The organism is Polaribacter pectinis (genome assembly GCF_014352875.1).
Lineage (GTDB): Bacteria > Bacteroidota > Bacteroidia > Flavobacteriales > Flavobacteriaceae > Polaribacter > Polaribacter pectinis.
This window is the reverse complement of sequence record NZ_CP060695.1, coordinates 1,197,915-1,428,600: the sequence shown is the minus strand read 5'-3', so window position 1 is coordinate 1,428,600 and position 230,686 is coordinate 1,197,915. Positions and strand designations below refer to the sequence as shown.

At 29.6% G+C, this 230,686-nt stretch carries 187 protein-coding genes, 1 tRNA gene and 1 CRISPR repeat array (2 of these 189 only partly in view); of the genes, 94 read left to right on the top strand and 94 right to left on the bottom strand.

Annotated features, from left to right (window positions below):
- From H9W90_RS06550 to cas2, 4 genes are all read left to right on the top strand, one after another.
- On the top strand, window positions 1–283 hold the final stretch of the coding sequence (locus tag H9W90_RS06550; RefSeq protein WP_187483647.1) for a glycoside hydrolase family 2 TIM barrel-domain containing protein. 3,047 nt of this gene lie to the left of the window's left edge; the window shows 283 of its 3,330 coding nt (coding positions 3,048–3,330); its start codon lies beyond the left edge, outside the window; its stop codon occupies window positions 281–283.
- Window positions 284–1,023: 740 nt separating this feature from the next.
- Entirely contained in the window at window positions 1,024–5,625 is a 4,602-nt protein-coding gene (gene cas9, locus H9W90_RS06545; protein ID WP_187483646.1) for a type II CRISPR RNA-guided endonuclease Cas9, read from the top strand.
- Window positions 5,622–6,509 (top strand): type II CRISPR-associated endonuclease Cas1, encoded by an 888-nt coding sequence (cas1, locus tag H9W90_RS06540; RefSeq protein WP_187483645.1) that lies wholly within the window; start codon window positions 5,622–5,624, stop codon window positions 6,507–6,509. The genes cas9 and cas1 overlap by 4 nt, the downstream gene beginning before the upstream one ends.
- 7 nt (window positions 6,510–6,516) lie before the next feature.
- Window positions 6,517–6,855, top strand: a complete 339-nt coding sequence (gene cas2 / locus H9W90_RS06535; protein WP_187483644.1) for a CRISPR-associated endonuclease Cas2 — start codon at window positions 6,517–6,519, stop codon at window positions 6,853–6,855.
- 128 nt (window positions 6,856–6,983) lie between these two features.
- Window positions 6,984–13,257: direct repeats of the CRISPR family, unit length 46 nt; unit sequence CTTGTGAATTCTCACGTAAAAATACAATTTGAAATCAATTCACAAC.
- A gap of 3 nt (window positions 13,258–13,260) precedes the next feature.
- Here the strand turns inward: cas2 and H9W90_RS06525 are convergent.
- The 7 genes from H9W90_RS06525 to H9W90_RS06495 form a co-directional block, all read right to left on the bottom strand.
- Window positions 13,261–14,118 carry a DUF6371 domain-containing protein gene (locus H9W90_RS06525; protein WP_187483642.1) on the bottom strand — a complete coding sequence of 286 codons (858 nt, stop codon included), beginning with the start codon at window positions 14,116–14,118 and terminating at the stop codon, window positions 13,261–13,263.
- 26 nt (window positions 14,119–14,144) lie between these two features.
- The gene (locus H9W90_RS06520) at window positions 14,145–14,354 is read right to left on the bottom strand and encodes a hypothetical protein (RefSeq protein WP_187483641.1); all 210 of its coding nucleotides are present in this window, start codon (window positions 14,352–14,354) and stop codon (window positions 14,145–14,147) included.
- A 5-nt stretch (window positions 14,355–14,359) separates the two neighbouring features.
- Window positions 14,360–15,394, bottom strand: coding sequence for an AAA family ATPase (locus tag H9W90_RS06515; RefSeq protein WP_187483640.1), 1,035 nt, complete (start codon window positions 15,392–15,394; stop codon window positions 14,360–14,362).
- Window positions 15,395–15,404: 10 nt separating this feature from the next.
- Entirely contained in the window at window positions 15,405–15,620 is a 216-nt protein-coding gene (locus tag H9W90_RS06510; protein ID WP_187483639.1) for a hypothetical protein, read from the bottom strand.
- Between the two features lie 207 nt (window positions 15,621–15,827).
- On the bottom strand, window positions 15,828–16,793 hold the full coding sequence (locus H9W90_RS06505) for a hypothetical protein (RefSeq protein ID WP_187483638.1): 966 nt from the start codon (window positions 16,791–16,793) through the stop codon (window positions 15,828–15,830).
- Window positions 16,793–18,154 carry a tyrosine-type recombinase/integrase gene (locus H9W90_RS06500; protein WP_187483637.1) on the bottom strand — a complete coding sequence of 454 codons (1,362 nt, stop codon included), beginning with the start codon at window positions 18,152–18,154 and terminating at the stop codon, window positions 16,793–16,795. The genes H9W90_RS06505 and H9W90_RS06500 overlap by 1 nt, the downstream gene beginning before the upstream one ends.
- A 52-nt stretch (window positions 18,155–18,206) precedes the next feature.
- Window positions 18,207–18,280: transfer RNA gene (locus H9W90_RS06495), tRNA-Met, on the bottom strand.
- Window positions 18,281–18,389: 109 nt separating this feature from the next.
- Here H9W90_RS06495 and H9W90_RS06490 point away from each other — a divergent pair.
- Both H9W90_RS06490 and H9W90_RS06485 read left to right on the top strand, forming a co-directional pair.
- Window positions 18,390–18,773, top strand: a complete 384-nt coding sequence (locus H9W90_RS06490; protein ID WP_187483636.1) for an START-like domain-containing protein — start codon at window positions 18,390–18,392, stop codon at window positions 18,771–18,773.
- Between the two features lie 101 nt (window positions 18,774–18,874).
- Window positions 18,875–19,708 (top strand): aminotransferase class IV, encoded by an 834-nt coding sequence (locus H9W90_RS06485; protein WP_187483635.1) that lies wholly within the window; start codon window positions 18,875–18,877, stop codon window positions 19,706–19,708.
- Here H9W90_RS06485 and H9W90_RS06480 read toward each other — a convergent pair.
- The 5 genes from H9W90_RS06480 to H9W90_RS06460 form a co-directional block, all read right to left on the bottom strand.
- Window positions 19,705–20,253, bottom strand: coding sequence for a YqgE/AlgH family protein (locus tag H9W90_RS06480; RefSeq protein ID WP_187483634.1), 549 nt, complete (start codon window positions 20,251–20,253; stop codon window positions 19,705–19,707). The two genes, H9W90_RS06485 and H9W90_RS06480, sit on opposite strands and share 4 nt — an antisense overlap.
- A 94-nt stretch (window positions 20,254–20,347) precedes the next feature.
- Window positions 20,348–20,620: an HU family DNA-binding protein gene (locus tag H9W90_RS06475; protein ID WP_026778202.1), complete on the bottom strand. Its 273-nt coding sequence runs from the start codon at window positions 20,618–20,620 to the stop codon at window positions 20,348–20,350.
- Window positions 20,621–20,809: 189 nt separating this feature from the next.
- A complete protein-coding gene (gene fmt / locus H9W90_RS06470; protein WP_187483633.1) occupies window positions 20,810–21,754 on the bottom strand; it encodes a methionyl-tRNA formyltransferase in 945 nt (314 codons plus the stop codon).
- A 2-nt stretch (window positions 21,755–21,756) separates the two neighbouring features.
- Window positions 21,757–23,649, bottom strand: coding sequence for a RecQ family ATP-dependent DNA helicase (locus tag H9W90_RS06465; RefSeq protein WP_187483632.1), 1,893 nt, complete (start codon window positions 23,647–23,649; stop codon window positions 21,757–21,759).
- A complete protein-coding gene (locus H9W90_RS06460) occupies window positions 23,646–24,188 on the bottom strand; it encodes an AAA family ATPase (RefSeq protein WP_187483631.1) in 543 nt (180 codons plus the stop codon). The genes H9W90_RS06465 and H9W90_RS06460 overlap by 4 nt, the downstream gene beginning before the upstream one ends.
- A gap of 96 nt (window positions 24,189–24,284) precedes the next feature.
- On the opposite strand from H9W90_RS06460, the gene H9W90_RS06455 reads away from it, so the two are divergent.
- Genes H9W90_RS06455 through H9W90_RS06435 form a run of 5 tightly spaced genes read left to right on the top strand, consistent with a single transcriptional unit; the run spans window position 24,285 to window position 29,361 of the window.
- A complete protein-coding gene (locus H9W90_RS06455) occupies window positions 24,285–24,566 on the top strand; it encodes a DUF493 family protein (RefSeq protein ID WP_187483630.1) in 282 nt (93 codons plus the stop codon).
- Between the two features lie 11 nt (window positions 24,567–24,577).
- Window positions 24,578–26,215, top strand: a complete 1,638-nt coding sequence (locus tag H9W90_RS06450; RefSeq protein ID WP_187483629.1) for a peptidylprolyl isomerase — start codon at window positions 24,578–24,580, stop codon at window positions 26,213–26,215.
- Window positions 26,215–27,060 carry a hypothetical protein gene (locus H9W90_RS06445; RefSeq protein WP_187483628.1) on the top strand — a complete coding sequence of 282 codons (846 nt, stop codon included), beginning with the start codon at window positions 26,215–26,217 and terminating at the stop codon, window positions 27,058–27,060. The genes H9W90_RS06450 and H9W90_RS06445 overlap by 1 nt, the downstream gene beginning before the upstream one ends.
- Window positions 27,026–28,408, top strand: a complete 1,383-nt coding sequence (locus H9W90_RS06440; protein WP_187483627.1) for a peptidylprolyl isomerase — start codon at window positions 27,026–27,028, stop codon at window positions 28,406–28,408. Before H9W90_RS06445 ends, H9W90_RS06440 begins: the two co-directional genes overlap by 35 nt.
- Entirely contained in the window at window positions 28,408–29,361 is a 954-nt protein-coding gene (locus H9W90_RS06435; protein WP_187483626.1) for an AAA family ATPase, read from the top strand. Before H9W90_RS06440 ends, H9W90_RS06435 begins: the two co-directional genes overlap by 1 nt.
- A gap of 22 nt (window positions 29,362–29,383) precedes the next feature.
- Here H9W90_RS06435 and H9W90_RS06430 read toward each other — a convergent pair whose 3' ends face one another.
- From H9W90_RS06430 to H9W90_RS06420, 3 genes are read right to left on the bottom strand one after another with little or no spacing between them, the layout of a single operon-like run.
- Window positions 29,384–29,920, bottom strand: a complete 537-nt coding sequence (locus tag H9W90_RS06430) for an RsmD family RNA methyltransferase (RefSeq protein WP_187483625.1) — start codon at window positions 29,918–29,920, stop codon at window positions 29,384–29,386.
- Complete coding sequence (locus tag H9W90_RS06425; RefSeq protein ID WP_187483624.1) at window positions 29,917–30,738, bottom strand: DUF3822 family protein; 822 nt, start codon at window positions 30,736–30,738, stop codon at window positions 29,917–29,919. Before H9W90_RS06425 ends, H9W90_RS06430 begins: the two co-directional genes overlap by 4 nt.
- The gene (locus H9W90_RS06420; RefSeq protein WP_187483623.1) at window positions 30,722–31,450 is read right to left on the bottom strand and encodes a hypothetical protein; all 729 of its coding nucleotides are present in this window, start codon (window positions 31,448–31,450) and stop codon (window positions 30,722–30,724) included. The genes H9W90_RS06425 and H9W90_RS06420 overlap by 17 nt, the downstream gene beginning before the upstream one ends.
- Window positions 31,451–31,552: 102 nt before the next feature.
- On the opposite strand from H9W90_RS06420, the gene H9W90_RS06415 reads away from it, so the two are divergent.
- A complete protein-coding gene (locus tag H9W90_RS06415) occupies window positions 31,553–32,974 on the top strand; it encodes an ATP-dependent DNA helicase (protein ID WP_187483622.1) in 1,422 nt (473 codons plus the stop codon).
- A 14-nt stretch (window positions 32,975–32,988) separates the two neighbouring features.
- Here H9W90_RS06415 and H9W90_RS06410 read toward each other — a convergent pair whose 3' ends face one another.
- Window positions 32,989–33,939, bottom strand: a complete 951-nt coding sequence (locus H9W90_RS06410) for a lipid A deacylase LpxR family protein (RefSeq protein ID WP_187483621.1) — start codon at window positions 33,937–33,939, stop codon at window positions 32,989–32,991.
- Between the two features lie 93 nt (window positions 33,940–34,032).
- Between H9W90_RS06410 and ppk2 (H9W90_RS06405) the strand changes: the two genes are divergently transcribed.
- Complete coding sequence (gene ppk2 / locus H9W90_RS06405; RefSeq protein WP_187483620.1) at window positions 34,033–34,890, top strand: polyphosphate kinase 2; 858 nt, start codon at window positions 34,033–34,035, stop codon at window positions 34,888–34,890.
- Window positions 34,891–34,892: 2 nt separating this feature from the next.
- The gene (ppk2, locus tag H9W90_RS06400) at window positions 34,893–35,675 is read left to right on the top strand and encodes a polyphosphate kinase 2 (RefSeq protein WP_187483619.1); all 783 of its coding nucleotides are present in this window, start codon (window positions 34,893–34,895) and stop codon (window positions 35,673–35,675) included.
- On the opposite strand, the gene H9W90_RS06395 is transcribed toward ppk2 (H9W90_RS06400), so the two are convergent.
- Window positions 35,672–36,304, bottom strand: coding sequence for a low molecular weight phosphatase family protein (locus H9W90_RS06395; protein WP_187483618.1), 633 nt, complete (start codon window positions 36,302–36,304; stop codon window positions 35,672–35,674). The two genes, ppk2 (H9W90_RS06400) and H9W90_RS06395, sit on opposite strands and share 4 nt — an antisense overlap.
- Before the next feature lie 64 nt (window positions 36,305–36,368).
- Between H9W90_RS06395 and H9W90_RS06390 the strand changes: the two genes are divergently transcribed.
- Together H9W90_RS06390 and H9W90_RS06385 are read left to right on the top strand one after the other, a co-directional pair.
- Window positions 36,369–36,917, top strand: coding sequence for a DUF8465 domain-containing protein (locus H9W90_RS06390; protein ID WP_187483617.1), 549 nt, complete (start codon window positions 36,369–36,371; stop codon window positions 36,915–36,917).
- A gap of 20 nt (window positions 36,918–36,937) precedes the next feature.
- A complete protein-coding gene (locus tag H9W90_RS06385) occupies window positions 36,938–38,074 on the top strand; it encodes a cysteine desulfurase family protein (protein ID WP_187483616.1) in 1,137 nt (378 codons plus the stop codon).
- On the opposite strand, the gene H9W90_RS06380 is transcribed toward H9W90_RS06385, so the two are convergent.
- From H9W90_RS06380 to H9W90_RS06345, 8 genes are all read right to left on the bottom strand, one after another.
- Window positions 38,066–38,227: a hypothetical protein gene (locus tag H9W90_RS06380; RefSeq protein ID WP_187483615.1), complete on the bottom strand. Its 162-nt coding sequence runs from the start codon at window positions 38,225–38,227 to the stop codon at window positions 38,066–38,068. The genes H9W90_RS06385 and H9W90_RS06380 overlap by 9 nt on opposite strands.
- A gap of 62 nt (window positions 38,228–38,289) precedes the next feature.
- Window positions 38,290–43,143, bottom strand: a complete 4,854-nt coding sequence (locus tag H9W90_RS06375) for a DUF8693 domain-containing protein (protein WP_187483614.1) — start codon at window positions 43,141–43,143, stop codon at window positions 38,290–38,292.
- A gap of 169 nt (window positions 43,144–43,312) precedes the next feature.
- On the bottom strand, window positions 43,313–51,790 hold the full coding sequence (locus tag H9W90_RS06370) for a T9SS type A sorting domain-containing protein (RefSeq protein ID WP_187483613.1): 8,478 nt from the start codon (window positions 51,788–51,790) through the stop codon (window positions 43,313–43,315).
- A 151-nt stretch (window positions 51,791–51,941) separates the two neighbouring features.
- On the bottom strand, window positions 51,942–54,701 hold the full coding sequence (locus H9W90_RS06365; protein ID WP_187483612.1) for an alpha-amylase family glycosyl hydrolase: 2,760 nt from the start codon (window positions 54,699–54,701) through the stop codon (window positions 51,942–51,944).
- Between the two features lie 69 nt (window positions 54,702–54,770).
- Window positions 54,771–56,477 carry a SusE domain-containing protein gene (locus tag H9W90_RS06360; RefSeq protein WP_187483611.1) on the bottom strand — a complete coding sequence of 569 codons (1,707 nt, stop codon included), beginning with the start codon at window positions 56,475–56,477 and terminating at the stop codon, window positions 54,771–54,773.
- A 29-nt stretch (window positions 56,478–56,506) separates the two neighbouring features.
- On the bottom strand, window positions 56,507–57,607 hold the full coding sequence (locus H9W90_RS06355) for a SusE domain-containing protein (RefSeq protein WP_187483610.1): 1,101 nt from the start codon (window positions 57,605–57,607) through the stop codon (window positions 56,507–56,509).
- A gap of 17 nt (window positions 57,608–57,624) precedes the next feature.
- Window positions 57,625–59,238 (bottom strand): RagB/SusD family nutrient uptake outer membrane protein, encoded by a 1,614-nt coding sequence (locus tag H9W90_RS06350; protein WP_367890068.1) that lies wholly within the window; start codon window positions 59,236–59,238, stop codon window positions 57,625–57,627.
- Window positions 59,239–59,252: 14 nt separating this feature from the next.
- The gene (locus H9W90_RS06345) at window positions 59,253–62,177 is read right to left on the bottom strand and encodes a SusC/RagA family TonB-linked outer membrane protein (protein WP_187483609.1); all 2,925 of its coding nucleotides are present in this window, start codon (window positions 62,175–62,177) and stop codon (window positions 59,253–59,255) included.
- 199 nt (window positions 62,178–62,376) lie between these two features.
- Between H9W90_RS06345 and H9W90_RS06340 the strand changes: the two genes are divergently transcribed.
- The 9 genes from H9W90_RS06340 to H9W90_RS06300 all read left to right on the top strand — a co-directional run bounded on the left by H9W90_RS06340 (window position 62,377) and on the right by H9W90_RS06300 (window position 77,074).
- Entirely contained in the window at window positions 62,377–63,399 is a 1,023-nt protein-coding gene (locus H9W90_RS06340; RefSeq protein ID WP_187483608.1) for a LacI family DNA-binding transcriptional regulator, read from the top strand.
- Window positions 63,400–63,543: 144 nt separating this feature from the next.
- Window positions 63,544–64,914: an MFS transporter gene (locus tag H9W90_RS06335; RefSeq protein ID WP_187483607.1), complete on the top strand. Its 1,371-nt coding sequence runs from the start codon at window positions 63,544–63,546 to the stop codon at window positions 64,912–64,914.
- 8 nt (window positions 64,915–64,922) lie between these two features.
- Entirely contained in the window at window positions 64,923–65,579 is a 657-nt protein-coding gene (pgmB, locus tag H9W90_RS06330; RefSeq protein ID WP_187483606.1) for a beta-phosphoglucomutase, read from the top strand.
- 140 nt (window positions 65,580–65,719) lie between these two features.
- Window positions 65,720–68,026, top strand: coding sequence for a glycoside hydrolase family 65 protein (locus H9W90_RS06325; RefSeq protein WP_187483605.1), 2,307 nt, complete (start codon window positions 65,720–65,722; stop codon window positions 68,024–68,026).
- A 55-nt stretch (window positions 68,027–68,081) separates the two neighbouring features.
- Window positions 68,082–70,010: a glycoside hydrolase family 13 protein gene (locus H9W90_RS06320; protein WP_187483604.1), complete on the top strand. Its 1,929-nt coding sequence runs from the start codon at window positions 68,082–68,084 to the stop codon at window positions 70,008–70,010.
- 81 nt (window positions 70,011–70,091) lie between these two features.
- Window positions 70,092–71,060, top strand: coding sequence for an alpha/beta hydrolase (locus H9W90_RS06315; RefSeq protein WP_187483603.1), 969 nt, complete (start codon window positions 70,092–70,094; stop codon window positions 71,058–71,060).
- Between the two features lie 40 nt (window positions 71,061–71,100).
- On the top strand, window positions 71,101–73,527 hold the full coding sequence (locus H9W90_RS06310) for a glycoside hydrolase family 31 protein (protein WP_187483602.1): 2,427 nt from the start codon (window positions 71,101–71,103) through the stop codon (window positions 73,525–73,527).
- A gap of 8 nt (window positions 73,528–73,535) precedes the next feature.
- Window positions 73,536–75,410: an alpha-amylase family protein gene (locus H9W90_RS06305; protein WP_187483601.1), complete on the top strand. Its 1,875-nt coding sequence runs from the start codon at window positions 73,536–73,538 to the stop codon at window positions 75,408–75,410.
- 8 nt (window positions 75,411–75,418) lie between these two features.
- Window positions 75,419–77,074, top strand: coding sequence for an alpha-amylase family glycosyl hydrolase (locus H9W90_RS06300; RefSeq protein ID WP_187483600.1), 1,656 nt, complete (start codon window positions 75,419–75,421; stop codon window positions 77,072–77,074).
- Between the two features lie 108 nt (window positions 77,075–77,182).
- On the opposite strand, the gene H9W90_RS06295 is transcribed toward H9W90_RS06300, so the two are convergent.
- Entirely contained in the window at window positions 77,183–77,371 is a 189-nt protein-coding gene (locus tag H9W90_RS06295) for a hypothetical protein (protein WP_187483599.1), read from the bottom strand.
- Between the two features lie 204 nt (window positions 77,372–77,575).
- Here H9W90_RS06295 and H9W90_RS06290 point away from each other — a divergent pair, with 204 nt between their 5' ends.
- The 14 genes from H9W90_RS06290 (at window position 77,576) to H9W90_RS06225 (ending at window position 104,355) form a co-directional block, all read left to right on the top strand.
- Window positions 77,576–80,383 carry a triple tyrosine motif-containing protein gene (locus tag H9W90_RS06290; protein ID WP_187483598.1) on the top strand — a complete coding sequence of 936 codons (2,808 nt, stop codon included), beginning with the start codon at window positions 77,576–77,578 and terminating at the stop codon, window positions 80,381–80,383.
- A gap of 198 nt (window positions 80,384–80,581) precedes the next feature.
- Window positions 80,582–83,581, top strand: coding sequence for a SusC/RagA family TonB-linked outer membrane protein (locus tag H9W90_RS06285; RefSeq protein WP_187483597.1), 3,000 nt, complete (start codon window positions 80,582–80,584; stop codon window positions 83,579–83,581).
- 11 nt (window positions 83,582–83,592) lie between these two features.
- Entirely contained in the window at window positions 83,593–85,083 is a 1,491-nt protein-coding gene (locus H9W90_RS06280; protein ID WP_187483596.1) for a RagB/SusD family nutrient uptake outer membrane protein, read from the top strand.
- Window positions 85,084–85,101: 18 nt separating this feature from the next.
- Window positions 85,102–87,180 (top strand): hypothetical protein, encoded by a 2,079-nt coding sequence (locus H9W90_RS06275; RefSeq protein WP_187483595.1) that lies wholly within the window; start codon window positions 85,102–85,104, stop codon window positions 87,178–87,180.
- 18 nt (window positions 87,181–87,198) lie between these two features.
- Entirely contained in the window at window positions 87,199–88,821 is a 1,623-nt protein-coding gene (locus H9W90_RS06270) for a glycoside hydrolase family 16 protein (RefSeq protein ID WP_254712532.1), read from the top strand.
- Between the two features lie 155 nt (window positions 88,822–88,976).
- A complete protein-coding gene (locus H9W90_RS06265; protein WP_187483594.1) occupies window positions 88,977–90,275 on the top strand; it encodes a glycoside hydrolase family 2 TIM barrel-domain containing protein in 1,299 nt (432 codons plus the stop codon).
- An 81-nt stretch (window positions 90,276–90,356) separates the two neighbouring features.
- Window positions 90,357–93,815 carry a 1,3-beta-D-glucan phosphorylase, GH149 family gene (locus H9W90_RS06260; RefSeq protein WP_187483593.1) on the top strand — a complete coding sequence of 1,153 codons (3,459 nt, stop codon included), beginning with the start codon at window positions 90,357–90,359 and terminating at the stop codon, window positions 93,813–93,815.
- A 2-nt stretch (window positions 93,816–93,817) separates the two neighbouring features.
- Window positions 93,818–95,110: a glycosyl hydrolase family 17 protein gene (locus H9W90_RS06255; RefSeq protein WP_437440070.1), complete on the top strand. Its 1,293-nt coding sequence runs from the start codon at window positions 93,818–93,820 to the stop codon at window positions 95,108–95,110.
- An 11-nt stretch (window positions 95,111–95,121) separates the two neighbouring features.
- On the top strand, window positions 95,122–96,624 hold the full coding sequence (locus H9W90_RS06250) for a glycoside hydrolase family 30 protein (RefSeq protein WP_187483592.1): 1,503 nt from the start codon (window positions 95,122–95,124) through the stop codon (window positions 96,622–96,624).
- Between the two features lies 1 nt (window position 96,625).
- Window positions 96,626–98,050: an MFS transporter gene (locus H9W90_RS06245; RefSeq protein WP_187483591.1), complete on the top strand. Its 1,425-nt coding sequence runs from the start codon at window positions 96,626–96,628 to the stop codon at window positions 98,048–98,050.
- Window positions 98,051–98,498: 448 nt separating this feature from the next.
- Window positions 98,499–100,850 carry a T9SS type A sorting domain-containing protein gene (locus H9W90_RS06240; RefSeq protein ID WP_187483590.1) on the top strand — a complete coding sequence of 784 codons (2,352 nt, stop codon included), beginning with the start codon at window positions 98,499–98,501 and terminating at the stop codon, window positions 100,848–100,850.
- A gap of 765 nt (window positions 100,851–101,615) precedes the next feature.
- On the top strand, window positions 101,616–103,007 hold the full coding sequence (locus H9W90_RS06235) for an RtcB family protein (protein ID WP_187483589.1): 1,392 nt from the start codon (window positions 101,616–101,618) through the stop codon (window positions 103,005–103,007).
- 96 nt (window positions 103,008–103,103) lie between these two features.
- Window positions 103,104–103,796 carry a peptide chain release factor H gene (prfH, locus tag H9W90_RS06230; RefSeq protein ID WP_187483588.1) on the top strand — a complete coding sequence of 231 codons (693 nt, stop codon included), beginning with the start codon at window positions 103,104–103,106 and terminating at the stop codon, window positions 103,794–103,796.
- A 1-nt stretch (window position 103,797) separates the two neighbouring features.
- Window positions 103,798–104,355, top strand: coding sequence for a tetratricopeptide repeat protein (locus tag H9W90_RS06225; RefSeq protein ID WP_187483587.1), 558 nt, complete (start codon window positions 103,798–103,800; stop codon window positions 104,353–104,355).
- 49 nt (window positions 104,356–104,404) lie between these two features.
- Here H9W90_RS06225 and H9W90_RS06220 read toward each other — a convergent pair whose 3' ends face one another.
- Both H9W90_RS06220 and H9W90_RS06215 read right to left on the bottom strand, forming a co-directional pair.
- Window positions 104,405–105,025 carry a metallophosphatase domain-containing protein gene (locus H9W90_RS06220; RefSeq protein WP_187483586.1) on the bottom strand — a complete coding sequence of 207 codons (621 nt, stop codon included), beginning with the start codon at window positions 105,023–105,025 and terminating at the stop codon, window positions 104,405–104,407.
- 4 nt (window positions 105,026–105,029) lie between these two features.
- Entirely contained in the window at window positions 105,030–105,692 is a 663-nt protein-coding gene (locus H9W90_RS06215) for a peptidoglycan-binding domain-containing protein (RefSeq protein ID WP_187483585.1), read from the bottom strand.
- Window positions 105,693–105,892: 200 nt separating this feature from the next.
- Between H9W90_RS06215 and H9W90_RS06210 the strand changes: the two genes are divergently transcribed.
- Entirely contained in the window at window positions 105,893–111,790 is a 5,898-nt protein-coding gene (locus H9W90_RS06210) for a DUF8693 domain-containing protein (RefSeq protein ID WP_187483584.1), read from the top strand.
- A gap of 56 nt (window positions 111,791–111,846) precedes the next feature.
- Here H9W90_RS06210 and H9W90_RS06205 read toward each other — a convergent pair whose 3' ends face one another.
- A complete protein-coding gene (locus H9W90_RS06205; RefSeq protein WP_187483583.1) occupies window positions 111,847–112,872 on the bottom strand; it encodes a LacI family DNA-binding transcriptional regulator in 1,026 nt (341 codons plus the stop codon).
- Window positions 112,873–113,024: 152 nt separating this feature from the next.
- Here H9W90_RS06205 and H9W90_RS06200 point away from each other — a divergent pair, with 152 nt between their 5' ends.
- The 3 genes from H9W90_RS06200 to H9W90_RS06190 all read left to right on the top strand — a co-directional run bounded on the left by H9W90_RS06200 (window position 113,025) and on the right by H9W90_RS06190 (window position 115,767).
- On the top strand, window positions 113,025–114,071 hold the full coding sequence (locus H9W90_RS06200; protein ID WP_187483582.1) for a sugar kinase: 1,047 nt from the start codon (window positions 113,025–113,027) through the stop codon (window positions 114,069–114,071).
- A gap of 85 nt (window positions 114,072–114,156) precedes the next feature.
- Complete coding sequence (locus tag H9W90_RS06195; RefSeq protein WP_187483581.1) at window positions 114,157–114,822, top strand: bifunctional 4-hydroxy-2-oxoglutarate aldolase/2-dehydro-3-deoxy-phosphogluconate aldolase; 666 nt, start codon at window positions 114,157–114,159, stop codon at window positions 114,820–114,822.
- 99 nt (window positions 114,823–114,921) lie between these two features.
- Window positions 114,922–115,767 (top strand): DMT family transporter, encoded by an 846-nt coding sequence (locus H9W90_RS06190; protein ID WP_228454996.1) that lies wholly within the window; start codon window positions 114,922–114,924, stop codon window positions 115,765–115,767.
- An 85-nt stretch (window positions 115,768–115,852) separates the two neighbouring features.
- On the opposite strand, the gene H9W90_RS06185 is transcribed toward H9W90_RS06190, so the two are convergent.
- The 9 genes from H9W90_RS06185 to H9W90_RS06145 form a co-directional block, all read right to left on the bottom strand.
- A complete protein-coding gene (locus tag H9W90_RS06185; RefSeq protein WP_187483580.1) occupies window positions 115,853–116,020 on the bottom strand; it encodes a hypothetical protein in 168 nt (55 codons plus the stop codon).
- Window positions 116,021–116,046: 26 nt separating this feature from the next.
- Window positions 116,047–118,563 (bottom strand): T9SS type A sorting domain-containing protein, encoded by a 2,517-nt coding sequence (locus H9W90_RS06180; RefSeq protein ID WP_187483579.1) that lies wholly within the window; start codon window positions 118,561–118,563, stop codon window positions 116,047–116,049.
- 294 nt (window positions 118,564–118,857) lie between these two features.
- Window positions 118,858–119,223: a YchJ family protein gene (locus H9W90_RS06175; RefSeq protein WP_187483578.1), complete on the bottom strand. Its 366-nt coding sequence runs from the start codon at window positions 119,221–119,223 to the stop codon at window positions 118,858–118,860.
- A gap of 2 nt (window positions 119,224–119,225) precedes the next feature.
- Complete coding sequence (locus tag H9W90_RS06170) at window positions 119,226–119,585, bottom strand: hypothetical protein (protein ID WP_187483577.1); 360 nt, start codon at window positions 119,583–119,585, stop codon at window positions 119,226–119,228.
- Window positions 119,585–120,979: a tRNA uridine-5-carboxymethylaminomethyl(34) synthesis GTPase MnmE gene (gene mnmE / locus H9W90_RS06165; protein ID WP_187483576.1), complete on the bottom strand. Its 1,395-nt coding sequence runs from the start codon at window positions 120,977–120,979 to the stop codon at window positions 119,585–119,587. The genes H9W90_RS06170 and mnmE overlap by 1 nt, the downstream gene beginning before the upstream one ends.
- Window positions 120,980–121,069: 90 nt before the next feature.
- A complete protein-coding gene (locus tag H9W90_RS06160; RefSeq protein WP_187483575.1) occupies window positions 121,070–121,624 on the bottom strand; it encodes a hypothetical protein in 555 nt (184 codons plus the stop codon).
- A gap of 192 nt (window positions 121,625–121,816) precedes the next feature.
- Entirely contained in the window at window positions 121,817–122,368 is a 552-nt protein-coding gene (locus H9W90_RS06155; protein WP_187483574.1) for a hypothetical protein, read from the bottom strand.
- Window positions 122,369–122,672: 304 nt separating this feature from the next.
- The gene (locus H9W90_RS06150) at window positions 122,673–123,551 is read right to left on the bottom strand and encodes a mechanosensitive ion channel family protein (protein WP_187483573.1); all 879 of its coding nucleotides are present in this window, start codon (window positions 123,549–123,551) and stop codon (window positions 122,673–122,675) included.
- A gap of 49 nt (window positions 123,552–123,600) precedes the next feature.
- The gene (locus H9W90_RS06145) at window positions 123,601–124,101 is read right to left on the bottom strand and encodes a Dps family protein (RefSeq protein WP_187483572.1); all 501 of its coding nucleotides are present in this window, start codon (window positions 124,099–124,101) and stop codon (window positions 123,601–123,603) included.
- A 272-nt stretch (window positions 124,102–124,373) separates the two neighbouring features.
- On the opposite strand from H9W90_RS06145, the gene H9W90_RS06140 reads away from it, so the two are divergent.
- A complete protein-coding gene (locus H9W90_RS06140) occupies window positions 124,374–124,712 on the top strand; it encodes a DUF4870 domain-containing protein (RefSeq protein ID WP_187483571.1) in 339 nt (112 codons plus the stop codon).
- 165 nt (window positions 124,713–124,877) lie between these two features.
- Here H9W90_RS06140 and H9W90_RS06135 read toward each other — a convergent pair whose 3' ends face one another.
- Genes H9W90_RS06135 through H9W90_RS06120 form a run of 4 tightly spaced genes read right to left on the bottom strand, consistent with a single transcriptional unit; the run spans window position 124,878 to window position 128,972 of the window.
- Complete coding sequence (locus H9W90_RS06135; RefSeq protein ID WP_187483570.1) at window positions 124,878–125,312, bottom strand: DUF4268 domain-containing protein; 435 nt, start codon at window positions 125,310–125,312, stop codon at window positions 124,878–124,880.
- Window positions 125,313–125,361: 49 nt separating this feature from the next.
- Window positions 125,362–125,943 carry a MiaE family protein gene (locus H9W90_RS06130; protein ID WP_187483569.1) on the bottom strand — a complete coding sequence of 194 codons (582 nt, stop codon included), beginning with the start codon at window positions 125,941–125,943 and terminating at the stop codon, window positions 125,362–125,364.
- A complete protein-coding gene (locus H9W90_RS06125) occupies window positions 125,937–128,135 on the bottom strand; it encodes a SulP family inorganic anion transporter (protein ID WP_187483568.1) in 2,199 nt (732 codons plus the stop codon). The genes H9W90_RS06130 and H9W90_RS06125 overlap by 7 nt, the downstream gene beginning before the upstream one ends.
- A 3-nt stretch (window positions 128,136–128,138) precedes the next feature.
- Window positions 128,139–128,972 (bottom strand): universal stress protein, encoded by an 834-nt coding sequence (locus tag H9W90_RS06120; RefSeq protein WP_187483567.1) that lies wholly within the window; start codon window positions 128,970–128,972, stop codon window positions 128,139–128,141.
- 125 nt (window positions 128,973–129,097) lie between these two features.
- On the opposite strand from H9W90_RS06120, the gene H9W90_RS06115 reads away from it, so the two are divergent.
- Window positions 129,098–130,936, top strand: a complete 1,839-nt coding sequence (locus H9W90_RS06115; RefSeq protein WP_187483566.1) for a cation:proton antiporter — start codon at window positions 129,098–129,100, stop codon at window positions 130,934–130,936.
- Here the strand turns inward: H9W90_RS06115 and dnaX are convergent.
- Window positions 130,931–132,631, bottom strand: a complete 1,701-nt coding sequence (gene dnaX / locus H9W90_RS06110) for a DNA polymerase III subunit gamma/tau (protein ID WP_187483565.1) — start codon at window positions 132,629–132,631, stop codon at window positions 130,931–130,933. The genes H9W90_RS06115 and dnaX overlap by 6 nt on opposite strands.
- A gap of 348 nt (window positions 132,632–132,979) precedes the next feature.
- Here dnaX and msrA point away from each other — a divergent pair, with 348 nt between their 5' ends.
- Window positions 132,980–133,636, top strand: coding sequence for a peptide-methionine (S)-S-oxide reductase MsrA (gene msrA / locus H9W90_RS06105; protein ID WP_187483564.1), 657 nt, complete (start codon window positions 132,980–132,982; stop codon window positions 133,634–133,636).
- A 163-nt stretch (window positions 133,637–133,799) separates the two neighbouring features.
- Here msrA and H9W90_RS06100 read toward each other — a convergent pair whose 3' ends face one another.
- From H9W90_RS06100 to H9W90_RS06085, 4 genes are all read right to left on the bottom strand, one after another.
- A complete protein-coding gene (locus H9W90_RS06100; RefSeq protein ID WP_187483563.1) occupies window positions 133,800–134,102 on the bottom strand; it encodes a helix-turn-helix domain-containing protein in 303 nt (100 codons plus the stop codon).
- Window positions 134,080–134,430, bottom strand: coding sequence for a type II toxin-antitoxin system RelE/ParE family toxin (locus H9W90_RS06095; RefSeq protein ID WP_367890067.1), 351 nt, complete (start codon window positions 134,428–134,430; stop codon window positions 134,080–134,082). The genes H9W90_RS06100 and H9W90_RS06095 overlap by 23 nt, the downstream gene beginning before the upstream one ends.
- A 264-nt stretch (window positions 134,431–134,694) precedes the next feature.
- Complete coding sequence (locus H9W90_RS06090) at window positions 134,695–136,518, bottom strand: DEAD/DEAH box helicase (protein WP_187483562.1); 1,824 nt, start codon at window positions 136,516–136,518, stop codon at window positions 134,695–134,697.
- Window positions 136,519–136,659: 141 nt separating this feature from the next.
- Window positions 136,660–138,054, bottom strand: coding sequence for a hypothetical protein (locus H9W90_RS06085; protein WP_187483561.1), 1,395 nt, complete (start codon window positions 138,052–138,054; stop codon window positions 136,660–136,662).
- 197 nt (window positions 138,055–138,251) lie between these two features.
- Between H9W90_RS06085 and H9W90_RS06080 the strand changes: the two genes are divergently transcribed.
- Entirely contained in the window at window positions 138,252–139,871 is a 1,620-nt protein-coding gene (locus H9W90_RS06080) for an ABC-F family ATP-binding cassette domain-containing protein (RefSeq protein WP_187483560.1), read from the top strand.
- Between the two features lie 51 nt (window positions 139,872–139,922).
- Here the strand turns inward: H9W90_RS06080 and H9W90_RS06075 are convergent, their stop codons facing one another.
- The 5 genes from H9W90_RS06075 to H9W90_RS15395 form a co-directional block, all read right to left on the bottom strand.
- Window positions 139,923–142,682: a DUF7619 domain-containing protein gene (locus H9W90_RS06075; protein ID WP_187483559.1), complete on the bottom strand. Its 2,760-nt coding sequence runs from the start codon at window positions 142,680–142,682 to the stop codon at window positions 139,923–139,925.
- Between the two features lie 184 nt (window positions 142,683–142,866).
- Window positions 142,867–143,799, bottom strand: coding sequence for a peptidylprolyl isomerase (locus H9W90_RS06070; protein ID WP_187483558.1), 933 nt, complete (start codon window positions 143,797–143,799; stop codon window positions 142,867–142,869).
- Between the two features lie 57 nt (window positions 143,800–143,856).
- Window positions 143,857–145,425 (bottom strand): hypothetical protein, encoded by a 1,569-nt coding sequence (locus H9W90_RS06065; protein ID WP_187483557.1) that lies wholly within the window; start codon window positions 145,423–145,425, stop codon window positions 143,857–143,859.
- A 4-nt stretch (window positions 145,426–145,429) separates the two neighbouring features.
- Window positions 145,430–147,022: a peptide chain release factor 3 gene (locus H9W90_RS06060; RefSeq protein ID WP_187483556.1), complete on the bottom strand. Its 1,593-nt coding sequence runs from the start codon at window positions 147,020–147,022 to the stop codon at window positions 145,430–145,432.
- 44 nt (window positions 147,023–147,066) lie between these two features.
- Complete coding sequence (locus H9W90_RS15395; RefSeq protein WP_254712547.1) at window positions 147,067–147,489, bottom strand: peptidylprolyl isomerase; 423 nt, start codon at window positions 147,487–147,489, stop codon at window positions 147,067–147,069.
- Window positions 147,490–147,865: 376 nt separating this feature from the next.
- Here H9W90_RS15395 and idi point away from each other — a divergent pair, with 376 nt between their 5' ends.
- The 3 genes from idi to H9W90_RS06040 are packed head-to-tail and all read left to right on the top strand — an operon-like array spanning window position 147,866 to window position 149,822.
- The gene (idi, locus tag H9W90_RS06050) at window positions 147,866–148,384 is read left to right on the top strand and encodes an isopentenyl-diphosphate Delta-isomerase (RefSeq protein ID WP_187483940.1); all 519 of its coding nucleotides are present in this window, start codon (window positions 147,866–147,868) and stop codon (window positions 148,382–148,384) included.
- The gene (locus H9W90_RS06045) at window positions 148,377–148,790 is read left to right on the top strand and encodes a 6-pyruvoyl trahydropterin synthase family protein (RefSeq protein ID WP_187483555.1); all 414 of its coding nucleotides are present in this window, start codon (window positions 148,377–148,379) and stop codon (window positions 148,788–148,790) included. The genes idi and H9W90_RS06045 overlap by 8 nt, the downstream gene beginning before the upstream one ends.
- Before the next feature lie 54 nt (window positions 148,791–148,844).
- The gene (locus H9W90_RS06040; RefSeq protein ID WP_187483554.1) at window positions 148,845–149,822 is read left to right on the top strand and encodes a type I phosphomannose isomerase catalytic subunit; all 978 of its coding nucleotides are present in this window, start codon (window positions 148,845–148,847) and stop codon (window positions 149,820–149,822) included.
- Between the two features lie 49 nt (window positions 149,823–149,871).
- Here H9W90_RS06040 and H9W90_RS06035 read toward each other — a convergent pair whose 3' ends face one another.
- Window positions 149,872–150,042, bottom strand: coding sequence for a lmo0937 family membrane protein (locus tag H9W90_RS06035; RefSeq protein ID WP_187483553.1), 171 nt, complete (start codon window positions 150,040–150,042; stop codon window positions 149,872–149,874).
- 99 nt (window positions 150,043–150,141) lie between these two features.
- On the opposite strand from H9W90_RS06035, the gene kdsB reads away from it, so the two are divergent.
- The 4 genes from kdsB to H9W90_RS06015 all read left to right on the top strand — a co-directional run bounded on the left by kdsB (window position 150,142) and on the right by H9W90_RS06015 (window position 152,198).
- Window positions 150,142–150,876: a 3-deoxy-manno-octulosonate cytidylyltransferase gene (kdsB, locus tag H9W90_RS06030; RefSeq protein WP_187483552.1), complete on the top strand. Its 735-nt coding sequence runs from the start codon at window positions 150,142–150,144 to the stop codon at window positions 150,874–150,876.
- 7 nt (window positions 150,877–150,883) lie between these two features.
- Complete coding sequence (locus H9W90_RS06025; RefSeq protein ID WP_187483551.1) at window positions 150,884–151,576, top strand: HAD family hydrolase; 693 nt, start codon at window positions 150,884–150,886, stop codon at window positions 151,574–151,576.
- A gap of 39 nt (window positions 151,577–151,615) precedes the next feature.
- On the top strand, window positions 151,616–151,876 hold the full coding sequence (locus tag H9W90_RS06020) for a hypothetical protein (RefSeq protein ID WP_187483550.1): 261 nt from the start codon (window positions 151,616–151,618) through the stop codon (window positions 151,874–151,876).
- Between the two features lie 127 nt (window positions 151,877–152,003).
- Entirely contained in the window at window positions 152,004–152,198 is a 195-nt protein-coding gene (locus H9W90_RS06015) for a hypothetical protein (RefSeq protein ID WP_187483549.1), read from the top strand.
- A 50-nt stretch (window positions 152,199–152,248) separates the two neighbouring features.
- Here H9W90_RS06015 and H9W90_RS06010 read toward each other — a convergent pair whose 3' ends face one another.
- The 4 genes from H9W90_RS06010 to H9W90_RS05995 are packed head-to-tail and all read right to left on the bottom strand — an operon-like array spanning window position 152,249 to window position 155,346.
- The gene (locus H9W90_RS06010; protein ID WP_187483548.1) at window positions 152,249–152,716 is read right to left on the bottom strand and encodes a sensor of ECF-type sigma factor; all 468 of its coding nucleotides are present in this window, start codon (window positions 152,714–152,716) and stop codon (window positions 152,249–152,251) included.
- Between the two features lies 1 nt (window position 152,717).
- Complete coding sequence (locus H9W90_RS06005) at window positions 152,718–153,263, bottom strand: hypothetical protein (protein WP_187483547.1); 546 nt, start codon at window positions 153,261–153,263, stop codon at window positions 152,718–152,720.
- A gap of 32 nt (window positions 153,264–153,295) precedes the next feature.
- A complete protein-coding gene (locus tag H9W90_RS06000; protein WP_187483546.1) occupies window positions 153,296–153,844 on the bottom strand; it encodes an RNA polymerase sigma factor in 549 nt (182 codons plus the stop codon).
- Between the two features lie 53 nt (window positions 153,845–153,897).
- A complete protein-coding gene (locus H9W90_RS05995) occupies window positions 153,898–155,346 on the bottom strand; it encodes a TonB-dependent receptor (RefSeq protein ID WP_187483545.1) in 1,449 nt (482 codons plus the stop codon).
- Between the two features lie 77 nt (window positions 155,347–155,423).
- Between H9W90_RS05995 and H9W90_RS05990 the strand changes: the two genes are divergently transcribed.
- From H9W90_RS05990 to H9W90_RS05970, 5 genes are all read left to right on the top strand, one after another.
- Window positions 155,424–156,206 (top strand): MBL fold metallo-hydrolase, encoded by a 783-nt coding sequence (locus H9W90_RS05990; protein ID WP_187483544.1) that lies wholly within the window; start codon window positions 155,424–155,426, stop codon window positions 156,204–156,206.
- Between the two features lie 113 nt (window positions 156,207–156,319).
- Window positions 156,320–156,673 carry a hypothetical protein gene (locus H9W90_RS05985; RefSeq protein WP_187483543.1) on the top strand — a complete coding sequence of 118 codons (354 nt, stop codon included), beginning with the start codon at window positions 156,320–156,322 and terminating at the stop codon, window positions 156,671–156,673.
- Window positions 156,674–157,483 (top strand): cell envelope biogenesis protein OmpA, encoded by an 810-nt coding sequence (locus H9W90_RS05980; protein ID WP_187483542.1) that lies wholly within the window; start codon window positions 156,674–156,676, stop codon window positions 157,481–157,483.
- Window positions 157,484–157,498: 15 nt separating this feature from the next.
- Window positions 157,499–157,984, top strand: coding sequence for a Rab family GTPase (locus H9W90_RS05975; RefSeq protein WP_187483541.1), 486 nt, complete (start codon window positions 157,499–157,501; stop codon window positions 157,982–157,984).
- A gap of 6 nt (window positions 157,985–157,990) precedes the next feature.
- Entirely contained in the window at window positions 157,991–159,505 is a 1,515-nt protein-coding gene (locus tag H9W90_RS05970) for an ATP-binding response regulator (protein ID WP_187483540.1), read from the top strand.
- A 4-nt stretch (window positions 159,506–159,509) separates the two neighbouring features.
- Here the strand turns inward: H9W90_RS05970 and H9W90_RS05965 are convergent, their stop codons facing one another.
- The 11 genes from H9W90_RS05965 to H9W90_RS05915 all read right to left on the bottom strand — a co-directional run bounded on the left by H9W90_RS05965 (window position 159,510) and on the right by H9W90_RS05915 (window position 171,808).
- Window positions 159,510–160,661, bottom strand: coding sequence for an acyltransferase family protein (locus H9W90_RS05965; RefSeq protein WP_187483539.1), 1,152 nt, complete (start codon window positions 160,659–160,661; stop codon window positions 159,510–159,512).
- 39 nt (window positions 160,662–160,700) lie between these two features.
- The gene (locus H9W90_RS05960) at window positions 160,701–161,936 is read right to left on the bottom strand and encodes a DEAD/DEAH box helicase (protein ID WP_187483538.1); all 1,236 of its coding nucleotides are present in this window, start codon (window positions 161,934–161,936) and stop codon (window positions 160,701–160,703) included.
- Window positions 161,937–162,051: 115 nt separating this feature from the next.
- Window positions 162,052–162,885 carry a VOC family protein gene (locus tag H9W90_RS05955; RefSeq protein ID WP_187483537.1) on the bottom strand — a complete coding sequence of 278 codons (834 nt, stop codon included), beginning with the start codon at window positions 162,883–162,885 and terminating at the stop codon, window positions 162,052–162,054.
- A 55-nt stretch (window positions 162,886–162,940) separates the two neighbouring features.
- Window positions 162,941–163,582 carry an alpha/beta hydrolase gene (locus H9W90_RS05950; protein WP_187483536.1) on the bottom strand — a complete coding sequence of 214 codons (642 nt, stop codon included), beginning with the start codon at window positions 163,580–163,582 and terminating at the stop codon, window positions 162,941–162,943.
- Between the two features lie 5 nt (window positions 163,583–163,587).
- Window positions 163,588–163,914 carry a DUF4870 domain-containing protein gene (locus tag H9W90_RS05945; RefSeq protein ID WP_187483535.1) on the bottom strand — a complete coding sequence of 109 codons (327 nt, stop codon included), beginning with the start codon at window positions 163,912–163,914 and terminating at the stop codon, window positions 163,588–163,590.
- A 3-nt stretch (window positions 163,915–163,917) separates the two neighbouring features.
- A complete protein-coding gene (locus tag H9W90_RS05940; protein ID WP_187483534.1) occupies window positions 163,918–165,177 on the bottom strand; it encodes a dihydroorotase in 1,260 nt (419 codons plus the stop codon).
- Window positions 165,174–167,123, bottom strand: coding sequence for a BatA domain-containing protein (locus H9W90_RS05935; protein WP_187483533.1), 1,950 nt, complete (start codon window positions 167,121–167,123; stop codon window positions 165,174–165,176). Before H9W90_RS05935 ends, H9W90_RS05940 begins: the two co-directional genes overlap by 4 nt.
- A 76-nt stretch (window positions 167,124–167,199) precedes the next feature.
- On the bottom strand, window positions 167,200–167,964 hold the full coding sequence (locus tag H9W90_RS05930; RefSeq protein WP_187483532.1) for a TIGR02757 family protein: 765 nt from the start codon (window positions 167,962–167,964) through the stop codon (window positions 167,200–167,202).
- Window position 167,965: 1 nt separating this feature from the next.
- A complete protein-coding gene (locus tag H9W90_RS05925; protein ID WP_187483531.1) occupies window positions 167,966–168,517 on the bottom strand; it encodes a CPBP family intramembrane glutamic endopeptidase in 552 nt (183 codons plus the stop codon).
- Window positions 168,518–168,564: 47 nt separating this feature from the next.
- A complete protein-coding gene (locus tag H9W90_RS05920; protein ID WP_187483530.1) occupies window positions 168,565–169,224 on the bottom strand; it encodes an ABC transporter ATP-binding protein in 660 nt (219 codons plus the stop codon).
- Window positions 169,225–169,318: 94 nt separating this feature from the next.
- Window positions 169,319–171,808, bottom strand: a complete 2,490-nt coding sequence (locus H9W90_RS05915; RefSeq protein ID WP_187483529.1) for a DUF5916 domain-containing protein — start codon at window positions 171,806–171,808, stop codon at window positions 169,319–169,321.
- A 241-nt stretch (window positions 171,809–172,049) separates the two neighbouring features.
- On the opposite strand from H9W90_RS05915, the gene sucC reads away from it, so the two are divergent.
- Complete coding sequence (sucC, locus tag H9W90_RS05910) at window positions 172,050–173,246, top strand: ADP-forming succinate--CoA ligase subunit beta (RefSeq protein WP_187483528.1); 1,197 nt, start codon at window positions 172,050–172,052, stop codon at window positions 173,244–173,246.
- Window positions 173,247–173,309: 63 nt separating this feature from the next.
- On the opposite strand, the gene H9W90_RS05905 is transcribed toward sucC, so the two are convergent.
- The 7 genes from H9W90_RS05905 to H9W90_RS05875 form a co-directional block, all read right to left on the bottom strand.
- Complete coding sequence (locus tag H9W90_RS05905; RefSeq protein WP_187483527.1) at window positions 173,310–174,488, bottom strand: porin family protein; 1,179 nt, start codon at window positions 174,486–174,488, stop codon at window positions 173,310–173,312.
- A 20-nt stretch (window positions 174,489–174,508) separates the two neighbouring features.
- On the bottom strand, window positions 174,509–175,165 hold the full coding sequence (locus tag H9W90_RS05900; protein ID WP_187483526.1) for a hypothetical protein: 657 nt from the start codon (window positions 175,163–175,165) through the stop codon (window positions 174,509–174,511).
- 52 nt (window positions 175,166–175,217) lie between these two features.
- Complete coding sequence (gene uvrB / locus H9W90_RS05895) at window positions 175,218–177,206, bottom strand: excinuclease ABC subunit UvrB (protein ID WP_187483525.1); 1,989 nt, start codon at window positions 177,204–177,206, stop codon at window positions 175,218–175,220.
- 68 nt (window positions 177,207–177,274) lie between these two features.
- The gene (locus H9W90_RS05890; RefSeq protein WP_187483524.1) at window positions 177,275–181,876 is read right to left on the bottom strand and encodes an FIDD domain-containing protein; all 4,602 of its coding nucleotides are present in this window, start codon (window positions 181,874–181,876) and stop codon (window positions 177,275–177,277) included.
- A gap of 44 nt (window positions 181,877–181,920) precedes the next feature.
- Window positions 181,921–182,754, bottom strand: a complete 834-nt coding sequence (locus tag H9W90_RS05885) for an ABC transporter permease (protein WP_187483523.1) — start codon at window positions 182,752–182,754, stop codon at window positions 181,921–181,923.
- Between the two features lie 23 nt (window positions 182,755–182,777).
- Complete coding sequence (locus tag H9W90_RS05880) at window positions 182,778–183,677, bottom strand: ABC transporter ATP-binding protein (protein ID WP_187483522.1); 900 nt, start codon at window positions 183,675–183,677, stop codon at window positions 182,778–182,780.
- Window positions 183,678–183,832: 155 nt separating this feature from the next.
- Window positions 183,833–184,324 (bottom strand): IS1096 element passenger TnpR family protein, encoded by a 492-nt coding sequence (locus H9W90_RS05875; protein ID WP_187483521.1) that lies wholly within the window; start codon window positions 184,322–184,324, stop codon window positions 183,833–183,835.
- 72 nt (window positions 184,325–184,396) lie between these two features.
- Here H9W90_RS05875 and H9W90_RS05870 point away from each other — a divergent pair, with 72 nt between their 5' ends.
- A complete protein-coding gene (locus tag H9W90_RS05870) occupies window positions 184,397–184,813 on the top strand; it encodes a PaaI family thioesterase (protein ID WP_187483520.1) in 417 nt (138 codons plus the stop codon).
- 30 nt (window positions 184,814–184,843) lie between these two features.
- Window positions 184,844–185,905, top strand: coding sequence for an isochorismate synthase (locus tag H9W90_RS05865; protein ID WP_254712531.1), 1,062 nt, complete (start codon window positions 184,844–184,846; stop codon window positions 185,903–185,905).
- Between the two features lie 170 nt (window positions 185,906–186,075).
- On the opposite strand, the gene H9W90_RS05860 is transcribed toward H9W90_RS05865, so the two are convergent.
- Both H9W90_RS05860 and H9W90_RS05855 read right to left on the bottom strand, forming a co-directional pair.
- The gene (locus H9W90_RS05860) at window positions 186,076–186,435 is read right to left on the bottom strand and encodes a PUR family DNA/RNA-binding protein (protein WP_187483519.1); all 360 of its coding nucleotides are present in this window, start codon (window positions 186,433–186,435) and stop codon (window positions 186,076–186,078) included.
- Window positions 186,436–186,516: 81 nt separating this feature from the next.
- On the bottom strand, window positions 186,517–188,271 hold the full coding sequence (locus H9W90_RS05855; protein ID WP_187483518.1) for an ABC transporter ATP-binding protein: 1,755 nt from the start codon (window positions 188,269–188,271) through the stop codon (window positions 186,517–186,519).
- A 196-nt stretch (window positions 188,272–188,467) separates the two neighbouring features.
- Here H9W90_RS05855 and nusB point away from each other — a divergent pair, with 196 nt between their 5' ends.
- From nusB to H9W90_RS05815, 8 genes are all read left to right on the top strand, one after another.
- A complete protein-coding gene (nusB, locus tag H9W90_RS05850) occupies window positions 188,468–189,406 on the top strand; it encodes a transcription antitermination factor NusB (protein ID WP_187483517.1) in 939 nt (312 codons plus the stop codon).
- Window positions 189,407–189,458: 52 nt separating this feature from the next.
- Window positions 189,459–189,923: a DUF1573 domain-containing protein gene (locus H9W90_RS05845; RefSeq protein ID WP_187483516.1), complete on the top strand. Its 465-nt coding sequence runs from the start codon at window positions 189,459–189,461 to the stop codon at window positions 189,921–189,923.
- Window positions 189,924–189,926: 3 nt separating this feature from the next.
- Window positions 189,927–190,244, top strand: a complete 318-nt coding sequence (gene yajC / locus H9W90_RS05840) for a preprotein translocase subunit YajC (protein ID WP_187483515.1) — start codon at window positions 189,927–189,929, stop codon at window positions 190,242–190,244.
- Window positions 190,245–190,348: 104 nt separating this feature from the next.
- Window positions 190,349–191,284 (top strand): CdaR family protein, encoded by a 936-nt coding sequence (locus tag H9W90_RS05835; protein ID WP_187483514.1) that lies wholly within the window; start codon window positions 190,349–190,351, stop codon window positions 191,282–191,284.
- A 6-nt stretch (window positions 191,285–191,290) separates the two neighbouring features.
- Entirely contained in the window at window positions 191,291–191,887 is a 597-nt protein-coding gene (gene coaE / locus H9W90_RS05830) for a dephospho-CoA kinase (protein ID WP_187483513.1), read from the top strand.
- Between the two features lie 103 nt (window positions 191,888–191,990).
- The gene (locus H9W90_RS05825; RefSeq protein ID WP_187483512.1) at window positions 191,991–193,559 is read left to right on the top strand and encodes a sensor histidine kinase; all 1,569 of its coding nucleotides are present in this window, start codon (window positions 191,991–191,993) and stop codon (window positions 193,557–193,559) included.
- A 10-nt stretch (window positions 193,560–193,569) separates the two neighbouring features.
- Window positions 193,570–194,271: a response regulator transcription factor gene (locus H9W90_RS05820; protein ID WP_187483511.1), complete on the top strand. Its 702-nt coding sequence runs from the start codon at window positions 193,570–193,572 to the stop codon at window positions 194,269–194,271.
- Window positions 194,272–194,366: 95 nt separating this feature from the next.
- Entirely contained in the window at window positions 194,367–194,987 is a 621-nt protein-coding gene (locus H9W90_RS05815; protein WP_187483510.1) for an L-threonylcarbamoyladenylate synthase, read from the top strand.
- A 14-nt stretch (window positions 194,988–195,001) separates the two neighbouring features.
- Here the strand turns inward: H9W90_RS05815 and H9W90_RS05810 are convergent, their stop codons facing one another.
- Window positions 195,002–196,000, bottom strand: coding sequence for a glycosyltransferase family 2 protein (locus H9W90_RS05810; RefSeq protein WP_187483509.1), 999 nt, complete (start codon window positions 195,998–196,000; stop codon window positions 195,002–195,004).
- A gap of 67 nt (window positions 196,001–196,067) precedes the next feature.
- The gene (locus H9W90_RS05805) at window positions 196,068–196,511 is read right to left on the bottom strand and encodes a type I restriction enzyme HsdR N-terminal domain-containing protein (protein WP_187483508.1); all 444 of its coding nucleotides are present in this window, start codon (window positions 196,509–196,511) and stop codon (window positions 196,068–196,070) included.
- 26 nt (window positions 196,512–196,537) lie between these two features.
- On the opposite strand from H9W90_RS05805, the gene H9W90_RS05800 reads away from it, so the two are divergent.
- Genes H9W90_RS05800 through H9W90_RS05790 form a run of 3 tightly spaced genes read left to right on the top strand, consistent with a single transcriptional unit; the run spans window position 196,538 to window position 198,482 of the window.
- Entirely contained in the window at window positions 196,538–197,026 is a 489-nt protein-coding gene (locus H9W90_RS05800; RefSeq protein WP_187483507.1) for a P-loop nucleotide/nucleoside kinase family protein, read from the top strand.
- Window positions 197,027–198,028 (top strand): DNA polymerase III subunit delta, encoded by a 1,002-nt coding sequence (holA, locus tag H9W90_RS05795; RefSeq protein WP_187483506.1) that lies wholly within the window; start codon window positions 197,027–197,029, stop codon window positions 198,026–198,028.
- 1 nt (window position 198,029) lies between these two features.
- Entirely contained in the window at window positions 198,030–198,482 is a 453-nt protein-coding gene (locus tag H9W90_RS05790) for a DUF1569 domain-containing protein (RefSeq protein WP_187483505.1), read from the top strand.
- A gap of 58 nt (window positions 198,483–198,540) precedes the next feature.
- Here the strand turns inward: H9W90_RS05790 and H9W90_RS05785 are convergent, their stop codons facing one another.
- The 6 genes from H9W90_RS05785 to rlmH form a co-directional block, all read right to left on the bottom strand.
- Complete coding sequence (locus H9W90_RS05785; protein ID WP_187483504.1) at window positions 198,541–198,834, bottom strand: hypothetical protein; 294 nt, start codon at window positions 198,832–198,834, stop codon at window positions 198,541–198,543.
- A 254-nt stretch (window positions 198,835–199,088) separates the two neighbouring features.
- Window positions 199,089–200,132 (bottom strand): M28 family metallopeptidase, encoded by a 1,044-nt coding sequence (locus H9W90_RS05780; protein WP_187483503.1) that lies wholly within the window; start codon window positions 200,130–200,132, stop codon window positions 199,089–199,091.
- Window positions 200,133–200,201: 69 nt separating this feature from the next.
- Window positions 200,202–200,852, bottom strand: a complete 651-nt coding sequence (locus H9W90_RS05775) for an ABC transporter ATP-binding protein (RefSeq protein ID WP_367890070.1) — start codon at window positions 200,850–200,852, stop codon at window positions 200,202–200,204.
- Window positions 200,853–201,041: 189 nt separating this feature from the next.
- Window positions 201,042–202,070 carry a FecCD family ABC transporter permease gene (locus H9W90_RS05770; RefSeq protein WP_187483502.1) on the bottom strand — a complete coding sequence of 343 codons (1,029 nt, stop codon included), beginning with the start codon at window positions 202,068–202,070 and terminating at the stop codon, window positions 201,042–201,044.
- 40 nt (window positions 202,071–202,110) lie between these two features.
- Window positions 202,111–202,692 carry a non-canonical purine NTP diphosphatase gene (locus H9W90_RS05765; RefSeq protein WP_187483501.1) on the bottom strand — a complete coding sequence of 194 codons (582 nt, stop codon included), beginning with the start codon at window positions 202,690–202,692 and terminating at the stop codon, window positions 202,111–202,113.
- Window positions 202,693–202,835: 143 nt separating this feature from the next.
- Entirely contained in the window at window positions 202,836–203,309 is a 474-nt protein-coding gene (gene rlmH, locus H9W90_RS05760) for a 23S rRNA (pseudouridine(1915)-N(3))-methyltransferase RlmH (protein WP_088355010.1), read from the bottom strand.
- 166 nt (window positions 203,310–203,475) lie between these two features.
- Between rlmH and nadC the strand changes: the two genes are divergently transcribed.
- The 7 genes from nadC to H9W90_RS05725 all read left to right on the top strand — a co-directional run bounded on the left by nadC (window position 203,476) and on the right by H9W90_RS05725 (window position 209,568).
- Window positions 203,476–204,336, top strand: a complete 861-nt coding sequence (nadC, locus tag H9W90_RS05755; protein ID WP_187483500.1) for a carboxylating nicotinate-nucleotide diphosphorylase — start codon at window positions 203,476–203,478, stop codon at window positions 204,334–204,336.
- Window positions 204,336–204,908 (top strand): pentapeptide repeat-containing protein, encoded by a 573-nt coding sequence (locus H9W90_RS05750; protein ID WP_187483499.1) that lies wholly within the window; start codon window positions 204,336–204,338, stop codon window positions 204,906–204,908. The genes nadC and H9W90_RS05750 overlap by 1 nt, the downstream gene beginning before the upstream one ends.
- Window positions 204,905–205,384 carry a hypothetical protein gene (locus tag H9W90_RS05745; protein ID WP_187483498.1) on the top strand — a complete coding sequence of 160 codons (480 nt, stop codon included), beginning with the start codon at window positions 204,905–204,907 and terminating at the stop codon, window positions 205,382–205,384. Before H9W90_RS05750 ends, H9W90_RS05745 begins: the two co-directional genes overlap by 4 nt.
- Before the next feature lie 42 nt (window positions 205,385–205,426).
- Window positions 205,427–206,371 (top strand): YihY/virulence factor BrkB family protein, encoded by a 945-nt coding sequence (locus tag H9W90_RS05740; protein WP_187483497.1) that lies wholly within the window; start codon window positions 205,427–205,429, stop codon window positions 206,369–206,371.
- Window positions 206,372–206,473: 102 nt separating this feature from the next.
- Window positions 206,474–207,841, top strand: a complete 1,368-nt coding sequence (gene hisS / locus H9W90_RS05735) for a histidine--tRNA ligase (RefSeq protein ID WP_187483496.1) — start codon at window positions 206,474–206,476, stop codon at window positions 207,839–207,841.
- 109 nt (window positions 207,842–207,950) lie between these two features.
- Window positions 207,951–208,616 carry a GTP cyclohydrolase I FolE gene (gene folE / locus H9W90_RS05730; RefSeq protein ID WP_437440069.1) on the top strand — a complete coding sequence of 222 codons (666 nt, stop codon included), beginning with the start codon at window positions 207,951–207,953 and terminating at the stop codon, window positions 208,614–208,616.
- Between the two features lie 115 nt (window positions 208,617–208,731).
- Window positions 208,732–209,568: a sterol desaturase family protein gene (locus tag H9W90_RS05725; RefSeq protein ID WP_187483494.1), complete on the top strand. Its 837-nt coding sequence runs from the start codon at window positions 208,732–208,734 to the stop codon at window positions 209,566–209,568.
- 257 nt (window positions 209,569–209,825) lie between these two features.
- On the opposite strand, the gene H9W90_RS05720 is transcribed toward H9W90_RS05725, so the two are convergent.
- Window positions 209,826–211,097 (bottom strand): exo-beta-N-acetylmuramidase NamZ family protein, encoded by a 1,272-nt coding sequence (locus H9W90_RS05720; RefSeq protein WP_187483493.1) that lies wholly within the window; start codon window positions 211,095–211,097, stop codon window positions 209,826–209,828.
- A gap of 4 nt (window positions 211,098–211,101) precedes the next feature.
- On the opposite strand from H9W90_RS05720, the gene H9W90_RS05715 reads away from it, so the two are divergent.
- Both H9W90_RS05715 and H9W90_RS05710 read left to right on the top strand, forming a co-directional pair.
- Window positions 211,102–212,337 carry an ABC transporter permease gene (locus tag H9W90_RS05715; RefSeq protein ID WP_187483492.1) on the top strand — a complete coding sequence of 412 codons (1,236 nt, stop codon included), beginning with the start codon at window positions 211,102–211,104 and terminating at the stop codon, window positions 212,335–212,337.
- Between the two features lie 261 nt (window positions 212,338–212,598).
- A complete protein-coding gene (locus H9W90_RS05710; RefSeq protein WP_187483491.1) occupies window positions 212,599–213,957 on the top strand; it encodes a pyridoxal-phosphate dependent enzyme in 1,359 nt (452 codons plus the stop codon).
- A 185-nt stretch (window positions 213,958–214,142) separates the two neighbouring features.
- Here the strand turns inward: H9W90_RS05710 and lipA are convergent, their stop codons facing one another.
- From lipA to H9W90_RS05685, 5 genes are read right to left on the bottom strand one after another with little or no spacing between them, the layout of a single operon-like run.
- Window positions 214,143–215,012, bottom strand: a complete 870-nt coding sequence (lipA, locus tag H9W90_RS05705) for a lipoyl synthase (protein ID WP_187483490.1) — start codon at window positions 215,010–215,012, stop codon at window positions 214,143–214,145.
- A 40-nt stretch (window positions 215,013–215,052) separates the two neighbouring features.
- Window positions 215,053–216,273, bottom strand: a complete 1,221-nt coding sequence (locus tag H9W90_RS05700; protein WP_187483937.1) for an Nramp family divalent metal transporter — start codon at window positions 216,271–216,273, stop codon at window positions 215,053–215,055.
- Window positions 216,274–216,275: 2 nt separating this feature from the next.
- Entirely contained in the window at window positions 216,276–216,839 is a 564-nt protein-coding gene (locus H9W90_RS05695; protein WP_187483489.1) for an RNA polymerase sigma factor, read from the bottom strand.
- Window positions 216,830–217,936, bottom strand: a complete 1,107-nt coding sequence (locus tag H9W90_RS05690; protein WP_187483488.1) for a glycosyltransferase — start codon at window positions 217,934–217,936, stop codon at window positions 216,830–216,832. The genes H9W90_RS05695 and H9W90_RS05690 overlap by 10 nt, the downstream gene beginning before the upstream one ends.
- A 15-nt stretch (window positions 217,937–217,951) precedes the next feature.
- Entirely contained in the window at window positions 217,952–218,155 is a 204-nt protein-coding gene (locus H9W90_RS05685) for a membrane or secreted protein (protein WP_187483487.1), read from the bottom strand.
- A gap of 132 nt (window positions 218,156–218,287) precedes the next feature.
- On the opposite strand from H9W90_RS05685, the gene aqpZ reads away from it, so the two are divergent.
- The 10 genes from aqpZ (at window position 218,288) to H9W90_RS05635 (ending at window position 225,584) form a co-directional block, all read left to right on the top strand.
- On the top strand, window positions 218,288–218,974 hold the full coding sequence (aqpZ, locus tag H9W90_RS05680) for an aquaporin Z (protein ID WP_187483486.1): 687 nt from the start codon (window positions 218,288–218,290) through the stop codon (window positions 218,972–218,974).
- Between the two features lie 15 nt (window positions 218,975–218,989).
- On the top strand, window positions 218,990–219,634 hold the full coding sequence (locus tag H9W90_RS05675) for an RNA polymerase sigma factor (RefSeq protein WP_254712530.1): 645 nt from the start codon (window positions 218,990–218,992) through the stop codon (window positions 219,632–219,634).
- Between the two features lie 60 nt (window positions 219,635–219,694).
- A complete protein-coding gene (locus tag H9W90_RS05670; protein ID WP_187483485.1) occupies window positions 219,695–220,009 on the top strand; it encodes a hypothetical protein in 315 nt (104 codons plus the stop codon).
- 5 nt (window positions 220,010–220,014) lie between these two features.
- On the top strand, window positions 220,015–220,500 hold the full coding sequence (locus tag H9W90_RS05665; protein WP_187483484.1) for a hypothetical protein: 486 nt from the start codon (window positions 220,015–220,017) through the stop codon (window positions 220,498–220,500).
- A 161-nt stretch (window positions 220,501–220,661) separates the two neighbouring features.
- Complete coding sequence (locus tag H9W90_RS05660; protein ID WP_187483483.1) at window positions 220,662–220,955, top strand: EF-hand domain-containing protein; 294 nt, start codon at window positions 220,662–220,664, stop codon at window positions 220,953–220,955.
- A gap of 30 nt (window positions 220,956–220,985) precedes the next feature.
- Window positions 220,986–222,392, top strand: a complete 1,407-nt coding sequence (locus tag H9W90_RS05655) for a CotH kinase family protein (protein ID WP_187483482.1) — start codon at window positions 220,986–220,988, stop codon at window positions 222,390–222,392.
- Window positions 222,393–222,521: 129 nt separating this feature from the next.
- Entirely contained in the window at window positions 222,522–223,262 is a 741-nt protein-coding gene (locus H9W90_RS05650) for a YHYH protein (RefSeq protein WP_187483481.1), read from the top strand.
- Window positions 223,262–223,873 (top strand): toxin-antitoxin system YwqK family antitoxin, encoded by a 612-nt coding sequence (locus tag H9W90_RS05645; protein ID WP_187483480.1) that lies wholly within the window; start codon window positions 223,262–223,264, stop codon window positions 223,871–223,873. Before H9W90_RS05650 ends, H9W90_RS05645 begins: the two co-directional genes overlap by 1 nt.
- A complete protein-coding gene (locus H9W90_RS05640) occupies window positions 223,842–224,516 on the top strand; it encodes an SCO family protein (RefSeq protein ID WP_187483479.1) in 675 nt (224 codons plus the stop codon). The genes H9W90_RS05645 and H9W90_RS05640 overlap by 32 nt, the downstream gene beginning before the upstream one ends.
- Before the next feature lie 6 nt (window positions 224,517–224,522).
- Entirely contained in the window at window positions 224,523–225,584 is a 1,062-nt protein-coding gene (locus H9W90_RS05635; protein WP_187483478.1) for a YHYH protein, read from the top strand.
- A 61-nt stretch (window positions 225,585–225,645) separates the two neighbouring features.
- Here the strand turns inward: H9W90_RS05635 and murB are convergent, their stop codons facing one another.
- Both murB and H9W90_RS05625 read right to left on the bottom strand, forming a co-directional pair.
- Window positions 225,646–226,656, bottom strand: a complete 1,011-nt coding sequence (gene murB, locus H9W90_RS05630; protein ID WP_187483477.1) for a UDP-N-acetylmuramate dehydrogenase — start codon at window positions 226,654–226,656, stop codon at window positions 225,646–225,648.
- Window positions 226,657–227,847, bottom strand: a complete 1,191-nt coding sequence (locus H9W90_RS05625) for a pyridoxal phosphate-dependent aminotransferase (protein ID WP_187483476.1) — start codon at window positions 227,845–227,847, stop codon at window positions 226,657–226,659.
- A gap of 150 nt (window positions 227,848–227,997) precedes the next feature.
- Here H9W90_RS05625 and H9W90_RS05620 point away from each other — a divergent pair, with 150 nt between their 5' ends.
- Window positions 227,998–229,332: an aspartyl protease family protein gene (locus H9W90_RS05620; protein ID WP_187483475.1), complete on the top strand. Its 1,335-nt coding sequence runs from the start codon at window positions 227,998–228,000 to the stop codon at window positions 229,330–229,332.
- On the opposite strand, the gene H9W90_RS05615 is transcribed toward H9W90_RS05620, so the two are convergent.
- Window positions 229,329–229,736, bottom strand: coding sequence for a DUF1573 domain-containing protein (locus H9W90_RS05615; protein ID WP_187483474.1), 408 nt, complete (start codon window positions 229,734–229,736; stop codon window positions 229,329–229,331). The genes H9W90_RS05620 and H9W90_RS05615 overlap by 4 nt on opposite strands.
- A 123-nt stretch (window positions 229,737–229,859) precedes the next feature.
- Here H9W90_RS05615 and H9W90_RS05610 point away from each other — a divergent pair, with 123 nt between their 5' ends.
- Window positions 229,860–230,686 carry the start of a valine--tRNA ligase gene (locus H9W90_RS05610; protein ID WP_187483473.1) on the top strand. 1,822 nt of this gene lie beyond the right edge of the window, so the window shows 827 of its 2,649 coding nt (coding positions 1–827); it begins with the start codon at window positions 229,860–229,862; its stop codon lies beyond the right edge, outside the window.

The window sequence follows — 230,686 nt, the reverse complement described above, 5'->3', positions numbered from 1 at the left end:
TTTAGATTATGGTGGTGGAAAAGTGGAGAAAACATATCAAATTGATGGAATTCCTGAAGTAAATTCGAGTAAGCATACCATAGATGTTATAGAACAAGATTTAGTTCAAGTAAATATCGATTTAGAACAACGTGGAGTTGGTGGAGATGATAGTTGGTATGCAAAACCTCAAAAAGAGTACATGCGTTTTGGAAACAAAAAGTATCATTATGGCTTTTATTTAATTCCGTTTGAAAACAGTACAAAAGAAGACTTTATAGAATTGAGTAAAAAATATAATTAATAAAATTTTCTACCACAAAATTATCTTTGAGTTTTTAATTATTTCTCATTTTATAAACATGAATTTGCTATTGAATAGATTTTTTAAATTTATTCAATAGTATTCGTGTAGTAATTTTATCACACTCAATAAGTTAAATATAGCTAGGTGTTTTTAAAAGATGAATTAAGTTTTTACTTAAATCACAATCTTCATTTAATTTATGTTATGCAACGTTTTCTTTCAAAAATTCCATTTTTAAACTAGTTGACAATTAATCTACCTTTAGTAAATTAAATAGTTCAATATTATAAAAAGCGTTTACTTTTTCTTATTCTCTTTGTAAAAGTCAAAAAACGAGCGCATAAAAAAACGAATTGTGAGACACAATTCGTTGATTTTATTAACATTAAGTTTGTAGCGAGAACGGGATTTGAACCCGTGACCTCAGGGTTATGAATTTAACATAAATCCTGATTTTTTAAGCTTTTATGCTCTATTTTAACTAAATCGTGTACCGAAGTGTGTACTCTAATTTATAATAAATTTCTGTTCAAATATAGTAATATTTATGAAATAAAAAGAAAGCGACAACCGAAGTTGCCGCTTTAAATGTTTTCACAACGGAATAATCCTTATTGTGAATTGATTTCAAATTGTATTCAAATATAGCAAAAAAAAACAAAACATTTTACGGGTTTCCGTATTCGGCTAAAATTAATTTTTCATAACTTTATAAGGTTAAAGAAAAAATAAAGAATATGAAAAAGATATTAGGTCTCGATTTAGGGACAAACTCCATTGGTTGGGCATTAACTACACAAGACTTTCAGAATAAAAAAGGAGAAATTAATGGATTAGGAAGTCGAATTATTCCTATGTCACAAGATATTTTAGGAAAGTTTGATTCTGGTCAATCTCACTCGCAAACAGCAAATAGAACAAGTTATAGAGGAGTTAGAAGGCTATATCAAAGAAATTTGTTAAGAAGAGAAAGGTTACATAGGGTTTTAAATGTTTTAAACTTTTTACCAAAACATTATAAAGAAGCTATTGATTTCGAAAAACAATTTGGAAAATTTAAAAATAATACTGAGGTTAAACTCAATTATCGCAAAAATAAAGAGGGAAAACATGATTTTATTTTTATGGATTCCTTTAATGAAATGGTTGCAGATTTTGTAATGGTAGGAAATGAAACTAAAATACCTTTAGATTGGACTATCTATTACCTTCGTAAAAAAGCATTAACTAACAAAATTACCAAAGAAGAATTAGCTTGGGTGCTTTTAAACTTTAATCAAAAAAGAGGCTATTATCAATTACGTGGAGAGGAAGAGGAAGAGAGTAAAACAAGTAAAAAAGAATTTTATGCTTTAAAAGTAAAGGAAGTTATATCTACTGAAGATAAAAATGCTAGAGGAACTTGGTATCATGTCATTTTAGAAAATAATTGGGTTTATAAAAGACAAAGTAAAGAATCGTTAGATAATTGGGTTGGTAAAACTAAAGAGTTTATTGTAACTACTCAATTAGAAAAAGATGGAACAGATAAACTTGATAAAGAAGGTAATATACGAAGAAATTTTAAGGCTGTTGATTCTGAAAATGACTGGATTGCAATTAAAGAGAAAACACAAAAAGATATTGAACAAAGCTCTTTTACAGTTGGTCAGTATATTTACGAAACACTTTTAAATAATCCATCACAAAAAATTAGAGGAAAACTGGTTAAAACTATTGAAAGAAAGTTTTACAAAGAAGAGTTACAAGAAATATTAAAAACACAAATAAAATTTCATCCAGAATTAAAAAATAGAGAATTATACAAAGCTTGTGTAAGTGAATTATACCCAAGAAATGAAGCCCACCAAAACAATATAAAAGGTAATGGGTTTGATTACTTATTTATTGATGATATTATTTTCTATCAAAGACCTTTAAAAAGTAAAAAATCTACCATTTCGGATTGTCCTTATGAATATCGAGTATTTTCTATAAATAATATTAAACAGAAACCTCAATTTTTAAAATGTATTTCTAAGTCTCATCCTCTATTTCAAGAATTTAGGTTGTGGCAATTTTTAAAGAATTTAAAAATTCATCAAAAAGAAAATACTGAAAATCGTAAAACTGATGAAGATATTACTGATAGTATTTTTACAAGTGATAATGATTGGGTTTTATTATATGATTTTTTAAATGATAAAAAAGAGGTTGAACAGAAACATATTATTCAATTTTTAATTGACCAGAAAAAGATAGAAAAATCAGAAAAAGGGAATTATCGATGGAATTATGTTGAAGATAAAAAATACCCAGCAAACGAAACTAGAGCTTCTTTTTTGTCTAGATTAAAAAAAGTAAAGAATGAAAATGAGTTTTTATCAAAAGAGATAGAAAGTGCTTTGTGGCATATTATTTATTCTGTAAAAGATAAAAAAGAATATGAAACTGCTCTAAAAACATTTGCTCTAAAAAATAATTTAGATAAAGATTCGTTTGTAGATGCTTTTATAAAATATCCTCCATTTAAAAATGATTATGGATCGTATTCAGAAAAAGCAATAAAAAAGATATTGCCTTTAATGAGAATGGGGAAATATTGGGATGAAACTAAAGTTGCAGATGATGTAAAAAATAGAATATTACAAATACAGGAAAGATTAGAAAGCATAAATTATGATTATGAGGTTTTTAAAGGAGACAAAAAAGACCGATTAAAAACGATTGTAGATGATGAAATTCCTAAACAGTTTGTAAAAAGCTTTATAAATTATAAAGATAAAAACCCTTTAACGGGCTTAAATACTTATCAGGCTTGTTACGCAATTTATGAGCGTCATTCTGAATCAGGCATAATTAAACCATGGAAATCTCCAAACGATATAGACACTTATCTAAATGAATTTAAACAACATAGTTTAAGAAACCCAATAGTAGAACAAGTTGTTACAGAAACGTTACGGGTTGTTAGAGATATTTGGAAGCATTATGGAAAAGGTGAAACTAATTTTTTTAATGAAATTCATGTTGAATTAGGTAGAGAAATGAAAAACTCTAGTGATAAGCGTAAAGCAATGTCGTCTAGAAATATTGAAAATGAGAATACAAATGAAAGAATAAAATCTTTACTAGAAGAACTTAAAAATGATTCAGAAGATGATATAAGACCATATTCTCCAAGTCATCAAGAAATCTTAAAAATCTATGAAGAGGGGGTTTTTCAAAATCCAGATGTTTCTTTTACTAAAATGAAAGAAGATGATATTGATAAGATTAGAAAAAGTAGTTCTCCAACAAAATCTGAAATTAATAAGTATAAGTTATGGTTAGAACAAGGATATATTTCTCCTTATACGGGTAAAATAATTCCTTTAAGTAAATTGTTTTCTATTGATTATCAAATAGAGCACATAATTCCACAATCTCGTTATTTTGATAACTCAATGACAAATAAAATAATTTGTGAGAGTGAAGTTAATCAATTAAAAGATAATAAAACAGCCTATGAGTTTTTAAAAGAAGAAGGAGGTAGGGTTGTTACTTTAAGTGATGGAAATACAGTGACTTTATTTAATATTGATAAATACGAGAAACATTGTAAACAATATTTTAAAAAAAATAGAACCAAACTAAATAACTTATTGTCAGAAGATATTCCTGAAGGATTTATAAACAGACAATTAAATGACAGTAGGTACATAAGTAAAATTATTAAAACGCTTTTAAGTAATATTGTTAGAGAAGAAGGAGAAAAAGAAGCTACAACAAAACGTCTTGTACCAGTTACAGGCTCAATTACTTCTAGATTAAAACAAGATTGGGGGCTGAATGATAAATGGAATGAAATAGTTGCTCCAAGGTTTATGAGATTAAATGAGTTGACAAACTCTAAAGATTTTGGAGAATGGGATTCAAAAATAAATGCTTTTAGAACAAAAGTTCCTGATGAAATTTCAAGAGGTTTTAGTAAAAAAAGAATAGACCATAGACACCATGCTTTAGATGCTTTAATAATTGCTTGTTGTACAAAAAAACATACTAATTATTTAGGTTCGTTAAATTCTGAAAGAGAAAATTACGGTTTAAAAGAGAGTTTGTTAATAAAGAATAAACAAGGTGATTTTACGAAACATTTTCAATTACCTTGGGTAAATTTCTCTACAGAAGCTAAGGAAACCCTAGAAAAGACAATTATCAGTTTTAAGCAAAATTTAAGAATAATAAATAAAACGAATAATAAAACTTGGCAATGGGAACCACAAAGCGATGGAACTTTTAAAAAAATATTAAAAAAACAAAAAGATTCCACAAACTCTACTAATAAAACAAATTGGGCTATTAGAAAACCAATGCATAAAGAAACAGTATCTGGTGCTGTTAAAATAAAAAAGATAAAAAAGGGATTTAGTAATATTACTAATTATTTAGATAAGTCAGATTTAATTGTAGATAAATCAATTAAAAGAAAAGTTAAGAGTTTATTGACTCTTTTTGACAATGATTTAAAGAAAGTTAGAAAATATCTGAAGGAAACACCTCTTTTAATTGAAGGAAAAGAAATTACTAAAGCAAAAGTATTTGAATGGTCTGAAAATGCAACAGCCACTAGAGTTGCTTTAAATGAAAAGTTTACTAGAAAGCAACTTGAATCTATTACAGATGGGGGTATCATAACTATTTTAGAAAGACATTTACAGAATTATATTGGGGATGACCAAAAAGAGCGATTTGATTTAGCTTTTAATCCTGATGGTGTTGATGCTTTAAACAAAAATATAAAAATATTAAATAATGGTAAAAACCATTATCCCATTTATAAAGTTCGTTTGTATGAAGAAGGTAGTAAATTTAGTATTGGAGAAAGTGGTGCTAAAGCGGCTAAGTTTGTAGAAGCTGCCAAGGGAACAAACTTATTCTTTGCAATTTATTATGATGAAGAAAAGAAAAAAAGAGTATTTGAAACCATTCCTTTAAATGAAGTTATAGTTCATCAAAAACAAACTGCATCACTTCCAAAAGATAAACGATTACCAATACAGCCAAATAATATAAAAGGGGACTTTTTATTTACTCTTTCTCCTAATGATTTGGTCTATGTTCCAACAGATGAAGAATTAGAAAATAAATCTTTAGTCGATTTTAATAACCTTTCTAATAAACAAGTTTCTAGAGTTTATAAAATGGTGAGCTGTTCTAACTCTCAATGTTTTTTTATTAGAAATGATATCTCTAAACCTATTTATAATAAAAAGGAGTTTTCTGCTTTAAATAAAATGGAAAAGGATATTGAAGATAGAATGATAAAGGATAGGTGTTGGAAATTAAATATAAATAGAATTGGAAATGTTAAAATATGATAAAAAGAACTATTTATATCGGTAATCCATCTTATTTAAAATTAAAACAAAAGCAATTAGTGGTTCAAGAGCCAGAAACAAAAGAAATTAAAGGAACTGTACCTATAGAAGATATTGCTTTGTTAATGCTGGATCATTACCAGATAACAATTTCTAATCAATTATTAATAAAGCTACAAGGGAACAACGTTGCTGTAATTAGTTGCGATGAGCATCATTTACCTTTTGGCATGATGTTACCAATGTATGGTCATTCAGAATATTCTGAGAGAATTAAACATCAATTAGCAGCATCAGAACCTTTAAAAAAACAACTTTGGAAACAAACAGTTGAGCAAAAAATAGAAAATCAGAAAGCGTTATTAGATTTAAATAATAAAGTTTCTGAACCATTAGCTGAATATAAGTTAAATGTTAAAAGTGGAGACTCTTCAAATAGGGAAGGTATAGCTGCTCAATATTATTGGAAACATTTATTCGAAAATTTTTCTAGAGAACGTTTTGGAGAAGAACCAAATAATTTATTAAATTTTGGCTATGCTGTTTTAAGAAGTATTGTTGCTAGAGCGTTGGTAAGTAGTGGAATGTTGCCTGTTTTAGGAATTTTCCATAGAAATAAATACAATGCGTATTGTTTGGCTGATGATATTATGGAACCTTACAGACCTTTTGTAGATAAACTAGTTTATAATTATGTTGTCAGTAACAATTATTATGAATTAAATAAAGATACAAAAGCTCATATATTAACGATTGCAACACAAGATGTTTTCATTGATGGAGTTGTAAGACCTTTATTTGTAGCGGTTACAACTACTACATCAAGTTTGTATAAATGCTTTACAGGAGATTTAAGACAGATTAAATATCCTGAACTTGATTAATCATATAATGTCATCAAATAGATACAGTGCTTATAGAATTATGTGGGTTTTAGTATTTTTTGATTTACCGACGGAAACTAAAAGAGAGCGAAAGGTTGCGGGTCAATTTCGTAAAAAATTAATTGATGATGGTTTTACAATGTTTCAATTTTCAATTTATTTAAGACATTGCCCAAGTAGAGAAAATGCAAAAGTACATACCAAAAGAGTTAAAAGAAGTTTACCAAAACATGGCAAAGTATGTATATTGGAAATTACAGACAAACAATTTGGTAATATGGAATTATTTCATGGAATAAAAGAAGTTGATTTACCACAACCAACCCAACAATTGCAATTATTTTAGTAAAAAAATAAGTAAGTAGGAATTAAAAAACAACAATTTTCACTTCATTATTATAAAATTCAATACTTTTTTTTAATTTAAAAAAGGAATCCCAAAGTATTGATTTTACTCAATATTTTGGGATTGACCTTGTGAATTCTCACGTAAAAATACAATTTGAAATCAATTCACAACGCGGTCATAACAATAGAGGATCTTTACTTTCTTGTGAATTCTCACGTAAAAATACAATTTGAAATCAATTCACAACACTGCAGACGAAATGGATGAAGCGGAACACCTTGTGAATTCTCACGTAAAAATACAATTTGAAATCAATTCACAACGAGGTAAAGACAATATAAATAATTACAACCCTTGTGAATTCTCACGTAAAAATACAATTTGAAATCAATTCACAACTATTGAAAGTGGGGAAACTTTAGAAAGTAACTTGTGAATTCTCACGTAAAAATACAATTTGAAATCAATTCACAACGAACTGAAACAATAGAATACAAGAGCTTAACTTGTGAATTCTCACGTAAAAATACAATTTGAAATCAATTCACAACAGGTGTAGCATCACTAATAAAATAGGACGCCTTGTGAATTCTCACGTAAAAATACAATTTGAAATCAATTCACAACCACACCCTCTATACCGCTTCTAATTGTTTGCTTGTGAATTCTCACGTAAAAATACAATTTGAAATCAATTCACAACCAAATATTGGTGATGTTTCTATGGCTAAAACTTGTGAATTCTCACGTAAAAATACAATTTGAAATCAATTCACAACTAATATTTTAGTACGCTTTAAACAATTGGACTTGTGAATTCTCACGTAAAAATACAATTTGAAATCAATTCACAACGAGAGTAGCAACGGACAACCAATAGACGGACTTGTGAATTCTCACGTAAAAATACAATTTGAAATCAATTCACAACGAGTTAGCAGATGGTAATCATTTTAAAATACTTGTGAATTCTCACGTAAAAATACAATTTGAAATCAATTCACAACTGGTATGGAGATGATAAAAATATTGCTTATCTTGTGAATTCTCACGTAAAAATACAATTTGAAATCAATTCACAACTAGGTCGTTTAACTTTTCATATACTATCTGCTTGTGAATTCTCACGTAAAAATACAATTTGAAATCAATTCACAACGATTTAAATATACTGGAAGCGGAGAAGAAGCTTGTGAATTCTCACGTAAAAATACAATTTGAAATCAATTCACAACGTAAAGAATTAATTAATTCTGGAGCAAAACTTGTGAATTCTCACGTAAAAATACAATTTGAAATCAATTCACAACGGAGGGTTTAGACTAAAAGCAGAGGGTGTACTTGTGAATTCTCACGTAAAAATACAATTTGAAATCAATTCACAACCACGACAGGTTTATTATTCAAAACAAGACACTTGTGAATTCTCACGTAAAAATACAATTTGAAATCAATTCACAACAGTGTCTACTAAGCAGTAAATTAATTCTGACTTGTGAATTCTCACGTAAAAATACAATTTGAAATCAATTCACAACGTTAATCCATCTTTAAATGTGGTTGGTAACCTTGTGAATTCTCACGTAAAAATACAATTTGAAATCAATTCACAACTGTACGTTGCAAATATATAATGTTTTTATACTTGTGAATTCTCACGTAAAAATACAATTTGAAATCAATTCACAACCAATCCCTTGGAAAAGTCCAAGCAGTCCAACTTGTGAATTCTCACGTAAAAATACAATTTGAAATCAATTCACAACGAAAACTTGTAAATAGATAATATGAGAATACTTGTGAATTCTCACGTAAAAATACAATTTGAAATCAATTCACAACAGAGTTAGCAGAAAAATATAACCATAAAAACTTGTGAATTCTCACGTAAAAATACAATTTGAAATCAATTCACAACAATGTTTACAGAAAGAAACCAACTATTAAACTTGTGAATTCTCACGTAAAAATACAATTTGAAATCAATTCACAACATAGAACGTTCTGAAGCTAAAGAAGGTAACTTGTGAATTCTCACGTAAAAATACAATTTGAAATCAATTCACAACCAGAATTTATCTACGCAACACAAGGAAGAACTTGTGAATTCTCACGTAAAAATACAATTTGAAATCAATTCACAACAAAAATGAAAGAAGAAGAATTTACAATAGACTTGTGAATTCTCACGTAAAAATACAATTTGAAATCAATTCACAACGTAGTGTCCCCACCATCATAATACGTGTTACTTGTGAATTCTCACGTAAAAATACAATTTGAAATCAATTCACAACGATGGCTGGTTTACTGTTTTCTTAAATTCCCTTGTGAATTCTCACGTAAAAATACAATTTGAAATCAATTCACAACAATTAGTCTTAACTCTTTTTATTGCTTTGTCTTGTGAATTCTCACGTAAAAATACAATTTGAAATCAATTCACAACGAGCATCATGCCACCAAAGATGAAACATGCCTTGTGAATTCTCACGTAAAAATACAATTTGAAATCAATTCACAACTGTATGCCTTGGTGTTTTTGTTCCAAATTGCTTGTGAATTCTCACGTAAAAATACAATTTGAAATCAATTCACAACAGGTATTGCAGTTTGGTTATCTTGCACGTACTTGTGAATTCTCACGTAAAAATACAATTTGAAATCAATTCACAACAGACCCTATTAACTCATTTATGAATGGTTGCTTGTGAATTCTCACGTAAAAATACAATTTGAAATCAATTCACAACTAAAAACTCGTCTTTAATTTTTTGCTCTTGCTTGTGAATTCTCACGTAAAAATACAATTTGAAATCAATTCACAACGCAATAGGTCTTATGATGTTAATCCAGTACCTTGTGAATTCTCACGTAAAAATACAATTTGAAATCAATTCACAACTAACAGGATAAACAAAACTCGTAGCCGATGCTTGTGAATTCTCACGTAAAAATACAATTTGAAATCAATTCACAACACACCTCTGCTTGTAGGCACACCAACACTTCTTGTGAATTCTCACGTAAAAATACAATTTGAAATCAATTCACAACTTCTCCATAGATAATAGTATCATTATCTATCTTGTGAATTCTCACGTAAAAATACAATTTGAAATCAATTCACAACGTATGGCTTACGTCCTTATAGCGCAAAAGACTTGTGAATTCTCACGTAAAAATACAATTTGAAATCAATTCACAACTAGATCATACCACGCCATCTGTATTTAATTCTTGTGAATTCTCACGTAAAAATACAATTTGAAATCAATTCACAACGCATCTGAATCTATTCCTTTTGAAGAAGTTCTTGTGAATTCTCACGTAAAAATACAATTTGAAATCAATTCACAACAGAATGTGAAGTGTCTTTTGTACGTGTATTCTTGTGAATTCTCACGTAAAAATACAATTTGAAATCAATTCACAACTTAAAACCACCTGCATCTTCTCCTGCACCTCTTGTGAATTCTCACGTAAAAATACAATTTGAAATCAATTCACAACATGGTGCTCGTAATAATCGCACCAATCATTCTTGTGAATTCTCACGTAAAAATACAATTTGAAATCAATTCACAACTGAGTTTGGTAAATCCAAAATCTTTTGCAGCTTGTGAATTCTCACGTAAAAATACAATTTGAAATCAATTCACAACTTAATGTAAAATGTACCAGCAGAAGTAGATCTTGTGAATTCTCACGTAAAAATACAATTTGAAATCAATTCACAACATAATAATACTATAACAGTAGAAACGAAAACTTGTGAATTCTCACGTAAAAATACAATTTGAAATCAATTCACAACAGGTTTTATCTGAATACCTCTTGCACCTCCCTTGTGAATTCTCACGTAAAAATACAATTTGAAATCAATTCACAACAGTCCTGCCAATCATCATTTTCGTCCAGATCTTGTGAATTCTCACGTAAAAATACAATTTGAAATCAATTCACAACGATTTTACTATTGAAGATTTACCACAAGAACTTGTGAATTCTCACGTAAAAATACAATTTGAAATCAATTCACAACAGAAGAACGTTTGGACAGATACAGATAATACTTGTGAATTCTCACGTAAAAATACAATTTGAAATCAATTCACAACTATACGTAACCGTTATGCTACAATAGGCATCTTGTGAATTCTCACGTAAAAATACAATTTGAAATCAATTCACAACTAATTATTCTATTCTAATTTTAAACCTCTTCTTGTGAATTCTCACGTAAAAATACAATTTGAAATCAATTCACAACGAGGTAGGCAAGACTGCAATACAAGCGGGCTTGTGAATTCTCACGTAAAAATACAATTTGAAATCAATTCACAACATGGATGAGTTTACAACAATAGACGACTTACTTGTGAATTCTCACGTAAAAATACAATTTGAAATCAATTCACAACAAGTTTAAATACTTATTCAAATTATCTTCTCTTGTGAATTCTCACGTAAAAATACAATTTGAAATCAATTCACAACCTGGTACAAATAGAACTGCATACGCTCAACTTGTGAATTCTCACGTAAAAATACAATTTGAAATCAATTCACAACAGCAGATATGCAATGCGTTAGGTTGGGATGCTTGTGAATTCTCACGTAAAAATACAATTTGAAATCAATTCACAACTCGTCTTGCGTAGCTCTATTAAATGTGTTTCTTGTGAATTCTCACGTAAAAATACAATTTGAAATCAATTCACAACGACTAAAACCAGATAAGGTTGTTAGGATTACTTGTGAATTCTCACGTAAAAATACAATTTGAAATCAATTCACAACTAATCTCCTTCTGCTTTTGGATGCAATCCACTTGTGAATTCTCACGTAAAAATACAATTTGAAATCAATTCACAACTCGTCTTGCGTAGCTCTATTAAATGTGTTTCTTGTGAATTCTCACGTAAAAATACAATTTGAAATCAATTCACAACGACTAAAACCAGATAAGGTTGTTAGGATTACTTGTGAATTCTCACGTAAAAATACAATTTGAAATCAATTCACAACTAATCTCCTTCTGCTTTTGGATGCAATCCACTTGTGAATTCTCACGTAAAAATACAATTTGAAATCAATTCACAACATCTAACGCATTTAGCTCAATAATTTCTTTCTTGTGAATTCTCACGTAAAAATACAATTTGAAATCAATTCACAACACCGCGTTTGCAGCCGTCAACGAAACATTCCTTGTGAATTCTCACGTAAAAATACAATTTGAAATCAATTCACAACATGGTAGATCCTATAAAGATATTTAAAGAACTTGTGAATTCTCACGTAAAAATACAATTTGAAATCAATTCACAACAGTCCTGCCAATCATCATTTTCGTCCAGATCTTGTGAATTCTCACGTAAAAATACAATTTGAAATCAATTCACAACGATTTTACTATTGAAGATTTACCACAAGAACTTGTGAATTCTCACGTAAAAATACAATTTGAAATCAATTCACAACAGAAGAACGTTTGGACAGATACAGATAATACTTGTGAATTCTCACGTAAAAATACAATTTGAAATCAATTCACAACAATAAATGGCTTGTAATATGCGTTACCAATCTTGTGAATTCTCACGTAAAAATACAATTTGAAATCAATTCACAACGAAGCATAAAAAGATTCATCTTCCAATAAACTTGTGAATTCTCACGTAAAAATACAATTTGAAATCAATTCACAACAGTAGCTTGGACAAGTGGTTATAGTGGAGACTTGTGAATTCTCACGTAAAAATACAATTTGAAATCAATTCACAACATACATAAGTCAAGCTAATAGCATAGATAGCTTGTGAATTCTCACGTAAAAATACAATTTGAAATCAATTCACAACGGATTAATTGAATTTATTAACGAAAAGGGGCTTGTGAATTCTCACGTAAAAATACAATTTGAAATCAATTCACAACTAAACAAATACTATCAATTTTTAAAACTAACTTGTGAATTCTCACGTAAAAATACAATTTGAAATCAATTCACAACACGGATTTGACTATTCAATATCATCAAGCGCTTGTGAATTCTCACGTAAAAATACAATTTGAAATCAATTCACAACAGCAAATGGATTTAGAAAAGCTGAATTGATCTTGTGAATTCTCACGTAAAAATACAATTTGAAATCAATTCACAACAATATCAATGTAATTATCATTATCAATGTCCTTGTGAATTCTCACGTAAAAATACAATTTGAAATCAATTCACAACTTGAAGCTCTATTGGATGATGAAAATCCTACTTGTGAATTCTCACGTAAAAATACAATTTGAAATCAATTCACAACACGGTGTTCAAGAACAAAGTCGAGAATCGTCTTGTGAATTTTTTCGTAAAAATACAATTATAAATTAATTCATACAGAATTAAAATAAATAATCAACCAAATCTCCACCATTTTCAATGTCTATATTTTCTAATAGATTACTACATTGAATTTGATACCCTTTTTTGTTTAAAAGTGTTGCAGTTGTATTCCATTTATTAAATTCAGTTTTATCTGGATATGCAATAATTTTATAATCTTTAATTGATTGTAATAAGCTTTCTTTAAAACCTGATTTACTTCCCGTTGCTAACCAAAGATAATTAGGGAAATTTATACTCAAGATAATTGCAGTTTTTTCAGATTCTGTAATACAAATAATATCATTTTTACTTATACTATTAATAAGGTGTAAACCAAATAAACATTGTTGCAATACAAAGTCATTTATTTTAAGTTGTTTGTGAACCCAGCTAACATGGTTAAAAGGCTCTTTTATTCTACCTCCAGTATCACGATTGTAGAGCATTATTTTACCACCATGTATTACATTTTGAGAATCAATTTGCCAAAAGACTGTGGCAAAACTCCAATAGTTGCTTGTACCAATTTTATATTTATCTATTGCTTGTGATACATTTTGTGGTGCAAAATTGGCTAATAAATAGGTAATAAAGTTACTTTGTTGCCTGGTGTTGCTAAACTGTTGCAAAATTGTTTTATTGTGATACGATGGTTGTATTACTTTTGGGTCATAATTATAAGTACTTGTAATACAATTAGAAGTCGGTTTTTTAAAATAACCACATTTACTTTCTCTATCACATCTACCATTTGCTTCATTTAGATAATTATTTGTTTCATTATCAATAAATTTTACAAATGATTTTTTATTACAATTTGGGCAAATAAATTTCCTGCTTGTTTTATCTAAACTATATTTATAAAGTTGATTCATTTTTTTTCGATTCGTACCATTCGTACTTATTTATTGGTACGGTTGGTACGATTTTTTTTAATATGATTGTTTAATAAGTAACGCAAAGCATCTTTTTCTGTAAAATCGGGCAACTTATTTTTTTTCTTTAATTTTATTTCAGCTTTATTTATATCACTTCTTAACATATTGGATAGCTTTATAAACTCCTCCTTGGAAAGAGCTTTTGCTATCGTATATATATCAGAAGCAACCATCTAATTTAGAGATTATGTTTTTTTCTTCTCTTTCTTATAGCTCCTTCACTATACCCCATCATTTCTCCTATCTCTACATTGTTTTTACCTTCAGAAATCAAAAATCTTATTTGTTCGTTTTTATCATCAGAGTTTAAAGAAGAGGAGCTTTTAAGGTGATTTATTTCTGAATCAAAATCTTCAAAGTGAAATTCTAAAAAATTAGTTTGCTTGTCTAAACTACAAACAACAATATTATCGGAATGATATAGGTGTTCTGTATTACGCTGTTTAATTTGTTTTAGATACCTAAATGAAATATCTTGAGAGCTGTTACCCATTGCAAATGAACTATCACAAAAGTTCATTAACATTTTACTGCCTGCTAAATCATTTTTACCAATTGGCTTAAACTCATCTCTTTTAGGTGTATGTGCTAAAACTAAAATTGAAATTTGATGCGCTACCGAAATTGATTTAATAGCTTTCATTAATACTAAAGCATCTTTTGCTTTCTCGTTTTCTGCACTTAAAAATGTGAGGTTATCTACAATTAGGACAGAAATATTACTAGAAGTTATTAAGTCAGGTAAAGTTGCACATAAATATTCTTCTATATTTTTAAACTCTTTAGGTAAATCTAACTCGGTATTTAATTCAGCTCTTAAAAAATTATTATTGAATTTATAATGGTTTTGATAATCTTGAGAACACCTGTTTTCAAATTGTTTATCTGATAATTCAAAATCTAAATACAGTACTCTTTTGGGATTACTTTCCAGTTTAAAACCTGCAATTGCCTTTCCTTTTGTTAAACTATCTGCAATCTGAACAGCCAAAATGGATTTACCTAAATTAGTGTCTGCAAATAGAATACAAACTTCGTTTTCATACCAAAACTCACTAAATAGCATGTTTGGTATAGGTCTGTTTTTAGCTTCTTCAACCCAAGTATTTGCGTCTTTAATAATCAAACATCCACTCTCATACCTTTTTGCTTTAAGTTTTTTATGATTGAGAATTATATCTTTATCGATGATGTCGATTTTATTGTTGTACATAAAAATCGATTTATAAGAAGTTATTGTAATTGTTTGGTAATTCTAATACAATTCTATTTTCTTCATTGGATAAACAAATTATATCATCTTCTTCGGAATAATATTCTTCAATATATTCTGTAATAATTTCTCTTACCAATCTAGAAACTTTGATTTCCTTTTCTTGTGCAATAAATTGAAGTTCGTTCTTCAATTCATCTGAAATTCTAAAATTAATTGTTGCCATTCTACTTTTTTTAAACATTATAATTAAATTAAATGTTTGCTAAAAAGTAAGGTGATTTTACATCAAAAGATAACTGCCTAATTAACAATATTTAACTAGTTGCAATTACGTGATACAATAAATATCTCAAAAGGGAAGAAATATGGGAAATGTGAGGGAAATGCGAGGGAAATTTTAAAAATTAGGGAAAATGATAAAAAAGAAATTCTAGTTCGTGAAAATCTCCCAATCTTTTTCTATTTTTTTTATTTTATCATCATGAGAGTCTCCTTCAGAGCCATTCAATTTAATTATACTAAAATTATGGCTGAAATAATCATTTATAATTTCTCCAAATAGTTTTCCAGATGGTGTTTTAATTTTTAATTTATTGCTAAAAAAATCAAAAAGGCTTTTAACAAATGCTCTGTTTACTTTTTCAATTGAAGTAATTTGATTTTCAATAAATTCAATTTGTTTTAAAGAATGAAATTCATGAGAATATTCTTCATAAATGAGTTTGGCTTTTGGTTTGGGTGTAAAAATATCATCGTATTCAAATTGAAATTTTTTATTCAAACCTATTAAAATAGACAGCTTTTTCTCAAACTCAAATATTTTTAATAGTAATTGGTTCTGATCTAATAATTCTCTTGTGAAAAAATCTTTTTTACCCAATAGATAATTATTCAAAATTTCTTCCTCAAATTTCAAACTTTCTATCAGTTTGTTTTGTTCTCTCTTTAGAGAATTAAATCTTTTCTCAATAACATTTGTATCAATTTTGTTTTCATTTAATGCAATGTCTTTTTTGTCTGTTAATTGAAAAAATAACTTGTCAAATATTTTTTTTGCTTTTTTTTTCTTTTTTTTCTCACTCAAACCATAATTTTCAATTTCAAAATCTCGTTGAAATAATATTAGATGGATTTTTAATGAACCTGTAAAATAAGTCATCATAAAAGAATATACTTCTGATACTAATTCAAAAGTATAATAGTATTCACGTTCATTTAAATTAAAGCCAACCCTAAATTCAAAACCATTTTTTTCGTTTGTTTTTTTTTGTTCTAATATTTTACCAGAAACCGTTTCTTTAAAAATGTTATCTTTAATAAATAATTTAATAATCTCATTTGGGTTAGGAATATTGTATTTTTCTTTAGTGAAAATACCAAAATATTTACTTTTCATTATTTTAACAGATTTGAATAATCTTCAGGTAAAACTGCATCAATATCTCGTAGATATAATTCTAGCGCATCCATTGTTGCATGACCTGTGATTAATTTTAATTTACTTTTTACTTCAAAAGGAGTTGCTGTTTTAGCCATTTCCTTATATAATTTGGTAATAAAGGTATGTCTGAAACTATATAGACCATAATCTTTACCTAAACCAAAATGGTCTTTTACTTTTTTAAACTGTTTTGTAAAGTAATCTCTTTTATTATTTTCTTTTGTTTCCCATTGACCACCAATTTTATTGGGGGTAAATAAAAAATCGTGTTTATTTAATTTGGATAAATCAGGTAGTTGATTAATTAATATATCAGGGATAATTTTAACTTTAACAGGCTTATTTTTAGCTCTCACATATATCTTTTTATCGATTAAATCAATATCACCAATTTTTAGTCTACAGACTTCAACTGGTCTAAGGAAATTATAAGATATAAATTGAACGAAAAGATATAATACTGCATCATGTTTTTCTAAATATTTAAAAATATCTTTTTGTTCAGTTGTAGTATAAGTTTTATTCCTTTCAGGTATAGATTTTAAAACATTTATTTTCTTTACGAAATTATTTTCAATGATTTCATTGTCCTCCAAAGTTTGAAATAATGAACTAATATCTGTGCGTGTATTATTTCTATTTCTAGGGCTTGTAGTTTGTAATACTGTATTTAAGTATTGTATAACAAGTTTTTTATCAATAATTGAAATATTCTGCTTAAAATCACAACCTTCGTTTTCAAGCCATTTCTTAAATCTATTAATTCTATTTCTAAAATTTTGATATGAAATACCATTTAAAACTTTTGATTTAGTATCTAATGCTAGGTCAAAAGATTCTTGGATAGAGTAGGAGATTGTTGTGTCAATTATAATCTTTTCTTCAAAAGATAATGCAGTTTCTTTTTCTATTGGCTTTTTTTTGATTTCATCTTTTTCATTTGAAAGTAGCTGTTCTATAAATTCAGCCAATGAAATATTGTCTTTATATGGATTAAAGCCTTGTGATAAAACATATTCTAAACTCTCTTTTAATTTTACTAGAATATGATATCTATTTCTTTTGCTTTTATAAAGGTTTACTCCAGCTTTTATGTTCGACTGCCTTTCTAGTTTACCCGAGGTTGGATTTCTAAATGAATAGTAGATATACCAACTTTTAGATAATGCAGCTTTTTTATCTTTAGCAGATAGTTTAGACCAAGAGGCAATATCTACACCACCGGTATATATTTTTGGTTCCGAATAATTTAATTTCATAGCAGAATCGTGTACTATATCGTGTACTCTTTGTAAAAGTAAGAAAAAAGAAGACATAAAAAAACGAATTGTGAGACACAATTCGTTGATTTAATTAGCATTAAGCTTGTAGCGAGAACGGGATTTGAACCCGTGACCTCAGGGTTATGAATCCTGCGCTCTAACCAACTGAGCTACCTCGCCATTAGGTTTTGAGGGTGCAAATATAATCGATTTTTATAAACTAGCAAGAGGTGTTTTAATTTTTTTTAAATAGAATATAATACCTATATTGCTAACTTAAGAAAACACAATGGATAAAGTAAAATTTGAACTAGAAATTCCTATTCATGCATCGCCTAATATGCTGTATCAGTATATTTCTTCGCCATCTAATTTACAAGAATGGTTTGCAGATAAAGTTAACTCTAGAGGTAAAATTTTTAGTTTTACTTGGGAAGGAGTAGAGGAAAAAGCAGAATTAATTACAAAAAAAACGGGTGAAAGAATTCGTTGGAAATGGCTAGAAAGTGAAGCTGATGATAGTTTCTTTGAAATTAACATACAAGTAGACCCATTAACAAAAGATGTTTCTTTAATAATTACAGATTTTGCAGAAGATGAAGATGAAGTAGATGAAGCAAAACAACTTTGGGAAAATCAAATTGATGAATTAAGACATACGATAGGAGCTTAAAACTTCTTTTTAAAACATAAAAACTCAACATAATTTGTTGAGTTTTTTTATGCGTAAAATCTACTTATTTATAGTAATTTTGTCTTTTTTAAATTTTAGATATGATTAATTTTAATGGTGAATTATTGTTTGCAGAAAACGTAAAACTATCTTCAGAAAATAGAGGCTTTAAATATGGAGATTCAATTTTTGAAACGGTAAAAGTTATCAATAAAAAAGTCGTATTCTGGGAAGACCATTATTTTAGATTAATGGCTTCTATGAGAATGTTACGTATGAAAATTCCTATGGAGTTTACTTTAGAGTTTCTTGAAAAAGAAATTTTAAAAACAGTTGCTGTACAAGATCAAGCTGCCTCTTATAGAGTTAGACTTAATATTTACAGAAAAGATGGAGGTTTATATACTCCAAAGACTAATAAAATAGACTATTTATTAGAAGTAAATGAAACTTCTTATCAAATTAAAAAGGAATACAACATCGATTTGTATAAAGATTTTTATAATTATTCTGGACTTTTGTCAACTATAAAAACAAATAATAGAATGATAAATACATTGGCAAGTATTTTTGCTGATGAAAATGATTTAGATAATTGTATTTTATTAAATGAAAGAAAAGGAGTTGTAGAGGTTACAAATGGAAATATTTTTATAATTAAAGACAACATTATAAAAACGCCTGCTTTAACTGAAGGTTGTATTAAAGGTATTGTTAGAAAAAAAGTAATTGAAATAATATCTAAAAATGATACTTATAAAGTTGAGGAAACAGTAATTTCTCCTTTCGAAATTCAAAAAGCAGATGAAGTTTTTATAACCAATGCCATTATTGGTATACAGCCTGTAACAAATTATAAAAAGAAATCTTTTAAAACGGAAATAGGAGAGAAGCTTGCAAACAATTTAAAAATTGTACAAATTGCAGGTAATTAATTTAAATTAAAATCGCTAGGTGCATTTGCCCAAAGCTTATAATTACCACCTTTTTGTAATAATTTGTTTTTCCATAGATTCTCTTCTTCAATAGAAAGAATGTTATCAAAATCATTATCGGCAATAAACCAAGAATTTTGGTTCATTTCATCTTCTAACTGATTTTTGCTCCAACCAGAATATCCCAAGAAAAAACGAATGTCAGATTCGTTTAATAAGTTATTATTCAACAAATCTTTTAAAGAGCTAAAATTACCACCCCAATAAATACCATTTGCTACTTCTATACTTTCAGGAATTAAGTCTGGTATTTTATGAACAAAATACAAATTGTCTTGCTCCACAGGTCCACCTTGATAAATAGTAAATGAGCAGTCTATATCTGGTATTAAATCATTAACAGAATAATTAAGTGGTCTGTTTAATATAAAACCTACAGAGTTGCTAGAAGTATGTTCCGTTAATAAAATAATGGCTCTATTAAAAGAGCTATCGTTTAAGATAGAAGGTTCTGCAATTAGAAGTTTTCCTTTATAGGGTTTCAAGGTAGATTTTTGTTTTTTTAAATATAAGAAAAAAAATCATAAAAAAAAGCCCTCTTTAAAAAAGAGAGCTTTTTATATTTAAAACTAAAATGTTTTAGTTTACAGCATCGCTTAATCCAGCTCCAGCTTTAAATTTTGCTACGTTTTTAGCAGCAATTTGGATAGTTTTTCCAGTTTGTGGGTTTCTTCCTGTTCTAGCAGCTCTGTTAGAAACAGAGAAAGTACCAAAACCAACTAATGCAACTTTATCACCACCTTTTAAAGCAGAAGTTACATTATCTGTAAAAGACTCTAAAGCTGCTTTAGCTGCTACTTTAGAAATTCCTGCATCTGCAGCCATTGCATCGATTAAATCTGACTTGTTCATAATAAATTGATTTTTAAATTAATTGAATATTATATTTTTTGCTTAATAGCTTAACAAATATAGACGGATTAAGGGTTCACGCAAATTTGAAGTACAAAAAAGTGCCTTTTTGTTAATAAAAGCACGTAAATTGTTAATAAAGGAATGTTAAAATTAGTAAAAAGAGTAAAAACCTTACCAATAAAGGGGTTACATCATTTTTGCTTCAGATGAAAAAGTAAAGCCATTTAGCAAACTTTTGGCATCCATTTTTTTCTTTCCAGAAAGTTTTAATTCTACAATATTTATGAAACCTTTAGCCACAGCAACTTTAAGTGTTTTTTTTGTTGTTACAATTTTTCCTATTGTAAAATTATGGTCTTCAACTTCTTTTTCTATTGCATAAATTTTTGCAGAAATATCTTCATCGTCATTTTTGATGATAGTCCAAGCTGCAGGAAATGGATTTAATCCACGAATTTTATTATATATATTGTCTAAAGTATCCGTCCAATCTATTTTACAATTATCAGGATTCAATTTTGGTGCAGATTTTTCTTCTAATTCAGGTTGTTTTTTCGTGTCTACATTTCCTAACTTAATATAGTCTACAGTTTTTGCTACCAATTCTGCTCCCAAAAACATTAATTTATCATGTAAATTTCCAACAGTTTCAGTTTCTAAAATAGCAACTTCCTCTTGTAGAATAATTTCACCAGTATCTATTTTGTCATCAATAAAAAAAGTAGTTGCGCCTGTTTTTGTTTCACCATTTATAATAGACCAATGAATTGGAGCAGCGCCTCTGTATTCTGGTAATAAAGAAGCGTGTAAATTAAAAGTACCAAATTCTGGCATTTGCCAAACTGCTTTTGGTAACATTCTAAAAGCAACAACAATTTGTAAATTAGCGTTTAAATCTTTTAATTCTTGATGAAATTCTTCATTCTTTAAATTTTTAGGTTGAAGAATGGTAAGATTTTGCGAGGTAGCATATTTTTTTACTGCAGATTCATTTAGTTTTCTTCCTCTTCCTGCAGGTTTGTCTGTGGCAGTAATTACACCAACAACATTATAATTGTTTTCAACTAGATGTTTTAAAATAGTAACTGCAAAATCTGGAGTTCCCATAAAAACGATGCGTAAATCTCTCATAATTATTTATTAAGTTGGTATTTATTTAGATGATTTAATATCAATTTATTTTCTGATAACAAATATCGCAAATGTATTAAAATGTCTTGCTCGTTTGTTTCTAAATTTAAGCTAATTTCTTGTGAAGATAAATTTTTATTATTTTCTAAAAGCTTTAAAATTGCAAATGAAATATTCTTTTTCGAGATTTTTCTTTCTGAAAGACAAACGTCACAAATTCCACATTTATGATTAGTTTTTTCATCAAAATACCCTAAAACTTGAATGCTTCTACAAATACTATCATTTTTAATAAAAGAAATAAAGTCTGCAGCCTTTTTCTTTTTCTGATGAATTAACTGCGCAATTTCTCTTGAAAAGCGATTGATAGTTTTATCATCTTCTCTTGGTACTAAAAAAGTGATTTCTACATCAGAAATTATGGGTTTATAAATTAACAGACCATCTTCTTCTAATCGTTTTAAATTAGTAACAACTTGTTGTGAGGTTATTCCTGTTTTTTTAGCAATTATAAATTCATTTACTTTCATTTCTTGCTCAAAAAGCCCGCCATACGTTCTTAAAATTGAATTTGTAAAGTTTTTTAGAATCTTATTTTTATCAATATAGTTAAGTACATTTTTATGTGTTGCTGTAAATTGTAATGTAGATTTCTCGTTGTAATTATTACTAATTTCAATAATTCCGTTATTAGATAAAATTTTAAGAATTGCATCAACTTTAAAAGTAGAAAAATTATATTTTTTACTAAACTCTAACAAATTAAAAGGAAATGATTCTTCGAAGATTTCTCCGTTTGCAATTCTAAAATATTGATATAATTTTCTATGGACTTCTTTAATATCTGTAATACTTGGTAGCGATTTTTCGGTTTGTTTTTTAAATAATAAAATATCGTTTTCATTTTGCAAAAGTGCTGCAAAAGATTTTTTGTTGTTTCTGCCAGCTCTGCCTGTTTCTTGAACGTAGTTTTCGATACTTGTTGGTAAATTATAATGAACAACAATACCAACGTTTGGTTTGTCAATTCCCATTCCAAAAGCATTTGTGGCAACAATTATTGGTGTTTTTTCTGTCATCCAATTAGTAAAAGAAATTTTCTTTTCTATGGAAGATAAACCTGCGTTATAAAAACCACTCTTAAAATTATTAGCATTTAGAAAATTAGAAATTTCTATTGTCTTTTTTCTTGAATTAACATATACAATTGCTGGTGATTTAGTTTTTGTAAAGATTTGTAGTAAACGTTGTAATTTATCTTCGACCGTAAAAATTTGATACGCTAAATTACCTCTTAAAAACGATTTTTTGAAAACTTGAGGATTTTTTAAATCTAAATTTTCTTCAATATCATTTAATACTCTTTTGTTAGCTGTTGCTGTTAAAGCAATAAAATTTACATTTGGAATTAGCTCTCGTAAAACTTTTATATTTCTGTATGATGGCCTAAAATCATGTCCCCATTCAGAGATACAATGTGCTTCATCAATAGCAACAAGATTTACATTTAATTCCTTAATTTTTTGTTGAATAAAAGTAGATTGTAATCTTTCTGGAGAAATATATAAGAACTTTATGCTTCCGAATTTAATATTGTCGAAAAGCGTAATAATTTCATCTTGTTTTACTCCAGAAGGAATTGTTGTTGCCTTAATGCCCAAGTTTTTTAAGTTTTCTACTTGGTCTTGCATCAATGCAATTAAAGGAGAAATAATTAAGCAAACTCCTTCTTTTGCCAGTGCAGGAACTTGAAAACAAACAGATTTTCCTCCACCAGTTGGCAACAAAGCAATTACATCTTTTTGTTCTAAAACGGCTGTAATTATTTCTTCTTGTGGATTTCTAAATTCAGAAAAACCCCAATATTTTTTTAGTATTTCTTTTGGCGAAATCATAAATCGCAAGAAAGCGAATTAATAATAAAGTTTGTACGTTCTTCAATAGTTCCAAAAGGAACATTAATAATAGAATATCCTACTTTTAAATACGCATCAATTAAAAATTTATCAATAATGATAGATTCTTCAAAAGTTTCATAACGCTCATTATCAGTCGTATGAATTTCTTCCCATGGAGAAAAATGAAAAATTTTATTGTATTTGTATTTTTTGCTTTTTTCTATAAAAGTTGCAGGGTATTCTGTTTTGAAGAAATCTAGATATGCATGAACATCAGGAATTCCTCTATCAAAAAAAACGAGCTTATTTTTACTATTATCAGCAGTAATAAATTGCTGTTCCCTACCCTCTAAAAGTAATTTGCTAAACAATAAAGGTTCTGTTAAAAAAAGTTGATCAATTCCTTTTTCCTTAGCCTTTAAAGTAACTTCTCTAGATACTTCTGGCATACAAAAGTAATTCCTTTTAATAAGTTCATTTAAAACCGAAGTTTTACCTGTTCCTGGTCCGCCAATTAAAACAATTTTTTGCTGCATTTCACAAAAATAAATGATTCCCTTTATAAAACTAATTTTTAATGTAATTTTGTGGCTTGTTATTTGTAATTAATTAACAAAAAAGAATAAAATATTATGAGTGATAAGAATGCATTTTACACCAAATTAAAAGGTCAATTAGATGATACTACTGCATTTCCTGCAGATTATATGTATAAATTTATTGTGCCTACAGATGAAAATCAAGTTGAAGAAGTAGAAGATTTATTTGACAATACAGGTGCAGTTATTAATACAAAAAAATCGAAAACCGGAAAATATATTAGTGTTTCTATCGTATTAAAGGTACAAACTTCAGATGAAGTAATATCATATTATAAAAAAGCAGAAAAAATTAAAGGAATCATTTCGTTATAATTAGAATATTTATGAGAAAATCAGTTTTATTAGTTATTGTTTTATGTACATCAATATCTATTTTTTCGCAAAAGAAAGACCAGACTTTGGTTACAATTGATGGAGAAAAAACTACAGTATCTGAATTTAAAAGAGTTTATGAAAAAAATTTGGATGCAGTAGATAATGAAGAAGCTAGAGATGTAACCAAAAATTTAGAACTATTTATAAACTATAAACTAAAAGTAAAAGAAGCTTACAAAATTAAATTAGATACGCTACCTTCTTACAAAAGAGAAATGGAAACGTATAAAAACCAGCTTTCTGCTCCTTATTTACAAGACACTACTTTTTTAGATAAATTAGTAAAAGATGCTTATTTTAGAACAAAAAATGAAGTAAAAGCAAAGCATATTTTAATTAGAACTCCAAGAGATGCTTCTCCTAATGATACTTTAATAGCTTATAATAAGATTATAAAAATTAGAAATAGAATTGTTAATGGTGAAGATTTTGAAGCTGTAGCTGCAGAGGTTTCTGAAGACAAATCTGCGCAAGGAGACCCAAAAACGGGTAGAAAAGGTAACAATGGTAATTTAGGTTATTTTTCTGCTTTTAGAATGGTATATCCTTTTGAAGAAGCTGCTTACACAACTAAAGTTGGCGAAGTTTCTATGCCTTTTAGAAGTCAGTTTGGTTACCATATTTTAAAAGTTGATGATGTAAGAGAATCTAAAGGAGAATTAGAAGCTGCACATATTTTAATTTTAGACACAACTTCTCTTGGTAAAAAGAAAATTTTTGAAGTTTATGATAAGTTAATTATCAACAATAATTTTGAAGAATTGGCAAGAGAGTTTTCTGAAGATCCAGGTTCTAAAAATAAAGGAGGAAGATTGGGTAAATTTGGACCAGGAAGAATGGTAAAGCCTTTTGACGATGCCATTTTTGCACTTACTGAAGAAAACACATATTCTAAACCCTTTAAAACACGTTTTGGTTGGCATATTGTTAAATTGCTAAAAAAACATCCTATTGCATCTTTTGATGATATGAAAAAAGAGCTTACCAATAAAGTAAAAAGAAGTTCTAGAATGCAATTGTCTGATAAAGCAATTATTAATAAGTTAAAGAAAGATTATAAAATTGTAGAAAACGAAGACGCAAAAAAAATATTAAATAGAAAGAATTTAAGATCTATTCCAAAAGATTCTTTACAAAATGTTATTTTTAGCATTAATGATAAAAGTATAAGTCAAGAAGACTTTATAAAATATATTAGAAACAGAAGACACATACCCGTTTTTGCCTTGTTTGATATGTTTAAAGACCAAGAAATTTTAACCTATTACAAAGAAAACTTAATTTATACAGAACCAGAATACGCTTACACTTTGCAGGAATATGAAGATGGCTTGTTGTTATTTGAATTGATGCAACAAAAAATTTGGAATAAATCTGCAAATGATTCAATAGGTTTAAAAAAATATTTTGATGTAAATTCAACTAAATATAAATCTAAAGAATTAGAAAAAATAAAAGGTGAGGTAATGAACGATTATCAGAACTTTTTAGAAAAAGAATGGATTGCTGCCTTAAGAAGAGAAAGTAAAATTAAAGTTGATAAAAGACAGTTAAAAAAACTAATTAAATTTTACGAAGAAAGATAATGAGAATTTTTGCCATTTTTTTATGTGTAATTGTTTTTACCTCTTGTAACTATTTTAAGTTACAAGAGAAGGAAAATAATGCATCAGAAATTATAGCAATTGTAAATACAGAAAAGCTTTTTAAGAAAGATTTAGAAGGTGTTTTTCCAAAGAATTTAAGTACCCAAGACAGTCTTGTTTTGGTAAAAAGCTACATTCAAGATTGGGCTATAAAACAGTTGTTACTTAATAAAGCAGAGAAAAACAGTTCTTTAGAAGCAATTAACCAGATAAATGGTTTAGTTAAAGACTACAAAGAAAGTTTGTTAATTAATAATTACAAAGAGCAATTAATTAAACAGCAGTTAGATACAGTTATTTCTGAAGAGGAAATAGAAGCTTATTATACTAGAAATAAAGAAAATTTTAAATTGAATGAAGAACTTGTTAAGGCAAAATATCTTCATTTTAGTGCCAATCTTATTAATGAAAAAGAATTGATACAGTTATTTAAATCTGATGATATAGAAGATTTAGAAGCATTAGAAAAACAAGAATTAAGTTTTAAGTTTCATCAATTTAACGATTCAATTTGGACACAAATAGATAACATTTTGTTAAAACTTCCTATTTCTAAAGAAAATCTGTTAAAAAAATCAAAATTCATTCAAAAACAAGATTCATTAGGTTTATATTTGGTGGCTGTAAATGATGTTTTACTTCGCAATTCTATAGCGCCATTAAGTTATATAAAGCCAACCATAAAACAGATGATTTTGCACAAACGCAAAATAGAATTAATTAGAGAGATAGAAAAAATAATAGTAAAAGATGCCACACAAAACAATAATTTTAAAGTATATTAAATTTCCTTTAATAGCTGCCTTTTTTGGGTTGATGAGTTTACAAACCACAGCACAAAAAGTAAAGATAGATGGAGTTGCAGTAGTAGTAGGAAAAAACATTGTTTTAGATTCTGATATAGACAAATTTAAGCAAGAAATTGAGTTAAGAAGTGAAGGTAAAGTAGCCATTACAGATTGCGAAATGCTAGAAGAGTTAATGCAACAAAAATTACTAGCACACCATGCAGTAATTGATAGTGTAACCGTTTCTGAATCAGAAATTTCTAGTAGAGTAGATAGAAGTATTCAGTTTTTTACACAACAATATGGTACTGTAGATAAAGTAATTAAAGCTTATGGTTTTAATGATTTAGATGATTTAAAAAAAGAACTAAATACCGTTCAAAAAGAAAATCTTTTAATAGAAAAAGAACAGCAAAAAATTACTGAAAAGGTAGATGTTACTCCAGAAGAAGTTCGTTTATATTATAACGGATTAAAAGATAAAGGAGAATTACCAGATTTTCCTGCAGAAATAGAATTAGCACAAATTGTTATTAATGCAGAACCTACTCAAGAAGAAAACGATCGAATAATTGCAAAATTAAACGAGATAAAAAAAGAATTAGAAGATGGCGCAAATTTTAAAATGAAAGCCATTATTAATTCAGATGATCCTGGTGTAACTCAAAATGGAGGTAGATATACAATTACCAAAGACGCTAGCTTTATAAAAGAGTTTAAAGAAATGGCATTTACATTAGATATTGGTCAAGTTTCTAAACCCTTTAAGTCAGATTTTGGATATCATTTAATGCAATTACATGAAGTAAAAGGTAATACTAGAGTTGCTTCTCATATTTTAATGCAGCCAGAAATCCCAGAAAATAAACTGAATGAAGTTAAAGAAAAAGCAGAAAAAATAATTGAAGATATTAAATCTGGAAAAATCACTTTTGATGAAGCTGTAAAAAAATACTCTCAAGATGATGATACAAAAAACAATGGAGGTTTAATTATAAACCCATCTACAGGAGAATCTAAATTCGATTTAACAAGAATGGATCCTGCATTCTACGCTAGAGTTAGTGATCTTAAAAAAGGTGAAATTACAGATGCTTTTTTCGACCAAACTAGAGGTGGAGATAAAATGTTTAAGTTCATTTTAATGAGAGATAGAACTGATACACATACAGCAGATTTAGTTGAAGATTATGTAAAAATTCAACAATTAGCACTTCAAAAAAAGAAAGAAGAAACAGTAGAAAAGTGGGCAAAAGAAAAAATAACTGATACTTACATTAAGTTAGGTGAAGACCATGGAAAATGTTCATTTAAAAGAAATTGGAAAAAGAAAACGAGTAAATAATGTCTGACGTTAATGCAGTAAAAGAATTAGTAAATAAGTATAATTTACTAAAAGAAGAAATTGGTAAAGTAATTATTGGTCAACATGAGGCTGTAAACTTTACGTTGTTGTCTATTTTTTGTGGAGGACATTCTTTATTAATAGGTGTGCCAGGTTTGGCAAAAACATTATTAGTAAATACAGTTTCAGATGCATTAGGGCTTAATTTTAAGAGAATTCAGTTTACTCCAGATTTAATGCCATCAGATATTTTAGGAAGTGAAATTTTAGATGAAAGCAGACAATTTAAATTTATAAAAGGTCCAATTTTTTCTAATATTATTTTGGCAGATGAAATAAATAGAACACCGCCAAAAACACAAGCAGCTTTGTTAGAAGCAATGCAAGAACGCTCTGTAACTGTTTCTGGAAATCATTATAAACTAGATTTACCTTTCTTTGTGTTGGCAACACAAAACCCAATAGAGCAAGAAGGTACATATCCTTTGCCAGAAGCGCAGTTAGATAGATTTATGTTTTCTATCAACTTAGAATATCCAACTTTTGAAGAAGAGGTTACAGTAGTAAAAAACACTACAAGTAATATTAATAATTCTATTAATTCATTATTTTCTGCTAAAGAAATTGTTGAGGTTCAAAAACTGATTCGTAAAATTCCTGTAGCGGATAATGTTATTGAATATGCTGTGAGTTTGGTTGGTAAAACAAGACCAAAATCTCCAGCAGCAACAGATTTAGTAAAAAGCTATTTAGATTGGGGAGCAGGTCCAAGAGCTTCGCAAAATTTAATTTTGGCGGCAAAAGCACATGCAGCTGTAAATGGAAAATATTCGCCAGATATAGAAGATGTAAAAGCAGTAGCAATTCCTATTTTATCTCATAGAATTGTAAAGAATTACAAAGCAGAAGCAGAAGGAATTACAATTTCTGATATTATTACTTCGCTTTTGTAAGATTTTATATTAGAATAATTAGTTATACTTCAAAAAAACTAAATACATTTCCACCATAACGTTTGTCGTAAGCATGTTTTTCATGTTTAGACAAATCTGTATGTTTAGAGTGTTCTACAATTAAAACACCTTCTTCTGCTAGAAGTTTTCTATCGAAAACTAAATCTACAATTTTAAGAAACTGTTCAGTTTCAAAATCATAAGGTGGGTCTGCAAAAATAACATCAGCTTGTAAAGATGTTTTTTCTAAAAATTTGTAAACATCACTTTTAAAAGTATTTATTGGTAACTCTAAATCTTTGGCAGTTTCGTTAATATATTTTATACACCCAAAATGAGCATCTATAGCATAGATGTTTTTTGTTCCTCTAGAAGCAAATTCGTAACTTATATTACCTGTTCCAGCAAACAAATCTATTACAGAAATATTATCAAAATAATAAGTATTATTTAAAATATTAAATAAAGACTCTTTAGCCATATCTGTTGTTGGACGAACAGGTAAGTTTTTTGGAGCAGATAAGCGTCTGCTTTTGTATTTTCCGGAGATTATTCTCATGAACCTAGTAAGATGTAATTAGAATGTTTTGGACTTTCTAAATGATTAAAAATGGAATTTTTACTTTCTAAAAAATAAATGTTTCTGATGTATGCAAACGCTATTTTATAGATGTCTGAAGTAATTTTTACTTCACCCATAAAATATAAAGGAAAAACTTCAGTATTTAGTTCTAATTGTTCTGCAACAAATAAAATATAATAGATAAAATCTTCTTTGGTTTCGAAAGAGAAAGAATTAGAAAATAGTAATTTATTATTTTGAAGAACTACAAGATCTAAACTTGCTTTAGAAACATTTACAAACATGGTTTTTTCTACTGTATTTGTAGTTTCTAATAACTTTTTAAGTAATACAGAAATATGATGTTTGTATTCGAATTCGCCAAAATTTTGAAACAAATAGTTGTTGATATTAACATAAGGAACATAAACATTTTTGGCTTCCATATTATCAATTTCATCAAATGTGATAAAATCTGTAGCCAATGTTTTTATATTAAAATTTAAATAATCTGCTAATCTTTCTTCTACAAAATATTTATTAGGTACAAGTGTAGATAAGTTGTTTTGATGAATAACTGTTACATTAGAAAAATCGTGCTGTAAATTGGTGTCTTTTTTAAAGATTTCTTCAACCTCTAATAATAAATTTTCTGGAGTTAATTGAGTTTCAGAAAACTGATATTCAGAAAAGTAAAGTGTATTATTATTTGCAATGTTAGAGATACAAAAAGAAAATCCATCCAAATTAAATTGGATGGATAACTTTGTGTCTTTTGTATTTTTTAAAGAAATATTGCTACTCTTTTTTAGCATCTTTTTTATCATAAGAAGGAGGCCAGTTACCACCAGTTGAAACTTCTTCTAAAGAACCAACAGAAACATATTCTCCTTTAATTTGGTCAGTTGCTATTGCTTCTAATTCTTGTTTAACTAAAGATTCGTTCATTCCTTTAAGAATCTCTTTTTTCTCTGTTTTTACAAGAAATGTTGGTACCACTAAACCTTGTACTTTTTCTACAGACCCAGTTTCAATTTCAAACTCTTTGTCTGTACCAGGAACTTTAAACATGTCTTTATAGTTTCTGTTAGCAAAGTATTTAGAAACCGGTTCATAACCAATAGTGTCCGTTTTTCTTTTTTCAACATCAACAATAATTCCACCACCTTTGTTAACTTTTTCTACAACAGTTGTAGTTTCAGTTAATGCTAATTTAGCAGTGTCAATAAACTTTATTAACCCAGCTTTGTTTTTTGTGTAAGTACCAGTTACTTCGAAATGTTTTACTTGTGCATCTCTAATAATTTTTAATTTTTCTACAACTTTTGCATATTTAGAAACTTTATCTTTATTAAAGTTGATAGGTTCCATAATACCATTGTAAATTTTAAAAACTAAAAATACAGTTAAAGCCAGTAATAATAAAGATGCAATCCATCTTAATTTTAATGGTAAATATTTAACTATTACAATAGCTAAAAGTACTGCAACTAAAACCGCTGCTAAAATCATTCCTAATAATCCCATTTGATATATTTTTTAATAGTCTTAACGCAAATCTACAATTTTTTTTTAATGATAAAAATTTTTATTCATAAATCAGCTTATCTTTGATGTTTTAATTCTTTTATGATAAAAATATCAGGCGATTTTTATACGGAACTCCTAAAAAAGTTTCCACATTCACCAACAATTAAACAAAGTAAATTATTAAGGCTTTTAAGCGACTTTATTTTTGATGAGGATAAAGACGCCCTATTTTTATTGAAAGGATATGCAGGTACAGGTAAAACAACAACCATAAGTACTTTTGTAAATAGTTTGTGGTCCGCTGGTAAAAAAGCTGTTTTATTAGCTCCAACAGGACGTGCAGCAAAAGTAATTGCTATTTATTCTAAAAAACCTGCTTTTACAATTCATAAAAAAATTTATTTCCCTAAAAAGCAAAGTAATGGTTCTGTAGACTTTGTTTTACAACCCAATAAACATAGAAATACTATTTTTATTATAGATGAAGCTTCTATGATTCCTGATGGAAAGCAAAATCAGCAATTATTTGACACAAAATCTTTATTAGATGATTTAATCTCATATGTATATTCTGGGCATCAATGTAAATTGATTTTTATTGGTGATACTGCACAACTTCCACCTGTGAAATTAGACGTAAGTCCAGCTTTAGAAGCAGATACGTTACAATATAGTTTCGATAAAAACGTAACAGAAATAGAGTTAGATGAAGTAATGCGTCAGCATGAAAATTCAGGTATTTTAGCCAACGCAACTTTATTACGTTTGTTGATAGAAAATGATTCTAAAAACTTTAAGTTCGATGTAGATTTTCCAGATATAAAAAGGCTAGAAGATGGTTATGATATTGAGGATGCCATTGTTACTGCCTATGATAATAATGGGGTAGAAGATACTGCTTTTATTGTACGCTCTAACAAACGAGCCAACCAATACAACCAACAAATTAGGTATAATATTCGAGGACAAGAAAACGAAATTTCTGCAGGAGATTATATTATGATTGTAAAAAATAATTATTTCTGGTTACAAGAATCTTCTGCAGCTGGTTTTATTGCAAACGGAGATATTTGCGAGGTTTTAAAACTCTTTTCAATTAAAGAATTGTATGGTTTTAGATTTGCTGAAGTAGAAATGAGAATGATAGATTACCCAGATATGCAACCTTTTGAAACAGTTTTGTTGTTAGATACTTTAACTAGTGAAAGTCCATCTCTAACTTATGATGAATCTAATAAACTATACCAAGCTGTTAAAGAAGATTATGCACATGAAACTAAATACAAGCAGTTTTTAGCTATTAAAAAGAACAAGTATTTTAATGCGTTACAGATAAAATTCTCTTATGCTATGACATGTCATAAATCTCAAGGAGGACAATGGAAAACCGTTTTTGTAGAACAACCTTATTTACCAGATGGAGTTTCTAAAGAATATTTTAGATGGTTGTATACTGCAATTACAAGAGCACAAGAAAAATTATATTTAATTGGCTTTAAAGATGATTTTTTTGAGAATTAAATTCTGAAATTTTATTAGCGTAACAAATAATTTATTAAAATAGAACCATAAGGTTGACCATTGTCATACCTTAAGTTTTTAGACTTATTACTATTGTAATTATATACATAACCAAAATTAAAACGATTTGCAGTAAACCTTAAACCAACTTCAAGGTTAAAAACAAGCGGAACCAATTCATTTGTAACTTCGCTATTTTTATTTAGAAAACTTCCTTGTAAAGTAGCATCGTAAAACACATAACGCAACATTGGTTTTATGTAGATAAAAGTTTCTACCTCTCTTACGTAATTTGTTTTTTTATTATTGATACTTGTATTAAAAGCAATAGAATTTGCTAGTCTTTGTAGTGGTTTAAAGCCAATTCTTCCATAAAAACCTGTAGAGATGTTGCTGTAAATAGTTCCTATTTTTCCAGAATTTACCCAAGAAATATCAAAATAATTATTAGAACTTTTTGTTAGTTGTCTTATATATTCTGCATTCAAATTTAAAGCAAACGCATTTTTTATTTGGTGTTTCCAACCAACAGCTTTGTTAAAACCATATATATCATGAATAAAATCTTGTAGCTCTTTGCCAAAAGCATTAGAACCAATAATACCTATTTGTAAAGTGGTTTTAAAGTTATTGTTGTTTTTGTAAAGTCTATTAATACCGAAACTACCATATAAATAGGCTGCAAAAGGTCTGTCATGCTCACTAATGTCTTCTACAATAGATTTATAAGGTGTAAACATTTCATGACCAATTTGCCATTCTAAAATTCGCTTTTCTAATTGATCATTTTTACTTTCAGACAAATAGCTAAATGTTAAAAAAACTCCGCTTGTGTAATAACGGTCGTTTACTTTAGAAACATATAAATCGTTATCAGTAATTAAACTAATTTCTTTAGAAAATTTAGATTGAGAAAAAATAAAATGAGAAATGAAAAAAAATAAAATAAAATAAAAGTATTTCATAGTGAACAAATATAAAAGAAGTTCTTTAAATTGCTCTTTTTTATTCCTAATAAGTAAAAAAAAGTAATTATTTTAGACCAAGAAATAGAAAAGATGAATAAACGTAAGGGATTAACGGAAGAAGATTTTAAAAGTGTTACAAATAATAAAGAATTATTAGCACTTATAGAACAGAAAAATAGCGCTTTTAAGAAGGTGTCTAAAACACTTTTATATGATGATGAATTACGTTTGTTACAAATAGAATTGGTTAAACTACAACATTGGCTTTCTAAAGAAAATAAAAGAGTTGCCGTAATTTTTGAAGGAAGAGATGCAGCAGGGAAAGGTGGTAATATTCGTAGGTTTATGGAACATTTAAACCCGCGTTCTAGTAGGTTAGTAGCTTTAAATAAACCAACAGAAGTAGAAAAAGGGCAATGGTATTTTCAACGTTATATTAAAGAATTACCAAACCCAGGAGAAATTGTTTTTTTTGACAGAAGCTGGTATAATAGAGCAGTTGTAGAACCAGTTATGGGTTTTTGTTCAGAAAATCAGTACAAAGAATTTTTAGTACAGGTACCAGAGTTCGAACACATGATGTACGAAGATGGTTTAATTATTATAAAATTCTGGCTATCTATATCTAAAGAAGAACAATTAAAACGTTTTGAAGCACGTAAAGAAAACCCATTAAAACGTTGGAAATTTAGTCCTGTAGATAAAAAAGGACAAGCACTTTGGGATAAATACACACATTATAAAGGAGAAATGTTTTCTAAAACACATACTTCTTATAGTCCTTGGATGATTATTAAAACCAATGACAAAAAAACGGCAAGATTAGAAGCTATGAGGCATGTTTTATCTCAATTCGATTACGAAGGAAAAGAAGATGCAAAAACAATTTTAAACCCAGATCCTAATGTTGTAATGCGTTATTATCGTTCTAATATTCAGATAGATTAACTATGGAAAAGAAACTTACAGAAAAAGAATTAAAGAAGCTAAATTCTAAAGAAGGTTTGCTGGCTTTATTATCTAAACCTTTAAATATAGATAGAGCTATTAGATATGTGGATTATCAAAGAAAGTTAGAAAAGTTACAAGTAGAATTAATTCGCTTACAAACTTGGGCAATTAATAATAACGAACGTATTATTATTGTTTTTCAAGGTAGAGATGCTGCAGGAAAAGGTGGTGCAATTAGAAGACTTACAGAGCGTATAAATCCTCGTCATATGAGAATTGTAGCCTTGTCTAAACCTACTGAAGATGAACAATCTCAATGGTATTTTCAAAGATATGTAGAACAGTTTCCTAAAGCAGGAGAAATTGTTTTTTTTGATAGAAGCTGGTATAATAGAGCGGTTGTAGAACCTGTAAATGGATTTTGTACAGAGGAAGAATACAAGATTTTTATGAATCAAGTAAATGATTTTGAACGAATGATTTTAGAATCTGGCATTCATCTTGTAAAAATTTATATGTCTATTTCTAAAAAAGAACAAGCAAAACGTTTTGCAGATATTAAAAGTGATCCATTAAAACAATGGAAAATGACTAAAGTAGATGAACGTGCACAAGAACTTTGGGACGATTATACAGATTATAAAAGTGCCATGTTTCTAAATACAAACACAGAAATTTCTCCTTGGAAAATAATTAGAGCAAATAGAAAAACCGAAGCTCGTATAAATGTAATCAATCACATTTTAGAGAGAATACCTTATGATACTTCTTTAGAAATTTAAGATGTTAACTTTTTAATTTCAGAAAAAATATAAAATACTTCTCCAGCAATTTGTCTGTTAGTTTTTAGATATGTTTCCTCTTTATGATCTGTATCATCTGAAGCTTTTGGGTCTACAAAAGGTAAATGAAAACGATGACTTGCAGTTGGTATAAATGGACAATTTGTATCTGCGTTATTACAAGTAGTAATTGCTATAAAAGGCTCTGGATTTGCAGGGTTATCGAATCTTTTAGAAAAACCTAAAATTGATTTCTTACTACCATTATAAGAAATTAAATATTTTGGGTTTTGATGTGAGAAATCTACTAAATCGAAAGTAAAACCAACTTTTTGTAAAGTTTTAACAGTGTTTCTATGAAATGCAGTTACTTCTGTTCCGCCAGAATAAGCACGTATATTTAAGTCGAAATAATTTGCAGCAAAGAAACTCCAAACTTGGCCTAACTGGCTTCTTCTAGAATTATGTGTACAGATAAAATTTAGATTTACGCGCTCATTTTTAGCGTATTCATTAGCAATTTCTTTTGCAATTTTACCTAACAAACTCTTTCTTGTTTCTTCTAATTTTGTATTTTTTAATGCACTTTTAAAGAAGTTTTCTGTAGAAATAGTAGAAGTCTTAATCATCTTGTTATTTTTGCATCAAAGGTACTTTTTTATACTACTAAATTAAATTAAGAAAAGGTTAATAATGCGTTTAGAAATTGGAAATAAAGTTGCGGTTTTAGATGATGTTTTAAAAGGAAAAGTTATCTCCATTAACGGAGACCAAGTTTCCGTAGAAACAAACGATGGCATGGTTTTTAACTTTCTTGCTTCAGAATTAGTTAAAATTGATGTTGAACAACATGAATTATCTAAATATTCCGATATAAATAATCCGTTGTTTAAAGAAAAAGCAATCGAAAAAAAATCTAAAAAAAGCTTTTTTACCAAACAAAAAAACGAAGTTATTTTAGAAGTAGATTTACATATTAGTAAACTTACAAAGTCTACAAAAGGAATGGATAATTACGATATGTTAAACCTTCAGTTAGATACTGCAAAAAGAAAAGTTGAATTTGCTATTCATAAAAGAATTGCTAAAATTGTCTTTATTCATGGAGTAGGAGAAGGCGTTTTAAAATCTGAACTACATTCTTTATTAAATAAATATCCTGTAAAATATTACGATGCTTCATACAAGAAATACGGTTTAGGAGCAACTGAAGTTTATGTTTATCAAAATATAGTTGAATAAATTAAACGTATTTTTGCCTTATGAAATCTATCTATTTAGACAACGCAGCAACTACAAAAATGGATGCGCAAGTATTAGAAGTTATGCACACTTCTATGCAAGATACTTATGGAAATCCATCTTCTACACATCAATTTGGTAGAAGAGCAAAATCTGCTGTAGAAACTGCAAGAAAAAATATTGCAAAACAACTTAATGTTTCTGCTGCCGAAATTATTTTTACTGCAGGTGGTACAGAAGCAGATAATTTAATTTTACATAATGCTGTTTTAAATTTAGGAGTAACAACAATTATTACGTCTAAAATAGAACATCATGCAGTTTTACATACTTGTAATTATTTAGAAAAGACATATAATATTAATGTGAATTATGTAAATGTAGATGAGTTTGGGGTTATAGATTTAATTCATTTAGAAGAATTATTATCAGATTCCGATGATACTACTTTAGTGAGTTTAATGTACATAAATAATGAAATTGGTAACATTTTGCCTGCAGATGATATCTGTAAAATGTGTAAAAAGTATGGCGCTTTATTTCATTCTGATACTGTACAAGCTATAGGGCATTACAAAATAGATTTACAAAGAACACCAATGGATTTTATGGTTGCAAGTGCACATAAATTTCATGGGCCAAAAGGTGTTGGTTTTGCTTATTTTAAAAAAGGATTTGGAATTTTGCCAATGTTACATGGTGGAGATCAAGAAAAAGGAGCAAGATCTAGTACCGAAAATGTACACGCTATTTTAGGTATGGAAAAAGCGCTAGAGATTGCTGTTTCTAATTTGCAAAAAGATAAAAATCATATAGAAAGCCTAAAGGTTTATTTTATTTCTGAATTGAAAAAAATATCAGAAAACATTGTGTTTAACGGACTTTCATCAGATTTAGATAAAAGCAGTTATGTAATTTTAAGCGCACGTTTTCCTATACAAAACAACATGTTATTATTCAGTTTAGATTTAGCAGGAATAGCTGTTTCTGGTGGTTCTGCATGCCAAAGTGGAAGTAATAAAGGTTCTCACGTACTATCAGAAATATTGGTAGGTACAGAAGTAGATAAAACTTCTGTACGTTTTTCTTTTTCTAAATATACTACAAAAGAAGCGCTAGATATTACCATATCTGAACTTCGTAAACATTTACTCTAACTTTAAATTTTTAGCGTGTTTTTGTGTTTTTAAGATAAAATAGCTTCCGTATAATACAGCAAGAAGCATTAGAAATACAAGACCAGAATCTATTGGTAAACCTACTGGATCTGGTGGTGGCGTAGGTGGGGGTACGTTTTGAAAAGCAATCATTTAATTTTTAATTTTAGGGGATAATTAAAAAGGTTTAAAAAATACTATTTTAAGTTTCTATATTAATTTATAATTATTTTTTTTGATATTTTTCCTTTGTCTGTATCAATCTTTAAAATATATACAGTTTTAGAAAGAGAGTTTATTTTTAGCTTTTTATTCTGATTTTCATTTTCTGAAAATTTCCAAGAGTAGATTTTTTTACCTAGAATAGAATATAATTCAGCATTTACTAAATTGATATTGTTTGTAGGATTTATGTTTATTGCGTTCTCTTTTTTGTTATAAAAGATAGAAATGTTATTTGCTAAATAATTATCATCTGTGGTAGATAATGCTTCTTGTTTTTCAGAAAAAGTTATAAAAAACCTGTTTTCATAAGTTCCTTTTTCTAAATTTAAAACAGCCTTGTTGTTTTTTAGAGGATAATATATTCCTGTATGATTGTCATATAAAAATACTCTTTGATCTCTTAAATTCCACTCATCTATTTGAATTGTAATTTCATCATCTTTAGCTAAAATAATTTCTAGAGGAACTCTTAATTGTGGAGTAATTTCATGAACTCCAGCAATAATGTATTTACTGTCTTCATCTCCTTGAAATCTCCAGTAAATATCAGAATCAGATAAATCGTACATATAACTGTCATAACCAACATCATAAGCAAAAGAATTATTTGGGTTAAAAGAAATACCAATTTGTCTGTGTGTTTTTCTGTTTTCTACAGTTGTATAATCCATTCCTAGTTTTATAACAGGTAATCTAGGTCTGGTGTATTCATCATCTTCATCATTATTAGATCTAAAGAATATAGATTCAGACCCTTCTGTTATAAATTCTCTCTGACTATTATTAAACACAACATCTCCTCCATCTGCATCTCCGCTTATAAAAAAACCTTGGGCTATTGCAATATAATTTTCTGGTGTTGTATAAGTTCCAGATCCTAAAGAAGGAGTGTTGTCATTACTGTTATCGTTAGAACTTACTTGATTTGCAGCTAAACCCATAGCAATATTTCTTGTAGAATAACCACCAATATAACCGCTATAACTATGACCAGCTATATTAGAACTAGCAATATCTTCTTCTCCTGCATGTTGCCAGAAATATAATGTACCATCTATAGCGCTACTATTATCTTCAATAAATTTTTTTGTACTTATAGCAGAAGGATATGGATTACCTACTAAATACGATTCATTTGGCCCTATAGAAGTTGTTAAGTTTCCATCATTTGGTGTTCCAACAAATGTATAGTTTTGTGCTTGTCCTGGTCCTTTAATTGAGTAACCATCAGTTACAGGTATAGAACCAGTACTTTTTTTCTGTACCCAATTAGAGTAGCTTCCGTCTGCGCTTGCATATGTGAAAAGCCAATATTCTGCAATTTTTATTGGAGATGTAGTATCTCCATTATAGCCTCCAACAAATTCAATATCTAATGGAGTAGAAGTGGCAGATGTTGGATCTGAACCATCTTTTAAAACATCACCTAATGTATAACTTGTTCCTCCAACAGGAGAACTCATATAATTGTATCTGTATGTACTTGCTAAAGTAGAATTTTGGTCTATAAATAGTTTACCACTACCACCACTTTTACTTGTTGCAGTGTGACTTTGAATTAATTGTGATGTGCCAGATAAACGAATTTCACTTGTTACATCTGTTAAAATAATATCTTCGGAAACAACTAAAAGGTTGTCTGTAATGGTTAATTTGTTTCCAGAATTAATTGTTAATTTTTTTGCGCTTAATTTTTGTGATGAACTATAGTTTTCAGCAATAACAACTCTTCTTGTTCTATCTGGAAAGCCATTACTCCAAGATCCACCAGATCTATTAGTAGGATTAATTCTATGTTTTCCTAATAACATATTAGATTCTGCATTTGCATTTGTAATTTCTGATAATAAAGGATCATGAGGATGTCTTTCTGGTCCACCAGAACCAGCATCTCTATAAGGATCTAAAGCGTCATCTACAAAAGCAATCCATTCTGTTGTTGTAAAATTTTTGTTTGTTGAAGAGATTTCATCACTTCTAACATAAGAAGTATTATTATTTATATTACTTGTGGTGTCGTATCTGTTTTTCCAAGCGGTTATTCCAGTTGCAATACCATTTGGGTGCGTAAGCAACAAAATATCATTACTATCTGCTATGTCTATAATATTGGTATTAGAAACTAAAATAGTTTCTCCTGGATTTAAATCTGTTGGGATTGTATAAATTTCATCCGGTGTAATATTTGTTTGGTCTCCTGTTTTATTTTTAAATAGAGAAAATTTAATACTATTGGCTAAAATTGAATTTGTAGGATGAATATTGGTAATTTCAATAATTTTGTTAGAACTAGTTTGATGAATTTGCGTAATTAATGGAGTTCCAGATGGATGAATGTCTCTGTAATCTACATCACCTATTGTTAGCGCATCATTATCTGAATCGGGTAAACTTGTAGGGATATCCATATTTGCATTTACATCGCTATAATCATCTGCAGGATAAATGCTGTTGTCTAAACCATTTTCTCCTACACTGCCGTTAGTTTTACCATCACCATCTGTATCTATTGATAAACCAGCTTCTACAGTGTCAAAAATGAAATCACCATCTGAATCTAAATTTGTAAAATCTGCATTACCATTTCCATCTGTATTTACTACGGTTAATCCGCCTATATATGCTGTGTCTAAACCGTTTGTATTATATGAATAATTAGGCGCAATATATTCTATGGTTGTTTGTGCTTCTATATTATCTGGAATTCCGTCGTTGTCTGAATCTAAATCTCTTTCATTTGGTATTCCATCTCCATCTACATCTAAACTATTTGCAAAACAAGAGATACTGTTTGTACTCCAAACAAAATTATCCATACCATGTAAATCTACATAAGACCCTGCAACAGTTCCATTAAGTACTTTATGAACGATAGAAACCTTACTAATTGTTGTGTTTGACAGAAAACCAATTGTAGACTCTGTATTTTGCCCCACAATCATGGTTCCTCTACTAATGTCATCTGCATCAAAAATATTAACAGTTGCAGTAGCATCATCACCAATAAAACCACTTTCAAAATATGCAATTAGTTTTGAATCTGCATAAACTTCATATCTAAGTAATAAGTCCACGGGATCTTGAGTAGTGTCTAGGATGTCTATTAAATCGAAGCTAAAAGCATGTACAGCTTGTGTAAAGTCTATATTTATAGTATAATCTTCACCAACAGCTAAATTAATGGATGGTTTTACATAGATGGCATCACCAGAATTTCCAGACCTAAATGAGGCACCAGTTGTTCTTCTAAATTGATTTCTACGAACAGCTGTGTTTACAGCAGTAGTAACATATGATAAATTTCCATTAGAAAATGTACCGGTTGTTGTTCCTGCACTTCCATCTGTAACTGTATTTGGTAAATTAAAATCATTACTACCATTTAGAACAGTTAAATCTAATCCTTTAGAATAAGCAGCTTCTTGAAAACCAGATTCTTGATAACCTAAACCATTATTTGTGTTACCTCCAATAGCATAAACATCGAAATTCTCATAAGAGTATTTTATTTGATCACTTTCTGGTGCTGCTGCCCCTGGTTTTACACAACTTTCATCAATATTTAATATTCCATCATTATCCATGTCAATATCTATATCATCTGCATAAGAATCTCCATCTGTATCTTTAGATGTGATAGAAAAAATTGCAGAAACATATGTGATGTTATATTTAGGATTATTTGTATTTAATAAACTACCCTGATTTATAGTATAGTTTCCAACAACTTCTCCTGGCGACCTAGATATATTACCAACTAAAGTATCTCCACTTTCTAAACTACCAGAAGTTATTGTGTATGTTAGGGCAGGATCTGTATCTCCAAATTCTTTAGTTTTAGGATCTGCAGTAATTGTAATGTCTATTTTTGGTGTTGAAGATCCAGTTTCTGATGTTATAACTACATTATCTATAGAAACATCAGATTGCCAACTTGTATTTCTTACACCTTCGAAACGAATAATTATAGTTTGTCCATCGTAGGCACTTAAATCTATTGTTTGGTTTAACCAACCATTACCTTGATTGCCTGTTCTTGTAAAAACGTTTGTATAACTACTTCCGTTGTTATTACTAATTAACACATTAAGTGTTCCCATATTTGAATTGGAAGTTTGAGAATACATATGGTAGTAAAATGATAATTGCGCATTTATTTCTCCTGTAAAGTCAAATTCTTTCTGAAAGTATGCATTATCATTAGTAGCTCCTCCAGAAGTTTCTATGTACATAAACCATATACCTTCTTGCGCTCCGCTTTGTGGACCTGTTCCGCTTGATGGTGTATTGTTTTCTCTGTTTGTCCAATCAAATTGATCACCACCAGCATTTGTCCAGCCATCTAAAGTATTTTCGAAACTATAGCCTAAAGTATTTATTGGATTAGAAGCAGTTGTAGTAGATATTGTTGCTTCCCAACCACTTTCGGTTACAGATCCATCTGAAGAGAAAACAAAATGTAGCGCATTATCTGTATTTGTTGAAACAACAGTAAAATTAGAAGAACCACAAAAAGTTCCTAAACTTGTTGCGCTTGTACTAGTACCATCATAAACTGTAAGAGAATCATAACAACCAGCTCCATTTGGCTCTATTGAAACATTTGTAAAATCTAATTGAATAGGGTTACCGTTTGCAGATTTAAAAGTTGTTGAGGTATTTTCACTATCTCCATAATTTCCAGCAGAACCACCAGAATCATAAAAAGTACCTGTGTTTGTTGTAATGGTATTACCATTAACAGAAGCATCATTAATATTATACGTTTGTGCTGAACTATTTAAATTAATAAATAGCATTATAAATGGTAACAACAACCATTTACTTTTAGATTTAGGGGTCATAAAGTAATAATTTAGGGGTTATTAAAAAACAATAAAGTCTAATAATATAGTGGCTAATATATTAATTTATTTTTAAACTTAAGATAAAATGAATAACATCTTTTTTTTTAAACATAAAAAAGAGCAGAATTAATCTGCTCTTTTTTATGAATTTAAAGAAATATAAAAACTAGTCTACTAAAATTTTTCGAGTAAGTTTTCCTTTTTCTGTTTGTAATTTTATGATATAGAGAGTTGCTGATAATTTATTTACTTTTAACCTATTTTGTGGTTTGTTCTCTATATTTTTCCATTCTTTTACTTTTTGCCCTAAAATATTGAATAACTCAACTTTATTTATTTGTAATCCATCTAAATTATTAATTACTATTTCGTTTGCTTTGTTATCCATAAATACTGCAAGGCTTGTATCTAAAATAGGGGCTTCTGTATTTAATGTGCTATCTGTATTAAAAGTTAAATAAAAACGATCTAAATATTCTCCTCTTTCTAAATTTAATTCTAATAAATTATCCTTGGAAAGTGTATAATAAGTATTTGTAAGCTTATCTAATAAATATACGGTTCTAGATATATTTTTAATATCATCTATTTGTATAAAAATAGGTTCATCTGTATCTATAGTAACTGATAATGGAACTTCTAATTCATTATTAATTTCAGATACTCCAGCAATAATTAATTTTTTATCTGAATATTCTGGGAAGCTCCAGTAGAAATCAGTTGCACCAACATCATAAATTTCACTATCATATCCATTATCATATTCAAATGTATTTGTTTTTCTGAATGAAATACCTATTTGTCTATGTAATTTAACTTGATTGGCACCTACGTAATTAAAACCTAATTTTAAGATAGGTAAAAGATCTAAAGGATCTTCACTTTCATTATTATCGCTTTCTCCTCTAAAGAAATAGGTACCACCATTATCACCGTTTGTTCCATAATCATCATCCTTGTAATTTCTTTGTGAGTTTTCAAACCTAATCTCACCACCTGTTAAAGAAGACGAAACAAAGAATCCTTGTGCAACAGCCATATACCTCGTTGGTGGGTGGTAGACTCCATCACCTAAACTAGGTAAGTTTCCTTCTGTAAACTTTATGTCATTTAAACCTAGGTCAAAAGGTTCATCACTCGAAATTGTAAATGCTGTTGCATCAACCCATTCTACAGAAACTGTTTCATCTACTATTACTGATGGAGTATTTGTTAACACAACTGTAGCGCTAGGTTCTCCAGTATTAGGCGTTATAGTTACATTTTGTGGGTCTGTACCTAAAACATCATTATAAATTTCTATACTTTGTATATCTACTTTTTTACTGAAACTAACAGTCATTGTAAATGTACTTTCACCAGTTTCATTAATAACAGCGTTGTCTGTTGGGTCTGCAGGTTCGCTAATATCTTCTAGGCCTATAGAACCTGATGATATTTGAACTGTTGCTGTTATTCCTTCTACTGTTTGTGTAATATTACTACCATTATCTGTAGCTGTTTCCCAATCAAAAACTAAAGGTGCAGGAGTAGTAACGCTATTTGCTGCAATACCCATAGAAATATTTCTTTGAGAATATCCTCCTTGGTAACCCGTTAAATTATGACCTTCTGTGCCCGATGGCACTACATTATCTTCTCCTGTATGTTCCCAAAAGTATAAAGTACCGTCTATAGCATTAATATTTGTGTTTATAAAATCTGTAATATCTAAAGCACTAGGGTATGGGTTCCCTAACAAGCTAGTTGCTCCTGCGCTTATGTTAAACGTTATAGAACCGTCATTAGGAGTTCCAACAAAAGTAAAGTTCTGTGGATTTTGACCAGTACTTTTCATTGTGTATCCTTGACCTCTTTCTAAAACTCCTGTTTGATATTGATGGACATAATCTCCTTGAGTTGTTCCGTTTAAATAAGTATATATCCAATAAGGAGCAATTGATATAGGAGTTCCATCTGCTCCATCGAAACCAGAAACCCAATTGATATCTACAATGGATGAGGTTGATGAAGTTGGGGCACTACCATCTTTCATGACTTGACCAACTCTAAAAGAGTCTAAATTTAACTCTCTTACTGGAGAAGACCAATAATGATATCTGTAAATACTGGGTACTTTAGCAGCTTGATCTCTAAATAACTTTCCAGTACCTTGTACATTAGACAAACCTGTATGTGTTTGAACTAGTTGAGCATCACCAATTAATCTAATTTCTCCATCTAAAATAAATTCTTCATCAAATTCTAAATAGTAATCTTCTTGTACCATTAATTTAGAATTTTCTTTAACCCATACACATTCGACTTCTACACTTTCTGTAAGAGTTGCGTGCGTAAGTGTGCTTTGAGAATCTATTATCATTACTTTATTTACATCTGCAGCATTTGTACTTGGACCACCTGTTACTGCTCCACTATTACCACCATACCAAGCACTGTCATCTCCGTTCCAGAATATTCCATTAATTTCTGAATATGTAAAGTATTTTGTACCGTTAAAGTCAAAGTTTGCTTCATATACATTTTCTGAATTTATAGTAGTATCTGTTAATGGAACATAGTTAATATTTGTTGTAAAAGCTGCATCATCTGCTACTTTTAAAACTTTTATTGTAAATGGAGTAGATAAAGCACCATCAATTGCCGCTTTGTTAGCTGCAATTTGAACAGAGCCAACAGAACCGTTTTCTACTATTTTCCATTTTCTACCAATTGTTTTCTCTGGAGCACAAATTAACTCTGTTTCAGTGGTTGTATTTATTACTCCTGTATCATGACCAACCACTAAAAAATCTTTATTGCCTGAAAAACCAGTTCCAAAATTAACGTTGTTTTCATTGGAATCTGCAATGGTTGTTAAACCTATAGTGATAATTGGACCTAAAGGATTGCTGCCAGCATTGTAAGCAGGGTTAGTAGATTTAGATTGGTATTGAGTTAACGCCATTGCATCATCTCTACCTATACCAATAACATTGTTATGGTAGGCACTATTGGCAGTATAATCCCAAACTTTGGTAGATTGGTCTGCTAAAAAATAGTCTCCTTCTGTAATTAGTGAAGCAGCTACATATTCTGTAGTACTTAATGTAAAACCGTATTTTATTGCTAAATAGGCTTCTACTTGCTGTTGTTTAAGAGCGGTAGGAGTTTCATTAAAAATCATGATTTCTGCAATTTGGCCATTCCAGAATCTATTACTACCTCCAGGATTACTTCCAATAGCCATATTGTCGTTATTTCCTAAACGAGTAACTACATTTGTGCTATTGCCTGCACTAGAGCTATTTAAAACACGACCTAATTGATGATTTGCTTGAATATCTCCAGTTGGAGAAGACAATGGAGTTGTAGTGGATCCAAAAGTATAAATAGAATAATTGTTTAAATAGTTTGTTGGAGTACTTTCAAAAGGAGTATTAGATCCATTGGGTCCACCATAACGTTGCCTAATTGAAGATACTCCGTCACTGGGAGTTTTTACATGAAAATTACCAGAATCCATATTTTCAACAAAAACGAAAGAATTTACTGCTGTATTAGGATTTACCACTACATAAGACCATAAATTATTGTAACTGCCAGAGCCTAAAATACCACTAGCTATATCTAAATCTTCTTCGTTAGCACTATCAAAATCTATGACAGGATTAAAGTTTAAGCCAATATCTAATTTATCAGGAGCTGTACCTGAAGGAGAAGTTGCATCGAATTCACTTGCAGTTTGATCTATCCAAGAGGTAACTTCATCAGAAACTTCTGTAACGTCTTTATCTGCTCTTAACCATAATATATTTCCTGCAACACCTACAGGTACAACACCAGTTGTGTCATCTCTAAAATCTACATTACCAGTTGTATTTACATCTGAATCTTCATCAGGTAAATCTGAAGCAGGAGTATCAATTTCATCATTTACATCATAACCATCGTTATTATCTAAACCTTCAAAAACGTCTGCTAAACCATCTCCATCTGTATCTATAAAGTTGGCTGGATCTATAATTCCATCTGGGGTTCCGTCTGTTGAGGTTCCTGTGTTTGCGTCTAAAGGAACATCTGTACCGTTAGAAACCTGATTTTCTGCAATGTCAAAAGTTCCGTCATTGTCTGAATCTGTGTCTAAATAATCTGGATTGTCTAGTGTGTCATGATTATTTGGAATGGCCAAACTTGTTCCACCACTATCTGTATCATAAGCATCATTTAAACCATCGTTATCTGCATCTGTGTCTCCCACTGTTGCTGGAGCTATATAACCAGTTGTAGTTTGGGCTTCTACATTGTCTGGAATTCCATCATTATCTGCATCTATATCTAAATGATTTGGAACACCATCTCCATCGAAATCGTACACATCTGGAATTCCGTTTCCATCTGCATCCGTGTAATTAGATCCTCCATCATCTCCATCATCATCAGAAATATCTAAATAATTTAAAGTTCCATCACCATCTTCATCTCCATCTGGATCAAATCCACCACTTTCATTAATATCTGGGATTCCATCATCATCATCATCTATATCTGCATCGTTAGCAAAACCATCATTGTCTGTATCTACCCCAATAACTGTATCTCTATAATCTAAATCTCCACCAATTAATACATCACTATCTGAAGCATCATCTAAAAAGCCATCAGTTTTTGGGTTGACATGTATACCATTAACATCTGAATAACCTTGATCTGTATCGGCATCTTCTAGAGCGTCTAGCAAACCGTTTGTGCCAACGGTGCCTGTGAACATTCCTCCAGAATTTGCAGGTAGTGCTTCATTAATAATACCTTCATCTATATCGTTGGTTAGGTCTCCATCTGAATCTAAATCTAAATAATCTGGTATTAAGTCTGAATCTGTTGGATGGTCACTATCTGTATTTACGGGTGTAAAACCAGAACCATATGCTAAATCTATACCGGTAATACTGAAGCTACCAGTTGGCGGTATATAATCTTTAGTTGTTTGAGCTTCTATATTGTCTGGAATTCCATCGTTATCTGAATCTAAATCTAAAAAATCGAAAACACCATCATTGTCTGAATCTAATGGAGAGCAGTAAGTAAAGTCTCCAATAGCTAAACTTTGATTTGCAGATATAGAACCTGTACCAGTATTTGTATATACAATCTGTAATTTAGAAATGTAAACTGGTATAGAGCTAATTATTAAATCTTCATTATCATTTCCACTTGCTGCTTCATTTTCAAATATATTTGTGCCTGTAAGTGAAATAGAAGTTCCGGTTAAGTCGTAATCTGCTGGAGCTAAAACATAAGTACTTCCATCTTGTTGTGTAATAATAATCTGTACTTTATCTTTAGAAGTACCACCTGCACCATTGTCTTCATCTATATCATAAATTGTAAAACCTAAATTCTTTACTGGGGCTTTAAATGTAAATATATGTCTTGATTCTGCTGATACAGCTGCTCTTTGCGTTAGAATATATGAATCTGTTGTATTAGAAATAGCAGAGTTACCTATTAAATAATTACTATCACTACCAACATTAGTTGTTCTTGATAAGGTAATGTCTACTTTACTTTCTGTAGTTGTACCTCCGTTTAAAGTAGTTGGATCTTCTGTAGTGGTATTTCCACCAAATTCATCTGTATCACCCCAATCTAAAATTTTATCTGCTCCAACACAATCTCCATCTATACCTTGTTCTACAGAATCTAAGATACCATCATTATCATCATCTAAATCAATTTCATCATTTACGCCATCATTGTCTGTGTCTATAGTAAAAGTATCGTCTCTATAATCTACATCTCCTCCAGAAAAAACATCATTATCTTCGTCTGGGAAGTTGTCTGTTTGAGAGTCGTCGAAACTTCCATTAACATCTGTATAATTGTCACCATTATCATAGGCATTATCTAAACCGTTAGTACCATAAACACCTGTTAAAGTTACACCAGCTTCTGTATTGTCTAAAATGCCATCATTATCTGAATCTAATTCTAGATAATCTAAAGAAGTATCTGAATCTGTGTCTACTGGAGTTAGACCACCAGTATATGCTGTGTCTACACCATTAACGTCATAGACACCATCAGGAGTAACATAACCAGCTGTGGTTTGTGCCTCTATGTTGTCTGGAATTCCATCATTATCTGAATCTAAATCTAAATAATTTGGTATTCCATCTCCGTCTGTATCTGTAGGATCCGTAGCAGGATCATCATCAGTATCTAAATTAGCATCTTCTTCAGTATCTAAAATACCGTCATTATCATCATCTAAATCTGTTGCATCAGGAATTCCATCATTATCATTATCTATATATTCAGTAGTTATGTCTCTCCAATCAACATCATTGGGAACGTCTCCGGCATTTGTATTTGGAAAATCATCAAAAGGAGTTGTATCAAAATTACCATTTACGTCTGTATAATTATCACCATTATCATAATTTGCATCTAAACCATTTGCACCAAATACGCCGCTTATAGATAGATTTGCCTCAATTCTGTCTGGTGTACCATCATTATCTGAATCTGTGTCTAAATAATCTGCAACATCTGCTCCATCATGATTATTTGGGGTTGATAAATCTACACCAATAACTCCACTACAGTCTCCAGGTAATGCACAAAAAGGATCGTAAGCATCATCTAGACCATCTAGGTTTGTATCTACTCCAGAAGGGTTTACGTAATCTGCAGTAGTTTGTGCTTCTATATTATCTGGAATTCCATCATTGTCTGAATCTAAATCTAATTCATTTGGTATTCCATCTCCATCAGTATCACAAGTTATTGAAAAACCATCGAAACTTACATTATCTATTTGTAAAGTACCACCATTATCTATCTCTAATCTTATTCTAATGTATCTTGCAACGCCATCTAAACGATATTGTTTGTTTTCATCTGTATTTATTGCTGTCCAAGTAAATATTTTTTGATTAGAAAATGTAATATTATCCGCAGATTGCTCGATTCTCATTGTATGTGTATTGTCTCCTGTTATAGAAGACTCAATAAAAATGAGTGTGTTGTCTGCTACGTCAGAATCACTATTTAGGTCGATAACCAAGCTATCTCCAACATCATTTAAAACGGCATAAGTATTGTCTGTAGCATCGGTAGCAAAACCAGAATTAGTGATACTCGTTTCATTTTGAGTACCAGAAGCATTACTAGCAGCAGTGTTTGAGGTTGCACATTCATTGACATCTGGTATACCATCATTGTCATCATCTATATCTGTGTCGTCTAGAATGCCATCACCATCTGTATCTTTTCCAGAATTAGTGTCTGTATCTCTCCAGTTTACATCATCTGGATCATCTACTGCGCTTGTGTTAGGGAAATTATCAGTTTGGGTATTATCGAAACTTCCATTTGTATCAGCATAATCGTCTCCATTATCATACGCATTATCTAATCCATTTTCTCCAACTTCATAGGTAAGAAATGAATTTGCTTCAATTTCATCACTTGTTCCATCGTTATCTGAATCTAAATCTAAATAATCTGGAATTGTATCTGCTCCACTATCTGTGTTTGTTATTGTGTAACTAGTTGCACCAAGAGTATCATCACTTTCGAATGCACTATCTAAACCATTAGCTCCTACAACACCTGTTGGGGTTACATAAGTTGCTGTGGGTTGTCCTTCTATAATATCTGGTATCCCATCATTATCTGCATCTAAATCTAAATGATTTGGTATCCCATCACCATCAAAATCATATACATCAGGAATTCCATCTCCATTAATATCGTTATAATCTGTTGTTGAAGCATCTCCAGTACCATCATCTCTAATATCTAAATAATTTGGTAGTAAATCTCCATCTTCATCCCCAAGAGGGTCATAGGTTGTTACTCCAACAGTAAGTTCATCAGTATCTAAAATTCCATCATTATCATCATCTATATCGACAGAGTCTGCAATTCCATCACCATCTGAATCTAATTCTTCTAAAGAATTTAATTCAACAGCTAGGTGAAGAGGTTCTACAAGAAGATTTTCTGGTGATGTTGTTCCAATACCAGCGTAAGAAGAATATTCGCCAGGAAAAACTCCTAAAGTCATATTTCCGCTTCCATCTGGATCACCAATAAAGTAGAAAAAAGTTTTTCCCCACACATCTTGGGTTACACCCGAAACAACTTGTCTTGGATTTACTCCAACTCTATAATCAAATTTGGTTTTATAAGTTCCTCCGTAATATTCATCATCACCAGTACCACCATCTGCGTTAGAAATTGCTCCCATAGTGTAGAGTGTAAGACGATATACTTTTCCGGAAATTATGCCTCCCATTGTGGTTTGTACAGATTCTTCTGTACCACTACCACCTAAATCTTTCATAGTAATCCACGTAAGATCTCCTGTTGGCGGAAGTGGAAGTGGGGCTGCAAACCAAGTTGCTTCAGAGCCTAAAGTTCCTTGACCACCAGCTACGTTTCTGGTAGAGATATCTGGAGTACCTAAAAAATCTATCCAACCAGTTGGTGTACAGTCTCCACAAGTAGTTGCAGAAGAACCTGTACTAGGTATTGTTTGGGCATTTACTTGATTATTTATTGCTAAACTTAACAACAAACTTAAAAAAAATAGATTTTTGATTTTTGAATATTGAGCTCCCCAAAAGTTAAATATTGTTAAAATATTTTTTTGCATAATTGTATATTTGTAATAAATGGCTAAAAAAAACAACTCTTGCAAATATACGCAATCAAATATACGCAATCAAATATTGATAATAAATTTAGAGAATTCACCTGACTTAAATGCACTAAAACAATAAGTTAAATGTCTTGTTTTTTATTAATTATTCTTTAAAAATTTTCTGAAATTTAGTTCCGTTTTTATTTGAAACTTTTAATAAATAAACACCTTTTTGTAAATTAGTAATTGAGAATTCTTTTCCAATTTTAAAGTCACCTTTAAATTCTTTTAAAGTTTTACCGTTAATATCGAAAACTGTAATGGTATTTGTTTCAATATTTAATTTAAATGAATCGTTTACAGGATTTGGATAAATAATTAAACTACTATCTGCAAATAAATCATTGGTAGAAAGTGCAGCAGGTTTGCTTGCATACACTTTAAAATTTCCAGGTGGTAAACTAATAAGCGCATTTGTGTTACTAACTGTTATTGCTGTATCATCATTTAAAACATCATACCAAGTACCCGTTTTTTGAAAAGTTGGATTTATGTTTTGTGTAGTTGTTCCAAAATTACCAATAACTGTAATATTTTGTATATCTGATGATGAATTGTCTGTTAATTGGATTTTATGCAATCCGTTAAACGTGTTAATAATTATGGTAAAATCATCAGTTTTAAAAATATCATATTTTAACTTTAGGTTGATTAACTTGCTGTATGTATCGTAAACTTCTTTTCTATTTGCTTCATCGAAATAGTTCCATAAAATAGGTTTATTACCTGTTCTTCCATTTTGGTTGATACTAATATCATAACCTAACTCTCCAAATTGCCAAATCATTTTTGGGCCAGGAACTGTAAAGAAAAAAGCACTTACTAGTTGAGCTCTTTTTAGACCAGTTGCCAAGTCTTTAATATTATAAGTGCCTTGAGATTCTCCTTGAGTTTTTGCTTCGTACATTAAACGTTCTTCATCGTGACTCTCCATATAGCTTACGTTTGCAGGTACAGACCAACCTCTATTTTTATAAGAGATGTTAGAGAAATTAGACTCGCCAATATCTCCTGCAATTGCTTTTCTGTAATTGTAATTATGATTTCCCCAAACCATAATACCTTTTCCTTCATTTAACTTATAATTTACCCATTCTAATTCTTCTGTATTTGTACCTAAATGTTCGAAAATTATATAAAATTCAGAATCAATTTCCCATTGATAATCTGCATATTCTTTTAAAACATCAACTCTATCTTGTTGAAAATTATTAGTACATCCTTCATCACTTGCAGTACAGTTTTGGGTAAAGCCTTTTGTTAAATCCCATCTAAAGCCATCAATTTTATATTCATCAATCCAATATTGAGAAACTCTTTTTACGTAATCTTTTACAGCTTGTTTGCTGTGGTTGTAATCGTTAAAAACACTGTAAGAATGTGTTGCTTCTTGATTAAAAAATGGGCTATCTGCACTAGCTTGACCACCATAACCACCATTGTCTGTATTCCACATTCTGTAATATGGATTTTGGCCACTTGCGTGATTAAAGGCAACATCTACGATAACTGCGATTCCTCTTCTGTGACATTCATCAACTAGTTGTTTAAAAGAATTTGTATTACCATAGTATTTATCTAATGCCATATGAAAAGAAGGATTGTATCCCCAAGATTCATTGCCATCAAACTCCATTACTGGCATAAATTCAATAGCATTTATACCTAAATTTTGTAAGTAATCTAATCTGTTTTTTACTGCATCGAAAGTGTGTAAAGCATCAAAATCTCTTATTAAAAGTTCATAAACTACTAAATCTGTTTTAGCAGGTTTTTGAAAATTGGTTGTTTGCCAATTATATGGAGCATCGCCAGTTCTTAATAAAGTTACTGCGTGGTTTGTTTTTCCTGTAGGATAAGTTGGTAAGTTAGGATATGTAGTTGCGTTAATGTATTGATCATTAGATTCACTTAAAATTACAGTAGAATATGGGTCTGCAACTCTTAAATCTGCATCAATAATATATTGATATGTATAATCTGTTTGAGGAGTTAAACCTGTAAGTTCAATCCAAAAACGATTTTTTGATGTGTCTTTTTTTAGTAGGTAAGTGTCATTTATTTCCCAATTATTAAAACTACCAATTACATGAATAAATTCTTTGCTAGGTGCATAAAACACCAAAGTAGCTTTTGTATTGTCTGATGGATTTAAGTTAATTCCATCTTTCATTCCAGCAGGAACAGTAGCTTCTGTAACTGTTGGTCTTACAATTGCTTGGAAAGTAGCTGTTTTTGTTTCTCCGTTATTTGTAGCTTCTAAAATATAAGTTGTAGTTTCTGTTACAGTAGGAGAGAAGCTATATGTCGTAATATTTGTTTTTTGGTCTATTGAAGTTCCGTTAGCTTTTAAGTTGAAGTTAGCAGGTAATGAAGCAGTTGCATTAATTGCTAGTGTTTCTCCTGAATTTAGTATTGTTGTTGAGTTTGTAGGTGTGTTTAATGTTAGTTGAAAAGCTCCAACCTGGTATATTTGATCTTGAGATTTTTTATCTCCATCTCCATTTTTTGCTTTCACAAGCATGCCAATACTACCAATATTTGTTCTATTGTAGAAAGATGTTGGTGTAAAAGTTATGGAGTATGTTCCATTACCATTATTAGTAAGTTTTTGAGCTTCGTTAGAATTTGTCCAACTTCCATTAGTTGGTGAATCCATAGAATTTAGATCGTTTTCATCATAAGACCAAGCCCAAAGATATATATCTGAAACTCCCCAAGAAGCAGGTGTTACATTAGAAACTGTTATAGTAATAGCATCAGTTTCTTCAAAAGCAGAAGGAGATACACTAAAAGTAACATTTTGTACTTGACTAAATCCTAAATAAGAAATGAATAATAATAGAAAAGTAATTTTTTTCATGGGAATAGATATAAAAAACAAAGGCTATCCTTTTTAAAAAAAGACAGCCTTTGTAAAGTTTATTAAAATTTAATTTTTTGTATATGTTGGATTTGCTGGATCAGAAAAATCTAATACAAAAGAATATGTACCTGCAGTTGTAGCTATGTTTGCTCCACCTTCTTCTAAAGTACCATCAGCACCATTGTCTCCATAGTTTTTATCAGGAGCATTCCAATTATTATTAGATCTAAATTTGTATTCTCCGTCAATTAAAGTAACATCATTTAAAATCCAAATATCGTTAAAAGGTTTAGACCAATCTCTTGTAAATTGTGCATCTGGTGTTGCACCCCAATTATTGTAAGCGCCACCAACTAATCCCCATACATAGTCTATTTTTTCAAGTGAATATTCTAAACCATTTAAATCTACAGTAACAATATAAATTCCTGCTGTAGTTGCAATATTAGCACCACCTTCTTCTAAAGTGCCATCTGCACCATTATCTCCATAATTTTTATCAGGAGCGTTCCAGCTATTATTCATTCTAAATTTCATTTCACCGTCTAAAAGAGTAACAATTCCTCTAAAAACATCTGAATATTGATCATATTCTAACATGAAATCTGGAGTTGCTCCCCAATTATTATAAGCAGAACCAACAATACCTAACGAAAAGTTTTCCATTGTGTAAGTAAGGTTGTTTAAGTCCATAGTAATTTTATAAGAACCAGCAGTTGCAACAGCTATGTTAGCACCACCTTCTTCTAAAGTACCATCTGCACCATTATCTCCATAATTTTTGTCTGGAGCATTCCAGCTATTGTTTTGTCTAAACTTAATTTCACCAACAGTTAAAGTAACATATGCAGCTAAAACTCCATTTACATCAGTTTTAAAGAAAGGTAAATCTGGAGTTGCTCCCCAATTATTTGCAGCAGAACCAATTACACCCCATGTAGTAGATAAATCTAATACCGTTAAATAAGTAGTAACATTAATGGTTATAGTATTGCTAATTCTTTCTAAAACACTTCCAGAAGCTGCATCTTTTATTGTAGATATAATTCTTAATTCTAAATCTCCTGCAGTATCTACAGCAATTCCAGATTGAATAGCTATATTATTTAATTGTGCATTTGTTAAAGTTATAGAAGTCATATTTTTAACTTTACCAACTTCAATAGGTGTAGCAAAGTTTGTGTTTGGTGCAGCAGCTTGTACAATATACTCCACATCTACAGGTAAAGAAGAGTCTAAAATAGGGTCTTCCCAACCAATAGTAACAGCAACTTCATCATTTTTATCTAATGATAAAACAAAAGCATCTCCATCTGCAATTCCTGTAAAACTTTGTGCATTTACTGGGTATGTTGTTACTAACAATAAGATTGTATTTGTTGTTTTATCTGCAGATTTAACTCTCATGTAAATAGCAATATCACTAAAATCTGTATTACCAGTATTTATGATAGCATTGTTAAACTCATCTACAGTCATAGAAAAATTAGTATTTGCAGTAGATCCTAGAGTAAAAGGTGTTGCAAAAGTATTTTCAGTAGCCATTTCTACAGTGTAATCTCCTGTTGTGTTAATTTGATCTTTCCAAGAAATTGTAAACGCAGGATTGTTTGGTAAGGCAAAATTTAAAAATATGCTGCTAATACCAGGTGTGTTTAATTCAAACACAGGATCTGGACTTGTTATTGTTAAGCTCTCTTCTGTTTCACAAGCTCCTAATAAAAGAGTTAGTGATAAAAATAAGTAGCTTAATCTTTTTAAGTATGTTTTCATTTTTTTATCTATTATAAGTTAAATTGATATTATAAATTTAATGGGATTAAGATATAACGACCAGTTAAATCATTAAACCAAACATCATAATCATCTTCTACAATTACAGGTATTGCACCTCCACCATCTGTTGCTACACCAGAGAAAGAAGTTGTACTTCCCCATTTAGCACCAGCACCAGTTACAAACTCTAAATCTCCAGGAGTTAATCTTACGTTACTTGCAGACCAAATATGGCCATCAAAAGCTAAAGGAGTCATTGTAATATCTGTTGTACTTGTTCCTTTTATTGATAAACTTGCTGGACTTGTTATGCCTGAAGCATCAAAAGACTCGAAAGTAAATGTGTTGCTAGCAAAATTAATTTTAAAGGTATGATAACCTCCAGGTATTCCATTACCACCTCCGTACGGAAATCTTTCTGGGTCTGAACCACCACCTAAATTTGCTCCAACTTTTGCTCCATCATCTGTACCATATTGTGGTTGCCATAATCCTTTAGTAGATAGAACTTTAAAATGTCCATTATCTTTCCAAAAACCAGTGTAGTAAAAAGTATTACTATCAGTTTCATCTCTAAATAATGCAGGATTGTTATTATTATTGTTCCAATCTGCAGCTGTTGCGTCTCCAACTAAATAATAGTCGTTAAATACATAATTAAAGTAAGGATATACTTCTACTTTTATAGCATTTGAAGCAACAATTTCGCTGTTTTGTGTTCCTAAAGAAGCAGCAACTCTAATGTAAGTATTTGCCCATTCGAAAGGATTTAATCCAGCACTTCCAACTGCAGCATTAACTTCGCTTGTAGATAATGTAATTGTACTTTGCCCTGTTATTGTTGATGCAGTTACTGGCTCTGTAAAAGCTTCGTCTTTAGAAAACTGAATTGCATAATTTACGGCTGCTTGTTGTCCGTAAGTTGCTTCATCCCAGTTTAAATTAATTGCTGGGTTTGTTGTGTTAACAGCATCTAATTCTAATTTCGCAAAATTTAGTTCTGCTAAAACTGGTGCTGTTGGTGTTCCTATAGTAAATGTTTCAGAAGTATCATCACAAGAATTGAACATTATTAAAATTAGTCCAAAAAGTGTAATTGCTGAAAATCGTTTTATATTTTTCATCATTTATAACTTGTTAAAAATTAATACCCTATATTTTGAGTTAAATTAGGATTTGAAGCTAAACTAGCAGAAGGAATTGGATATAGCTTTAAATGTGCAGGTAAAGAAATACCATTACTTCCGTTTCCTTTCCAAACCCAATTATAATTACCGCCAGTAAAACGTCCAAAACGAATTAAATCTTGTCTTCTGTGGGCTTCCCAATGTAATTCTCTAGCTCTTTCATCTATAATAAAATCTAAAGTAATATCTGTAGCTGTTAAATTATTTTGTGGGTTGTTAGCTCTAGATCTTAAAGAATTTATATAAGATTCCATATCTGTATTAGAACCACCAGCACCACCTCTTAAATGAGCTTCTGCATACATTAAATATACATCTGCTAATCTAAATAAAGGGAAATCTGTATCTACAAAAGTTTGATCTGCACCAAAACTACCAGTAGATGTTGCGTTAGAATATTTTTCTAAAATATATCCTTGGTCTTTATCTGAAATGTCTGTAATTTCTCTAGACCTAGTTCCAGAAATAATTCCGTTTCTTCTATCATTATTATAGATTCCACCATCAAATAAAGCTACAAATTGTTTTCTTAATCGAAGAGCACCTCCCCAACCACCAGCACCCACACCAAGTGCAGTTCCGTTAGCTTCTATACTACCAACAGAACCGTTAATCATAACAGTTGTTGGACCGTAGTTTTTAGTGAAAGTTCCATCAGAAATTAAAGGAAAGATAATTTCATTTTTAGCAGTATTTACATCATTGTCTGCCATAAAATTATGTTTATAATCAGTTGCTAAAGAATAACCTCCAGCAATTAATTTTTTGCTATAATCTAAACACTCTGTGTATTTTGGTTGCCCGATATACACTTCTGCATTTAAATATATTTTTGCTAAAATCATCCAAGCAACACCTTTGCTTGCTCTACCATGCTCATTTGCTAATGGATCTGCTAAATCTGCATCTATTGCTTTTAATTCTGTTTCTACAAAATCAAATAATTGTGCTCTGTCATACGCTTGAGGTATAGCATTAATAGGATCTTCTTCAGTAGCAAAGTTTGCTTTACCAAATAAGTCCATCATATAATAATAAGACATTGCTCTTAACAAACGTGCTTCTGCTCTAAACGTTTTTATTTCTGCTCTTGTAGCAGTAGAAACATCTCTTTCATCTAATTTTGCATCTGTAGTTTCTCTTAAAAAGTTATTTGCAAAAGCAATTGTTACATGTGTTCTACCAAACATCCCTAAAACTACTGGGTCATCAGCATTCCAAATATTACGTTGTATTTCTCTTGTTCCTGGGTCATTTTCATAAGACCAAATCATTTGGTCTGCAGATAAAGTTTGTAAGTATAATAATACTCTACCAAACTGACTTGTACCAGCATCTAAACCTTCTATGTTAGAGCTTTCTGGACCATCTACACCTGTTAAGGATAAGTTTGCATAAACTCCTGCTAATAACCTTTTATAAGATGTTTCATCCTTAAAAAAGTCTTCTCCTATTAAATCTTGGTCATCTTTTGTAGTAACGTCTAAATCTTTTGTACAAGAAGACATTGCTATAACAATAACTAGAAATAGGGTAGCTATTCTATCTATTTTAAATATTTTTTTCATCATTAATTCTTTATTAATTAAAATTTAATGTTTGCACCAACCAATATTGTTCTTGGTCTTGGGTAAATGTTATTATCTATACCATCATTTGCTAATTCTGGGTCTAAACCAGAATAGTTAGTAATTGTAAATACATTTTGCATACCAGCCCAAATACGGATACTATTTGATGCAAATTTTTTGATAGGTCTATCAAAAGTATATCCTAATGTTATATTATCCATTCTTAAGAAGGAAGCATTTTCTAAATAGATATCAGAAAGTATTACATCTGAAGTTCTTTGAAAATCTGTATTTAAAACAGTTGTTGGAATGTTTCCTAAAACGGCATTGTCTTGAATTAAATCGTACTGTGCAGAAGAAGAATTTACGTTGTTATATAAATAGTTTCCAATACTTGCTCTTAAATTAAAAGCTAAATCGAAATTTTTATAATCGATACTAGATTGAAAACCAAAAGTTACATCTGCAAAAGGATCTTCTTTTAAATACTTATCTTGAGTATTTATAATTCCATCTCCATTTAAATCTGCAAAAGCACCTTCAATAGGTTTACCTGCAGTGTTGTACAATTGTTTATATACATAGAATGAATTTGGAGCAAAACCTTCGCTATGAAGTTGTATAAAGTTACCAGTTCCACCAGAAATACCACCTTTTGTAATATCTTGTCCTAAAGCTAATTTTTCAATTTTTCTATCGATATATGTAGCATTAAAACTAGCATTCCAATTAAAATCTTCTTGTTTTATAACGTCTGCATTTACTGTAAACTCTAAACCATTTACTTTCATTTCTCCAATATTTTGAAAAATTCTATTTGTAAAGTTAGAACCATCTGCTACAGGTGCTTTAGATAATAAATCCGTAGAGTTTTTTTGAAATGCATTAACAGAACCTGTAATTCTATTATCAAATAATCCATAATCTACACCAAGCTCTACTGTTGCAGTTTTTTCCCATCTTAAAAAACTTCTACCTCCAGGTATTGTAGATAAAATTGGGTTTCCTCCAATTATGTATTGAGAATCTGTGTTTCCAAAACGGTATCTGTCTAAATACAAATCTGAACCATCTATATCTTGTTGCCCGTTAACACCATAACTAGCTCTTAATTTTAATTCAGAGATAACTTTAGAATCTTTTAAGAAATCTTCATCACTCATTCTCCAAGCTAATGCTGCACCACCAAAATTACCCCATCTGTTTTCTGGGCCAAATTTAGAAGAACCATCTCTTCTGTAGTTAAGCGTTAGTAAGTATTTTTCATTAAAAGTTAAATTTGCTCTTGCAAGAAAACCAATTAAAACAACAGGAGTATCATCTCTTGTTGTTGGAACTGCACCATTAACATTTCTTTTATTTCCTGTATCTGTACCAGAACCATTAAAAGTTTGGTAAGAATAACCTGCCATTACATCTGTTTTTAATTTACCAAATGTATTTACGTAATTTAAGTAGGTATCTAAAGATTCGTTAGAAACCTCATTGGTATAAGCAGAATCATTACCAATAAATAGATCTGTATAACTTGCTGGGCTGTTTAATGAATTAACTCTAGTACCATCTGCAGAAGTTTTATCGAAACCGGCATTAACAGTAGCTGTTAATTCTGGTAAAAAATGAAAATTATAATCTATTTTTAAATTACCATATTGTCTAAAAACGTTAGATAAATCAGAGTTTTGCAGTAAAGCAGCAACCGGGTTTCTAGTTCCTTGCGATATTATAATTCCGTTAGCATCTCTTGTGTAATGTTGGTAAAATCCACCAAAAGGAGAGCTAGAATCTCTTACAGGTTGTGTTGGGTCATAGCGTAAAGCTGCTCCAATTTGTCCTTTATCTGCAAATCTATTGTCTTCAAAAGCTCTATTATAATTTAAGTTTATTTTTAAATGGTTATCTAAAAAACTAGGATTCATAGAAACAGAGAAAGTTGCTCTATCAAAATTAGAAGTTAAAAGGTTTCCTTCAATACTAGAAATACCAATAGATAATCTTGTAGGTATAACCCCAAAAATTTGACCTCTAGCAGTAAGGTTGTGCTGCGTTGATACAGATTTTTGATAAATTTCATCTTGCCAATTTGTGTTAGCAGTACCTAACAAACCAGCTAAACTAGGAAATTTCTGTGGAGCTAAAGTTCTAAAAGCATCACCATCAAAAACATTAATTCTGTTTCTAACTTCTCCAAAACCCATTTGAAAATCGTAATCTAAAGAATATTCGCTTCTACCTTTTTTAGTGGTAATGATAATAACACCATTTGCCCCTCTAGAACCGTAAATTGCAGTTGCAGAAGCATCTTTTAATACAGAAAACGACTCAATGTCATTAGGGTTTATACTTGCTAAAACACCTCTAGAACCACCAGCACTTCCTGCCATTGGTAAACCATCAATAACTATTAATGGATCGTTAGAAGCATCTAAAGAAGATCCACCACGAATTCTAATTTGAGAACCAGCACCTGGAGCTCCGTCTGTAGTAATATTAACACCTGCAACACGACCACTTAATAAGTTTTCTGGTGTTACAATGTTACCTTTTGTAAAATCTTTAGCAGTAATAGACTCTACAGAACCTGTAGCGTCTTTTACAGTTGTTGTACCGTAACCTACAACAACAATTTCATCTAATTGTTCTGCAGATTCATCTAACTCAACTGTTATGTTAAAATTAGTTCCAATAGAAACTTCTTTATCTGCAAACCCAAGATATCTAAAAACTAAAACATCTCCAGTTTTTACTTTCTCTATTGTAAAGTTTCCATTAAAATCAGTTTGTGATCCTCTTGTAGTGCCTTTAACTACTACACTAACACCAGGCAAAGGTTCGCCTGTTGCTTTTTCTTTTACTACACCTTTTACTGTTTGTTGCGCAAACATGCTAAATGATGTAGTTAAAAGAATTCCAATTAACAATAATTTAAATTTTTTCATGTATAATTTGTTAAATAATAACTGTAAATTTGACTTGTTGATAACAATAAATTTACATTCCACATTGTAAATATATACAGACAATCCTTATTTTCAATAGAATAAAATCTACGAAATCGGTTTCGTGTTGACAACTTTTTTCTCTAATTTATCATTAAATTAGCATTATAAACCATCAAAATTTCTTATTTCATAAAAAATGAAGCAAAAAATTACAATTAAAACAATCGCGAAGGAATTAGGAGTATCTACATCTACAGTATCTAAAGCCTTAAAAGATAGTCATGAAATTAGTAAAGAAACCAAAGATAAAATTCAAGCTTTTGCCAACCTTTATAACTACAAGCCAAACAATTTAGCGCTTCAACTACGTAATCAAAAGACCAAAGTAATTGGGGTTATTTTACCTAAAATTGTACATCATTTTTTCTCTACAGTTATTATGGGAATTGAAGACGGTGCCAATGCAAAAGGGTATAATATTATGGTTTGTTTTTCTAATGAATCTTACAAGAAAGAAGTAGAAACTTTAAAGGTTTTATCTAATGGAAGTGTAGATGGTTTAATTATTTCAATAGCAAGTGAAACGCTTGAAAATAAAGACTTCAATCACATTAAAGGTTTGGTTTCTGAAGAAATTCCATTGGTATTATTTGATAGAGTTGTAGACGAAATTTCTTGTGACAAAGTTGTAGTAGATGATGTTGGTGCAGGTTATAAAGCAACGAAACATTTATTAAGCAATGGTAATAAAAAAATAGCATTAATTACAACTCCAAATCATGTTAATGTTGGAGCTTTAAGAAGGCAAGGGTATGAGAAAGCCTTAATTGAAGAATATATTAAAACGGACAATAAGCTTATTGTAGAGGTTGATGAGAATAAAGACATTAAAAGTCAAATAGAAAAAGTTTTTGAACATGATATTGATGCGGTTTTTGCAGTAAATGAAATTTATGCTGCAAATGCAATGAGAATAGCGAAAGAGAGAGGTTTTAATGTACCAAAAGATATGTCTGTAATAGGTTTTACAGACGGTTTAATTTCAGAATATTCTTCACCATCAATTACCACAATTGCACAACATGGTTTTACAATGGGTAAACAAGCAGTTGAACTATTAATAGAAAGAATAGAAAATGAAGCAGAAGTTTTTAAACCTAAAAAAATTGTGATTTCTAGCGACTTAAAATTACGAGAATCTACGAAACCGTCGTCGTAACTTTTTTAATTGATTTTTATCAATTTCATAAAATAAATATATCTTTGTTACATTATTAAGGTTTATCAATAAATTACATTCCACAAAATTTATTAATTGATAAGTCGAAAAACTTATCGTAATATTCATTTATAATATTCGATAATGGAAAAGCGTAAATTAAGCTTCTGGCAAATTTGGAACATGAGTTTCGGGTTTCTAGGAATACAATTTGGATTCGCCCTTCAAGGTGGATTTATGTCAAGAATTTTTCAAACTTTAGGAGCAGGTAAGGAGGATATTCCTTTATTATGGATTGCTGCACCCTTAACAGGTTTACTTGTACAACCAATTATTGGTTATATGAGTGATCGAACTTGGAGCGTAAAATGGGGTAGAAGAAGACCTTACTTTTTAGTAGGAGCAGTTTTAAGCTCTATAGCTTTATTTTTAGTTCCTAATTCACCTGCTTTGTGGGTTGCCGCTGGTTTTTTATGGATTTTAGATGCTTCCATAAACATTTCTATGGAGCCATTTAGAGCCTTAGTGGCAGATAAATTACCGGAATCTCAACGTTCTTATGGTTTTGTTGTACAAACATTAATTATTGGAATTGGAACTTGGATTGCTAGTAATTTACCTTGGATGGTTTCTCAATTAGGAGTTAGTAATGTTGCTGAATCTGGAGTGGTGCCAATGTCTGTAAAAGTTGCTTTTGCAATTGGCGCTTTTGTCTTTTTAGCAAGTATTCTATATACCGTTTTTACAACAGATGAATATCCGCCAGAAGACATGGAGGAATTCGAAAGAGAAAAGGCGAAAAAGAATAATTTTATTCCTGATATTTTAAATAATATTGGAAGTATGCCATTAACAATGAAAAAGTTAGGGATTATTCAGTTTTTCTCTTGGTTTGCTTTTTTTACGATGTGGAGTTTGGCAAATCCTGCTTTAACAGAGCATGTTTATCAATCGCCAGCACCAATTGAAACTGATTATAATATGCAAGATTTAGCACAAAAAGATGCTTTTGTGGTTGCCAATACAAAGTTTCAAGAATCTTCCAACTTGGTAGGTTCATCAATGGGAATTTACGGTTTATCTTCCATGGCTTTCGCATTATTATTAACCTTATACACTTCCAAAAGAAATATTAACAGAAAATATGTACACATGTTTTCTTTAATTGCTGGGGGTGCAGGTTTTTTACTAATGAATACAGCTTCACCAGAAACGCTAAAATACTGTTTTGTATTAATTGGAATTTCTTGGGGTAGTATTCTTTCCATGCCTTATGCAATGTTATCGAGTTCTGTAGACCCAAAGAAAATGGGTGTAATTATGGGAATTTTTAACATGTTTATTGTAATTCCACAAATTATTGCTGCGTTAGGTGGTATTAATTATGTATCTAATTTAATTGGAGAAGAAGCAATCCATGCAATGACAGTTGCAGGAATAAGTTTAATAATTGCTGGTTTGTGTAATTTATTAATTACCAATAAAAAAGCAATTCGTTATCAAGAAGAAATTTAAAATTTAAAATGAAGAAAGGATTTATATTCGATTTGGATGGTGTTATTGTAGACACTGCCAAATATCATTATTTAGCTTGGAAAAATTTAGCCAACGATTTAGGTTTCGAATTTACCAAAGAACAAAACGAATTATTTAAAGGCGTTAGTAGAAAGCGTTGTTTAGAAATTTTGTTAGAAATTGGTAAAGTTGAAGCAACACAAGAACAATTTGATACTTGGATGATCGAGAAAAATGTCGATTATTTAAAGTACATAGAAAATATGGACGCTTCTGAAATATTACCAGACGTTCCAAAAATATTAGATTACTTAAAAGATAGAAAACATCCAATAGCATTAGGTTCTGCAAGTAAAAACGCGCAACCAATTTTAGAAAAAGTAGGTTTATTGTCTTATTTTGATGTAATTGTAGATGGTAACAATGTTACAAAAGCAAAACCAGATCCAGAAGTATTTCTTTTAGCTGCAAAGCAATTGGGCGTAAATTCTAGCGATTGTTTAGTTTTTGAAGATGCTGTTGCAGGTGTACAAGCTGCAAATAGTGCAAAAATGATTAGTATAGGAATTGGAGATGAAAAAGTCTTATCTGAAGCAAGATATAATTTTAAAGATTTTACAGAAATCGACACCAATTTTATACAAGATTTAATCAATAAAAATTAGAAAATAGAAACAAGAAAACAGCAAAAGAGTTTAGAAGATTTCAATTATAAAATGAAGAAAGATCAAAATTCAAAAACGAATTTCGACTACTAACTTCCCACTTCTAACTTCCCACTATTTTCTTATAATAAAATATAAAAATGAATCAAGATTATATCATACCCAATGATTGGTCCATCATAGAAGAAGGTTTTAATCCAGAAATGGTAAAATCGTCTGAAAGTCTATTCAGTATTGGTAATGGCGCTATGGGACAACGTGCTAATTTCGAAGAAAATTACACGGGTTCAACTTTTCAAGGAAGTTATATTGGTGGTGTTTACTACCCAGATAAAACTAGAGTTGGTTGGTGGAAAAACGGCTATCCAGAATATTTTGCAAAAGTTTTAAATGCACCAAATTGGATTGGAATTAACGTTCAAATTAACGACGAAAATTTAGATTTACACACTTGTAAAGAGGTTTCAAAATTTAAGAGAGAACTCAACATGAAAGAAGGTTGGTTGTCGCGAAGTTTTGAAGCTGTTTTACAAAATGGAGTTAAAATTAATGTTGAAACAAAACGTTTTTTAAGTCTAGAATTAGATGAGGTTGGAGCAATTAAATATGCTGTAACACCTTTAAATTCCGATGCAAAAATTACTTTTTCTCCATATTTAGATGCAGGAATTACAAATGAAGATACCAATTGGGATGACCAATTTTGGGATGTTTTAGAAGTTACCCAAAACAACCAACAATCTTTTATTAAAGCTAGAACTATGAAAACACATTTTTATACGTGTACTTTTATGGAATCTCGTTTGTTTTTAGATGGAAACGAAGTAATAACTGGTTGTAATAATGAAAAAACAGCTAATTATGTTTCATGTAATTATCAACAAGAAACCAAAAAAAATCAAACGTTTACAATTCATAAGTTTGGAGGTTATGTGGTTGATAGAGATCATAATAAAGACGAATTAGTTAAAGTAGCAAAAGATGTTTTAGACAAAGCTGTAAGTTTTGGTTTCTATGCTTTATTAGAAACTCAAAAGCAATCCTGGGCGCAGATTTGGAAAATGTCCGACATAACAATTGAAGGAGATGTAAAAGCACAACAAGGAATTCGCTTTAATATTTTTCACTTAAATCAAACTTATTTAGGAACAGATTCAACTTTAAATATTGGTCCAAAAGGATTTACAGGAGAAAAATATGGAGGAAGCACATATTGGGATACAGAAGCGTATTGTATTCCATTTTACATGGCAACAAAAGACCAATCTGTAGCAAGAAAATTATTAGAATATAGATACAATCATTTAGAAAAAGCGATTGAAAATGCTGAGAAATTAGGTTTTAAAAACGGGGCAGCTTTGTATCCAATGGTTACAATGAATGGCGAAGAATGTCATAATGAATGGGAAATTACTTTTGAAGAAATTCATAGAAATGGCGCTATTGCATTTGCAATTTTTAACTATCATCGTTTTACAAACGACTATTCTTACATTCCAGAAAAAGGATTGGAAGTTTTAATAGGAATTGCACGTTTTTGGCACCAAAGAGCAACATTTTCTACCAATAAAGATAAGTTCATGATTTTGGGAGTAACAGGACCCAATGAATATGAAAATAATATCAACAATAATTGGTACACAAATTACATTGCAAAATGGTGTATTAATTATGCTTTAAAAAATATAGAACTTGTAAAAACTGACCATATTTCAGATTATATTAGAATTAAAGAAAAAGTTTATTTTACTGATGATGAATTAATTGGATGGAAAAAAGTGGCAGATAATATGTATTTTCCATATTCGGAAGAGCATAATGTATTCTTACAACAAGATGGTTTTTTAGATAAAGAATTAATTACTGTTGCAGATTTAGATAAAAGTCAAAGACCAATTAACCAGAAATGGAGTTGGGACAGAATTTTACGTTCTCCATACATAAAACAAGCAGATACTTTACAAGGTTTCTACATGTTCGAAGATGATTTTTCTACGGAAGAATTAGAACGTCATTTCGATTTTTACGAACCATTTACAGTTCATGAAAGTTCACTTTCTCCTTGTGTACATAGTATTCAAGCTGCAAAGTTAGATAGAATGGAACAAGCGTATACGTTCTATTTAAGAACGTCAAGATTAGATTTAGACGATTACAATCACGAAGTAGAAGAAGGGTTACATATTACTTCTATGGCAGGAACTTGGATGAGTATTGTAGAAGGTTTTGGAGGTATGAGAGTGTTAAATAACACCTTGACTTTTGCACCAAAAATTCCAAAAGGATGGCAAACGTATTCGTTTAAAGTAAACTTTAGAAATCAAATAATTACTGTGAGTGTTTCACAAAATGGAACTGTTTTTGAAATTGATGGCAACAATGAATTAAACATTCTTGTTAACGGAGAAAAAGTAACAGTATCACCAAATAATTTACAAACTGTTTAAAATAATTCTACAAGGTTTTTTTACTGAAAAACCTTGTAGAAAATATTAATAATAAATGAAAAATTTTATCATTATACCATTTGTAATCTTATTTTTAGCATGTAATTCATCAACAGAAAAAAAAATAAGTAAAGAACAAATGCCAGTTTCAAATACTATGTTAGAAAGAGTAGAACCGCCAAATTGGTGGGTAAATTTTAAAGACTCTTCACTACAATTGTTAGTTAAAGAAAATAATATTGGAGATTTTACGCCAAGTATTTCTTACGCTGGGGTAACTATTGATAAATTTCACAAAGCAAGAAGTGAAAATTATTTATTTATTGATATTTTAATAGAGAAAAATACAAATCCTGGAAAGTTTGATATTGTTTTTACTTCGGAAAAAGGATTAAAAAAAACACATACTTACGAGTTAAAATCTAGAGTAAAATCTGCAGAAGATTATGTTGGTTTTAATAGTTCTGATGCTATTTATTTAATTACACCAGATCGTTTTGCAAATGCAGACGAATCTACAGATGTTATCAAAAATTTAAAAGATACTTCTTTAGATAGAACAGATGGTTACAAACGTCATGGTGGAGATTTAAAAGGAATAATAAATCATATAGATTACATATCTAATTTAGGTTTTACTACTGTTTGGCCAACACCAGTTTTATTAAATGATATGGCTAGAGGTTCCTATCATGGTTATGCAATTACAGATTATTACACAGTAGACCCTCGTTTTGGAACCATGGCCGATTATAAAAAGTTAGCAGATGATTTAAGAGAAAAAGGCATGAAACTCATCATGGATCAAGTTGCAAATCATTGTGGTTTAGAACATTGGTGGATGAAAGATATTCCTTTTGATGATTGGGTAAATAACCAAAAAAACTACGAAGATAATATCGATAATTGGGGTTGGGAATCTAATATCGGTTCTAATCACAGAAGAACTACAAATCAAGATTTTTACGCTTCAGAGTCAGATAAAAAAGGAAATAACGAAGGTTGGTTTGTTGCAGATATGCCTGACCTAAATCAGAGAAATCCATTTATGGCAAAATACATTATTCAGAATAGTATTTGGTGGATAGAAACGTTAGGTTTAGGTGGAATTAGACAAGACACTTACCCTTATCCAGATAAAGATTTTATGTCTGATTGGGCAGGAGCAATTATGGCAGAATACCCAAATTTTTCTATTGTTGGCGAAGAATGGAGTTACAACCCATTATTGGTTGGTTATTGGCAAAAAGGTGCAAATAATAAAGACGGTTATGAGTCTAATTTAAAATCACCAATGGATTTTCCAATGCAAAAAGCTATAATAGATGGTATAAATGAAGAAGAATCTTGGGACAAAGGTTTGGTGAAATTGTATGAAGGTTTGGCAAACGACTTTCATTATACAACACCAAAAGATATTATGGTTTTTTTAGACAATCATGATAAAAGTAGGTTATACACAGAAGTAAAAGAAGATGCAGCCAAAGCTAAAATGGCGTTCAGTTATATGTTATTGTTGCCAAGAATTCCACAAGTTTATTACGGAACAGAAATTTTAATGGACGATTCTGCAAATCCTGGAGATCATGGCTTAATTAGAACAGATTTTCCTGGAGGTTTTAAAGGAGATAAAATAAACGCATTTACTGGAACTGGTTTGTCTGAAAAGCAAAAAGACATGCAGAGTTTTGTGTCTAAATTACTAAACTACAGAAAAAATAGTAAGGCAATTCATGATGGTAAAACCATTCACTTTGCACCTTTTATGGGAACTTACTTTTTGTTTAGAATTTTAAATGATGAAATTGTTGTGCATATAATCAACAAAAATGATAAACCAATTACAATCGACTTAAAAAGATACGCAGAAATTGGTTTAGAAGGGAAAACTTTAAAAAACCTTATTTCTGGGCATGATTATATTTGGGGAGATTCTATGGAATTAAAAAACAAAGGAAGTATCATTTTAACCACAAAAAAGTAAAATTTTCAAATCAGAATCTGTCAGTTCGAGTAATTCTGATTTTTTATCAGAATTGTATCGAGAACTTTTAAAGAACAAAATATGAAAAATATAATTATTCTTTGTTTAATGCTGTTTATTATTTCTTGTAAATCAGAAAGTAAGGAGAATAAGAAAGAAGAAAAAAAGGTTGATAATATTTCTGCAAAAGTACTAGAAGATGCTGTATTAACCGCAGGAAAATTAATAAGAGTAGATTCTTTTCCTACAAAACACATTACTCCAAGACCTGTAGATGTTTGGTTACCAGAAAATTATTCTGATGAAAAAAAATATGCAGTTTTATACATGCACGATGGTCAAATGTTGTTTGATGAAACCACTACTTGGAATAAGCAAGAATGGAAAATAGATGAAGTTGCATCAAAATTAATGAAAGAAGGTGTTACTAAAGAATTTATAGTTGTTGGTATTCACAATATTGCAGCATTAAGATGGTTGGACTTGTATCCAGAAAAAGCCATGAATTTTTTAACAAAAGAAGAGTTAGAAAGGGTTAAAAGTTTATCGAATAATGATTTTACTTTAGAAGATTTAAATGGTGATGAATATTTAAAATTTTTAGTTGAAGATTTAAAACCTTATATAGACAAAACATATTCTGTTTACACAAATAAAGAAAACACATTTGTGGCTGGTTCTTCAATGGGTGGCTTAATGTCCATGTACGCAATTTCTCAATATCCAGACGTTTTTGAAGGTGCAGCTTGTATTTCTACACATTGGGTTGGCGCAAAACCAATAGAGAATAATCCATTACCAAATTCAATTCTTACTTATTTAGAAAAGAATCTTCCTGATGTAAAAACACATAAAATGTATTTTGATTATGGTAATAAAACTTTAGATCAGTTTTATCCTGTTTATGCACCCAAAGTTGATTCTATTTTTCTAAATAACGGATTTACAGAAGCAAATTTCAAAAACTTATTTTTTGAAGGAACAGATCATTCAGAAATTTCTTGGCAAAAAAGAATAGATATACCATTAACATTTTTACTGAAAAAATAACGTCATTCTGAATTTGTTTCAGAATCTCATAAACTAATTTATGAAAACATTAAAACTCCTTTTTTTATTTTTTTTCTTATCTACTTTTTCATTTGCTCAAAACTCAAATAGAATTTTTAAAAAAGCTTCAGTTATAAAAGATGATATTTTAAATGTAGAAGTTAATGATGGATTTTATCTAATAAAATTTTACAATTCTAAAATTGTTGAAACTTCTTTTATCCCAAAAGGAGAAACATATTCTCTAAAATCTCATGCAGTAATTTTAGACAGAAATTCAACAGATGTAACTTTTAATGAAGTTTCAAATTATATAAATTTTTCATCAAGAGGTGTTTTAGTAAAAGTTCAAAAAGCGCCATTTAAAATCTCTTATTTTTATAAAAACGAAGAAATTACATCAGAAAAACAAGGCTATTTTAAGTCGAAACACAATCCTTTAGAAACAGTAAAAGGTAATATTATTGCAGAAGAAACCGAGAAAATAGAATTCAATTTAACTTCAGATGAAATTTTATATGGAGCAGGAGCAAGGGCTTTAGGAATGAACAGACGTGGTAATCGTTTGGCATTATTTAACAGAGCGCATTATGGTTATGAAACACATTCAGAAATGATGAATTTTACGTTACCAATTGTAATTTCATCAAAAAAATACATGCTTCATTTTGATAATGCACCAGTTGGTTATTTAGATTTAGATAGTAAAAAAGACAATTCTTTAACTTATGAAACCATTTCCGGTCGTAAAACGTATCAAGTAATTGTTGGTGATTCTTGGATTGATTTAATAGATAATTATACCAATTTAACAGGAAAACAGCCTTTGCCTCCAAGATGGACTTTAGGTAATTTTTCCAGCAGATTTGGCTATCATTCTCAAGAAGAAACAGAAAATACCATTGCTAAATTTAAGGAGGAAGAAATTCCTGTAGACGCTGTTATTTTAGACTTGTATTGGTTTGGAAAAGAGATGAAAGGAACCATGGGGAATTTAGAGGTTTACAAAGATTCTTTCCCAGATATGAAAGGAATGATTTCTAATTTTAAAAAGAAAGGTGTAAAAACAGTTTTAATTACAGAGCCATTTATTTTAACCAACTCTAAAAAATGGAATGATGCTGTAGAAAAAGATGTTTTAGCGAAAGATTCTGTAGGGAATTCTGCAAAATATGATTTCTATTTTGGAAATACAGGAATTGTAGACATCTATAAGAAAGAAGGAAAAGAGTGGTTTTGGAATATTTACAAAGACATTTTAAGTCTTGGAGCAAAAGGACTTTGGGGAGATTTAGGTGAGCCAGAAGTACATCCAACTTGGGTGCAACATGCAACAGGTTCTGCAAATGAAGTCCATAATATTTATGGACACGATTGGGCAAAACTAATTTTTGATGGCTATAAAATTAATTTCCCTAACGAAAGACCTTTTATTTTAATGCGAGCAGGTTATTCAGGTTCACAACGTTTTGGAATGATTCCTTGGTCTGGAGATGTAAACAGAAGTTGGGGTGGTTTGCAAAGTCAGCCAGAGATTTCTTTACAAATGGGAATGCAAGGTTTGGGTTATATGCATTCTGATTTAGGCGGATTTGCAGGCGAAAATTTAGATGATAATTTATATACTCGTTGGTTACAATATGGTGTTTTTCAACCCATTTACAGGCCTCATGCACAAGAAGATGTAGCAAGTGAACCCGTTTTTAGAAGTGAAAAAGCAAAGAAATTAGCAAAAAAAGCTATTGAATTGCGTTACAAATTACTGCCTTACAATTACAATTTAGCGTTCGAGAATAACCAAAAAGGAACACCTTTAATGCGCCCAATTTTCTTTGAAGAAGATGATAAAAAATTAATGACAAATGCCTCTACTTATTTATGGGGAAAAGATTTTTTAATCACGCCAATTTTAAAAGATTCAGTAAAAACAAAAGAAATTTATTTTCCGAAAACTGCAAATTGGTTCAATTTTTATTTTGATGAAGAAAAAATTGAAGGCGGACAAACAAAATCAGTAAAAGTGAAGCAAAAATCAATTCCAACTTATGTGAGAGGTGGCGCTTTTATTTTGATGACAGATGTAATTCAAACTACAGACGATTATGATGGCGACAAATTAGAACTGCATTATTATTATGATGCTTCCGTTACAGAAAGTGAAAGGACTTTTTATAACGATGATGGAGTTACTGCAAATGCGTTTGAAAAAGAAAATTACGAGTTGTTACAATTTGAAGCAGAAACTTGTAAAAGATGGTTAGAAATTGATTTGGAAGCCCAATTAGGAAGTAATTGGAAATCAACAGAAAAAGAAATTATGTTAGTTATTCATAACATCAATTGGAGTCCGAAAAAGATAAAAGTGGCAGGAAAAAGAAGAAAAATTACTCCAGAAAACAATGTTTTAAAAATTCCTGTAAAATGGAATACTAAAAAAGAAGTAGAAATAAAAATATCATTAAAATAAGCCGAATTATGAGAAAAATATACAGCGTTTTAACCGTTTTAGTTTTAAGTATCTTAATTGGTTGTTCAACAGAAAAAGTTTCAGAAAAGAAGATGAAGAGTACAGTTACGAAGAAAAAAATAGTGGTTTATCAGGTTTTTACACGTTTGTTTGGGAACACAAATACCACCAACAAACCTTGGGGTACAATTGAAGAAAATGGTGTTGGTAAATTCAATGATTTTACAGACAAAGCTCTAACTGAAATTAAAAATTTAGGTGTTACGCATATTTGGTACACAGGCGTTCCTCATCATGATGTAATTCGAGATTATACAAAATACGAAATTTCAAATGACGATCCAGATGTTGTAAAAGGTAGAGCAGGATCTCCTTACGCAGTAAAAGATTATTACAACGTGAATCCGGATTTGGCTGAAAATGTAACAAACAGATTGCAAGAATTTGTAGCTTTAATAGAACGTTCTCATAAAAACGATTTAAAAGTGATTATTGATATTGTTCCAAATCACGTTGCAAGAAATTACCAAAGTTTATCAAACCCAGAAGGAACCAAAGATTTTGGTGCAGAAGATGATACTTCTTTAGAATACCATGTAGATAATAACTTCTATTACGTGCCAAACAAAGCATTTGAAGTGCCAGATTTTTTAAATGGATATTTACCTCTAGGTGGCGAAAAACACCCACTTTCTGATGGTAAATTCGATGAAAATCCTGCAAAATGGACAGGAAATGGCGCGCGTTCTCCTAAACCAAGTTTTTATGATTGGTACGAAACTGTAAAAGTAAATTATGGGATTTCTCCAGATGGGAAAAAGGAATTTGACGAATTACCAACAGATTTTGATAATGAAAATTATAAAAAACATTTCGAGTTTTGGAAAGATAAAAAAGTACCAAATTCTTGGATAAAATTTAGAGATATTGCTTTGTATTGGATTGCTAAAGGAGTAGATGGTTTTAGATATGACATGGCAGAAATGGTGCCTGTTGAATTTTGGAGTTTTATGAACTCTGCAATCAAAATGAAAAATGAAAATGCTTTTTTATTGGCAGAAGTGTATAATCCTAGTTTGTATAGAGATTACATTAAAAAAGGAAAAATGGATTATTTATATGACAAAGTTCAGTTGTATGACACTATAAAACACGTAATGCAAGGAAAGGGTTTAACAGATAATATTCCACCAATTATTGAAGATTTAAAAGATATTGAACATAATATGTTGCATTTTTTAGAGAATCATGACGAACAAAGAATTGCGAGTCCAGAATTTGCTGGAAATGCCCTAAAAGGAAAACCAGCAATGGTAGTTTCTACCACAATTTCTACAGCACCAACAATGGTTTATTTTGGTCAAGAATTTGGTGAAGATGGTTCCGAAAATGCAGGTTTTGGAAGTCCGTCAAGAACTTCAATTTTCGATTATGTGGGTGTTCCAACTTTACAAAGATGGGTAAATGATAAAAATTTCGATGGAGGAAAATCAACCAAAGAAGAACTCGATTTAAGAGATTTTTACAAACGTTTATTAAACTTTACTATTAAAAGTGATGCTTTAATGGGAGAATATGCAGATTTACATCAATATAATAGAGAAAATACGCCAAATTATACACACAAAATATTGTCATATACTCGTTTTTCAGAAGATGAAAAATTGGTAATTATTTCTAATTTCGATGATAATGAAGCCTTTAAATTTCAATTAAAAATTCCTTCAGAAATTATTAAAAAATGGAATTTAGAAGAAGGAACTTATGTATTGAAAGATAAACTATACAATACAAAATCATTTAATTTAGTTGTGAATAATTCAGTAGGAAATATTAATATCGTTATCAATCCATTAGAATCTTTTATTCTTCAAATCCAATAAAATTTATCATGAAAAAAATATTCTTCATTTTCATTTTTGTAGCTATCATTAGCTGTAAAGAAAATACATCAAACAATAAAGAAGTAAAACTAACTGCAAAAAAAGAATTTGTTTGGGAAGGAGCAAACATCTACTTTTTGTTAACAGATAGATTTAATAATGGCGATACTTCTAATGATATTAATTTTGATAGAACCAAAGAAACTGGTAAGTTACGTGGTTTTGAAGGTGGAGATATTAAAGGAATTACGCAAAAAATTGAGGAAGGTTATTTTACCAAATTAGGAATCAACGCTATTTGGATGACGCCAATTGTAGAGCAAATTTATGGTGGAACAGATGAAGGTACAGGGCTTTCTTATGGTTTTCATGGGTATTGGGCTAAAGATTGGACAAAAATTGACCCAAATTACGGAACAAAAGAAGATCTTAAAGAATTGGTAAAAATTGCTCATAAAAACGGAATTAGAGTTTTGTTAGATGCAGTAATTAATCATACAGGACCTGTTACAGAAAAAGACCCTGTTTGGCCAAATGATTGGGTTCGTACAGAACCACAATGTACTTATGATAATTATGAACACACAGTATCTTGTACTTTGGTTAAAAATTTACCAGATATTAAAACAGAAAGTAATGAAAACGTAGCTTTGCCTCCACAATTAGTTGCAAAATGGAAAGAAGAAGGACGTTATGAAGAAGAAGTTGCAGAATTAGATGCATTTTTTGAAAGAACAGGCCATCCAAAAGCACCTCGTTTTTATATTATAAAATGGCTAACAGATTATATTACAGAATTCGGAATTGATGGTTATAGAGTAGATACAGTAAAACATACAGAAGAATTTGTGTGGCAAGAATTTAAAGAAGAATGCGATGTAGCTTTTGCAGAATACAAGAAAAATAATCCTGAAAAAGTTTTAGATAATAATGATTTTTATTTAGTTGGAGAAGTATATAATTATGCAATTTCTCACGGAAAAGCATTTAGTTTTGGTGATAAAAAAGTCAATTATTTTGATAAAGCATTTAATAGTTTAATCAATTTTGAAATTAAATGGAATGCTAAACAAATGACCGAAAAAGACGTTTTTCATAAATATGATACAATTCTTCAAAATGAATTAAAAGATTACGGAATTTTAAATTATATGACTTCTCATGACGATGGTCAACCTTTTGATAAGGAAAGAAAAATGCCTTTTAAAACAGCTACAATGTTAATGATAACACCTGGAACTTCTCAAGTGTATTATGGAGACGAATCTGCTAGAAATTTAACAATTGAAGGTACAGTTGGTGATGCAACTTTACGTTCTTTTATGAATTGGGACGATATAAAAAACAATGTTAAAACACAGGAAGTATTAAGTCATTGGCAGAAGTTGGGGCATTTTAGAGCAAACCACATGTCAGTTGGCGCAGGAAAACATCAATTAATATCAGAAAAAAATGGTCTATTTTTCTCAAGAGTTAGAAATGAAGATAAAGTTGTAATTGGTATAAATATAATAGAAAACAAGATAGATATAGATGTTTCTTCTGTATTTAGTAATGGTGATATATTAAGAGATGCTTATTCTAATAAAGAAATTGAAGTAAAAGAAGGGAAAGCAAGTTTTATGTCAGAATTTAGTGTTGTTTTATTGGAAGATAAACAATAAATAAAACGCAAAGATTAGTCTTTAGTTACTTTATCATATTCACTAATCATGAAATATGCCCATAGAACTACGCAAAATCCAACAAAAATAGAAAGGTATAAAATTATCTTATCTGCGCTCATTATAAATAAGTTTTATGTAAATCATTACACCTAATAGAGTTGGTGCCCAAAGACCAAGGAAAACTCCATGTAATCTATAACCAGTTAAAAAAAGGTATTCTGCTACAATGATAATTAATGCGCACAACAATAGCATTAAAAAATTACCTATTCCTATTTTTTTTATAAAATTCATTTACCTGTTTATTGCTTCCTATAAAAATAATTAAAAATTATTCTTTTTACAGTAAAAAAGAGTTTTAAGTTTTATTTTATTTGTGTTATTAATAAAATACACTTAACTTCAACCTTTTATAAACTATACATTTCATTACTTCAGTTTTGTACATGCTTAATTATTAGTATTTTATATCTTTTGTTAGCCAAACATTTTTTTTGAATGAAAAAACATTTCCATACACAGTTATTAGCGCTTCTACTTTTTTTCCCTTTTTTTAAATCTACTTGTCAAGAGTTTCCTCCAATAAATATTTTTACAACAGAAAATTATGGAGCAGAGAACCAGAATTGGGACATTTCTCAATCTGAGAACAAATTTATTTATGTAGCAAATAATAAGGGATTATTAGAATATAATGGTGCTATGTGGCATTTATATCCTACACCTAACCAAACTATAATGAGGTCTGTAAAGGTTATCGAAGATAAAGTATTCACAGGCTTTTATATGGATTTTGGATTTTGGATAAAAAATAAATTTGGAGTATTAGAGTATACTTCAATTACAAAAGAACAAAATGTTGAAATGCTCGAAGATGAGCAAGTTTGGAGTATTTTAGAAGTTGATGGTTGGATGTTATTTAAGTCTTTAGAAAGAATTTATTTATATAATATAGATAGTAAAGCTTTAAAAGTTATTAAGGCAGAAAACAGGATAGAAAAAATATCTAAAGTTGATGGGGTTATTTATTTTCAAGAAATAAATAAAGGTGTTTTTAAGATAGAAAATGGTGTGCCTAAACTAATTTCGGATGATATTATTTTAAAAGAGAATATCCTAGTAGAAATTTTTAAAACAGAGGATAAATTATTGTTTTTAACGCAAGAGAAAGGTTTCTATTTTTTAAGTAAAAATAATATTGAAAAATGGAAAGTTTCTTCTGAAAATAAGATAGCTGGAAAATTAATATACAGTGCAAAAAAATTAAAAAACGGAAATTTTGTTTTAGGAACTATTTCAAATGGATTAATTTTTTTATACGGTAATGGAGACTTCAATTACCAAATTACCCAAAGTTCTGGTTTAAGTAATAACACAATACTTTCTGTTTTTGAAGACCAAGAAAATAACATTTGGTTAGGTTTAGATAATGGAATTAATTGTGTAAATAACGCTTCACCTTTTAAGTTTTTTACTCAAAAAAATGATTTTTGGGGTACTATATACACTTCTGTAGTTTATGAAAATAATTTATATATAGGTACAAACCAAGGTTTGTTTTACAGGAATGTTAATTCAGAAAAACCGTTTCAATTTATAGAAAACACTCAAGGTCAAGTATGGAGTTTAGTTGTTTTAGAAGACACTTTGTTTTGCGGGCATAATACAGGTACATTTATTATTGAAAAAGGTAAATCTGAAAAAATTAACAATGTTCAAGGAACTTGGGATATTGTACAAAAAGATAAAAATACTTTAATTCAAGGGAATTATGATGGCTTATATGTATTAAAAAAACAAGGTTTAAAATGGGTTTTAAGAAATAAAATTGAAGGGTTTAATACCTCAAGTAGGTTTTTTACACTTTTAGAAAATGATAAAATTATTGTAAACCATGAGTATAAAGGGGTTTTTAAATTAAGAGTTGATTCCGAATTTAGAAAAGTTATTAAGCAAGAGAAAGATTCTAGTGTAAGTAAAGGAATTCATTCTAGTCTAGTGAAATATAATAACGATATTCTTTATACAAGTAAAAAAGGGGTGTTTAAGTATGAATTAGATAAAAATAAATTTGTAAAAGAATCAACTTATAGTAAGTTAATTCCTAAAGAAAATTTTACATCTGCAAGATTAGTTAATAATTTGTCAAGTAATAAATTATGGTCTTTTACTAGTGAAGATATAAAGTATTTAATTCCAGGTAAATTAAGTAACAAACCAATTATAAAAAGTATACCTATTTCAGAAAACTTAAGAAAAGCTAAAACTGGGTTTGAAAACAGTATTCAAATTAAGAATAATAAACAGCTTATAGGTACAAGTAAAGGATATTTAATAGTAGATTTAAAAAAAGTAAAAGAGCGTGAAGATTTTAATATATCTATAAATAAAGTATATAGTTTTCCATTAGATCAAGAAAAAAGAAGTGTAAATTTATCTAATAACATAACCTTTCATAATAAAGAAAACAATGTTGAATTCTTTTTTAGTGTGCCTAATTACACTAAAACATCTACAACCAAATATCAATATCAATTATTAGGGCAAAATAAAGATTGGAGTTCTCCAGTTTCCTCAAATAGTATTTTGTTCGAAAATATTCCGTTTGGAAATTACACTTTTAAAGTTAGGGCAATTATTAATAATAAATTAAGTAGTAACGAAGCTAAATTCAGTTTTAAGATAGAAAAACCTTGGTATCTATCTAATATAATGGTGGTAATCTATATTGTGCTAATACTTTTATTGTTTTTTGTTTGGCATATAATTTCTAGAAGATATTATAAAAAGCAAAGAGAGAAATTACTTTATAGAGCACAAAAAGAACTTGAGCTTAAGGAATTAGAAAGTAAGCAAGAAATCATGAAACTTAATAATGAAAAATTAAGAGTAGACATAGATAGTAAAAGTAGAGAGTTAGCAAGTTCTACTATGAATATTATTAAGAAAAATGACTTCTTAAACACTATTAAAACCGAGTTAGTAGATGGTGGTGAGAAAAATATACCTAAAGTTGTTAAGATTATAGATAAGAATTTAAACAATACAGATGATTGGAAGATGTTTCAAGAAGCATTTAATAATGCAGATAAGAAGTTCTTAAAAAAGATGAAAAACAAACATCCAGAATTAACTCCAAATGATTTAAGGTTGTGTGCGTATTTAAGGTTAAACCTCTCATCTAAAGAGATTGCGCCTTTATTAAATATTTCTCCAAGAAGTGTAGAAGTTAAGCGTTATAGGTTGCGTAAAAAAATGAACTTACCTCATGATTCTAACTTAACAAATTACATTTTAGAAATTTAGCAACCAATCATTGTTGTAAATCACCTATACAATACCACAACATCTATTTTTTTAACCTTTTTTTAGTATTCGTTTTTCCTTTATATATCTCAAAATACAAGGTTTTTTTACATTGTATGTTTTTTGTTGCGGTTGTTTTTAAGGATATAACAGTAAAAACATAATAAATTTGTAGAAATAATAATAAAGTCTTAATTCATGAGAAAAAAAATCACATTATTACTCTTACTGTTTATTACAGTTTGTTTAAACGCACAAACAATAAATGTAAAAGGAGTTGTTAAAGACGCCGCAACTGGAGATATGTTGCCAGGTGTTAGTGTTATCATTAAAGGTTCAACAGTTGGAGCGGAAACAGATTTCGATGGTATGTATGCTTTATCTAATGTAAAACAAGGATCTACTCTTGTGTTTAGCTATTTAGGCTATAAAACTAAAGAAGTAACTGCTAAAAGTGTTCTTAATGTAATGTTAGAAGAATCTGCAGAATCTTTAGATGAAATTGTTGTAGTAGGTTATGGGAAACAAAAACGAAAAGATGTTACAGGTTCTGTGTCATTGGTAGGTGCAGAAACATTAGAAGCTCTTCAGCCAATTAATGCAGCAGCTGCTCTACAAGGTACAAGTGCAGGTGTGGCAGTTAATCTTTCATCAGGTGCACCTGGTGCAGGAGTAAATATTTTAATTAGAGGTATTAGTTCTAATACAAACAACCAGCCTTTAACAATTGTAGATGGGTATGAAGGTGATTTGAATAGTGTAAACCCAAATGATATTGAATCTATTACTATACTTAAAGATGCACAAGCTGCCATTTATGGAATTAAAGGTGCAAATGGTGTAGTATTAGTAATCACAAAAATTGGTAAAAAGAACAAAGCACCAACTGTTAGGTATGATAGTTATGCTGCAATTCAACAAACTACTCGTAAGTTAAATTATCTAAATGCAACAGAATATGCATTGGTTTTAAATGAAGCCTATGCAGCAAGTGGTCAGTCTCTCCCTTTTAACAATGTTAGTAATTTAGGTGTAGGTACAGATTGGCAAGATGAATTGTTTAATGATGCTTTCTTAATAAACCATAATATTAGTTTGTCTGGAGGTGGAGAAAATTTTAAATATTTTGTTAGTGCTTCTCGAACAGAACAAGATGGTATTATTGCTAAAGAAAAATCTAATTTTATAAGAAATAATATAAAATTGAATTTAGGAGTAGATGTTACTGATAAATTAAACTTCTCATTAATTAGTAATTACTTTACATCTGCCTCTAAAGGATTTTCTGGTTCTGTATTATTTAATGGTTTAAATTACGCACCAACTTATACTACAGACCAAGATGATACTAATAACTTTTTAGGAATTGAAATAGTAAATCCTTTAAGTCAATTAGCAAATACTTTTGGTGAAAACAATGGAAACGGTATTGAAGGAAATTTTAAATTAGAATATAAACCAATTGAGGGTTTAAGTATAACTTCTAGATTAGGTTACAAGATCTTTAATGAAAAACAACGCTCATTTACACCAATTCAGAATTATGGAGCTAGTAAAGTTTTTAATCAAACTCAAAGTTCTGTATATCAATTTAAAGCAACTTCTACAAGAGTAGTTTTTGAGAATTTTGCAACTTATAATAAAACTTTTGCAGAAAATCATAACACAACCTTTACATTAGGTACAAGTGTGCAAAATGATTTATTTGATGGTATTTACGCATCTGGTGTTGATGTGCCAAATAATTCTTTTGAATTTGCAGATCTAAGTTTAACAGATCCGCAAAATGAACAAAGAAGTTTAAACTCTGGTAGTAGTGATGTACGTTTAATTTCTTACTTCTCTAGATTACAGTATGACTATAAAGGGAAATATTTATTTTCTGGTTTAGTTAGAAGAGATGCTGCTTCAGTATTTTCTCAAAACCAAAGAGTAGATTATTTTTGGTCTGCAACTACTGGTTGGAAGGTTTCAGAAGAAGATTTTTTAAAAGATAGCGAAACTATTAACTTCTTAAAGTTAAGAGCAAGTTATGGTACTTTAGGTAATTTTGTAGGTAACAATTTATACAGATCTTTACTAGACGGAGAAGCAACTTATGTTTTTGATGGAGATTTAGCTTCTGGTAGAGCACAAGGTAGATTGCCTAACCCACAAGCTCAATGGGAAACTGCAGAAAAATTAGATATTGGTTTAGATATTAATTTCTTTGATGATAAATTAACTGTTGTTGCAGATTACTTTAGAGAAAGTAGAAAAGATTTATTAATAGAAAACTTTCCGGTCTCTGGTATTTTAGGGTCAGGGGCTCCAGGAGGAGGTAACCCTACAGTAAATGCAGGTGTTTCTAGAAATACAGGTGGAGAATTAGCTATAAATTATAAGGCGATAAATAAAGAAGACTTTTCTGTAAATCTAGGATATAATGTAACCTATGTAAAAAATGAAGTAACAGAAGTTTTAGGAGGTGCTTTTGTAGAAGGAGGTGGTTTTGCAATTGGTAACCCAGCACCATCAAGAATGGAAGTTGGACAGCCAATTGGATATTTCTATGGTTTACAAACAGATGGTATTTTTCAAAATCAAGCAGAAGTTGATGCACATCCATCACAAGATGGTTTAGGTTCTAACCTTACTTCACCAGGAGATATTAGATATAAAGATGTAAACAATGATGGAGTTATTGATTTTAACGATAGAACTAATATAGGTAAACCACAAGCAGATTTTTACATGGGTTTAAACCTTTCAGTAAATTATAAAAACTGGGATTTTGCAACCTATTTATATGCCGAAGTTGGAAAAGAAATAGTAAGAAATTACGAGCGTTTTTTACCAAATGTTAACAAACCTAATTATTATTTAGCAAGATGGACAGGAGAAGGAACAAGTAACTCTGTACCAAGATTAACAAACGACGCTACAAATAACAAGTTGTTTTCAGATTTCTTTGTAGAAGATGGTTCTTTCTTACGTATGCAAAACATTCAAATTGGATATAGTTTTTCACCTAAAACTCTAGAGGCAATAGGCTTAACAAAGTTAAGATTATATACTACTGTTAATAATGTATTTACATTAACTGAATATTCAGGATTCGATCCAACAATTAATGGTGGAGCAATTGGTGCTGGTATAGATTATGGTTCTTACCCATCTGCAAGACAATTTATTTTAGGTTTAAATGTTACATTTTAAAAATTAGAAAGATGAAAAAATATATTCAAAAAATAAAAGTAAGCATCTTCTTTATCGCAAGTTTAGTTTTGCTAAATGCTTGTTCAGATGATTATTTAGACAATACAAAATTATATGCAATCGATTCAGAATCATTCTTTAATTCAGAAGCAGATTATTATAACGCACTTGTTGCTGCTTATGATCCTTTACAATCTACATTTATAAATGTATTAATGGGAGAAATAGCTTCTAATAATACACTTTGTGGTGGTGAAAGTGCAACAGATGTGCCCGGTTATCAACAAATTGATGATATGACACATTCTCCAGTAAATGCACAATTAAAAAATCTTTGGGATTGGATGTTTGGAGGAGTTAATAGAGCTGCTTACATTATCGAAAATAAAGATAAAACAGACTTTGAGGGAAATGAAGTTATAATTGCAGAAGCTTATTTTTTAAGAGCATATTACAATTTCGAATTGGTTAAATGGTTTGGTGATATTCCTATTAAACCAGAAGGTCGTTTTAAACTTGGTGAAGAAAAAACAATACCAAGATCTCCAAAAGCAGATGTTTATGCTTTAATTGAGAGTGATTTAAAATTTGCAGTAGCAAATTTAAATTATACAGCTCCTCAAGTAGGTAGAGCAACAAAAGGTGCTGCAGAAGCATTGTTAGGAAAGGTGTATTTATTTCAAGACAAATTTTTAGAGGCATCAACAACTTTAGAAAGTGTAATTGTAAATGGTCCTTATATGTTAGAGTCAGATTATAACAAAATCTTTGAATTTCAAGGAGAAAATGGTTCTGGTTCAGTTTTTGAAGTACAATATACAGATATAGAAGGTGCTGGTTTTGGATGTTTGCAGTGTAGTGAAGGAAATGTGGCTGTAGGTTTTCAGGGAGTAAGAGGTTATTCTGGAGATTTATACACTTCTGGTTTCAGTTTTAATGTGCCAACTCAAGAAATGGTAGATCAATTCGAAGCAGGAGATAATCGTAAAGACGTAGCTATTTTAGATATTAATGCATGGTCTACTGCAACAGGAGCAAGTTTTACAACTGGTTATGAGCACACTGGGTATTTCAACAGAAAATACATTCCTAGAAAAAGAAGTGCAGATGCAGCAGGAGATTTAAACTTAACAAACCCTAATAATTACAGAGCAATTCGTTTTGCAGATGTTTTATTAATGGCTGCAGAGGCAAACAATAGAAAACCTAGTGCAAATGATACAAAAGCTAGATTATATCTAAATAGAGTTAGAGCGAGAGCTTTTGGTAACTCTAATAACGATATTACTGCTGGTGGTTCTGCTTTAACAGAGATGATTTACAAAGAACGTAGAGTTGAATTAGTTGGTGAAGGTCATCATTTTTTCGACTTGGTTAGAACTGGTAGAGGAGCAGAAATTCCAGGATTTCAGTCAAGTAAAAATGAGGTTTTTCCAATTCCATTAGAAGAAATACAATTCTCTCAAGGAAATTGGAGTCAGAATCAAGGATATACAAACTAACATATTATACATAAAAATATGAAACAAATAAAAACAATATTCAAAGCATTAATTATACTAATATTTGTTAGTGCTTGTACAGAAAATGATAATTTAGATTTTCTAGATACAATTCCTGTACCATCGAACATATCTTCAGTGTTTGAAATTACACAAGACAATACTGGCTCGGTTACAATTACACCAAGTGCAGATGGCGCAATTTCTTTTGATGTTTATTTTGGAGATGCAACAGCAGAACCAACAAATATAGAACAAGGAAAAAACGTAAAACATACGTATGCAGAAGGTACTTATGATGTTAAATTAGTTGCTTATAACTCTAAAGGAGATACAGCAGAAGCTACTCAATCATTAATTGTGTCTTTTAAAGCACCACAAAATTTAGTGGTAACGTTAGAAAATGATGCGGCTAAATCTAAACAAGTAAATATTCTTGCAGAAGCAGATTTTGCAACTATGTATGAATTTTATTCAGGAGAAACAGGTGTTACACAACCAGTAGCATCAGGTAATATTGGTGAAACTATAAATTACCAATATCAAACTCCAGGAACTTACGACGTAAAAGTTGTTGCAAAAGGTGGAGCTATTGCTACTACAGAATATACTGAAAGTTTCGAAGTTACAGAAATTCTAGCACCAATTGAATCAGCAAAAACACCAGTAAACAGAAATGCAACAGATGTAATTTCTATTTATAGTGAAGCTTATGATAATGTTGCTGGAACTGATACTTTTCCAGATTGGGGTCAAGGTGGTCAAGGAAGTTCTTGGGCAGAATTCGATTTAAATGGAGATAAGATGTTGCAATACATTAATATTAGTTATCAAGGTATTCAGTTTGGAGCGCCACAAGATGTATCTTCTATGGAATTTATACATTTAGATGTTTGGACTGCAGATGCACCAAGATTAGAAACTTCTTTAATTAGCGCTTCTAATGGAGAAAAACCAGTTTGGTCTGACTTAACAAAAGATGCTTGGACAAGTATAGATATTCCTATTTCAGAATTTACGAGTCAAGGTTTAACAGTAGCAGACATTCATCAATTAAAATTTGTTGGAGATTCTTTTGCTGCAGGAAATGGAGCAGGAGGAACTGTATTTATAGATAACGTTTATTTCTACAAAGCGCCTTCTGGTGGGGTTTCTACTCAGGTAGTACAAGATTTCGAAGGAACTGTACCAACATTTACATCTTTTGGAGATATTGCTGCAATAGAAGTTGTTACAAATCCAGATGCAACAGGAGCAAATACAACTGCTAACGTAGCAAAAATGGTTAAAACTTCAGGTTCACAAGTTTGGGCAGGAGCATTTTTTGATGTTGCTACGCCTTTAGACGTTACCAATTATAAAACAATGTCAATTAAAACTTGGTCACCAAAATCTGGAGCAACCGTAAGATTTAAAATTGAAAACTCTGCAGATAATACACAGTTTGTAGAAGTAGATGCTACAACGTCTACAACAAATGCTTGGGAAGAATTAACTTTCGACATATCTAATGCGTCACCATCTATTACATATGATAGAGTTGTAATTTTCTTCGACTTTGGAAATGCAGGAGATGATTCAGTTTATTATTATGATGAAATTAATTTAGTAAATAACTCTGGAGGATCTAATCCGCCATTAATTTTTCAAGATTTTGAAGGAACAGCACCAGCGTTTACATCTTTTGGAGATATAGCTGCTATAGAAGTTATTTCAAATCCAGATGCAACTGGAGTTAATACAACAGCAAATGTTGCAAAAATGGTAAAAACATCAGGATCACAAGTTTGGGCAGGAGCATTTTTTGATGTTGCTACGCCTTTAGATGTTAATACTTACAAAAAAGTGAGTATTAAAACTTGGTCACCAAAATCTGGCGCAACTGTAAGATTTAAAATTGAAAATTCTGCAGATAATACACAATTTGTAGAGGTAGATGCAACTACTTCATCTGTTAACGCTTGGGAAGAGTTAACTTTTGATATTTCTAGTGCATCTTCATCAATTACTTACGATAGAATTGTAATCTTCTTCGATTTCGGAAATGCAGGAGATGATTCAGTTTATTATTATGATGAATTAGCATTAACTAATTAATATCTAAAGATTAAAAAAATGAAAAAACTTAAAAATATTTATATAATATTATTCTCTATGGCATTTACCTTTTTAGGATGTCAAGAAAACACATATGAGTTTGGAAGCATAGTAGCACCGTCTAATATTACTGTTACCGCAGAAATAGTTGGTGCAGATGCAACAAATCCAAATGGAGATGGAAGCGGAACAGTTAATTTTGTAGCAACTGCAGATAATGCAACTTCTTATACATTTTATTATGATGGAATTGGTAAAACTTCTCCAGCAGGAAATGCTACATTTAATTTTAGCATTATAGGTTTAAATACTTATACAGTGAACGTAGTTGCTTCGGGAACAGGAGGTGTAACTTCAAGTAAAGTTATTCAAGTAGATGTTTTATCTACGTATTCTGCACCAGCAGATTTAATTACAATGCTTACTAATGATAGTACGCAAGAATGGAGAGTAAAATCTGAAGACCCAGGCCATTTTGGTGTTGGTCCAGCAGATGAAGTATCTCCAATTTGGTATGCAGCTGCTCCAGGTGAAAAATCTATTACAGGAATGTATGATGACGCCTATGTTTTTAATGTAGATGGTACTATAAAATACATTACTAACAGTACTAATGACGATCCTGCAACAGATGTTTCAGGAACTATATTTGGTCAAGCACCACCAATGGATCAAGAGTTGGGTGTTAATGGTTCTGTAGCGAATCCAGGAAATGAATATGAAAATTATCCATTAGATGATTTTGATGGAATTTGGACATTAACTGCACCAAATGATCAAGAAACAATTACACTTTCAGGGAATGGATTTTTCGGTTTTTATGTAGGTGGAGATCATACTTATAAAATTATTACAAGATCAGCAACAGAAATGATGTTGAAAACTATTGGAGCAGATGGTTTAGCGTGGTTTGTAGTTTTAACAAATCAAGAACCAGCAAATAATAATTTAGTTACTCAATATACCAATTTAGTTTGGGAAGATGATTTTAATACAGATGGAGCACCAAATGCTGCAAACTGGACCTATGATTTAGGTGCTGGAGGTTGGGGTAATGGAGAACTTCAAACGTATACAAATAATGCTGAAAACGTAATAGTAGAAGGTGGTTTATTAAAAATTATTGCTAAAGCAAATGGAGGTGGTTATACTTCTGCAAGATTAAAATCAGAAGGATTACAAGAATTTACATATGGTAGATACGAGATAAGAGCAAAGTTACCAGCTTCTGAAGGAACTTGGCCAGCAATTTGGATGTTAGGATCTAACTTTAGTCAAGTTAGTTGGCCAGCAGCTGGAGAAATTGATATTATGGAGCAAACAGGTTCAGATAAAAATCAAGTTTTAAGTACACTTCATTATCCAGGTAATTTTGGTGGAGGTGGTCCTTCAGAAAAAACAACAGTAACAACTTCTACAACAGAATTTCATAATTATACTGTAGAATGGTCTGCAACAAAAATTCAGTTTGCAGTAGATGATGTTGTGTTCCATACTTTTACTAATGATTCTACATTACCATTTAATGCAGATTTCTTTTTTATCTTAAATGTAGCAATGGGTGGTACTCTTGGAGGAACTGTAGATCCTGCATTTACAGAAGATATGATGGAAATTGACTACGTAAAAGTATTTCAATAAATAATAAATTTGAATTAGTTTTTAAATAAGGTCAGTTGAAAAATGACTGACCTTATTTTTTCTAATACTTAAAATTCAACTTGTTTTTTGTTTAGTTGAATTATATTATCCAATATAAGAAATTCACAATTTTTATTTTTTAATCACCTAAAATTATGAAGAACCATTTTTTAAGCCTAGTACTTTTTTTATTCACTTTTAGTTTTTTCGCACAAGCGCAAAAAGTAAAAGTCATTAATAATGAGCAAGGAACAAAATTAGTGGTTAATGGAGAAGATTTTATGATTAATGGAATGAATTGGGATTATATTCCTATTGGAACTAATTATTCTTTTAGTTTATGGCAACAGCCAGACAACTTTATTAAACAAGCTCTAGAAGCAGAAATGAGTTTGCTTAAAAATATGGGAGTAAATGCTATTCGTGTGTATACAGGTATACAGCCTAAATGGATAGAATACATTTATGAAAATTATGGTATTTATACCATGTTAAATCATTCTTTTGGAAGATACGGACTTTCTATAAATGGAAATTGGATACCAAAAACCGATTATTCTAATCCACAAGCTCAAGAAGTTTTAATAAAGGAGGTTAAAGAATTAGTAAGCACTTTTAAAAACACACCAGGTTTGTTACTTTATTTATTAGGTAATGAAAACAATTACGGTTTGGTTTGGGAAGGCGCAGAAACTGAAGATATTCCAATAAACGAAAAAGACCATTTAGAAGCAGCTAAACATTTGTATAAAATGTTTAATAAAGCAGCTTTAGAGATGAAAGAAATAGATAAATCTCATCCAATTGCAATGTGTAATGGAGATTTAGGTTTTTTAGATATTGTAGCTAAAGAATGTAAAGATGTAGATATTTATGGAACAAATATGTACAGAGGAAAATCTTTTGGAAACGCATTTAAAAGAGTGAAAAAAGAGTTGAACAAACCAATTATGTTTACAGAATTTGGTTCAGATGCTTTTAATGCTTTAACAAATTCTGAAGATCAAAAAATGCAATCTTTTTTTAATGTTAAAAACTGGAAAGAGATTTACCAAAATGCAGCAGGTTTAGGAGAAGCAGAAAATTCAATAGGTGGTTTTACATTTCAATTTAGTGATGGTTGGTGGAAAATAGGACAAACAATAAATTTAGACACGCATGAAAATGATGCAACTTGGTCTAATGGAGGTTACTATTTAGATACCAAAAAGAAGAGTAATAATATGAATGAAGAATGGTTTGGAATCTGTGCAAAAGGCCCAACAAATGCAGATGGTTTATACGCATTATATCCAAGAGCAGCATACTATTCTTTAAAAGAAGCACATGCAATTAATCCTTATGCTAAAGGAGTTACTTGTAAAACCATAAAAAAACATTTCTCAAAAATAGATTTAAACAAAGGAGTTTTAAAAGCGAAAGAAAATAAAGCGCAATTAAATAATAACAAATAAAAGTATAGACATAAAAATCTAAATATTTTCAACAAAAAAAGAACTCATATTTTTTAGATATGTTTTCATGATTAAATTATTATGACAAAAAACACAATTTTTATAGGTAATAACAAAGCCATAAATTCTTCTTTAGAAGTTACTGGAGAATTAATAAATTTTGATAACGAAGTATATTATAAAATATCCAATAGCAACAAAATGAGACCATTTTTTATGAGTCTTGTAAGTAACTCTAATCATTGGATGTTTATTTCTAGTAATGGAGGTTTAACTGCTGGTAGAAAAAATTCTGAAAGCTCATTATTTCCTTATTATACAGATGATAAAATTACTGAATCTGCAGATGTTACAGGAAGTAAAACTATTGTGCAAGTTCATAAAGATGATAAAACTTTTCTTTGGGAACCTTTTTCTGATAGAAACGAAGGAGCCTACAAAATCAAAAGAAATTTATATAAAAATAGCTACGGAAACAAAGTTGTTTTCGAAGAAATTAATGAAGATTTAGGAGTAACCTACAGATATCATTGGAATACTTCTAACGATTATGGTTTTGTTAGAAAGTCTGATTTAATTAACAATACAAATTCAAAAATTGAAGTTACAATTTTAGATGGAGTGCAGAATATTCTGCCTTATGGAGTTACATCTGCCTTACAAGAAGTAAGAAGTAATTTAGTAGATGCGTACAAAAAAAGCGAATTAGAAAAAGAAAACGGAATTGGTATTTACGCGTTAAGTGCTATTATTGTTGATAAAGCTGAACCAAGTGAAGCTCTAAAATCTAATTTAGTTTGGTCTTTGGGAGTAGAAAACCCTAAATATTTAGTTTCTTCTTTACAGTTAAATGCGTTTAGAAATGGTGAAGAAATTTATGAAGAAGTAGATATGAAGGCTGAAAAAGGCGCTTATTTTACAATTCAGAATTTATCTTTAAATGCCGATGAAGAAAAATCTTGGATGTTGATTGCGAATGTAAACCAAACTTTAAAAGGGTTTCATAGCATTGCAAATCAAATTAAAAGTGAATCTAATTTAGCTTCTTTAGTTCAAAAAAGTATTGACGAAGGAACTGCAAATTTAATAGAATTGGCAGGTGCTTCAGATGGTTTACAATTAGGCGATGTTCAATTAAGAAATACAAGGCATTTTGCAAACACACTTTTCAATATTATGAGAGGTGGAATTTTCGATAATAATTATACAATCGAAAAAGATGATTTTATAAAATATCTATCAAAAGCTAATTTTGAAGTTTATAAAAATCAACAAGAAACCATAAATAATTTACCAGAAGAATTTACTTCAGAATATATAAAAAATATAGGAAATACAAGTGAAAACAGTCATTTTAAAAGATTGTGTTTTGAGTATTTACCATTGAAGTTTAGTAGAAGACATGGAGACCCAAGTAGACCTTGGAACAAGTTTTCTATAAACACACAAAGTGAAATTGATGGTTCTAAAATTTTAGATTACGAAGGAAACTGGAGAGATATTTTCCAAAATTGGGAAGCTTTAGCGCACTCATATCCAGAGTTTATAGAAGGAATGATTCACAAGTTCTTAAACGCTACAACTTTCGATGGTTACAACCCTTACAGAGTAACAAAAGGCGGTTTCGATTGGGAAACTATTGAGCCAGATGATCCTTGGTCTTACATTGGTTATTGGGGAGATCATCAAATTATTTATTTGTTGAAGTTTTTAGAATTCATAGAAAACTATTATCCAGGTAAATTATCTAACAGTTTTACTGAAGATGTATTTGTCTATGCAAACGTGCCTTATAAAATTAAAAGTTACGAGGAAACATTACAGAATCCAAAAGATACCATTGATTTTGATGCAAAATTAGATCATAAAATAAACGAATTAAGAGAAAAAATTGGAGTTGATGGCGCTTTATTAAGAGATTCAAAAGATGCTATTTACAATGTAAATATGATGGAGAAATTGCTAGCAACTGTGTTGGCTAAAATCTCTAATTTTATTCCAGAAGGTGGTATTTGGTTAAATACACAAAGACCAGAATGGAATGATGCAAACAACGCATTGGTTGGTAATGGTGTTTCTATGGTTACACTTTATTACTTGCAACGTTTCTTAAATTTCTTTGAAGGTGTCGTTTCTAAATCAGATACTGAAACAGTTGAAATTTCTGATGAATTAGTAACTTTTTTCAACGGAATTGTTACTGCTTTAAAAGAAAATGAAACTATTCTTTCTGGTAAAATTTCTAACAAAGACAGAAGAAAAGTTTTAGATGGAGTTGGACAAGCTGGAAGTAATTTTAGAAGTTCAGTTTATAAAAACGGATTTAAAAATAAAAAAGCGACAATTTCTAAAAAGGAATTATTAGCCTTTTTCGATATCACAAAAAAATATACAGAACACACTATTAAAGCAAATAAACGAGCAGATAATTTATATCATTCTTACAATTTAATGACTGTAGAAAATGATAGTGAAGTGTCAATTTCTTACTTATCAGAAATGTTAGAAGGGCAAGTTGCTGTGTTAAGTTCTGGTTATTTATCAGCTAAAGAAGCTTTGGCAGTTTTAGACGGTTTAAAAGCAAGTGCTTTATTTAGAGAAGACCAATACAGCTATATTTTATATCCAAATAAAGATTTGGGAAGATTTGTTCAGAAGAATAACATTCCTGCTGAAGCTGTAAATAAATCAAAATTATTACAACAACTTTTATCAGACGGAAACAATCAAATTTTAGAAAAAGATGTTGTTGGGAATTATCATTTTAATGGAAACTTTAACAACGCAAATGTTTTAAAAGAAGAATTAAGTAATCTTCCTGATTCTTACAAATCTTTAATTGCAGAAGAAGAAAATGAGTTGTTAGCAGTTTATGAAGAAATGTTCGATCATAAATCATTTACAGGTAGATCTGGAACATTTTTCGGATACGAAGGTTTAGGTTCTATCTATTGGCACATGGTTTCTAAATTGTTATATGCAGCACAAGAAAACTGTTTATTAGCAATAAATTCTAATGAAAGTGAAGAGGTAATAGGTCGATTGTTAGAACATTATTACGAAATAAACGAAGGAATTGGAGCACACAAATCGCCAGAATTGTATGGTGCTTTTCCAACAGACCCATATTCTCATACACCAGCAGGAAAAGGAGCACAACAACCAGGAATGACTGGTCAAGTGAAAGAAGATGTTTTGTGTAGGTTTGGTGAAATTGGTGTTTTTGTTAAAGAAGGAAAACTACAATTCAATCCAAGATTATTAAGAAAAGAAGAGTTTTTAAAAACTTCAAAAGACTTTAATTATGTTGATGTAAAAGGAAAAAGTAAATCACTAACACTAGATCCAGAAACACTTTCTTTTACCTATTGTCAAGTTCCTGTTGTTTATAAATTATCAGATAAAAATACTATCAAAGTGTTTTTTGATGACAATTCCACTCAAGAAGTTCAAGGCTTAAAATTAGATTTAGAAATCAGTAAAATGATTTTCGAAAGAACAGGAAAAATAGAGAAACTGATTGTTTCAATTATAAAATAACAATGAGAAAAAGTAACATTATAAAAGTAAATTTTAAACTATCAATATTCATTTTAATATTGATGGTTGCTTTTGGATGCTCTAATAATAAAGAGGTAGAAAAACCTCAAAAAGAAGAAATGACAGCAGCTAAAATTTTAGGGAACCCTAATTATTTAGCTATTTCTTATGGAGGTTATAGAGAAAAATCAAGAGAGATTCAACCAACAATTGCAGAATTAAAAGAAGATATGAAAATTCTTTCTGCGATGGGAATTAAGATTTTAAGAACCTATAATGTACAACCAAAATTGCCTCATGCAGCAAATGTTTTAAAAGCAATTTCTGAACTTAAAAAAGAAGATGCAAGTTTTGAAATGTATGTAATGTTAGGTGCTTGGATAGATTGTTTAAATGCTTGGACAGACAAAACACCAAATCATGATATTGAAAGTCCAGCAAATGCTGGGGAAATTGCAAGAGCTGTTGCTTTGGCAAAACAATATCCAGATATTGTAAAAGTAATTGCAGTTGGTAATGAAGCCATGGTAAAATGGGCAGCAAGTTATTTTGTGCAACCAAACATTATTTTAAAATGGGTAAATCATTTGCAAGATTTAAAGATAAAAGGAGAATTATCTAAAGATTTATGGATTACCAGTTCAGATGATTTTTCTTCTTGGGGTGGAGGAGATTCTGTATATCACACAGAAGATTTAGAAAAATTGATAAAATCAGTAGATTACATTTCTACACACACCTATCCTTACCATAATTCACATCACAACCCAGAATTTTGGAAAACACCAAATTATTTAAGCAATCTTACTGACAAAGAAAAGGTAGATGAAGCCATGTCTAGAGCTTTAAGTTTTACTAAAAATCAGTATAGAGGTGTAGTAAATTATATGAAAAGTTTGGGAGTTCATAAACCAGTTCATATTGGAGAAACAGGTTGGTCAACAATTTCTAACGGACATTATGGAGCAAATGGTTCTAGAGTTAGCGATGAATATAAACAAGGATTATATCATCAAAAAATAAGGGAATGGACAAAAAAAGAAGGAATTTCTTGTTTCTATTTTGAAGCTTTTGATGAACAATGGAAAGATGCTGAAAATCCTAAAGGATCAGAAAATCATTTTGGATTGATAAACCTAAAAGGCGAGGCAAAATTTCCACTTTGGGAAGCTGTTGATAAAGGTGTATTTAATGGTTTAACCAGAAATGGAAAACCAATAACAAAAACCTTTAATGGTAATAAAGAAAATTTAATGAAAACAGTTTTGGTGCCTAATACAGAGTATCCAAAGTAAAACACATTTTTATGAAAACACTAAAATATATATTTAATATATCACTTTTTATGATGATGATTAGTTGTAATCAAAAAGATAATAAATTGATTGTAGATGTTTATGAAACTTCCGAAAGTGGAAATAAATTAACAAAACTTTCCAATTTTATTTCTGATAAAAATGCATCAACTATAAAATTAGATACTTCTAAAGTTTTTCAAACTATTACTGGTTTTGGAGGCGCTTTTACAGAGTCTTCTGCTTATTTGCTTAATCGATTGAGTAAAAAAAATAGAGATACAATTTTAGAAGCATATTTTTCTAAAGAAGGAGCAAACTATTCATTAACAAGAACACACATGAATTCATGTGATTTTTCTTTGTCTCAATATTCATATTCACCAGTTGAAGATGATATGGAGTTAGAACATTTCACTATTAAAGAGGATAAAGATGATTTAATCCCGATGATAAAAGATGCAATGAAAGTATCTGAAGATGGTTTTAAAATATTTGCTTCGCCTTGGACAGCTGCTCCTTGGATGAAAGATAACAAAGAATGGGTTGGAGGAAAATTACTACCTAAATATTATGATACTTGGGCACTTTTCTTTTCAAAATATTTAGATGCCTATAAAGAAGAAGGAATTGATATCTGGGGATTTACTGTAGAAAACGAACCTTTAGGAAATGGAAATAATTGGGAATCTATGCATTATTCTCCAGATGAAATGACAAATTTCGTACAACATCATTTAGGTCCAAAATTAGATGAAGATTATCCAAATGTAAAAATTTTAGGATATGATCAAAATAGAGAACACCTAAAAGAATGGGTAGATTCTCAATTTAAAAATGAGGAAACCTCTAAATACTTTGATGGAACAGCCATTCACTGGTACGCAAGTACTTATGATTATTTTCCTGAAGAATTACAATACGCACATAATAAAGCCCCTAATAAATATTTAATAGAAACAGAAGGTTGTATAGATTCTCAGGTGCCAGAATGGAATAATGATACTTGGTATTGGAAAAAAGAAGCAACAGATTGGGGTTGGGATTGGGCACCAGAGAAAGACAAATATTTACATCCAAAATATGCACCAGTCAATAGATATGCAAGAGATATTATTGGTTGTTTAAACAATTGGGTAGATGGTTGGGTAGACTGGAACATGGTTTTAGATAGACAAGGTGGCCCAAACTGGTTTAAAAATTGGTGTATTGCACCTGTAATTGTAGATCCAGAAAAAGATGAGGTTTATTTTACGCCACTTTATTATACAATGGCTCATTTCAGTAAATATATTAGACCACAAGCAAAAGTAATTGGTCTAGAAAATTCTGATAATGACTTACAAGTAACCGCAGCAGAAAACCCAGATGGCTCAATTGCAGTTGTTGTTTTTAATGAAGGAAAAACTAAAAAAAGTTTCAAATTATTTTTAGGAGAAAAAGAAACTTTAGTAAACATAGATGCGCAAGCATTACAAACGATTATGATACCAACTAAAAAAAATATTCAATAATATGTCTAACATAAAATCTTCCTCAAAAGTTCCAATGGGGCAAAAAATTGCATTCGGAATAGGAATGTTTGCCAATCAAATGTTTCCAGCTATACTTGGAATATTTATGGTGGTTTTAGTAGAAGACTTGAAGTTTACAGGTTTAATGTGGGCAATGATTTATCTTTTTCCAAGATTGTTCGATGCAATTTCAGATCCAATTATGGGTTTTATTTCAGATAATACGAGGTCTAAATGGGGAAGGAGAAGAGTCTATGTTTTAGTTGGCGGTATAATTATGGGGATTGCTTACATTTTTATGTGGCAATTATTTAAAGAGAATACGCTTCAATATAATTTTTGGTATTTCTTTTTATGGTCAATTGTATTTTATTTAGGACTTACTTTTTTTAGTGTACCATATGTAGCAATGGGTTATGAAATGAGCGACGATTTTCATGAACGAACCAATATTATGGCAATTGCACAATGGATTGGACAATGGGCCTGGGTTATAGCGCCTTGGTTTTGGGTGATAATGTACGATCCAGAATGGTTTCCTTCAGCAGATGTTGCAGTAAGAGAATTGGCAGTTTGGGTAGCAATACCTTGTGCAATTTGTGCAATAATACCAGCAATTTTTATAAAAGGAGATTCTACATTAGATAAAGATGAATATGAACCTTTAAATATTTCTAATATCGGTGGTAGTTTTAAAAAAATATTAACCAGTTTCGTGGAAGCTTTTAAAATTAAAGAATTTAGAAAATTATGTATCTCTACATTCTTTATATTTAATGCGTTTAATACTGTAGCATCACTTACATTTTTTGTAATTGTTTATAAATTATTTAATGGAGATGCTAGTGCAACAGGAATTTGGGTATCGTTATTTGGTTGTATAGGAGCATTGGGTACTACATTTTTAGTGATACCAATTGTAACTTGGTTATCTAAAGAATTTGGTAAGAAAAAAGCATTCTTAATTGCACAAACAATTTCAATTATTGGTTATATATTTTTATACTTTTTATTTATTCCTGGAAAACCTTGGTTATATATTATAGCATTACCATTCTTCTCATTTGGTATTGGAAGTTTATTTACTATCATGATGTCTATGACTGCTGATGTAATAGATGTAGATGAATTAAATACAGGTAAACGTCGTGAAGGTACTTTTGGTGCAATATATTGGTGGATGGTTAAAGTTGGTTATGCAATTGCAGGAGCATTAAGTGGGTTAATTATTTGGGCTGTAGGATTCAACCCAGATATACCAGTAATCGAACAACAACTTTCTGTAGATAATTTGCATGCATTTTTCTGTTTCTTTCCTCTTGTTGGAACTGTGGTTGCAATGTGGGTAATGAAAGATTATAGTATTGATGAAAAACGAGCAGCAGAAATAAGAGAAGCATTAGAAAAACGTAAATTAGAACTGTAACCCGGTTCGAAGAAATCAATCAATAACAATCAAATAAAAAATAAACTATAATATAATGTTATAAAGAAGTATGAGTTTTAATAATTATTTATTAAAAACCAAATCTTCTTTGTTTAATAATGTTTAAAAAAGTACTTATTAAAACTCATTAAAAAATTATTTTAATGAGTTTTTTTATTTTTTTAAACCATACTGTAATTTTAAAAAACACTACAGTTTATAAATAACCAATACATTACCCATACATAATTTAAATATTATTGATTATCAATGTGTTGTGTGTGGTTTTTTTCTGTTTAAGAAAGCTTTAGTTTATTAGCTTAAATACAGTTAATTTTAATATTTCATTACTTTTTAGCTTTTGTATGTTTTTTGTTGAGGTCTTAAAAGTTAATATAGCATATATTTAAGGTAACATTGTTGTATAACTTTTTAAATACTTATACTTATGAAAAAAATTACTTTATTATTAATGCTATTAATTTCTGCAGTTGGGTTTTCTCAACAAGAAACTTTTGAAGTTACCTTTGAAAGCGGAACAGCTGCAAGTGATGCATCAAAATGGAATGTTTTTGAGAACGACTCTAATCCAGCATTAGAAGTAGTTGCTAATCCAGATGCGACAGGAGATAATACATCAGCAACTGTGGCTAAATTCACAGCATTGGCAGCAGGTCAACCATATGCAGGAACAGAAACTATTCATTTAGAGTTAGGAGAATGGTTTTTAGAAGCTTCTAATACAAGTATAAGTATTATGGTCTATAAAACAGTTATAAGTGATGTTACAGTAAAATTTGTAAATTCTACAAGTGGTACTGTTTTTCAAATAGCTAAACCAAATACTAAAATGAATGAATGGGAAACATTGACATATGATATTTCTTCTGCAATTTCTAGTGGAGAAAATCATAATATAGATCAATTAGTTGTTTTTCCAGAATGGTCAGCTAGAACAGCAAATACAATTACATATTTTGATAATGTTACATGGACTGCAAACAGAACTAAAGCTGCAGGAAGTGGTGGTTCAGGTGGAGGATCATCAGCACCAACAACAGACGCGCCTACACCTCCAGCAAGAGCAGCAGGAGATGTTTTATCTATTTACAGTGATGCTTACACAAATGTAAACGTAACTAATTTTAACCCAGGTTGGGGACAATCAGGTGCAGTAGATGCTGCTTTTGATCCAACAGGAAATGGTACAAACACTGTATTAAAGTATTCAAATTTTAATTATCAAGGAACAGAATTCGATGCAACAGATGCTTCAGGAATGGACTTTGTACATATTGATATTTGGACAGCAGATGCCACAGATATTAAGTTTTCACCAATAAATAATGGTACTGGAGCAGGAGAGTTTTTAGTAAACGTTCCTTTAGTAACAGGATCATGGAGTAGTGTAGATATTGCTATTGCAGATTTTACAGGTATGACTTGGGATTCATTATTTCAAATGAAATTTGATGGACAAGGAGGCGTAAACCCTTCAACAATTTATATAGACAACGTTTATTTCTATAAAGGAAGCCCAGCTGTAGCAACAGCACCAACAACAGATGCACCAACACCTCCAACAAGAGCAGCAGGAGATGTTTTATCTATTTACAGTGATGCTTACACAAATGTAAACGTAACTAACTTCAACCCAGGTTGGGGACAATCAGGTGCAGTAGATGCTGCTTATGATCCAACAGGAAATGGTACAAATACTGTATTAAAGTATTCAAATTTTAATTATCAAGGAACAGAATTTGATGCAACGGATGCTTCAGGAATGGACTTTGTACATATTGATATTTGGACAGCAGATGCCACAGATATTAAGTTTTCACCAATAAACAATGGTACTGGAGCAGGAGAATTTTTAGTAAATGTTCCTGTAGTAACAGGATCATGGAGTAGTGTAGACATTGCTATAGCTGATTTTACAGGTATGACATGGGATTCATTATTTCAAATGAAATTTGATGGACAAGGAGGTGTAAATCCTTCAACTATTTATATAGATAACGTTTATTTCTATAAAGGTACTACAACTGTAGCAACTGCACCAACAACAGATGCACCAACACCTCCAACAAGAGCAGCAGGAGATGTTTTATCTATTTATAGTGATGCTTACACAAATGTAAACGTAACTAATTTTAATCCAGGTTGGGGACAATCAGGAGCAGTAGATGCAGCATATGATCCAACAGGAAATGGAACAAATACTGTATTAAAGTATTCAAATTTTAATTACCAAGGAACAGAATTTGATGCAACAGATGCTTCAGGAATGGACTTTGTACATATTGATATTTGGACAGCAGATGCCACAGACATTAAGTTTTCACCAATAAACAATGGTACTGGAGCAGGAGAATTTTTAGTAAACGTTCCTTTAGTAACAGGATCATGGAGTAGTGTAGATATTGCTATAGCAGATTTTACAGGTATGACATGGGATTCATTATTTCAAATGAAATTTGATGGACAAGGAGGTGTAAATCCTTCTACTATTTATGTAGATAATGTTTATTTTTATAAATCAAATACTGCAAGCATTAAAGACAATACTTTAGCAAACGTGAGTTTATACCCAAATCCGGCAACAAATTTTGTAACAATTTCTGCGGATAATACAATTGATAAAGTAAGTGTATATAACATTTTAGGGAAAGCCGTAAAAACAATTTCTGTAAATGATACTTCTAAAAATATTGATATTTCTGATTTGAATTCGGGTATCTATTTAATTAAATTTACTGTTAACAATGCAGTTGGAACGTCTAAATTTATTAAAAGATAAAATTAATATTGGGGGATATTAATCTTATATATTATCAATGCTCAAGATTTATTTCTTGGGCGTTTTTTTAAGATTAAAAGATTTTTCGCATATTTGTAACTCAAAACAACAAAAAAAGTATAAAATTTTAATCTATGAATATATTCAAACTACATAAATCGGACGCGATTTGCGACTATTGAAGTCAATATATTAGGTTAAATTTTAAATAAATATAGCAAAAACGTCCAAAATTCATTTTTTGGACGTTTTTTATTAAAAAAGATTTTGATTTTTTTAAAATTTAATAAATGCCAAGCAAAAGTGTAAGTTTTAATTACATATCACAATTTCAAACAGTTAACAAAAAAGGCTGTATCTGCATAAAAGCGGACAAGAATTCTACTGCCTAAAACACACTTAAACTATTGATTATAAATAAAATAAGTTAAAAATTTATTTGTGTAGTTAAAAAAGTCGTCATAGGTTTGCATCGCAATAAAGCAACAATAATCGCTGAAACAATTCAGCATAAACAACGAAGTATAATGTTCAATTATCTAATTAACAAAAACATACAAAGAGAGCTAGGTTCTTTTTATTGTTTACTTCGCGATTTTCACAAATAGAAATATAAGATACTATATATGAAAAGTCCGAAGTTGTAAAATTTCGGACTTTTTTTATGGTCATTTTTTCCTAAAAAACTTTTCCGAAACAGATTTTAAGAGAAGGAATCAACCCAAAAGTTGAGTTGCCTAAAACAAAACATCTCAAAATTAAATCATGGGAAATAAATTAAAAGGAAAAGACCTCATAAAATTGGGCTTTCCAAAGAATAATAGTATCAATATCGCTTTAGGGCAAATTAGCAGATACAGAAAAAGAGAAAAGAAAGAGCGCATTTTAGAAGAAGCAAAAGAGGTTTTAAAAACACCAGAAAAGTTTCAAGGAAATGCAATTTGGGGCAAAGTTGCAGAAGGTTTGGTAAAACCTGTGGAAGTAAAAATGCATCAATTAAGAAACACGCGAGTTCCGTTTTCTATTTATGGAGAAAATGAAATTGACGAACAAGCAAAGTTTCAATTATACGATGCTTTAAAACTACCAATTGCAGTGCAAGGCGCATTAATGCCAGATGCACATTATGGTTATGGTTTACCAATTGGAGGCGTTTTAGCGACAGATAATGCAGTAATTCCTTATGGAGTTGGCGTGGATATTGGTTGTAGAATGTGTTTGACAATTTATCCGATTTCTATTTCTTTTTTGAAAGGAAAAGTACATCAATTCGAAAACATTTTAAAGAATCATACAAAATTCGGAATGCGAGAAACGCACGATAAAAAGCAAGACCACGAAATATTTTACAGAGATGAGTTTATCGAAATTCCGTTAGTAAAACGTTTAAAAGACAAAGCATTTAAACAGTTAGGAACTTCTGGAGGTGGAAATCATTTTGTGGAATTTGGTACAGTTTCAATCACCGAAGAAAACAACGAATTCGGTTTAAAAATTGGAGAATATATTGGCGTTTTATCACACAGTGGTTCACGTGGTTTGGGCGCAAATATTGCGAAACATTACACGTATTTGGCAACTAAACAGTGTCCATTACCAAAAAATGTGCAGCATTTGGCGTGGTTAGATTTAAACACGCACGATGGACAAGAATATTGGTTGGCAATGAATTTAGCAGGCGATTATGCCAAAGCCTGTCACGATAATATTCACGATAGAATTGCCAAAGAATTGGGTGCAAAACCGATTGCGAAAATTGAGAATCATCACAATTTTGCGTGGAAAGAAATGGTAAATGACAGAGAATGTATTGTGCACAGAAAAGGCGCAACACCAGCTAAAAATGGCGAATTGGGCATCATTCCAGGTTCTATGACAGCGTCAGGTTTTATCGTTCGTGGTTTGGGAAACAAAGAAAGTTTACAGTCGGCTTCACATGGAGCTGGTAGAAAATTTTCTCGTAAAAAGTGTAAAGAAAAGTTCACAAAAAGCGATATAAAACATCAATTGAATATGAACAATATAACACTAATTGGTGGTGGAATTGACGAAGCTCCAATGGCGTACAAAGACATTAAAAAAGTGATGGCAAATCAGCAAGAATTGGTGGAAGTTCAGGGAACATTTACGCCGAAAATAGTAAGAATGGATAAATAAGACTAGAGAAGCAAGAATAAAGAAGAAAGACAAATGGTTATGGAAATATCCTTTCTTTTCTTGTCTTTTATTTATCACTACTTAAAAAATAATAAAATGAAAACTAAAATAATACAAATATCAGCAGGAAAAGGCCCTTTAGAATGTGCTTTTGTGGTTGCAAAAGTGTTAAAAATATTCCTAAAAGAATTGACAAACAATAAGATTGATTATACAATTCTCCACAAAGAAAACGGAATAGAAAATGGCACTGTGCAATCTGTAAGTATACAAATTGAAGGAAAAAATCTTGCTGATTTTACAGCAAATTGGTTGGGTACCATTCAATGGATTGGCACATCAACATTTAGAAAATTTCACAAACGTAAAAACTGGTTTATTGGTTGTTTCGAAGTTGAAAGTTCTAAATTATTAGAAATTAACGAGAATGAAATTCAATTTCAAGCAATAAGAAGCTCTGGAGCAGGAGGTCAGCATGTAAATAAAGTAAGTTCTGCAATAAGAGCAAAACATATTTCAACCGGAATTCAGGTTTTGGTTATGGATAGCAGGTCTCAACATCAAAATAAAAAAATAGCGATACAGAGATTGCAACAAAAAGTAGCCGAATTTAATTCAGAACAACAAAAAGAACAGTTTAAAAATCAGTGGGAAAATCATCAAGAAATTGAAAGAGGAAACCCAATTAGAGTTTTTAAAGGAAGTGATTTTAAACAAATAAACAAAGAAAAATCTTTTAAAAACAAGAGAAATCAGTTGAAAAAGGATTTAAGAAAACAAATAGAATAAAATGGGAACATTAACAAATAACTATGTGTATACAGCATTAGATGCATATCCATTTGAATTAGAAAAATGTATGGAAGCTTTAAATTATGCTTTATCTTATAATGATAAAGATGAAATGGCTTTAAGTTTAATGGGGCGTGTTTATGCAGAAGTTTTAACAAACTACAGTGAAGGAATCTTTTACTACAAATTAGTTTTAGCAGAAAATATAAATAATTTAGAGGTTCAACCTCATTATATAAACGCTCTAATTTGGAACGAAAACTTCGAAGAAGCAGAAGAATTTATTAAATATGCTTTAACAGTTAAAGGATCAGATAAGGCAATGCTGTATTTAAAAAGAGCTAATGTATTAGAACATACAAAAGAATATGCAAAAGCATTAGATGTTTTAAAACAAGCTCACATAAATGCTTTTAATAACGATTTTATAGAATTTATTAATAGTGAAAAAGAGCGTATTAAAGCGAAACGTTTTATTAAAGATGATTCAATAAAAGAGAAAGAAAAAGTGGTTTCAGAAGAAAAAACTAAAAAAAGGTTTAGTTTTTTATTTTAATAAGGTGTTGGCGTTAGTCAACATCTTTTTTTTGTTAGTAAATGATAATCTATATATCAATTACAATAGGAGCATTTACATTCCTATATTTATCATCCAACAAAGAAGCATTTACAAAAGTAGTTTTATTTCTAACGGTTTTACCATAAGCCTCATGAATATGACCAAATACGTGTAGTTTTGGTTTAATTTCTAAAACTTTCTTTTTTAGTTCTTCACAACCTACATATTCTCCATTTTTTGTAAGATCTAGAATTTTATGTGGAGGCCCATGAGTTATTAAAACATCTGTATCATTAGGAATCAAATCCCAATATTTTTTTATTTCTTCACCTCGTTCTCGGTTAAAAGCCCAGTTAAAGAATGTAGGTTGAATAGGAGAACCCCAGAATTTTATACCTTCGATTTCACAACCAGAATCATTTAAATAATTAAGATTTGTATCGTTTATTTTTATGTTGTTTTTTAAAGCTTCTTCAAAATAAAAATCATGATTACCAGCAATAAAAATTTTATGTTTATGTGGTTGTTTTTGAAACCAGTCTATAAAACTGTCTATTTCTTTTTTTGTACCTCTTAAAGAAACATCGCCAGCATGAATTAAAATATCACCTTCTGGAATTATAAAATTATGGTTGCCATGTGTATCAGAAATTAGAACAATTTTCATCTTGTTATTTCAACAAAGCATCTAAAGTTAAAACATCTAATTTACCATCAGCAAAAAGGTTGTTTTTTTCTTCGAAAGATTTAATTGCATTAGAAGTTTCTGCTCTGTAAATTCCATCTACAGCAATATTAAAACCATTTTTAACCAATAGTTTTTGCACTTCAAAAATTAGAGCAGTTTTTTGGTTATAAACAATTTTTTTTGAGTCACTAAATAATGTTTTCATTCTGTTTTTATAAGAAGCTAATTCTTGTTCTTGTAAATGAGTTTTTAAATCCGTTCCTGTTTCTTCTAAAAACTTTATTTCTTTATTAGAAAGTCCTTGTTCTTTTAAAAGGGCCAATTTTTCTAATCTAGCTTCGTAGTATTTAACTTTGGCTAATTTATCGGCATATTTTTTTACTGCATATTTAGTTTCTATATCATCATCTTCTGGAGTCACAACATCAATATCATTTGCAGTCCATTGAAGTTTAACCCAACTATTTAAATCTTCTATAGCATTAAAGTAATTAAAAACTAAATTTTGATTATGACATTCTGTGTCTATTTTCTTATCTGTTTTATATTCTAATTTTGGTGTATTGTATCTTTTGTATTGTTGGTATTTTCCAAACCCAATAAAAAAAGCAATAATAAGTAGTAAAAGTATAATTAATTGTTTCATAATTTTTGGCTAAATTGATATGAATAGTAAGCAAATGTAATTAAATCTATTTACAAAGAAATATAAAAATAAAAGACTTAAAAATCATTTTAACTTCTACGAAACCGTTTTCTGACGATAAATAAACCCTTTTCATCTAATAAAGGATTGAATTTGTTAATTATTAATTTAATTTTGTGAGTTGAAAAATATTAAAATAAATGAAAAAAGTATTACTCCTAATTGTATTATCAATTTTTGCATTCTCTTGCAATCAACAATCCAAAAAAGAATTAATTTTTTTAAATAAAAACGCTTACGATTATCCAGTTTGGCAAGATATGCTAACACAAGATAAAGTAAAGTTTTCTGATGTTATTTTAGCATTTAAAGCATACAGATCTAACAATATTGTAGATAAAGAAACTTTAGAACATTTCGAGAAATTCGAAAAAAGAATAAAACCAACTTTAGATAGTGATGGGTATTTGTTTTCTGAATCAGCAAAATATAAAAGATTAGAAGCATATAGAAATGCAACTAAAAACCTAGATCAACAATCAACTATAACAAATAGTTTGTCTTCTGCAACTTCAATTAGTTTTGGTGTTCCTAACAATGCAAGTTTAGGGAAATGGAAGAATATTGGTCCTTTTGGTGACCCAGATGTAAAATGGTCTGCAACTGGAAATGGTTCTTTAGAACACGTGGAATTTCATCCAACAAATCCTGCAGAAATGTATGTTTCAGCTAGAAATGGTGGTTTATGGAAAACAACAAATTATGGTAAGAATTGGACACCAATGACAGATCATTTTGCAACAGATAATGTTTCTTGTTTGTCAATTTCTAAAAAAGACCCAACCATTTTTTACATGGGAGCAGGTGAAGATAAAAAAGTTTGGTATTCATCAGACTCTGGTTCTACTTGGGAAGATAGAAGCACAGGTATAGCAGGAACAATTTATGGACTTTATTCTGCACCTGATGACGAAACTAAAGTATTAGCTGCAACTACAGAAGGTATTTATTTAACAACAAATTCTGGAACTTCTTGGACACAGAAAGTAGCAGGAAGATATTTAGATATTAGGCTTACAGATAATTGGGATTTAATTGTAGCAACTACAGATAATAATAATGATGCTACAGGTTACAAAGATTTCTTTTTTTCTAAAGACGAAGGTGTAACTTTTACAGAACAAACTGTAACTACTGCAATCGATAAAATTAATAGATTTTTCTTGGCAATTCATAAACCAACATCTGGTGCAACCCAAGTTTTTGCATATGGAATAAAAAATTCGAATACACCAACTACATTTGTTGGTTTATGGAAATCAGATTATACACCAAATCCAGCAGATGGAACATCTTTTTTTAGTTTTACAGAAGTTAAACATGCTACATATACATATCCTAATGGAGCAGTTCCTCTAATTGAAGATAGTTCTGTAGCAGCAGGTTATAAAGCAGAAACAGAAGATTATTATGGAGGTATAAATCCATATTCTTCTGCATATTATCAGAGTGATTTTTATGTAAGTCCAAACAACCCAGACTATATGCTTACTTGTAGAGAAAAAATTTGGGGATCTGAAGATGGTGGTAAAATTTGGAGTTATAAGCCAAGTTATGGTGGAAGTCATTGGGCAGATAATAGATATTTTACAACAAACAAGGCAAAAGATTCTATCTTTTTCTGTAATGATGGTGGTTTGTGGGCAATTAAAGACACAGATATGTTTCCAAGTGCTGCAACAGTTACAGCTTCTGGTTTAAGTAAAAACGATTATATGGCTTCTAAAGTCATTTCTAAAAATGGAGATATTTGTGTTGCAGAAGGTTCTCAAATGGATGTTAGCCAGCTAGATAAAGGAGTTTTTATGACTGGTGGACAAGATTTAGGGCAAATGTTTACCAGAAATGGAAGAACTTCTCATGTGGCATCTGCAGATGTTTATAGAGGAAGAATAAAGCCAACAGACGACAGTAAATTTATAACGGGTAGATTAAATGTAAAATTAGATGGAAGTACAGATATTCATTCTGTGTATGATCATATAGATGCAGATCATTTTAATTCAGAAAGATTATATGGTTTTACAAACACAAATCAAACTACAAAACTAGCAGATGTGCGTTTAGTAAGATCGCCTATAAATAAAGACGGTTGGTTGGTAGATGGTTTTTATGGAGAAAATAGAGCAAACACTGGAGGTAGAGATTGGACTGCAACAAATAATGATTGGGAAACTGTAAACATTTCTTCTACAGGAATAACAGATTTAAAACCTGGTACTTTCGAGCAATCTAAAGCAAATGGCGAAATTGCATTTTTAGGAGATGAAGTAGGGAAAAAATTATTTATTACAGAAAACTTGTCTGCAACAACCCCAACTTGGGTAGAACTTACAAACGCACCAAAATCGACTATTTATAGATTGGCAACACATCCTTATAACGAAAATATTATTGTTGCTGCAACAAGTATTGGTGTATATATATCTAAAGATAAAGGACAAACTTGGAATGTTAGAGCAAATGTGCCTGAAACAAAACTAAAAGGAGTTTTAATTGATAAAACAACAGCAGAGGGTATTTATGTGTACACAAGTTTAACCGTTTATTATATAGATGAAACCAGGTCAGAGTGGAAAGAATTTAATAAAGGATTACCATTACAAAACCTTACAGATATGCGAATAGCATATTATGCAAATAATGATAATAGGTTATATGTTTCTAAATACGGAAGAGGAGTTTGGTCTACAAGTTTACAATCTGTACTAGATAAAAACACAAATAAACCCGTAGCAGATTTTGCAATTCACGGTTTAAGTAAAAAAACATTTTCAGTAGGAGATACTTTAAAATTGATTAGTCATGCTTCAAATGCAACAAGTTTGCAATGGACAATTGAAAATGGGGCAGATGTAAAAAATATTGCAGATGAAGAAGCTCCTGAAGCAAAATTACTAAATGGAGGTTTTTACAAAGTTACTTTGTTAGCAACAAATGCTAATGGTTCTCATACAAAAATTGAAGAAAATTATATACAAGTTATTGCAGAATCAACTGCTTTAAGTTGTACACCAACAAATAGTGCTACATTAAATTGGTACAGATATTTATATAAGATAAAAGTAGATAATGATGAGTATTTAAACTCAGAGCAAGATAATTATGCTAAACTAGATAAGGTTTTTACAGTAGAAAAAGGCGAAAATATACCAATTTACATAGAAGATAGCCACGTAGATTCTAATGGGAATTTTAACCATTATATAAAGGTTTGGATAGATTATAACAACGATGGCGATTTTGATGATGCAAATGAAGAAATAGCAACTTCTGGTGGTAGAGTAGAAAACTTTACCGCAAATTTTACAGTGCCTTCAACAGCATTAGTTGGGCAGAAATTAAACATGAGAGTAGTTGGTTTAGAAAGTTCTGATGCACCTATTTCTTGTCAAGAGACAGGATCAAGACATGTATTAGATTTAGGTATCATTTTTAAATCAAAAATTGTTAATTCTATATCGCACACATTATTAACTAATAATAGTGTAAAATTAGAAAACAACTTTACGGGTGCAAATAATATAGTAAAAGCTGGTTTTGTATATTCTACTTTAGATACAGAGTTAACAACAGAAAATTCTCATTCTATTTTATCTTCTGCAAGTCTTACTAACGATGATTCTTTTGAAACAGATTTAATAGATTTAGACTACAATAGAAAATACTATTATAAAGCGTTTATAATAGATGATTCAGGAAAATCATATAGTGAAAGAAAAAGTTTTCAACTAGCAGCATTTTCAATGCCTTCTTTAGAATGTGTTGCTGCTTTAAATTTAGATAACAATTCTTGGGAACTAAAAGGAGTTGTATACCCTAATAATAATCTTTTTGATGAGTTAAAAATAGAATATGGTGTTTCAGATTTTTCTAATTCTGTAACTTTTGATGCAACTTCTTATGCAACAAATAAGAAATTTAATATTGACACAGAAATAACTATTGACCCTGCAAATATCTATCAATATAAAGTAACAGGTGTTTTAAATGGAAAAAGTTACTCAAGTAATATTTTAACAATAGATGACAACAAAACATTTTGTACGCCAACAGCAGATTACAATCAATGGTATAGAAGAATTGCAAGTGTTGTATTTAATGGTGTTACTACAAATTCTTCAGGAAGTGGAGATTATGAAGACTTTTCAAGTACTATTTTTAAAGTTAGTGAAGGTAAAACATACCCTATAACTATTACTGATTCTTATTCTCCTGGTTACGATTTAGGATATGTGGTTTATATCGATTATAATAATGATGGCGATTTTGATGACAGTAATGAAATTGCTTTATCTGGGTCAGATGGAGAAAGTTTTACCGGTAATATTGTAATTCCTACAGAAGATATTATTTTTAATACCAACTTAAGAATGAGAGTTGTGGGTTATACAGATTTCGTTACCCCTTGTAAAGCTGGAGTTGGTCAATTTGAAGATTATACAATTAATGTTGTAAGAAATATTTGGAACGGAACAACAAGTACAGATTGGGATGTTGCTACAAACTGGTCTACAGGAGAAGTACCAACTACTGGCTCTAACGTAATTATACCAGCCAATGTTACAAACAAGCCAATAGCATCAGGTGCAATAACTTTAAATAAATTAACCCTTTTAGAAAATGCAAGTTTAACTGTACAAGGAGCAGTAACTAATACAGATATTATAAGTATTGAATCTGGAGCTTCATTTATAGCAAAAGAAAGTGTTTCTGGTGTTGTAAAATATACTCGCTTTTTACCAGCAAAAAATAAATGGTATTTAGCTGCACCTCCAGTTTCTAATGTAGATTTAGAAGAGTTGATAGAGAATACAGTTTTTGCAAAAGGTACTGGAACAAATATTGGTATTGCTACCTATAATACAAATTCAGACTCGTGGAGTTATTCATCAACAAATTCTACAGGTTCTTTAACTTCTGCAGAAGGTTATTCAATGAGGTTAGCTGGTCCTGGAAGTGTTTCTTTTACAGGAAATATGCAAACATTAAACAGTTTAACTATTCCTATAGATAATCCTGGTCAAGGATATAATTTAATTGGAAATCCATATGCATCCTATATACCTGTAAATAATAGTGCAGATTCTAATTACAATTTGTTAAAAATGAATGATGCAGATAATGATTTTCTTGCAGAAACTACATTGTGGTTTTGGGATCAATCTTTAAATAGTGGGCAAGGAGCTTATAATGCTTTAAATCATGCTTCATCTAAACGCTATGTTGCACCAGGACAAGCATTTTTTGTAAAAGCTAATGGAAATCATAACTTTATTTTTTCTGAAGATATGCAAAGTCATCAAGAAACAGATGTATTTAATAGAAGTTCAGAAGATAGGTTAGAAATAGAATTAACTGTTTCTGATGGAACAAATTCCTCTAAAACTGAAATCTATTACATTAATGGAACAACTACAGGTTGGGACAATGGTTACGATTCTTCCATTTTTAATAGTTCAAACAGTAATTTAACTGTTTATACCGAATTAGTTTCAGATAATAATGGAGAAAAACTTCAAATTCAATCTTTACCTAATAGTAATTATAAAGAAATGGTAATTCCTGTTTCTCTTAAAGGAAAAGCGGGTACTAGCGTAACTTTTAAAATTGATGCTATAAACATACCTACAGATTTAAATGTTATTCTAGAAGATAAAGAATTAGAAACTTTTACAATATTAGAAAGCACTACTAATGAATATACGGTTAGTTTAGCTAATGATAACTTAATAGACAATCGTTTTTACATTCATGTAAATACACCAAGTATATTATCATCAGAAAGTTTTATTACAGAGAATATTAAAATTTTCACTATAAATAAAAACGAAAAATTAAGAGTAACAGGAATTTTTAATGGATTAAATACTCTTAAAATATTTAATGTTGAAGGAAAACAAGTTTACAGTTCTACCTTCACTGGATCTGGAAAAAATGATATTCAATTACCTATTTTATCTTCAGGAGTTTATGTAGTAAATATTATAAATAATGTTGAAGGAAAAAAGGTAAGTAAAAAATTATTACTTCAATAAATAGTAAACTTATCTTATTAAAGAACCTCATTATAATTAATTTATGATGAGGTTTTTTATTTTATAGATGAAGAATCTCTGATAACTAAAGTAGCATCTAAAATTATTTTATTCAATTTTTGATTTACAACATCCTTTTTAACGTGATTTAAAAAAGTGTTGGCAGCCTGTTTTCCTATTTCTGCACTATGTTGATTGATACTGCTAATTCTAGGAGAAACCATATCCGTAAATGGTTCATTACCAAAACCTACCAATGCAATTTCATTAGGAATGGTAATATTCTCTTCATTTAAAACTTGTAAGGCACCTAAAGCAGCATAATCTCCAGCAACGTAAACAGCATCTGGTCTATTTTTTAAAGCTAACAGTTGTTTCATTTTAGTTCTTCCGTCTTCAATTGTTAAACCACTTTCTGTTAAAAGCTCACTATCTAAAGGTAAATTGTGCTTTTTTAAAGCATCTATATACCCTCTAATTCTATTGTTAAAAATTCGAGTTCGTTTATAACCACCAATGTGTGCAATTCTTTTACAACCTTGTGCTACTAAATGTTCTACAATAATTTGACTACTATTATAATCATCAATTCCTATATAGTCAACATTTAAATCGTTTTCTCCACGATCAAACAAAATTAGCGGAATCCCTTTCGATTTTACTTTTTCATAATAAGATAAATCTACAGTTTCATTTGCCATAGAAGCAATAATTCCGTCAACCTGTGTAAATAACAAGGTATCAATACTATTACATTCTTTTTTAAAAGACTCGTTAGACTGTGTAATAATGATATTATAACCTTCTTTATTTAAGACTTCTTCTATATTCTGAATAACAGAAGAAAAGAAATTACTATTCGTTCTTGGAACAATTACACCAACCAATTTACTTTTTCCGCTTCTTAATGCACTTGCTAAATGATTTGGCTGATAATTTAAGTTTTCTGCAACTTGTCTAACTGCTTTTTTTGTTTTATCGCTTATTCTAGAATCATTGTGTAACGCTTTAGAAACGGCAGCTGCAGAAATATTTAAAACATTTGCAATATCTTTTATGGTAGTTTTCTTTTTAATATTCAATTTTTTTATATATTTGCTTAATCGTTTAAGCAAATATAGTGCGCTTAAATTTATAATCAAAATTAATAGTAAAATATGGGTTTTGATTTTATTTTGCTAATCTGCTTAAACGTTTAACCAATTAACTATAAAATATTAAAATAAGAATTAAAATGGCAAAAGTAGTAACATTCGGAGAGATCATGTTAAGATTAGCTCCTCAAGGATTTTTAAGATTTTCACAAGCAAATAATTTTGATGCTATTTATGGTGGTGGAGAATCTAACGTAGCAGTTTCTCTAGCAAACTATGGAGTAGATGTAGATTTCGTAACACGTTTACCAAAAAATGATATTGGTGCTTGTGCTATGATGGAAATGCGTAAAAGAGGTGTTGGAGTTGATAAAATTGTTTATGGAGGAGATCGTTTAGGGATTTACTTTTTAGAAACAGGAGCAGTATCTAGAGGTTCTAAAGTAGTTTACGATAGAGCTCATTCTGCAATTGCAGAAATAGAATCTGGTATGATAGATTGGGATGCAGTTTTTGATGGTTGTGAATGGTTTCATTGGACAGGAATTACACCTGCAATCTCACAAGGAGCTGCAGATGTTTGTTTAGAAGCTGTTAAAGCTGCTAGCGCAAAAGGAATTACGATTTCTACAGATTTAAACTATAGAGCAAAACTTTGGAATTTCTGTGACGATGCACATAGAGAATCTATCATGACAGAATTAACTTCTTACTGTGATATTGTTTTAGGAAATGAAGAAGATGCAGAAATGCATTTCGGAATTAAGCCAGATGGAGCAGCAGTGCAAACTGCAGGACATGATGTAAAAGCAGAAGCTTTTTTATCTGTTTGTAAGCAAATGACAGAAAAATTCCCGAGAGCTAAAAAAGTAATTACAACTTTAAGAGGTTCTATATCTGCTTCTCATAATACTTGGGCTGGAGTTTTATATGATGGAAAAACAATGTTACAAACGCGTCAATACCAAATTACAGATATCGTAGATAGAGTAGGTGGTGGAGATTCATTTATGGGAGGTTTAATCTACGGATTATTAAAATATTCAGAAGACGACCAAAATGCATTAGACTTTGCTGTTGCAGCATCTTGTTTAAAACACACAATTAAAGGTGATGCAAACTTGGTAACAGTTGCAGAAGTAGAAAAATTAATGGGAGGAGATGCATCTGGAAGAGTTGCTCGTTAAAAATAGAATAGTATAATTATTTGAATTTAATTGAGCTTTTGGTATTTTATTAAGGGCTCAATTTTATCAATTTAAAACACAAATTATGGCACAATTTTCAAGATTAGAAGTTGCACAAGTAATGAAAGATACAGGAATGGTTCCTTTGTTTTTTCATAACGATATAGAAGTAAGTAAAAAAGTTTTAAAAGCTTGTTACGATGGTGGAGCACGTTTAATGGAGTTTACTGCAAGAGGAGATTTTGCACACCAAGTTTTTGGAGAATTAACAAAATATGCAATTAAAGAATTACCAGGAATGGTAATGGGAGTAGGTTCTGTAACAGATGCAGCAGCTGCTTCATTATATATGGCTTTAGGTGCAAATTTTATTGTAACTCCAGTTTTAAGAGAAGACATTGCAATTGCATGTAATCGTAAAAAAGTTTTATGGTCTCCTGGTTGTGGAACTTTAACTGAAATTGCTAGAGCAGAAGAATTAGGTTGCGAAATAGTAAAATTATTTCCTGGTGATATTTATGGTCCTCAATTTGTAAAAGGAATTAAAGGCCCTCAACCTTGGACAAGTATTATGCCAACTGGTGGTGTTTCTCCAACAAGAGAAAATTTAGAAGGATGGTTTAGCGCTGGTGTAACTTGTGTTGGAATGGGATCTAAATTAATGGCTAAAAATGCTGATGGTAGTTTCGATTACGCTACAATAGAAAGTAGAACAAAAGGAGCTTTAGATATTATTAAGTCTTTAAGATAAGAACTATCTTTATCTTCAAAATATTTAAACCCTTCAATTAATATTGAGGGGTTCTTTACTTTTTTATAAACCAATTTTGTACGTTTAAAATAACATAAGATGAAATACAATAAAGCAATATTTTACATGATTTATAGTGTAATTGCATTTTCTTTAATGAATGCAGTTGTTAAGTATTTAACTTCTTTTAATGTCTATCAAATTGTGTTTTTTAGGTCTGTTGGTACTTTGGCTTTTACAATTCCGTTGATTTTAAAATATAAAATTCCAATTCTAGGAACTCATAAAAAGTTATTATTTATAAGAGGTCTTATTGGAGTTATTTCTTTAACCTGTTTTTTTGAATCTTTAAATTATTTGGCAGTAGGTACAGCTGTTTCTCTGCGATATACATCACCAATATTCGCAGCTATTTTCTCTTTAATTTTCTTAAAAGAAACCATTAAACCCATACAATGGCTACTATTTCTTTTAGCGTTTGTAGGAGTTTTAATTATAAAAGGATTTGGAATTGATGTAAATACAATTGGACTTTTATTAGTAATTACCTCCGCAATTTTTTTAGGTCTAATCTTTGTAGTAATTAGAAAAATTGGAGATAAAGAACATCCACTTGTAATTATTAATTATTTTATGGTTATGGCATTTGTTTTTGGAGGAATTATGTCTATTAATTATTGGAAAAACCCCACTATAATTGAATGGTTATTGCTATCTAGTTTAGGTGTTTTCGGTTACATTGGGCAGTTGTACATGACGAAAGCATTTCAGTTACATGAAACAAATGTTATAGCTCCACTAAAATATTTAGAAGTTATTTTTATGATTATAATTGGGGCAACTTGGTTTGGAGAAATCTATAATCTATGGACTTTACTCGGAATATTTTTAATTTTATTAGGCTTGGTTTATAATATTTATTTAAAAAGTAAAAAGAACATTTAAACTAGCTAAACAAGTTTTGTTAGTAAAAAAAATCCCAACTCATATTGAGTTGGGATTTTTAGTTTTAATAAACCTTTATTTATAATTAAAAACCAGTTCCTGGATCTTCAGGAGAAGCTGCTTGTGCTTTCTTTGGATTTAAAATCATATATGTTCCTATTGCTGTTAATGCTGCGTATTTACCGTAATTACCAATCTTTTTTATAGCTTCTTTACGAGAAATATCTTGCGTGTTTTCTATTTGTTTTTTCATGATGTTGTATTTTAAATTCTCGTTAATTATTCTAAAACTATCTTCTTGTTTAATTGACCTGCTGCAGTTTCTATTTTAACAATATAAATCCCTGCACCTAATTTTGGTAAAGAAATATCTTTTACACCATTAGATTCAAAAGAAATATTCATAGACTGTTTGCCAAGAACGTTAAATAACTTCATGTTAGTTTTTCCTTGCGATAAACCAGTAATTCTTAAATTAGAATTATTAGTTTTATAGATGCTTACATTTTCTAATAAAGCGTCCTCTGATACACTTAATACACTTTCTGTTGTGTGTAAGTAAAAACGTCCAATTCCGTTTAAATTTTCAGTTGTGGTAATTTTATAGTTTGTATTTGCTTCGTCTAAACGTGTAAAAGTATTATTTTCTCTATCTTCTAAAAACACTTTAATGTCAGAAGGTAAGTTTAAAGCTTCTGTAGAAAAAGTAATTTCTTTATTTGCACTAGCTTTAACTCCAACTGGTATTACCATAGTTTCTATTCCAGAAATTGGTAAAGCTTGTTTCATAAAATTAACCCCTTCATTATCACTAACTAATTGAGTAAAAACATTAAGTCCTGATTCTTTACCAGTAAATGTACCAACGTCAAAACTTGGATCTAATCCTTTAGTTTTATCATCTAAATAATTAACATCTGTAGATTCTGTTTTTGTTCCATCAGTAATAAATAATTTAATTGAAGTAGTGCCAGTATTAGAAGATCTATATAATGTAACAGGAGTTTGATAACTTAATTTACTAGCGTCAATTATAAAATTATCTGCATCTGAATTTGCAGCATTTACAAAGAAACCTTGTCCTGGATGAATATAATCTGTAGTTGCCAACACATCGTATCCAGCTCCACCAGATTTATTATTATCCCAAACATAGACATTTTTATGTGTAGCAGTTAAGCTTGTAGTATTACTTGCAATTAAATCGCTAACAAGAATATAAGAAGAATATGGATTACCTTTTAAGTTCCAATTATTTGTACTTTGTGTAATTGAACTCATTAAATTATCTGTTTTTATTGCTCCTGTAAATTTAATATAAGAGTTAGACATTGCATCTCTTTTAATAGAATATCCTTGTCCAGTTGCAAACGTACCAGAATTTGCAGCATCTGTTGCATAGATCCAATCTCCATCTGCATCTACGCCATTTGTATAAGTAGCAATTGCAACATTTGTACCTGTTCCTGTTGTATCATCAATATCGTTAGTACTAATCCAACTTCCATCATACATAGCCCCAACTACTGGACTAGATAATAGATGCCAATTAGTATCATTAGCTTCAACTCTATAAGTTACTTCACCAGTAAAAGAATTAAAAACTCTTAATGAACCTCCAGATTCAATATATAATTCAGATGCTGGATCTACAGTTACACTATACCCAACTGCATCTTTATTTGAATTTACTTTTGGTGTTCTTGCTGTACCTGAAGGAATTGAGACGTCTGTAGATATATCTGGAACAATATTAGTACTCCAATTTTCTTTAGTATTCCAACTAGTACTGCTACTACCATTCCATACATTAGTAGGTTCGACTGGGTTTAGCTCTCCAATATAAGTGTCTGAGTAGACAAAATCTTTAAAATAATCTGGTGCAACTTTAGAAAGAGTCCCAGAAAACACCCAGTTTGGGGCTACAGAACCACTGGCATTACCTGCAGCTGCCCAACCTCTTAAACCATGATCTGTTCTAGTGCCTTGTCTCATCATATATGATATGTTAGATGTACCCTGATTAACAATTACTGCACTTGTAGTTATTTTAAAATCTGTTGGATTGTCGTCATAAGTTCTTGCAAAAACAGTTTGTCCATAACCATATTCACCTGTTTCTGACCCTAAAACAGGATCATCATAATCTAAATAAGAAACGGAATCATATAAAACCCATTTAGTTGTGTGGTCTCCTGTAGCATCAATAATACCATCATTATCAGAATCAATATCTAAATTTTTAGGATTTTCAGTTGCCGAGATTAACATATAAGTAGCACTACCATCTGTAAGATTTCCATCATAACCAATATCTGGACTTGTAGATGCTACTGCACTACCAGCAGAACTTGTAACATCTGTACCAGGTGCACCAATTAAAGTAATAGTTAAAACTGTTGAATTTGATGCTGCTAATTGAGTTGCATAAGGATTTGTTGTATCTGCATCTGCTGCGTCTACATCGTTATAATTTGCAACTAAAGATAAAATACCATTTGAACCAAAAGTTACATTACCTGGGTCATAGGCATCAAAAAGAATTGCTTCTTTAACTTTTCCCATGTCTGTTTTTCCACTTTCACCATCTCCCTCTACCATTATAAGGTATAAATTGGCAGGTACAGTTGCATTTGCAGTACCTCTTATTTCGTATAGCTCATTAGTTAAATCGCTTGTGTTTGGACTTGGAATCATTGTGTTTAAATAATATCCTGTGCCCGTAGGAATATTATCGAATTGAGAATATCCTACAATAGAGGATAATAATGTTAATAAAAGTAAGATTTTTTTCATGATTTCTTGATTAAGATTTTAATAAACGCCGATTGGTTGACCAGATTGGTTTGTCAAACTGGTCAACCAAAATTATTTTCAAATATATTTTTTATTTAATTAAAATCAAAGAATTTAACCAAGAAATGTGTGTTATTTTACCTTTAATGTGTTTTAATTTAACAATAAAAGTTGTTATTTACTAGTTTTAAAGTCGAAATGAAGAGAATAATGTAAAAATTGACTTGGTAGTTTTTTTATGTAAATGAATTTGTAAGCGTAAAGTTCATTTATTAAATCTGATAAAAAGGTAGTTTATTTGGCATTCAAATAAACCCAATGATTATTTTCTTTACAAAAAAAAGAGTTTTCTTGAATACTTTCTAAGTTACCTTTCTCAATAAAAAAAGCATTAAAACGAACAGTGTTTTCAGTGGAATTTAAGATTTCTAATTTAACCCAATCTACAGATTTTGTCCACTTTTTTAACTCTTTATATTCATGTTTAGAAAGTCTTGTAGAACTATGATGACTTTTAAAGAGGTATTTTATATCAGCTAAAACAAAAGCACTGTACCTAGAACGCATTAATTGTTCTGCAGAAATAACATTTTTTATATTATTGTGAGCTATCTCACAACAATCTTTATATAGTTTTTTAGGATTACAAGGACAATTCATAATTAATTTAAAAGTGTTGTTTCTTCTTTAATTCGAAAACATCTTTCTTCACCTAGAAAAAGTGGGTTTCCATATTTTTCTGACCAAAAACCGTCTAAAATATCTTTAGAAATACATCTATAGACTACAACACCTTTATAAATAGTATTTTCATCTCCTTGATAATTAAAGTTAATTACTAAAATATTATCCTTAAAAAAACCTGTTCCGAATTGTTCTTGACTTTTATTAATCAACCATTTGGCAACAATTCTATTATTACTATCTAATGATAAATTAAGAGTTCCTTTATAAAAGTTCTCCTCATCATTTTGATTGCTTCCAATGATGGAAAATGTGCCAACTAAATCTTTAATTTTCATTATTTACCAATACAAAAATTCCCAAAAATATGCCCTAAAATATCTTTATCCACATCATATTCTCCAGTAATGTTGCCTAAATGACGTAAACATTCTCTAATATCAATAGAAAATAAATCAGTTGAAATTTCTAAATCAATTCCTTCTTGTACAGAAGTAATTGCCATTAAAGCATTATTTAAAGCTTCAAAATGGCGAGAATTGGTAACAATAGTTTCGTTGTTACTTAAAGCACCTATGTTAACTAGAGAAGTTAATTCGGCTTTTAATTCTTCAATTCCTGTTTTATTTTTTGCTGAAAGTAAAATTAAATTTTCAATTTCAGATTGTAAGATGGAAGAATCATGACAAGACAAAGTATCAATTTTATTGGCAATTACTAACAAGCGTTTATTAGGAAAACGTTCTTTAATAGTTTCTATTTCTTGTAAAAAATCTTCACTAGAATAAGAAAATTTATTAGAGTCTATTAAGAAAATAATTAACTGTGCATTTTCTGCTTTTTCGTAGGCTTTTTTAATACCAATATTTTCAACAACATCTTTTGTTTCTCTTATTCCTGCAGTATCTATAAATCGAAATGCAACACCATCAATAATTAATTCATCTTCAATTGCATCTCTTGTAGTTCCTGCAATATCAGAAACAATAGCTTTTTCTTCGTTTAAAAGAGTGTTTAAAAGTGTAGATTTCCCAACATTTGGCTCACCAATAATTGCTACCGGAATTCCGTTTTTCATTGCGTTACCAAAAGAGAAAGAATCTATTAATCGTTTTAAAACAAAAGTGATTTTTGTAACCAACTCTTTAAATTTGGTTCTGTCGGCAAATTCCACATCTTCACCAGAAAAATCGAGTTCTAATTCAATTAAAGCTGCGAAGTCTAATAATTGTGCACGTAATTCTTTTAATTCATTGGTAATGCCACCTCGCATTTGCTGAATTGCCATTTGATGACTTGCTGCAGAATTAGAAGCAATAACATCTGCAACTGCTTCAGCTTGGCTTAAATCCATCTTTCCGTTTAAAAAAGCACGCATTGTAAATTCGCCATTATCAGCCATTCTACAACCTTTTTTCAGAAATAATTGAATGATTTCTTGTTGGATAAAACTAGAACCGTGGCAAGAAATTTCTACCACATTTTCACCAGTGTAAGAATTTGGATTCTTAAAAACAGAAACTAAAACTTCATCAATAATAATATCATTATTAGTAATATGACCTAAATGAATGGTGTGTGTTTTCTGACTTTTTAATGATTTAGATTTTTTTATAGATCTAAAATTGTCATCAACAATTGTAATTGCGTTTTCTCCAGAAAGTCTTATTACAGAAATTGCTCCAATACCAGAAGGTGTTGCTAAAGCTATAATTGTGTCTTGTTGAATCATGTTGCAAAAATACACAAAGATTTTTTCTGAAAAACAAAAAGCTCAACACAATTTGTGTTGAGCTTTTCTATGAAATAATAAGAAGGAATATTATTTCATGATGTTATAATCTGTTACTGTAACTTTTATTTTTTCTCCATTAGATAGTTCTAATGTATAAGTACCTTCTTTTTGAATTCTATTATTAACGATTGTATGCATGATACCAGTTGTATCTTCAATCCTATTTATAGAAATTTTATCTGTATCAGTTTTAACTTTAATTCCTCTTTTTGTAAGTGTAAAGTTTAAGTTTAAATCATCAGATTTTAAGTAATTAAATTTTACTTCTTTATCATAAAATCTATCTTTATCATAGTCTAATCTAATTCTTTTATTAACCTCTGTAGGCATATAAATAATATCTTGATTTAACTTTTTCTTATCTTTTGGATCTAACATTACTGGCGTATACTCTTCTGTAATTTCTAACTGTTTTACAACATAAGTATCGTTGTCATCATTAACAACAACTTTTGTTTTTAAGTTACTTACTTTCCATGAATCTGACATGTCTTTGTCTGCCATTTTGCTGTTTTTACTTTGTGCAATTGTTGTTGTTGCAGATAATAATAATGCGATTACTGTTAATTTTAATGTTTTCATAATTTATATGTTTTTATATTTAATAATAATTATACTGTTTGTTACTAATGTAAAGGTATACCTAAATTAAGGCTTACAATAGCTCATTTAGATTAGATGATAACTCATATAATGAGTAGTTTAGGTGCTCTGTAAATAGAAAAGGCCAACACAGTTTGTGTTGACCTTTTCTATGAAAAAATTAGAGGGGTATTATTTCATGATATTATAATCGGTAACTGTAATTTCAATTTCTTCTCTATTAGATAATTCTAAAATATAAGTACCTTCTTTTTGAATTCTGTTTTTTACAATTGATCTTTTGTAACCAGTTTTATCAATAATATTGTTAATCTTTACTTTGTTATCTGCTTTTACTTTAATACCAGTTTTGGTTAAAGTAAAATCTAAATTTACTTTATCAGATTTTACATAATTAAATTTTACTTCTTTATCATAAGAAACATCCTTATCATGATCTAATCTAATTTTTTTACTTACCTCTGTTGGCATATAGATAATGTCTTGGTTTAGTTTATATCTATCTTTTGGATCTAACATTACTGGAGTAAATTCTTCAGTAACTTCTAATTGTTTTACTAAATACGTGTCATTGTCATCAGTTACAACAACAGTTTTTTCGAAATCACTTACAAGCCATCTGTCTGACATATCTTTATCTGCCATATCTCTATTTGAGTCTTGTGCAACAATTGCCGTGGCTGAAAATAATAATGTGAATAATGTAATTTTTAAAGTTTTCATAATGTATATGTTTTAATGATTAATAATAATATTTTAGTAACTTTTTCTTACTAATACAAAGATATACTCATATTAAAAACTCTCTTTGCTCATCTAATTTAGATTTTATCTCATATAATTTATTCTTAATTTTTTTTTGGTGTTTTATTAGGAATAGTTTATCTAAACCTGTCATTCTTTAAGTTTATTTATGAATTGTATTGCAAAAAAGAGAATTCTTATTTATTTTAATATTTTTTAAAAAAATAAAAGTGAACACAGATTGTGTTCACTTTATAATTCAAATAAATATGTTTTAGATTTTTTAATTTGCAGAGACTTTTTCTCGAGCAATATTATTTTTCACATTTAATTTATTGGTAAATTCTAATGTTCTAATTGGGAATGGAATATTAATATCTTCTTTATCAAATGCTTTTTTAATTTCTATCATTGCTTTACTTTTTGCTTTTAATCTCTCTAAAGCGTTTTCAGAGTCTATCCAAAATCTACATAAAAAATTAATAGAACTATCTCCAAATTCTGTGTAATAGAACTCAACGTCTTTCCCTATTTCTTTTTGATTAAAATTAGTTCTAATTGTATCTATTGTTAATTGTTCTACCATTTCTAAATCTGCTCCATATTCTACACCACATTCTATAGCAATTCTCATTTTTGTGGTTAAAGAATAGTTTTTAAAAGGACTTTCTAAAATAGTTTTGTTAGGTATAACAACCATATTGTTATCTGCTTCTTTAATTACAAAGTAATTTAGGTTTATATCCATAACTTCACCAGAATAACCACTAGTTTCTACCCAATTACCAATATTTAAATTCTTTCTAAAAGATAGAACTACACCAGAAATGGTGTTAGAAAGTGTTCCTTGTAAAGCTAAACCAATAACAATACCAGATACACCTGCAGCAGATACAATTGTTTTTAATGTATCATCGAATTTTAAAACTGTCATTGCTAAATACAAACCAACTAAAATGGTAACACCAGATGCAACTCTAGATACTAAATCTCTAACAGATTTTTGTCTAATTCTTTTTCCTATTGTCTTGTTAACTATAGAATTCATTGCTCTAGAAGCAAAATAAGCTACAACTAAAACTACTAATGCTATGGCAATGTTGGGTATATTTTTAATAAAAATATCTTTCCAAGTTTCTAATTTTTCTACTACTTTATTCATGTTAATTTATATTTATATTGGGTGGTGATTAATTTTTTTATAGAACTGATTATTTTACAAAACTGCTATTTAGTTCATCTTCAGTATTTTTAGACCAGGCATTTAACATCCAAGTAGATTTTTCTAATTCTCTAATGTAGGCGCCTATTAAATCTACAGTTCCTTCATCTGAAGCTTTATTAGCTCTGTCTATAACTTTTGCTAATTGTTCTAATAAAATTCTATGATCGTTAATAATGTTTTCTACCATTTCTATGTCAGACAATAAAGAACTAGATTCTTTAATTCTAGAAATTTCTATATAATCAGACAAATTACTAATTGGGTGATACCTTAACGTAACAATACGCTCTGCAACTTCATCAATTTTAATTCTTGTGTCATTATACATTTCTTCGAATCTAATGTGTAACTCAAAAAAATTCTTTCCTAAAATGTTCCAATGATAATTTCTTAATTTTTGATAATACACATGATAATCTGCCAATAGAACATTCAATTCAGATACCACAGGTAAAACTTTTTCGTTGTCTATATTTAAATAATTCATGATGTGTGTTTTAATTAATAATTGTTTTAACAAAGATAAAATCAAAGAGAAGTTTCTCCTTGCTCATTTAATTTCTATCTTAACTCATATCAATAATTAGCATTGTTTTTAAGATTTTATTAAGAATAATACTGCTAAATGCAATGTTTTGAGTTATTTATTAAACATTTTTCAGCATAAATAAGAAATCATGTTCTTTCTGGTTCTTTTAAAAACTGTAACAAAACAACTAATTATGCGTCTAATAAATACACCAACTAAATTTAAAAAAGATGAAAGAAGATAAACAACTATTAGTAATTACCCATTTAAGTCAGTTATTAGATTTTATAACAGGTATTGGCGGTTTTATAGTACCACTAGTATTGTGGCTAACAAAAAAAGATGAAATTAGAGGAATGGATTTTCACGGAAAAGCAATTCTAAACTTTAGAATTTCCATGTTTATATACTTATTAATATGTATTCCGTTAATTTTGTTATTCGGTTTAGGTATTTTAGGATTTATCGCAATCGGAATTTTTTACTTAATATTTCCAATCATAAATGCAATAAAAACAAGTAATAACGAAGAACCAAACTATCCATTTAGTATTAATTTTATTAAATAGAAAAAGAAAAAGTAATTTTAGAAATCGCTCTCAATGGGCGATTTTTTTTATGGCGTTACCTTTCAGGTCAGGCTTTTCGTTGCAATCTTTTTTCTAAAAAGAAAAAAGGATTTCCACTGCAATCCTTAACGCGGGCTAGTTTAAAAGCATTTTGCAGTTAGAAACTTATATTGCCTGATTTATAAAGTCCTCATATTCGTAGAAGAAAAGCTCAAATTTTGGCATTGTTTCCATGTAAAACTCATAACAATCTCGCCAAGTATTTTTATTATAAATGCTAAATTTTCCTTCAAACGGAACATAAATTCTATGAATAATTTTACCACTTTTTAGTTCGTAAGTAGCATCAAAAATAACTTCCGGAAGTTCCGTTTCTAACAATACTTTTAATGAAATCATTTGGTCGTAAAGCAACTCATTAGCAATATCTTCTGGATGTTCTATATCTAAGCAAACCATGGCTTTTTTTCTATCCGCCACAAACTTAAAAGCAAAACCTTTAATTTTGGTATTATACAACAACCATTTTCTAGGAAACGATTTCCCAAAACTTGTCCAAAATTCTTTGCGTAATTTTTCTGATTCTTCTCTGCTAAACATGCTTTAGAGTTTACTGTTCAAAAGTTCAAAGTAATAAGTTTGAATCTTTTTATCCATGAATTTTAGCTGAATTTCCACGCTCTTTCATCATTTCTGCTTCAAAGGCTAATAAGGCATTCCATTTTTTATCAACGATTTCTCTGTCTTGGTATTCTCGTGCAAATTGTAAAAAAGTGCTGTAATGGCCCGCTTCAGAAATCATTAAATTTTTATAAAATTTAGATAATTCTTCATCTTCCATGTTTTCAGAAAACACTTTAAATCGCTCGCAACTTCTTGCTTCAATTAAAGCAGCAACTAATAAACGTTGCACCAAAGCATCTGTTCTATCTTTTGTTTTATTAAAGAATTTTTGCAATCTAATGGCGTAATCGTTTTTTTGTTCACGACCTAAAACCATACCTCGTTTTACCATTAATAAATGCACCATTTTAAAGTGTTGCATTTCTTCAATAGCAATATTGCTCATTTCTTTTACAAGTTCAGTTTCTTCAGAATAATTAATAATGATAGAAACTGCATTTGAAGCTGCTTTTTGCTCTAAAAAAGCATGATCTGTTAATATTTGCTCTAAATTTACTTTGGCAATTTCTGCCCAAGAAGTTGCTGTTTCAAACTGTAATCCTAACATTTTTCTATAATTTTTCTTAAACTCGAACCAAAATAGGCGAGTGCTTTCATTTCTTTTACACTAGCCAAACGTTCATTACCAATTACTAAAAGTCCTTCTTTAGAAGCTTCAATATGATATTGTTTATTGCTTTCAAAAAACAAAATTAGTTCATCTGTAAAAAAGTCTCTAATTTTTTCTTCACTTTTTCCCGATAAATAAAAACGTTTGCTAAAATCTGGATGAGCATCAATGTCAATATCCTTATAACCTGCAAAATGATAGATATATTCAAAAATTCCTTCTTTATCTAAAGTAAAATCAGGAATATCTTTTTTAGTATGAATATGTAACATAGTTGCTTTAATAATTTGTTTTGCAATCAGTTCTCCTTCAGAAAATTGTACGTCTAAAAGTGTACAATTTTCATTAGAAAGTTCGTTAGAAACTTTATCTATTCTACGAGTTTTAAAATAACCAAAAGCAGGTAATTCTTCCATTTCATGTTTAGAAAAAGCATTGTATTCCCAATGCATTTCTTCACTAACTGCTTCAATCGATTTTTGTCTTTTTGTTAAAACTCCTTCTTTAGGAACCATTTGTTTTGGTAAAATTTTACGTAATGCAAATGGGTGTTCACTTCCAGATTTAGAATCATCTAAACCAATTACCTCAAAATGTCCGCCTTTTCTTTCAAATGTTTCTGCATAATTACTCATGTTTTCCATAACAGAATGGTCTACAAAATCACAGAGAGAAAAATCGATAATTGCTTCTTGGTCTTCAGGAATTTGATTTAGCTTGGCTTTAAGTTTTGTAAAGTTTAAAAAACTTGAGAAATTCTTAACACTAACGTAATATTTATCATCTTCTTTAAACATTAAAACGTTCGGTTTTAAAGCGTTTTTAACAAAGAGCATTAAGTTTTTATTAATAATAACATGTATGATAAATGTTGCGAAAATTCCTGCTAAAATCCCCGAAATTAAACTGGTAGCAATGGTTGTAAATAGAGTTATTAGAAAAATAATTAATTGCTCACTTCCAATTTTAAATACTTTTTTAATATTTTCTGGTGAAGCCAATTTGTAACCTGTATATACTAATATTGCAGCCAAAGCTGGTAATGGAATTTTACGCAATTCAGAAGCAAATAACAATATAAATACAACAAGAAAAGCAGCGTGAAAAAAGTTTGCAGACCTATTAGAACCTTTGTTATGAACATTTACAGAACTTCTAGCGATAACAGTTACTACATTTAAGCCGCCTAAAAAACCACTAATAACAGTTGCTAAACCCAAAGATTTAATATCTCTATTTACGTTAGATCTTCTTTTTAAAGGATCTAATTTATCCACAGCTTTTATGCTTAATAAACTTTCTATACTTGCAATTAAAGTAATACCAATAACTGCATTTATAAAGTTAGCAGTGTATATTTTACCAAAATCTGGAAAAGCAAAATTAGATAAAATGTCATTTGGTAAACTGATTAGTAAATCTTCGTGAATTGGATATTCTGCAGCAGAAAACAAATCGAAATAATAATACATTCCTACACTTAAAACCACAATCCACATTGGCGCAGGAATTAATTGAAAATAGCGATTTCTTATTTTGCTATAAAAAATCATAATTAACAAACTTACAATTCCTACTATACCAGCATAAAGCATACTAGAATTATCTGTTTTTACAAGATTTAAAATTCCTTCTGGTACTTTAATTAACAACTCTATAATGCTTCCTTTTGTATCTAAACTTCCTAACATTACATGAATTTGTTTGGCAAAAATACCAATACCAATTGCAGCTAACATTCCTTGTATTGCAGACGCAGGAAAGAAATCGCCTAAAGAACCCATTCTTAAAAAGCCAAGAATGATCATAATAATCCCAGAAATTACAATAGCAGCCAATGTAAATAAATAACCTTGGTACATATCTCCATTTCCTAAAACAGTTATTGCTGCTAAAATAACAACTACTAAACCATTTCCTGGACCTGTAATAGTTACATGAGAACCTCCAATAAGTGAAACTACAGTTCCACCAACAATTGCTGCTATGATTCCAGAAATTGGTGGCGCTCCAGAAGCCAAAGCCAAACCTAAACCTAAAGGAAGTGCAATTAAAGAAACCACAAAACCAGAAAAAAGGTTTTTGGGTATATCGCTAACAAATGTTTTAAAAGTATTTTTCTTTGTCATCTTTTATTTTACAATTAAAACATCTGTTGGTAATTCAGATAAAATATATTCAATATCATGAGGGAAAATTCTGTCTAAAAAACCAAGTTTGGTGGGTGCATTCATTACCAATAGATCTGCTCTTTTAACTTTAGCATAATGTCCTATAGAATAACCTCTTGTACCAAAAATACTTTGTGTTTTTACAGAAATATCATCTGCATTTATTTCTTTTAGAATACTTTTAACACGTTGTTCTTCTCTTGTTTTTAAACGCTCTTTTGCAATGGTTGTTTCTCGTAAAGTCTTGTCGTCGTTTACTTTTACATGCAATTCATCTTGACTAATTTCTTCAACTATTGTATTTTTTTTACATTTTAAATGATTTGCAACTACAAAAGCTGTTTTTATAGTTTCTTCTGTTTTTTCGTCTTGTAAACCATTAACTACAATGTGTTTACAAAGAACTCTTTTAATAGAAGGTTTTATCAATAATAATACAGAGCAAGGTGCTTTTCTAGTAATTTTTCTTGCAATAGAACCAACATAATATCTTAATAGATTTTCTTGTTGAATGGCGCCTAAAATCAACAAATCTATGTTTTCTTTGGTACAAGTTTCTAAAATAACATCTACTGGTTTACCTTCTTGCCAAATGGTTTTTAAAGGTTTGTGTAATACATCTGCTTCAGATAAAAGCTGCTTTAAAGTTGCTTCTTTTTCGTTCGATTTTTCACCAACATGAACGCCAACTAATTCAGCTTCAAATAAATTAGCTAATCTAACAGCTTCAAATAAGTTCGGTTTTAAATTGGGTGAAAAGGCAATTCCAATTAAAATGGTTTTAATATTTTGCAAAAAGGGAGTTTAAACTAGGTTATTGGCACAAGATAGGAAACTTTATAAGAAAGAAAAAAACTATGATTTTTATTTTTAGGATACACAAACATTCTTAAATTTACATTTCAACGATACAAATATTTATGTTAGAATTAGCGGGAATTATCATTTTAGGAATATTAGCACAATGGGTTGCATGGAAATTTAAAATTCCTGCAATTTTACCTTTAATATTAATAGGTTTGTTAGTTGGTCCAATTGCTGCAGAATTTTTAAGCGAAGATGGTACCAAATGGATAGAACCAATTTGGAATGGCGAAAAAGGGCTCTTTCCTGGTGGTAGTTTGTATTATTTTGTTTCTCTAGCAATTAGTATTATTCTTTTTGAAGGTGGTTTAACACTTAAAAGAAGTGAAATTAAAAATGTTGGACCAGTAATTACAAAGTTAATTACATTAGGTTCTGCAGTTACATTTTTTGGTGCAGGAATTGTTGCTCATTATATTTTTGATTTAGGTTGGGATTTATCTTTCCTTTTTTCTGGATTAATAATTGTTACTGGACCAACAGTAATTACACCAATTTTAAGAAACATACCTTTAAAGAAAGATATTTCTACTGTTTTAAAATGGGAAGGAATTTTAATAGACCCAATTGGTGCTTTGGTTGCCGTTTTGGTTTTTGAGTTTATAAGTGTTGGAGGTGGAGGAGGATTCACAAAAACTGCTTTGTTAGAGTTTGGTAAAATTTTATTATTCGGAACAACTTTTGGGTTTACTTTTGCTCATGCACTGGCTTTTGCAGTCAATAAAAAATTAATTCCTCATTACCTTTTAAACGTAGTTTCTTTATCTGCAGTCTTATTGGTGTTTGTTTTGTCTGAAACTTTTGCACATGAATCTGGGCTTTTAGCTGTGGTTGTTATGGGTATGGTTTTAGGAAATGGAAAATTAAAAAACTTAAAAGAATTACTATATTTTAAAGAATCTTTAAGCATATTATTAATTTCCATGCTTTTTATTTTACTTGCTGCAAATATCAATATTGAAGACTTAATGTTGTTGTATACTTGGAAAACGGCTGCGTTATTTGCAATTGTGGTTTTTATAATTAGACCTTTAGCAGTGTTTTTAAGTACGTATAATTCCAATTTAAAATTCAATGAGAAACTATTTATTAGTTGGGTTGGACCAAGAGGAATTGTAGCAGCAGGAATCGCTTCTTTATTCGGAAGTAAATTACTAAAAGAAGGAGTAGAGGGTGCAGAATATATTACACCTTTGGTTTTTATGATTGTTTTAGGAACCGTTTTATTAAACGCAACTACAGCAAGGATGTTTGCAAAAATAGTGGGCGTTTTTCTTAAAAAATCGGATGCTATTTTATTTGTTGGAGCCTCAAACTCTGCTAGATTAATTGCCAATTATTTAAAAGGAAAAGGAAAAAGAGTTATTTTAATTGATTCTAATAAAAACTTTATTGAGCAAGCTATAAATGCTGATTTAGAAGCACTGAAAGTTGATATTTATGACGATGAATTAACAGATAATATAGAGTTGAATGATGTAGGTTATTTAATTGCTTTAACAGGAAGTGATATGGTAAACAACCATGCAATTAATCGTTTTTCTAAAGTTTTTGGAGAACATGGTTCTTATAAATTAGCTTCGTCTAAAGAAATTAAAGAATCATCTACTATAGAAAGAGAAACCTTTTTTACACCAAATGATGACTACATTAATTTAAGTGAGGCATTTAGAGAAAATCCTGTAATTCATGAAGTAGAAGTAACGTCTAAAGAAGAATATTTAAAACTTTTAGAAATGCTTTCTAAAGAAGAAAAATCGGTACCATTATTTGTTGAAAAAGGATCAGGGATTTATTTAATTCCAGAATTTGAAAAAACAGAAGAGTCTAAAGAGAATTTAATATTGTCTTATTTAGGGAAGAAATTAGATTTACAAACAGAAAAAGTACTATAAATCCAGCTCAAAAGTTTGGCGTAATTTATCTAATAAAGGATTTAGCTCCTTTAATCTATTGTATTTTTCTTGTGGAGTATATGCAAACTTTTTCTCAATGGTTTCATTCACATTTGTGTCTATAGAAAGTCCATAATTATTTAGTTTTTCTCGTAAGAATTTTAATAATTTTGGTCTTCCTTTATGAAACTGATCTTGCATTAATTTATTAGGAAGCGTAAACTGAATTTTAAAGTTTTCATGCAATACAGGAACATCTGTGCCTATAATAGATGCCATACTTCTTTCTCCTTTTTGCAACATTAAAGCAGTGTATTCTTTCCATAAAGTTTGAAGCTGTTCTTGTGTAAAAACATCTTTTGGATGGCTGTCGTAATTTTCTTCAACATCAACCTTTTTAGTTTCTTTTTTCTGATGAATACTCTTTAAAGAAAAGGCAGAAGTACGTCTTTTTACATTCTCTAAAATAATTGGTTTTTTCGGTTGCGTTTTTGTTTCTGGAACAACTTGTTTTTGCTGCGGCTTAATTGTTTCAACCTTTTTCGGAATCGGTTTTGCAATTTCTTTTACAGCAGGAGAAAGCGCCTGAAAAAATGTAGCGGGAATTATGTAGTTAGGTGACTTTTTTTTTTCTCCATCAAAAGTGATAGAGGCAATCTGCATTAAAGATAATTCCACCAGCAAACGCTGATTTTTACTTGCTCTATAATTCAAATCGCATTGGTTTGCTTTGTCTATAGATTGCATTAAAAAAGGAATGCTTGCTTTGGTTGCTTGTGCTAAATATTTCTTTTTTGCAGCATCGCCAACTTCTAACAATTCTAACGTAGCTTTGTCTTTTGCAACTAACAAATCTCTAAAATGACTTGCCAATCCGTTTATAAAATGGTGTCCTTCAAAACCTTTTGCTAAAACAGCATTAAACGCATTTAAAACATCCGGAATTTTATTTCCCAACAACAAATCTGTCATTCCAAAATAGGTTTCGTAATCTAAAACGTTTAAGTTTTCTGTAACAGCTTCTCTAGTTAAATTCTTTCCAGAAAAACTAACAACTCTATCAAAAATAGATAAAGCATCTCGCATTGCGCCATCTGCTTTTTGTGCTATAATATGCAACGCATCATCTTCTGCAGTAATATTTTCTTTCTCGCAAATGGTTTTAAGATAGTTTTTTGCATCTAAAACACCAATTCTTTTAAAATCGAAAATCTGACAACGAGATAAAATAGTCGGAATTATTTTATGTTTTTCTGTAGTTGCTAAAATAAAAATAGCATGTGCAGGAGGTTCTTCTAACGTCTTTAAAAAAGCATTAAAAGCTGCTTGAGATAACATATGTACCTCATCTATAATATAAACTTTGTATTTTCCTGTTTGTGGTGGAATACGAACTTGGTCTGTTAAACTTCTAATATCATCTACAGAATTGTTAGAAGCAGCATCGAGTTCAAAAATATTAAAAGCAAAATCTTCGTCTTCAGAAAGTTCTGCATCTTGTTGGTTTATTTTCTTCGCCAAAATTCTAGCACAAGAAGTTTTACCAACTCCACGAGGTCCAGTAAACAATAAAGCTTGCGCTAAATGATTGTTTTTTATAGCATTCTCTAACGTATTTGTAATGGCTTGTTGCCCAATAACATCCTCGAAATTTTGAGGACGATACTTACGTGCAGAAACTATAAAATGCTCCATTTATCTTTTTTTTTGTCTGTTTGAGCACAGTCTAGAACTCTCAATAAACCTTTCGACTGCGCTCAAGGAGACAAGGTTTATTGTTTACTAATTGGGTTAACAAAAATAGTTATCTATGTTATTTTGCACAAGGAGGTTTCTTAACAAAATGCTAAAGTTGTAAACAAATTGTATAAAGAGCTTCTTTATTACGACTCATTAAGTAATTCAAATGTTATTTTTGAATTGAAAGTTCTTAAAATTATGCCGAGAATGTGTTTCATTTTCTCGGTGTAATTTTTTTATTGAAAAAAACATGAAAAGGTGTCTAATATAATTCTCTTAAAAGGGAAACTAAAAAACAAATAAATGAAAATTTTTAAGTCCGTATTTATAGTAAGTTGTGCCGTTTTGTTAATTTCTTGCTTTGGTTTTTCTAACAAAAAGGAAAGCAATACAAAAGCAACCTATATACCTACAGCAAAAACTGAAATCGCTTATTTTGCAAGTGGTTGTTTTTGGTGTGTAGAAGCAATTTTTGAAAGTGTAAATGGAGTAGAGGAAGCAGTTTCTGGTTATGCTGGTGGTAATACGCCAAACCCAACCTACGAAAAAATAGGAACAGGAAAAACTGGACATGCAGAAGCAGTTGCTGTCTATTACAATCCAGAAAAAGTGAGTTTTAAAACCTTGGTAACTGTCTTTTTTGGGTCACATAACCCAACTACAAAAAACGGACAACACCCAGATTATGGTTCTCAATACAGATCTATTGCTTTTTACAAAACAGCTGCAGAAAAGAAAATTATAGAAAACGAAATTACTAAACTGAATAAAGAAGTGTACGATGGTAAAATTGTTACCGAAGTTGCAGAACTAAAAAAGTTTTACAAAGCAGAAGACTACCACCAAGATTTTGAACGTAGAAACCCAAACCAAGGCTATGTAAAAGCAGTTTCTATTCCTCGATTAAATCGATTTAAAAAGAAGTTTCCTGAATTGTTGAAGGAAGGAAAAAGGCATTAAGGTTTATGTTTCGCTAACGTTTGTGTGTATGATTAGTTGCGTGGTTAAGCAACGAATTTAGTAAATAATCACGGAATAGAAAGTCCGCGAGGACTTTCGTAAGTAGGCGAGAACCAAGCAATTAATTATACACATTGTTGCCATTAGTACTTTTTTTCCGATTTTAAATGTCAACCGATAATTTTAAACTTCCGCCTAAACCTTCTCGTATTATTCTCATTAAAGTCGAAAGTCTGATATCACTTGCATTATTTTCGATTCTTGAAATATAATTTTTAGTTGTTCCTACTCTTTCCGCTAATTGTTGTTGAGTTAGTTTCTGTCTTTTTCTTGCTTCTTGAATTAAAACACCAATTCGAAAAGTCTCAAATTCTTCCTCAAATTTTTCTCGAGTTTCCGTTCCTTTCTCGCCATATTTATTATTAATATGTTCTTTCCAGCTTTTAGGATTTTCCTTTGTTTTCATAATATTTCTTTTTTAGCATTTCTGCTTTTTTAATTTCCTTTTTTGGTGTCTTTTGAGTTTTTTTCTGAAATGCGTTCAATAGCAGAATAACGTTTCCTTTGTCGAAGAAACAAAATACTCTGAAGATATTATTTCCAGATTTTACTCGTATTTCCCAAAGTCCATCCGTTCCAGTCATATGGTCGAAATATTGTTTAGGAACTATTTTTGTCCTTTCGATAAGTGAGATTGTCCAATCAAACTTGCTCTTAACTTTCGATTCAAGTTTATTGTAAAAATCCCAAAAGTGATTTTCATATGGGATTATCTCTCTTTCAAATTCAGCCAATTGTATCTGTTTTTTAATTCCAAAACAAAGTTACCTAAAAAGGCAACATTTTCCAAATTATTCAACAATTTTAATTTCGAAGACAGATTTTTTTTGTATTAATGGCAACTTGATTGATAAGGTGAGTTTTAATTCACTTTATGATGAGTTAGCGAAGCTACATTTTTTTAACTAAAAAATCAACCAGTAAAAACCCCTATTTTCCTAAAACCAAAAAACCTCACATTTCTGTGAGGTTTTCAATAGTATATCTAAAAAAGAAATTTAACTTTCTCTACGTTTTCTTCCGAAACCGCTAGATTTTCTGTCTCCGCCAGAATTTTTATCAGGTCTGTCAGATCTTCCACGGCTGCTGGTACTTCTAGAGTCGCTACTTCTTCTAGAGGAAGAACCACCACCTTCAGAACTTCTACGTCTTCCAAAACCACCATCTTTTTTACCGAAAGGTTTTTTACCACCTCTTCTTCCGCCACCAGAACGTTCTTTCTTGGTAACTTCTACGTTTACAGAACGTCCATCAAAATCTGGTTGATTCGATGAAAAAGCCTCTAAAGTTTTGTCTTCGTAATTTTTATCAATTTCAAAGAAAGAGAACGTATCTAAAATGTCGATAGCTCCAATTTCTATTTTATCGCCAATATTTTGCTCGTTAATTAAACCTATTAATTTACCAGGATTTAAGTTGTCTTTTCTACCAATGTTAATAAAGAAACGCGTCATGTTTTCATCTACAGATCTAGCTCTAGAATTGTCTCTAGAAGATAAATCGTTTAAATCTTTTGCGTTTTCATAATACGCTAACATGGTATTAAACTCTAAAGAAACAAACTTCTGTATTAATTCTTCTCTGTTTAAGCTCTCTAATTTTTCGTAGATGCTTGGTAAGAATTCGCTAATTTCAGATTCGTTTACCTCTGTAGCTTGTACTTTGTCAATTAAGTTCATTAATTGGTTTTGTACAATCTCTTTACCAGTTGGCACTTTTGTTTCTACAAATTTCTTCTGAATGATTTTTTCGATCTGGCGTAATTTACCTTTCTCTTTTCCATTCACTAAAACTATAGAAATACCTTTGTTACCAGCTCTACCAGTTCTACCACTTCTGTGTGTGTAGTTTTCTATTTGGTCTGGTAATTTGTGGTTTAAAACGTGTGTTAATTCAGTAACATCCAATCCACGAGCTGCAACATCTGTAGCAACTAATATTTGTATTGTTTTTTTACGGAATTTACCCATTACAGAATCTCTTTGTGCTTGAGATAAATCTCCATGCAAAGAATCTGCGCTATAACCGTCTTTTATTAAATTGTCTGCAACTTCTTGTGTTTCTCTACGAGTTCTACAGAAGATAATTGCATAAATATCTGGATTTAAATCTGCAATTCTTTTTAATGCTGGGTAACGAGTTCTTTCTGTAACAGAATAATACTCATGACTTACATTGTCTGAACCTTGGTTTTTCTGACCAGAAGTAATTTCTACTGGCTTGGTCATATAATTTCTTGCAATAGCTTCTACTTCTCTAGGAAATGTTGCAGAAAATAATAAGGTTTGTTTGGTTTCTGGAGTTGCTTCTAAAACTTTATCTAGTTCATCTTTAAAACCCATGTTTAACATCTCATCAGCTTCATCTAAAACAAGCCATTGAACGCTTCCTAATTTTAAAGCTCTTCTTTTAATTAAATCTACAGTTCTACCTGGAGTTCCAACTACAATTTGCGAACCTCTTTTTAAAGATCTAATTTGATCTTCCATAGAAGAACCACCATAAACAGTAGTTACTTTTATGTCTTTAGAATATTTACAAAAATCTTTAATGTTATTACCAATTTGTACCGCTAATTCTCTTGTTGGAGATAATATAATTGCTTGTACATTGCTATTGCTTTCGTCTAAAAGCTCTAAAATAGGTAAACTAAAGGCAGCAGTTTTACCTGTACCAGTTTGTGCAAATGCTTTTAAATCGTCTGTTGAAGAAATAATTTGCGGAATTGCTTTTTCTTGAATAACAGTTGGTTTTTCGTAACCTAAATCTGTTAATGCTCTAATGATAGGTTCTTTTAAACCTAATTCTTTAAATGTTGACATTACTGTGTTTTTATGGATTCACAGAACGCCCACCTGCAAACCCGATTATAAATTCGGACTGATTTTAAACGAGTTAGACTCAAAATTAAAATCGTGCAAAGGTACAAAAAATTATGGACATAGAAAGAGTAAAGTCAATTATTAGTTTTTACTCAATTCTTTCAGTTGAGAGTAGATATTATTAGAAGAAATAGAAGCAAAGGCATTTACAATTTTTCCGTTATTATCTATTAAAATAGCTCTTGGCATTTTACTAGTTAAAAAGTTGTTTGCAACACTTTCTTTATCAATAAAAAACTGATTTTTAATATCTAAATTATGAATTCTGTCTGAAGAATTACAATCGAATTTTATTTGTATAAATTGTATTTCTGGAAATTTGTCTGATAAAAAGTTTATTCTAGAAGAAATATAGCTTTTAGTAAAGTATTCTGGATTCCAAAAAAGCAAACAAGTACTTTTATTATCTATTACTTTATCAATAGGATATTTACCATTATTAAAATCTGTAACTGTAAAATCTATAATTTTTTTATTTCTTTCTAGATACTTGCTATCATTTAATAACAAACGTATTTGATTAATATCATCTTTATTGGTACTTAATTTAAAGAAATTATTAAATGCTTTTTCATCTACATTACAGGTAGATTTTCTATAGAAATGCCCAATAACAGTTTGTTTTAAAAACGCATTTTTAGATTCTGTCGAGCTAATTTTAGCATCAATTGTATTTAATAAATCGTTTGTAAAACTAGTAGAATATTCATTTGTCATTGGTTTATGACCCAATGCATATGTAGTGTTGTATAAAAAGTTTTTTACATATTTAGAATAAGGACCATAGTACATTAAAGAATCTTTATTTATGGTGATTTCATTTCTGTAATCATAAAAATTACCATCAGTTTTAGGAAATTCTTTCGTTTTAGAATATTTGGCACTCATTATAGGATACCTTTCTACTCTAGAATAAATAGGATAAGTTAATGCTACTTTTAATAAATTATTAAAACCTAAAGTTTCTTCTGGATGGTTTTCTACATATTTATTATATGTTGCCAATTTTAAACGAATTAAAGAATCTGTTTTTTCTTTAAATTCTTTTGGAGCCAACTTGTTAAACTTATAAGTAGCTTTGTCGTCTTTTTCTTCTTCTAAAAAACAATCAATTAAAATATTGTTTCTTTCTGCACCTGTACCAGCAAATACAAGAGATTCATCAAAATCCCAAGTATTTAGACGCAACATTAAACTATCTTTTGGTTCTAAATAAATATACTGATTTTCATTACCATGAATAAAGTAGTACAAGCCTTCATTTAAGTTGTCTAACTTGCTTAAAAAACTATTATTTTCATCTAAAAATAACGTATCTATGATTTTCTCCATAGAATGTAAGGTTACAAATTTAGACTTCGGGTTAATAATTTTTCCGCCAAAATAAGTAGCAGAATCTTTGTCTTTACTAGTATTGCAACTAATAAAAAAGAGCAAAGTTAAAAGCGAAGTATAAGTAAGAGTTCTTTTTATCATATAGTTTAAGGGCTCAAAAAAAGCTTCTACAAATTTAGGTATTCAATATAGGTAGTCTTGTTAATTCGTTGTTAAAAAAGTTATAAAATAATGGTTAAAGTTATGGAAGTTTTTTTCTTTAAAAACGGTTCAAAATCAATGTTAAAAAGAAAAATCTAATTCGTACTTTTGCACAAAATTAAAAAAGAGTACTTACTATGTTATCAGTTTCTAATTTATCTGTTCAGTTTGGCAAACGTGTTTTGTTCGATGATGTTAATACAAAATTCTTGCAAGGAAATTGCTATGGAATTATTGGCGCAAATGGAGCAGGAAAATCTACTTTCTTAAAAATAATTTCTAATGTACAAGAACCAACTTCTGGACAAGTACATCTAGAAGCAGGAAAAAGAATGTCTGTTTTAACCCAAGACCACTATGCTTTTGATGAGTTTCCTGTTTTAGAAACAGTGGTTATGGGAAATAAAGATTTGTTTAAAATTAAAAAACAAATAGACGAATTATACGCAGATTATACAGATGAAAATGCTGAAAAAATAGGCGAGCTTCAAATTAAATTTGAAGAAATGAATGGTTGGAATGCAGATTCTGATGCAGCTGCAATGTTGTCTAATTTAGGTATTTCTGAAGAGCATCATTACACTTTAATGAAAGATTTAGATGGTAAACAAAAAGTACGTGTGTTAATTGCACAAGCTTTATTTGGCAATCCTGATGTTTTAATTATGGATGAGCCTACCAACGATTTAGATTTTGAAACAATTGCTTGGTTAGAAAACTTTATTGCAAATTTCGATAACTGTGTTATTGTGGTTTCTCATGATAGACACTTTTTAGATGCTGTTTGTACACACATTTCTGATATTGATTTTGGTAAAATAAATCATTATTCTGGAAATTATACTTTCTGGTATGAATCTAGTCAGCTTGCTGCAAAACAAAGAGCACAACAAAACAAAAAAGCAGAAGATAAGAAGAAAGAGTTAGAAGAGTTTATTCGTCGTTTTTCTGCGAATATGGCAAAATCCAAACAAGCTACTTCTCGTAAAAAAATGATTGATAAATTAAACGTTGAAGATATTAAACCATCTAGTAGACGTTATCCTGCAATTATTTTTGATAGAGATAGAGAGGCAGGAGATCAAATCTTACAAGTAGAAGAATTGTCTAAAACTTTCGAAGGAGAAAAACTGTTTCATGATGTACATATAAACCTTAATAAAGGAGATAAAGTTGCAGTTATTTCGAAGAATTCGAGAGCAATTACTGCATTTTATCAAATTATTATGGGGAATGAAAAAGCAGATTCAGGTGAATTTTCTTGGGGAGTTACCACAACACAATCTTATTTACCTTTAGACAATTCAAGTTTTTTCCAAGACGGAGAATTAAACTTGGTAGATTGGTTAAGACAATATGCACAAACAGAAGAGGAGAGAGAAGAAGTACATTTAAGAGGTTTTCTTGGTAAAATGATTTTCTCTGGAGAAGAAGCGTTAAAGAAAAGTAACGTTTTGTCTGGTGGAGAAAAAGTACGTTGTATGTTGTCTAGAATGATGATGAAGAGAGCTAATATTTTAGTGTTAGATGAGCCAACAAATCACTTGGATTTAGAATCTATTCAATCTTTAAACAACGCATTAATCAACTTTAAAGGAACAGTTTTGTTTTCTACTCATGATCATGAGTTTGCACAAACTGTTGCCAATAGAATTATAGAGTTAACGCCAAAAGGTGTAATTGATAGACATTCTACTTTTGATGATTATTTATCAGATCCAAAAATTAAAGAATTACGAGAAAAAATGTATTCTTAAAATTCATATAAGTAAAAAAAAAGGAAGCTATTTAGCTTCCTTTTTTTTGGTTTAATCATTATTGTGGTTACAATGTCTTCCATGACTATTGTTGTGATTTCCATGCCCATGTCCGTGTCCGTGACCATTTCCTCTTCTTTTTATGACTAATTTCTTATGAATAATTTGATCTTTAGATTTTATTTTCAAGAAATATCTTCCTTTTGGTAACCAACCGAAATCAAAATTATTTTTACCTTTTTTTAATCGATGTTTGTAAACGAGCACTCCATATTTGTTATAAACTTTTAGTTTTCCTTTTAAATTCACTTTAATTGTAGCAAATCTCCTAGTAGGATTTGGGTATACTTTTGCTTTTAAATCAGGAACACTTGGTATTACTGGTTCTGCTATTTGAGTCTGATATGTATTTGTTATAACTGGTGGATTAAAATCAAAATAAATATTAGCAGTATTATCAATTACATCTCCAATTGCAAACGTACTTTTGGGTTTAATTTTATAATAAATCCAACCATGACTTACGGGTTCGTTAGAAGTACTGTCCGCTAAATGAATATTTTCAAAAATGAAATCTACTTTATTATCATCATTAATAGAAATTCTATAATCATGACTTGCTGTAATTGGTTCAAATGAATCCCAATCTAAATCAGTATCTAATTCATTTTTCACAACAATATTTATGGCTGAAGCTGTACCCGTATTTTGAAATCGAATTCTGTAATTTAAGTAATTAGAAACTTCATTCTCATCAATAAAATTTCCTTCCAATGCTATAATGTCATTCGGGTCATAAGAACCAATAGTTGTATCGTCTAAATTTGCTGTATTATCTGTAGGATTTGCATCACCAGAAGTAGGGTTTATAACACAACTGTATGATAATATATCTCCATTATTTACTGGATTAACAGCATCTGTTGGTCTATTGATTTCAAAAATCACATCGATATACTTTTTTTCAAAAGGTTTTAAGTTTGTGTAATTCCAACTTAATGAGTTGGTTGTTTGATTAACAACTGTTTCTGTTGCGCTTATAAATACTTCTTTAGAATCATCGAAAGTTAAATTTATATCTCCACTTAAAATTGTTGAACCTAGGTTTTCATAATAAATTCGAAGATTAGTTTGAAAACCTGGTCTCGATTCTGAATAAGGTAATATACTTACTTTAACGTCGTTAACGACAGCGTTTGCTGTGATACAGAAATCTATATTTTGTGTTGCTCCTGAACCTGTAAAGTTTACATTTTGTGTTGTTGGTGTAACCGTGAAAAAACTTGGTAGATTTGTGAAAATATCTAAAGTGTTATTAGCTTCTTGAGTATACATTAAATATTGTCCATTAGCATCTGTAAAAGTTACGTTAGAAGTATTTGTGCTAGAACTAGTCAATTTTGTATTTATAGACTTTGTGTCTAAAGGATCACAACCATTAGCATCAAAATCGAAAGAAACAGTTCCTGTTATAGTATTAGAATTTGTTGGTATAAATGAGCAAATATCAGAGTAATAAGATTGTGCATCTTTGTTAATGAAAGTAGAGTTTGCGTAAGAAATATCATCTACACATATTAAGTTTAGGTTTGGGTTGTTTGTAGTATTATACCTATTTGAAGAAAGAGCTGTGTTATTTCCGTTTTTTATATTTAAACTTGTTAGTTGATTGTTATTACAGTATAAAGTATTTAAACTTGTCTGTCTAGATAAATCTAAATCTATAATTTGATTACCTCCACAAGCTAGTGTTGTTAATAAAGTGTTATTTGTTAAATCTAAATTGGTTAGTTGTGTTGAAGAGCAATTTATAGTTGTTAAAGCTATATTTTGTAATACATCTAAAGTTGTTAAAGGATTGTTCCTACAGTCTAAATGAGTTAAACCTGCATTATTAGATACATCTAAACTAGGTATTTGATTTACAAAACATTTTAGAGTTTTTAAAGTGTTTGTATTGGGTAATATAAGGTTGTTGATGTAATTATTATCACAAATTAAACTTGTTAAAGATGTATAATTAGAAGTATCTAATGTAGTTATTTGATTACGTTGGCAGTTTAAAAACGTTAAAGTGTTAGTATTTGGTAGGGCAAGATTATTAATATTATTGTTATCGCAAGTTAGACTTACTAATGATGTGTTTAATGAAACATCTAATGTAGTTAATTGATTTCGGCTACTGTTTAAAGATGTTAAAGTGTTTGTAGTTGGTAACGTTAATGATAGTAATCTATTAAAACTTGTATTTAAAGTAATTAAAGCTGTTTGTGAAGAAGTGTCTAAAGTAGATAAATCGTTATTATTACATATAAGTGTTTCAATAGTACCAGAAGTTGGTAAAACTAACGTACCAATTCCTGGATAATATTCTAGCGTAACCATTGAGTTTATATTATTAGAACAATCTAAATAAGTTAGACTTGTTAAAGTAGAAACGTCTAAACTTATAAGTTCGTTATTATTACATGTTAAAGAGGTTAAGTTCGTAAATGCTTCAATACCTGTAAAGTCAGAAATACCAAATGAAATGATACCTCCTCCACCTCCTATGCAGTTTGGGTCATTTGGGTCTGGGCATAAACCTCCAATATCTTCTATGCTTTGATAACCTGAAATATTTAAAACAGTAACTGCAGCAGCTTCTTGTAATGAAATTTGATTATCATTATTAGTGTCAATAGCTGGAGAATAATTAAGTAGTGCTTGTTTAAATTCGTAATCTGGAATATTTACATTTTGACTAATTAAAGTTGTAGTGATAAAGATTGAAAAAAGTAATACATAATTTTTAAGTAATTGATGTTTCATAATTATAGTTTTTTAGTTCTTACAAAAATATATTTAAGTTTATCTATAACTATAAGGTAAAACACCCATAAGTGTTTAGAAAACAACTCTTAATAAAAGTAGAGTTATGTTTTTTCTAAAAAAAAAAATAAAAAAAAGCTTTCGAATTTCGAAAGCTTTTTAAGTTTATAAATTAGGTGAAATATTATTTTACATCCATCAATTCTACATCAAAGATCAAAGTTGCATCTGGTGGAATTACTCCTCCAGCACCTGCAGACCCATAAGCTAAATGAGATGGAATTACAAAACGAGCTTTATCACCCACTTGTAAAAGTTGAATTCCTTCATCCCAACCAGAAATTACTTGACCAACACCAACATTAAAATCTATTGGTTGTTTTCTCTTGTAAGAAGAATCAAATACAGTTCCGTCTAATAATTGTCCTTTATAATGTACAGAAACTCCAGCGCCTTTGGTTGCTTGTTTTCCTGTTCCTTTTTGTAAAATTTGGTAACGCAATCCGCTTTTAGTTTCATCATAACCAGCTGCTACAGAATCTAACAATTCTTTTTGTTTTGCTTTTGCTTCTGCTTCACGCTTTTCTCTAGAACCTTCAAAAGTTCTAAAAGCTTCAACAGCATTAAAAGCTTCAGCATCTGAACCAACTCTAATGATTTCTAAAGAAGTTAATTCATCTCCTTGTGCAACAGCGTCAACAACATCTTGCCCTTCTACTACAGAACCAAAAACGGTGTGTTTACCATCTAACCATGGAGTAGGAACGTGCGTAATGTAAAACTGACTTCCGTTTGTTGCTGGTCCAGAATTAGCCATTGCTAATTTTCCTGGAGCATCATGTTTTAAATCAGGATGAAATTCATCATCAAATTTATAACCTGGGTTTCCAGTTCCAGTTCCTAATGGACAACCACCTTGAATCATAAAATCTGGTATAACTCTATGAAATTTTAATCCATTATAATAAGGTGTTCCTTGGTCTTTTACTGAATTTTCTAAATTTCCTTCAGCTAAAGCTACAAAGTTACCAACAGTTCCTGGAGCTTTTTCATTTTCTAATTGTACTAAAATTTCACCTTTTGAAGTGGTGAATTTTGCATAGATTCCGTTATTCATTCTTAATTATTTTAATCGTTTTTATTTATTTTTTGCTGAAAGACATTCAGCATAAATTTATTTTTTTGCATTTAAAATTGAAAAGCCATAGCTTAATCCAATATTTATATTCGATGAATTAACATTTCCGAAAGGAGACCACATTTGTCCACCAGAAACATAAAAAGATAAAGCATCATTAGCATGATAATTAATACCTAAAGTTGGTCTTACTAAAACACCTTCTCCAGAATCTACTCTTCCACCACCAGCTACACCTGCAGCAGCTTCTGCAAATAAAGAAACTTTTTCGTTTAAAAATTTGTTACTTTTTATACCCAAACCAAATATTCCATGAGCATAACCACCAGATTTACCTAAATATGCAAAAGAGGCTTCACCAGCAACATAAAACCTGTTGTTTAAATCATATTTAGCTTTTAAAGCTATTAACTGTAAATCACTATCTGGAATGCCAAATTTTGCGACATCAAAATAAGTTTGATTTTCTACTGCTAATTGTAAACCTTGAGTTTTAATTTTTTTAATTTCCTCATCAGAAAAAGGATCTTTAGTTCCTCCACTTAAACCATAGTATTTTAAACTAAAACCAGCAGTATAGGCTTCAAATGTACCACCAATTGCTCTGTGATAACCACCATGAGCACTTAATCCAAATTTTTCTGTAATTTTTATATCTGCACCAACACTTGGGTACATTGTTAATCCACCTTCTTGGTAAATTCTTCCACCTGCAGCTCCAATACCAAATTTACCAAATAAATTTACATATTTTGTTTCTACAAAATTGTTTCCAACACCAAAAAATAAATCCATAAAACCAGCAATTAAGCCACTGTACATTGCATCTACATGTGTGTAAATAAATGTATTATCTGTTAGGTAGCGTTGGTATTCGAAACCTAAAATTGATAAAGTGTTATTGATTGGTTTGTTTCCTTGAAATGAATCTGTTCTAGAATCTCCAAAAGGAAAAAAGTAATCGAAAGTTACTTGTTGTACACTTTTTACAGCAGGTTTTTTCCAAAACTCATCTTTAGAGGTGTTGTCTATGATAAACTGTTCTTGTGCCTCTGCATAAGATGCAGCACGTATTGTACTTGGTATTTCTACAAAGAAAGATACATTATCATTTTTTATAAACCCAGTAAAGAAATTTACGTTACCATATTGCACTCCAAAAGAGAAGTTGTTCTTTTTATACTGAAGTCCAATATTTGTGTATAAAATACCCCCACCATCAACTAAAACCCTATATCCGCCACCACCACCAAAGTGAACGTTAGCATCAAAATAAATGTTTTTGTATAGTTTTTTATTAACACCTAAATTTACACCTAAAGTAAATAAACCACCTTGATCTCCCGTAATTGCTGAATGAAAACCAGCACCAGTATATAACCAATCATTAATAGGAATGTTATAATTTAATCCTATTAAGCCCATTGTTGGTCTTAATTGATAACTATCTCCATAAATATTTTGCTCATCTGGCATGTGTACCAGAATATAATTTAACCTAACTTTATTATGTAGTTCTTTTGTATTTAATGTAGTGTAAGAAGGTTCATCTTGAGAAAACGAATTTAGACTTATAAAGAATAATAAAATAAATACTTTTTTCATTGTTTTATTTTTTGAACTCACTAGTAGTATGCAACTTTACTGTTGGATACTTACTTTGAGTCATTTGCATTGTAAAAGCCGAATCTGCTAAAAACACTAATTGACCTTGTTTGTCTTTTGCCAAATAACGTTGTTTAACTCTTTTAAATTCTTTAAACTCTTCGTTTTTAGGATCTGTAGGTTCTACCCAACAAGCTTTATGAACGCTTAAATTTTCATAAGTACATTTGGCACCATACTCATGTTCTAATCTGTATTGAATTACCTCAAATTGAAGCGCTCCAACAGTACCAACAACTCTTCTTCCGTTCATTTCTAAAATGAATAATTGTGCAACACCTTCATCCATTAATTGATCTAAACCTTTATACAATTGTTTAGATTTCATTGGGTCTGCATTATTTACATAACGGAAATGTTCTGGAGAGAAACTTGGAATTCCTCTGAAGTTTAATTCTTCGCCTTCAGTTAATGTATCTCCAATTTTAAAGCTACCAGTATCGTGAATTCCTACAATATCTCCGGGAAAAGATTCATCTACAATTTCTTTTTTCTCTGCAAAAAATGCATTTGGACTCGAAAATTTTACTTTTTTTCCATTTCTAACATGTAAATATGGCGAGTTCCTTTTAAAAACACCTGAAACAATTTTTATAAATGCTAATCTGTCTCTATGTTTTGGGTCCATATTTGCGTGGATTTTAAACACAAAGCCAGACATTTTTTGCTCTTTAGAGTCTACCAAACGCTCTTCTGCTTTCTTTGGTTGTGGAGAAGGCGCAATTTCAATAAATGCATCTAACAATTCTTTTACTCCGAAATTATTTAGTGCAGAACCAAAAAATACAGGTTGTAATTCTCCTTTTAAATATTCTTCTTGGTTAAAATCTGGATATACTTCAGAAATCAATTCTACTTCTTCACGTAACGTATCTGCTGCTTTTGTACCAACTATTTTATCTAATTCAGGATTCGAAAGGTCATCAAATTCTACACCTTCAGAAACTGTTTGTTTTTTATCACCCGAAAATAGGTTTAATTTCTTTTCCCAAATATTATAAATTCCTTTAAAATCGTAACCCATTCCTATTGGGAAACTCATTGGGGTTACTCTTAAACCTAATTTTTGTTCAACTTCATCTAACAAATCGAAAGCATCTTTACCTTCTCTGTCTAATTTATTGATGAAAACTAACATAGGTATGCTACGCATTCTACAAACTTCAACTAATTTTTCAGTTTGCGGTTCTACACCTTTTGCAACATCAATTACAACAATAACGCTATCTACAGCTGTTAAAGTTCTAAAAGTATCTTCGGCAAAATCTTTGTGACCAGGAGTATCTAGAATGTTTATTTTTTTGTCTTTATAAATAAACGCTAAAACAGAAGTAGCTACAGAAATTCCACGCTGACGCTCAATTTCCATAAAATCGGAAGTTGCTCCTTTTTTTATTTTATTATTTTTTACCGCTCCAGCTTCTTGAATTGCTCCACCAAAAAGCAGTAATTTTTCCGTTAAAGTAGTTTTACCTGCATCTGGATGAGAAATGATACCAAATGTTCTTCTACGCGCTATTTCCTTTAAAAAACTCATTTACAAATTTTGAGGTGCAAAGATACGTTTTACAAAGAGAATTATCAATCTAAAATTTCTACAGTTATATTTATGTCATCAGTTGGCCATTCATCTACACCAACTTTTACTCTAGATATTTTATCCATAGTATCGAAACCAGAAATAACTTCACCAAAAACTGTGTGCTCATTGTTTAGATGATGTGCGCCATTTCTGTTATGTACCATGTAAAATTCAAACGGACTTGATAATTTATTTGGATTTTTTTCCCATTGTCTGGCAGCAGCTAAAGCGCCATATTTGTGTCTTCTATTGTTTCTAAATTCTGGCTTTATTAAATAGTTTCCATACAATCTTCTTTGTTTTACTGTGTAGGTTTCATCAGAGTTTCCACCTTGAATAACAAAGTTTTTGGCAACTCTGTAAATTTCTGTTGTATTAAAATATTTTATTTTTGTTAGAAAGATAAAATTGGCTCTGTGTATTGGAACATCATCATATAATAGAAGTTTTATATTCCCGAACTTGGTTTTAATTATGACTTTATTTTCTTTATTTGTTTTACCATATTCTGTAAAAAAAGCTTCAACATTATCGCTATTTAAACTATCCCAACGTATTTCTACAATTGGTTTAATCTTTTTCTTTTTTTTAATGTTTATTTTTTCTTCAGCTTTAATATTTTTATCTTCTTTACATTGGTAAATGGTTAAAACTAAAAAAAGTAAAAAAAATTGTAATGTATTTTCATTAATAGTACTTAATTTAAAAAATGTAAATATAAATCATCAAAATATAATAATAGAGAAGTCTTATACTTTTATGATTTTTTTAAATATTGATTTTATTACATTTGTAGATATGGAAGAACAAGTTGTTTTAGTTGATGAAAAGGATAATAAAATTGGTTTAATGCCAAAAATGGAAGCACATGAAAAAGCTGTTTTACACAGGGCCTTTTCTGTATTTGTTTTTAATGAAAAAGGTGAGTTAATGTTGCAACAAAGAGCAGCTTCTAAATATCATTCGCCTTTATTATGGACTAACACATGTTGTTCTCATCAAAGAGATGGTGAGGGTAATGTTGAAGCTGGTAGAAGAAGATTGCAAGAAGAAATGGGTTTTACCACAGATTTAAAAGAGGTTTTTTCATTTATTTACAAAGCTCCTTTTGATAACGGATTAACAGAACATGAATTAGATCATGTTTTAATTGGTAGATTTGATGATAAACCAAACATTAATAAAGAAGAAGTAGAAGATTACAAATGGATGTTGTTAGAAGATGTACAGTCTGATATAGAGAACAATCCAGAAACCTACACAGCTTGGTTTAAAATTATTTTTAAAGAATCTTATAAAAAATTAACAAATGCCTAGAGTTTCGGTTCATAGAAAAGCGCATTTTAATGCAGCTCATAGATTGTATAGAAAAGATTGGACTGACGAAAAAAACACTGCCGTTTTTAGCAAGTGTAGTAATCCTAATTTTCATGGCCATAACTATGAACTTATTGTTTCTCTAACTGGAGAAATAGATGAAGAAACTGGTTATGTGTTTGATTTGGGTGTTTTAAGAAATCATATAAAGTTAGAAATTGAAGATGCATTTGATCATAAAAACTTAAATGTTGAAGTTCCTGAATTTATGGACTTAAACCCAACTGCGGAAAATATTTCTGTTGTTATTTATAATAAATTAAGAAAATTACTTCCAGATCATTTAGATTTAAAAATTACTTTGTACGAAACTCCAAGAAATTTTGTGAGTTATTCTGGCGAGTAATTGTTTTTTATTTTTTAAAATATTCCTTGTAAATTCGTATTCTAATTATTGTTAATGAAAATAAATCAACTACTTAAATTTGAACCAATCCTAAAAGAGAAAATTTGGGGAGGAAAAAAATTATCTTCAATTTTAAATAAAAAATCACAAAAAAATAATATTGGTGAAAGTTGGGAGATTTCTGATGTAGAAGATAATGTGTCTATAGTTTCTAATGGCATTTTAAAAAACAAGACTTTAAAAGAGCTAATATGTACATATACATCTAATTTAGTAGGAGAGAAGGTTTTTAAACATTTTGGACAAAATTTTCCTCTTTTAATAAAATTTATAGACGCAAAAAAAGCCTTAAGTATTCAAGTGCACCCAAATGATGATCTAGCAAAAAAACGTCACAACTCTTTTGGTAAAACCGAAATGTGGTATGTTATGCAAGCAGATAAGTTTTCCAACTTAATTGTTGGTTTTAAAAATAAATCTGACAAAGAAGAATATTTGCACCATTTAGAAAATAAATCTTTGTTGAATATTTTAAATGTAGATGAAGTAAAAAAAGGAGACACTTATTTTATTCCTACTGGAACCATACATGCAATTGGGGCAGGGGTTTTATTAGCAGAAATTCAGCAAACTTCAGATATTACTTACAGAGTTTATGATTGGGACAGACCTAATTTAGATGGATCGTACAGAGATTTACATACAGAAGAAGCTATAGATGCCATAGATTACAATGCTAAAGAATCTTACAAATCATTATATTCTAAAGAACAAAATAGCATTACAGAAATAGTTTCATGTCCTTATTTTATTACAAATGTTTTACCTGTGTTTGGAAGTGTTTCATTAAGTCACAAAGAAAAAGATAGTTTTGTAATTTATATGTGTGTAGAAGGTAACGTGGAGATTAAATATGAAAATCAATTAGAGCAACTTCAGGTGGGAGAAACCCTATTAGTACCAGCTTGTATGAAAGATTTGGTAATTACTTCAGATAAAAAATCAGAATTATTAGAAATTTATATAAAATAAAAAAAGGTTCAAGAAATTTTTCTTAAACCTTTATTTATTTTTTAATCAATTAATTTAAGGGCTTACGTCCAGAAATTATATTGTATAGAATTACAACAATTGCAATTACTAATAATATATGTACTAAATTTCCTGTTGCTAATCCTGTAACAACTCCTAAAAGGCCTAATACCCAAATAATAATACAAATAACGGCTACAAGCCATAAAATACTTCTCATAATAATAGTTTTTTGGTTCATTCAAAATTATAAAAATAGCTCCTTCAAGATTAACTCTATCCAATTAAATATTATCTTTGATGCTATTAAAAACCATTTATGAAGATAATTGCAATGATTCCTGCACGTTATAGTGCATCTCGTTTTCCAGGGAAATTAATGAAAGATTTAGGAGGTAAATCTGTTATTTTAAGAACTTATGAAGCTGCATTAAATACTAATTTATTTGATGATGTTTACGTAGTAACAGATTCTGACATTATTTTTAATGTAATTTCTAATGCTGGAGGAAAAGCAATTATGAGTAAGAAAGAACACGAATGTGGTTCAGACAGAATTGCAGAAGCTGTAGAAAATATAGATGCAGATATCGTAATTAATGTTCAAGGAGATGAACCATTTATAGACGAAATATCTTTATCTAAACTAATAGACGTTTTTAAAAATGATGCAAAAAAAGAAATTGATTTAGCGTCATTAAAAGTACAAATTACCAATAAAGAAGATGTCGAAAACCCTAATAATGTTAAGGTAATTACAGATATAGATAATTTAGCCATTTATTTTTCTAGAAGTGTTATTCCATATCATAGAGATAAAGAAATAAACGTAAAATATTACAAACATAAAGGTGTATATGCTTTTAGAAAGCAAGCTTTATTAGATTTTTATAATACGCCAATAACACCTTTAGAAGCTTCAGAAAAAATTGAAGCAATTAGATATCAAGAGATTGGTAAGAAAATTAAAATGGTGGAAACAGATGTGGAAGCTGTTGGAATAGATACTCCAGAAGATTTAGAGAAAGCAAAAAAATATTTAGGAATAAAATAATTCATCAATGTATAATAATATAAAAGTGATTGCTTTTGATGCTGATGATACTTTGTGGGTAAATGAAACGTATTTTAGAGAAGCAGAAAATGAATTTGCAGAATTGCTTTCTAAATATGAAACCAAAAATAAAATTGACCAAGAACTTTTTATGAAAGAAATAGAAAATTTAAAATTCTATGGTTATGGAGTTAAAGGTTTTGTATTGTCTATGATAGAATCTGCGTTAGAATTATCTAATTATAAAATCAACCCAAAAACTTTAGAGAAGATTTTAAATATTGGTAAAGAAATGTTAGAAAAGCCAATAGAATTATTGGATGGAGTAGAAGAGGTTTTAGAAAAGCTACAAGGAAAATATAAATTAATTGTAGCTACAAAAGGAGATTTATTAGACCAAGAAAGGAAGTTAGAAAAATCTAATTTGCTAAAATACTTTCATCATATAGAGGTAATGAGTGATAAGAAAGCAAAAGATTATCAAAAATTAGTAAAACATTTAGATATTCATCCATCAGAATTATTAATGATTGGTAATTCTTTAAAATCAGACATATTACCATTAATTGAGATTGGTTCGGAAGCAATTCATGTTCCATTTCATACAACTTGGGCTCATGAAGAAGTTACAGATGAAGAGCAATTTACATCTAATTATAAAACAGTTTTAAATATAAAAGAAGTTTTACCGCTCTTTTAAATAAATAACCTAAATTTGCACCTTTAAATAAATAAGATTATGGCAAGTATAAAAAACTTAAAAAAAGATATTAATTACGTATTAGGGGATGTTATAGAATATGCATTAGACGTTTCTGTTTTAAAAAACGAACCTAAAAAAGGAGATGAAATTATAGATGAAGCTATTGAGACTTTCGATAATTTGGTTGCTAAAATAAATGCACCAGGTGTAGAAAACAAAAAAGCACATTTTAAAGCTATTAACGAAGAGTTAGAAACTAAAGCAAAAGGTTTAGTAGAAAAGATTAACAAATTATAATCTTAACACTTTTTTAAACAATTTTTAAGGCCATCATCTAACAAGATGATGGTTTTTTTATTAAATTTGATTGTAGATACTAAAACGATATAGTTAACGTTATATCTTTAGATTAAATTTTTTAAAAATGGCTAGAGCAATGTTTGAGTACACTAAAACTGTACTAAAAAAAGTAAGTTTTAATTCGGAGTTATTTTGTAAAGAATTAGAAAAGTCCTTAAGTAGACTTTTACCGTATGAAATAGAAGAATTGACTATTTGGTTAAAGCAATTTACAGCAAACAAACCAGAGTTATATTCTTGTATGGCATTAGTTAGGTAATAAAAAAGGAAGCAAATTTGCTTCCTTTTTTATTGTCCTCTAAATTTTTATTAATTTTTATTTTCCTTCTTTTTTCTGTATTTTTTCATTAAATTTCTAATGAAATCTTTTTCAGAAGTTTTTAGGGTTAAAATTTTCTTGTAGGTAATAATTTCTGACAGTTTTTTATCAAACTCCATTTTTATAGAGTAAACTTTACTATCAATTTCTTTAATTTTTAGAAAAGCAGCTTTTGCTTCTTCTTCAGAAATAGCTTCTATACCTCCTTCTTTTCTAATTTTTGAAACTAACTTATGTTTCTCTAATCTTTCTAGTTGATAAATTTTAGCATCATACTTATTATAAACTGGCCAAAATTTTTGAGCTTCAGTAGTTGTTAATTTTAACTTCTCTGTTAAAAAAGCAATTTTTAGAGCTTTAATTTTTTCGTTTCTTTCTCCTTTATTTCCTTTGTCTTGCGAGTTTACTGCAAGATTTGTGAAAAATATAAAGGTTAATAAAAGTGTTATTTTTTTCATTTTAATCATTTTCTAGTATTAATGATATATTGTCTTCATTACTCAAATAATTTTCAATTTCATCTTTTGTAATTGAATTAGGAACCATATCAGATTCATCAAAATCTATATTTGTATATGCAAAAGCAAGATCATCATTACTAATTAAACTTGTGTTATTTTCAATCCAGTTTTCAATTTCTATATCTGCTAAATCATCAAAAGAAATATTTTCTGAATTACTAAAAATAAAAGAATTTAAGCCTATAAACAAAGCTATACATGCCGCTGCTGCAATAGGAATAAATTTTAATACTTTTTGTTTAAGTGAAATTACTTTAACTTCTTTTTCAGTGGATGTAGTTTTACTTAAAATAAGATCTTCTAAATTATCGAAATAAGAATCTGGTGTTATAAAAGCGCCATTATCTGGTAATTTCTCTTCAGATAAAAAACTAGAAAAACGATTTTCAGCATCAGAAAAATAATTTTCTGGTGTTGTAAAACCTGTTTTGTTTTTTAAAACCGATTTTAAATAATTTTCGCTATTTGTACTATTTGTTTCCATACATTCTTTAGACCTAATTTTTATAAAAAGGTTTAATTGGTTTCTTCTTTTATATAGTTTTCTATTTTCTTAACTGCGTGAAAATAAGAAGCTTTCAATGCTCCAACAGAGGTTTCTAGTATTTCAGAAATCTCATTATATTTAAGTTCATCAAAATATTTCATATTAAAAACCAATTGTTGTTTTTGTGGTAAAGTAGCAATTGCTTTTTGTAGAATAATCTGAATTTCATCACCAGTAAAAAATTCATCATCTGCTAATGTAGATGAGATTTCTTGTTGATAATCTGTAATGTCTAAATTTCTTTTTTTGGCTCTTTTATTAATAAACGTAATAGATTCGTTAGTAGCAATTCTATACATCCAAGAAAACAGTTTACTATCTTGATTAAAACTTTCTATGTTTTTAAAAATTTTAATAAAAGTATTCTGCAAAACATCATCTGCATCATCATGAGATATTACAATTTTTCGAACATGCCAATACAAGCGTTCTTTGTAAATAGAAATTAATTCTCTAAACGCTTTTTCTCTGGTTTGAACATTTATTAGTTGTTCTATTAAAATGGCTTCGTCTATCAACTATACATTTTTAAATAAGACAACATTTTTAAAGAAAGGTTTAATTGATAAATTTATTTTTTTACTCTAGATCTAGAATATCCAAATAATCTTTTTTGTTTTATGGTTTCTGCAATTCCTGTTGGCAACATTTCTTCCCAACCTTCTTCGCCATCAATAATCATTTTAAGTACAGTTCTAGAGAAAATGTCTAGTATTTCTGGGTCAAAATTATCAATATTTACAAGTTTTCCGTTGTTTTTAAAGAACTTGTATAGTTCTTTCATTCTAGGATGTACTTTTAAGTTTTCACTATTAATATATTCTCCAGAAGCTTGGTCGTGATAAGGATACATATATACTTTTAAGTCTCTGTAGAAAAGTTTTCCAAAAGCTTCTAAAATTCCACCACTTAAATTACGGTAATATTTTTCATCAAAAATTTGAATTAGGTTGTAAACGCCCATTGCTAATCCCATTCTTTCTTTTGTGAATTCACTAAAATATTCTACTAATTTAAAATATTGTTGAAAACTAGTAATCATTACATTTTGTCCCAAAGAACAAAGTAATTCAGCTCTGTCTAAAAAGTCACGTTCATTAATTTTTCCTTCTGCGGATAAATTACTTAATGTAATTTCGAAAATAACTTGTGTTTTACTTTCTTCAACTTTATTTTCTGCTAAAAATAGTTTTTTAGATTTTTCGTACATATCCATATTTACTTTTGTAACAGGTCTAAAACTACCTCTTAAAGCCAATATGTTCTTTTTATATAATACTTGTGCTGGTAATAAATTGTTACCATCTGGGCCAAACATTACTGCATTAGTCATTCCGTTTTTAAGTAATTGTAAACTCATTAAACGGTTGTCTACATACATAAAACGAGGTCCAGAGAAATTAATCATATCAATTTCTAATTGGTCATTATTTAAATTATCGTAAAACGACTTTACCAATTCTTTAGGATTGTCATTTAAGTAAAATGCACCATAAATTAAATTTACTCCTAGTATACCTAATGTTTCTTGTTGTAAACGTGCATCAGTTTCCTTAAAACGTAAGTGTAAAACAATTTCATTATAGCCTTCTAATGGATCTAATTGAAAACGAATACCAACCCAACCATGACCTTTAAACTTTCTTGCAAAATCTATTGTTGTAACCGTATTTGCGTAACTGAAAAATAATTTATCAGGATGTTTTTGTCTACTTAATCTGTCCTCCATTAAGTCAATCTCATGACCTAACATTTTTTTAAGACGAGGTTGTGTTACATAACGTTTGTCTTCTTCAATACCATAAATTGCATCAGAAAAGTCTTTGTCATAAGCACTCATGGCTTTAGCAATGGTTCCAGAAGCTGCACCAGATCTAAAAAAATTACGAGCAGTTTCTTGTCCGGCTCCAATTTCAGCAAAGGTTCCGTAAATATCTGTATTCAAATTAATTCTTAATGCTTTGCTTTTAGTAGTTTGTACACTACTAATTTCTTGATCACCTCTTAAAGAAATTGCCATAATTTATTTTTGTTAGATATAAACAAATGTACTAAAATTGTGAGCTATGAGTCAATTTTTATCTTATTTTTGTTTCAATGAATTTAGATAAAAAACTGTTAAAAATTACTTTTTTAGGAACTGGGACTTCACAAGGAATTCCTATGATTGCTAGTAAAGATCCTGTTTGTTTATCTAATGATATTAAAGACAAGCGTTTACGTTCTTCAATTTTAATTTCTTGGGATGATTGTGCGTATGTTATAGATTGTGGCCCAGATTTTAGACAACAAATGTTGCGAGAAAATGTACAGTCTATAAACGGTGTTTTATTTACTCATGAACATTCAGATCATACTGCGGGTTTAGATGATTTACGTCCTTTTTGTTACCAAATAGGAGAGATGCCAATTTATTTAGACAAAAGAACATTACAGAGTTTAGAGCAACGTTTTCAGTATATTTTTTCAAAAGAAAATAGATATCCAGGAGCGCCAAGTGTTACTCCTTTTTTGGTTGATGAATCTCAATTTTCAATACAAGATGTTGTGGTTACTCCAATTGAAGTTTTGCATGGAAACCTACCAGTTACGGGTTATAGAATTGAAGATGTAGCCTATTTAACAGATGTTAAAAGTATTGAAGCAAAAGAGAAAGAAAAATTAAAAAAATTAGATGTTCTTATTGTAAATGCTTTAAGAATAGAAGCACATCCAACCCACTTTAATTTAGAAGAAGCACTTGATTTTGTTAAAGAATTGAAGCCTAAAAAAACATATTTTACACATATTAGCCATAAATTAGGTTTTCATGAAGCAGTTTCTAAAAAACTACCAAAAAATGTGTTTTTAGCTTATGATGGTTTAAAAATTGAGGTTTAGATTTTCATAAACTGTTTTTTAATGTATATTTGTTTATACAGCATTAAAACTTATAGTTTTAGGCTGTATTGTTTAACCAACATTCCCCAAATTATTAACTCAACTAAAAATACATGGAAAAAAAGTCAGAAAAAAGCAAAGCTCCAGATTCAGTTCAAGAAGTAGATAGCAGAATTGCAGCAGTAAGAGACTTAATCTTTGGCGAAAATATTCAGCAGTATAACAGCGAATTTGATGATATTTACAGCAAAATAAAAGCATTAAAAGAGCAAAATCAAAAGAATTTATCGGAATCTGTTACTAATTTAGAAAATAAATTAGCGGATTTAGAAAGTTTAATGGAACATAAATTCCAAGACTTAAATGATGATTTAGATAAAAGACTTGCTGATTTAGATGATGAAAAAGCTGACAGAAGAAAATTAGGAAAAGCGCTAGAGAAAATTGCATTGATGTTGCAAGAATAGATGAAGAAACCAGCTGCAGATAACAAAAAAGACAATCGTTTTGAGCTGCTTAGAGAACTTCTGTTAGAAGACGATAGAGAAAAATTTGAAGCACTTAGTGAAGAAATTATCCAAAAGGAAAAATTTTCTAAAAAAGTGTCACCTCTTGTAGATGAAAAAATTGAAGACCTTCGTGAAAACTTCCCAAAATATTTTGGAGGCACCATAACAGAAACTATTAAAGTACAAATTAGAGATTCTCAAGACGAAGTTGTAGAAGCCTTATACCCAATTATGGGTAAATTGGTTAAGAAAGCTATTGTTAGTGAAATAACAAAGTTGTCTGACAGCATTAATAAAACAGTAAAAGAAAAATTTTCTATTCAAGAGATTATTAAAAGATTCTTTAAAGGGAAGAAAAACGACGCAAATGTTGTTTTAAATGAAGTTTTTGAAGCTACCATAGAAGAAGTTTTTATTATCGAAAAAGATTCAGGATTGCTTTCAGGTAGTTATTCTCGAGGTAATATTGCAGATAAAGATATGGTTTCTGGCATGCTAACAGCCATTAAATCTTTTGCAGAAGATGCTTTTTCTAAAGAAGGTCAAGATTTAGAAGATATTAAATTCGAAACCTTTCAACTTTCCATTCAAAATTTTAAAAGCATTTATATTGCTACTGCAACTTCAGGTGTAATAACTAGAGAATTTAAAGAAGGCTTATCAGAAAAAATAAATAATTTGGCTGAAATTATTTTAAGAGATCGTACTTATTTATCTGATGAAGAACGTTTAAATACATTAATTTTTCAGCAATTAATCGAAGAATAAAAGTCAACCAAATTTATGATTGCTAAAAAAGTACTGCTTGTTGGTAATTTCGGAGTTGGTAAAACTTCATTGATTAGAAGATTCGTTTTAAATGAATTTTCCGAAGATTACATCAGTACAATTGGTGTAAGAGTTAGTAAAAAAGTTGTGGAATATAACAACGAACAAATTAAATTAATGATTTGGGATGTTGCCGGAACAAGTGGCAATGAAAAAATACCAAAAGCTTATTTTTTAGGAGCAAACGCAGCTATGTTTGTTTTTGATTTAAGCAGAGAAGAAACCTATTTAACCATTGATGAAAATCTAAATATGGTTAAAGAATTATCTGGGCTAAAAGAAATTACAGTTGTAGGTAATAAGAAAGACTTACTTTCCGAAAGTGAATTAGAAAACATAATACAAAACGTTTCTGTAAATATCGATTTGGTTACTAGTGCCAAAGAAAATGATAATGTAGAAGACGCTTTTTTACAATTAACAGCCAAAGCTTTAAAATAGAACCTGTTGATACCAGCAAAAATAGAAGATGTTTTTTTACAACTAACTACCAATTCTTTTGGAGTTATAAAAAGCATAAACGCTGGTAGATTTGCTAAAGAAGAATTTACTATAGAAGCTTCAATTTATGAATCTTGCCCATTTTTAGAAGGAATTTTAGAATCTTTACCACTAAAAGAGTCTTTTCTTTTAGAAGGAATGGTTATTGTTTCAAAAGAAAATGAGTACAATGTAGATGTAGAGTTATTTAAAGAGGAAAATACAGTTGTTGTGTTAATTCATAATAGAACAAACGTTTATAAGATAGTAGATCAACTCAATCAAAATAGAAACGATATTTTCTTCATTAAAAGAGAGCTTGCAGAAAAAAATATTGAACTTGATAAACTTCGTAAAATTGCTGACAAAGCAAATGAAGAAAAGTCGCGCTTTTTGGCAATGATGAGTCATGAAGTTAGAAACCCATTGAATGTTATCTTAGGTTACGCTGAAATGATTTCTAAAGAAGAAATTAATAAAAACGTACAAGAATATTCAAAATTATTATCCATCTCTGGTAAGAATTTAAAAGTTATTGTAGATGATATTTTAGATTTATCTAGAATTGAAGCTGGGAAATTAGAGCTTGTAAATTCAGAAATAAGCATTAAAGAAATTGCAGAAAATTGTATTGCAAACTACAAGCTTCAAAATAAAAATGAAGAAGTAGAACTTGTTTTAAGCGTTTCAAAAAAAATACCAAATATTGTTTTAGGAGATGATGTAAGAATTAATCAAATTCTTTCTAATTTAATGTCTAATTCGTTAAAATTTACTCAAAAAGGAGAAATAGCATTAGATGTGCGTTTTGTTTCTGAAGATGAAAATAACGTGAATTTAGCTTTCGAAATTAAAGATACAGGAAGAGGAATGACAAAGGAACAGTCTTCTAAAATCTTTAATGAATATCAGCAAAACAAAAAAAGCGACAATCGTGTTTTTGGTGGAGCAGGATTAGGTTTATCAATCGTAAAAAGACTTTTAAATGCGATGAGTGGAACCGTTTCTGTAGAAAGCGAATTAGATAAAGGTACTTCTTTTACAGTTCAAATTCCGTTCTTAAAAGCAAAATCTCAAATTAAAAAGAAAGTAATAATTTCCGAAAAGAAAAGTCTTACAGGAAAAAGAATTTTAGTTGCAGATGATGATGCTCTAAATCAAACTATAGTTGCTCACATTCTAAAAAAAGAAGACGTAAAGCTAACGCTTGTAAAAGACGGGTTAGAAGCTTTAAATAAGTTAAAAAGTGATGTTTTTGATTTGGTTTTACTAGATATTCACATGCCAAATATTACAGGAGAACAATTAATGCAGCAGAAAAAAGATTTCAATAGGGCAAATATTATAATCCCTTTTTTAGCTTTAACTGCTAATACAACACCAGAAGATATTGAAAGATATAAAAATATTGGTTTTGTTGATGTGATTTCTAAACCTTATACTGCTGTTGAGTTTGTGGGTAAAATAGGTGAATATATTTAATTATTTATTCTTTCGATTTCATTCCAAATAAGAAACGTAAAATTCCAATTTTTGTTATAATCTTAAAAAGTAATAGACAAGAGATTGTTGTTAAGATTAAAATAATTGTAAATTCTACAAATGCACCCAATTTTTCTGCAATAATATAATAACCAAAACAAACAATAATACTTTGGTGCAAGATATATATTGGTAAAATACTTGTATTAGCTTCAGTTAAAAATTCTTTTTTGAAATTCATTTTTTTTGAAAATAACGAAACAAAAAACATAGTCCATGAAAAAGCGATTAGAGCGTTTAAAAAACTAATTAAAACATGATAATAATTAAACTCTGGATTTAGATACGTAGCAACTAATTCTTCTTTTGTAGATCCTACAATTAGTGTTAAAGAGCAAATTAAACCAACAACTAGAAATTTTTTTTGATTCTTTTGAAGAATTATTATCAATTCAGTATGATTATTAATTAAAATGAAACCATACAAAAACGACCAAACATAAGTGAAGAAATCTGCCCAATCTGTATAGTTAGGGAAAATAGGCTTTAATAAAAGTCTAATTAAAAAAAGCGGAATTGCTAGCACAAAAATTCCATAAGGTTTATCTAGGATGCTTTTTATTTTTTTTATAGGAAAATTACCTTGTTTTACTTTTTTTAAAATTGGAAAGCAGACAAGTGTCATTATTAAAAGATAAGGTAGATACCAGAGATGGATACCAATTTCTTTACACCATAAAAGAATACTAAAACCATAATCGTTTTGTAAAACTTGTGAAGGGTACAAATTCATAAATCTCCAAAAGCTATCAAAAATTTCACCATTTTGTAATCTTTGGTAATATCTCTGGCTAGGAACAATTAATAGAGAAGCAAATATGAAAGGAATCATCAATCTTAAAAAGCGATCTTTAAAAAAGTTCTTTTTATGTGAACCAATTGCAAACCAAGTTCCAATTCCAGAAACAAAAAAAATTAAATGTAAACGCCAACCATGTGTGTAAATTGTCAGAATATCGGCAATTGTAGTTTGATAATTGCTTTCTATAAGCCAATGAAAATGTGAAAAAGGTTGCCAAGTATGAAATAGAATTAGTAACCAAAAAGCCAATACTCTTAACCAGTCTAGATAGTAAAGTCTTTCTTTTTTAACCATTAAAATTAAGAATAAATTTTTCTAAAAATAAGTGAAATTTTAATACCAACGCTTTTTCTTCTTTTTTGAAGCTTCAGATTTTCTCCCTTTTTTATTTTTGCTAATTGTATTTGGTTGTTTTTTGGTGTGTTTTGGCTTATTTATTACATAAGGATGCTCTGTAATAACTTTAATTGGTTTTTCAATTAAAGCCTCAATTTGTTTGATATAAGCGTTTTCATCTTGAGAACAAAAAGAAAATGCAATTCCAGATTTTCCTGCTCTACCAGTTCTACCAATTCTATGAATGTAGGTTTCTGGCACATTTGGGATATCGAAATTAATAATTGCATCTACGTTTGTAATATCAATTCCACGAGCAGCAACATCAGTAGCAATTAAAATAGTTGCTTTCTTACTTTTAAAATCTTCTATTGCTTTATTTCTAATGCTTTGAGTCTTATCTCCATGAATACTTGTTACATTGTATCCGTTCTTAACTAGAGATTCTTCTAATTTATCAACTCCGAATTTTGTACGTCTAAAAATAATTATTTTTCCATTGATGGTATTTCTCAATAAATGCAAACAGATATCTGTTTTATTTTTCTTTGGAAGATAATACAATAACTGACCAATATTTTTGGCAGTTGTTTCTTCAGGATTTATTTCAACTTTTACAGGGTTTTTTAGCATTCTGTTTGCTAACTCTACAATTTTATCAGGAATTGTAGCAGAGAAAAGTAAGGTTTGTTTTTTTCTAGGGCAAAGTGCTTCAATTTTTTTAACATCGTTTATAAAACCCATGTCTAGCATTAAATCTGCTTCATCTAAAACAAGTATTTCAATACCGCTTAAATCGATATTTCCTTGCATTTGCAAGTCAATTAATCTTCCTGGAGTAGCTACTAAAATATCTACACCTTTTGCCAATATTTCTTTTTGAGGTTCTAAAGAAACGCCACCAAATACTGCTGTAGTGGTTAAATCTGAATATTTACTAAAGCTTGTGAAATTCTCTAAAATCTGAATCGCCAATTCTCTAGTTGGAGTAACAATTAGTGATTTTATTTTTCTTTTATTGTTTTCTGCATCTTGTTTATCAAATAAAAGCTCAATAATCGGCAAAGCAAATGCAGCTGTTTTTCCTGTTCCTGTGTTTGCAGAAACCACAACATTTTTTTTAGCTAAAACTAACGGAATTGTCTTTTCTTGAACTAAAGTTGGTGTATGAAAACGCTCTTCAGCAACTGCTTTTAATATGGACTTATTTAATGATATTTCAGAAAACTGCATTACTTATTTTTTATGCAAAGATAGCTTAAAAGAAAGTAGGGTTTTTGTTGAAAATAATAAATATTGATGGTGTAGTTTTGGTGATATTACAATATTTAGCTGTTTGAGACTTTTACTACAAGTTTATTATTAATGGTAATTCTGGTCTTAAATCAAATGTTTTTCCTTGAACATTATTATCGAAATATAATTCCATTAAATGTTCTTTTCCCTTTTTAACAGTTACATTTTCTATTCCGTTAACCGCTTTAATAGTTGTAGTTTTTAAATCTAAATTTTTAGAAGTAATAATTAGACGAGTAATTTTTTTAGCTCCATTTGGGTGTTTGTAAAAACTTTTCCAATAAGAATCTTCGCTAGGAGTGTTTTCTAAAGCTTTTATTGATTCAAATGTAGGTGATTCAATCTCAGGGTAAACAACAAAAATTGAAGGTTCATTAAGATGTGTTTTTGAATTCTTGGCAGAAAAAATATTAGTGTTTTCTTCCATCCAATCTTGGTGGTATGCAACCTTTTCAAAAGGAATTTTATCTACATCATAATTTTTAACTTTTAAAGCGATACTAAAAGGGGAAGCTCCATTTTTTTGAAAGTTAGCTCTTTTAGTAAAACCTAAATCATTATTTATGAGGTTGTTATCTTTTAATTCTTTTAGGTCGTACACAAAAATTAACTCGAGATATCCATTTAAAAAATGAAAGTATCTTCCTGCGGTTCCTTGTCCTTTATGAATTGCAGAGAGCGAATCAGGGACAGATGTAAATCCGATTTCTGTTAATTTTTCTTTTGCTTTTTTCGGGTTTGTTACCCAAATATTAAAATGATCAACTTGTAAATCCGATGGAGTATTTTTAGTTACTTCATCCGGTTTTTTTGCATTGTTTTTGTTCTTACAAGAAAGTAAATTAAATATTAAGAAAAAAATTATAAAGTAATTACGGATGTTCATTTTAAATGGTAAGGATAAATATAATATGTGTTTTTAGACTTAAAAATAAATTAACCTACAAATTCTTTTCAATCCAATTTTTAAAACTGTAAAAGTTTTGTGGAGCAACTCCATGTCCAACTGGGTATTCTGAATACACATTTTCAAAACCTAATTTATCTAAAAAAGGTTTGCTTTTTCTTGCCCAATCTACAGGTAAAACTTGGTCTACAGAACCATGAGAGCAATAATAATTAGTTGTAATTTCTTTGGAAATATTTTCTGGTAATAATTCAGTATTTATATAACCACTTAATGCAATTACGTGTTGTACTTTATTTGGGTAGAAAAAACTTAAAGAATAGCTTAAAATTGCACCTTGGCTAAAACCTAAAAGAAAAGTTTTATCAGCATTTGTGTTGTATTTCTTTTTAATATCGTCTATAAAAAGAGCGATTTTATCAATCGATTCTTTAGCTTCTTTTAAATCTGAAAACTTTCCGTTTTTGTCATCAAAATTTATGGAATACCAAGCATAGGCTCCAAAACCCATAGAAAGTGGTGCTTGTGCACTTACAATTAATAAGTTCTCTGGCAATTCTTCTGCAAAAGAAAATAAATCTTGCTCGTTACTTCCATAACCATGTAGCAAAATTAATAAAGGCGGATTTTCTACTGACTTTTTTGGTTCTCTAACTATATAATGTAAATCACTCATAAATCTTAAATTCCTTGAAACCAATTTTGAAAATGTTCTCCTACTGCAGGAACTAATTTTTCTTCTCCTTTAACTGCACCTATAAAGCCAATTATCCAAAAAACAAAAATAATAACTCCAACAATCCAACCAGCAGTAGAGCCAAGAAAATCATAAATAAGATACTTATTAATCATCGATAAAAGAAAAATACCAATCATTTGTCTGATATGGAAGCTAGCAAAAGAATTCTTCTTGCTGCTATTCATTATAAAAGCTATAATAGTTCCAATTATTGTAATATAGCTAATAATAGCCATTGTTTTTCCTTCGTTTACTGTTTGGTTTTCCATAATTTAAGAATTTAATATTAGTTGATTATTGACAAAAACGCCATATACTTTTCCTTTCATCTTTTTGTTGATGAAAGCACTGTTTTTAGAAGTTGATAAAATATGTTCTTTAGTAAAAAGATATTCATCATCAGGATTAAAAATAGAAATATCGGCTTTTTTTCCTTCAGAAATAGATGCTTCTTCTAGTCTAAAAATAGTTCTAGGTTTAGACGTAATTGTTTCAATAAAATCTTCTAGGTCTAAAACTGAATTTACTGCGCCAAACAAACTCTCTAAACCAATTGTGCCAGATTTAGCTTGACTAAATTCAACCTTTTTTAATTCTATATCCATAGGATTATGATCTGAAGTAATAATGTCTATTACACCAGATTTCACACCTTTTTGCAAGGCTTTAATGTCGGTTTTTGTTCTTAATGGCGGATTCGTTTTGTAGTTGCTATCAAAACTATGCAATTCATCATCTGTAAGTGTTAAATGATGTGCAGAAACGCTACAAGAAACTTGCAAACCTTTCTTTTTTGCTTCCTTAATCAAGTCTACTGACTTTGCTGTTGATATAGTTGGAATGTGTAGTTTTCCGCCAGTATATTCTAACAAAAATAAATCTCTAGCAATTTGTATGTGTTCTGCCAAAGCAGGATTCCCTTTTAAACCTAATTTTGTACTATTAATTCCTTCATTAGCAATTCCTTCTCCAGCTATAGAGTTGTTTTTTGGGAAACTAAAAACCAAACCATCAAAATTTTGAGCGTATAAAAGTGCAATTTTCATTAAATTGTCATTCGCAATTGGTTTTTTATAATCGCCAAATGCAATTGCACCAGATTGTTGCATGTCATACAATTCTGCCATTTCTTCACCTTTACTTTGTTGCGTTAAAGCAGCAATAGGATAGAGGTTTGTTGTAAAACCATTAGCTTTGTTAATTAAAAATTCTACAGCAGATTTATTATCAATAACAGGATTAGAATTTGCATTCACTGCTACTGCTGTAAAACCACTTTTTGCGGCAACTTGCAATCCGTTTTTAATGGTTTCTCGTTCTTCGTAACCTGGTTCACCAAAAGAAACACTTGTGTCGAACCAACCACAAGAAACATGTAGGTTTTCTTCTTTTACAAGTTGATATTCCTTTTTATTAGGAATATTATCAGCAATTTTTTGGATGAATCCATCACTGATTAAAATGTCTTTTTGTTGATTATGATATGGGCTTGAAGTGTCTATAATCGTTGCCGATTTTATAAGCGTGGTCATGGTTTATAGAATTTTAAAATCAAAATTTCTAATAACAAAGATACAATTGCCAAAGCTAAAAACCATTTCCAAAGCCAATGAACTTCATTTTTTTTATCAATATCTTTAAAAACGTCTTTTATTGAAGTAGAAATTGTAATATTTTTATTAGCTGCCTTAAACTCATTAAGGTCTAAAAAATCTAAAGAACTTTCTTCTTTCGGGAAATTGAAAGCCAATTTTGCGATGGTGTCTTTTTCTTTTAAGATAGAATAAAACCCAGCTTCTGTAGGTTGTTGGTTTGTGGTAATTGTTACTTTATTTTGATAGGTTTGTTGTAAAGGTATAAAAGATGATTCAGAATTAGAGATGGATAAAATATCATCTTTCCCTAATTTGGTTTCTATATCAATCTTATTTTCTTGACTATTTCTATAGTATAATTGTGCGTGTTTAAAACTTAATTTCCCGAAATTATAAAAAACGGGCACAATTAAAGGTGAATTTAAGAAGTTACTATTGTTTTTGTTGATAGCGCTCGAAAACAAATAAATCTTCCCAGAATTCGTGTTTATTTGCGATAAAAAAACTGTGTTATTTTCAAAAATTACAATTTTACTACTTTTTATTGACGAAATAGGGTAGAGGCTTCTAACATTCGGATATTGAAAATTAGTCACTTTTTTAGAAAACACATTTTTAAAAAGTGGGTGATTATAATTTATGTTTGTAATTTTTAAAGTGTCTTTCTTCTTTGGTTCAAGTTTCCCGGCTTTTAATTTTGATAAAAAATTATTGTAAGAAGAAATGTCAGATTCTTCATTTGGTATAATTACTAAATGACCTCCATTTTTAGAAAAATCCATTAAACGATTTTTTAAAATTTCAGGAATATTTTCTACTTCATTTAAGATGATTAATTGCTGTTTAAGAATGGCATTATAGTTTATGTTTTGAAGTGAGGAATTTGTGAAGTTAAATTCCTTTTCAGTGTAAATTTTCGACAAGTAATTAGAATCATTTCCAATCGCTAAAACATTAATTTTATTTGTGTTTTTTAAATGAAAATAAAAGATGTTGTCAAAAGAAAAAGTATCGCTGAAAGTTAGTTCTAGTTTTCCTGAAAAATTAGGTTGATTTTTAATTGTGAACTGAATTATTTTTTCTTCGTTTTCAGTAATAGGGAAGGACTGTTTACTTATCAATTTGTTATCATCATAAATTGCTATTGGAATATTGTTTTGCTTCTCTCCAATATTTTTTACAATTGCATTTACCGTAAAGTTTTCGGTGTTTTCATTACTGATAAAAACACTGTCTATATAAATGTTATTTTTTTGTGATGGAGTTAGTTTTATAGCTGTAAAAGCAGGTGTTACATTTGTAAACTTTTTTTTGTAAGTAGTCTGAAAATCAGAAATTAATATATTATTATTTAAAGTGTTGGTTTTGTTTTTGTTTTCTGATGATATTTTTAAGAAAACAGTCGATAAATCTAATTTTTTAGAACTATTTTTAGTTTTTAAAAGTATATTTTTTAATTCAGATTTACTAATTTCTTCGTAAAATTCTGAATTTGTTTGCAAGGAATATGTGTTTTTTTCAGATGTATTTTCTATTATTTCTTGAGATGCAATTTGTAATAAATTCCCTTTTTTACCTTTGCTATTTGTACTTAAAGAATTGTCTAAATATATAAAAGTGTGTTGCTTTTTGTCAATATTTTTTTTACTTAAATAAGGTTGAGAAAAAGCAAAAAGTATCGCTGAAAATAAAAGCATTCTTGTTGCTAGAATTAACCACTTTTTTACACGAGAACTTTTACGAGTTTGTTGTGCTAATTTTTGCAAAAAAGCAACATTTGTAAAGGGTACTTTTACAAACTTTTGCAACTGAAAAAGATGCACCAAAATAGGTATAATAAGCAGTGCTAAAAAGTAAAGTATTTCTGGATTTTTAAATTGCATTTATAATTTGTTTCAATAGTATAAAAAACGAATTTATCACAAAAAAAGGAATCAAAAAACAGTTGTTAACTTCTAATTAAAACTTTTCGAAAACTCCCAATCCAAAGAGTGCAAAATCGTATTTTACTGGATCGTTTTTGTCTAGTTGTCTTAAACTATTGTCTAATTCCGCAACTGCTTTCCAATCGTTTTGTTTTCTTAAAAGTAGTTTTAGCTTTCTTGCTACGTTGCCAGAATGTACATCTAAAGGACAAGAAAGATTTGCTGGACTGTGTTTTGTCCAAAGTCCAAAATCTACCCCTTTTTTATCGTTTCTAACCATCCAACGTAAGAACATGTTAATACGTTTAGCTGCAGAGTTTTTTAATGGATCAGAAATGTGTTTTTGTGTTCTTTGTTGGTGTTCAACTTCAAAAAACACTTTTTTAAAATTATTGATGGAAGTTTGATAGGTTTTGGATTTGTCTTTGATTAAAAGTGATTCTTCTAAACCACCATAATTTTTATAAATATGTTGTAGAGATTTAATAAAACACTGTAAATCAATATGGTTGAATGTTCTGTGAACAAAACTTTGTAGATTTTCTAAATCTTTTTCTTGATGGTTTAAGATGAAGTCATAAGGTGAATCATCTAGTAAGTTCATCATTTTAGAAGCATTTCTAATAATCATTGTTCTATTTCCCCAAGAAATAATTGAAGTTAGAAATGCGGCTATTTCAATGTCTTCTTTCAAAGAAAATTGATGCGGAATTTGTATAGGATCTGACTCTATAAATTTTGGATTGTTGTATAGAACTACTTTTTCATCTAAAAATTCTTTCAGTGCTTCTTTTTTCATTTTAAGCAAATTCTGGAATAAAACTTAATAATATCAGTACTCCATTATATGTTCCATGCAATAATATAGACCATTGTAACCCAAAGCGCACTCTAATATATCCAAAATAACCACCTAAAAGTATTTGTGGTAAGACTAAAAGTGGTGATAGCAATATAACTGCAGGAGTGAAATCGAAATTCGAAATATGTACAAAACCAAAAATTAACGCAAAAAAGTAGAAAGCAATTTTAAAGGCTTTTGGTTTTTTAAAAGCTGTAATTGGGCCTCTAAAGATAAGCTCTTCAATTGTTGGAACTAATATAGCACCAGCTAATAGAATTTGAAGTTTAGACATACCTTCAAACATTTTTTCAACCTTGTGGTTGTCCATACTAATTAGTCCAAAATGCTCAATTAACGCATAAATTGGTGAAATTACTATTCCTGTTACAAGACTAATAACAAGTATTTTTAAAAATATTTTAAATCGATAATTTAAGTTTGTGTTTGAGTCTTGTTCTAAAATAGGGTTTTTTAGATATTTAATAATATTAAAGAAAGTTTGTTTCATTTTAGTGTTTATAAGTTAGTTGTCTAAAATGACAAAATGTTACAGCTCTAAATTATTTTACCATCTATCATTTCTAATTTTCTATCGGCCATTTTTGCAAGTTCTTCATTATGAGTTACTAAAACGAATGTTTGTCCGAATTCATCACGAAGTTTAAAAAATAGTTCATGTAGATTTTTAGCGGATTCGCTATCTAAATTACCACTAGGTTCATCAGCTAAAATAACTGAAGGATTGTTAATTAGTGCTCTTGCAACGGCAACTCGTTGTTGTTCTCCACCAGAAAGTTCATTAGGTTTGTGGTTTATTCTATGAGATAATCCTAAAAAAGTTAAAATTTCTTTTGCTCTTTTTTCAGCTTCTTGTTTTGATTTTTTTCCAATATATGCAGGTATGCAAACATTTTCTAATGCTGTAAATTCTGGCAATAATTGGTGGAATTGAAAGATAAAACCAATATGATTATTTCTAAAGGATGATAAATCTTTATCTGATAAGTTTTTTAGTGAAATACCATTTAAAGATAGCTCAAAATCTTGTTCTTTTAAAGGTTTGTCTAAAGTACCTAATATTTGTAATAATGTGGTTTTTCCTGCTCCAGAAGGACCAACAATAGCAACAATTTCACTTTTTTTAATGTGTAAATCTACCCCTTTTAAAACTTCTACATCACCATAATATTTGTGAATATTTTTACCAATTATCATACTTAAAAAATGTTTGATACGAAAGTATAAAAAAGAAATCAGAAACACTTGCTTGTGCTTCTGATTTCAAGTTATTTTAAAAAAAAGATATTATTTAAAAAATATTTTTGATTGAGCTGTAATCTATAAAATATACAAATCTTACAGAAAGCGTGTGCTGATTTGCTTGTTGAAATAGATTGTCTAAATTTTTGAAAAAACTTAAATTTGAATTTGTGTCTTCATTAAAGATAGAATTTCTATAAAATACTATTAATTGGCTTCCTGGAGCAAATTGCCAAAAATAGTTTAAGTCTAAATTCCAACTATTAAAATTCACATCTTCACCCATATAATTATTATTTTCTGTTAAAGAACCATCTGCATTTAAATTAAAATAATCATTGTAAGATACAGATCCCCAATAGTGTCTAAAACTTAATGATAGTGAAGAGTTAGTGCTGAAATTGTATTTTCCAGAGATTGAATTTGTATAACTTTTTCTATCTCTTTGTCCGAAAACAATATCGTCATTTGGATCATCTCTGTCATCATAAACATATCCTTGATCATTGTTGTTTTTGTTATAGTTTAATCGGTATTGTAAAGAAAATTTATTTGTAAATCTGTAACGTGGACTAACACCAAAGCCATGTGCATTTTGTGGATGATTTGAGTAGCCTGTGTAGTATATATCTGCATTTACTTGAAACTTTTTTTGTGAGTTTGTAGAAATCCAAGCATTCACATTTTTTCTTTCAGGTCTTAAAAAATAGATACCACTTGTAGTTCCTTGTCTTGGCTCAAAATAATCTCTATTTTCTGTTCCGTAATTAAAATTTCCTCCGAAAGTAAAACGTTTTCTAGTTTGTGCACTTGCACCAAAACCGGCATTGTAACCAGTGTAAACGCCTGAAAAGTGTTGAAAATTTGCTTCGTTGTAAAAATTGAAATTATAATTGTTAAACTTTTTTGTTGGTTTTAAAGTTCTCCAACCTGCACTTCCATAAATAGATTGTTGGTTATTTGAAAACAGAATACCTAAATCATTAGAATTAAAGTCTTTACTTTCAAAGTTGTAACCAATTTCCCAATTCCAATGTCCGGAATTATATCCAAAACTATTATCAAATGTGTAACCTGTATTTGGGTTATTTACATCATCTGAAATATTACTCATTTTAACAGAGCCATCTGCATTGTATTTGCTATCTTTTGTTTCTATATGCCAATCTAATGCAGTTACATTTGCATCTCTAAACCTTCCATCTCTTGTTACATTTGTGTTAATTAAAGTAACAGTAGAATTTTGATTAAACTGTTGGTCTAAAACCATAATATTATAGTTGGTAAAAGGACTTAATACTGTTTCGTAATTACTCTTCACAGAAACAGTATCTAAACCATTAATTGTCTGTTCTGTTCTTTCTACTTGTGAAGTTGTTTTTTCTGTAATAGCATTAAAAAAACCAATTCCTAGACCACCTTTAGTTCTACCAGAAACTTTTATGGCGTTTAACATGGTTACCTTTTCTGGTGCATTTATAAGCTTGTCATTTACTTTTACATTATTTTCAAACTCTTTATCATTTCTTCTTTCTTTATAAAATTGATCAATAGGAGAGCTACCAATTCTTCGAGAATAAAATAAGTTCCCTTTGTTAAAAAGTTCGGTTCCTTCTGTAAAAAATTGTCTTTGTTCAGAGAATTGTTGTTCAAAAGGCCCTAGATTTAATTCAACATTATCAAATCCTACTTGACTAAAATCAGGAATTAAAGTAGCGTCTAAAGTGAAATTTTCTGTTAAACCATATTTTAAATCCATACCAATACTATAATCGTAATTAGTTTCACCATCAAAAGAAACCGATGTTGCAGAGGCGTATGGATATAAATTTAATCTTGTTGGTGGTTTTATGTCTCTAAAATCTTCAATTAAACCATCATATTGCGTCCATCTTCCAACAGAATTATCAATATGAGTCCAAGTGTGTTGTTCGTTTAATCTTTCTAATCTTCTATGAAAATTGAATCCCCAAGATTGTACAGGTCTATTTGCAAAACGTATAGCTCTGTAAGGCAATTTTATTTCTACATTCCAACCATTTTCATCTGTAGAAACTTCACTTTCCCAAACTGCACTCCAATTAAAATCTTCATTTCCATTAGATACCTTAGAATCTGCTTGGTTTCCAGTGGCTTGTACAACAAATTCAAAAGGGTTTTGTCCATCATCATTTGGGTTTATTGTAACCAAGAAAAAATCTGCCTGACTAAAATTATCTCGTACAGAGAATTCTTTTGGGATATTTTCTGGATCTGGATCATTCATTTGTGCTGAAATGTAAACAGCATCATTATCATAAATTACTTTAACAACTGTTTGGTATTCAGAAGAAACAAGATCTCCGTTTGCAGGTCTTAAAACAACAAAATCAGTACAAACTTCAGCATTTTTCCAAGCTTCATCATTTAAGATTCCGTCTATTTTTGGAGCTTTAGAAACTCTTGTTGTTTTAATTTTTTTACGATTTTTTTGATTCTGTGCCGATAACTGATTTAAAAAAAGAAATGAAATCAGAAGTAAAGTGATTTGTTTGAACATGTAAATTGGTTGATTAATGTGTAAACACAATACGAATGTATTTATCCTTTCTGTTGATAAATCATAAAATCATGTTAATTATAAGAAAGACATCATAAAATTGAGTGTGTTACATTAGTTAAGTGTTAAATATTTCTTAAAGAAATTTATAAGATTAAATTTCGCACGGTTTTTTTGTCTAATTTTTGCAGAATATCATTTCTGAATTTGTACTTTTGCTAACGTTTTTAAACATTTACAAATGAACTTACACGAATATCAAGGAAAAGAAATTTTAAGCAGTTTTGGCGTTAGAATTCAACGCGGAATTGTTGCAAGTAGCCATAAAGAAGCTGTGGATGCAGCAAAACAATTAACAGCAGAAACAGGATCAGGTTGGCATGTTATTAAAGCCCAAGTTCACGCTGGTGGTCGTGGAAAAGGTGGAGGAGTAAAACTAGCTAAAAATTTAGCAGAAGTGGAAAGCATCTCTAATGACATTATTGGAATGATGTTAGTTACACCACAAACATCTGCGGAAGGTAAAAAAGTAAATCAAGTTTTAATTTGTGAAGACGTTTATTATCCTGGTGATTCTGAACCAGATGAATATTATATGTCTGTTCTTTTAAATAGAGCAACAGGTAGAAACATGATTATGTATTCTACTGAAGGTGGAATGGATATTGAAACTGTTGCAGAAGAAACTCCACATTTAATTTTTACTGAAGAAATAGATCCTTTATTAGGAATTATGCCTTTTCAAGCACGTAAAATTGCTTTTAATTTAGGTTTATCTGGAACTGCTTTTAAGGAAATGACAAAATTTGTTACAAACTTATATAAAGCATATATTGGTTCAGATTCTTCTATGTTTGAAATTAATCCAGTATTAAAAACTTCAGATAATAAAATAATGGCTGTTGATGCTAAAGTTTCTTTAGATGAAAACGCATTATATAGACACAGAGATTATGCAGCAATGCGTGATTTAAGAGAGGAAAACCCAATTGAGGTTGAAGCAAAAGCTGCTGGTTTAAACTATGTAGATTTAGATGGAAATGTTGGTTGTATGGTTAACGGAGCTGGTTTAGCAATGGGAACAATGGATTTAATTAAAGAATCTGGAGGAGAGCCTGCTAACTTTTTAGATGTAGGTGGAACTGCAGATGCACAAAGAGTAGAAACTGCTTTTGGTATTATCTTAAAAGACCCAAATGTAAAAGCTATTTTAGTCAATATTTTTGGTGGTATTGTACGTTGTGACAGAGTTGCACAAGGTGTTGTAGACGCTTATAAAAGTATGGGAGACAGAATTAATGTACCAATTATTTGTAGGTTACAAGGAACTAATGCTGTTGAAGCAAAGCAATTAATAGACAATTCTGGAATGGAAATTATTTCTGCTACAGAATTTCAAGAAGCTGCTGATAAAGTTGCAGAAGTTTTAGGAGCTTAAGATTTTAAGTTTAAATAAAATAAAAAAAAGCCTCACAATTTGTGAGGCTTTTTTTTATTTTTATTAGAAACTATAACCTAAAATAATAGAGGCAGAACTATATTTTGTACGCCAAAATTGGTAATTATCAGAAAGGTCTCGAGTGAGGTAATATCTTACTTCAACAGAGTATTTGTTTTTATGGCTGTATCCAAAGCCTAAATTTACACTAGGTGAAGAGTCTATTTCTAAATTAGCACTATTATTGAAATCACTGCTAGAACTTATAGGAAAATCAATAACGTAAGCACCATCCAAAAATAATTTGGAGTTTTGATTTATAAACATATAGTGTTTAACTCCTATAGGAATTTCAATTGAATTATAGGTTATCTCACCAATTTGTGTGTTTCCTCTTTCTATATCACTTTTATAAGTTTGGTAGGTTGGTTCTACAAAAAATGCCCATTTATTTTTATTGAAAGGTAAAACATATTCAGCTTCAAAACCTATTCTTAAATTGATGCCACTGCTTTTAATGTTTCTATAACCATAAAGAGAGTTTTCATATAAAATTGATGAGTTACCTATCCCTAATTTAACACCAAAATTTGTTTTACTGTTACTTTTTGATTTCGTGTAATCTTTAATAGGAGCATTACTGTCATTACAATTATTATAAGCTAAAAAATATTTTACTAAACTATTTTTATTATAATCAACATTTTTATAATTGATTTTATCACAAGAAACATCTAATCTTAATTGTGTTAAATAATTTTTATTTTTCACTAAATAATTTTTAGAATTTAAATATTCTTTATATTCTAATTGATAAATTGGTTTGTCTTCTTTTTTGTAAAAGTATTTTACAATATTACCTTCATTGTAAACATATAGATTGGCTTTTCCTTCAACCAGAACCTTTAAAAATAAAGTTTCTTCAACGAAATCATACGTTCTATTTTTACTTAATTTGTTTACATTGGTATTGGATTTATCAATACCTACCTTAAATCTGTTATATTTACTATATCCATTTACCCCAAATTCTTTAATTGAATATAGGTTTCCAATTACTTCTTTAGAGGTATTGTCAATCTTATATATAAAGTTTGAAGGATTATGAAGCCAATCTTCATTTTTAATCAAACATTCTATTTTTTTGCCATTATTATTTATGATATAACCTTTTTCAAATTTAATTTGAGCGATTGTATTTAAACATGTAAGAAGTAGGATAAGGGTAATTGTTTGTTTCATTTTTTTTTTTTAAGTTGTTATTATTCTGATATATATTTATAAATTTCGTATTTGCTTTTGACTAAATTTAGGTCTAAATTATCTTTTACTTGGAAAACGCCAAGGGTATCAACACTTTCAATTTTTGTTAAAAATTCTAATAGAATATGGTATTGTTCTCTATTCCAAAAATCATGTATAAGAATTTTTGGGTTGTTATTAAATTTAGATAAATTAATGATAGTACTTAAAGCACAAGCGACTCTAAAACGCCCATCTATAAGTACTGTGTCTATTTCAGTTGATCCTAAAGCACTAAATACACTATTAGAATAGTTAGGAAATAAATGTTTAGATTCATTAGAGATAGGGTAGCCCCATGCTTCAGTTTTTCCTATATCTATAGGGTAAAAGAATAATCTTCTGTTTTTTGCGAAACGTATAATCCAATATTTAGAGAGGTAATTAATCCAATCTATGCTAGACTCAACAGAATAAATTTTTGCTTTTGACTTTTGTAATGCACGTAAAGTGCTTCCTCCAGAACCAAATTCTAAATAGGATTTAGAATTTTTAATATATTTGTTAAATACCTCTTGTTCATTATTACTCATTGCAAACTTATAAAGAATTGGGTAGGGAGAATACCAGTCTAAAGTTTTAATAATGGCTTTAACTTTTTTCTTAAATTTTATCATCTTTTAAAGTTAACTTAAAATTATTACCAATTTATTTTTATTTAAAAATAAATTATAATTTCTCTTTTAAAACAGCAATTTCATCACGTAATTTTGCTGCTACAATGAAGTCTAATGACTTTGCAGCTGCTTCCATATGTTTGCGTTTTTCTCTTATTCTTTTTTCTATTTCTTCTTTGGGTAAATATTGTAAATCTTGTTCCGCTGCTATTTGTTTAGCATTATCATAATGATAACTTGATACGGCAGATTTAGATAATGTATCGTCAATTTTTTTATTAATTTGAGTAGGAGTGATGTTGTTTTTAGTATTGTAAGCTATTTGTGTTTCTCTTCTGCGTTCAGTTTCATCAATAGTTTTTTGCATGCTGTTGGTTATTTTATCAGCATATAAAATTGCCAAACCATTTACGTTTCTTGCGGCTCTACCTACTGTTTGTGTTATAGATCTGTGACTTCTTAAAAAACCTTCTTTGTCTGCATCTAAAATTGCTACTAATGAAACTTCTGGTAAATCTAAACCTTCTCTTAAAAGGTTTACGCCAATTAAAACATCGAACAAGCCTTTACGCAAATCTTGCATAATTTCTACACGTTCCAAAGTATCAACATCAGAATGAATATATCTACATCGTATATCTACTCTTGTAAGATATTTTGTTAATTCTTCTGCCATTCTTTTAGTTAATGTAGTAACTAAAGTTCGTTCATCTTTTTCTACTCTAACTTGAATTTCTTCAATTAAATCGTCAATTTGATTTAAACTTGGTCTAATTTCTATTACAGGGTCTAATAAACCTGTTGGTCTAATTATTTGTTCAACAAAAATTCCTTCAGTTTTTTGAAGTTCATAATCTGCAGGAGTTGCAGAAACAAAAATAGTTTGGTTTTGGATAGCTTCAAATTCTTCGAATTTTAAAGGCCTGTTATCCATTGCAGCTGGTAATCTAAAACCATATTCAACTAAATTTTCTTTTCTACTTCTATCTCCACCATACATTGCATGTGTTTGCGGAATAGTTACATGACTTTCATCTATAACCATTAAATAATCATTAGGAAAATAGTCTAATAAACAGAAAGGTCTTGTGCCTGGTTCTCTACCATCTAAATATCTAGAGTAGTTTTCAATACCAGAACAATAACCTAATTCACGAATCATTTCTAAATCGAATTCGGTTCTTTCTTTTAAACGTTTTGCTTCTAAATGTTTTCCAATTTCTTTAAAATAATCTACCTGTTTCATCATGTCTTCTTGAATTTGATGAATGGCATTTTGTAAAACGTCTGGTGATGTAACAAAAAGATTTGCAGGGTAAATTGTGAGTTCGCTAAAGCTTTCTAAAATAGCATTACTTTCTAAATCAAAAGATTCTATTTCTTCAATTTCGTCTCCAAAAAAGTGAACTCTGTAGCCGTTATCTCCATAAGAGGGATAAATTGTAACAACATCTCCTTTTACCTTAAAAGTTCCGCTTTTAATTTCATGTTCAGTTCTAGAATATAAACTTTGTACTAATTGATGTAAAAACTTTGTTCTTACTATTTGTTGATTAACTTCAATAGGAATTACATTTTTCTTGAATTCTGTTGGATTTCCAATTCCGTATAAACAAGAAACGGAAGCTACAACTAAAACATCTCTTCGACCAGAAAGTAGGGAAGAAGTAGTACTTAAACGCAAACGCTCTATATCTTCGTTAATAGATAAATCTTTTTCTATAAAAGTTCCCGTTACTGGAATGTATGCTTCTGGTTGATAATAATCGTAGTAAGAAACAAAATATTCTACTGCATTTTCAGGAAAAAATTGCTTAAATTCTGAATATAATTGGGCAGCTAATGTTTTATTATGTGCCAAAACCAAAGTTGGTTTTTTAACTTCTTTTACAACATTTGCAACAGTATATGTTTTTCCCGAACCTGTTACACCTAATAAAGTTTGATATTTTTCTCCTGCAATAATACTTTCTGAAAGCTCTTTAATTGCTTGTGGTTGATCTCCTGTAGGAGAAAATTCTGACACCAATTTAAATTCCATAATGTAAAAATACGGATACTTTTAAAAAAAGTATCCGTATTTTTTTTGAAGTTTTAAAAAACTATTTTCTATTTCCTTAACAGTGAGAAATGTCCTTTTTTAAGTACTTGTTGTTTTGTTGGGTCTGCAGGAATTAGCTGTACATTATACCAATAATCATCAGAAGAAAGTACTTTTCCATTATAAGTTCCGTTCCAACCTTGACTGTCTATAGGAATTTGTGCCACTAATTTTCCATACCTATCAAAGATATTGATACTCGCATTCGGGTAAAAATCTTTATTAGCACCTTTTACTACCCAAGTATCATTTTTTCCATCACCATTTGGAGTAAAGAATTTTGGAAATTGAATTACAGAAATCTGAAGAGTTTCATCTGCAATACAACCATTTTTATCATTTACAATAATTGTGTAAACACCACCTTCTAGATTTTCAAATAAAGGTTCGTCTTGAAAACCAGCAAACGGAATTCTCTCTCCATTATCATCATTTCTAACGGCAAATTGATAATCTCCTTTTCCTAAAGAATTTTTTATAGTATCAATAAAAATTGAAATATTATCTTGAGAACCAATATTGTTAGATTCGTCAATAATAGTTACATATTCTTCTAACAAAGTCGCTTTTTCCGATTCTTTTACATAAATAGTTCTGCTTCTGCTACAAGTAGTTGTAGTATTTGTGGCTTTTACAGTGTATTCTCCGCCTTTATCTACAATTTGAGTTTGATCAGTTCCTAAAACAGTTCCATTTTTATCTGTCCATTCATAATCATAACCACTTGCAGGGTTTTCAGCTTCTAAAATATGAGGTGTTGTGTAGTTTAAACAAAGAATTTGAGGATTGTCTGGATCTTCTCCAGTTACCGTAAATTCAGGTAAAGGAATAATATTTATGTTGAATGATAAACGAGTGTGCACACAGACAACTGGTGTGTTTTTTGTGTTTTCTACACGTACATAAATGGTTTGATTGTTTATGGAGTTTTCAAATTTATCTTCGTCTAAAGCTAATGTCTTATCACCAGATTCAGCTTCAGCTAAAGAGGTGTAAAAAGTAACATCGAAATCAGGGAATTCTGCAGGTTGATAGTTTGCAAGAATTTCTGGTATTTTATTTTTTAATGAAATATCTCCATTTCTACCATTGGTATCATCCATTTCTGTGTCAGTTGTGTTGTCACAATCTGTATAGTCAGAGATATTAATAGGGATATTAGGTTCAGGATAAATTAATAATTGATAAGTAGAAAAAACAGATCTACACATGTTACCACCTTGATCTACAACCGCAAAGAAAATGGTTTGTATTCCTGGATCATCTGTGTTAAAATCAGAAGGAAAAGCAGTTTGCGAAGGATCGTTTTGAAAATTACTAGGATTTGTAATTTCAGGAGTTCCATCTACAGCATGTTGTTGAGTAGCATAATAAGCAACTCTATGATTTGTTCTTCCGTTTAAGATTTCAATATTTTTAGAAGTTAAATCTATGCTTTGTGCAATTCTATTTCTAGGATCACTATCAGTAGGAGTTGCCACATCACAAACAGCAAGAGGTGTAATTGTGTTAGAAACCTCTGGAATAGGGTTTACAATTATTTTAAAAGAAATTGCTGTGTTTTTACATTGTGGATTAGCGTTTCTATCTAATACACGCACAAAAATAGTTTGTTCGCTAATATCTCCAGCAGTAAAGCCAGCTTGAGCAGTGTTTCTAAAGTTGGTATCGTTTGTAATTCCTGTGGTTGTAACATCATCTGCATCGTTTTGAGAGGTGTGAAATGTTACAATATAATCTGCTTCAGTTTGTGTTGTACCCAAAATTGTTGGTACATTATCTCTTAAGTTAATGTTGATGTTTTCTCCATCTGTTGTGTTTCCAGAAAGGGCATCATCACATAGTTCTAAATCAGCAACAGGATTTGCTAATGGAACTGCGTTAACTTGTAATGTAAATTGTGCTGTACCAGAACATCCATTATTTGTACTATTTACAATTTTAGCATAAATAGTTTGGTTGTTTGCAAATGAAGGATCACTATTATTTCTATGTCTTGTAATGTCAGGAATTGCATTAATAGAGGCAGTTCTATCACTTTCTGTTTCATAAAAGAAAACATCTAAATCTGGTTGAGAAGTTATAGGGAAAAATGCTTTTATCTCATCTTCAGAATCGCTAAAATCGAAATAAGTAATTCCATCGGTATCAGAATTTGCAAGGGTATTATTTCCGTCAGCATCTAATAGATCATCACATTCTTCATAAGTTTTATTATACAGTAAATCTGCGCTAAAATTAACAGTAATATCAATTTTAGAAACTCGATAGCAGTTTTGGTCAGAGATAACTCTAACCCAAGCTTCACCTGTTCCTGTAACAGGATACATTTCTACATCTGAACCTGTAATTTGTGGAGTTCCTGCATTTGCATCTGCCAAAGTTCTATAATATTCAAAAGTTTCGTTTGCAGAATTATTAGAAATATTTGGTCTTGCCAATCTTAAATTAACTGTTGTACTTAAACTTGGATCATTATGACATTGAATTAATTCTGCAGGGTCATTTACAATAGGTAAAGGATCTACAATTAATTCAAAAGACATAAAAGAGCTTCCAGCAGTATCGTTAGAAATTGCATTACAATTTGTATTGTCTATATTTTCTACTCTCACATAAATTCTTTGCGAATTTGTTACAGCATAATCTACAGTTTTGTCAATAGCATTTGTAGTGCTACTAGTTTGTGCATCTGCTAAAAGTGTATGGTAAGAAACTGAATATTGTGTAGCACTTAACGTACCTAAAATTTCTGCATCTTTTGTACTTAATCTAAAACTACTGATACCATCTATGTCACTTCCGCTTCCAGTATCATCACATAATCTGTATACAGAAGGCTGTACAGGTTCAGGTTCATTAGTAACTTCTAAAATAAAATTTGTAAGTGCAAAACATGCATTAGGAGCACTTATATTTTGTACACGTGCATAAATAGTTTGAGAACTTGCTGTGTTTACTTGATATGGGTTTGGTAAGTCTGAACCAGCAACATTTGCTGTAGCTTTTGCCATTGTATCAAAATATAAAACATTAAACACTGTTGCGTCTAAACCATCTAAAATTTCTGTGTTTTTTAATGTAGCTAAATCAAAATTATTTGGAGTAGTATCATCTGTATCACAGAAGTTAATTGCATCTGGAGCAGCTTTTGCTCTTGCTGCATCAAAAACCTCTACATTAAAAGTACCAATAAATTGAGTTATTTTACCACAGTCATCAGTTAATTTTATTGTTAGTGTATATTTACCACTGTCAGTTTTTTGGAGATTATTAAGTACTAAATCACCAGTATTTGCAATAATAGACTTTGTTGTACCGTTATCAAACTCCCATTCATAAGTTATGTTAGTACCTGTAACCGCTTCAGGAATAATAGTTTTACTTTCTCCCACACAGAATTGTAAATCCTGATTAGTAATTTCCTCATTAGTTGAAGAATCTGTTAACTTAAGAGGTAGTAGTAATGAAGATAAAAAGGGAGGTAACCCTTGTGTTGCTGAAGCTCCAGTACCAAGATTAATACTTTGATGAGAGTAATCTACAGCTGCACCTAATTCTTCAGGATTATTAATAACACTAATATTATTAGAATTGTCACTTGTCCAATAAATTTTAGAATCTGGCCCTAATTGAAGAGCCCCTCTAGTATTGAAGTAACTATGAACAGTAAATCTGTTCGTGTTTATATCTGTAAATTGTGCTTGAGTTAAATCGAATTGGTATAAGTTTTCTGTATCTCCACCAAAATTACCAGTTGAAATATATAATCTCCTACTTGAAGCAGAAAATTCAACTCCATAACCATTATTACCACTTGTATCTAAACGATTTGGAGTTGCGGAGTTATTAAAATTTGTTACTTCACCAGTTACATCATTAAAATTAAAAAGAAAAGTACCAGCACCCATATTTGCCGCTACTAATTTTGTTCCATCCGGAGATACTTTTAGATAACCTCTTGCATCACTTGCATCATATCCATTGATTGTACTTATTTGAGGAGAACTAACTAATACACCAGTATCATCTACTTTGTAAGCATAAAACTCGTTACCTATAGATGAAATAACCCAAAAAGTGTCACATTCATCTCCCTTAACTGCTGTTACTTTTTCAGTCCAATTAGAATGATCGGCTGCATTTCCTAAAACGACTGGACCATCAACAATATCTCCTAACCCCCCATTTGCAGTCATATCTATCGTGTAATACCAAAAACCGGCATTTCCACTAGACTGTGCACCAACAGTAAAAAGGTAATATATATTAGGTTTTCCTGGAGCGGGAACAGTTAAAGCAGATTGAGAACTTGAAGCATCACCATTTAAGCCAACACCATTTGTCATTGGAGTATTGTTTCTATCCCAAATTGTTAAATTTGCTGTACTAGGGCTTGGTGCACCAACATAAAATAGTAAGTCTCCATTAGCATCTGCAAAAGAAGAACAACCTTCTGTAGTATTTAGTAGGCTTCCTGTAACTGGAACAGGTGTTCCTGAATTAAAATCTAAAGCAGCTCCATTACCAAAATACCAAAAGTTGGCTTCTTTTTGTGAAAATACATTTAATGCAAAAAATAGGAGTATAAAAGGTATTAATTTCTTCATTTGACGTTATTTGTGAACTAAACGTCAAATATATTTAAAAAGTATTACAAATCCCTCTTTTTTAACAGTGCATAAGACAAATAAATAAAGATAAAAGTCCAAGCGATAACTATTAAAATTGTAGAAAACTCTACAGCATAGCTTTTAGTAAAAGTTTCTCCCATGGCACTTGCTGCAGACTTTACAGGACCTAATCTAGAACCTGGTTCTTTAATTAGGTTCATCATAGATTCTAATGGTAAAAAGTTCTTAATAGATTGTGCAGTGTCCCAAGAAACAAATTTCCAACCTAAAACACCGTAAATTATCCATTCGAAAATAAACCATATAAACATGGCACCAACTGCAAAAGCAGAACGTTTTACTAGGATTCCTAAAAATAATCCGAAAGAGAAAAAACCAACTAATTTTATGAAAAATGCTAAAATATATTCTAAATCTGATGTTATGATAGCTAATTCGTTATAATCTGAATAAAATAAACCAAGAACTAAAGAAACGATAAAAACAAATACGGTAGATGCCAAGGCAAAAGCAATGACTGCATAAAATTTAGATAATATAAATTCTTTTTTGCTTAAACCATCAATTAAATTTTGTTTTAATGTTTTGTAACTGTATTCATTAGCCATCATAGAGACAATAACTAACAGTAAAAAGAATTTAAAAATTGATGCAACATACGTATTAAAGTGCCAGATGTATGGAAAATTGAAAATTCCCATTTCTGCAAAATGCAATTTAAAATCGCCAAATTCGAATTTTATGGCTGCAATTAATGCGATAGAAGTTAATAAGCCGAAATATATAATAGACAACACTTTACTAGCTGTATTGTGTTTTAATTTATGAAATTCTATGGTTAAAAGTCTTAACATGACGTTTTGTGTTTTTGGTTGAATTATTTATTCTTTGTTAAATCTAGAAATTGTTGTTCTAAACTTGGCTTACGTTTTACCAAATGCGATAAGATAAAACCTTTTTCAAACAAAAATTTATTGATTTCTGTTGACGAAATTTCGCTATTTAAAGTAGCAATAATAGTTTCATGGTCTTTAGAAATTTTACTAATTGCAGGATGGTTTTCTAAAACTACAATTAATTCTTCTTCATTTTCATTAACTTTTAACTCGAATAAACCTTTAGAAGCTGTCATTTCATCAACTCTACCACTATATAACTTTATACCGTTTCTAATTACAACTACATGAGAACATACTTTTTCTACTTCGTCTAAAAGATGAGAAGCTAGTAAGATTGTAGTACCGTTTGAAGCAATATCTTTTATAATTTGTCTAATTTCATGAATTCCTTGTGGATCTAATCCATTTGTTGGTTCATCTAAAATTAAAATTTCAGGATCATTTAACAATGCAGAAGCAATTGCCAAACGCTGTTTCATTCCTAATGAGAACGTTTTAAACTTGCTGTTTTTTCTATCAAAAAGATTTACAGCCTTTAGTTTTTCATCTATTTTTTCTGAAGAAATACCTTTTATCTTACAAATTAATTTTAAATTTTGAGTTGCTGTCATGTAAGGATAAAAGTTAGGACGTTCTATAATTGCACCTACTTTTTTTAAAGCTTCATGTGTAGATAAATCTCCATTAAACCAAGAAAACTCACCAGAAGTTTTATTAACAACATTTAAAATAATACCTAAAGTGGTAGATTTTCCACTTCCATTTGGACCTAAAATTCCGTAAACGTTTCCTTTTTGAATATCAAAAGAAAGATTGTTTACTGCATGAACTTGTCCATATTTTTTATCGAGATTTTTAAGTGATAAGATAGTTTCCAAAGAAATAGTTTTAGTCGATTATAGAAATTAGACGACTAACTTACAAAATTGTTACTTGAAAAGTGTGTAATTGTTGAACTGTAATGAGAGCAAACTATGAATTTTGGATAAGCAGATTAAAGTATGTTAAATTTGAGTGATAAATTACACAAATATTAGTATTCATTATAATCGAAATCATCAAAAGGATCAAAATCATCTTCATCTTCATCAAAATCGCTATCTAATTTGTTGGCAACAAATTCTTTTTCTGGAGCTTCTTCTGGGATTTCACCAACAGAAAGTATAGTTTGTGGTAAATCGTTTTTCATTTCAGAAGAAATTTCTACAACATCTACATAGAAAGTCCACATATTTAAAAAATCGTAGACATAAATTAGTTTATCGTTTTCTTCTGGTAACGTTTCGTTTAAGATACAAGTTTGCATCGAAACTCCTTCACCAGCTTCAGCCATATTAAATAAAGGAATTTCTTCACCTTGGTTCCATTCCTCATCAGTTCTATAAAAAGAGGCCATTTCTTGTCCTTTAAAACCAAAAGATTTTGCAATTATGGAATGTAGGTTTTCTAAATTAATATTATCATTAATTAAAATAGTTCTAATAATATCTTCTTTGGTGTCTAAAATTACGCGTATTTTGTACATGAAATGGTTTCAATTTTCGACTGCAAAAATACAAAATTTTATACGTACTTTTACCATAGAAATTAAAAAGACATGGATACAATTGCTATTTTAAAAGCATTTAATGAGCGTTCTAAAGACACATTAATGGAAACACTTGATATTGAATATGTTGGTGTAGGAGCAGACTTTTTAACGGCAAAAATGCCTGTAAACTCAAGAGTTCATCAACCTTATGGGCAATTGCATGGTGGAGCAACTGCAGCTTTGGCAGAAAGTGTAGGAAGTGCAGCTTCTAACTTTTTTATTGATAGTAAAACCCAGTTTATAAACGGAATACAATTATCTATAAACCATATAAAAAGTAAGCGAGAAGGAACTGTTTTTGCAACCGCAAAAAATATTCATAAAGGCAGAACTACGCATTTGTGGGAAGTTACAATTGTAGATGAAGATGACAATTTAATTTCTGTAGCAAAAATGACAAACATTGTTTTAGAAAGAAGATAATTCTTTTCTTACATTATAAAAATAGTAGCATTGAATTTAATTTTTGATAAAATATCTCATTCTTACGATAAAAAACTTCCTTTTGTAGTTTACAGAAAACCAAATGCTAATGATGTTTCTGGTTTTTTTATGAAGGATGATTCAATTTCTTACGCAACAAAGTTTACTGAATCTGGTTTTATTTTTGCGCCTTTTAATATTGAAGAAAAGGCAATTTTATTTCAAGCAGATAAAGCAGATTATATAACTGAAAAATTAAATTCCATTTCTGAATTAGCATTAAAAAATGATTTTTATTCTGATGAATCATCTAAAGAAAAACATATTAAAATTGTTGAAAAAGCAATTGATTTAATTTCTGAAAATGAATTACAGAAAGTTGTTATTTCAAGAAAAGAATTAGTTGAAATAGCTTCTTTTGATGTTTTAGAAATCTATCTAAAATTGCTTCAAACTTATGCGAATGCGTTTGTTTATGTTTGGTTTCATCCAAAAGTTGGGTTGTGGTTTGGTGCAACTCCAGAAACGTTATTGCAAATAGAAAGTACTGCTTTTAAAACGATGTCTTTAGCAGGCACTCAAGTTGCAAACGAAACAGAAAATATAGTTTGGAAAAGTAAGGAATTAGAAGAACAGCAATTAGTTACAGATTTTATTAAAAATCAATTAAACGGAATTGCAACAGATTTAAAAATAGACAAAACTGAAACTATTAAGGCTGGAAATTTGCTGCATTTAAGAACTAAAGTTATTGGTGTTTTAAACAAGAACGCTAATTTAAAAACTCTAATTAGAGCTTTACATCCAACCCCTGCAGTTTGTGGTTTGCCTAGAGAAATTGCTACAGGTTTTATTAATAAAAACGAAAGTTATAATAGAGAATTTTATACGGGTTTTTTAGGAGAATTAAATATTAAAAACTCAAATACAAAAAGTATAAACTCAAATTTATTTGTGAACTTACGTTGCATGAAAATAGAGGGTAATGTTGCATCTATTTATGTTGGTGGTGGAATTACAAAAGATAGTATTGCTAAAAAAGAATGGGAGGAAACTGTTTCCAAAAGTAAAACAATGAAACGAGTTTTATAAACTAATTCTATTTGAAATTATTAATAAAAAAAACCGCAAATAGTAAATTTGCGGTTTTTTAAATTAGTGTAAAATTGAATTTGAATTGAAAAATTGTTTGCATCAACTTAAATGTAGTGTAAACTATTACCCATAAATAAGCTGAAAAAAAAAAACAGTTCTACGACTGTTTAAATATCGTCGAAAGAAACGTCTGTAAAATTATCCGTAGACGGAGTTTCTTCAGTATTTTCTTCTTTCTTAAAATCTTTTTGATGACGCTCACTAATTACTTCATCACCTTTTTCAGTAATAATATAATCTGTAGCTTTTTTTAGCATTTCATGAAAATCGGTAAAATCTTCTTTGTATAAATAAATTTTATGTTTTTGATAATGAAAAGTACCATCATCATGTGTAAACTTTTTACTTTCTGTAACAGTTAAATAATAATCGTCTGCTTTTGTAGCTCTTACATCAAAAAAATAGGTTCTTCTTCCAGCTCTTAATACCTGTGAAAAAATTTCTTCCTGTTCAACTCTCTCTGCCATAATTTTTTAAAATAGTAGTTATAAATTGTTTGTTTGTACATAACAAATCTAACAAAATATTTTACGTAGCAATGTTAAAGATTAAATTTCTTTTTCTAAAAGTTGCTGATCGTATAAATCTTTGTAATATCCGTTTTCTGTTATTAACTGATTGTGAGTTCCTTGTTGTATGATTTTACCATCATCTAAAACAATAATTTTATCGGCATTTTTAGCAGATGAAACTCTATGACTAATAATAAAGGTAGTCTTGTTTTTAGATACTTTTTCTAAATTAGATAAGATTTTTTCTTCGGTTTCAGTATCTACAGCAGACAAACAATCATCAAAAATTAATATTTTAGGATTCTTTATAATTGCTCTAGCAATAGAAACACGCTGTTTTTGTCCGCCAGAAAGTGTCACACCACGCTCACCTAATATGGTTTGGTAACCGTTAGCAAAATCAATAATATTATCATGTACAACCGCATTTTTTGCTGCACTTATAATTTCTTCTTCAGTTGCATCTTCTTTACCAAATTTTATATTGTTACCAATAGTATCAGAAAATAAAAAAGGATCTTGTGGAACAAAACCAATCTGATTTCTAACATCATTTAAATTAGCTTCTTTTATTGGTATATTGTCTAGAAAAATAGTTCCTTCTTTTGTGTCATATAATCTGGAAATTAGTTCTATTATAGTAGATTTTCCTGAACCTGTATTCCCTAAAATTGCCATTGTTTCTCCTGCTTTTACAGAAAAATTAATGTTTTTTAAAGCGGTAATATTTGTATCATCATAAGTAAAAGTAACGTCTTTAAAAGTAACATTCCCTTCTAATTCTGTTGGTTGATTATTAGTATTTTGAATTTCTGGTACTTGTTGTAAAAACTCATTAATTCTTAATTGAGAAGCTTCTGCTTGTTGCACCATAGAAGTTACCCAGCCAACTACAGCAACTGGCCAAGTAAGAATATTTACATACAGCATAAATTCTATAATGGTTCCTATTTGAATTTCGCCATTAATATATTGTTGACCACCAATGTAAACTACAAGTAAATTACTAATTCCAATTAATAAAATCATTAACGGAAAAAATAATGCATTGGCTTGGTGTAAATGAATGTTTTTGTCCTTGCTTTTATCGGCAATTTCATCGAAATCTTTTATAATTGAAGCTTCTATTCCGTAAGATTTTACCACATTAATTCCAGAGAAAAATTCTTGATTAAAAGTGGTTAGTTTAGATAAATATTGCTGAACAATGGTACTTCTCTTATGAATAACTTTACTCAATATAAATATACAAATAGACAATAACGGAAAAGGAATAAGCGTGTACATTGTTAATTTAACATCTACACTAATCATTTGCGTAAAACCAACAGCAAAAAGAACAATAATGTTCATACTATACATTATTGCTGGTCCTACATACATTCTAACTTTAGAAACATCTTCCGAGATTCTATTCATTAAATCTCCTGTTCTGTTTTTTTTATAAAAATTAAGTGATAATCTTTGGTATTGCTGATAAATTTCGTTTTTTAAATCGAATTCAATCAACCTAGAAGTAACAATAATAGTTTGTCTCATTAAAAAAGTAAAAAAACCTGCAACCAATGCAACACCAATAATAAGTAAAACATTTATTAAAAGCTGATGTTTTACTTCCTCTAAATTTGTTACAATTCCGTTTTGGTAATCTTCAACTACATTCAGAGAATTTCTTATAATTTGTGGAACTTTAAGTGCTAAAATTTTAGACAAAACTGTAATTAACAACCCAGCTATAATTCGCCATTTATATTTAGAAAAGTATTTATTTATGTATCTTAATTCTTTCAATGAAAAATATTTTTTTGCGAGTACGAAGATACATGTTTTAATGCTAAAATTAGAATTGAAAAATAGAACTCATTCGTAAAAAGAACATTCCTAAAAAAGAATTAAAAATCATTAGAGAATAAAAATAAAATAATACTATTTTTGCAACGTGTTAGAAAAAAATCTACACGCTATTTAAAAAAATAAGTTCTTTAGAATGATTAACAGAAGACATATTCGAGTTAAAGTAATGCAATCTGTATACGCAATGTTGCAATCTCATAATGATGATATTATTAGAGAAGAAAAGTTTTTAAAACATAGTATTTTAAAAATGTTCGATTTGTATGTTTTAAACCTACAATTGTTGGTAGAAGTTCAAAAATTATCAGCAAAAAAAATAGCACTTTCTAAAAAGAAAATTCTTGCTACAGAAGAAGAATTAAGACCCAATACCAAATTTTTAAACAATAGACTAATAAACCTTATTGCAGAAAGTGTAAGCATTGAGGGGTATGTTGAGTTAAACAATTTAAGAAATTGGGATGAAGATTCAGAATACGTAAAAATTATTTTAGATGAATTGCAAAAAAGCGATTTATATAAAAAATATTTAGACAATAAAGAAGATTCTTACAAAGTAGATAAAATTTTTGTAATAGATTTTTTCAAAGAAATTGTTGCTCCTAATGAAAAATTAGGTGAATATTATGAAGATACAATGATTTCTTGGGCAGATGATATTCCGTTTGTAAATACGTGGGTTGTTAAATCTTTAAGCAAACAGAAAGAAACATCAATTTTTGTATTAGGCAACTTGTATAAAGATAAAGATGATGAAGAATTTGTGTCTGAATTATTCAAAAAAACGGTTCTTAAAAACGCCGAATATGAAAAAGATATAACTGAAAAGACACCAAATTGGGAAACAGACAGAATTGCAGACATAGACATGATTTTAATAAAAATGGCTATGACAGAATTCCTTAATTTTCCATCTATACCAACAAGAGTTACTATTAATGAATACATAGAGGTTTCTAAAGATTACTCTACAGAAAAAAGCAGTTATTTTATAAATGGAGTTTTAGATAAAATTTCTAAAGAGTTTATTCAAAATAAAAGAATTGTTAAAATAGGTAGAGGATTACTTTAATCTATTGTTTTCGTTAATTAATTTATTATTTTTACCAAAATTTATAATTATCATGAAAAAAATAACTTTATTATTCGCTTTTTTAATTTCGGCTGTTGTATTTACTTCTTGTAAAGATAATGGAAATGCATCTACAAAAATTAACAAAGCAAATTTAGACAATGCAAAAACTAGAGATTTAGAAATTAAAAAAGGAACAGCATCTATTTCTTTTGATTCTAATGAATATGATTTTGGTACTGTAAACGAAGGAGATATTGTTGAAACCGTTTTTAAAGTTACCAACTCTGGTAAAACAGATTTAGTAATTACAAACGCACAACCTTCATGTGGTTGTACAGTACCTGTTTGGCCTAAAGCACCAATTAAACCAGGAGAAACAGGAGATATTCAAGTAAAATTTAATACTTCTGGTAAACCAAACAGACAAATGAAAACAATTACCTTATCTACCAATACAGAATCTGGGAGAGAAGTTCTTACATTAAAAGGTTCTGTAACGCCAAAAGCAAAATAATAAATGTTTCAAACAATATTCTTACAAGGAGATGCTAGTAGTTTAATGAGTATGTTGCCTTTTTTAGCAATGATTTTAGTCTTATATTTTTTTATGATAAGACCACAAATGAATCGTCAGAAAAAAGAAAAATCTTTTCAGGCAGAAATTAAAAAAGGAGCAAAAGTGGTTACTACTAGTGGTATTCATGGTAAAATTGTAGAAATTAATTCTGCAGATAATACAATAACTATAGAAACTGGAGCTGGTAAAATTAAATTTGAACGTTCTGCAATTTCTATGGAATTAAGTAAAAAATATTTAGCACCTGCTAAAAGTTAAGAAACTTAATAATAAATTAAAAAGTGGGCATTCTCTATTTAGATGATGCTCACTTTTTTTTTTGAACCCTTTTATGTAGATTGCATTAAATTAAGAAATAAAAATTGAAAAAAGTAAAAAGAACATCAAAGAAATTTATTGGTTTTTTATTAGTTTCTACACTAATTTGGTTTTTAATAACGCTGTCTAAAGAATATGTAACTACTATTACTTTTCCTGTAGTTTATAAAAATTTGCCACAAGATAAATTGTTACAAGTAGCACCAATTAAAGAGTTAGATGTTTTGGTAAAAGCCACTGGATTTAAAATTATTAGATCTAAATTTAATAAAAAACAAATAGCGTTAGATGCAAGTAATTTATCTAAAAAATCTTCTAAAAAGTATTATTTCTTAACAGGGAACCAAAAAAGTACCATTCAAAAACAACTTTTATCTCAAGTAGAATTACAAGAAATTTTACTAGATACCATATATCTAAATTTAGGTAGTTTAACATCGAAAAAAATACCTTTATCACCTAATTTAGATATTAAATATCATATTGGTTACGATATTTTAGAACCTATTAAAATTGAACCAGATAGCGTCATTATAACTGGGCCAGAATCTCAAATAGATAAGATAAAATCTATCAATTTAAAGGCATTAAAGTTAAGTGATGTAAAATCTAATTTTACAGAGAAAGTAGCAATTATTAAACCAGGTTCTAAAAACATAAAATTAAATTTCGATTCTGTTACTATCTCTGGCAAAGTAGAAAAGTTTACAGAAGGTAGTTTTAATATTCCTTTTAATGTTATAAACCTTCCTGAAGACACAGAGCTAAACACGCTTTCTAAAACGGTAGAAGTGATTTTTATAGTTGGCCTATCTAACTTTAACAAAATCGATAAAAATTCATTTGTAATAGAATGTGATTTTAAAGTTTCTCAAAAAAATAACTTAAGTTATTTGATTCCGAAAGTTGTTGGAAAACCAGACTTAATAAAGAGTTTTAGAATAGTTCCTAATAAAATAGATTTTTTAATTCAGAAATAACTTTCTATGATTGTTGGTTTAACAGGTGGTATTGGTAGCGGAAAAACTACAGTAACAAATTTTTTTTCAGAATTTGATACTGTTGCTATTTATATTGCAGATATAGAGGCTAAAAAGTTAATGGTTTCCTCTAGTATTATAAAATCTAAAATTATTAATGAATTTGGAGAAAAAGCTTATTTAAAGAATGAGTTAAATAGATCTCTTTTAGCAGAAATTGTTTTTAAAGACAAAGATAAACTAGCTATTTTAAACAAAATTGTTCATCCAGAAGTAAAAAAACACTTTCAAGAATTCGCTCTTCAAAATAAAAATAAAGATTATATTTTATATGAAAATGCAATTCTTTTCGAAAGTAAAAGCAATTTATTTTGCAATCTTATAATTTCTGTTTTTGTACCTTTAAACGAAAGAATTTTACGCGTAACTTCACGAGATAATACAACAAAAGAAGAAGTATTAAAACGAATAAATAATCAATGGTTAGAAGATAAAAAATTACTTCAATCTAACTATATTATTTATAATAATTCTCTTGACAAAACTAAAAGTCAAGCTAATAATATTCATAATATTTTAACAAAAAAGGCTAATATGATTTAATTAAATTCAGTGATGTTGTTAAAAATGTCTTAAAATTTAATAAAAATGGTTAATTTAGGTTAAAAAAATATTTTTCAATTTTAATAAGTATTAACTTTGATATATGGGCAAAAAAATGTTTGTTCTTATCGTAGTTTTAATGAGCATTTCTTTGATGGGAATTATTGCTGTACAAGTCTATTGGATTAACAATGCACTTGAAAGCAAAAAGGAACAATTTAAGAATGATGTTCAGAAATCTTTGGGTAGTGTTTCCGAAAAAATTAATGATAGAGAAGAAGCTCAATTTGAAAAGCAGATTGAAGGTATTATTGAGAATAAAGGTTTGGCAGATAATGCCCAAATTAAAAATTATCTTTTTCAGCAAATAGACACAACAACAAAGCAAAAATTCACATTTGGTGCAACAATTTTAGAAGAAAATTTTAAACTGCCTACAGACTTTTTAGATAACGATAGTATAATTTTTACTAGAGTTTCTGGGAAAAAAGACTTTTTTCAATCTAGATTAATAAAAGGTGTAGACAATCCTTTTGATAATACAGACCAACAGAGGTTTTCTTTTACAAAAAGATTAACTTCTATAGAAAAAGTTCAATTTTCAGAATTTTTTAGAGATGTAAATAGTAAAAAACCAATTTATCAGAGAATTAGTAACAGAGAATTAAGTGATATTATAAAAGAGGAGTTAGAAAAGAAAAATATTTATTTAGATTTTAAATATGGGGTTTATAGTAAAGATGGTTTAGCAACAAAACTAAAATCTGGCTATTATACAATTAATAAGAAAGATAGTTATGCTTACCCACTTTTTTTTAATACTAACGGAGAATTAGATTATGAATTATATGTTACGTTTCCAACCAAAAATGAGCATATATTATCCGGAATTACAGGTATTTTATTACTTTCTTTATTCTTCATTTTCATTATTATAGTTGCCTTTTCTAGTTCTTTGTATCAATTAATTAGACAGAAAAAAATATCAGAAATAAAAACAGATTTTATTAATAACATGACACACGAATTTAAAACGCCAATAGCAACCATTAATCTGGCTTTAGATTCTATAAAAAATCCTAAAATTATTAATGATAATGAAAAGGTATTGCGTTATGTGCAAATGATAAGAGATGAAAACAAGAGAATGCATTCTCAAGTAGAAAATGTATTAAGAATATCTAGATTAGAAAAAAATCAATTAGATATTAGTAAGGAAACCATAGACATGCACGACATTCTAGAAGATGGAATTATGCATGTAAGTTTATTAATTGACGACAAAAAAGGAAGTGTAGAAACACATTTTGAAGCTATTACAACAGAAATTCCAGGAAATCAATTTCATTTAACAAATGTTATTGTAAACATTTTAGAAAACGGAATTAAATACACAGTTGGTCCGCCAAAAATAGATGTTTACACAGAGAGTACTAATAAGTTTTTCATCTTAAAAATAAAAGATGAAGGAATAGGAATGAGTAAAGCTGTACAAAAACAAGTTTTTAACAAGTTCTACAGAGAGCAAAAAGGAAACATACACGATGTTAAAGGACATGGTTTAGGTTTAGCATATGTAAAAGAAATTGTAGAGAAACATCATGGAACAGTTTTTGTTGAAAGCGAAAAAGGAAAAGGAAGCATATTTACAGTAAAATTACCTTTAATATAAAAATAAAAAAATGGGAAGTAAAAAAATTTTATTAGTTGAAGACGATCCAAATTTTGGAACGGTTCTAAAAGATTATTTAGCGTTAAATGATTACAATGTAACACACGCAAAAGACGGTATAGAAGGTTTAATAATGTTTAAAAACAGCGATTATGATTTGTGTATTTTAGACGTTATGATGCCTCGTAAAGACGGTTTTTCTCTTGCGCAAGACATTAGAGTAACAAACAAAGAAGTGCCAATTATTTTCTTAACTGCAAAAACTTTAAAAGAAGATGTTTTAAGAGGATATTCTGTTGGTGCAGATGATTATTTAAATAAACCTTTCGATTCGGAAGTTTTATTACACAAAATTAAAGCAATTTTACAACGTAAAGAAACAGATAAAACTGCAGAATCTGAACAATTTGAGTTTAACGTTGGTGGTTTTTTCTTCAATTCTAAATTACGTCATTTATCTATTGGCGAAGATGGAGAACCAATTAAATTATCTCCAAAAGAGAGTAAATTGTTACGTATGTTAGCAATTCATAAAAACGATTTAATGCCAAGAGAATTAGCATTAACAAAAATATGGAGAGATGATAACTATTTTACATCTAGAAGTATGGATGTATATATTGCAAAATTACGTAAGTATTTAAAAGATGATGAGAATGTTGAGATTTTAAATATTCATGGTGAAGGTTTTAGATTGGTGGATAAAACCTAAAAAATAAAAACTTCCCTAATTATAAAAACTCAATTTGATTATCAAGTTGAGTTTTTGTATTTTTAATATAATTATTTTAAAGTAAAAAGCATCTTATGGCAGATTTCATTAAAATTTACAACGAGAATCCCAATCAAAAAGAGATAGATAAAGTTGTAAAAGTATTACAAAATGGTGGATTGGTAATCTATCCTACAGATACTGTTTATGGTTTAGGTTGCGATATTACCAATACAAAAGCGCTCGAAAAGATTGCCAAAATAAAAGGATTAAAGCTAGATAAAGCTAATTTTTCTTTTGTTTGTAATGATTTGAGTCATTTGTCAGATTATGTAAAACAAATAGACTCGCCAACTTTTAAACTATTAAAAAGAGCATTACCAGGACCATACACTTTTATTTTACCAGGAAGTAATAATTTACCAAAAGCATTCAAAAAAAGAAAAACAGTTGGAATTCGAATTCCAGATAATAATATTGCACGTTGTTTAGTAAAAGCTTTAGGAAACCCAATTGTGTCTACGTCTATACATGATGAAGATGATATTTTAGAATATACAACAGATCCAGAATTAATTTTCGAAAAATGGAATAAATTAGTTGATGTTGTAATTGATGGTGGTTTTGGAGACAATTATGCTTCTACAGTTATCGATTTAACAGATAATTATCCAGAAGTAATTAGAGAAGGAAAAGGGAGTTTAAATATACTTTAATATGAAATTTAAATTTATTTTAAATCCTCAAATTTCTTTCTACCTAAAGCAAAATATTGCCAAACAATACTCGTATGTAAGTTGTAATCTTGTTTTTTCTGAAGTTTTCTGCGCTTTCCTAAAAATTTAAAGAAATTTTTATAAAAACTTAAATGCGCTTTTAAAATTGCCCAAGTATGAATTGGTCTTAATTCTACAATAAATTTTAATCCAGCAATTCCATCTAAAATTAAACGCGAAAAAACCACAAATAGAAACCATTTTTTAGGTACATTTTTTACTACATTTAATAAACTGTTTCTAAAGTTTAAATAAGTTTTATGAGGATTTGTTTCTTGTAAAGTTGCTCCGCCAACATGATAAACTTTAGAAGTTCCAACGTATTTTACTTTGTAACCAATATTTTGCGTTCTCCAACATAAATCAATTTCTTCTTGATGCGCAAAATAATCCTCGTCAAAACCACCTATTTGATGAAACACTTTAGAACGAACAAATAAACAAGCACCAGAAGCCCAAAAAATTTCTGAAACATCATTAAATTGACCTTTGTCTGTTTCTAATTCATTAAAAAGTCTTCCACGGCAATAGGGATAACCATATAAATCTACAAATCCACCACCAGCACCAGCATATTCGAACTTTTTTTTGTCTTTAAAATCTAATAATTTAGGTTGAATAATAGCTGTTTTTTCATCAGTCTTAAAAACATTTAAAACAGGTTTTAGCCAGTTTTCAGTTACTTCAATATCCGAATTTAATAAACAATAAATATCTGCATCAATAGATTGCAATGCATCATTATAACCTTTTGCATATCCTCCATTAATTAGGTTTTCTACAATGTTTACTGTAGGAAAAAACTCTTTTATATAAGAAATAGAAGTATCTGTAGAAGCATTGTCTGCAACATAAACTTCAGCTTCGTTTAAACTAAAATTTACAACAGATGGTAAAAACTGTTCTAATAGTTTTTGCCCATTCCAATTTAATATGACGATTGCTGTTTTCAAGGTTGCGAATTTACATTTTAAAAATCACTTTAACTTATAAGAATAAGTTAATTTGAATCTCTAAAATCTATATATAATCAGGAATTTCTTTTAAGAAAACGTAGGTTTCATTTTCAAAATCCATTTTGCAGTAAAAATGCTCTAAACCATTGGTAACAATTAAATAATTGGCTTTTAGTTTTAAATTATAACGGGCAATTTGGTCGAAAGTATCTTGAGTTATTTTTATTTGTGGTGCTTTACATTCTACAATAATATCATGATTTCCTTCTTTATTAAAGACCAAAATATCCGTTCTTTTTTTTCGATTGTTAATAATCAACTGTTTTTCTAATGCAATTAAGGAAACAGGATATTTTTTTTCATCAATTAAAAACTGCACAAAATGCTGACGAACCCATTCTTCTGGAGTTAATACCATATATTTTTTTCTCAAATTATCAAAAATAAGCGTCTTATTTTCGTTACTTTTGAGTCTGAATTTATAGTTTGGTAGATTCAATTTTTGCATCCATCAAAAGTAATTAAAAATCAGTTATGATACATTTATTAGTTGGTAATACTGGCGCAGGTAAATCTACGTATGCTAATAAATTAAAAGTAGAAGTAAATGGATTTGTTTTTGCTTTAGATAAATGGAATAAGATTTTATTTCTTCCAGATAAAACTGAAAACGATGGTTTAGATTGGTTTTTAGAAAGAATTGAAAGAGCAGAACTATTAATGCAAGATGCTATTTTACAATTAGAAAAATTAGAGGTAGATAGTATTTTAGATGTTGGACTTTCTAAATTTTCTCATAGAGAAAAATATAGAAAATTTGCTAAAGAAAATAACATAGAAATTCAATTTCATTATTTAGATATTTCAAAAGATGTTAGAAAGGAAAGAGTTTTTAAAAGAAACCATGAAAAAGGAGTAACTTTTGAGTTTGAAGTTACCGAAGAGAATTTTGAATTCATGGAAAGTTGGTTTGAAACACCAACAAAAGAAGAGTTAGAAAAAGCAATAGTTATTAAAAGATAAATGAACGAGATAAACGCAATTGTTTCAGATATAAAGAAAGGCAACATAAAACCCATCTATTTTTTAATGGGTGAAGAACCTTATTATATAGATAAAATTTCCGATTTTATTGAAGATACTGTGTTGGATGAAGCAGAAAAAGGCTTTAACCAACAAGTAATGTATGGTAGAGATGCAACAATAGAAGATATTGTTGGTGCCGCAAAACGCTATCCTATGATGGCAGAAAGGCAAGTGTTAATTGTTAAAGAAGCGCAAGATTTAAGTAGAACTATAGAAAAATTAGTTTCTTATGCAGAAAACCCACAACCGACCACTGTTTTAGTAATTAACTATAAATATAAAAAGCTCGATAAACGTAAAAAACTGCATAAAGTAATTGCGAAAGCTGGGTTGGTTTTCGAAAGTAAAAAAATGTACGAAAACCAAGTTTCAGATTGGATTCGTAGAGTTTTAAGCGGACAAAAATATCAGATAGAGCCTAAAGCTTCTTTAATGTTAGTAGAATTTTTAGGAACAGATTTAAGTAAAATTTCTAACGAATTAGATAAGTTGATGCTAATTCTTCCGAAAGAAACTATTATTAGTGACAAACATATAGAAGAAAATATCGGAATTTCTAAAGACTTCAATAATTTCGAATTAAGAAAAGCAGTAGGAGAGAAGAACATTGTAAAAGCGAATAGAATTATTAATTATTTTGCCGAGAATCCTAAAAATAATCCTTTGGTAATGACAATTTCTTTACTGAATAGTTTTTTTACACAATTACTGATGTTTCATGGATTAAAAGATAAATCTAAAAGTTCTGTTGCTAAAACTCTTGGTGTAAACCCATATTTTGTAGACGAGTACTTTGTTGCAGGTAGAAATTATCCAATGAGAAAAGTAGCACAAGTAATCGCTTTTTTAAGAGATGCAGATGTAAAAAGCAAAGGAGTTGGGGCAAAACAAACGCCAGATGACATTTTAAAAGAATTACTATTTAAAATTTTACACTAAAATGAAAAACATTTTCACAAAAGAAGTTACAAACGAAGTAATTGGTAGAATAGAAAAACTAACAGCAGAATCGCAACCAAATTGGGGTAAAATGTCTGTTGCGCAAATGTTGGCACATTGTTGTGTTACTTATGAAATGGTATATACAGATAAGCATCCAAAACCAAATGCTTTTGCAAAATTTATGCTGAAATTGATTGTCAAGAAAATAGTAACTTCAGGAAAACCATATGCTAAAAATGGTAGAACTGCTTCTCAATTTTTAATAACTGATGAGAAAGCATTTGAAACAGAAAAGAAAAGATTAATTGACTATATTAATAAAACTCAAGAATTAGGCGAAGATTATTTTAATGGCAAAGAATCGCATTCTTTTGGAAAACTAACAAAGGAAGAATGGAATAACATGTTTTATAAACATTTAGACCATCATTTAACACAGTTTGGAGTTTAGATATTTATTAACCAAAAAAAAACCAAGCATATTGCTTGGCTTTTTGTCGTTATAATTATTATTTATTCCATGGTTTGTAATTTTTAGCTTTTGGTCCTTGTAGTTTTCTTCTTTTTGTATCTCTAGTAATTACTATTTTTTCATCAGAAATTTCTCTGTTCCAAATCTTAGTGTTTTTAAAAGCCGCTCCTTTAAGATTATTTTTCTCAAAAGTATTTACTAAAATTTTAGTTGTAGTTTTTACTTTTTGCCAAGGTTTACTGTTTTTAGCTTTTGCTCCGTAATTTTTTTTATTTTGTGCAATAGCTGTAGTTCCTAATAAAACTGCAAAAACAAATATAAATTTTTTCATAATTATAGCTTTTTAAAATTAGTAAATAGGTTACCAAGTAATCTACACAAAAATAAAAAAAACAAAAATATTGATTTGTTAAATTTTTGTGAATATGCTAATTTTTACTAATTTAATTTTGGTATAATTTTATTCATTGATAATAAATTTATTTATTCATAATTTTTAACCGATTAAAAAGTGTAGAAATAAAAAAACCGAGCAAATTTAATTGCTCGGTTTTTAAATGTTTAAAAAGGACTATTATTACCTTCTTATTTTTTATCAGCTACTTTATCTGCAACAATTCTTGTGTCTTTATTTGCAACTTCCCAAGCTGTGTGAAAAACTAAACGAGTTCTGTTTTCTAACAGTTCATAATTAATTTTGTCTGGTGTATCTGTTGGTTTGTGGTAATCTGTATGTGTACCGTTAAAATAAAAGATAATCGGCACATTGTTCTTTGCAAAATTATAATGATCAGATCTATAGTAAAAACGATTCGGGTCGTTTTCATCATTGTATTTATAATCTAAATTAATGTTCATGTACTTTTTATTCACTTCTTCAGACAAGTTGTGTAATTCAGTACTTAATTTATCAGATCCAATTAAATATACGTAGTTTGGGTCATCTTTGTGTCTGTCATCAATTCTACCAATCATATCTATGTTTAAATCGCAAACAGTATTTGCTAAAGGAAATATTGGGTCTACATCTGTGTAATATTTAGAACCTAATAATCCTTTTTCTTCACCGGTAACATGTAAAAATAAAATAGATCTTTTTGGACCTTTTCCGTTTTTTACAGCCATTTGAAAAGCTTCTGCAATTTCTAACATTGCAACTGTTCCAGAACCATCATCATCAGCTCCATTATAAATTTCTCCATTTTTAACACCTTCATGATCTAAATGCGCAGAGATAACTACAATTTCATCTGGTTTTTCCGAGCCTTTTATAAAAGCAACTACGTTTTCAGAATCTTTAAATGTTCCTCTACGTGTGTTTTTGTTAATCCATTCTGCAGGTACTTCTTGAAAATAATCGTTTCCTCCTAAAGGTGAAACAATACCTTCATTAACATAGAAATTTTTTAAATATTCAACAGCTTTTTTCTGACCTGGTTCACCTGTGTTTCTTCCTTCAAATTCATCTGAAGCATAAATAAATAAATGCTTCCCTAAATCTTTTGCAGTAATTGTTTCTGCATATTTTGCAGATTGATCTAAGTTTGCATCATCATTTTTTGATGTGTTTTGACTAGATCCACAAGCCATAAAAGCCAATGCACTAGCAACATATAGTGTTTTTTTCATCTAATTATTTTGTGTTTTGTTAGATAAGATTAGTATTCAAAAGTAACAAAAAGTTACACGTATTCAAATTTATATTTTGTTTACAACAAACTGCTCTAAAGTTCTGTTAAAATTGATGAGTTCTTTCGGAAATAAATGATCGAAAGCTTTTTTATGAATTAGTTCTTTTGAAGTTCCAAAAGCAATTTTATCATCGTTTAATAAAATTATTTCATCCGATAATTGAATAGATAAATTTACTTCATGCGAAGAAATAATAATGGTTTTAGAGGTGTGCTTAACCAGTTTCTTCAACAAAGAAAAAATTTTAATGGTATGATGCATATCTAAATGTGCAGTTGGTTCATCTAAAATAATAATTTCGGTGTCTTGCGCCAAGGCTCTTGCAATTAAAACACGTTGCAATTGTCCGTCACTTAATTCGTAAAAACGATTGTTTTTTAAATGCTCTATTTCTGTTTGTTCAATTGCATAATTCACTTTTTCAATATCTTCTTTAGAAAGCTTGTCAATCCAATTTGTGTAAGGTTGTCTGCCAAGTGCAATGAGTTCAAAAACAGTTAATTGACTTTCTGGTAGGCGTTCAGTTAATACCAAGCTTAATTTGGTGGAAAGTTCTCTTTCTGTGTAATTATTTAGGTTTTTGTTTTCTAAAATAACATCACCTGAAATAGGTTTTTGAACTTTAGAAATAGTTCTTAATAAAGTTGATTTTCCAATACCATTTTTACCTAATACACTAATTAGTTTTCCTTTTTCTATAGACAGATTTACATCAGAAAAAACAATTTTGTTTTGCTTTTTCTGTTGATAACCAATCGTTAGATTCTCTGTTTTTAGGATGATATTTTTTTCTTTATGTTCGATTTTTTTCTAAATTTAGTTTCAAAGTTTTGCTTTGTTAATTTTCTACACAAATATCTTTTTCTTTCTTATCAACAACCAAATAACAACAGGCGCACCAAAAAGAGATGTAATTGCGTTAATTGGAAGTGTGAATTCACTTGTTGGTAATTGTGCAATTCCGTCGCAAATTAGCAAAATAATTGCGCCTAAAATGGCTACTGCTGGTAATAATGTTTTATGATTAGAGGTAGAAAATAGCATTCTTGCAATATGAGGAACAGCCAAACCAACAAAAGCAATTGGTCCAGAAAAAGCAGTAATTACGCCTGTTAAAAGACTTGTAACTAACAATATTATATTTCTACTCTTCTTCACATTTATTCCTAAACTTTTTGCATAATTTTCACCTAATAAAAAACTGTTTAAAGGTTTTATAATTGAAATTGTTCCTAAAATTCCAAGAAAGTAAATACTGCTAAAAACAAGAATTTCGTTCCAAGAAAGGTTTCCTAAACTTCCAAAACTCCAAAATAAATATTGTTGAATTTGTGCTGCTTCACTAAAATAAGCTAAAACACTAATAATTGCACCTGTTAAACTACCAAACATCAATCCAATAATTAAAATTGACATGGTATTACGAACTCTGTTTGCTGCAATAATTACGGCTGATAAAACCAAAAAAGCTCCCAAACTTGCAGCAATTGGTAAAGACCAATTAGAAACTGAATTTGTAAGGAAAAAGCCACCAAAAAGTGATGATCCTAAAATTAGCAAAGCCACTCCTAAACTTGCGCCAGAAGAAATTCCTAAAACAAAAGGGCCAGCCAAAGGATTTCTAAATAAAGTTTGCATTAACAAACCACAAATAGACAAACCAGAACCAACTAAAACTGCAGTAATTGCTTTTGGTAACCTAAAATGCAGAATTATTGTTTGCCAACTTTCCTTGGCAGAAATATCGCCAATTAAAGTATTAAAAATATCTTTAAACGGAATAGAAACAGAGCCCAAACTTACATTCACAAAAAATAAAACCACCAATAAAATTGATAATAATATAAAATGTTTTTTGAATGATTTTTGTTCCATGTATTGATGTCTGGTTGAGCGAAATTGAAATCTTTATAAGTTAATCTTTATAATTTGTTAAGAATTCAACCAGTTTATTAATTGCAATTCCTCTATGAGAAATTTTGTTTTTTTCTTCGGAATTCATTGTGGCGAAAGATTCACTAAAACCTTCAGGTTTAAAGATTGGGTCATAACCAAAACCTTTTTCACCTTGTTTTTCTTTTAGAATTTCACCTTTGCAAATTCCTTCAAATAGAAATTGTTTTCCATCTAAATTTAAACAAACTGCTGTTCTAAATTGTGCTTTTCTATTTTCTATATTTTTTAATTCTGATAATAATTTTTGCATATTATTTTCAGAATTAGCAGGTTCTCCTGCAAAACGTGCTGAATAAACTCCAGGTTTTCCATCTAAACTTTCAACCTCTAAACCAGTATCATCTGCAAAACAATTATAGCCAAATTTTTCAGTGATATAATCTGCTTTCAATTTTGCATTTCCTTCTAAAGTAATTTCAGTTTCATCCACTTCATCGAAACAATTAATGTCTTTTAAACTTAAGATTTCTATGGAGTTGGGAAGCATTTTTTGAACTTCTTTTAGTTTATTTAAATTGTTAGTTGCAAAAACGAGTTTCATATACAATAGTTCAAGGTTTAAAATTTAAGTTTCAAAGTTACAAAAGTTAAGACACGAATTTTACTAATTTTATAAATCATAATAGATTTTAAAGAGAGATTGGAGTTCCTTCCCTTGGGGAAGGTTAGGATGGGCTTAGGGCTTTACTCATGATGATAAGGCTCATTCTTTAAAATTGTAAAACCTCTATACAATTGTTCAACAATAAAAAGACGAATCATTTGGTGGGAAAATGTCATTTTAGATAAAGATATTTTTCCACTTGCTTTTTTATAAACAGCATCAGAAAAACCATAAGGTCCACCAATTACTAAAACCAATTGTTTAATTCCGGCATTCATTTTTTTCTGAAGATATTGCGAAAATTCGATAGAAGTAAAATGCTTTCCTTTATCGTCCAATAAGACCAATACATCTGTGTTTTGTAATTTAGATAATATTAAATCTCCTTCTTTTTCTTTTTGCTGAATTTCACTCAAATTCTTAACATTTTTTATATCCGGAATTATCTCTAATTCGAACTTTATATAATGTTTTAATCGGTTTTGATATTCATCAATTAACTGAATTAGATTTTTATTATCAGTTTTACCAATTGCGAGTAATTTAATTTTCATATTGAAACTGTCATTTCGAGTGATTTTCGATTTTTTTGAGAAAATTATATCGAGAAATCTTTTTATTATTTCATCACAAATTTATCAGTTTTAAAACATAAAATCATCAGAACTTACTAAAAGTTGAAAATCATTGTTATTTTTACATCAGAATTAAAAGATATTTATGATTTCAGAAGCACAATTTCAAAACGAATTAGATCTTATTATAAAAAATGCCATTAGAGAAGATATTGGCGATGGAGACCATACATCACTTTCTTGTATTCCTGCAGATGCTGAAGGAAAAGCAAAGTTATTAGTAAAAGATGAAGGAATTATAGCCGGTGTTGAATTCGCAAAACAGGTTTTTTCTTATGTTGATAAAGATTTAAAAGTAGAAACTTTTATAAATGATGGCGAAAAAGTAAAATATGGCGATATTGTTTTTCATGTTTCAGGGAAATCGCAATCTATTTTAATGGCAGAACGTTTGGTGTTAAATGCAATGCAAAGAATGTCTGCAATTGCAACAAAAACAACTTTTTTTGCTGATTTATTAAAAGGAACAAAAACGAAAGTTTTAGATACCAGAAAAACCACACCTGGAATTAGAGCTTTAGAAAAATGGGCAGTAAAAATTGGTGGTGGAGAGAACCACAGATTTGCGTTGTATGATATGGTTATGATTAAAGATAATCATATAGATTTTGCGGGTGGAATTACTGCTGCAATTACAAAAACAAAGAAATATTTAGCAGAAAAGGGATTAGATATTAAGATAATTGTAGAAGCAAGAAGTTTAGAAGAAATTAAAGAAATTCTTTCTAATAAAGGTGTTTACAGAATTTTGATTGATAATTTTAATTATGAAGACACTAAAAAAGCTGTTGATTTAATTAGCGATATTTGTTTGACAGAATCTTCTGGAGGAATCAACGAAAAAACGATTAGAAAATATGCAGAATGTGGAGTAGATTTTATTTCTTCTGGCGCATTAACGCATTCAGTTTATAATTTAGATTTAAGTTTAAAAGCAATAGACTAATGTCTGATGATTATTTCGATAGCAAAGAATATTCAAAAATTGATTTTACAAAAACGAAAATCATAAAAGGTGAATACGATAATTGTGTATTTACAAATTGTAACTTCGGAAACGTTCACGCGTCTAACATTCAGTTTGTAGAAAGTGAGTTTATCGATTGTAATTTTAGCAATGCAATTGTAAAACAAACTGCTTTTAAAGATGTGAATTTTACAAATTGTAAGATGATAGGAGTGAAGTTTAATGAATGTAATCCGTTTTTATTGCAGTTTTCGTTTACAGAATGTCAATTAAACTTTTCGTCTTTTTACCAATTAAAAATATCAAATACACGGTTTGAAAAATGTAGTTTAGAAGAAGTAGATTTTACAGAAACAATTGCAAATAGTAGTGTTTTTAATAATTGTAATTTAAAAAATTCAATTTTTGATAACACTAATTTAGAAAAATCAGATTTTAGAACTTCATTTAATTTTACAATCAATCCAGAAGAAAATCGTTTAAGAGGAGCAAAGTTTAGTAGAAATACTATTGATGGTTTGTTTTCTAAATATAAAATAATAGTAGAATGAAAAAAGTAGTTTTATTTGCTGTTTTAATTAGTTTAATTATTATCTCTTGCAAAAGAGAAGAAATTAATACACCTATTATATTATATTCAATTAACAAAGATACTTCTGAAAGCTATATTTTAAATTCAAAACATGAATCAGAATTCATTAATTTTAAATATGTTTCAAGCGAGAATTCAAACTTAATTTTAGAATTTAAATACGATTTAGATAAAGACTACTTATTGATGGCATCAGATACTTTATATAGGATAAAAAGTGTCTATAAACCTAAAGATGTTGAATTTAAAATGTATCAAATTCGTCAAAAAAGAAGTCATACAAGAACTCTTGTTTTTAATGAGGAATATGGACTTTTAGCGAGTTTAAGTTTTAAATCTCACAAGTTATTTTTAAAAGATTCAATTTCATTTTTAGAAAAAGAAACAATTTTTAAAGAGTTATTTTTACAATTAAATAAAATTAATATTGAGTAGGTTTCCCATTCTGGGGAAATGTCCAAAGGACAAAAGGACTTTATGACAAAAGAAATAGAAGACAAACTTGAAAAAATTCCAATAATCGGAATTCTTGTAAAACTAGGAAAGAAAATTAAAATTCCGGGTTTAGAAGGCATGTCTTTATATGACGTTTTAGAAATGTATTTTATTGGTATTGTTGAAGGTGCATTAACAACTAGAGCTGGTGGAATTGCTTATAGTTTTTTTATGTCAATTTTTCCTTTTTTACTTTTTGTACTTACGCTAATTCCTTTTGTACCCATAGAAGGTGCTCAAGAAGGTTTATTATCTATAATTGCAGATGTTTTACCACCAAAAACTTTTGATGCTGTAGATTCTGTTTTAATAGATATTATTAAAAACCAATATGGAGGTTTGCTTTCTTTTGGTGTAATTGGGTCTATTTTTTTAATGACTAATGGTGTAAATGCCATTTTTGGAGGATTTGAATACTCTTATCATGTTAAAGTGGTTAGAAATGTTTTTAGATCTTATTTTATTGCAATGTTTGTCTCTTTAGTAATTACTGTTTTTTTATTATTAACAGTTATTATTGTTGTTTTCTTCGATTTAATTTTAAAAGATATGGTTTCTTTAAGTTGGATTCAGCACAACATTATTTGGGTGCAATTATTAAGAGGTTTCATATTTATAACAATGATTTTCATTACAGTTTCCATGTTATATCACTTTGGAACAAAAGAAGGAAAGCATTCTCGTTTTTTCTCTCCAGGAGCTGTTTTTACAACAATTTTATCCATTTTAACTTTCTATTTATTTGGTTATTATGTAAATGAATTTGCAAAATATAACGAGCTTTATGGCTCTATAGGTACGCTTTTAATTTTAATGTTATTCATTTGGTTAAATGCTATTATTCTTCTTTTGGGCTTCGAATTAAATGCGTCTATTTATTCTTTAAGAAGACAAAATAAAACCTTTACAACTCCCAAAAAATTATAACTTTTTCACGATATTTGCACGCTCAATTAATAATTTCAAATTATGAATTACGTATGATAATATAAATCACGTAATTCGTAATTCATAATTCATAATTTAAATATGAAACCAAGCATTCCAAAAGGAACCAGAGATTTTTCACCAACAGAAGTTGCTAATCGTACGTATATAATGAATACGATTAAAACTTCTTTTGAAACTTTCGGGTTTCAACCAATTGAAACTCCGAGTTTTGAAAATTCATCAACCTTAATGGGTAAATATGGTGATGAAGGAGATCGTTTGATTTTTAAAATTTTGAATTCAGGAGACTTTCTAAATAAAGCTGATGATAAACTTTTGTCAGAAAAAGATAGCTTAAAAGTAACTTCTCAAATCTCTGAAAAAGCACTTCGTTACGATTTAACAGTACCTTTTGCAAGATACGTTGTACAACATCAAAATGAAATTACGTTTCCTTTTAAAAGATATCAAGTGCAACCAGTTTGGCGAGCAGACAGACCACAAAAAGGACGTTTTAGAGAATTTTTTCAATGTGATGCAGATGTAGTTGGAAGCAAATCTTTGTGGCAAGAAGTTGAATTTATTCAGTTGTATGACACCGTTTTTAGTAAGTTAGGTTTAGAAGGAACGACTATCAAAATCAACAATCGAAAAATATTATCTGGAATTGCAGAAGTTATTGGCGCTCAAGATAAATTAATCGATTTTACAGTTGCTTTAGACAAGTTAGACAAGATTGGTCAAGAGAAAGTCGAACAAGAAATGCTTGATAAAGGAATTACTGAAGAAGCAATTCAAAAAGTGCAACCTTTATTTAGTTTTACAGGTTCTAATATCGATAAATTAGCGTCTTTAGAAAAGATGTTGCAAACTTCTGAAGAAGGTAAAAAAGGAGTAGAAGAATTACGATTTGTAATAAATTCAATTGCTGAATTAGGTTTAAAATCTGCAAGTTTAGAAGTAGATGTTACATTGGCAAGAGGTTTAAACTATTATACAGGTGCAATTTTTGAAGTTTCAGCCCCAAAAGGAGTAAAGATGGGTTCCATTGGTGGAGGAGGAAGATATGACGATTTAACAGGTATCTTTGGTTTAAAAGATGTCTCTGGAGTTGGAATTTCATTCGGATTGGACAGAATCTATTTAGTTTTAGAGGAGTTAGGTTTGTTTAAAACTGTCGACTTACCAAAACCAAAAGTATTGTTCGTCAACTTTGGAGAAGATGAAGCATTGTATTGTATGAAAGCAATTTCTGAATTAAGGAAAAATGACGTGAAATCAGAATTATTCCCAGATTCAGCAAAAATGAAAAAACAAATGAATTACGCTAATAAGCGTGAAATTGAATTTGTTGTTCTTGTTGGTTCTCAAGAGATGGAAAAACAAGAGTTTACATTAAAAAATATGGTTTCTGGAGAACAATCTAAATTGTCTTTAAGCGAATTAGTAAATCAATTAAAAGCATAAGAAATTATAGTTTTATAGTTATAATTGATTCATAATTAGAAATAATAAGTTGCAAACTCGTAAATTTGCACTTTAATAAACGATTGAAATGTTTGAATTGAACAGCAAAATGAATGACGAAAGAATTGAAGAAATAGGAGAGAACCACGTAGCAACTTCTGCGAAAACTCCATTAAGAGCAGATGCTTTTGCTATTTCTGACGAAGAAAAAATTAATAAAATCCAAGAAAGTGTAAAAGATATCTTGCACACTTTAGGAATGGATTTAGAAGATGATAGTATACAAGGAACACCAAAAAGAGTTGCAAAAGCATTTGTAAACGAAATTTTTATGGGGTTGAATCCTGCAAACATGCCAAAAGCATCCACGTTTGATAATAACTACAATTATGGTGAAATGTTGGTGGAAAAAAACATTGTTGTGTATTCTACTTGCGAGCATCATTTATTACCAATTATTGGTAGAGCACATGTTGCTTATATTTCTAATGGAAAAGTAATAGGGCTTTCTAAAATGAACAGAATTGTGGAGTATTTTGCAAAAAGACCACAAGTTCAAGAGCGTTTAACAATGCAAGTTGTACAAGCTATGCAAGAAGCTTTAGGTACAGATGATGTTGCTTGTGTTATAGATGCAAAACATTTATGTGTAAACTCAAGAGGAATAAAAGATATTGAAAGCTCTACTGTAACATCAGAATTTGGTGGGAAGTTTAAAGAGAAAGAAACTAAAAAAGAATTTTTACAATATTTACAAATGGAAACTAATTTTTAAAAGTTTCTGTTTTTAATCATATTCAAAACCGTTTTGAGAATTATTTCAAAACGGTTTTTTTTATTGAAAATTATTTTAATAAGTTTTCACTATTTTAGTAAAAAATATAATCAATTTGGAAACTATTTTTAATTATTTTGAAACAATACCAACTGCCCATAGAAGTCTTATTTTAGTTGGTGGAATTACCTTTTTCTGGTTATTAGAAGGAGCAATTCCATTATTCAAATTCGATTACAAGAAGTGGAAACACGCAGTTCCTAATTTGTTTTTTACATTAACTACTATCATAATTAATTTTGCATTGGCTTTTTTATTATTAAAAACGGCAGATTGGGTGCAAGCAAACAATTTCGGAATTATAAATTGGTTACCAGAAATGCCTTTGTGGTTGTATGTTGTTTTAGGAGTTTTGTTTTTAGATTTCTTTGGTGCGTATTTAGCTCATTATACAGAACACAAAATAAAACCTTTATGGATGGTTCATTTGGTGCATCATTCAGATCATAAAGTTGATACAACCACTGCAAACAGACATCATCCTATAGAAAGTGTTATTCGTTTTGCGTTTACTTTAATAGGAGTTTTTTTAGTGGGAACTCCAATTGCAATTGTGTTTATGTATCAATCTATGTCTTTGGTTTTTACACAATTTACCCACGCAAATATTAAAATGTCGCCAAAAGTAGATAAATTCTTGAGTTATTTTATTGTTTCTCCAGATATGCATAAAGTTCATCATCATAATATGTTGCCTTATACAGATTCTAATTATGGAAATATTTTTTCTATTTGGGACAGAATTTTCGGAACGTATTTAGAATTTGACAGAGAAAAAATTGTCTATGGAGTAGATACTTTCCCTGATGAAGTAAAAAATTCATCTTTAAAAGAGTTGTTAAAACAACCTTTTCAAGGATATAGAAAACCTACTGGAGTTGAGGAAGGTTAGAGTTTTGTCAAATTGCTTAAACTTAAATTTTAGGGTTAATTTTTAAAAAAAAATTAAGAAATCTTTTAACTATTTTGTTAAGAGGAGATATTTTATTGTTTTTAAGAATCAATTCTATTGATTTATCATCAACATAAACTTGTTGAAGAATTTCTCTAACTTTTTTTTCATCATTACGTTTTAAAGCTTTTTTAAAATTGTTCAAATTTCCAGAAAAGTACAATCTTTCGTTAGTGGTCATACCTTTAAAATCATTTCTACTCATAAATCAAATACTTCTCACGAACAATCTTAAACTTCTCCAATCCATTAACCCAACTTGCTCTAATTTCTTCAGCAGACAAACCTTGTTCTAATTGTTTTTGAAGTTTTTTTGTTCCTGCGTGAATTGTAAAAGTTTCTCCAAAGAATTTTTCTGTTTTTGGAGTTTGTTTATAAGCATCCATTAAAAAAGACAAGTCAATTTTTGATAAATGTGGAGTTTTACTTAAATCTACTCCATAACATAATTTTCCTTTATGCTTTGGGTATTTTGCACCCTCATTTGCTTGTGGAGAGTATGAAAAACCAGTTTTCTTAAAAAAAGGAGCTCCATATCTTTGAAACTGAAATTCTGTTCCACGACCAGCATTAATTGTTGTTCCTTCGAAAAAACCTAAACTAGGATATAAGTTGATGCTTTTATCATTTGGTAAATTTGGCGAAGGTTTTATGGCTAAAGAATATTTAGAATTATGCGTATAATTATTATTCGGAATTACTTTTAAATCACATTGTATTCCGTTTTTTAGCCATTTTTCTCCATTAATCATTTGTCCATATTCGCCAATGGTCATTCCATAAACAACAGGAACAGGATGTTTACCAACAAAACTAGTGTGTTCCATTTCTAAAATTGGGCCATCTATATAATGTGCGTTTGGATTTGGTCTGTCTAAAATAATAACTGGAATTCCGTTTTCTGCACAAGCTTCCATTACATAATGCAATGAAGAAATATAAGTGTAAAAACGTGCTCCTACATCTTGAATATCAAAAACCATTACATCAATCCCTTCTAATTGTTTTGCAGACGGTTTTTTACTTTTTCCATAAATAGAGATAATTGGTAAACCTGTTTTGGTATCAACACCATCTTTAATCAATTCTGCAGCATCTGCTTTTCCACGAAAACCATGTTCTGGAGAAAATACTTTTGTTACTGTAATTCCGCCATAATTATGCAAATAATCTACTAAATGATGCATTACCTTTTTAGAACCCATAACATTTGGTGCAACTTCCGATCTTTGTAAAACAGACAAAACTGAAGTCTGGTTGGCTACAATACCAACTTTTTTACCTTTAAGTAAATCGAGGTATAAATTGGTTTGTTCTGCGCCAGTTTTAATTTCTAATGTCTCGTTTTTTGAACTTTGAATTTCCATTTTTGAATCTTGAACCTTTTTCTGGGCACAAGAAATCAGCTGAAAATTCAACAATAGAAATAAGAATAAATATGTACTTTTGAGGTGAATTAATTTTATCATCAATTTGAATTACGAGTTATTTATTGCAAAACGCATTATCGCTGGCAAAAAGTATAAAAATAGCATTTCATCGCCAATAATAAAAATTGCAATCACAGCAATTGCGCTTGGAATTATTATTATGCTCATTGCAGTGGCAACTGCATCTGGTTTGCAAACCAAAATTCGCGATAAAATGGCTGGTTTTAAAGGTCATGTTCAAATTGTGAATTATGATAATAACAATTCAGATGTCTCTACAACGCCTATAAATATTGAACAAGATTTTTATCCTGAATTTAAGAATATACAAGGTGTAAAAAATGTACAAATTTTTGCAAATAAAGGTGGAATTTTAAGAACAGAAACCGATTTTGAAGGTGTAATTTTTAAAGGAGTTTCCTCTGATTACGATTGGTCTTTGTTTAAAGAATACTTGGTAGAAGGGAAGTTACCCGATTTTAATCAAGATAGAACAAGAGATGTTTTATTGTCTGAAACTATTATAAATCGTTTACAATTAAAGTTAAACGACACCATTTTAGCTACTTTTTTAAAAACTGCAACTAGCAAATTACCATCTAATAAAAAATATATAATTACTGGAATTTATAATTCCGGTTTTGCACAGTTTGATAAAAATATGATGATTGGTGACATTAGAGAAGTGCAAAAACTGAATAAATGGACAGAAAATCAAGTTGGTGGTTTTGAAGTTGTTTTAGATAATTTTGATGATATTGCTGAAAAAGGCGAGGAGATTTACAGCGAAATTGGTGCAACTTTAAACAGTAAAACTATTTTAGATTTGTACCCAACAGTGTTCGATTGGATTAAATTATTCGACAACAATGTTTGGTTTATAATCGCAATTATGATTTTAATTGCCGGAATAAACATGATAACTGCGCTGCTCGTTTTAATTTTAGAACGCGTGCAAATGATTGGTATTTTAAAAGCCTTGGGAAGCCACAATTCCAGCATTAGAAAAATATTTTTGTACAATGCTTCTTACCTTATTTTAAAAGGACTTTTCTGGGGGAATATTATTGGGTTATCCATTATTGGGTTTCAGTATTTTTTCGAGATAATTACCTTAAATCCAGAAACGTATTATGTCGCTGTAATGCCAGTTCATATTACTATTGGCGCAATTTTAGCATTAAATATTGGCACGCTTATTTTGTGTTTTTTAATGTTGATTATTCCTTCTTATATTATCACGAAAATAAATCCTTCGAAGTCCATTAAGTTTGCTTAATTTTTGGGCGTTCCCTAAAGGTCGCGCTTTCCATTATATCTTTTTTTCGTATTTCAAAAAAGGATGCCATTGCAATCGCTAACGCAGACAATCTAATAACTTTTGGCATGGAAATTAGCCAATAGACATTTTGCGTTAGCGATTGAATGGCGTGTTTGAGCTCTTTAACACTTCATAAAAAGTGTTAAAAGCGAGTAATGAAAGCGCGACCTTTAGGGAACGCCCAAAAAATGATTTACCTTTGTATTTGAAATTTACGACATGAAATACGCAAAAAATATATTAGAAACCATTGGAAACACGCCTTTGGTTCAATTAAATTCGGTAACAAAAGAGGTAGATGCTTTGGTTTTAGCGAAAGTAGAAACGTTTAACCCAGGAAACTCTGTAAAAGACAGAATGGCTTTAAAAATGATTGAAGACGCAGAAGCTGATGGACGTTTACAACCTGGAGGAACTATTATAGAAGGAACTTCTGGAAACACAGGAATGGGTTTGGCTTTGGCTGCAATTGTAAAAGGTTACAAATGTATTTTTGTAATATCTGACAAGCAATCGAAAGAAAAAATGGACATTTTACGTGCTGTGGGTGCAGAAGTAATCGTGTGTCCAACAAACGTAGAACCAGATGATCCAAGATCTTATTATTCTGTTTCTAAACGTTTGGGAGCAGAAACGCCTAATTCTTGGTATGTGAATCAGTATGACAACCCAAGTAACGCAATTGCACATTATGAGCAAACTGCGCCAGAAATTTGGGAGCAAACGGATGGGAAAATCACTCATTTTGTAGTTGGAGTAGGAACTGGAGGAACAGTTTCTGGTGTTGCTAAATACTTGAAAGAGAAAAATCCAGATATTAAAATTTGGGGAGTAGATACCTATGGTTCTGTTTTTAAAAAATACCATGAAACTGGTATTTTCGACGAGAATGAAATTTATCCATACATAACAGAAGGAATTGGAGAAGATATTTTGCCAAAAAATGTCGATTTTTCTTTAATAGACGGTTTTACAAAAGTAACGGATAAAGATGCTGCTGTTTACACTAGAAAAATTGCCAAAGAAGAAGGAATTTTTGTGGGAAATTCTGCAGGTTCTGCCATCAAAGGATTGTTGCAATTGAAACATCATTTTACAAAAGACGATGTTGTGGTTGTGTTGTTTCACGATCATGGAAGTAGATATGTGGGTAAAATGTTTAATGACGATTGGATGCGTGACAGAGGCTTCTTGGAAGAGGACATTAAAACTGCTGCAGATTTAATTAAAAACCATGATAATGAACCTTTAGTTGCTGCGCAAACAGAAGAATTGGTTTCGCATGCAATTGAAAGAATGCGTGATTATAAAATATCGCAGATTCCTGTAAAAGATATCAATGGTTTTGTAGGTTCTATAGATGAGTCTGTTTTGTTGCATAATTTTATTGCTGATAAAAATATTGCAGATAAACCTATAAAAGATATTATGGGAAAACCTTATCCAATTGTAAAAAAATCTGCAAAATTAGAAGATATTTCTAAATTAATTACAAAAGAAAATAATGCTGTTTTGGTGGATTTAGAAAATGGGAATCATCATATTATTACAAAGTACGATATTATTAGTGCGATGTAAGTATAGCTGATAATTGAAAATAAATTAAAATCAAAAAACCATCTCAAGCGAGATGGTTTTTTTAAATCAACTAATTCAAATAATTTACACAATGAAAGAGGTTTACTACGTCTCTTCAAATTATACTTTGCAATCTGTGTGCCAAAAACTATTTGAAAATATATTTTTTGTTTTTTTTAACATTATTAAATGGCATGTTTATGCGCTTTGTAAGAAGAACGCACTAAAGCACCACTTTCTACATACATAAAGCCCATTTCTAAACCTAATGTTTCGTATTTCTTAAATTGTTCTGGAGTTATAAATTCTTTTACAGGTAAATGCAGTTTACTTGGTTGTAAATACTGACCAATCGTAATAACATCGCAATTTACTGCGCGTAAATCTTTCATTGTTTGTATTACTTCTTCTTCAGTTTCGCCTAGACCTAACATTAAACCAGTTTTGGTTCTCATTCCGTTTTCTTTAAGGTATTTTAAAACACCTAAACTTCTATCGTATTTTGCTTGAATTCTAACTTCACGAGTCAATCTTCTAACAGTTTCCATATTATGAGAAACTACTTCTGGATGCACTTCTATAATTCTGTCTATTTGTTTTGTATTTCCTTGAAAATCTGGAATTAGAGTCTCTAGAGTTGTATTTGGGTTAGCTCTACGAATTGCATCTACAGTTTCTGCCCAAATAATAGAACCACCATCTTTTAAATCGTCTCTATCTACAGAAGTAATTACAGCATGTTTAATGCTCATAATTTTAATTGAACGCGCCACTTTTTCTGGCTCATCCCATTCTACAGTTTCTGGTCTACCTGTTTTTACACCACAAAAACCACAAGAACGCGTACAAATGTTTCCAAGAATCATAAATGTTGCAGTTCCTTCTCCCCAACATTCGCCCATGTTTGGGCAACTTCCACTTGTACAAATAGTGTTTAAACTATACTTGTCAACTAAACCTCTTAGTTCCGTATATTTTTTACCAACAGGTAATTTTACACGTAACCATTTAGGTTTTTTGGTTCTTTCAGGAAGGATTACAGAGTCTACAGCCATTTTCGTTCTTTATTAGAATGCAAATTTACAAAGAAAAGATTTAAATATTCGTTAAAAACCAAATACTAAATCCGACTAAAAAAACAATTCCAACAATACTTAAAATTCTTAAAAAGATTCCTGGTTGATGTTCTTTTGGAGTATGCTTTCCTGTTATTAAAATATAATTGAAAATAGCATAAAAAGGAGCTGTTAAAAAAGATAAAATAGTCGCAACTTTTATCAAGATTCCCATATTGTCCATAAAGTATTTCAAAATTAAAAAAGTACCAGCAAAAAGGAAGATGATCCAAAACCAATAACCATATTTTAATTCTTTATTGAATAACAGTTTTGTTGTTCTATTCATTGCTCTTGGAGAAGCATCTAATGTTGTAATTGTAGTACTAAACATGGTTGTAAAGGCAGCAATTGCAATAAAAATATAAGAAAATTCACCTAAATTCTTAGTGTACAATTTTATTAATTGCGATGCAAAAACGCCACCTTTATTAGAGAATGTTTCACCAGATTTATACATTACTAAAGCACCTAAAAGAACAAAGCAAATCCCTAAAAAGAGTGTTCCTATATAGCCAATATTAAAATCGAAAATTGCATCTTTTGGTTTTGTTTTTATAACAGTTGTTTTGTCTTTTTCTACAGACCAAATAGAATGCCAAATGGAAACATCTAAAGGAGCTGGCATCCAACCTAAAAATGCTATTAAAAAAGTAATTTCCACAGTTCCTGAAGGTAGAATTTGTGTAACATCAAAAGCATCTTTGGTGCTAAACAGTGCCATTAAAACTGCGATTATTGTACTAATTGTTAAGATAACAATAATATATTTCATTAAATTATCTAACAATTTGTATTTCCCGACAACCAAAAAAATCAAACTAACAAATAGTAGAATTGTAGACCATAAAACCAAATCATTTGTAATACCAAATAATTGTGAAGCCAAACCTGCAGTTACAATTGTTACAGCAGCTTGTATAGTAAACATGGTAGCAAAATTAATAATGTAATAAGCGATTAACACGCCTTTTCCTAGTTTTCTGTAACCATCTAACAAAGTTTCTCCTGTTGCTGCTGCATAACGTGGACCAAATTGAAAAAATGGATATTTAAAAAGATGTACCAATAACAAAGCCCACAACAACCCAAAACCAAATTCTGCGCCTGCTTTTGTAGATTGTACCAAATGAGAAACTCCAATTGCTGCACCTGCAAATAATAAACCCGGTCCTATTGATTGTAAAAAGGATTTTTTCATCATTAAGACTCCTTAATTATCTCTGCCAATAATTTTTTAGCACGTAAAAGTTTTACTTTTACATTATTCATTGGTTCGTTAATATGTTCAGAAATTTCTTTGTAACTCAATTCTTGAAAGTAGCGTAACTGAATAACTTCTTGGTATTTAGGTTTTAATTGTTTAATATCTCTCAACAATTTTGCTAAATTTTGTTCTCGAATAATTTTGTCTTCTGGAGTTGGGTTTTCATCAACCACCAAATAAATTTTGTCTTCTTGTTCTTTGGTTGTTTCAACAGAAATAGAACTGTTTTTCTTTCGAAGTAAATCTATATGAACATTTTTAGAAATGGTAATTAACCAAGTTTTAAAAACATAGGTGTCATTAAAAGTATTTATTTTATCAAACGCTTTAGAAAAAGTCTGAATCGTAATATCTTCAGCATCATTCTCGCTATTTGTACGTTTTAATTGATAATTATAAACATCTCCCCAAAAAGAATTCAACAAAAAAAGAAAAGCAGATTGGCTACCGTTTTTTGCTTTCGAGATATTTATATCAAGTTTTTTATTGTCTATTTCCAATGATTGGGTTTTGAAATCAAATTAGTGATAAATATACTAAATTGAAACAATAACAAGCCAATTTCTAAAAAAGGTAGTAAAAAGATAATTTGTGGTTCTTTTAATTTTTTTGCTGAAAAGCCAATAACTAAAAACTGAATTAGATAATAACCCAACACAATCGATAGTATAATTTCCCAAGGATAAAAGAAAAATAGGGCAGTTGCCAAAACAAAAAATAATACTTTAGAAATAAAGAATAAGGCTAAAAAGAATTTGTGTTGAAGTTTATAATGATTCGCTGTTGAAATATGTCTTCTTTTTTGACGAAACCATTCTTTAAAAGATTTGGGAGCCTTCGAAATTGTAAAACTATTTTTTGAAGTACAAATAATTGTATTCTCTTTATTTGCTGCATCTTTAATAAATAAATCGTCATCACCAGATCTAATATGCATATGGTTTATAAAACCTTTAACATTAAAAAACTCCTCTTTCTTATAAGCTAAATTTCTACCAACTGCCATATAAGGAGAACCCAGTTTTGCATAACTAAAATACTGTATTGCAGTTAACAAAGTTTCAAAACGGACAAATAAATTCACTAAAAATTTTTCTTTCTTATATTTACCATAACCCAAAATAATAGATTTTTCTTGAGAGAAATTTTTACTCATTTCAGCAATCCAATTTTTAGAAATAGGTTTACAATCGGCGTCTGTAAATAATAAATGTTCGTTTTTTGCAGCTTTTATTCCTAAAGTAAGTGCGTATTTTTTATTCCCCCAAAAAGCTTCAATATTTTCTACATTAATAATTTTAATGTTCGAATTTTGGGATTGAAAAGCTTCCATAATTTCTAAAGTTTCGTCTGAAGAAGCATCGTTTATTAGAACAATTTCAAAATCTGAATAATTTTGTTCAATAATGTAGGGAAGAAATTTTTGTAAGTTTTCAGCTTCGTTTTTAGCACAAATAATTACAGAAATAGGAATTTCTTTCACTAATTTTTTTTTCTGTTTTTTATCAGTAAAAAGAAATGAGGTAAAAGCAAGATAATAAATAATTTGTATGCCTGCAAAAACTACAAATGCGTAGAAAAGTACAGTTAAAATCATGAAAAGGATAGGAAATTAATTGTGTTGTGGTTCGTTACAATCTGCATATTGTTCTGGAGTTTTTCCACAAAAACCACAATTCTCACCTTCTGTATTTATCATTGGGTTTTGGCTTGCACAAGTTCCTGCAAATTTACCATCTTTTTTTGCCCAAATCTTAATAGCGATTCCTGCAACACCAAGGCCTAATAATACTAAAGTAATAAGTAACAGTTTCATAAGTAATAATTGTAATACAAAGATACATATTCTAATTGTACTCTAAAAAATATGAACGTTATTTTTAAATGTGACTTTTATTATATTTATGGTTCATATTTATAATCAATTAATTAAACACTTTATAACATTATGAAAAAATATTTCGCCGAATTATTCGGAACCTTTTGGTTAGTATTTGGAGGATGTGGTAGCGCCATTTTTGCTGCTGGTTATCCTGAATTAGGAATCGGATTTGTGGGAGTTTCTCTTGCTTTTGGTTTAACAGTTTTAACTATGGCTTATGCTGTTGGGCACGTTTCTGGAGCACATTTTAATCCCGCAGTTTCTATTGGACTTTGGGCTGGTGGGAAATTTGAAGCAAAGGAATTAATTCCATACATTATTTCGCAATTAGCTGGGGCAATATTAGCGGCAAGTGCATTGTATTTTATTGTTTCTGGTAAAGCAGATTTTGAATCTATTGGAGGTTTTGCGGCAAATGGTTATGGCGAGTTATCACCGGGAAAGTATTCTATGCAATCTGCATTTTTAGCAGAATTCCTTTTAACAATGTTCTTTTTGCTAATTATTTTAGGAAGTACGTACCCAAAAGCACCTAAAGGTTTTGCAGGAATCGCAATTGGTTTAGCGTTAACTTTAATTCATTTAATTAGTATTCCAATTACAAATACTTCAGTAAATCCTGCTCGTTCTATGAGTCAGGCAATTTTTGCAGGCGGAGAATATTTAACACAATCTTGGTTGTTTTGGTTAGCGCCTATTGCTGGAGCTATAGTTGCAGGTTTAATTCATAAAGCGTTATTTAGTAAAGACTAAACGATATTTTAATATATGGTAAAACCAGATATACTTTTGTTTATCTGGTTTTTTTGTATGTTTACTTTTTTAGAAACTAATTTGGAAGAACAAGATTTTATAAAGCTACTTATTAATGGCAATCAAACTGCATTTAGTCAACTTATTGACGAATTTCAGCAGAAGGTTTTTGGCACTTGTATTTCTTTTGTACCCAATAAAGAAGATGCAGAAGATATTGTACAAGAAGTTTTTCTAGAAGTTTTTAAATCGATTTCTAAATTTAAAGGAGATTCTAAATTATCTACTTGGATTTATAAAATTGCCACCAATAAATGTTTGGAATTTATCAGAAAGAAGAATTCCAAAAAACGTTTTGCTTTTATGCAAACTATTTTAGGAAATGAAATTCCTGTAGATAAAACCAGCTATTTTACAGAAATTAATCATCCAGGAATTATTTTAGAGAATAAAGAAAAATCTGATATTATTTTTAAAGTGATAAATACGTTGCCAGAAAACCAAAGAGTTGTTTTTACTTTGGCAAAAATAGATGGTAAAAGCTATCAAGAAATTGTTGAAATTACAGGTAAAAGTTTATCATCTGTAGAATCTATAATGTTTAGAGCAAAGAAAACATTACAAGAAAAATTAGAAAATTTTTATAAATCAGAAAATTAGTGCAAGTTTTTTAAAAGACTTGCATCTAAATACATATGTTAGTTCGTAAAATTAAATTAAATGGAAAATAAAGAACACATAAAAAAGAAGGTTGAAGATACATTTAATGTTTTAGAAGACATCAATAAGGTAGAAGTAAACCCTTTTTTGAAACATAAAATATTACAAAAGTTAAATAATGTTGAAGAAAAGAAAATAGCAATTAATTGGTTTACGCCACAATTACAATTGGCAGCTTTTGTAATTGTATTGCTTATGAATACAAGTGCAATTTATTATGCTTTTAATAGTACTGAAGTAACAACAACTTCCGATATTAATAGTTTTGCGCAAGAATATTCTTTACAAGAAACGTCTAATTCACTTTTAAATTAAAAGAAATGAAAACAAAATTACTACCAATTCTTTTAGGTCTTTTACTAATTATGAATGGAGTTTTAATCTTTCTATTGATTAAGAAACCGCATGAAAACAGAAGACCAAATCCTAATAGAACTTTTTTAACGGAACAATTACAGTTTTCGAAAAATCAGAAAGAAGAATTTAGAAGTTTAGATAAAACACATAGAGGTTTTATGCAAGAAATAGATAGAGAAATAAGACAAGAAAAAGATGAATTATTTAGTTCTTATTCTGATAAAAATATAAATCCAGAAAAAAACATTATTAAAATAGGAACTTTAGAAGCTAAAAAGGAAGCAGAAATACATCGTTTTTTCTCTGCTGTTAGAAAATTATGCAAAGAAGATCAAGTAGATATGTTCGATAAAATTATTAAACAAGCATTAAAAGGAGGAGAAAGAAGACAGCCAAATGATGGTAGAATGCCTCCACCAAGAGATGGAAAAGGTCATCCACCAAGATAATTTTAATATTTAAAACTCATTAAAAAATAACCTTATTTCTTCACAGAAATAGGGTTTTTTGTTAAAGTAAAGTTAAAGGAGATTTTATGAAACAAGTTTTTTTAAAAGCTTGCATCTAAACTCTTATAAACTAAAAAACAATTTTAAAAAATAAATTATTTATGAAACGTAACACAATTATTTTAGGAGCATTAATAGTTGTATCAAGTATAATTATTTCTTGCAAATCATCAGAAGAAACTTCAAAAGGAAAAAGAGGCGGAGAAAGAAAAAGTATCTCTGCAATCTTTTCAGAAATGGACGCAAATAAGGATGGAAAATTATCTAAAAACGAAGCAAAAGGACCTTTAGCTAAAGATTTCTCTAAAATTGACACTAATAATGATGGTTTCATTTCTAAAGAAGAATTAGAAAATGCACCAAAACCAGAAAGAAATAGAAGACCAAGAAACTAAAAATAGATGTATCAACTAAAAATAAACACAATGAAAAATTTAAAAAAAATATTATTTTCAACATTCATAATACTAATTATATTTTCATGTTCTAAAGATGAAGTTACTGATGAAGTAATAGAAGATGAAGAAGTAATTGTAATTGACGACACAGATTTCGAAGCAACAGATTGGACAACAGAAACGCATAGTAAGGATGCTGATCCTAATTTCGATGAAGTTTTCGAAGACAATGCAGTAAAAAGGTTAGATTTAGTAATTACTGCAGCTCGTTGGCAAAGTATGTTAGATGATATGACTGCAACTTATGGATCTTTTGGTTCTGGTGGAGGACAAGGAGGATTAGTAGATTCTGATGAAAACCCAATTTTTGTTCCTGGAGAAGTTTATTATAATGGAAAACAGTGGTACAGAGTTGGTTTGCGTTTTAAAGGAAACTCAAGTCTACAATCGAGTTGGAAAAGTGGAATTTTAAAATTATCATTCAAATTAGATTTCGACGAATTTGAAGATGATTATCCGCAAATTAAAAATCAGCGTTTTTACGGATTTAAGAAATTAAGTTTAAAAAATAACTATGAAGATAGTTCTATGTTAAGAGAAAAAGTAGCTACAGATGTATTTAGAAATGCAGGTTTAGCCGCTTCTCACACTGCTTTTTATACAGTTTATGTAGATCATGGAGATGGACCAAAATATTTCGGATTATATACTTTAGTGGAAGAAGTAGATGATACTGTTATAGACACACAATTTTCTGATGATAATGGAAATTTATACAAGCCAGATGGAGATGCCGCAAGTTTTGCAGCAGGAACTTTCAATGAAAGTGAATATGAAAAGAAAACAAATGAAGATGAAGCAGATTTTATGGATGTTTCTAATTTGTTATCGGTTTTACATGATGGTACAAGAACTACAGACACTGCAACATGGCGAACAAATTTAGAAGAAGTTTTAGATACAGATGTTTTTCTAAAATATTTAGCTGTAAATACAGTTATACAAAATTGGGATACTTATGGAAGAATGACACATAATTATTTCTTGTATAATAACCCTGATACCAATAAATTAACTTGGATTCCTTGGGATAATAATGAAGCGCTACAAACAGGTAAACAAGGAGGTTCTCATGCTTTAAATTTCTCTGGATTAAATGCAAGTCAGTGGCCATTAATTGGTTATTTGTACCAAGATGAAGTTTACAAAGAAAAATATGATGCCTACGTAAAAGAAACAATTGAAGGCGCATTTAATGAAACTACAATACAATCTTTATATACTTCTTATGCAGCATTAATTGAATCTGCTGCAACATCAGAAGTTGCTGGTTATACATTTTTAAGAAATAGTTCAGACTTTCAAACGGCTGTAAATCAGTTAAAGTCTCATGTTTCGTCAAGAAAAACAGCAGCAGAAGATTATTTAAAATAAAATTTGAATTTGGTTAGTTGATTGAAAGCTTCGTGAGAAATTGCGGAGCTTTTTTAAAAAAAATAAAACCAGCGCAAGTTTTTTTTACTTATTGCATCTAAATTAATAACAAACATAATTTAACTTATAATGAAAAAATCAATTTTAAAATTATCACTACTAACTTTATTATTTATAACAATTACAGTAGGCTGTAGTTCATCTTCAAGTGTTGAAGAGGAAGTAATTGTTACAGGAACTTTACATGAAGCTTTTGCAGATTTTAATTCAAATGCCGTAGAAATTTATTTAGACGGAAATGATGTTGTAATAGAAACTACAGGTTTGCCAAATCATGAAACTGTGTATTGGGGTTCTGGAAATAGTTTATATAGAGATGAACCAAATGTGGCTTTAACTCCAACAGAAATAAATGATAATAATAACGCCACAACAATTCGTGTAGATGCCACTCCAGATTTAACAGGCGCTACAGTTTCCACTCAATTAAATACAATTGGTATTGCTGTAAGTGGTGCTTCAATTTTTAATGACCAAGAAGGAAATGGAGCTTTAGATCAAGCTGCTGCAAGTTTAGATTGGACAGGAGCTCATATTGGTCCAGGAGTTTACCATTATCATTTAGAACCAAAAGCGTTTACAAATGACGATGATAATTTAGTTGGTATTCTTTTAGACGGTGTTTTTATTTATGGAAGAAAATGTAACTCAACAGGAACCTATCCAACAGATTTAGATAGTTCTGGGGGGCATTCTACAGAAACACAACATAGTGAAGGTAAAGTAGAATATCATTATCATATTAAGAACGAATTATACTCAACTACAGGTTCTTATGTAGTTTTTGAAGGTCCTTATCAAGGTTATTAATGAAAAATCAGCTACTATTTTTCTTATTGATTTCTTCTTTTTTAAGTTGTAAGACACAAGTTGAAAAAGAAGAGATAAATAGTATTTCAGAAATAATAATTGATACTGTTGAAGTCGATAAGAAAGATTTAAAACTAAATCAATTAGAAGGAAAATGGTACTATAAAAATGAACCTTTTAATGGTTTTGCAGTTACTTTTCATAATAATGGAAAGTTGGAAAACAAAATAGGTTATCATAAAGGAAAAAAAGAAGGCATAGCAAAGAAATGGTATAATGATGGTACGTTAAGAATTGAATCTTTTTATCATCAAAATAGAAAAGTAAATACCTATAAAACTTGGTGGTCTAATGGAATTTTACAATCAGAAGCTTTTTATGTGAATGGTTTTGTAGAAGGAATTGAAAGAAAATGGTTTAGAAATGGTCAATTATCTAAAGAAAGAACTTTAGAGAAAGGACAAGAGAAAGGTATGCAAAAAGCATGGCTACAAAACGGAAAGATTTATGTGAATTATGAAGCCAAAAATGGAAGAAAATTTGGCTTACAAAGAGCAAATTTATGTTATCAATTAAAAGATGAAAAAATTGAAGAAGCTAAAAGAAATTAGTTTCATTTTTATAACAGTTTTATTATTTAACTGTAATAATTCTGCAACTAAAAAAGAGAAAGTTACAAGTAGAGTAGATGCTTTGCCTTATTTTAATGAAGCATCTTTTACTCCAAAATGGTTAGATTCTAATAGTAAAGATTTAAAATCATTTCATAAAATTCCAGATTTTAGTTTAACCAACCAAAATGGAGTAACGATTACTCAAAAAACATTTGAAAATAAAATTTATGTAACCGATTTTTTCTTTACAACTTGTCCTGGAATTTGTCCAAAAATGACTTCGAATATGGATTTGGTTCAACAAGAATTTATAAATGATGATGAAGTTTTAATGCTTTCACATTCAGTAACACCAAGTATAGATTCTGTAGCGAAACTAAAAAAATATGCTATAGATAAAAATATTCAAAAGAATTGGCATTTGGTTACAGGTGATAAAAAAGAAATTTACGATTTGGGTAGAGAATCTTATTTTGTAGAAGAAGATTTGGGAGAACCAAAAGGTTTAGATGATTTTTTGCACACAGAGAATTTTATTTTAGTTGATAAAAATAAACACATTAGAGGTATTTATAACGGTTTAAATAAAAATTCTGTAATTCAATTAATTGCAGATATAAAAACTTTAAAAAAGGAATAGAATAAAATGATAAATAGAATTTTAACCATAGCAATCTTTGGTCTTTTATGCACAAGTTGTAAAAGCAACAGTCATTCTCATACACATTCAGAAGAAACAACAAACCACGCTCATAAAAAAGAAGGTTACTTTGGTTCTTACAGTTTAGAAGATAAAAATTTTGGCACAAAAACAATTGTAACAGTTACAGATACTGAAAGAAAAATAGTTACAAATGCCTTACCAAATCATAAAACAGGTGAGTTTCCAAGAAAAGGAAATCCGAATACAATTTCAGCACAAAAAAGAACGTATTTATTACCAGTAAATCCAAAATACACTGGAAAACCAACTTGGGTTAGAGAACCAGGAGTTGCTTTAAATGGCGTGAAATTTGAACCTGGAACTGCGGAAGTTGTAGTTTGTGAAACTGGCGAAAACTACAGAGTAGAAGCTTTTCAAGATATAATAGATTTAGGTTTAGATTTTAACAATGCACATGTGCAACCAACAGGAGCGTATCATTATCATGGAACTCCAACTGAAGTTATTACCAAGTTCGATTCCGGTAAAGATTTGGTTCATATTGGTTTTGCAAACGATGGTTTTCCTATTTATTATTCTAAAAGTAGTGCTTATAAACCGAGTTATAAATTGTTAGACGGAAATCGTGAAGGTGAAGATTGTACTTACACAAATCCGAAGCAAACATTAGATATTTCTGTAGGTGGACATCATGATGGTTCTTATGGTTCAGATTTTGAATATGTTGCTAATTCAGGCGATTTAGATGAATGTAATGGAATTACAGTCGATGGAAAATACATGTACATTGTTACCAATGAATTTCCTTATGTAAGTCGTTGTTTAATGGGAGAAGTTACTCAAGAGGAAAGAAGAGGTGGAGGAGAAAGAAGAGGAGATTTAATGGCGCAAATGGATACAAATAAAGATGGGAAATTATCTAAAAGTGAAATAAAAGGACCTTTAAAAGAACAATTTTCTAAAATTGATTTAAATGCTGATGGTTTTATTTCGAAAGAAGAATTACAAAAAGTAACAAGAACAAATAGAGGAATTAGAAGATAATAAATTGAGTTTGATTTAAATTAAGTAAAAGTCTCGTTAAATATATTTTGATGAGACTTTTTTATGCGATTACATTTACTTCAATTTCCAAAGAAATTTTAAATTTCTCTAAAACTGTTTTTTGAATTTTTTTAGCAAGTGCGTAAATTTCTTCCCCAGAAGCATTTCCATAATTTACTAAAACTAAGGCTTGTTTTTCGTGAACACCAGCATCACCAAAACGTTTTCCTTTAAATCCACTTTGTTCTACCAACCAACCAGCAGGGACTTTAATTTCAGTTTCAGAAACTGTGTAACTTGGTACATTTGGGTTTTGTTTCTGAAGCTCTAAAAATTGTTCTTTAGAAATCACAGGGTTTTTAAAGAAACTACCACTATTTCCAATTTCTTTTGGGTCTGGAAGTTTAGATTTTCTGATGGTGATTACAGCATCAGAAATGTTTTTTAAAGTCGGTTTTGTAATATTTTTTGAAGCTAATTCAGTTTCAATAGCTCCATAAGAAGTATTTAATTGATGCTTTTGTTTTGTCAATTTAAAACTAACCGCAGTTAAAATTACTTTCCCTTTTAATTCATTTTTAAAAATTGAATTTCGATATCCAAATTGGCAATCTTCATTCGAAAAAGTAACTCGTTTACCAGTTTCAATTTCAATCGCTTCAACTTTGGTAATTGTATCTTTTACTTCAACTCCATAAGCACCAATATTCTGAATAGGACAAGTACCAACATTACCAGGAATTAAAGATAAATTCTCGATTCCGCCATAATTTTCAGCAATACAAAAAAGGACAAAATCGTGCCAGTTTTCACCAGCATTTACAGTAATATAGACAAAATTATCATCTTCATTATCAATAGAAATCCCTTTCATATCAATATGAACAACCAACTTTTCAATATCTTTTGTCAATAACATATTACTTCCGCCAGAAATTAAGAAAAGGTTTTTTTCAACTTTTAACAATTGCTGTAAATCGTAATAAGAAGTAATAGAAACAAAACGTTTGGCATTTGTAGAAATACCAAACGTGTTGTAATTTTTAAGCGATATGTTTTGTTGAATTTTCAACTAATTAGGATATTGTTTTAAAGCTTCTGCTAAAATTTCAACTGAACGTTTTAAATCGTTTTCATTTAAAACATACGCCATTCTAATTTGGTTTTTTCCTTCACCAGGAGTAGAATAAAATCCACTTGCAGGAGCAACCATAACTGTTTCGTTATTCAAATTAAAATCTTCTAATAACCATTGTGCAAAAGCATCAGAATCTTTAACGGGTAATTCTGCTACACAATAAAAAGCACCTTTTGGGTTGGCAACTTTTACGCCGTCAATTTTTTTCAATTCAGCAATTAATGTATTTCTTCGAGAAACATATTCCTCGATAACATCGTCGAAATAAGATTGTGGTGTGTCTAAAGCTGCTTCACTTGCAATTAATGCATACGTTGGTGGACTTAAACGTGCTTGTGCAAATTTAATAGCCGTTTTTACAAAAGTTACATTTTTAGAAACAATACAACCAATTCTTGCACCACACATACTGTAACGTTTAGAAACAGAATCGATAACAATTGCATGTTGGTCTAAACCTTCTAAAGATAAAACGGAAGTATGTTTTAAGCCATCGTAAGCAAATTCTCTATACACTTCATCAGCAATTAAATAAAGGTCGTGTTTTAAAACAATCTTTTTTAATTTTTCGATTTCCTCTTCAGAATATAAATATCCTGTTGGGTTTCCTGGATTACAAATTAAAATTGCTTTGGTTTTATTGGTAATTAACTTTTCGAAATCTTCAATTTTTGGTAAGGCAAAATTATCTTCAATTTTAGAAATTACAGGAACTACTGTTACACCAGAAGCTGTAGAAAAACCATTATAGTTTGCATAAAATGGTTCCGGAATAATAATTTCGTCTCCTGGATCTGTAATACTTCCAATCGTGAAAAGTAATGCTTCAGAACCACCAGTAGTTACAATAATATTATCTGCAGTTACTGGAATGTTATTATTAACATAATACCTCGCTAATTTGGTTCTGTATTCTTCCGAACCTTCAGAACGTGCATATGAAAGTGTTTCTATGGTATTGTTTTTAACAGCATCTAAAGCTACTTGTGGTGTTTTAATATCTGGCTGACCAATATTTAAATGAAAAACTTTTACTCCTCTTTTTTTAGCATCTTCTGCATATGGCACCAATTTTCTAATTGGTGACTCTGGCATTTGTATTCCTTTTTTAGATATTGATGGCATATTATTTTTTTTCAAAATTTAACTATGCAAATTTGCAAAAATAATTCCACATCTTTAAATTTTATAAGGATTCTTTAAAGGTTAAAATTTTCCTAAATAAGAAGTAAAACCTAATCTTAATTTGTATCTTCAAATTATAAAACATTTTTTTTGAAAAAAACTATTCTCTTTTTTATTTTACTTTTTTTTATTCAAATTGCAAATGCGCAATCTGAATTTAAAATTTTTGGTTCAGATAGCAACCACGAGCAAATTAGTTTTAAACTCATAAATAATTTAATTGTAATTCCTATTGAAATAAATGGAGATAAACTTTCATTTATATTAGATACAGGTGTTAATAAAACCATCCTTTTTAATTTAACTAAAAATGATAGTGTTGGACTTTTAAATACAAAAAAAGTGAGTTTACGCGGTTTGGGAAAAGGAAAAGCTGTAGATGCTTTATTATCTAGGAACAACACTTTTAAAATTAAAAATATTGTTAGCAGCAATGAATCTCTATATGTTATTTTAAAAGATTATTTTGATTTATCTAGCAAAATGGGAACAACTATTCATGGAATTATTGGGTATAGCCTATTAAAAGATTTTGTCGTTAGAATAAATTATAAGACCAAGAAAATTGATTTTTATAATCCAGATACCTATACGTATTCTAAATGTAGAAAATGTGAAACGATTCCGCTATTGTTTTATAGAAAAAAACCATTTGTAAATGCAATGGTTCAATTAGATACAATTGGCAATAAAATGACAGAAGTTAAAATGCTAATTGATTCTGGTGGTAGTGATGCTTTGTGGTTATTTGAAAATTCTAAAGAAAATATAAAAACACCAAAACGTTTTTTTAATGATATATTAGGTGAAGGTTTAAGTGGAACAATTTTTGGAAATAGAAGCAGAATACCTCAATTCAAAATAGGAGAATTCGAAATTGAAAATCCTACAGTTTCTTTTTTAGATTCAGCATCTACACACAATGCAAGAAAATTTAAACAACGCAATGGTAGTATTGGAGGTAATATTTTAAAAAGGTTTAAAGTTTGGATAGATTACCCAAATAAAAAACTTGTACTAAAAAAGAATGGTTCTTTTAAAAATGGATTTAATTATAACATGAGTGGTTTGGATGTTGTTTATCACGGTAGACAGCTTGTTAAAGAAAAAGTGTCTCAAGTATTTAAAACACCTTATGACAGAAGCACAAGTGATAGAAATTCTGTTTCCTTTGTTACTAGATATACTTTTAACTTTAAACCTGCCTATATAATTAGAAAAGTATTACAAAACTCTGCTGCAGACAAAGTTGGTTTAATGCAAGGAGATATTATTTTAAGTCTTAATGGGAAACCTTCCCATGAATTTACTTTAAATGATATTATTAATAGGTTTCAAGAAAAAGACAGAAAGAAAATTAGAATTACTGTTAGAAGAAATGGCGAAAAAATAAAATTTGAATTTCGTTTAGAAAAGAAAATCTAATTATCTTCAGAAAGTAAACTTTTTTCTTTTGCAAGAAAAATTTCTTTGGAAACAAAACCTTTAATTTTTAGAGCTTTTGTAGATGTTTTAGCATTTGAGAAAATAGTAATTTGTTTAGAAAAACCTCCTGGTCTTTTTGTATCGTAAGAAACTTTTATTTCTCCTTTTTCTCCAGGCATAATTGGTTGTTCTGGTTTTTTTGGAACTGTACAACCACAAGAAGATTGAATGTTTTTTATAATTAACGGAGCATCACCAATATTTGTAAAAACAAAAATACGCTCGCCATTAGAGCCTTTAGCTATTTTGCCATAATCGATTGTTTCTTTTTCGAATTTAAATTCTTGAGAATTAATTGAAAATGTAATAAAAAGTGCGATTACTAAAGTTCCGAATGTTTTCATAACTAAAATTTTATAGTGTAAAATTAAGACTAATAATTTGTTTTAAAAAATCAACTACTAATTTTCTCTTCATAATAGATAATTGTATTTTTGCCAACTATATATCAAAAATTATTCCAAAGTATGACAATTCCATCTAAATATGATGCAAGCCAAGTAGAAGACAAATGGTACGATTACTGGATGAAAAATAATTATTTTCATTCAACGCCAGATGAAAGAGAGCCTTACACCATTGTAATTCCGCCACCAAACGTAACTGGAGTTTTACATATGGGACACATGTTGAATAATACCATTCAAGATGTGTTAATTAGACGTGCACGTTTATTAGGTAAAAATGCTTGTTGGGTTCCTGGAACAGATCATGCATCTATTGCAACAGAAGCAAAAGTAGTTGCCAAATTAAAAGAGCAAGGAATTAGCAAAAGCGATTTAACAAGAGAAGAGTTTTTGCAACATGCTTTCGATTGGAAAGATGAATATGGAGGAATCATTTTAGATCAATTAAAAAAGTTAGGTGCCTCTTGCGACTGGGAAAGAACTGCTTTTACAATGGATCCAGAAATGTCTGAATCTGTAATTAAAGTTTTTGTCGATTTATACAACAAAGGCTTAATTTATAGAGGTTACAGAATGGTAAACTGGGATCCTGAAGCAAAAACAACACTTTCAGATGAAGAAGTAATTCACGAAGAAAGACAAGGAAACTTGTACTATTTAGAATATAAAATTGAAGGTTCAGACGATACTTTAACAATTGCTACAACAAGACCAGAAACTATTTTTGGAGATACGGCAATTTGTATCAACCCAAATGACGAGCGTTTTACACATTTAAAAGGAAAGAAAGCAATTGTACCTTTATGTGGTAGAATTATTCCAATAATTGAAGATGAATATGTAGATGTAGAGTTTGGTACAGGTTGTTTAAAAGTAACGCCTGCGCA

Coding starts and splice junctions, on each gene's coding strand:
- H9W90_RS06060 (WP_187483556.1), bottom strand. CDS start 147,022: ATGAGTTTTTTAAAGGAAATAGCGCGTAGAAGAACATTTGGTATCATT.
- H9W90_RS06200 (WP_187483582.1), top strand. CDS start 113,025: ATGGCAAAAGTAGTAACATTCGGAGAGATCATGTTAAGATTAGCTCCT.
- H9W90_RS06515 (WP_187483640.1), bottom strand. CDS start 15,394: ATGTACAACAATAAAATCGACATCATCGATAAAGATATAATTCTCAAT.
- H9W90_RS06085 (WP_187483561.1), bottom strand. CDS start 138,054: ATGATAAAAAGAACTCTTACTTATACTTCGCTTTTAACTTTGCTCTTT.
- H9W90_RS06135 (WP_187483570.1), bottom strand. CDS start 125,312: ATGTTTAGCAGAGAAGAATCAGAAAAATTACGCAAAGAATTTTGGACA.
- H9W90_RS06355 (WP_187483610.1), bottom strand. CDS start 57,607: ATGATGAAAAATATAAAACGATTTTCAGCAATTACACTTTTTGGACTA.
- H9W90_RS06320 (WP_187483604.1), top strand. CDS start 68,082: ATGAAAAATTTTATCATTATACCATTTGTAATCTTATTTTTAGCATGT.
- H9W90_RS06080 (WP_187483560.1), top strand. CDS start 138,252: ATGTTATCAGTTTCTAATTTATCTGTTCAGTTTGGCAAACGTGTTTTG.
- H9W90_RS06520 (WP_187483641.1), bottom strand. CDS start 14,354: ATGGTTGCTTCTGATATATATACGATAGCAAAAGCTCTTTCCAAGGAG.
- H9W90_RS06100 (WP_187483563.1), bottom strand. CDS start 134,102: ATGAAAACAAAGGAAAATCCTAAAAGCTGGAAAGAACATATTAATAAT.
- H9W90_RS05785 (WP_187483504.1), bottom strand. CDS start 198,834: ATGAAAAAATTTATATTTGTTTTTGCAGTTTTATTAGGAACTACAGCT.
- uvrB (WP_187483525.1), bottom strand. CDS start 177,206: ATGGAATTTAAATTGGTGTCAGAATTTTCTCCTACAGGAGATCAACCA.
- H9W90_RS06510 (WP_187483639.1), bottom strand. CDS start 15,620: ATGGCAACAATTAATTTTAGAATTTCAGATGAATTGAAGAACGAACTT.
- H9W90_RS06455 (WP_187483630.1), top strand. CDS start 24,285: ATGAGTGATAAGAATGCATTTTACACCAAATTAAAAGGTCAATTAGAT.
- H9W90_RS05750 (WP_187483499.1), top strand. CDS start 204,336: ATGTCTGATGATTATTTCGATAGCAAAGAATATTCAAAAATTGATTTT.
- H9W90_RS05875 (WP_187483521.1), bottom strand. CDS start 184,324: ATGTACAAAATACGCGTAATTTTAGACACCAAAGAAGATATTATTAGA.
- H9W90_RS05675 (WP_254712530.1), top strand. CDS start 218,990: ATGGTAAAACCAGATATACTTTTGTTTATCTGGTTTTTTTGTATGTTT.
- H9W90_RS06380 (WP_187483615.1), bottom strand. CDS start 38,227: ATGATTGCTTTTCAAAACGTACCCCCACCTACGCCACCACCAGATCCA.
- dnaX (WP_187483565.1), bottom strand. CDS start 132,631: ATGGAGCATTTTATAGTTTCTGCACGTAAGTATCGTCCTCAAAATTTC.
- H9W90_RS05885 (WP_187483523.1), bottom strand. CDS start 182,754: ATGTTAAGACTTTTAACCATAGAATTTCATAAATTAAAACACAATACA.
- H9W90_RS05845 (WP_187483516.1), top strand. CDS start 189,459: ATGAAAAAAATAACTTTATTATTCGCTTTTTTAATTTCGGCTGTTGTA.
- H9W90_RS06020 (WP_187483550.1), top strand. CDS start 151,616: ATGGCAAGTATAAAAAACTTAAAAAAAGATATTAATTACGTATTAGGG.
- H9W90_RS05740 (WP_187483497.1), top strand. CDS start 205,427: ATGACAAAAGAAATAGAAGACAAACTTGAAAAAATTCCAATAATCGGA.
- cas9 (WP_187483646.1), top strand. CDS start 1,024: ATGAAAAAGATATTAGGTCTCGATTTAGGGACAAACTCCATTGGTTGG.
- H9W90_RS06345 (WP_187483609.1), bottom strand. CDS start 62,177: ATGAAAAAATTTAAATTATTGTTAATTGGAATTCTTTTAACTACATCA.
- ppk2 (WP_187483620.1), top strand. CDS start 34,033: ATGAATAAACGTAAGGGATTAACGGAAGAAGATTTTAAAAGTGTTACA.
- folE (WP_437440069.1), top strand. CDS start 207,951: ATGAATGACGAAAGAATTGAAGAAATAGGAGAGAACCACGTAGCAACT.
- H9W90_RS06505 (WP_187483638.1), bottom strand. CDS start 16,793: ATGAAAAGTAAATATTTTGGTATTTTCACTAAAGAAAAATACAATATT.
- H9W90_RS06115 (WP_187483566.1), top strand. CDS start 129,098: ATGTTAGAATTAGCGGGAATTATCATTTTAGGAATATTAGCACAATGG.
- H9W90_RS06245 (WP_187483591.1), top strand. CDS start 96,626: ATGTCTAACATAAAATCTTCCTCAAAAGTTCCAATGGGGCAAAAAATT.
- H9W90_RS06450 (WP_187483629.1), top strand. CDS start 24,578: ATGAGAAAATCAGTTTTATTAGTTATTGTTTTATGTACATCAATATCT.
- H9W90_RS05690 (WP_187483488.1), bottom strand. CDS start 217,936: ATGATTTTAACTGTACTTTTCTACGCATTTGTAGTTTTTGCAGGCATA.
- H9W90_RS05940 (WP_187483534.1), bottom strand. CDS start 165,177: ATGACCACGCTTATAAAATCGGCAACGATTATAGACACTTCAAGCCCA.
- H9W90_RS06460 (WP_187483631.1), bottom strand. CDS start 24,188: ATGCAGCAAAAAATTGTTTTAATTGGCGGACCAGGAACAGGTAAAACT.
- H9W90_RS06275 (WP_187483595.1), top strand. CDS start 85,102: ATGAAACAAATAAAAACAATATTCAAAGCATTAATTATACTAATATTT.
- kdsB (WP_187483552.1), top strand. CDS start 150,142: ATGAAGATAATTGCAATGATTCCTGCACGTTATAGTGCATCTCGTTTT.
- H9W90_RS06175 (WP_187483578.1), bottom strand. CDS start 119,223: ATGAATTGTCCTTGTAATCCTAAAAAACTATATAAAGATTGTTGTGAG.
- H9W90_RS05670 (WP_187483485.1), top strand. CDS start 219,695: ATGGAAAATAAAGAACACATAAAAAAGAAGGTTGAAGATACATTTAAT.
- H9W90_RS06490 (WP_187483636.1), top strand. CDS start 18,390: ATGGATAAAGTAAAATTTGAACTAGAAATTCCTATTCATGCATCGCCT.
- mnmE (WP_187483576.1), bottom strand. CDS start 120,979: ATGATTCAACAAGACACAATTATAGCTTTAGCAACACCTTCTGGTATT.
- H9W90_RS06410 (WP_187483621.1), bottom strand. CDS start 33,939: ATGAAATACTTTTATTTTATTTTATTTTTTTTCATTTCTCATTTTATT.
- H9W90_RS06370 (WP_187483613.1), bottom strand. CDS start 51,790: ATGCAAAAAAATATTTTAACAATATTTAACTTTTGGGGAGCTCAATAT.
- H9W90_RS05660 (WP_187483483.1), top strand. CDS start 220,662: ATGAAACGTAACACAATTATTTTAGGAGCATTAATAGTTGTATCAAGT.
- H9W90_RS05995 (WP_187483545.1), bottom strand. CDS start 155,346: ATGGCAATTTCTTTAAGAGGTGATCAAGAAATTAGTAGTGTACAAACT.
- H9W90_RS06185 (WP_187483580.1), bottom strand. CDS start 116,020: ATGAAAAAACAAATAGAAAACACGCAAGATATTTCTCGTAAAGAAGCT.
- H9W90_RS05920 (WP_187483530.1), bottom strand. CDS start 169,224: ATGATAATTGGTAAAAATATTCACAAATATTATGGTGATGTAGAAGTT.
- H9W90_RS06160 (WP_187483575.1), bottom strand. CDS start 121,624: ATGAAAACATTAAAATTAACAGTAATCGCATTATTATTATCTGCAACA.
- H9W90_RS06010 (WP_187483548.1), bottom strand. CDS start 152,716: ATGAAAAAAATAACACTTTTATTAACCTTTATATTTTTCACAAATCTT.
- H9W90_RS06395 (WP_187483618.1), bottom strand. CDS start 36,304: ATGATTAAGACTTCTACTATTTCTACAGAAAACTTCTTTAAAAGTGCA.
- H9W90_RS05650 (WP_187483481.1), top strand. CDS start 222,522: ATGAAAAAATCAATTTTAAAATTATCACTACTAACTTTATTATTTATA.
- H9W90_RS05720 (WP_187483493.1), bottom strand. CDS start 211,097: ATGATAAAATTAATTCACCTCAAAAGTACATATTTATTCTTATTTCTA.
- H9W90_RS05905 (WP_187483527.1), bottom strand. CDS start 174,488: ATGAAACAAACAATTACCCTTATCCTACTTCTTACATGTTTAAATACA.
- H9W90_RS06240 (WP_187483590.1), top strand. CDS start 98,499: ATGAAAAAAATTACTTTATTATTAATGCTATTAATTTCTGCAGTTGGG.
- H9W90_RS06390 (WP_187483617.1), top strand. CDS start 36,369: ATGCGTTTAGAAATTGGAAATAAAGTTGCGGTTTTAGATGATGTTTTA.
- H9W90_RS05985 (WP_187483543.1), top strand. CDS start 156,320: ATGGAAAAAAAGTCAGAAAAAAGCAAAGCTCCAGATTCAGTTCAAGAA.
- H9W90_RS05765 (WP_187483501.1), bottom strand. CDS start 202,692: ATGAAACTCGTTTTTGCAACTAACAATTTAAATAAACTAAAAGAAGTT.
- H9W90_RS05800 (WP_187483507.1), top strand. CDS start 196,538: ATGATACATTTATTAGTTGGTAATACTGGCGCAGGTAAATCTACGTAT.
- fmt (WP_187483633.1), bottom strand. CDS start 21,754: ATGAGAGATTTACGCATCGTTTTTATGGGAACTCCAGATTTTGCAGTT.
- H9W90_RS05685 (WP_187483487.1), bottom strand. CDS start 218,155: ATGAAACTGTTACTTATTACTTTAGTATTATTAGGCCTTGGTGTTGCA.
- H9W90_RS06180 (WP_187483579.1), bottom strand. CDS start 118,563: ATGAAAAAAATCTTACTTTTATTAACATTATTATCCTCTATTGTAGGA.
- H9W90_RS06145 (WP_187483572.1), bottom strand. CDS start 124,101: ATGAATTATTTAAATATAGACAACGAAAAAGTTTTACCTGTGGTATCT.
- H9W90_RS05870 (WP_187483520.1), top strand. CDS start 184,397: ATGGATACAATTGCTATTTTAAAAGCATTTAATGAGCGTTCTAAAGAC.
- H9W90_RS06025 (WP_187483551.1), top strand. CDS start 150,884: ATGTATAATAATATAAAAGTGATTGCTTTTGATGCTGATGATACTTTG.
- H9W90_RS06170 (WP_187483577.1), bottom strand. CDS start 119,585: ATGAAAATTAAAGATTTAGTTGGCACATTTTCCATCATTGGAAGCAAT.
- H9W90_RS05635 (WP_187483478.1), top strand. CDS start 224,523: ATGATAAATAGAATTTTAACCATAGCAATCTTTGGTCTTTTATGCACA.
- H9W90_RS05815 (WP_187483510.1), top strand. CDS start 194,367: ATGGCAGATTTCATTAAAATTTACAACGAGAATCCCAATCAAAAAGAG.
- H9W90_RS06415 (WP_187483622.1), top strand. CDS start 31,553: ATGATAAAAATATCAGGCGATTTTTATACGGAACTCCTAAAAAAGTTT.
- prfH (WP_187483588.1), top strand. CDS start 103,104: ATGAAAACTAAAATAATACAAATATCAGCAGGAAAAGGCCCTTTAGAA.
- H9W90_RS06315 (WP_187483603.1), top strand. CDS start 70,092: ATGAAAAATATAATTATTCTTTGTTTAATGCTGTTTATTATTTCTTGT.
- H9W90_RS05745 (WP_187483498.1), top strand. CDS start 204,905: ATGAAAAAAGTAGTTTTATTTGCTGTTTTAATTAGTTTAATTATTATC.
- H9W90_RS06125 (WP_187483568.1), bottom strand. CDS start 128,135: ATGACAAAGAAAAATACTTTTAAAACATTTGTTAGCGATATACCCAAA.
- H9W90_RS05900 (WP_187483526.1), bottom strand. CDS start 175,165: ATGATAAAATTTAAGAAAAAAGTTAAAGCCATTATTAAAACTTTAGAC.
- cas2 (WP_187483644.1), top strand. CDS start 6,517: ATGTCATCAAATAGATACAGTGCTTATAGAATTATGTGGGTTTTAGTA.
- H9W90_RS05965 (WP_187483539.1), bottom strand. CDS start 160,661: ATGGTTAAAAAAGAAAGACTTTACTATCTAGACTGGTTAAGAGTATTG.
- H9W90_RS05615 (WP_187483474.1), bottom strand. CDS start 229,736: ATGAAAACATTCGGAACTTTAGTAATCGCACTTTTTATTACATTTTCA.
- H9W90_RS05645 (WP_187483480.1), top strand. CDS start 223,262: ATGAAAAATCAGCTACTATTTTTCTTATTGATTTCTTCTTTTTTAAGT.
- sucC (WP_187483528.1), top strand. CDS start 172,050: ATGAACTTACACGAATATCAAGGAAAAGAAATTTTAAGCAGTTTTGGC.
- H9W90_RS06465 (WP_187483632.1), bottom strand. CDS start 23,649: ATGATTTCGCCAAAAGAAATACTAAAAAAATATTGGGGTTTTTCTGAA.
- H9W90_RS06440 (WP_187483627.1), top strand. CDS start 27,026: ATGCCACACAAAACAATAATTTTAAAGTATATTAAATTTCCTTTAATA.
- H9W90_RS06285 (WP_187483597.1), top strand. CDS start 80,582: ATGAGAAAAAAAATCACATTATTACTCTTACTGTTTATTACAGTTTGT.
- H9W90_RS05710 (WP_187483491.1), top strand. CDS start 212,599: ATGAAATACGCAAAAAATATATTAGAAACCATTGGAAACACGCCTTTG.
- ppk2 (WP_187483619.1), top strand. CDS start 34,893: ATGGAAAAGAAACTTACAGAAAAAGAATTAAAGAAGCTAAATTCTAAA.
- coaE (WP_187483513.1), top strand. CDS start 191,291: ATGATTGTTGGTTTAACAGGTGGTATTGGTAGCGGAAAAACTACAGTA.
- H9W90_RS06325 (WP_187483605.1), top strand. CDS start 65,720: ATGAATCAAGATTATATCATACCCAATGATTGGTCCATCATAGAAGAA.
- H9W90_RS06425 (WP_187483624.1), bottom strand. CDS start 30,738: ATGCTAAAAAAGAGTAGCAATATTTCTTTAAAAAATACAAAAGACACA.
- H9W90_RS06005 (WP_187483547.1), bottom strand. CDS start 153,263: ATGGAAACAAATAGTACAAATAGCGAAAATTATTTAAAATCGGTTTTA.
- H9W90_RS06190 (WP_228454996.1), top strand. CDS start 114,922: ATGAAATACAATAAAGCAATATTTTACATGATTTATAGTGTAATTGCA.
- rlmH (WP_088355010.1), bottom strand. CDS start 203,309: ATGAAAATTAAATTACTCGCAATTGGTAAAACTGATAATAAAAATCTA.
- H9W90_RS05640 (WP_187483479.1), top strand. CDS start 223,842: ATGAAAAAATTGAAGAAGCTAAAAGAAATTAGTTTCATTTTTATAACA.
- H9W90_RS06475 (WP_026778202.1), bottom strand. CDS start 20,620: ATGAACAAGTCAGATTTAATCGATGCAATGGCTGCAGATGCAGGAATT.
- H9W90_RS06045 (WP_187483555.1), top strand. CDS start 148,377: ATGCCTAGAGTTTCGGTTCATAGAAAAGCGCATTTTAATGCAGCTCAT.
- H9W90_RS06225 (WP_187483587.1), top strand. CDS start 103,798: ATGGGAACATTAACAAATAACTATGTGTATACAGCATTAGATGCATAT.
- H9W90_RS05890 (WP_187483524.1), bottom strand. CDS start 181,876: ATGAAGAAATTAATACCTTTTATACTCCTATTTTTTGCATTAAATGTA.
- H9W90_RS05960 (WP_187483538.1), bottom strand. CDS start 161,936: ATGCAGTTTTCTGAAATATCATTAAATAAGTCCATATTAAAAGCAGTT.
- H9W90_RS05805 (WP_187483508.1), bottom strand. CDS start 196,511: ATGCAAAAATTGAATCTACCAAACTATAAATTCAGACTCAAAAGTAAC.
- pgmB (WP_187483606.1), top strand. CDS start 64,923: ATGAAGAAAGGATTTATATTCGATTTGGATGGTGTTATTGTAGACACT.
- H9W90_RS06270 (WP_254712532.1), top strand. CDS start 87,199: ATGAAAAAACTTAAAAATATTTATATAATATTATTCTCTATGGCATTT.
- H9W90_RS06140 (WP_187483571.1), top strand. CDS start 124,374: ATGAAAGAAGATAAACAACTATTAGTAATTACCCATTTAAGTCAGTTA.
- H9W90_RS06260 (WP_187483593.1), top strand. CDS start 90,357: ATGACAAAAAACACAATTTTTATAGGTAATAACAAAGCCATAAATTCT.
- H9W90_RS06015 (WP_187483549.1), top strand. CDS start 152,004: ATGGCTAGAGCAATGTTTGAGTACACTAAAACTGTACTAAAAAAAGTA.
- H9W90_RS06195 (WP_187483581.1), top strand. CDS start 114,157: ATGGCACAATTTTCAAGATTAGAAGTTGCACAAGTAATGAAAGATACA.
- H9W90_RS05950 (WP_187483536.1), bottom strand. CDS start 163,582: ATGAGTGATTTACATTATATAGTTAGAGAACCAAAAAAGTCAGTAGAA.
- H9W90_RS06375 (WP_187483614.1), bottom strand. CDS start 43,143: ATGACCCCTAAATCTAAAAGTAAATGGTTGTTGTTACCATTTATAATG.
- H9W90_RS05935 (WP_187483533.1), bottom strand. CDS start 167,123: ATGCAATTTAAAAATCCAGAAATACTTTACTTTTTAGCACTGCTTATT.
- H9W90_RS05990 (WP_187483544.1), top strand. CDS start 155,424: ATGAATTTAGATAAAAAACTGTTAAAAATTACTTTTTTAGGAACTGGG.
- holA (WP_187483506.1), top strand. CDS start 197,027: ATGAACGAGATAAACGCAATTGTTTCAGATATAAAGAAAGGCAACATA.
- H9W90_RS06420 (WP_187483623.1), bottom strand. CDS start 31,450: ATGGGATTATTAGGAATGATTTTAGCAGCGGTTTTAGTTGCAGTACTT.
- H9W90_RS05975 (WP_187483541.1), top strand. CDS start 157,499: ATGATTGCTAAAAAAGTACTGCTTGTTGGTAATTTCGGAGTTGGTAAA.
- H9W90_RS06255 (WP_437440070.1), top strand. CDS start 93,818: ATGAGAAAAAGTAACATTATAAAAGTAAATTTTAAACTATCAATATTC.
- H9W90_RS05825 (WP_187483512.1), top strand. CDS start 191,991: ATGGGCAAAAAAATGTTTGTTCTTATCGTAGTTTTAATGAGCATTTCT.
- H9W90_RS06250 (WP_187483592.1), top strand. CDS start 95,122: ATGAAAACACTAAAATATATATTTAATATATCACTTTTTATGATGATG.
- idi (WP_187483940.1), top strand. CDS start 147,866: ATGGAAGAACAAGTTGTTTTAGTTGATGAAAAGGATAATAAAATTGGT.
- hisS (WP_187483496.1), top strand. CDS start 206,474: ATGAAACCAAGCATTCCAAAAGGAACCAGAGATTTTTCACCAACAGAA.
- H9W90_RS05945 (WP_187483535.1), bottom strand. CDS start 163,914: ATGGAAAACCAAACAGTAAACGAAGGAAAAACAATGGCTATTATTAGC.
- H9W90_RS06220 (WP_187483586.1), bottom strand. CDS start 105,025: ATGAAAATTGTTCTAATTTCTGATACACATGGCAACCATAATTTTATA.
- H9W90_RS06290 (WP_187483598.1), top strand. CDS start 77,576: ATGAAAAAACATTTCCATACACAGTTATTAGCGCTTCTACTTTTTTTC.
- lipA (WP_187483490.1), bottom strand. CDS start 215,012: ATGGCTGTAGACTCTGTAATCCTTCCTGAAAGAACCAAAAAACCTAAA.
- H9W90_RS05700 (WP_187483937.1), bottom strand. CDS start 216,273: ATGAAAAAATCCTTTTTACAATCAATAGGACCGGGTTTATTATTTGCA.
- H9W90_RS05955 (WP_187483537.1), bottom strand. CDS start 162,885: ATGAACATCCGTAATTACTTTATAATTTTTTTCTTAATATTTAATTTA.
- H9W90_RS06150 (WP_187483573.1), bottom strand. CDS start 123,551: ATGAATAAAGTAGTAGAAAAATTAGAAACTTGGAAAGATATTTTTATT.
- nadC (WP_187483500.1), top strand. CDS start 203,476: ATGATTTCAGAAGCACAATTTCAAAACGAATTAGATCTTATTATAAAA.
- H9W90_RS06365 (WP_187483612.1), bottom strand. CDS start 54,701: ATGAAAAAAATTACTTTTCTATTATTATTCATTTCTTATTTAGGATTT.
- H9W90_RS06280 (WP_187483596.1), top strand. CDS start 83,593: ATGAAAAAATATATTCAAAAAATAAAAGTAAGCATCTTCTTTATCGCA.
- H9W90_RS05770 (WP_187483502.1), bottom strand. CDS start 202,070: ATGGAACAAAAATCATTCAAAAAACATTTTATATTATTATCAATTTTA.
- H9W90_RS06385 (WP_187483616.1), top strand. CDS start 36,938: ATGAAATCTATCTATTTAGACAACGCAGCAACTACAAAAATGGATGCG.
- H9W90_RS05790 (WP_187483505.1), top strand. CDS start 198,030: ATGAAAAACATTTTCACAAAAGAAGTTACAAACGAAGTAATTGGTAGA.
- msrA (WP_187483564.1), top strand. CDS start 132,980: ATGAAAATTTTTAAGTCCGTATTTATAGTAAGTTGTGCCGTTTTGTTA.
- H9W90_RS06130 (WP_187483569.1), bottom strand. CDS start 125,943: ATGTTAGGATTACAGTTTGAAACAGCAACTTCTTGGGCAGAAATTGCC.
- H9W90_RS06035 (WP_187483553.1), bottom strand. CDS start 150,042: ATGAGAAGTATTTTATGGCTTGTAGCCGTTATTTGTATTATTATTTGG.
- H9W90_RS06070 (WP_187483558.1), bottom strand. CDS start 143,799: ATGAATAACGGAATCTATGCAAAATTCACCACTTCAAAAGGTGAAATT.
- H9W90_RS06430 (WP_187483625.1), bottom strand. CDS start 29,920: ATGAGAATAATCTCCGGAAAATACAAAAGCAGACGCTTATCTGCTCCA.
- nusB (WP_187483517.1), top strand. CDS start 188,468: ATGATTAACAGAAGACATATTCGAGTTAAAGTAATGCAATCTGTATAC.
- cas1 (WP_187483645.1), top strand. CDS start 5,622: ATGATAAAAAGAACTATTTATATCGGTAATCCATCTTATTTAAAATTA.
- yajC (WP_187483515.1), top strand. CDS start 189,927: ATGTTTCAAACAATATTCTTACAAGGAGATGCTAGTAGTTTAATGAGT.
- H9W90_RS06350 (WP_367890068.1), bottom strand. CDS start 59,238: ATGATGAAAAAAATATTTAAAATAGATAGAATAGCTACCCTATTTCTA.
- H9W90_RS06075 (WP_187483559.1), bottom strand. CDS start 142,682: ATGAAACATCAATTACTTAAAAATTATGTATTACTTTTTTCAATCTTT.
- H9W90_RS06090 (WP_187483562.1), bottom strand. CDS start 136,518: ATGTCAACATTTAAAGAATTAGGTTTAAAAGAACCTATCATTAGAGCA.
- H9W90_RS06265 (WP_187483594.1), top strand. CDS start 88,977: ATGAAGAACCATTTTTTAAGCCTAGTACTTTTTTTATTCACTTTTAGT.
- H9W90_RS06525 (WP_187483642.1), bottom strand. CDS start 14,118: ATGAATCAACTTTATAAATATAGTTTAGATAAAACAAGCAGGAAATTT.
- H9W90_RS06500 (WP_187483637.1), bottom strand. CDS start 18,154: ATGTCTTCTTTTTTCTTACTTTTACAAAGAGTACACGATATAGTACAC.
- H9W90_RS06435 (WP_187483626.1), top strand. CDS start 28,408: ATGTCTGACGTTAATGCAGTAAAAGAATTAGTAAATAAGTATAATTTA.
- H9W90_RS06335 (WP_187483607.1), top strand. CDS start 63,544: ATGGAAAAGCGTAAATTAAGCTTCTGGCAAATTTGGAACATGAGTTTC.
- H9W90_RS06155 (WP_187483574.1), bottom strand. CDS start 122,368: ATGAAAACTTTAAAAATTACATTATTCACATTATTATTTTCAGCCACG.
- H9W90_RS05925 (WP_187483531.1), bottom strand. CDS start 168,517: ATGAAACAAACTTTCTTTAATATTATTAAATATCTAAAAAACCCTATT.
- H9W90_RS06445 (WP_187483628.1), top strand. CDS start 26,215: ATGAGAATTTTTGCCATTTTTTTATGTGTAATTGTTTTTACCTCTTGT.
- H9W90_RS06485 (WP_187483635.1), top strand. CDS start 18,875: ATGATTAATTTTAATGGTGAATTATTGTTTGCAGAAAACGTAAAACTA.
- H9W90_RS06340 (WP_187483608.1), top strand. CDS start 62,377: ATGAAGCAAAAAATTACAATTAAAACAATCGCGAAGGAATTAGGAGTA.
- aqpZ (WP_187483486.1), top strand. CDS start 218,288: ATGAAAAAATATTTCGCCGAATTATTCGGAACCTTTTGGTTAGTATTT.
- H9W90_RS05655 (WP_187483482.1), top strand. CDS start 220,986: ATGAAAAATTTAAAAAAAATATTATTTTCAACATTCATAATACTAATT.
- H9W90_RS05665 (WP_187483484.1), top strand. CDS start 220,015: ATGAAAACAAAATTACTACCAATTCTTTTAGGTCTTTTACTAATTATG.
- H9W90_RS06215 (WP_187483585.1), bottom strand. CDS start 105,692: ATGAAACAATTAATTATACTTTTACTACTTATTATTGCTTTTTTTATT.
- H9W90_RS05820 (WP_187483511.1), top strand. CDS start 193,570: ATGGGAAGTAAAAAAATTTTATTAGTTGAAGACGATCCAAATTTTGGA.
- H9W90_RS06300 (WP_187483600.1), top strand. CDS start 75,419: ATGAAAAAAATATTCTTCATTTTCATTTTTGTAGCTATCATTAGCTGT.
- H9W90_RS06065 (WP_187483557.1), bottom strand. CDS start 145,425: ATGAAAAAAGTATTTATTTTATTATTCTTTATAAGTCTAAATTCGTTT.
- H9W90_RS05980 (WP_187483542.1), top strand. CDS start 156,674: ATGAAGAAACCAGCTGCAGATAACAAAAAAGACAATCGTTTTGAGCTG.
- H9W90_RS06305 (WP_187483601.1), top strand. CDS start 73,536: ATGAGAAAAATATACAGCGTTTTAACCGTTTTAGTTTTAAGTATCTTA.
- H9W90_RS05915 (WP_187483529.1), bottom strand. CDS start 171,808: ATGTTCAAACAAATCACTTTACTTCTGATTTCATTTCTTTTTTTAAAT.
- H9W90_RS06310 (WP_187483602.1), top strand. CDS start 71,101: ATGAAAACATTAAAACTCCTTTTTTTATTTTTTTTCTTATCTACTTTT.
- H9W90_RS06235 (WP_187483589.1), top strand. CDS start 101,616: ATGGGAAATAAATTAAAAGGAAAAGACCTCATAAAATTGGGCTTTCCA.
- H9W90_RS06210 (WP_187483584.1), top strand. CDS start 105,893: ATGAAAAAAGTATTACTCCTAATTGTATTATCAATTTTTGCATTCTCT.
- H9W90_RS05780 (WP_187483503.1), bottom strand. CDS start 200,132: ATGAAAAAAACACTATATGTTGCTAGTGCATTGGCTTTTATGGCTTGT.
- H9W90_RS05930 (WP_187483532.1), bottom strand. CDS start 167,964: ATGAAAAAAGAAGCACTGAAAGAATTTTTAGATGAAAAAGTAGTTCTA.
- H9W90_RS06040 (WP_187483554.1), top strand. CDS start 148,845: ATGAAAATAAATCAACTACTTAAATTTGAACCAATCCTAAAAGAGAAA.
- H9W90_RS06295 (WP_187483599.1), bottom strand. CDS start 77,371: ATGAATTTTATAAAAAAAATAGGAATAGGTAATTTTTTAATGCTATTG.
- H9W90_RS06360 (WP_187483611.1), bottom strand. CDS start 56,477: ATGAAAACATACTTAAAAAGATTAAGCTACTTATTTTTATCACTAACT.
- H9W90_RS05860 (WP_187483519.1), bottom strand. CDS start 186,435: ATGGCAGAGAGAGTTGAACAGGAAGAAATTTTTTCACAGGTATTAAGA.
- H9W90_RS05625 (WP_187483476.1), bottom strand. CDS start 227,847: ATGCCATCAATATCTAAAAAAGGAATACAAATGCCAGAGTCACCAATT.